Source organism: Sulfurovum sp. NBC37-1 (assembly GCF_000010345.1).
Classification (GTDB): Bacteria; Campylobacterota; Campylobacteria; order Campylobacterales; family Sulfurovaceae; genus Sulfurovum.
This window is the reverse complement of the sequence record NC_009663.1, coordinates 1,614,805-1,845,490: the sequence shown is the minus strand read 5'-3', so window position 1 is coordinate 1,845,490 and position 230,686 is coordinate 1,614,805. Positions and strand designations below refer to the sequence as shown.

General features: G+C 43.7%; 240 protein-coding genes, 1 tRNA gene and 2 pseudogenes (2 of these 243 running past the window's edge). 195 read left to right on the top strand and 48 right to left on the bottom strand.

Annotated features, from left to right (window positions below):
- The 13 genes from gatA to rpmA form a co-directional block, all read left to right on the top strand.
- Nucleotides 1-649 carry the 3' end of an Asp-tRNA(Asn)/Glu-tRNA(Gln) amidotransferase subunit GatA gene (gene gatA / locus SUN_RS09260; protein WP_012083553.1) on the top strand. Its footprint begins 695 nt before the window's first position, so the window shows 649 of its 1,344 coding nt (coding positions 696-1,344); its start codon lies off the left edge, out of view; its stop codon occupies nt 647-649.
- Nucleotides 650-667: 18 nt separating this feature from the next.
- Complete coding sequence (guaB, locus tag SUN_RS09255; protein WP_012083552.1) at nt 668-2,113, top strand: IMP dehydrogenase; 1,446 nt, start codon at nt 668-670, stop codon at nt 2,111-2,113.
- A gap of 105 nt (nt 2,114-2,218) precedes the next feature.
- Nucleotides 2,219-2,500, top strand: coding sequence for a type II toxin-antitoxin system RelE/ParE family toxin (locus SUN_RS09250; protein WP_012083551.1), 282 nt, complete (start codon nt 2,219-2,221; stop codon nt 2,498-2,500).
- Between the two features lie 14 nt (nt 2,501-2,514).
- Nucleotides 2,515-2,811 (top strand): HigA family addiction module antitoxin, encoded by a 297-nt coding sequence (locus SUN_RS09245; protein ID WP_012083550.1) that lies wholly within the window; start codon nt 2,515-2,517, stop codon nt 2,809-2,811.
- Nucleotides 2,812-2,859: 48 nt separating this feature from the next.
- On the top strand, nt 2,860-4,122 hold the full coding sequence (locus SUN_RS09240; protein WP_012083549.1) for an O-acetylhomoserine aminocarboxypropyltransferase/cysteine synthase family protein: 1,263 nt from the start codon (nt 2,860-2,862) through the stop codon (nt 4,120-4,122).
- Nucleotides 4,123-4,279: 157 nt separating this feature from the next.
- The gene (locus SUN_RS09235; protein ID WP_012083548.1) at nt 4,280-5,377 is read left to right on the top strand and encodes a homoserine O-acetyltransferase MetX; all 1,098 of its coding nucleotides are present in this window, start codon (nt 4,280-4,282) and stop codon (nt 5,375-5,377) included.
- Nucleotides 5,378-5,434: 57 nt separating this feature from the next.
- Nucleotides 5,435-5,647, top strand: a complete 213-nt coding sequence (gene xseB, locus SUN_RS09230; RefSeq protein WP_012083547.1) for an exodeoxyribonuclease VII small subunit — start codon at nt 5,435-5,437, stop codon at nt 5,645-5,647.
- Nucleotides 5,647-6,468 (top strand): carbon-nitrogen hydrolase family protein, encoded by an 822-nt coding sequence (locus tag SUN_RS09225; protein WP_012083546.1) that lies wholly within the window; start codon nt 5,647-5,649, stop codon nt 6,466-6,468. The genes xseB and SUN_RS09225 overlap by 1 nt, the downstream gene beginning before the upstream one ends.
- An 11-nt stretch (nt 6,469-6,479) precedes the next feature.
- Nucleotides 6,480-7,175, top strand: coding sequence for a HesA/MoeB/ThiF family protein (locus SUN_RS09220; RefSeq protein WP_012083545.1), 696 nt, complete (start codon nt 6,480-6,482; stop codon nt 7,173-7,175).
- A gap of 38 nt (nt 7,176-7,213) precedes the next feature.
- Nucleotides 7,214-7,555: a hypothetical protein gene (locus tag SUN_RS09215; RefSeq protein WP_012083544.1), complete on the top strand. Its 342-nt coding sequence runs from the start codon at nt 7,214-7,216 to the stop codon at nt 7,553-7,555.
- A gap of 10 nt (nt 7,556-7,565) precedes the next feature.
- Complete coding sequence (locus tag SUN_RS09210) at nt 7,566-7,961, top strand: RidA family protein (RefSeq protein ID WP_012083542.1); 396 nt, start codon at nt 7,566-7,568, stop codon at nt 7,959-7,961.
- An 86-nt stretch (nt 7,962-8,047) separates the two neighbouring features.
- Entirely contained in the window at nt 8,048-8,353 is a 306-nt protein-coding gene (gene rplU, locus SUN_RS09205; RefSeq protein WP_012083541.1) for a 50S ribosomal protein L21, read from the top strand.
- Between the two features lie 19 nt (nt 8,354-8,372).
- Complete coding sequence (rpmA, locus tag SUN_RS09200; RefSeq protein WP_012083540.1) at nt 8,373-8,627, top strand: 50S ribosomal protein L27; 255 nt, start codon at nt 8,373-8,375, stop codon at nt 8,625-8,627.
- 98 nt (nt 8,628-8,725) lie between these two features.
- On the opposite strand, the gene SUN_RS09195 is transcribed toward rpmA, so the two are convergent.
- The gene (locus SUN_RS09195; protein ID WP_041672737.1) at nt 8,726-9,043 is read right to left on the bottom strand and encodes a hypothetical protein; all 318 of its coding nucleotides are present in this window, start codon (nt 9,041-9,043) and stop codon (nt 8,726-8,728) included.
- 293 nt (nt 9,044-9,336) lie between these two features.
- Between SUN_RS09195 and obgE the strand changes: the two genes are divergently transcribed.
- The 16 genes from obgE to SUN_RS09115 all read left to right on the top strand — a co-directional run bounded on the left by obgE (nt 9,337) and on the right by SUN_RS09115 (nt 22,042).
- A complete protein-coding gene (gene obgE / locus SUN_RS09190) occupies nt 9,337-10,458 on the top strand; it encodes a GTPase ObgE (protein ID WP_012083539.1) in 1,122 nt (373 codons plus the stop codon).
- A gap of 5 nt (nt 10,459-10,463) precedes the next feature.
- Nucleotides 10,464-11,237: a glutamate 5-kinase gene (proB, locus tag SUN_RS09185; protein ID WP_012083538.1), complete on the top strand. Its 774-nt coding sequence runs from the start codon at nt 10,464-10,466 to the stop codon at nt 11,235-11,237.
- On the top strand, nt 11,238-12,152 hold the full coding sequence (gene fmt, locus SUN_RS09180) for a methionyl-tRNA formyltransferase (protein WP_012083537.1): 915 nt from the start codon (nt 11,238-11,240) through the stop codon (nt 12,150-12,152).
- Nucleotides 12,133-12,768, top strand: a complete 636-nt coding sequence (locus SUN_RS09175; RefSeq protein WP_012083536.1) for a biotin--[acetyl-CoA-carboxylase] ligase — start codon at nt 12,133-12,135, stop codon at nt 12,766-12,768. Before fmt ends, SUN_RS09175 begins: the two co-directional genes overlap by 20 nt.
- Nucleotides 12,765-13,550, top strand: coding sequence for a ParA family protein (locus SUN_RS09170; RefSeq protein WP_012083535.1), 786 nt, complete (start codon nt 12,765-12,767; stop codon nt 13,548-13,550). Before SUN_RS09175 ends, SUN_RS09170 begins: the two co-directional genes overlap by 4 nt.
- A gap of 1 nt (nt 13,551) precedes the next feature.
- Complete coding sequence (locus SUN_RS09165) at nt 13,552-14,424, top strand: ParB/RepB/Spo0J family partition protein (protein WP_012083534.1); 873 nt, start codon at nt 13,552-13,554, stop codon at nt 14,422-14,424.
- Between the two features lie 62 nt (nt 14,425-14,486).
- A complete protein-coding gene (locus SUN_RS09160; protein ID WP_012083533.1) occupies nt 14,487-14,909 on the top strand; it encodes a F0F1 ATP synthase subunit B in 423 nt (140 codons plus the stop codon).
- Nucleotides 14,910-14,922: 13 nt separating this feature from the next.
- On the top strand, nt 14,923-15,486 hold the full coding sequence (locus SUN_RS09155) for an ATP synthase subunit B (protein ID WP_012083532.1): 564 nt from the start codon (nt 14,923-14,925) through the stop codon (nt 15,484-15,486).
- On the top strand, nt 15,486-16,013 hold the full coding sequence (locus SUN_RS09150; protein ID WP_012083531.1) for a F0F1 ATP synthase subunit delta: 528 nt from the start codon (nt 15,486-15,488) through the stop codon (nt 16,011-16,013). The genes SUN_RS09155 and SUN_RS09150 overlap by 1 nt, the downstream gene beginning before the upstream one ends.
- Nucleotides 16,014-16,037: 24 nt before the next feature.
- Nucleotides 16,038-17,552 carry a F0F1 ATP synthase subunit alpha gene (atpA, locus tag SUN_RS09145; protein ID WP_012083530.1) on the top strand — a complete coding sequence of 505 codons (1,515 nt, stop codon included), beginning with the start codon at nt 16,038-16,040 and terminating at the stop codon, nt 17,550-17,552.
- A 12-nt stretch (nt 17,553-17,564) separates the two neighbouring features.
- Nucleotides 17,565-18,452: an ATP synthase F1 subunit gamma gene (atpG, locus tag SUN_RS09140; RefSeq protein ID WP_012083529.1), complete on the top strand. Its 888-nt coding sequence runs from the start codon at nt 17,565-17,567 to the stop codon at nt 18,450-18,452.
- Between the two features lie 14 nt (nt 18,453-18,466).
- Nucleotides 18,467-19,867, top strand: a complete 1,401-nt coding sequence (atpD, locus tag SUN_RS09135) for a F0F1 ATP synthase subunit beta (RefSeq protein ID WP_012083528.1) — start codon at nt 18,467-18,469, stop codon at nt 19,865-19,867.
- A 29-nt stretch (nt 19,868-19,896) separates the two neighbouring features.
- The gene (gene atpC / locus SUN_RS09130) at nt 19,897-20,283 is read left to right on the top strand and encodes an ATP synthase F1 subunit epsilon (protein WP_012083527.1); all 387 of its coding nucleotides are present in this window, start codon (nt 19,897-19,899) and stop codon (nt 20,281-20,283) included.
- Between the two features lies 1 nt (nt 20,284).
- Nucleotides 20,285-20,857 (top strand): MotA/TolQ/ExbB proton channel family protein, encoded by a 573-nt coding sequence (locus SUN_RS09125; protein ID WP_012083526.1) that lies wholly within the window; start codon nt 20,285-20,287, stop codon nt 20,855-20,857.
- Nucleotides 20,858-20,864: 7 nt separating this feature from the next.
- Entirely contained in the window at nt 20,865-21,251 is a 387-nt protein-coding gene (locus tag SUN_RS09120; RefSeq protein ID WP_012083525.1) for a biopolymer transporter ExbD, read from the top strand.
- Nucleotides 21,248-22,042, top strand: coding sequence for a TonB C-terminal domain-containing protein (locus tag SUN_RS09115; protein ID WP_012083524.1), 795 nt, complete (start codon nt 21,248-21,250; stop codon nt 22,040-22,042). Before SUN_RS09120 ends, SUN_RS09115 begins: the two co-directional genes overlap by 4 nt.
- On the opposite strand, the gene amrB is transcribed toward SUN_RS09115, so the two are convergent.
- Both amrB and amrA read right to left on the bottom strand, forming a co-directional pair.
- The gene (gene amrB, locus SUN_RS09110) at nt 22,039-22,860 is read right to left on the bottom strand and encodes an AmmeMemoRadiSam system protein B (RefSeq protein WP_012083523.1); all 822 of its coding nucleotides are present in this window, start codon (nt 22,858-22,860) and stop codon (nt 22,039-22,041) included. The genes SUN_RS09115 and amrB overlap by 4 nt on opposite strands.
- Entirely contained in the window at nt 22,860-23,414 is a 555-nt protein-coding gene (gene amrA / locus SUN_RS09105; protein WP_012083522.1) for an AmmeMemoRadiSam system protein A, read from the bottom strand. Before amrA ends, amrB begins: the two co-directional genes overlap by 1 nt.
- Nucleotides 23,415-23,573: 159 nt before the next feature.
- Between amrA and tolB the strand changes: the two genes are divergently transcribed.
- From tolB to SUN_RS09090, 3 genes are read left to right on the top strand one after another with little or no spacing between them, the layout of a single operon-like run.
- Nucleotides 23,574-24,812: a Tol-Pal system protein TolB gene (gene tolB, locus SUN_RS09100; protein WP_012083521.1), complete on the top strand. Its 1,239-nt coding sequence runs from the start codon at nt 23,574-23,576 to the stop codon at nt 24,810-24,812.
- Nucleotides 24,813-24,839: 27 nt separating this feature from the next.
- A complete protein-coding gene (locus tag SUN_RS09095; RefSeq protein WP_012083520.1) occupies nt 24,840-25,358 on the top strand; it encodes an OmpA family protein in 519 nt (172 codons plus the stop codon).
- Nucleotides 25,359-25,364: 6 nt separating this feature from the next.
- On the top strand, nt 25,365-26,213 hold the full coding sequence (locus SUN_RS09090) for a tetratricopeptide repeat protein (RefSeq protein WP_012083519.1): 849 nt from the start codon (nt 25,365-25,367) through the stop codon (nt 26,211-26,213).
- Nucleotides 26,214-26,368: 155 nt separating this feature from the next.
- Here the strand turns inward: SUN_RS09090 and SUN_RS09085 are convergent, their stop codons facing one another.
- Nucleotides 26,369-27,127, bottom strand: a complete 759-nt coding sequence (locus SUN_RS09085; protein ID WP_012083518.1) for a pyrroline-5-carboxylate reductase — start codon at nt 27,125-27,127, stop codon at nt 26,369-26,371.
- A gap of 116 nt (nt 27,128-27,243) precedes the next feature.
- On the opposite strand from SUN_RS09085, the gene SUN_RS09080 reads away from it, so the two are divergent.
- The 3 genes from SUN_RS09080 (at nt 27,244) to SUN_RS09070 (ending at nt 30,570) form a co-directional block, all read left to right on the top strand.
- Entirely contained in the window at nt 27,244-28,476 is a 1,233-nt protein-coding gene (locus SUN_RS09080) for a glutamate-5-semialdehyde dehydrogenase (RefSeq protein ID WP_012083517.1), read from the top strand.
- 72 nt (nt 28,477-28,548) lie between these two features.
- A complete protein-coding gene (locus tag SUN_RS09075; RefSeq protein ID WP_012083516.1) occupies nt 28,549-29,055 on the top strand; it encodes an FKBP-type peptidyl-prolyl cis-trans isomerase in 507 nt (168 codons plus the stop codon).
- A 198-nt stretch (nt 29,056-29,253) separates the two neighbouring features.
- Complete coding sequence (locus tag SUN_RS09070) at nt 29,254-30,570, top strand: hypothetical protein (RefSeq protein WP_012083515.1); 1,317 nt, start codon at nt 29,254-29,256, stop codon at nt 30,568-30,570.
- 3 nt (nt 30,571-30,573) lie between these two features.
- Here the strand turns inward: SUN_RS09070 and rd are convergent, their stop codons facing one another.
- Complete coding sequence (gene rd / locus SUN_RS09065; RefSeq protein ID WP_012083514.1) at nt 30,574-30,741, bottom strand: rubredoxin; 168 nt, start codon at nt 30,739-30,741, stop codon at nt 30,574-30,576.
- Between the two features lie 113 nt (nt 30,742-30,854).
- Here rd and fabD point away from each other — a divergent pair, with 113 nt between their 5' ends.
- The 20 genes from fabD to SUN_RS08965 all read left to right on the top strand — a co-directional run bounded on the left by fabD (nt 30,855) and on the right by SUN_RS08965 (nt 50,087).
- On the top strand, nt 30,855-31,799 hold the full coding sequence (fabD, locus tag SUN_RS09060; protein ID WP_012083513.1) for an ACP S-malonyltransferase: 945 nt from the start codon (nt 30,855-30,857) through the stop codon (nt 31,797-31,799).
- Nucleotide 31,800: 1 nt separating this feature from the next.
- Entirely contained in the window at nt 31,801-32,535 is a 735-nt protein-coding gene (locus tag SUN_RS09055; RefSeq protein WP_012083512.1) for a 5'-methylthioadenosine/adenosylhomocysteine nucleosidase, read from the top strand.
- Nucleotides 32,536-32,537: 2 nt separating this feature from the next.
- Nucleotides 32,538-33,335: a tRNA 2-thiocytidine biosynthesis TtcA family protein gene (locus SUN_RS09050; RefSeq protein ID WP_012083511.1), complete on the top strand. Its 798-nt coding sequence runs from the start codon at nt 32,538-32,540 to the stop codon at nt 33,333-33,335.
- Nucleotides 33,336-33,389: 54 nt separating this feature from the next.
- A complete protein-coding gene (locus SUN_RS09045) occupies nt 33,390-34,343 on the top strand; it encodes an RluA family pseudouridine synthase (RefSeq protein WP_012083510.1) in 954 nt (317 codons plus the stop codon).
- Nucleotides 34,294-34,971, top strand: coding sequence for a fibronectin type III domain-containing protein (locus tag SUN_RS09040; RefSeq protein ID WP_050748052.1), 678 nt, complete (start codon nt 34,294-34,296; stop codon nt 34,969-34,971). Before SUN_RS09045 ends, SUN_RS09040 begins: the two co-directional genes overlap by 50 nt.
- A gap of 16 nt (nt 34,972-34,987) precedes the next feature.
- Nucleotides 34,988-36,175, top strand: a complete 1,188-nt coding sequence (gene trmB, locus SUN_RS09035; protein ID WP_012083508.1) for a tRNA (guanosine(46)-N7)-methyltransferase TrmB — start codon at nt 34,988-34,990, stop codon at nt 36,173-36,175.
- Complete coding sequence (locus tag SUN_RS09030; protein ID WP_012083507.1) at nt 36,168-36,842, top strand: cell division ATP-binding protein FtsE; 675 nt, start codon at nt 36,168-36,170, stop codon at nt 36,840-36,842. The genes trmB and SUN_RS09030 overlap by 8 nt, the downstream gene beginning before the upstream one ends.
- On the top strand, nt 36,829-37,644 hold the full coding sequence (locus SUN_RS09025) for a hypothetical protein (RefSeq protein WP_012083506.1): 816 nt from the start codon (nt 36,829-36,831) through the stop codon (nt 37,642-37,644). Before SUN_RS09030 ends, SUN_RS09025 begins: the two co-directional genes overlap by 14 nt.
- A complete protein-coding gene (locus SUN_RS09020; RefSeq protein ID WP_012083505.1) occupies nt 37,641-39,023 on the top strand; it encodes a murein hydrolase activator EnvC family protein in 1,383 nt (460 codons plus the stop codon). Before SUN_RS09025 ends, SUN_RS09020 begins: the two co-directional genes overlap by 4 nt.
- 80 nt (nt 39,024-39,103) lie before the next feature.
- Nucleotides 39,104-39,811 carry a UMP kinase gene (gene pyrH / locus SUN_RS09015; RefSeq protein ID WP_012083504.1) on the top strand — a complete coding sequence of 236 codons (708 nt, stop codon included), beginning with the start codon at nt 39,104-39,106 and terminating at the stop codon, nt 39,809-39,811.
- A gap of 105 nt (nt 39,812-39,916) precedes the next feature.
- On the top strand, nt 39,917-40,123 hold the full coding sequence (locus SUN_RS09010) for a DNA-directed RNA polymerase subunit omega (RefSeq protein ID WP_012083503.1): 207 nt from the start codon (nt 39,917-39,919) through the stop codon (nt 40,121-40,123).
- A gap of 6 nt (nt 40,124-40,129) precedes the next feature.
- Complete coding sequence (locus SUN_RS09005) at nt 40,130-42,283, top strand: RelA/SpoT family protein (RefSeq protein WP_012083502.1); 2,154 nt, start codon at nt 40,130-40,132, stop codon at nt 42,281-42,283.
- 24 nt (nt 42,284-42,307) lie between these two features.
- Nucleotides 42,308-43,507 (top strand): tyrosine--tRNA ligase, encoded by a 1,200-nt coding sequence (gene tyrS / locus SUN_RS09000; protein WP_012083501.1) that lies wholly within the window; start codon nt 42,308-42,310, stop codon nt 43,505-43,507.
- Nucleotides 43,507-44,616, top strand: coding sequence for a nitronate monooxygenase (locus SUN_RS08995; protein ID WP_012083500.1), 1,110 nt, complete (start codon nt 43,507-43,509; stop codon nt 44,614-44,616). The genes tyrS and SUN_RS08995 overlap by 1 nt, the downstream gene beginning before the upstream one ends.
- Nucleotide 44,617: 1 nt before the next feature.
- Entirely contained in the window at nt 44,618-45,850 is a 1,233-nt protein-coding gene (locus SUN_RS08990; RefSeq protein WP_012083499.1) for an N-acetylmuramoyl-L-alanine amidase, read from the top strand.
- Nucleotides 45,851-45,887: 37 nt separating this feature from the next.
- The gene (locus tag SUN_RS08985; RefSeq protein WP_012083498.1) at nt 45,888-46,661 is read left to right on the top strand and encodes an N-acetylmuramoyl-L-alanine amidase family protein; all 774 of its coding nucleotides are present in this window, start codon (nt 45,888-45,890) and stop codon (nt 46,659-46,661) included.
- Nucleotides 46,662-46,791: 130 nt separating this feature from the next.
- Nucleotides 46,792-47,544, top strand: a complete 753-nt coding sequence (locus SUN_RS08980; protein WP_012083497.1) for a polysaccharide biosynthesis/export family protein — start codon at nt 46,792-46,794, stop codon at nt 47,542-47,544.
- Between the two features lie 7 nt (nt 47,545-47,551).
- Nucleotides 47,552-48,328, top strand: a complete 777-nt coding sequence (locus SUN_RS13135) for an ABC transporter permease (protein ID WP_012083496.1) — start codon at nt 47,552-47,554, stop codon at nt 48,326-48,328.
- The gene (locus SUN_RS08970) at nt 48,325-48,990 is read left to right on the top strand and encodes an ABC transporter ATP-binding protein (protein WP_012083495.1); all 666 of its coding nucleotides are present in this window, start codon (nt 48,325-48,327) and stop codon (nt 48,988-48,990) included. Before SUN_RS13135 ends, SUN_RS08970 begins: the two co-directional genes overlap by 4 nt.
- A 2-nt stretch (nt 48,991-48,992) precedes the next feature.
- A complete protein-coding gene (locus SUN_RS08965; protein ID WP_012083494.1) occupies nt 48,993-50,087 on the top strand; it encodes a capsule polysaccharide export system inner membrane protein in 1,095 nt (364 codons plus the stop codon).
- A gap of 3 nt (nt 50,088-50,090) precedes the next feature.
- Here the strand turns inward: SUN_RS08965 and SUN_RS08960 are convergent, their stop codons facing one another.
- Nucleotides 50,091-50,921 (bottom strand): hypothetical protein, encoded by an 831-nt coding sequence (locus SUN_RS08960; protein WP_148154687.1) that lies wholly within the window; start codon nt 50,919-50,921, stop codon nt 50,091-50,093.
- 249 nt (nt 50,922-51,170) lie between these two features.
- On the opposite strand from SUN_RS08960, the gene SUN_RS13130 reads away from it, so the two are divergent.
- The 8 genes from SUN_RS13130 to tnpA all read left to right on the top strand — a co-directional run bounded on the left by SUN_RS13130 (nt 51,171) and on the right by tnpA (nt 64,405).
- Entirely contained in the window at nt 51,171-55,142 is a 3,972-nt protein-coding gene (locus SUN_RS13130) for a glycosyltransferase (protein WP_050748051.1), read from the top strand.
- Complete coding sequence (locus SUN_RS08945; protein ID WP_012083491.1) at nt 55,130-56,434, top strand: hypothetical protein; 1,305 nt, start codon at nt 55,130-55,132, stop codon at nt 56,432-56,434. The genes SUN_RS13130 and SUN_RS08945 overlap by 13 nt, the downstream gene beginning before the upstream one ends.
- 199 nt (nt 56,435-56,633) lie before the next feature.
- Nucleotides 56,634-56,807: a hypothetical protein gene (locus tag SUN_RS13620; RefSeq protein WP_158298194.1), complete on the top strand. Its 174-nt coding sequence runs from the start codon at nt 56,634-56,636 to the stop codon at nt 56,805-56,807.
- Between the two features lie 304 nt (nt 56,808-57,111).
- Nucleotides 57,112-61,299, top strand: a complete 4,188-nt coding sequence (locus SUN_RS13125; RefSeq protein ID WP_012083490.1) for a hypothetical protein — start codon at nt 57,112-57,114, stop codon at nt 61,297-61,299.
- Between the two features lie 21 nt (nt 61,300-61,320).
- On the top strand, nt 61,321-62,196 hold the full coding sequence (locus SUN_RS08935) for a hypothetical protein (protein WP_012083489.1): 876 nt from the start codon (nt 61,321-61,323) through the stop codon (nt 62,194-62,196).
- A gap of 8 nt (nt 62,197-62,204) precedes the next feature.
- Nucleotides 62,205-63,092 carry a sulfotransferase domain-containing protein gene (locus tag SUN_RS08930; RefSeq protein ID WP_012083488.1) on the top strand — a complete coding sequence of 296 codons (888 nt, stop codon included), beginning with the start codon at nt 62,205-62,207 and terminating at the stop codon, nt 63,090-63,092.
- A gap of 95 nt (nt 63,093-63,187) precedes the next feature.
- The gene (locus SUN_RS08925; RefSeq protein ID WP_012083487.1) at nt 63,188-63,808 is read left to right on the top strand and encodes a sulfotransferase family 2 domain-containing protein; all 621 of its coding nucleotides are present in this window, start codon (nt 63,188-63,190) and stop codon (nt 63,806-63,808) included.
- Between the two features lie 165 nt (nt 63,809-63,973).
- Nucleotides 63,974-64,405: an IS200/IS605 family transposase gene (gene tnpA, locus SUN_RS08920; RefSeq protein WP_012083486.1), complete on the top strand. Its 432-nt coding sequence runs from the start codon at nt 63,974-63,976 to the stop codon at nt 64,403-64,405.
- A gap of 102 nt (nt 64,406-64,507) precedes the next feature.
- Here tnpA and SUN_RS08915 read toward each other — a convergent pair whose 3' ends face one another.
- Both SUN_RS08915 and SUN_RS08910 read right to left on the bottom strand, forming a co-directional pair.
- Nucleotides 64,508-65,641 carry a hypothetical protein gene (locus SUN_RS08915; RefSeq protein WP_012083485.1) on the bottom strand — a complete coding sequence of 378 codons (1,134 nt, stop codon included), beginning with the start codon at nt 65,639-65,641 and terminating at the stop codon, nt 64,508-64,510.
- A gap of 9 nt (nt 65,642-65,650) precedes the next feature.
- On the bottom strand, nt 65,651-65,908 hold the full coding sequence (locus SUN_RS08910) for an HU family DNA-binding protein (RefSeq protein WP_012083484.1): 258 nt from the start codon (nt 65,906-65,908) through the stop codon (nt 65,651-65,653).
- A 383-nt stretch (nt 65,909-66,291) separates the two neighbouring features.
- On the opposite strand from SUN_RS08910, the gene SUN_RS08905 reads away from it, so the two are divergent.
- Both SUN_RS08905 and SUN_RS13615 read left to right on the top strand, forming a co-directional pair.
- Nucleotides 66,292-66,735 carry a transposase gene (locus SUN_RS08905; RefSeq protein ID WP_349674928.1) on the top strand — a complete coding sequence of 148 codons (444 nt, stop codon included), beginning with the start codon at nt 66,292-66,294 and terminating at the stop codon, nt 66,733-66,735.
- Between the two features lie 100 nt (nt 66,736-66,835).
- Nucleotides 66,836-67,009: a hypothetical protein gene (locus SUN_RS13615; protein WP_158298193.1), complete on the top strand. Its 174-nt coding sequence runs from the start codon at nt 66,836-66,838 to the stop codon at nt 67,007-67,009.
- 66 nt (nt 67,010-67,075) lie between these two features.
- Here the strand turns inward: SUN_RS13615 and SUN_RS08900 are convergent, their stop codons facing one another.
- On the bottom strand, nt 67,076-67,444 hold the full coding sequence (locus SUN_RS08900) for a hypothetical protein (protein ID WP_012083483.1): 369 nt from the start codon (nt 67,442-67,444) through the stop codon (nt 67,076-67,078).
- 1,038 nt (nt 67,445-68,482) lie between these two features.
- Here SUN_RS08900 and SUN_RS13610 point away from each other — a divergent pair.
- From SUN_RS13610 to SUN_RS08825, 15 genes and pseudogenes are all read left to right on the top strand, one after another.
- Nucleotides 68,483-68,635 (top strand): annotated as a pseudogene (locus tag SUN_RS13610) (UTP--glucose-1-phosphate uridylyltransferase); the annotation flags it as partial.
- Between the two features lie 74 nt (nt 68,636-68,709).
- A complete protein-coding gene (gene cysD, locus SUN_RS08890) occupies nt 68,710-69,621 on the top strand; it encodes a sulfate adenylyltransferase subunit CysD (protein WP_012083482.1) in 912 nt (303 codons plus the stop codon).
- Nucleotide 69,622: 1 nt separating this feature from the next.
- Nucleotides 69,623-71,062 (top strand): sulfate adenylyltransferase subunit CysN, encoded by a 1,440-nt coding sequence (gene cysN / locus SUN_RS08885; protein WP_012083481.1) that lies wholly within the window; start codon nt 69,623-69,625, stop codon nt 71,060-71,062.
- Nucleotides 71,062-71,787 (top strand): adenylyl-sulfate kinase, encoded by a 726-nt coding sequence (gene cysC, locus SUN_RS08880; RefSeq protein WP_012083480.1) that lies wholly within the window; start codon nt 71,062-71,064, stop codon nt 71,785-71,787. Before cysN ends, cysC (SUN_RS08880) begins: the two co-directional genes overlap by 1 nt.
- Complete coding sequence (gene cysC, locus SUN_RS08875) at nt 71,777-72,373, top strand: adenylyl-sulfate kinase (protein WP_012083479.1); 597 nt, start codon at nt 71,777-71,779, stop codon at nt 72,371-72,373. The genes cysC (SUN_RS08880) and cysC (SUN_RS08875) overlap by 11 nt, the downstream gene beginning before the upstream one ends.
- A complete protein-coding gene (gene cysQ / locus SUN_RS08870; protein ID WP_012083478.1) occupies nt 72,373-73,122 on the top strand; it encodes a 3'(2'),5'-bisphosphate nucleotidase CysQ in 750 nt (249 codons plus the stop codon). Before cysC (SUN_RS08875) ends, cysQ begins: the two co-directional genes overlap by 1 nt.
- A 17-nt stretch (nt 73,123-73,139) precedes the next feature.
- Nucleotides 73,140-73,394, top strand: coding sequence for a hypothetical protein (locus SUN_RS08865; protein WP_012083477.1), 255 nt, complete (start codon nt 73,140-73,142; stop codon nt 73,392-73,394).
- 15 nt (nt 73,395-73,409) lie between these two features.
- Entirely contained in the window at nt 73,410-73,985 is a 576-nt protein-coding gene (gene rfbC / locus SUN_RS08860) for a dTDP-4-dehydrorhamnose 3,5-epimerase (protein ID WP_012083476.1), read from the top strand.
- Nucleotides 73,978-74,844 (top strand): dTDP-4-dehydrorhamnose reductase, encoded by an 867-nt coding sequence (gene rfbD, locus SUN_RS08855; RefSeq protein ID WP_012083475.1) that lies wholly within the window; start codon nt 73,978-73,980, stop codon nt 74,842-74,844. Before rfbC ends, rfbD begins: the two co-directional genes overlap by 8 nt.
- The gene (locus SUN_RS08850; RefSeq protein WP_232501325.1) at nt 74,811-75,374 is read left to right on the top strand and encodes a GDP-mannose 4,6-dehydratase; all 564 of its coding nucleotides are present in this window, start codon (nt 74,811-74,813) and stop codon (nt 75,372-75,374) included. Before rfbD ends, SUN_RS08850 begins: the two co-directional genes overlap by 34 nt.
- Nucleotides 75,374-76,324 (top strand): glycosyltransferase family 2 protein, encoded by a 951-nt coding sequence (locus SUN_RS08845; RefSeq protein ID WP_012083473.1) that lies wholly within the window; start codon nt 75,374-75,376, stop codon nt 76,322-76,324. Before SUN_RS08850 ends, SUN_RS08845 begins: the two co-directional genes overlap by 1 nt.
- 3 nt (nt 76,325-76,327) lie before the next feature.
- A complete protein-coding gene (locus SUN_RS08840; protein ID WP_012083472.1) occupies nt 76,328-78,349 on the top strand; it encodes a capsular polysaccharide biosynthesis protein in 2,022 nt (673 codons plus the stop codon).
- Between the two features lie 10 nt (nt 78,350-78,359).
- Entirely contained in the window at nt 78,360-79,529 is a 1,170-nt protein-coding gene (locus SUN_RS08835) for a capsule biosynthesis protein (RefSeq protein ID WP_070108846.1), read from the top strand.
- A 38-nt stretch (nt 79,530-79,567) separates the two neighbouring features.
- On the top strand, nt 79,568-79,726 hold the full coding sequence (locus tag SUN_RS08830; protein ID WP_188085345.1) for a hypothetical protein: 159 nt from the start codon (nt 79,568-79,570) through the stop codon (nt 79,724-79,726).
- A gap of 46 nt (nt 79,727-79,772) precedes the next feature.
- A complete protein-coding gene (locus tag SUN_RS08825; RefSeq protein WP_012083470.1) occupies nt 79,773-80,285 on the top strand; it encodes a YtfJ family protein in 513 nt (170 codons plus the stop codon).
- Here the strand turns inward: SUN_RS08825 and SUN_RS08820 are convergent.
- From SUN_RS08820 to rpoD, 3 genes and pseudogenes are all read right to left on the bottom strand, one after another.
- Complete coding sequence (locus SUN_RS08820; RefSeq protein ID WP_012083469.1) at nt 80,280-81,464, bottom strand: MFS transporter; 1,185 nt, start codon at nt 81,462-81,464, stop codon at nt 80,280-80,282. The two genes, SUN_RS08825 and SUN_RS08820, sit on opposite strands and share 6 nt — an antisense overlap.
- Before the next feature lie 8 nt (nt 81,465-81,472).
- Nucleotides 81,473-82,225 (bottom strand): competence/damage-inducible protein A, encoded by a 753-nt coding sequence (locus SUN_RS08815; protein ID WP_012083468.1) that lies wholly within the window; start codon nt 82,223-82,225, stop codon nt 81,473-81,475.
- A gap of 134 nt (nt 82,226-82,359) precedes the next feature.
- Nucleotides 82,360-84,201, bottom strand: a pseudogene (rpoD, locus tag SUN_RS08810) (RNA polymerase sigma factor RpoD); the annotation flags it as partial.
- 156 nt (nt 84,202-84,357) lie between these two features.
- On the opposite strand from rpoD, the gene SUN_RS08805 reads away from it, so the two are divergent.
- From SUN_RS08805 to mnmC, 7 genes are all read left to right on the top strand, one after another.
- Nucleotides 84,358-84,855: a 3-isopropylmalate dehydratase small subunit gene (locus SUN_RS08805; protein ID WP_012083466.1), complete on the top strand. Its 498-nt coding sequence runs from the start codon at nt 84,358-84,360 to the stop codon at nt 84,853-84,855.
- Complete coding sequence (gene leuB, locus SUN_RS08800) at nt 84,852-85,919, top strand: 3-isopropylmalate dehydrogenase (protein WP_012083465.1); 1,068 nt, start codon at nt 84,852-84,854, stop codon at nt 85,917-85,919. The genes SUN_RS08805 and leuB overlap by 4 nt, the downstream gene beginning before the upstream one ends.
- Nucleotides 85,920-85,925: 6 nt before the next feature.
- Complete coding sequence (purU, locus tag SUN_RS08795) at nt 85,926-86,762, top strand: formyltetrahydrofolate deformylase (protein ID WP_012083464.1); 837 nt, start codon at nt 85,926-85,928, stop codon at nt 86,760-86,762.
- 3 nt (nt 86,763-86,765) lie between these two features.
- Nucleotides 86,766-87,260 (top strand): tRNA (cytidine(34)-2'-O)-methyltransferase, encoded by a 495-nt coding sequence (locus SUN_RS08790; RefSeq protein ID WP_012083463.1) that lies wholly within the window; start codon nt 86,766-86,768, stop codon nt 87,258-87,260.
- A complete protein-coding gene (locus SUN_RS13660) occupies nt 87,260-87,421 on the top strand; it encodes a hypothetical protein (RefSeq protein ID WP_012083462.1) in 162 nt (53 codons plus the stop codon). Before SUN_RS08790 ends, SUN_RS13660 begins: the two co-directional genes overlap by 1 nt.
- A gap of 62 nt (nt 87,422-87,483) precedes the next feature.
- The gene (gene glyS / locus SUN_RS08785; protein ID WP_012083461.1) at nt 87,484-89,532 is read left to right on the top strand and encodes a glycine--tRNA ligase subunit beta; all 2,049 of its coding nucleotides are present in this window, start codon (nt 87,484-87,486) and stop codon (nt 89,530-89,532) included.
- A gap of 20 nt (nt 89,533-89,552) precedes the next feature.
- Nucleotides 89,553-90,674 carry an FAD-dependent 5-carboxymethylaminomethyl-2-thiouridine(34) oxidoreductase MnmC gene (gene mnmC, locus SUN_RS08780; RefSeq protein ID WP_012083460.1) on the top strand — a complete coding sequence of 374 codons (1,122 nt, stop codon included), beginning with the start codon at nt 89,553-89,555 and terminating at the stop codon, nt 90,672-90,674.
- Nucleotides 90,675-90,691: 17 nt separating this feature from the next.
- Here mnmC and SUN_RS08775 read toward each other — a convergent pair whose 3' ends face one another.
- Complete coding sequence (locus SUN_RS08775) at nt 90,692-91,447, bottom strand: arginyltransferase (protein ID WP_232501324.1); 756 nt, start codon at nt 91,445-91,447, stop codon at nt 90,692-90,694.
- Between the two features lie 195 nt (nt 91,448-91,642).
- Here SUN_RS08775 and SUN_RS08770 point away from each other — a divergent pair, with 195 nt between their 5' ends.
- From SUN_RS08770 to trpC, 4 genes are read left to right on the top strand one after another with little or no spacing between them, the layout of a single operon-like run.
- Nucleotides 91,643-92,350 carry a tRNA1(Val) (adenine(37)-N6)-methyltransferase gene (locus SUN_RS08770; RefSeq protein ID WP_012083458.1) on the top strand — a complete coding sequence of 236 codons (708 nt, stop codon included), beginning with the start codon at nt 91,643-91,645 and terminating at the stop codon, nt 92,348-92,350.
- Between the two features lie 2 nt (nt 92,351-92,352).
- On the top strand, nt 92,353-92,733 hold the full coding sequence (locus SUN_RS08765) for a YkgJ family cysteine cluster protein (protein WP_012083457.1): 381 nt from the start codon (nt 92,353-92,355) through the stop codon (nt 92,731-92,733).
- Nucleotides 92,715-93,983, top strand: a complete 1,269-nt coding sequence (locus tag SUN_RS08760; RefSeq protein WP_012083456.1) for a tetratricopeptide repeat protein — start codon at nt 92,715-92,717, stop codon at nt 93,981-93,983. The genes SUN_RS08765 and SUN_RS08760 overlap by 19 nt, the downstream gene beginning before the upstream one ends.
- A 46-nt stretch (nt 93,984-94,029) precedes the next feature.
- Nucleotides 94,030-94,824: an indole-3-glycerol phosphate synthase TrpC gene (gene trpC / locus SUN_RS08755; RefSeq protein WP_012083455.1), complete on the top strand. Its 795-nt coding sequence runs from the start codon at nt 94,030-94,032 to the stop codon at nt 94,822-94,824.
- Between the two features lie 35 nt (nt 94,825-94,859).
- On the opposite strand, the gene SUN_RS08750 is transcribed toward trpC, so the two are convergent.
- A complete protein-coding gene (locus tag SUN_RS08750) occupies nt 94,860-95,303 on the bottom strand; it encodes a GatB/YqeY domain-containing protein (RefSeq protein ID WP_012083454.1) in 444 nt (147 codons plus the stop codon).
- A 46-nt stretch (nt 95,304-95,349) separates the two neighbouring features.
- Here SUN_RS08750 and SUN_RS08745 point away from each other — a divergent pair, with 46 nt between their 5' ends.
- Nucleotides 95,350-95,625: a hypothetical protein gene (locus SUN_RS08745; protein ID WP_012083453.1), complete on the top strand. Its 276-nt coding sequence runs from the start codon at nt 95,350-95,352 to the stop codon at nt 95,623-95,625.
- A 12-nt stretch (nt 95,626-95,637) separates the two neighbouring features.
- Complete coding sequence (locus SUN_RS08740; protein ID WP_012083452.1) at nt 95,638-96,444, top strand: hypothetical protein; 807 nt, start codon at nt 95,638-95,640, stop codon at nt 96,442-96,444.
- Between the two features lie 16 nt (nt 96,445-96,460).
- Here the strand turns inward: SUN_RS08740 and msrB are convergent, their stop codons facing one another.
- Nucleotides 96,461-96,856, bottom strand: a complete 396-nt coding sequence (gene msrB / locus SUN_RS08735; protein WP_012083451.1) for a peptide-methionine (R)-S-oxide reductase MsrB — start codon at nt 96,854-96,856, stop codon at nt 96,461-96,463.
- A gap of 132 nt (nt 96,857-96,988) precedes the next feature.
- Here msrB and SUN_RS08730 point away from each other — a divergent pair, with 132 nt between their 5' ends.
- Both SUN_RS08730 and SUN_RS08725 read left to right on the top strand, forming a co-directional pair.
- A complete protein-coding gene (locus SUN_RS08730; protein ID WP_012083450.1) occupies nt 96,989-97,630 on the top strand; it encodes a tetratricopeptide repeat protein in 642 nt (213 codons plus the stop codon).
- A complete protein-coding gene (locus SUN_RS08725; RefSeq protein WP_012083449.1) occupies nt 97,627-97,854 on the top strand; it encodes a hypothetical protein in 228 nt (75 codons plus the stop codon). Before SUN_RS08730 ends, SUN_RS08725 begins: the two co-directional genes overlap by 4 nt.
- A 3-nt stretch (nt 97,855-97,857) precedes the next feature.
- On the opposite strand, the gene pdxA is transcribed toward SUN_RS08725, so the two are convergent.
- Nucleotides 97,858-98,790 (bottom strand): 4-hydroxythreonine-4-phosphate dehydrogenase, encoded by a 933-nt coding sequence (gene pdxA / locus SUN_RS08720; RefSeq protein WP_012083448.1) that lies wholly within the window; start codon nt 98,788-98,790, stop codon nt 97,858-97,860.
- Entirely contained in the window at nt 98,787-99,563 is a 777-nt protein-coding gene (locus SUN_RS08715; RefSeq protein ID WP_012083447.1) for a pyridoxine 5'-phosphate synthase, read from the bottom strand. The genes pdxA and SUN_RS08715 overlap by 4 nt, the downstream gene beginning before the upstream one ends.
- A gap of 93 nt (nt 99,564-99,656) precedes the next feature.
- Between SUN_RS08715 and SUN_RS08710 the strand changes: the two genes are divergently transcribed.
- Together SUN_RS08710 and SUN_RS08705 are read left to right on the top strand one after the other, a co-directional pair.
- A complete protein-coding gene (locus tag SUN_RS08710) occupies nt 99,657-99,995 on the top strand; it encodes a thioredoxin family protein (protein ID WP_012083446.1) in 339 nt (112 codons plus the stop codon).
- Nucleotides 99,996-100,049: 54 nt separating this feature from the next.
- A complete protein-coding gene (locus SUN_RS08705) occupies nt 100,050-101,393 on the top strand; it encodes an argininosuccinate synthase (protein ID WP_012083445.1) in 1,344 nt (447 codons plus the stop codon).
- Between the two features lie 85 nt (nt 101,394-101,478).
- Here SUN_RS08705 and SUN_RS08700 read toward each other — a convergent pair whose 3' ends face one another.
- Both SUN_RS08700 and SUN_RS08695 read right to left on the bottom strand, forming a co-directional pair.
- A complete protein-coding gene (locus tag SUN_RS08700) occupies nt 101,479-102,000 on the bottom strand; it encodes a hypothetical protein (RefSeq protein WP_012083444.1) in 522 nt (173 codons plus the stop codon).
- Between the two features lie 35 nt (nt 102,001-102,035).
- Nucleotides 102,036-103,985 (bottom strand): M3 family metallopeptidase, encoded by a 1,950-nt coding sequence (locus SUN_RS08695; RefSeq protein WP_012083443.1) that lies wholly within the window; start codon nt 103,983-103,985, stop codon nt 102,036-102,038.
- A 111-nt stretch (nt 103,986-104,096) separates the two neighbouring features.
- On the opposite strand from SUN_RS08695, the gene rplI reads away from it, so the two are divergent.
- The 12 genes from rplI (at nt 104,097) to SUN_RS08635 (ending at nt 116,484) form a co-directional block, all read left to right on the top strand.
- Entirely contained in the window at nt 104,097-104,540 is a 444-nt protein-coding gene (gene rplI, locus SUN_RS08690; protein ID WP_012083442.1) for a 50S ribosomal protein L9, read from the top strand.
- 2 nt (nt 104,541-104,542) lie between these two features.
- Entirely contained in the window at nt 104,543-105,073 is a 531-nt protein-coding gene (hslV, locus tag SUN_RS08685; protein WP_012083441.1) for an ATP-dependent protease subunit HslV, read from the top strand.
- Nucleotides 105,074-105,196: 123 nt separating this feature from the next.
- On the top strand, nt 105,197-106,525 hold the full coding sequence (hslU, locus tag SUN_RS08680) for an HslU--HslV peptidase ATPase subunit (protein ID WP_012083440.1): 1,329 nt from the start codon (nt 105,197-105,199) through the stop codon (nt 106,523-106,525).
- A gap of 78 nt (nt 106,526-106,603) precedes the next feature.
- Nucleotides 106,604-107,506, top strand: coding sequence for a GTPase Era (era, locus tag SUN_RS08675; RefSeq protein WP_012083439.1), 903 nt, complete (start codon nt 106,604-106,606; stop codon nt 107,504-107,506).
- A 178-nt stretch (nt 107,507-107,684) separates the two neighbouring features.
- Nucleotides 107,685-109,226, top strand: a complete 1,542-nt coding sequence (locus SUN_RS08670; RefSeq protein ID WP_012083438.1) for a hypothetical protein — start codon at nt 107,685-107,687, stop codon at nt 109,224-109,226.
- On the top strand, nt 109,223-109,876 hold the full coding sequence (locus tag SUN_RS08665; RefSeq protein ID WP_012083437.1) for a hypothetical protein: 654 nt from the start codon (nt 109,223-109,225) through the stop codon (nt 109,874-109,876). Before SUN_RS08670 ends, SUN_RS08665 begins: the two co-directional genes overlap by 4 nt.
- Nucleotides 109,876-110,286 carry a hypothetical protein gene (locus SUN_RS08660; RefSeq protein WP_012083436.1) on the top strand — a complete coding sequence of 137 codons (411 nt, stop codon included), beginning with the start codon at nt 109,876-109,878 and terminating at the stop codon, nt 110,284-110,286. The genes SUN_RS08665 and SUN_RS08660 overlap by 1 nt, the downstream gene beginning before the upstream one ends.
- A complete protein-coding gene (gene mshL / locus SUN_RS08655; RefSeq protein WP_012083435.1) occupies nt 110,287-111,897 on the top strand; it encodes a pilus (MSHA type) biogenesis protein MshL in 1,611 nt (536 codons plus the stop codon).
- Nucleotides 111,887-112,699 (top strand): ATP-binding protein, encoded by an 813-nt coding sequence (locus SUN_RS08650; RefSeq protein ID WP_012083434.1) that lies wholly within the window; start codon nt 111,887-111,889, stop codon nt 112,697-112,699. Before mshL ends, SUN_RS08650 begins: the two co-directional genes overlap by 11 nt.
- Nucleotides 112,692-113,432 (top strand): CDC27 family protein, encoded by a 741-nt coding sequence (locus SUN_RS13120; RefSeq protein ID WP_012083433.1) that lies wholly within the window; start codon nt 112,692-112,694, stop codon nt 113,430-113,432. The genes SUN_RS08650 and SUN_RS13120 overlap by 8 nt, the downstream gene beginning before the upstream one ends.
- Nucleotides 113,433-113,494: 62 nt before the next feature.
- On the top strand, nt 113,495-115,234 hold the full coding sequence (locus SUN_RS08640) for a GspE/PulE family protein (RefSeq protein WP_012083432.1): 1,740 nt from the start codon (nt 113,495-113,497) through the stop codon (nt 115,232-115,234).
- A complete protein-coding gene (locus SUN_RS08635; protein WP_012083431.1) occupies nt 115,231-116,484 on the top strand; it encodes a type II secretion system F family protein in 1,254 nt (417 codons plus the stop codon). The genes SUN_RS08640 and SUN_RS08635 overlap by 4 nt, the downstream gene beginning before the upstream one ends.
- 55 nt (nt 116,485-116,539) lie before the next feature.
- Here SUN_RS08635 and kdsB read toward each other — a convergent pair whose 3' ends face one another.
- A complete protein-coding gene (kdsB, locus tag SUN_RS08630; protein WP_012083430.1) occupies nt 116,540-117,259 on the bottom strand; it encodes a 3-deoxy-manno-octulosonate cytidylyltransferase in 720 nt (239 codons plus the stop codon).
- 343 nt (nt 117,260-117,602) lie between these two features.
- On the opposite strand from kdsB, the gene hemH reads away from it, so the two are divergent.
- The 12 genes from hemH to hypF all read left to right on the top strand — a co-directional run bounded on the left by hemH (nt 117,603) and on the right by hypF (nt 131,122).
- Nucleotides 117,603-118,553: a ferrochelatase gene (gene hemH / locus SUN_RS08625; protein ID WP_012083429.1), complete on the top strand. Its 951-nt coding sequence runs from the start codon at nt 117,603-117,605 to the stop codon at nt 118,551-118,553.
- Complete coding sequence (locus SUN_RS08620; protein WP_012083428.1) at nt 118,525-118,893, top strand: VanZ family protein; 369 nt, start codon at nt 118,525-118,527, stop codon at nt 118,891-118,893. Before hemH ends, SUN_RS08620 begins: the two co-directional genes overlap by 29 nt.
- Entirely contained in the window at nt 118,856-119,437 is a 582-nt protein-coding gene (locus SUN_RS08615) for an IMPACT family protein (protein WP_232501323.1), read from the top strand. The genes SUN_RS08620 and SUN_RS08615 overlap by 38 nt, the downstream gene beginning before the upstream one ends.
- Nucleotides 119,438-119,514: 77 nt before the next feature.
- Nucleotides 119,515-120,108: a TetR/AcrR family transcriptional regulator gene (locus SUN_RS08610; protein ID WP_012083426.1), complete on the top strand. Its 594-nt coding sequence runs from the start codon at nt 119,515-119,517 to the stop codon at nt 120,106-120,108.
- Entirely contained in the window at nt 120,105-121,007 is a 903-nt protein-coding gene (locus tag SUN_RS08605; RefSeq protein ID WP_050748050.1) for a hydrogenase, read from the top strand. Before SUN_RS08610 ends, SUN_RS08605 begins: the two co-directional genes overlap by 4 nt.
- Nucleotides 121,004-122,305, top strand: a complete 1,302-nt coding sequence (locus SUN_RS08600; protein ID WP_012083424.1) for a nickel-dependent hydrogenase large subunit — start codon at nt 121,004-121,006, stop codon at nt 122,303-122,305. The genes SUN_RS08605 and SUN_RS08600 overlap by 4 nt, the downstream gene beginning before the upstream one ends.
- 135 nt (nt 122,306-122,440) lie before the next feature.
- Nucleotides 122,441-123,679 (top strand): hydrogenase small subunit, encoded by a 1,239-nt coding sequence (locus tag SUN_RS08595; RefSeq protein WP_012083423.1) that lies wholly within the window; start codon nt 122,441-122,443, stop codon nt 123,677-123,679.
- A complete protein-coding gene (locus SUN_RS08590) occupies nt 123,679-125,553 on the top strand; it encodes a nickel-dependent hydrogenase large subunit (RefSeq protein WP_012083422.1) in 1,875 nt (624 codons plus the stop codon). Before SUN_RS08595 ends, SUN_RS08590 begins: the two co-directional genes overlap by 1 nt.
- Before the next feature lie 10 nt (nt 125,554-125,563).
- Nucleotides 125,564-126,301, top strand: a complete 738-nt coding sequence (locus SUN_RS08585) for a cytochrome b/b6 domain-containing protein (RefSeq protein WP_012083421.1) — start codon at nt 125,564-125,566, stop codon at nt 126,299-126,301.
- 27 nt (nt 126,302-126,328) lie between these two features.
- Nucleotides 126,329-126,883, top strand: a complete 555-nt coding sequence (locus SUN_RS08580; protein WP_012083420.1) for a HyaD/HybD family hydrogenase maturation endopeptidase — start codon at nt 126,329-126,331, stop codon at nt 126,881-126,883.
- Between the two features lie 22 nt (nt 126,884-126,905).
- On the top strand, nt 126,906-128,831 hold the full coding sequence (locus SUN_RS08575) for a hypothetical protein (RefSeq protein ID WP_012083419.1): 1,926 nt from the start codon (nt 126,906-126,908) through the stop codon (nt 128,829-128,831).
- A 68-nt stretch (nt 128,832-128,899) separates the two neighbouring features.
- Entirely contained in the window at nt 128,900-131,122 is a 2,223-nt protein-coding gene (gene hypF / locus SUN_RS08570; RefSeq protein ID WP_012083418.1) for a carbamoyltransferase HypF, read from the top strand.
- Here the strand turns inward: hypF and SUN_RS08565 are convergent, their stop codons facing one another.
- On the bottom strand, nt 131,123-131,455 hold the full coding sequence (locus SUN_RS08565; protein WP_012083417.1) for a hypothetical protein: 333 nt from the start codon (nt 131,453-131,455) through the stop codon (nt 131,123-131,125).
- Nucleotides 131,456-131,520: 65 nt separating this feature from the next.
- Nucleotides 131,521-132,204 carry a MerR family transcriptional regulator gene (locus SUN_RS08560; protein ID WP_012083416.1) on the bottom strand — a complete coding sequence of 228 codons (684 nt, stop codon included), beginning with the start codon at nt 132,202-132,204 and terminating at the stop codon, nt 131,521-131,523.
- Nucleotides 132,205-132,302: 98 nt separating this feature from the next.
- Here SUN_RS08560 and SUN_RS08555 point away from each other — a divergent pair, with 98 nt between their 5' ends.
- Nucleotides 132,303-132,833 carry a carboxymuconolactone decarboxylase family protein gene (locus tag SUN_RS08555; RefSeq protein ID WP_012083415.1) on the top strand — a complete coding sequence of 177 codons (531 nt, stop codon included), beginning with the start codon at nt 132,303-132,305 and terminating at the stop codon, nt 132,831-132,833.
- A gap of 2 nt (nt 132,834-132,835) precedes the next feature.
- Entirely contained in the window at nt 132,836-133,279 is a 444-nt protein-coding gene (locus SUN_RS08550) for a DsrE family protein (protein ID WP_012083414.1), read from the top strand.
- Here SUN_RS08550 and SUN_RS08545 read toward each other — a convergent pair.
- From SUN_RS08545 to SUN_RS08535, 3 genes are read right to left on the bottom strand one after another with little or no spacing between them, the layout of a single operon-like run.
- Nucleotides 133,272-134,930: a nickel-dependent hydrogenase large subunit gene (locus SUN_RS08545; RefSeq protein ID WP_012083413.1), complete on the bottom strand. Its 1,659-nt coding sequence runs from the start codon at nt 134,928-134,930 to the stop codon at nt 133,272-133,274. The genes SUN_RS08550 and SUN_RS08545 overlap by 8 nt on opposite strands.
- Nucleotides 134,927-137,347 carry a hydrogenase small subunit gene (locus SUN_RS08540; RefSeq protein WP_012083412.1) on the bottom strand — a complete coding sequence of 807 codons (2,421 nt, stop codon included), beginning with the start codon at nt 137,345-137,347 and terminating at the stop codon, nt 134,927-134,929. Before SUN_RS08540 ends, SUN_RS08545 begins: the two co-directional genes overlap by 4 nt.
- 31 nt (nt 137,348-137,378) lie before the next feature.
- Complete coding sequence (locus SUN_RS08535; protein WP_012083411.1) at nt 137,379-138,035, bottom strand: hypothetical protein; 657 nt, start codon at nt 138,033-138,035, stop codon at nt 137,379-137,381.
- A gap of 113 nt (nt 138,036-138,148) precedes the next feature.
- On the opposite strand from SUN_RS08535, the gene SUN_RS08530 reads away from it, so the two are divergent.
- From SUN_RS08530 to SUN_RS08495, 8 genes are all read left to right on the top strand, one after another.
- Nucleotides 138,149-138,790: a hypothetical protein gene (locus tag SUN_RS08530; protein WP_012083410.1), complete on the top strand. Its 642-nt coding sequence runs from the start codon at nt 138,149-138,151 to the stop codon at nt 138,788-138,790.
- Between the two features lie 102 nt (nt 138,791-138,892).
- On the top strand, nt 138,893-139,678 hold the full coding sequence (gene hypB, locus SUN_RS08525) for a hydrogenase nickel incorporation protein HypB (protein WP_012083409.1): 786 nt from the start codon (nt 138,893-138,895) through the stop codon (nt 139,676-139,678).
- 1 nt (nt 139,679) lies between these two features.
- Nucleotides 139,680-139,994: a HypC/HybG/HupF family hydrogenase formation chaperone gene (hypC, locus tag SUN_RS08520; RefSeq protein ID WP_012083408.1), complete on the top strand. Its 315-nt coding sequence runs from the start codon at nt 139,680-139,682 to the stop codon at nt 139,992-139,994.
- Nucleotides 139,994-141,145, top strand: a complete 1,152-nt coding sequence (gene hypD / locus SUN_RS08515) for a hydrogenase formation protein HypD (RefSeq protein WP_012083407.1) — start codon at nt 139,994-139,996, stop codon at nt 141,143-141,145. Before hypC ends, hypD begins: the two co-directional genes overlap by 1 nt.
- A 202-nt stretch (nt 141,146-141,347) precedes the next feature.
- Nucleotides 141,348-142,340 carry a hydrogenase expression/formation protein HypE gene (hypE, locus tag SUN_RS08510; RefSeq protein WP_012083406.1) on the top strand — a complete coding sequence of 331 codons (993 nt, stop codon included), beginning with the start codon at nt 141,348-141,350 and terminating at the stop codon, nt 142,338-142,340.
- A gap of 9 nt (nt 142,341-142,349) precedes the next feature.
- The gene (locus SUN_RS08505) at nt 142,350-143,987 is read left to right on the top strand and encodes a hydrogenase maturation protein (RefSeq protein ID WP_012083405.1); all 1,638 of its coding nucleotides are present in this window, start codon (nt 142,350-142,352) and stop codon (nt 143,985-143,987) included.
- Nucleotides 143,980-144,321: a hydrogenase/urease nickel incorporation protein HypA gene (gene hypA, locus SUN_RS08500; protein WP_012083404.1), complete on the top strand. Its 342-nt coding sequence runs from the start codon at nt 143,980-143,982 to the stop codon at nt 144,319-144,321. The genes SUN_RS08505 and hypA overlap by 8 nt, the downstream gene beginning before the upstream one ends.
- A 175-nt stretch (nt 144,322-144,496) precedes the next feature.
- Nucleotides 144,497-145,246 (top strand): DUF695 domain-containing protein, encoded by a 750-nt coding sequence (locus tag SUN_RS08495; RefSeq protein WP_012083403.1) that lies wholly within the window; start codon nt 144,497-144,499, stop codon nt 145,244-145,246.
- On the opposite strand, the gene SUN_RS08490 is transcribed toward SUN_RS08495, so the two are convergent.
- From SUN_RS08490 to SUN_RS08460, 7 genes are all read right to left on the bottom strand, one after another.
- On the bottom strand, nt 145,236-145,769 hold the full coding sequence (locus SUN_RS08490) for a HyaD/HybD family hydrogenase maturation endopeptidase (protein ID WP_012083402.1): 534 nt from the start codon (nt 145,767-145,769) through the stop codon (nt 145,236-145,238). The two genes, SUN_RS08495 and SUN_RS08490, sit on opposite strands and share 11 nt — an antisense overlap.
- 80 nt (nt 145,770-145,849) lie before the next feature.
- Entirely contained in the window at nt 145,850-146,191 is a 342-nt protein-coding gene (locus tag SUN_RS08485; RefSeq protein ID WP_012083401.1) for a P-II family nitrogen regulator, read from the bottom strand.
- A gap of 12 nt (nt 146,192-146,203) precedes the next feature.
- Nucleotides 146,204-147,376: an ammonium transporter gene (locus SUN_RS08480; protein ID WP_012083400.1), complete on the bottom strand. Its 1,173-nt coding sequence runs from the start codon at nt 147,374-147,376 to the stop codon at nt 146,204-146,206.
- A gap of 575 nt (nt 147,377-147,951) precedes the next feature.
- Nucleotides 147,952-148,293 carry a P-II family nitrogen regulator gene (locus SUN_RS08475; RefSeq protein ID WP_012083399.1) on the bottom strand — a complete coding sequence of 114 codons (342 nt, stop codon included), beginning with the start codon at nt 148,291-148,293 and terminating at the stop codon, nt 147,952-147,954.
- 134 nt (nt 148,294-148,427) lie between these two features.
- Entirely contained in the window at nt 148,428-149,735 is a 1,308-nt protein-coding gene (locus tag SUN_RS08470; RefSeq protein ID WP_012083398.1) for an ammonium transporter, read from the bottom strand.
- A gap of 104 nt (nt 149,736-149,839) precedes the next feature.
- Nucleotides 149,840-150,541 (bottom strand): hypothetical protein, encoded by a 702-nt coding sequence (locus SUN_RS08465; RefSeq protein ID WP_012083397.1) that lies wholly within the window; start codon nt 150,539-150,541, stop codon nt 149,840-149,842.
- A complete protein-coding gene (locus tag SUN_RS08460; protein ID WP_012083396.1) occupies nt 150,522-151,256 on the bottom strand; it encodes a helix-turn-helix domain-containing protein in 735 nt (244 codons plus the stop codon). Before SUN_RS08460 ends, SUN_RS08465 begins: the two co-directional genes overlap by 20 nt.
- A 155-nt stretch (nt 151,257-151,411) precedes the next feature.
- Between SUN_RS08460 and SUN_RS08455 the strand changes: the two genes are divergently transcribed.
- The 4 genes from SUN_RS08455 to SUN_RS08440 all read left to right on the top strand — a co-directional run bounded on the left by SUN_RS08455 (nt 151,412) and on the right by SUN_RS08440 (nt 155,561).
- Nucleotides 151,412-152,263: a DUF234 domain-containing protein gene (locus SUN_RS08455; RefSeq protein WP_012083395.1), complete on the top strand. Its 852-nt coding sequence runs from the start codon at nt 151,412-151,414 to the stop codon at nt 152,261-152,263.
- A 161-nt stretch (nt 152,264-152,424) separates the two neighbouring features.
- Complete coding sequence (locus tag SUN_RS08450; protein ID WP_041673031.1) at nt 152,425-153,084, top strand: response regulator transcription factor; 660 nt, start codon at nt 152,425-152,427, stop codon at nt 153,082-153,084.
- 184 nt (nt 153,085-153,268) lie between these two features.
- Complete coding sequence (locus SUN_RS08445) at nt 153,269-153,655, top strand: thioesterase, FlK family (RefSeq protein ID WP_012083393.1); 387 nt, start codon at nt 153,269-153,271, stop codon at nt 153,653-153,655.
- Nucleotides 153,656-153,695: 40 nt separating this feature from the next.
- Nucleotides 153,696-155,561, top strand: coding sequence for a YgiQ family radical SAM protein (locus SUN_RS08440; RefSeq protein ID WP_012083392.1), 1,866 nt, complete (start codon nt 153,696-153,698; stop codon nt 155,559-155,561).
- A 205-nt stretch (nt 155,562-155,766) separates the two neighbouring features.
- Here the strand turns inward: SUN_RS08440 and SUN_RS08435 are convergent, their stop codons facing one another.
- Entirely contained in the window at nt 155,767-156,372 is a 606-nt protein-coding gene (locus tag SUN_RS08435; protein ID WP_012083391.1) for an MBL fold metallo-hydrolase, read from the bottom strand.
- Between the two features lie 16 nt (nt 156,373-156,388).
- Between SUN_RS08435 and SUN_RS08430 the strand changes: the two genes are divergently transcribed.
- From SUN_RS08430 to SUN_RS13380, 8 genes are all read left to right on the top strand, one after another.
- Nucleotides 156,389-157,201: a ferritin-like domain-containing protein gene (locus SUN_RS08430; protein WP_012083390.1), complete on the top strand. Its 813-nt coding sequence runs from the start codon at nt 156,389-156,391 to the stop codon at nt 157,199-157,201.
- A complete protein-coding gene (locus tag SUN_RS08425) occupies nt 157,192-158,106 on the top strand; it encodes a tetraacyldisaccharide 4'-kinase (RefSeq protein ID WP_232501322.1) in 915 nt (304 codons plus the stop codon). Before SUN_RS08430 ends, SUN_RS08425 begins: the two co-directional genes overlap by 10 nt.
- A 27-nt stretch (nt 158,107-158,133) precedes the next feature.
- Nucleotides 158,134-158,985 (top strand): acetylglutamate kinase, encoded by an 852-nt coding sequence (gene argB / locus SUN_RS08420; protein WP_012083388.1) that lies wholly within the window; start codon nt 158,134-158,136, stop codon nt 158,983-158,985.
- A 22-nt stretch (nt 158,986-159,007) separates the two neighbouring features.
- Complete coding sequence (locus SUN_RS08415; RefSeq protein WP_012083387.1) at nt 159,008-159,934, top strand: cytochrome-c peroxidase; 927 nt, start codon at nt 159,008-159,010, stop codon at nt 159,932-159,934.
- A gap of 3 nt (nt 159,935-159,937) precedes the next feature.
- Complete coding sequence (locus SUN_RS08410; RefSeq protein WP_012083386.1) at nt 159,938-162,814, top strand: EAL domain-containing protein; 2,877 nt, start codon at nt 159,938-159,940, stop codon at nt 162,812-162,814.
- 35 nt (nt 162,815-162,849) lie between these two features.
- Nucleotides 162,850-164,049 carry a hypothetical protein gene (locus tag SUN_RS08405; RefSeq protein ID WP_012083385.1) on the top strand — a complete coding sequence of 400 codons (1,200 nt, stop codon included), beginning with the start codon at nt 162,850-162,852 and terminating at the stop codon, nt 164,047-164,049.
- Nucleotides 164,050-164,112: 63 nt separating this feature from the next.
- Nucleotides 164,113-165,579, top strand: coding sequence for a threonine synthase (gene thrC / locus SUN_RS08400; protein ID WP_012083384.1), 1,467 nt, complete (start codon nt 164,113-164,115; stop codon nt 165,577-165,579).
- Nucleotides 165,580-165,595: 16 nt separating this feature from the next.
- Nucleotides 165,596-166,813 (top strand): 3D domain-containing protein, encoded by a 1,218-nt coding sequence (locus SUN_RS13380; protein ID WP_083760451.1) that lies wholly within the window; start codon nt 165,596-165,598, stop codon nt 166,811-166,813.
- Nucleotides 166,814-166,840: 27 nt separating this feature from the next.
- On the opposite strand, the gene SUN_RS08390 is transcribed toward SUN_RS13380, so the two are convergent.
- A complete protein-coding gene (locus SUN_RS08390) occupies nt 166,841-167,578 on the bottom strand; it encodes a YebC/PmpR family DNA-binding transcriptional regulator (protein ID WP_012083381.1) in 738 nt (245 codons plus the stop codon).
- Between the two features lie 218 nt (nt 167,579-167,796).
- On the opposite strand from SUN_RS08390, the gene SUN_RS08385 reads away from it, so the two are divergent.
- The 3 genes from SUN_RS08385 (at nt 167,797) to SUN_RS08375 (ending at nt 170,010) form a co-directional block, all read left to right on the top strand.
- On the top strand, nt 167,797-169,233 hold the full coding sequence (locus SUN_RS08385) for a protein adenylyltransferase SelO (protein ID WP_012083379.1): 1,437 nt from the start codon (nt 167,797-167,799) through the stop codon (nt 169,231-169,233).
- A 51-nt stretch (nt 169,234-169,284) separates the two neighbouring features.
- On the top strand, nt 169,285-169,614 hold the full coding sequence (locus SUN_RS08380) for a hypothetical protein (RefSeq protein ID WP_012083378.1): 330 nt from the start codon (nt 169,285-169,287) through the stop codon (nt 169,612-169,614).
- A 78-nt stretch (nt 169,615-169,692) separates the two neighbouring features.
- Nucleotides 169,693-170,010, top strand: coding sequence for a thioredoxin family protein (locus tag SUN_RS08375; RefSeq protein ID WP_012083377.1), 318 nt, complete (start codon nt 169,693-169,695; stop codon nt 170,008-170,010).
- A 142-nt stretch (nt 170,011-170,152) separates the two neighbouring features.
- Here SUN_RS08375 and SUN_RS08370 read toward each other — a convergent pair whose 3' ends face one another.
- Together SUN_RS08370 and exbB are read right to left on the bottom strand one after the other, a co-directional pair.
- Nucleotides 170,153-170,530, bottom strand: coding sequence for an ExbD/TolR family protein (locus SUN_RS08370; RefSeq protein ID WP_012083376.1), 378 nt, complete (start codon nt 170,528-170,530; stop codon nt 170,153-170,155).
- 9 nt (nt 170,531-170,539) lie between these two features.
- Nucleotides 170,540-170,965 (bottom strand): TonB-system energizer ExbB, encoded by a 426-nt coding sequence (exbB, locus tag SUN_RS08365; RefSeq protein ID WP_041673027.1) that lies wholly within the window; start codon nt 170,963-170,965, stop codon nt 170,540-170,542.
- A gap of 257 nt (nt 170,966-171,222) precedes the next feature.
- On the opposite strand from exbB, the gene gyrA reads away from it, so the two are divergent.
- The 11 genes from gyrA (at nt 171,223) to SUN_RS08310 (ending at nt 183,424) form a co-directional block, all read left to right on the top strand.
- On the top strand, nt 171,223-173,745 hold the full coding sequence (gene gyrA, locus SUN_RS08360; protein WP_012083374.1) for a DNA gyrase subunit A: 2,523 nt from the start codon (nt 171,223-171,225) through the stop codon (nt 173,743-173,745).
- A 3-nt stretch (nt 173,746-173,748) separates the two neighbouring features.
- On the top strand, nt 173,749-174,789 hold the full coding sequence (locus SUN_RS08355) for an aspartate-semialdehyde dehydrogenase (RefSeq protein WP_012083373.1): 1,041 nt from the start codon (nt 173,749-173,751) through the stop codon (nt 174,787-174,789).
- Complete coding sequence (locus SUN_RS08350; RefSeq protein WP_012083372.1) at nt 174,789-175,301, top strand: YqhA family protein; 513 nt, start codon at nt 174,789-174,791, stop codon at nt 175,299-175,301. Before SUN_RS08355 ends, SUN_RS08350 begins: the two co-directional genes overlap by 1 nt.
- Nucleotides 175,301-176,341 (top strand): uroporphyrinogen decarboxylase, encoded by a 1,041-nt coding sequence (hemE, locus tag SUN_RS08345; RefSeq protein ID WP_012083371.1) that lies wholly within the window; start codon nt 175,301-175,303, stop codon nt 176,339-176,341. The genes SUN_RS08350 and hemE overlap by 1 nt, the downstream gene beginning before the upstream one ends.
- 129 nt (nt 176,342-176,470) lie before the next feature.
- Nucleotides 176,471-176,755, top strand: coding sequence for a helix-turn-helix domain-containing protein (locus tag SUN_RS08340; RefSeq protein ID WP_012083369.1), 285 nt, complete (start codon nt 176,471-176,473; stop codon nt 176,753-176,755).
- 87 nt (nt 176,756-176,842) lie between these two features.
- Nucleotides 176,843-177,703 (top strand): virulence RhuM family protein, encoded by an 861-nt coding sequence (gene rhuM, locus SUN_RS08335; RefSeq protein WP_012083368.1) that lies wholly within the window; start codon nt 176,843-176,845, stop codon nt 177,701-177,703.
- A gap of 88 nt (nt 177,704-177,791) precedes the next feature.
- Nucleotides 177,792-179,462 carry a hypothetical protein gene (locus SUN_RS08330; RefSeq protein ID WP_012083367.1) on the top strand — a complete coding sequence of 557 codons (1,671 nt, stop codon included), beginning with the start codon at nt 177,792-177,794 and terminating at the stop codon, nt 179,460-179,462.
- On the top strand, nt 179,462-181,120 hold the full coding sequence (locus tag SUN_RS08325; protein ID WP_012083366.1) for a hypothetical protein: 1,659 nt from the start codon (nt 179,462-179,464) through the stop codon (nt 181,118-181,120). The genes SUN_RS08330 and SUN_RS08325 overlap by 1 nt, the downstream gene beginning before the upstream one ends.
- On the top strand, nt 181,120-182,337 hold the full coding sequence (locus SUN_RS08320; RefSeq protein ID WP_012083364.1) for a type II toxin-antitoxin system HipA family toxin: 1,218 nt from the start codon (nt 181,120-181,122) through the stop codon (nt 182,335-182,337). The genes SUN_RS08325 and SUN_RS08320 overlap by 1 nt, the downstream gene beginning before the upstream one ends.
- A gap of 21 nt (nt 182,338-182,358) precedes the next feature.
- Entirely contained in the window at nt 182,359-183,273 is a 915-nt protein-coding gene (locus SUN_RS08315; RefSeq protein ID WP_012083363.1) for a radical SAM protein, read from the top strand.
- Between the two features lie 76 nt (nt 183,274-183,349).
- Nucleotides 183,350-183,424: transfer RNA gene (locus SUN_RS08310), tRNA-Asn, on the top strand.
- Nucleotides 183,425-183,513: 89 nt separating this feature from the next.
- Here the strand turns inward: SUN_RS08310 and SUN_RS08305 are convergent.
- Together SUN_RS08305 and SUN_RS08300 are read right to left on the bottom strand one after the other, a co-directional pair.
- Entirely contained in the window at nt 183,514-184,800 is a 1,287-nt protein-coding gene (locus tag SUN_RS08305; protein ID WP_012083362.1) for a HipA domain-containing protein, read from the bottom strand.
- The gene (locus tag SUN_RS08300; RefSeq protein WP_012083361.1) at nt 184,793-185,062 is read right to left on the bottom strand and encodes a helix-turn-helix domain-containing protein; all 270 of its coding nucleotides are present in this window, start codon (nt 185,060-185,062) and stop codon (nt 184,793-184,795) included. The genes SUN_RS08305 and SUN_RS08300 overlap by 8 nt, the downstream gene beginning before the upstream one ends.
- A 391-nt stretch (nt 185,063-185,453) precedes the next feature.
- Here SUN_RS08300 and SUN_RS08295 point away from each other — a divergent pair, with 391 nt between their 5' ends.
- From SUN_RS08295 to SUN_RS08270, 6 genes are all read left to right on the top strand, one after another.
- Complete coding sequence (locus SUN_RS08295) at nt 185,454-185,897, top strand: lysozyme inhibitor LprI family protein (RefSeq protein WP_158298190.1); 444 nt, start codon at nt 185,454-185,456, stop codon at nt 185,895-185,897.
- 142 nt (nt 185,898-186,039) lie between these two features.
- Nucleotides 186,040-186,435: a hypothetical protein gene (locus tag SUN_RS08290; RefSeq protein WP_012083359.1), complete on the top strand. Its 396-nt coding sequence runs from the start codon at nt 186,040-186,042 to the stop codon at nt 186,433-186,435.
- An 8-nt stretch (nt 186,436-186,443) separates the two neighbouring features.
- Entirely contained in the window at nt 186,444-187,079 is a 636-nt protein-coding gene (locus tag SUN_RS08285; protein ID WP_012083358.1) for a hypothetical protein, read from the top strand.
- Between the two features lie 203 nt (nt 187,080-187,282).
- On the top strand, nt 187,283-187,777 hold the full coding sequence (locus SUN_RS08280; RefSeq protein WP_041672732.1) for a transglycosylase SLT domain-containing protein: 495 nt from the start codon (nt 187,283-187,285) through the stop codon (nt 187,775-187,777).
- Between the two features lie 106 nt (nt 187,778-187,883).
- Nucleotides 187,884-188,687: an RsiV family protein gene (locus SUN_RS08275; protein WP_012083356.1), complete on the top strand. Its 804-nt coding sequence runs from the start codon at nt 187,884-187,886 to the stop codon at nt 188,685-188,687.
- Between the two features lie 81 nt (nt 188,688-188,768).
- Nucleotides 188,769-189,560, top strand: coding sequence for a 3'-5' exonuclease (locus tag SUN_RS08270; RefSeq protein ID WP_012083355.1), 792 nt, complete (start codon nt 188,769-188,771; stop codon nt 189,558-189,560).
- A 41-nt stretch (nt 189,561-189,601) separates the two neighbouring features.
- Here SUN_RS08270 and SUN_RS08265 read toward each other — a convergent pair whose 3' ends face one another.
- Both SUN_RS08265 and SUN_RS08260 read right to left on the bottom strand, forming a co-directional pair.
- On the bottom strand, nt 189,602-191,284 hold the full coding sequence (locus SUN_RS08265) for a potassium channel family protein (RefSeq protein ID WP_012083354.1): 1,683 nt from the start codon (nt 191,282-191,284) through the stop codon (nt 189,602-189,604).
- Nucleotides 191,285-191,287: 3 nt separating this feature from the next.
- Nucleotides 191,288-191,668, bottom strand: coding sequence for a DUF6394 family protein (locus SUN_RS08260; RefSeq protein WP_012083353.1), 381 nt, complete (start codon nt 191,666-191,668; stop codon nt 191,288-191,290).
- Nucleotides 191,669-191,855: 187 nt separating this feature from the next.
- Here SUN_RS08260 and SUN_RS13110 point away from each other — a divergent pair, with 187 nt between their 5' ends.
- Nucleotides 191,856-192,311, top strand: coding sequence for a DUF1566 domain-containing protein (locus tag SUN_RS13110; RefSeq protein ID WP_012083352.1), 456 nt, complete (start codon nt 191,856-191,858; stop codon nt 192,309-192,311).
- Entirely contained in the window at nt 192,308-192,715 is a 408-nt protein-coding gene (locus SUN_RS13105; protein ID WP_012083351.1) for a DUF1566 domain-containing protein, read from the top strand. Before SUN_RS13110 ends, SUN_RS13105 begins: the two co-directional genes overlap by 4 nt.
- Nucleotides 192,716-192,901: 186 nt before the next feature.
- On the opposite strand, the gene ppk2 is transcribed toward SUN_RS13105, so the two are convergent.
- Nucleotides 192,902-193,798: a polyphosphate kinase 2 gene (ppk2, locus tag SUN_RS08245; RefSeq protein WP_012083350.1), complete on the bottom strand. Its 897-nt coding sequence runs from the start codon at nt 193,796-193,798 to the stop codon at nt 192,902-192,904.
- Between the two features lie 275 nt (nt 193,799-194,073).
- Here ppk2 and SUN_RS08240 point away from each other — a divergent pair, with 275 nt between their 5' ends.
- Complete coding sequence (locus SUN_RS08240; protein ID WP_012083349.1) at nt 194,074-194,874, top strand: peptidoglycan-binding domain-containing protein; 801 nt, start codon at nt 194,074-194,076, stop codon at nt 194,872-194,874.
- A gap of 87 nt (nt 194,875-194,961) precedes the next feature.
- Nucleotides 194,962-195,462, top strand: coding sequence for a L,D-transpeptidase family protein (locus SUN_RS08235; protein WP_012083348.1), 501 nt, complete (start codon nt 194,962-194,964; stop codon nt 195,460-195,462).
- Here SUN_RS08235 and SUN_RS08230 read toward each other — a convergent pair.
- The 4 genes from SUN_RS08230 to SUN_RS13605 form a co-directional block, all read right to left on the bottom strand.
- Nucleotides 195,443-195,892, bottom strand: a complete 450-nt coding sequence (locus SUN_RS08230; RefSeq protein ID WP_012083347.1) for a hypothetical protein — start codon at nt 195,890-195,892, stop codon at nt 195,443-195,445. The two genes, SUN_RS08235 and SUN_RS08230, sit on opposite strands and share 20 nt — an antisense overlap.
- Complete coding sequence (locus SUN_RS08225) at nt 195,889-196,458, bottom strand: hypothetical protein (RefSeq protein ID WP_012083346.1); 570 nt, start codon at nt 196,456-196,458, stop codon at nt 195,889-195,891. Before SUN_RS08225 ends, SUN_RS08230 begins: the two co-directional genes overlap by 4 nt.
- Nucleotides 196,459-196,582: 124 nt before the next feature.
- Nucleotides 196,583-198,457 carry a TonB-dependent receptor plug domain-containing protein gene (locus SUN_RS08220; RefSeq protein WP_012083345.1) on the bottom strand — a complete coding sequence of 625 codons (1,875 nt, stop codon included), beginning with the start codon at nt 198,455-198,457 and terminating at the stop codon, nt 196,583-196,585.
- Between the two features lie 109 nt (nt 198,458-198,566).
- Nucleotides 198,567-198,731, bottom strand: a complete 165-nt coding sequence (locus tag SUN_RS13605; protein ID WP_158298189.1) for a hypothetical protein — start codon at nt 198,729-198,731, stop codon at nt 198,567-198,569.
- Between the two features lie 213 nt (nt 198,732-198,944).
- Here SUN_RS13605 and SUN_RS08215 point away from each other — a divergent pair, with 213 nt between their 5' ends.
- The 15 genes from SUN_RS08215 to SUN_RS08145 all read left to right on the top strand — a co-directional run bounded on the left by SUN_RS08215 (nt 198,945) and on the right by SUN_RS08145 (nt 215,072).
- The gene (locus tag SUN_RS08215) at nt 198,945-200,138 is read left to right on the top strand and encodes a tetrahydrodipicolinate N-succinyltransferase N-terminal domain-containing protein (RefSeq protein WP_012083344.1); all 1,194 of its coding nucleotides are present in this window, start codon (nt 198,945-198,947) and stop codon (nt 200,136-200,138) included.
- A 52-nt stretch (nt 200,139-200,190) separates the two neighbouring features.
- Nucleotides 200,191-200,433 (top strand): hypothetical protein, encoded by a 243-nt coding sequence (locus tag SUN_RS08210; RefSeq protein ID WP_041672731.1) that lies wholly within the window; start codon nt 200,191-200,193, stop codon nt 200,431-200,433.
- A 3-nt stretch (nt 200,434-200,436) separates the two neighbouring features.
- The gene (locus tag SUN_RS08205) at nt 200,437-200,682 is read left to right on the top strand and encodes an RNA-binding S4 domain-containing protein (RefSeq protein WP_012083343.1); all 246 of its coding nucleotides are present in this window, start codon (nt 200,437-200,439) and stop codon (nt 200,680-200,682) included.
- Between the two features lie 62 nt (nt 200,683-200,744).
- A complete protein-coding gene (gene trpD / locus SUN_RS08200; RefSeq protein ID WP_012083342.1) occupies nt 200,745-201,722 on the top strand; it encodes an anthranilate phosphoribosyltransferase in 978 nt (325 codons plus the stop codon).
- A 105-nt stretch (nt 201,723-201,827) separates the two neighbouring features.
- Complete coding sequence (tsaE, locus tag SUN_RS08195; protein WP_012083341.1) at nt 201,828-202,235, top strand: tRNA (adenosine(37)-N6)-threonylcarbamoyltransferase complex ATPase subunit type 1 TsaE; 408 nt, start codon at nt 201,828-201,830, stop codon at nt 202,233-202,235.
- Complete coding sequence (gene lptB / locus SUN_RS08190) at nt 202,236-202,958, top strand: LPS export ABC transporter ATP-binding protein (protein ID WP_012083340.1); 723 nt, start codon at nt 202,236-202,238, stop codon at nt 202,956-202,958.
- Between the two features lie 104 nt (nt 202,959-203,062).
- On the top strand, nt 203,063-203,821 hold the full coding sequence (locus tag SUN_RS08185; protein ID WP_012083339.1) for a TIGR02757 family protein: 759 nt from the start codon (nt 203,063-203,065) through the stop codon (nt 203,819-203,821).
- 91 nt (nt 203,822-203,912) lie between these two features.
- The gene (locus SUN_RS08180; RefSeq protein WP_012083338.1) at nt 203,913-204,638 is read left to right on the top strand and encodes a F0F1 ATP synthase subunit A; all 726 of its coding nucleotides are present in this window, start codon (nt 203,913-203,915) and stop codon (nt 204,636-204,638) included.
- A 9-nt stretch (nt 204,639-204,647) separates the two neighbouring features.
- Nucleotides 204,648-204,917, top strand: coding sequence for a hypothetical protein (locus SUN_RS08175; RefSeq protein ID WP_012083336.1), 270 nt, complete (start codon nt 204,648-204,650; stop codon nt 204,915-204,917).
- A 98-nt stretch (nt 204,918-205,015) separates the two neighbouring features.
- A complete protein-coding gene (gene gatB, locus SUN_RS08170) occupies nt 205,016-206,449 on the top strand; it encodes an Asp-tRNA(Asn)/Glu-tRNA(Gln) amidotransferase subunit GatB (protein WP_012083334.1) in 1,434 nt (477 codons plus the stop codon).
- A gap of 22 nt (nt 206,450-206,471) precedes the next feature.
- Nucleotides 206,472-208,010, top strand: a complete 1,539-nt coding sequence (locus tag SUN_RS08165; RefSeq protein WP_012083332.1) for a potassium channel family protein — start codon at nt 206,472-206,474, stop codon at nt 208,008-208,010.
- Nucleotides 208,007-208,714, top strand: coding sequence for a potassium channel family protein (locus SUN_RS08160; protein WP_012083331.1), 708 nt, complete (start codon nt 208,007-208,009; stop codon nt 208,712-208,714). The genes SUN_RS08165 and SUN_RS08160 overlap by 4 nt, the downstream gene beginning before the upstream one ends.
- A complete protein-coding gene (locus SUN_RS08155; protein WP_012083330.1) occupies nt 208,711-209,598 on the top strand; it encodes an NAD(P)H-dependent glycerol-3-phosphate dehydrogenase in 888 nt (295 codons plus the stop codon). Before SUN_RS08160 ends, SUN_RS08155 begins: the two co-directional genes overlap by 4 nt.
- A gap of 48 nt (nt 209,599-209,646) precedes the next feature.
- On the top strand, nt 209,647-211,434 hold the full coding sequence (locus tag SUN_RS08150; protein WP_012083329.1) for an autotransporter assembly complex protein TamA: 1,788 nt from the start codon (nt 209,647-209,649) through the stop codon (nt 211,432-211,434).
- Nucleotides 211,434-215,072, top strand: coding sequence for a translocation/assembly module TamB domain-containing protein (locus tag SUN_RS08145; RefSeq protein ID WP_012083328.1), 3,639 nt, complete (start codon nt 211,434-211,436; stop codon nt 215,070-215,072). Before SUN_RS08150 ends, SUN_RS08145 begins: the two co-directional genes overlap by 1 nt.
- A gap of 22 nt (nt 215,073-215,094) precedes the next feature.
- Here SUN_RS08145 and nspC read toward each other — a convergent pair whose 3' ends face one another.
- On the bottom strand, nt 215,095-216,234 hold the full coding sequence (gene nspC, locus SUN_RS08140; RefSeq protein WP_012083327.1) for a carboxynorspermidine decarboxylase: 1,140 nt from the start codon (nt 216,232-216,234) through the stop codon (nt 215,095-215,097).
- A 199-nt stretch (nt 216,235-216,433) separates the two neighbouring features.
- Here nspC and rpmH point away from each other — a divergent pair, with 199 nt between their 5' ends.
- The 7 genes from rpmH to SUN_RS08105 all read left to right on the top strand — a co-directional run bounded on the left by rpmH (nt 216,434) and on the right by SUN_RS08105 (nt 221,948).
- Nucleotides 216,434-216,568 carry a 50S ribosomal protein L34 gene (rpmH, locus tag SUN_RS08135; RefSeq protein WP_012083326.1) on the top strand — a complete coding sequence of 45 codons (135 nt, stop codon included), beginning with the start codon at nt 216,434-216,436 and terminating at the stop codon, nt 216,566-216,568.
- Between the two features lie 21 nt (nt 216,569-216,589).
- A complete protein-coding gene (rnpA, locus tag SUN_RS08130) occupies nt 216,590-216,934 on the top strand; it encodes a ribonuclease P protein component (protein ID WP_349674933.1) in 345 nt (114 codons plus the stop codon).
- Nucleotides 216,935-216,991: 57 nt separating this feature from the next.
- Nucleotides 216,992-218,611, top strand: coding sequence for a membrane protein insertase YidC (gene yidC, locus SUN_RS08125; RefSeq protein ID WP_012083324.1), 1,620 nt, complete (start codon nt 216,992-216,994; stop codon nt 218,609-218,611).
- Nucleotides 218,611-219,483, top strand: a complete 873-nt coding sequence (locus tag SUN_RS08120; RefSeq protein WP_012083323.1) for a Jag N-terminal domain-containing protein — start codon at nt 218,611-218,613, stop codon at nt 219,481-219,483. The genes yidC and SUN_RS08120 overlap by 1 nt, the downstream gene beginning before the upstream one ends.
- Before the next feature lie 95 nt (nt 219,484-219,578).
- A complete protein-coding gene (mnmE, locus tag SUN_RS08115) occupies nt 219,579-220,919 on the top strand; it encodes a tRNA uridine-5-carboxymethylaminomethyl(34) synthesis GTPase MnmE (RefSeq protein ID WP_041673019.1) in 1,341 nt (446 codons plus the stop codon).
- A 1-nt stretch (nt 220,920) separates the two neighbouring features.
- Nucleotides 220,921-221,250 (top strand): SEL1-like repeat protein, encoded by a 330-nt coding sequence (locus SUN_RS08110; protein ID WP_012083321.1) that lies wholly within the window; start codon nt 220,921-220,923, stop codon nt 221,248-221,250.
- A 41-nt stretch (nt 221,251-221,291) separates the two neighbouring features.
- Nucleotides 221,292-221,948: a hypothetical protein gene (locus tag SUN_RS08105; protein ID WP_012083320.1), complete on the top strand. Its 657-nt coding sequence runs from the start codon at nt 221,292-221,294 to the stop codon at nt 221,946-221,948.
- A gap of 57 nt (nt 221,949-222,005) precedes the next feature.
- Here the strand turns inward: SUN_RS08105 and SUN_RS08100 are convergent, their stop codons facing one another.
- A complete protein-coding gene (locus SUN_RS08100; RefSeq protein WP_012083319.1) occupies nt 222,006-222,686 on the bottom strand; it encodes a dUTP diphosphatase in 681 nt (226 codons plus the stop codon).
- A 162-nt stretch (nt 222,687-222,848) separates the two neighbouring features.
- On the opposite strand from SUN_RS08100, the gene purL reads away from it, so the two are divergent.
- Nucleotides 222,849-225,071, top strand: coding sequence for a phosphoribosylformylglycinamidine synthase subunit PurL (gene purL, locus SUN_RS08095; protein WP_012083318.1), 2,223 nt, complete (start codon nt 222,849-222,851; stop codon nt 225,069-225,071).
- Nucleotides 225,072-225,324: 253 nt separating this feature from the next.
- Nucleotides 225,325-226,857, top strand: coding sequence for a bifunctional phosphoribosylaminoimidazolecarboxamide formyltransferase/IMP cyclohydrolase (gene purH, locus SUN_RS08090; RefSeq protein WP_012083317.1), 1,533 nt, complete (start codon nt 225,325-225,327; stop codon nt 226,855-226,857).
- A 373-nt stretch (nt 226,858-227,230) separates the two neighbouring features.
- Here purH and SUN_RS08085 read toward each other — a convergent pair whose 3' ends face one another.
- Entirely contained in the window at nt 227,231-228,007 is a 777-nt protein-coding gene (locus SUN_RS08085; protein ID WP_012083316.1) for a TrmH family RNA methyltransferase, read from the bottom strand.
- 114 nt (nt 228,008-228,121) lie between these two features.
- Between SUN_RS08085 and SUN_RS08080 the strand changes: the two genes are divergently transcribed.
- From SUN_RS08080 to SUN_RS08065, 4 genes are all read left to right on the top strand, one after another.
- Nucleotides 228,122-228,997 carry a DnaJ family protein gene (locus tag SUN_RS08080; RefSeq protein WP_012083315.1) on the top strand — a complete coding sequence of 292 codons (876 nt, stop codon included), beginning with the start codon at nt 228,122-228,124 and terminating at the stop codon, nt 228,995-228,997.
- Nucleotides 228,998-229,008: 11 nt separating this feature from the next.
- Nucleotides 229,009-229,380, top strand: a complete 372-nt coding sequence (locus tag SUN_RS08075; protein ID WP_304411924.1) for a heat shock protein transcriptional repressor HspR — start codon at nt 229,009-229,011, stop codon at nt 229,378-229,380.
- Between the two features lie 125 nt (nt 229,381-229,505).
- Nucleotides 229,506-230,201, top strand: coding sequence for a porin family protein (locus SUN_RS08070; protein WP_158298188.1), 696 nt, complete (start codon nt 229,506-229,508; stop codon nt 230,199-230,201).
- Between the two features lie 157 nt (nt 230,202-230,358).
- A protein-coding gene (locus tag SUN_RS08065; RefSeq protein ID WP_012083312.1) for a GumC family protein crosses the window boundary here: on the top strand, nt 230,359-230,686 show its start. 1,985 nt of this gene lie beyond the right edge of the window; the window shows 328 of its 2,313 coding nt (coding positions 1-328); its start codon is at nt 230,359-230,361; the stop codon falls past the right edge of the window.

Genomic DNA, 230,686 nt, shown 5'->3' with positions numbered 1-230,686 from the left:
CATAGATTCGTACATCGAGGCTGCAGATACGGACATACAAAAAGCTTTCAACGAGACTGTAGCCAAACTTGAAGCAGCAGGTCATACCATCGTACATAAAGAGATGAGTAACACCAAGTATGATATTGCAACATACTATGTACTTGCCACAGCGGAAGCGGCTACAAACCTTGCTCGTTATGATGGAGTACGCTATGGACGAAGAGCGGAAGCGAAAAATACTGAAGAACTCTTCTTTAATACGAGAAGCGAAGGTTTTGGTGAAGAGGTCAAAAGACGTATCATGCTGGGCAACTTCGTACTTTCTTCAGGATATTACGATGCCTACTATGTCAAAGCACAGAAAGTAAGACACCTGATCCGCGATGAATTTAACAAGATCTTTGAAGAAGCGGACCTTATTCTCTCCCCGGTTGCACCATCTGTGGCTCCGAAGATCGGTTCGATCCATGATCCTCTCGAAATGTACAAGAGCGATATGTATACGCTGGGTGTGAACCTGGCAGGGCTTCCGGGTATTTCGCTTCCGGTAGCAAAAAATGATGAAGGTATGCCTGTCGGCCTGCAGCTAATCGCCAAAGCTTTTGACGAGAAGATACTTTTTAATGGTGCTGCAAGTATGGAAAAAGCAGTAAACTATACGAAATAAATACGAAGGAATATACACATGAACATTAAAAAAAGAGCACTTACATTTGAAGATGTACTACTGGTACCCCAACACTCAACGGTCCTTCCCAAAGAGGTCAGTGTCAAGACACAGCTGACACGTAATGTTTCCCTCAATATTCCTATCGTCTCTGCCGCAATGGACACGGTAACAGAGTTTAAAGCAGCCATTGCGATGGCAAGACTGGGAGGTATCGGTGTGATCCATAAAAATATGGATGTAGCCACACAGGCACTTCAGGTTAAAAAAGTCAAAAAGTCAGAAAGTGGGATCATCATAGACCCTATCTATATCAGTCCGGATGCAACGGTAGGAGAAGCGGATGCGCTGATGGGCGAATACAGAATTTCAGGCGTACCCGTAGTGGATGCAGACAAGAAACTCATCGGAATCATCACCAACCGCGATATGCGTTTTATTACCGATATGAGCCTCAAAGTGGCAGATACGATGACACCGGCTCCGCTTGTGACAGCTAAAAAAGGTACGACCCTCGAAGAGGCGGCCAAGGTACTGCAAAAACACAAGATCGAAAAGCTTCCTATTGTGGATGACGATGGCAAACTGAACGGCCTGATCACGATCAAAGATATCGAGAAAAAAGTACAGTTCCCTAATGCGAACAAAGATGAATTCGGTCGTCTCAGAGTGGCAGCCGCCATCGGTGTCGGACAGCTTGACAGAGCCAAAGCACTGGTTGAAGCAGGTGTGGATGTCATTGTACTTGACTCTGCACATGGCCACTCGCAGGGTATCATTGATACGGTTAAACAGATCAAAAAAGAGTTGGATGTAGATGTAATCGCAGGGAACATCGCAACCGGTGCAGCGGCTTTGGATCTCATTGAAGCCGGAGCGGATGGTGTGAAAGTAGGTATCGGGCCCGGTTCTATCTGTACGACACGTATCGTTGCGGGTGTAGGGGTACCCCAGATCTCTGCTATCGATGAAGTGGCAGAAGTTGCCAACAAAGCGGGTGTTCCGGTGATCGCAGATGGCGGTATCAAATACTCTGGTGACGTTGCCAAAGCGCTTGCAGTCGGTGGAAGCTGTGTGATGCTCGGTTCTGCACTGGCAGGAACATACGAAGCTCCGGGTGAGATGATCATCTATAACGGTAGACAGTTCAAGGAATACCGTGGTATGGGCAGTATCGGTGCGATGACCAAAGGAAGTACAGACAGATATTTCCAGGAGGGAACCGCCGCGGACAAACTCGTTCCCGAAGGGATCGAGGGACGTGTACCCTACAGAGGAAAGATCGCCGATGTGGTACACCAAATGATCGGTGGACTCCGTTCATCCATGGGATACTGCGGATCGGAGAGCATCAAAATGTTCTGGGAGAAAGCGGAATTCGTCGAGATCACTTCTGCTGGGCTCAAAGAGTCACATGTCCATGATGTGACCATCACCAAAGAATCACCTAACTATCACGGATAATTCTTTCATTTAACCTTTTACACGGCTGTATCATTTAAGGATACAGCTTCCCCTAATGTATTTCCCAAATCTTTACATATAACGTTATATGTGCTATACTGTCCTATGATCAAAACATTTAAGTGTAAAGAGACTTACAAAGTTTATAAGCGTGAGTTCTCTAAAAAGCTGCAACAAGACATTCAAAGAACAGCCTATAGGAAATTACTTATGATAGAGGCTTCTATAGATATTGATGACTTGAAAATACCACCTGCAAACAGGTTGGAAAAACTTTCTGGAAATAGAGAAGATCAATACAGTATACGTATCAATAAACAGTATCGTATCTGTTTCCGATGGGAAAGTGGCTCGGCTTTGGATGTTGAAATAGTAGATTATCATTGAAAAAGGAGATAGAAATGAAGAAAATAACACCTATACATGCAGGAGAGATTCTTTTGGAAGAGTTCATGCAGCCTTTGGGTCTTAGCCAGAATGCTTTGGCAAAGGCATTACATATAACTCCGAGACGGATCAATGAGATTGTTAATGGTAAAAGATCGATTACAGCAGATACCGCATTGCGACTTGCAAGGTTTTTTGGAAACAGTGCTGAATTCTGGATGAATTTACAAAATAAATATGACCTTGAGATAGCACGTGATATTTTATCTGAGAAGATAGATGAAGAAGTAGAATTTTATCAAGCATCATAAAGTAGCTACAAGCTATAATTTATCAATACGAGTTAATAAGGAATACTAATGCACGAACAAACACTGGCAATCCATGCAGGATACGACAAAGATGCTATGGGAACTATGGCTGTACCTATCTACCAGACAACAGCCTATGAGTTTAGAGACACGGAACATGCGGCCAATCTTTTTGCGCTCAAGGAGCTTGGGAATATCTATACACGTTTAATGAACCCGACAACTGATGTGTTCGAGAAGCGTTTTGCCGCCCTTGAGGGCGGTGCGGCTGCTATAGGAACGGCGTCGGGAATGGCAGCGATCTTCTATGCGATCGCCAATGTGGCGGAAGCGGGCGACAACATCATTGTGGCAAAACAGGTTTATGGCGGAACGACGACACTGACAGGACATACCATCAAGCGATTTGGTATCGAAACACGTTATTTTGATGTGACTGATCCTTCCCAGATTGAAGGGTTGATTGATGAAAAGTCGAAACTGATCATTTTTGAGAGTATCACCAACCCGAGCATCGATGTGGCTGATATAGATGCGATCGTGGCTATTGCCGACAGACACGATATTTTGACCTGTGTGGATAATACCGTAGCAACACCCATCCTCTGCAAGCCGCTTGCACAAGGTGTTGACCTCTCGGTACACAGTACAAGCAAATATACGACGGGGCAGGGGCTTGCTCTTGGCGGTATCATCGTCGAGAGAGAGAATCTGGTGGAGAAGATCAAGGGAAATGACCGCTACTATCATTTCAATGAACCGGATGCCAGTTATCATGGCCTTGTTTACAGCGATCTTCCGCTTCCATTGTTTACATTGAGAGTTCGACTGGCATTGCTTCGTGACCTTGGTGGTGCACCCAGCCCTTTCAACTCCTGGCTGCATATTCAGGGCCTGGAGCATCTGCCACTGCGTATGAAACAGCATTCTGCTTCGGCACTGGCAATCGCGGTATTCCTCGAAGCGCATCCCAAAGTCAAAAAAGTGAACTATCCGGGACTGAAAAGCTCACCGCAGCATTACCTGATAGAAAAATACTTCAAAGACGGTATGGCAAGCGGTCTACTCTCTTTTGAAGTGGAAAGTAGGGAGATGGCGCAGAAGATCGCTGACAGTACGGAGATCTTTGCTGTGGTGGTGAACATTGGTGACAGTAAATCGATCATCACCCACCCGGCAAGTACTACGCACCAGCAGCTTTCTGCACAGGAGCTCATAGATGCAGGTGTGCCGGGCGGGCTTATTAGGCTCAGTGTTGGTCTTGAAGATACGCAGGATCTTATTGATGATCTTTCAAATGCGCTGGGATAAGATGTAAAGTGCGTACTCACGCACCGTATAATTACATTCACATATAAAATATCATATTGCAATATATGGTTAAAAGGTGCGTGTTTACGCACCCTACGAAACAAAAGCGCAAATTGGATAAAATACTACCATTCAAATCCAACCGTAAAAGCCGTCTATGAAAATCGAAACGAAAACAGCACATTTCTCTTCACCCCTGTACCTTGAAAGTGGGCGTATTCTGGAGCCGTACGAAGTAGCGTATGAGACTTACGGTGAACTGAATGAAGACAAGTCCAATGTCGTACTGGTCTGCCATGCGCTGAGCGGTTCACATCATGCTGCAGGAACGTATGAAGGCGACAGAAAACCGGGCTGGTGGGATGGACTTATCGGTGAGGGAAAGGCAATTGATACGACAAAGTATTTTGTCATCTGTACCAATGTGGTGGGTTCGTGTTTTGGCAGTACGGGGCCGATGAGTGAGAGTTACCCTTCGCTGGAACCGTATCGTCTGAAGTTCCCCGTGGTGACCATCAAAGATATGATAAGAGCACAAATGCAGTTGCTTTCTTCACTGGGTATCTACCATCTCAAAGCGATCGTAGGTGGTTCAATGGGCGGTATGCAGGCACTTCAGTTTTCAGTGGATTATCCCAATCTTGCGGATCATGTCATTTCGCTGGCGGCTACCTATGCGACACGTCCCTGGACCATCGCATTCAACAAGGTGGCGGTTGAGGCCATCCGAAGGGATCCGCGCTTTGAACATGGTAACTATGCCAAGGATGCTTTTGAAGAAGAGGGACTGGACGGATTGGCCATTGGGCGTATTGCAGGACATATCTCCTACCTTTCCCCGACATCCATGGATGAGAAGTTCGGCAGGAACTATGTCAGTAATGACGGTCTTTTCGAACTTTTTGGACGCTATGAAGTGGAACGGTATATGGAATACAATACCAACAACTTCTCACGTATCTTCGACCCTCTTTCCTACCTCTATATTGTCAAGGCGATCAATACATTCAACTTGAGCAGGGGGTATGATTCACTTCATGAGGCGATTATGAGGATCAAGGCGAATGTACATCTGATCTCCTTCTCTTCAGATTATCTTTTTTTCCCTTCGGAGATGGAGCATATTGCCAGAATGATGGAACGTAATGGTCAGAAATACAGCTACCTGGAAGTGGACAGTGACTATGGACATGATGCGTTTTTGGTAGAATTGGACAAGTTTAGTCAGCATATTGCAGATGTATTGAAGCATTAAGAGTGTTGATATTTTATATTGTAGGGTGCGTAACCACGCACTGCAAAGGATGTATGAATGAAAACAGAAACATTTGAAGAGAAACTGGCATATTCCAAAGAGCTGCTTGAAAAGCTGATGGACCCTGAGATCACATTGGAAGAGTCCGTCAAACTGTATGAAGAAGGACTGAAGAACATTAAAGAAGCCCAAAAACTCATCGAAGAGGCAAAAACAAAGATCACTGTGATCGATCAGGAAAATCAGCATCTTTCCGAGGACGACTCCTAATGGCTTCTTCCAGACAGCTTGTCGTAGCCGCGCTGCAACTACCGACACTGGGTATGAATGCGACACGTCTTGAATTCTACCTCAAACAGGCGAACAGCAGAGGTGCGGATGTGATACTGCTCGGTGAATATGTACTGAATCATTTCTTTAAAGAATTCGCTACCATAGCACCCAATATGGTTAAAGAGCAGAGCCGCAAACATATGGAACTCTTGAAAAGCCTTGCTGTAAAATATGACATTGTTTTTATTGCACCGATCATCGTCACCAAAAAAGACGGCTATCACAAAACCATTGTGAAGGTCACACCCAAACATACCAAATACTACGAACAGCAGATCCTGCTTCCCTATGCGCACTGGAATGAAAAGAAATTCTTTGCCAATAAAATACTTCCTCTCAAGACCCCTATGACATTTATGATCAAAGGTTTCAAGATCATGGTTATGGCAGGGTTCGAATTGCACTTCGATCCGTTCTGGCAGGCAGTCACACAAAAAAAGATCGACCTGGTCCTGCTTCCTACCGCTTCGACGTTCGGTTCGCATAACCGATGGAGAGAGATCATCAAGACCAAAGCTTTTTTGCATGGTTGTTTCATTCTCAGAGCCAACCGCCTGGGAGAATACAGCGACAACGAAGTCAAGTGGAAGTTCTACGGTGATACTATGCTGGTCTCTCCTGAAGGAGAAGTGGAGATGATGCTTGAAGACAAAGAGTCCATGCTCGTAGAGGTCATAGATAAAGCCCAGGTTACAGAACATCGGAAAAGCTGGGGATTTGAGAGAGAGCTTAAACAACGCCAGGATCTAAGTGAATAGGAAACAATGATATGCCTACGATAGAAAACATTCCCACTCCGGAAGAATACTTCAACAGACAGATACAGCTTTGGGGGGAGAATACCCAAAAATCTCTACAGGCCAAGAAGATCGCCATTATCGGTTCGGGCGGATTGGGGTCGACACTGGCAATGGCTCTGGGTACCTCAGGTATCGGTGAGATACATATGGTCGATTTCGATACAGTTTCTATTCATAACATTCACAGACAGATCGCCTTTACACTTTCGGATGAAGGTAAGAACAAGGCCAGAGCGATAGTCAAACTCATTGAGTCAAAGAACCCTTTTGTAAAAGCAGTGGCTTTTGATATGCCTTTTGATGATTTCAAAGAGATGGGGAACCGTTATGACCTCATTCTTGATGCAACGGACAATCTTCCTGTCAGGGGAGAGATAGACAAACATGCCAAAGCAAGCAATACACCCTGGATCTATGCTTCGGTAGAGGAGTTTAATGGGCAGGTCTGCTTCTTTGATGAGGCTGATTTTCAGGTCTTCAACATCTCTGATCATAAACCCGGAGGTATTGCCGCTCCGATTGTGATGCATATCGGTTCTCTTCAGGCCAACCTGGCGCTGCGTTATCTTGCCGGCCTGCCTGTAGTCAAAGACAAGCTCTATTATCTTTATTTTAATGAAGAAGGTGAATTGGTCACCCAGAAATTCGGCATGCCAAAAGCATAGTAGTGATACAATTATAAAAAAAGAAAAGGATAGTGTTTATGAGATACAAAATAGTATTGTCTATTCTGGGTATATTGTTTATTGCCGGGTGTACGCAGGAGACGCAGAACAGTCTCAGCCGATCACTGCAGAACTGGACGGGGACCAACGGTGTACTTGACATTTATGCAGGGGACAAGCTCGTACACAAGTTCATTAAGATCGACAAGGTCTCCACGGCATACGGAAGCAACGACGGCAAAATGAGGCCTTACCGCTACGGTTACGGTATAGATGACGTTAACTTGAACGGGAAAGCGGATCCCGGTGAACAGAAAGTCTATTTTGAATTTTCAGACTATTCCACTTCTTATGTCTTCTATGAAAGAAATACAAAATAAAGGATAATACATGGCTAGAATTGTAGAAACAGATGAAGCACCAAAGGCGATAGGCCCCTATTCACAGGCGATCGTTGCAAACGGACTGGTATATACCTCGGGACAAATCGCATTGATGGCGGACGGTAATATGGAAACACGCGGAGTAGAACAGCAGACACATCAGGTTATTAAGAACCTTTTTTATGTACTGGCTGCTGCCGGTGCACAGTTTTCTGATGTGATCAAAACGACGATCTATCTTGCTGATATGAAAGATTTTGAAACAGTGAACAAAGTATATGCTCATTATTTCGGTACCCATAAACCGGCAAGAAGTACGGTCGCTGTCAGATCCTTGCCCAAAAATGCACTTGTTGAGATCGAATGTATCGCATTCGCAGACCGTCATGTTGATTTCGGGTAATATATATAATACTTTAAAAAAATATTAAACATTGTTTGGGTATAATCTCAAACTTTTTAAAATACACAGATAGTAAAGGGTTTGCAATGTACGCAATCATTAAAGCAAGTGGCCAACAATTCAAAGTTCAAGAGGGTGATATCATCTGTTTTGACAACATGGGTCTTGAGCCAAAATCAGCAGTAGAATTCAAAGAAGTTCTTGCGGTAGACAACGGTGAATTAACAGTCGGTACTCCTTTTGTAGAGGGTGCAGTTGTTAAAGGTGAGGTGATCAACGAAGGTAGAGACAAGAAAGTGATCATCTATAAGAAAAGAAGAAGAAAAGATTCAAAACTCAAAAGAGGTTTCAGAAGAGACTTTACAAGAGTAAGAATTACTAAAATCGCATAAGTAACAGAAGGAGCAAGATATGGCACACAAGAAAGGTCAAGGATCCACTCAAAATAACCGTGATTCAGCTGGACGTCGTTTAGGCGTTAAAAAGTTCGGTGGTGAAAAAGTTATCCCCGGTAACATCATCATCAGACAAAGAGGAACAAAAGTGCACCCAGGTAACGGCGTAGGTATGGGTAAAGACCATACGATCTTCGCAATGGTTGAAGGTGTAGTAAAATTCGAGAACAGATCAAGAAGCCAAAAAAGAGTTTCTGTAGTTCCTGCGTAATTCCCCACCAACTCTTCTCCTCTGGCGAGAAGGGTTTTTTCCTAAATTTATCAAAATTCATTGATATTGTTCGAAGTAAGATAGCTTTACAGCTTTGACTATACCTCAGGTGTATTGACGGGTTTTTCATCCTCTTCGACCTTGAATAACGGTATACATCTGCTGCGACCGAGGAACCATCCGGTATTGTAATCTTTGTCGTTGTTGAAGAGTGTATGATTCTTTGTATAGTGTCCTTTGGAAGTATCACAACCGTCTTCTACACCTTCTTTCAGTGTTTGCGAGAAGTTTTTGCCAAAATAGATACCGCTGTAGTAGAAACCGCCTTTATTTTCCGGTACATGACGTACGCCTCCGCAGGCAGTAAGCAGTAGCAGTGCCGTTGTACTCAGTGTCATGGACTTAAGATATTTCATAGTAGATACCCCATAAAGAATTGATAGGAAAATTATAGCGAGTATTTTTCGGATTTGGGTTATACCCAGATCCAGAAATAAAATTTAACACTCTTCACAATCATTATATTCAAGGTCTTCATGTAAAATCATCACCGAACCTATGGGTTCGACTCAGATTTGACAGAAAAACCTTAAACACAAGCATTGTAAAGATTGAAAGAATTCTACTTCAGGATTTGGGTATAATTCCATAATTTATTTACCGCCACTGTTAGAGTTGGATGGTTTTTTTAATAACAAAGGTTTAATATATGTTCGTAGATAGTGTAGAGCTGTTGATTAGCTCAGGTAAAGGTGGTGCAGGCGCCATCTCGTTCTGGACGGAGAAATTCGTCATCAAAGGTGGCCCGGACGGTGGTGACGGCGGCCGTGGAGGCTCGGTATTTTTCAAGGTAGACAATAATACCGACACCCTCTCGGGTCTCAGAGGCCGTAACCATATAAAAGCGGAGAATGGCCGTCCCGGAGAAGGGCGTAAGAAATATGGAAGAAAAGGCCAAGATACTACGATCATCGTACCTCCGGGGACAACAGTCGTAGATATGGAGACAGGAGAGGAGCTGCTCGATCTTGTAGAAGAAGGACAAGTCGTCAAATTTCTTGAAGGCGGGAAGGGCGGTCTGGGCAATATGCACTTCAAGAGTTCGACGAACCAGAGACCGACCTATGCACAGCCCGGACTCCCTGGTATCACCAAACAGGTCAGACTCGAGATGAAGCTCATTGCCGATGTGGGACTGGTCGGGTATCCGAATGTCGGTAAATCAACACTCATAGCAACACTTTCCAATGCAAGACCGCAGGTTGCCAACTATGAATTCACCACATTGACGCCAAAGCTTGGTGTCGTACATATCAGTGATTACGATTCATTTATGATGGCAGATATTCCGGGTATCATTGAAGGTGCCAGTGACGGACGTGGTCTGGGACTGGAATTCCTCAAGCACATTGAGAGGACAAAAACACTACTTTTGATGATCGATGCGGCCAATTACCGTGAGATGAAGTACCAGTACGAAACATTACTGGTAGAGTTGGACAGATATTCCGAAACACTTGCAGGAAGGAAACATGCCATTGCCATCACCAAGATAGATTCTTTAAGTCAGGATGAGGTCAATACACTGACGCAGACTTTCCTGGATGACATAGGTTTGAAAGCCAATGATACATTGAAGAAGTATAAAGCGGATATGAACTATCTCTCTTACGGCTTCAAAACGGACTTTGGTGTACCATTACCCATAAAAGAACCGTTGTTTGTTCTGCCTATCTCTTCGGTAGCACATCTCAATACGGAAGCACTGCGTTATGCACTTGGTGATTTTGTCAAAAATGTCAAAGAAGAAACAGAAGCTGAAGAGAAGTAGGTAGTATGAAGCGGATCGTGATCAAGGTAGGTTCCCATGTCCTGACGGAAGACGGGAGTATCGCCAGAGAGAGAATGATGGCACTGGTTGAGCTTATCGCTGACCTGAAGAAACACAGCTATGAAGTGGCGCTGGTGAGTTCCGGTGCGGTAGCAGCAGGATATACGCAACTCCCACTTGACAGAGATGACATAGCCAACAGACAGGCACTGGCTGCCATAGGCCAGCCGCTACTGCTTAAAATGTATCAGGAAAAATTCGCGAGATTTGATCTGCTGTGCTCCCAGGTGCTTTTCAGTGCAGATGTGTTTGAATCTGATAAACATGTTTCCCATGCTAAAGTGGCTATCGATACACTATTGGCAAATAATGTAGTGCCTATTATCAATGAAAATGATACCGTGAGTATCGAAGAACTGGTATTTGGTGATAACGACAGGCTTTCCGCGCATGTTGCACACTATTTTGATGCAGATCTTCTGGTGATACTTTCCGATATCGATGCGCTGTATGACAAAGACCCTAACTGCTTTCAGGATGCCAGACGCCGAGCCGTAGTCAACGAGATAGAAGAAGAAGAACTCGCTGCAGAGCATACCCCGAACAATGAATTTGCTACGGGAGGAATAGTTACAAAACTTCAGGCAGCCGATTTTTTAATGAAGCATGGCCGGGAGATGTTCCTCGCCTCTGGTTTCGAGCTGAGTGATGTGAAATCTTTCCTCATAGAGGGTGAGCATAAAGGCGGGACACTGTTCACATCCACAAAGAGGTCATAAATGAAATATAAAATAATCTATATGGGTACACCCCACTATGCCAGAGAGATACTTCAAACACTGGTCGAGGCGGAGGATATGGATGTTTCCCTGGTCCTGACACAGCCTGACAGACCGGTAGGACGGAAAAAGGTACTGACACCTCCTCCGGTCAAGGTCCTGGCACAGGAGCATGGTATTGACGTACTGCAACCTAACCGTTTGAGTGAAGAAGGGATTAAAGAAGCGATTAAAAGCCAAAACCCTGATTTTATCATTGTAGCGGCATTCGGGCAGATACTCCCGCAATCCATTCTCGATATCGCACCCTGTATCAACCTGCATGCTTCGCTTCTGCCACAGTATCGTGGTGCTTCTCCTGTCCAGCAGTCTTTGCTGAACGGTGATGAGAAGACCGGTGTGACATCGATGCTGATGGAAGCCGGGCTTGACACGGGACCGATGCTCGAAAAGATAGAGTTCGTCATTCCCAAAGAGATGCGCCTGTTCGCCCTGATGGAACAGCTGACCAGAGATGCCTGTATGCTGACTCTGAGTACGGTACGCAATTTTGAAACGATCACGCCGGAAGCGCAGGATGAGAGTCAGGCGAGCCTTTGTAAAAAGATCAAGAAGAGTGACGGCCAGATCGATTTTGAGGATGCAGAGATCATTTACAACAAATACCGTGCATTTGAAGGCTGGCCCGGTATCTTTGCTGTCAACGGGACCAAATTTGATGAAGTGATACTGCTTGAAAGTGGCACAACACATACGGCTGGGGAAATACTCTCTTTTGACGAGGAGAGCGTGCTCGTCGGATGCAGCAGGGGTGCCCTGAAAATAGGCATCCTGCAGCCGGCTTCCAAAAAAGTGATGACAGCCAGAGCCTACTGCGTGGGGAGGGGAAAGAAAGTTGGAGATAATATCCTTTAAAAATCTGCCTTCAACACAAAAATATCTTATAGAACAGGTTGAGAGAGGGCAGCTTCAGGCACCTGTAGCGGTACTTGCCCTGGAACAAAGTTCGGGTATCGGAAGCCGTGACAATGAATGGAGAGGAGGAGAAGGGAATTTCTTTGCTTCCATAGCCATTTCGCTAAGTGAACTTCCTGATGATCTTCCTCTCTCTTCCTCTTCCATCTATTTCTCCTATATCATGAAAAAAACCTTGGAAGAATTGGGTGAAAATGTCTGGTTGAAATGGCCTAATGACTTTTATCTGTATGATGAAAAAGTAGGGGGAACGATCACCAAAAAAATGAAAAATGTACTGGTTTGCGGTATCGGGATCAATCTGAAAAAATCACAAAACGGCTACAGCTCCCTGCAGTCCGACATAAGTCCAGAAAATCTTCTTCAAAAGTACATTGAAAGCCTTTTGAAATTTCCAAAATGGAAGCAGGTTTTTAGTGAATATCAGATAGAATTTGACTTAAGCAGACGTTTTTCAGTCCATATTGAAAACGAGAGAAAGAGCCTTGCAGACGCCGCTTTGTGCGAGGATGGCTCTTTGATAATAGGGGGAAAAAAGGTGTACAGTTCAAGATGAGTGAGGTGATAAGCATAGCCAACCAGAAGGGTGGCGTAGGCAAAACGACGACAGCAGTGAATCTGGCAGCCTCTTTGGCTGAAAAGGGCAAGAAAGTGTTGCTTTTGGACATCGACCCCCAGTCCAATGCAACGACCAGTCTCGGTTTCAACAGAAACGATTACGAATACAATATCTATCATGTACTGATCGGCAGTAAAAAACTCTCTGAAGTCATTCTCAAGTCACAGATAAAAAAACTTGATCTTGTTCCCTCGAACATCGGTCTTGTCGGTATCGAAAAAGAGTTCTACAACAGCAGAAAAAAGAACAGAGAGCTGATCCTCAAGGAGAAGATCAAAGAGATCTCCAAAAAATATGACTTTATCATCATCGATTCACCTCCGGCTCTGGGGCCCATCACGATCAATGCACTGAGTGCTTCGGACTCTGTTATCATCCCCATCCAGTGTGAATTTTTTGCACTGGAGGGGTTGGCACAGCTGCTGAATACGGTCAGTCTTTTGAAGAAGACCATCAATCCAAAACTCAAGATCAAGGGATTCCTGCCTACGATGTATTCCAAGCAGAACAATCTCTCCAAGCAGGTACTGGCGGATCTGAGCTACCACTTCAAAGACAAGCTTTTCCACATCAGAAAAGGCAAAGAGTGTATTGTTGTACCGCGTAATGTCAAGATCGCCGAATCTCCGAGTTTCGGTAAGCCGGTTACGCATTATGCTTCCAGTTCCAAAGGCTCTTTGGCATACAAAGATCTTGCAACGGTCATCGCAAGAGGTTAAGATGGCACTGGGAAGAGGATTAGGAGAGATACTCTCTGAAGTGGAAGAGGCATATGAAAAAGAAGATCTCAGCAGTATAGACAGTTCTGAACTGGAAGCTCAGGGAGCGCGTGTGGAGGAACTTCCTGTTAAAAGTATTTCCGCGAACCCTTTCCAGCCGCGTAAGCATTTCGATGAATCAGCACTCAAAGAGTTGAGCCAGTCGATCAAAGAACATGGTCTATTGCAGCCTGTCGTTGTCATTGAAAAAGAGAACGGATTCCTGCTGATTGCGGGAGAACGTCGTCTTCGTGCGCACAAACTGGCAAAGATCACCACCATTAAGGCAATCATCGCCAATGTGGAGATCGACGAAGCAAGGCTGCGGGAACTGGCACTCATCGAGAACATTCAGAGAGAGAACCTCAATGCCATCGAATTGGCAAACTCCTATGCCGAACTTATAGAAGTACACAAGATCACCCATGACGAACTCTCAACAATCGTGCATAAAAGCCGTTCGCAGATCACCAATACCATGCGTCTGCTTTCTCTGTCGCCTTATGCCCAGAAAAAAGTGGCATCCGGCAAGATCTCCCAGGGACATGCCAAAGTACTGGTAGGGCTTGATGAAAAGCAGCAGAAGATCATCATAGACAGTATCATCGGCCAGAAACTTTCCGTCCGTGATGCTGAAAAAATGGTTAAAAGCTATAAAAAAGGCGATGCGGCCCCCACAGTTAAGGCTTCTGCTTCCAAATTGCTTGAAAAGCATAAAAAAGCCTTTAAGAAGCTTCTTCCTTTTGAATACAAGATCAAAGCCAAGAGTATTGAGATAAGCTTTTCTAATGAGAAAGATATCGAAAACTTTTTAACATTCCTCAAAAAAGACTGAATTTTAACCAACATCTCATTTCGATAATGGTAAAATATTGCGAAATTACATGAGGAGTTTTAATGCTTGACATACATTTACCATTGATGTTGTTCGTCTTAGTGTTGTTTCTGATCCTTCTTGTTGTTTTAAATAATATGCTATTCCAGCCTCTCCTGAAGTTCATGGATGACAGAGACCGCTCGATAGCAAAAGATTTGGAAGCAGCAAAAGGACTCAGCGGTAACAGTGATGAACTCAATGCCCAGGCAGCTGAAAACATTGACAATGCCAAAGCTGAAGCTGCAGCGATAAGACAGAAAGCGATCGATGAAGAGAAATCATTGGCTGCGAGTAAAGTCGAAGCGAAGCAGGAAGAGTTGAACAAAAAGTACGAGAACTTCGCCCAGAAGTTGGCTTCCGACAAAGAGGAGCTTAAAAACTCCCTACTTTCACAAATGCCTCTGTTCAAAGAGAGCCTCAAAGCTAAGTTTAGCAAACTATAAAAAAGGGATGAATATGAAAAAATTAGCACTATTCGCTTTACTCATGGTTCCTGCTATTCTTCTGGCAAGTGGGCATGACAGCGGTGAAGCGTCTCGTTACCTGACTCAGACAGGAAGAGAGAGTGACTTTTGGCCAAGAGTGATCAACTTCACGATCTTTGCCGCTATTCTCTATTACCTTATTGCAAACCCTATCAAAAACTTTTTCAAAGGAAGAAGAGAAGGTATTGCAGGACAGCTGAAAGAGATCGAAAGTAAACTTCAGGCTGCAAAAGATGAAAAGAAAGAAGCTCAGTCTCATTTGAATGAAAGTGTGAACAAAGCTGCCGAGATCATTGAAGATGCGAAAAAAGAGGCAGAAATCCTTGCGGCAAAGATCGCTGAAGCATCAGAAAATGAATTGGTTGTTCTTGAGAAGCAATTTGAAGAGAAGATTACGCTCGAAGAGAGAAAAGCTGCAAGAGATGTGATCGACGAGGTCCTTTCTGAAAATATCACAACAGATGATATTGCACTGGATGAGACCAAAGTGGTCGATATCATTTCAAGAAAAGCTGAACATGGGAAGGTGGCATAATGGAAGAGTTGATAGCAAAACGATATGCAACGGCACTCTCATCAGTAAGTAAAGATGTTAAAAGCATCGCTTCGGTTCTGAATGTTCTGAGTGAGGCCATTTCGGTACCGGAAGTACATGAAGCATTGACCTCTCCTATCGTTTCGGCAGAGAAGAAGACAGATATGATCCTCTCAGCCATAGGAAAAGAGGCAGATGCCACAATGGTGAACTTCATCAAGATCCTTGGTGAGAATAAAAGACTCGACCTGATCCCGGCAATTGCAAAGGTACTGAATGCAGACCTTCAAAAAGAGTCGAATCAGTATGAAGGTGTACTGAAAAGCAGCAGCGAACTCGGAAAAGAGGAGTTGGCGAAGCTTGAAAAGACACTGGAAACATATACAGGGTCGAAGATAGAGTTGAAGCAGGAAAAAACGGATCTTGAGGGATTACGCGTTTCGGTTGATGATTTGGGTATTGAGGTTAACTTCTCCAAGCAGAGAGTTAAAGAACAGCTAATTGATTTCATTAAGAAATCTCTGTAGTTATCTAACAGTAAAGGAGTATCAGTGGCAGTAAAATTGCAAGCAGATGAGATTAGTTCGATCATCAAAGAGAGAATCGAGAACTTTGAGATTGATGTCGACATCAATGAAATAGGAAAAGTAGTAGGTATCGCGGATGGTATTACAACCGTTTACGGTCTTAACAACGTTATGGCTGGAGAAGTTGTAGAGTTCGATAACGGTGCAAAAGGATTGGTCCTTAACCTTGAAGAAGCAAATGTTGGTGTTGTTGTTCTTGGAACCAGTGCCGGAATCAAAGAAGGTATGAGCGTTAAAAGATCAGGTGCACTTCTTAAAACACCGGTAGGTGACGGTCTTATGGGTAGGGTTGTAAACCCACTCGGTGATCCGATTGATGGAAAAGGTACTATTGAAACAGCTGAGTACAGATTCATTGAGGAAAAAGCACCAGGGATCATGGCGAGAAAATCTGTCCATGAGCCGCTTCAGACAGGTATCAAGGCGATCGATGCACTGGTACCGGTCGGTAGAGGCCAGAGAGAGCTTATCATTGGTGACAGACAGACCGGTAAAACAACATTGGCGATCGATACGATCATCAATCAGAAAGGTCAGGACGTTGTATGTATCTATGTTGCTATCGGCCAGAAGCAGTCAACCGTTGCAGCAACAGTGAAAAAGCTCGAAGAGCACGGAGCATTGGATTACACGATCATAGTGAATGCCGGTGCATCCGACTCTGCTGCACTTCAGTTCCTTGCTCCATATGCAGGTGTGACTATGGCTGAGTACTTCAGAGACAACGGCAGACATGCCGTTATCTTCTATGATGACCTTTCCAAGCATGCCGTAGCCTACAGAGAGATGTCATTGATTCTTAGAAGACCTCCGGGCCGTGAAGCGTATCCGGGTGATGTTTTCTATCTGCACTCAAGACTGCTTGAAAGAGCGGCGAAGCTTTCAGATGAGTTGGGTGCGGGTTCTATTACTGCATTCCCTATCATCGAAACTCAGGCAGGTGACGTTGCGGCATATATTCCGACAAACGTCATTTCTATTACCGATGGCCAGATCTTCCTTGAAACTGACCTCTTCAACTCGGGTATCAGACCTGCGATCAACGTTGGTCTTTCTGTATCAAGAGTCGGTGGTGCTGCACAGATCAAAGCGATCAAACAGGTTTCAGGTACATTGAGACTTGACCTTGCTTCGTTCAGGGAGCTTCAGGCATTCGCACAGTTCGCATCCGACCTTGATGACTATACCAGATCCCAGCTCGAGCGTGGACAGAGAATGGTAGAGGTTCTTAAGCAGGGGCCTTATGTTCCGGTTCCGGTTGAAAAGCAGGTTGTGATCATTTTTGCCGGTGCCAACGGGTACCTTGATGATATTGCAGCAAGTTCTGTTACCAAGTTCGAAGCAGAGCTTATGCCATTCATGGAAGCAAAATATGCATCTGTGCTTGATGCTATCAGAAATGAGAAAAAGATCTCTGACGATACAGATGCTCAACTAAGAAAAGCTATAGAAGATTTTAAAACTTCATTTGCTGGCTAAGAAAGGCTAAATATGGCTAATTTAAAAGAGATAAAGCGTAAGATCAGCAGTGTAAAGAATACACAAAAGACGACTAACGCCATGAAGCTTGTCTCTTCTGCGAAACTGAAAAGAACAGAAGAGCTTGCCAAAAGATCCAGAGTCTATGCAGCAAAACTGACCGAACTCATTGAAGAGATCGCCCAGAAAATGCAACACGCGAGTGCCGAAGGTCTTGACAATATCTTTTTTCAGGAGAATAATAATCCTAAAAAAGTAGACATCATCTTTATCACGGCTGACAAAGGTCTTTGTGGCGGATTCAACTCACAGACGATCAAGAGAACCAGTCAGATGATCGCTGAATACCAGAGCAAAGGTGCAAAGGTAAGACTGAGAGCTATCGGTAGAAAAGGTATCGATTACTTTAAGTTCAACAATGTTGAACTTGATGATGCTATCGTCGGTCTGAGCGCAGCTCCGGATTACAAGCAGTCTTCAGAGTTCATATCTGAAGTGGTAACATCTTATGTCAATGGCGATACCGACAGGATCGTTCTTGTCCATAACGGATATGTCAACATGATCACCCAGGAGATCAGAGAGGATCAGATCCTTCCAGTCGATGCATCCCAACTGGAACTCAGTACGGTTTCAACATCAGAAATGGAAGTTGAACCGGATGATGACGATACGTTACTTGATGCATTGGTTAAAAGATATGTAGAGTACAGTATCTACTATGCTCTTATCGACTCACTTGCAGCTGAACACTCAGCACGTATGCAGGCGATGGACGCAGCAACGAAGAATGCCAAAGAGATGGTAAAAGATCTGAACGTTAAATATAACAAAGCAAGACAAGAAGCGATTACGACTGAGCTCATCGAGATCATCAGTGGTATGGAATCAATGAAATAATTAGAGGAGAAGAAATGACAGGTAAAATAGTACAAGTCTTGGGTCCGGTAATTGATGTGGACTTTACAGACTATCTACCGGAGATCAATGAAGCGTTAGAGACAACATTCATGTTCGAAGGTAAAGAACAGAAATTGGTTTTGGAAGTAGCGGCACAGCTTGGTGATAACAGAGTTAGAACGATCGCTATGGATATGAGTGAAGGTGTGGTAAGAGGGCAGGAAGTGAAAGCAACCGGTGACTCTATCCAGGTGCCTGTAGGTGAAGAGGTTCTTGGACGTATCTTCAATGTGATCGGTGAAGCGATTGACGAGGCAGGCCCTGTCGAAGCGAAAACACACTGGTCTATCCACAGAGATCCACCTCCGTTCGAAGACCAAAGTACAAAAACGGAAGTATTTGAAACAGGTATCAAAGTCGTTGACCTTCTTGCTCCCTATTCAAAAGGTGGTAAAGTCGGACTCTTCGGTGGTGCGGGTGTCGGTAAAACGGTAATCATCATGGAGCTTATTAACAACGTTGCAATGAAGCACAGCGGTTACTCGGTATTCGCGGGTGTTGGTGAAAGAACACGTGAAGGTAACGACCTTTACTACGAAATGAAAGAATCCAATGTACTTGACAAAGTTGCACTCTGCTACGGTCAGATGAGTGAACCTCCGGGAGCAAGAAACAGAATTGCACTGACAGGTCTTACTATGGCTGAGTATTTCCGTGACGAGATGGGCCTCGATGTTCTTATGTTCATCGACAACATCTTTAGATTTGCACAGTCCGGTTCAGAAATGTCTGCATTGCTTGGACGTATTCCTTCGGCGGTTGGTTATCAACCGACACTCTCAAGAGAGATGGGTGCGCTTCAGGAAAGAATTACATCAACAACCAAAGGTTCGATCACTTCTGTTCAGGCAGTTTACGTTCCTGCGGATGACTTGACTGACCCGGCGCCAGCTTCTGTATTTGCCCACCTCGATGCGACAACGGTTCTTAACAGATCTATCGCAGAAAAGGGTATCTATCCTGCGGTGGATCCATTGGATTCAACTTCAAGAATGCTTGACCCGCAAATTATCGGTGAAGAGCACTACAACGTAGCACGTGGTGTACAGCAGATCCTCCAGAAGTACAAGGATCTTCAGGATATCATTGCGATCCTTGGTATGGATGAGCTTTCAGAAGATGACAAACTTGTTGTTGAAAGAGCAAGAAAGATCGAAAAATATCTTTCACAGCCATTCCACGTTGCTGAAGTATTTACAGGTTCTCCAGGTGTATACGTTACACTTGAAGATACTATCGAAGGGTTCAAAGGTCTTCTTGAAGGTAAATATGACGATATGAACGAAGCGGCATTCTATATGGTAGGAAATATGGCTGAGGCTATTGCGAAAAACGATAAGATCAACGCTAAGTAAGCTTAGTTCTTGTCTGACAAAGGATATATATGGAACTAATGAAGCTTGAAATTGTTACACCGAACGGTGTGATCTTTGATGACGATGTCAAACAGGTAACACTTCCGGGTAGTGAAGGTGAGTTCGGGGTTCTCCCAAAACATGCTACTTTGGTCTCTTTGCTTGATACCGGTGTGATCGTGATCGAAAAAGCGGATGGAAGCGAAGTGGCTGTCGCCATCAATTCCGGTTATGTAAAAGTCGATGAAGAGAAAACAACGTGTATCGTAGATGGTGCCGTGGCTCTCTCCGGTGAGGACAGTGATCTTGCCAAAGCACTTGAAGAGGCGAAAGAGCTTATCAAAAAAGCGGAATCTTCAAGTGTTGCTATCGCATCAGCGGTCAGCAAAGTTGAGCAGATCGGAAAGTCTTTCTAAATTGGGATCTCTCCTGGATTATTTCATTAACAGCAGTGCGATCACTATTTTCGTTCTGCTGTTGCTTTCGGTTTACTTTATAGTAACATTCTGGGTATTCCTGGACAGATACTACATCTTGAACTCCCGTATCAAATCAGAAGCGAGATCACTTAAATCACTCTATTCAGGTCAGTCAAAATCAGTGATGAGCAATTCACTTATTTTTACTTATCTGAGCCGTGTAAATACCCCCAACAAAGCCATTCTTGAAGCAGCGGCCTCTGATGCCATACGTGTTTCGACCAAAGGGCTTACCTGGCTCTCCATTATTGCATCGACTGCGCCTTTCATAGGACTGTTCGGTACGGTCATCGGTATACTTGAAACATTTTCCAAGTTGGGAGATCAGTCCAGCGCATCACTCTCAGTCGTTGCTCCTGCCATCGCTGAGGCACTCATTGCTACGGCGGCTGGTATCGCTGTTGCGATCTTCGCTTATACCTTTCATCTGATTTTGAAGCGTAAAGCTTATGAACTTTCCTCTCTTCTCTCTTCACAGTCCGAAGTGATCCTCTCTCAGGTAGAGGAGTGAGAAGCGTATGTTTTCATGGGATGATAACCCGGATCTGAACATCACACCGCTGGTGGATGTCATGCTGGTCCTCATGGCCATCCTGATGATCACTGCACCTACTATTAATTTTCAGGAACAGATCGACCTTCCCCAGGGCTCCAAAACCGTCAAAGTAAACAAGCCCAGAACATTGACGATCAGAATGGATAAAAAACGGAAGATCTACCTGAACAACGATACCTATGCCTTGGATACTTTTGCAGATGATTTTGTCAATAAATCAGCTAAAATAGACAAGAACTCGGAAGTATACATCCGTGCAGACGAACAGCTCAAATATAAAGATGTGATGTATCTTCTCAAAAGTGTCAAAGCTGCGGGCTTCGAGAAGGTCTCCCTGATAACATTATGATAAAACAAACCTCTACAGTTATCTCCGGGGTATTGGCTTTTGTTGCATACTTCATCATTATTGGTTTGCTGATATTCTATTTCAATACGCGTGATGAAACCCAAAAAGAGCATTTTGTTAAAAAAAATGAAAAACGTATACAGGTTGCACTCGCTTCACCAAAAAAGCTAACTGCTCCCAAAAAGAAAGCTATAAAGAAGTCAAAACCAAAACCAAAACCAAAACCTAAGCCCAAGCCAAAAAGAAAATCGAAAAGCAAGAAAATATCCAAAAAAAAAGTGATCAAAGAGAAGGTGGTCAAAAAAAAGATCGTCAAGAAAAAAGATATCAATGCCACCAAGCCCAAAAGGAAGGCCAGGGACCTGTTCAAGAATGTGAAAACAAGCAAAAAGAAAAAACTGAATATACAGGTTTCTGACAAACCGATCAAAACGAAGCCAAAGAACGACCTGATAAAAGTCAGTAGCATGAGTGCAAGTGAACGTATCAATGCTTCCCTTCAGTCGGACAGAAAGAGTGACAAAGGTGTCGAGAATGCCTATTTTGCCCATGTGCAGAGAATGCTTGAGGATTGGCCGGCACAGAGTGATTTTGCAGGAGAGAAAGCTACTGTGATCCTTTATATCGAGCCAAGTGGTTTTTTCAAGTTCCGTATCGTATCGCAATCCAACATTCCTCCTTTCAACCGTGGTTTGAAGGAATTCCTTGAACAGTTACAGGAGACCGGATTCGGTCCGCATAATGCAGGACGGACCTATAAGTTTAAAGCGGAGTTCATAGCAAAGGATTAATGCTTTTTATCGGGATAGTAAAATATCGCCGACATATACCCCACAACCGAACTTTCATCATGCGTTGTTTTGGCAGAAGTACTGTAATCCAACAGTTTTGAGGATAAACCGAGTTTTCTTGCCGCAAGTATCATGGCTGTAATACCTGTGATTCCGCAGGCTTCGCACCCTTTTAATTCATTCATATCAAGTTTTACCACGGCTCTGAGGCAGTTCCTGTCCAGCTTTTCTGCTTTTTCAAGAGGATAGAAATGGCTCAGGTCCGAGCTGATGACGACGGCATTGTCCGGGTTCTTGAGCAGGGCAGTAATGATGAGCGCAAGCTCTTTGGCGGGAACATCACCATACACAAGTTCGATGACTTTTGCTTTTGGAAAGTAGTGCTGAATGAAGGGCATCTGCACTTCGGTCGAATGCTCTTTTTCATGTGCTTTTGGGTCGAAACCTATGTTGAACTCTTTGGCCAGCGCGAAAAGATAGGGGTTGTCTATCTCAATCTCCCCGCAGGGTGTTTCAAAATTTTCAAAATGACCAGCAGAGATGCCTTTGAAGTAGTAATGATGGCTCGGACCGATGACGATGATGCGTTTGGGTTTCGTGTGTTTCAGAAACCGGTAGGCGAAGTTGGCGGTGAAACCGCTGTAAATATAGCCGGCATGGGGAACAATGATGGCTCCAGGTCTGATATCAAGTATCTCTTTTTTGATGGAGAGCCTGTCAAAAGCTGCATTGAATTCCCGGATGTAACGTCTGATCTCTCTGCATCTCTCAGGATAGAAAGAGCCGGCAACGGCGGCTTTTCGTATGCCCTGGGGCATCACTCCTCCTCATACTTGGTGACATGATAGACCTCGATATCGGGATGGTGCTTGAGACAGTCACCCGGTAGTCCCGCTTTCATGCATAAAGAGGAGAAGAAAGCATCAAAGTTTGGCAACTGTTCCCAGACCTGCGGCAGGTAGGTGGCTTGGTAGCCGTCGTAGCGAAGGACAACACCGTCCTTCATGGGAACGATCTTGCTTCTGAGGTCTTCAATATCACTGTACTGCAGCGGTTTGGGTTCTGAGAGGATGGAAACCTCTATTTTGATATCTTTCAGCTCCTCAGGGGTCATTGGTGGGAAACGTGGGTCATGCAGGGCTGCTGCCTGCGCATTGGCGATGATATCCTTGTAAAGCGGACGATATGCCTGCAGAGATCCTATACATCCACGAAGCTGGTCATTGGCCCTTTTGTTAATGGTCACGAAAGCAGCTCCATTTTCCAGCAGCTCCGGGTATTTTTTCAGTGCACCTTCCAGGTCAAAATTCTCAGGCTGATTAAGTGCCACGAGTATAGCGGCTTTTGCCAGTCCTATCAGTACTTCTTGCATAAGTCGACTCCTTCCTTTTTTTTATTTTAACATAAAAAGAATAACCAAAAAACCGGTTAAAATTTTCCCTTAATATTAATTAATGAAGATTTTAAGTCTGCCTTGATACAATGCACTATTAAATACTATTACACGTGTAATATTGCTAAAGGAATACCTTTGAGATATCTTTTGATCCTGCTGTTTTCCATACACCTTTTTGCTGTTGATGCCTCCATGAAAATCGAAAAAGATGTTGAACATCGTTCGCGTATTGCATTGGTCGACGGTTCATCTGTCAGCAACGGCAAACTTTTCAAAATACTGCTTTCGGACTTCAAGATCTCCGGCCACTTTCTTGCCGACAGCAGCCTGTACAAAAGTAATTTTTCCTCCGGGTTCATTGCACCAAACCTCAAAAGCAAAGAATATATCGTAAAATACCGCTTTACACAAGCAAACGGTGTGAAACTTGAGATACGTCTTCTGAAAGCGTCGGACGGCTCTCAAATTTTCGAGAAAAGCTATGCCATCCAAAACAGCAGTAAAATGCCTTTCCTGGTTCACAAAGCGGTCTATGACATCAACAGAGTGCTGAAGTACCCGGATATCGGCTGGATTAACCGATATGTTGTTTTCTCCAGATATACTGCACCCAAACGTAGTGAGATCCTACTGGCAGATTATACCTTCACCTATCAGAAAGTGATCATCAGAGGAGGGTTGAACCTTTTCCCCAAATGGGCGGACAGTGCGCAGAAGAGTTTCTACTACACGTCCTATGCAGGGCTGATCCCGACACTGAACAAGATCAATATCTATACCGGTTCGAAAAGTAAAGTAGCTTCTTCTGAGGGAATGATTGTCTGTTCTGATGTCAGTCCTGATGGAAGCAAAATGCTCCTGACTATGTCTCCCGAAGGACAGCCGGATATCTACGAGATGAGCCTCTTTACAGGTTCCAAGACAAGGGTAACGAAATTCAACGGTATTGATGTCAACGGAAAATATCTTGGCAACGGCAGTCAGATTGTTTTTGTTTCCAACCGGCTCGGGTATGCGAATATCTTCAAGAAATCCATTAACTCCGCAGCGGTACAGCAGGTGGTCTTCCATGGCCGCAACAACAATGCAGTCGATGCACACGGTAACAAGATCATCTATTGCAGTAGGGAGGGTAACAATGCCTTTGGGGGTAACAGGTTCAATCTCTATCTGACCTCTGCCAATGGAGGCAGTTCTCGGCCGCTTACGACTACAGGCAGCAACCAGTTTCCCCGTTTTTCAACAGATGGGTCGGTAATATTGTATATTAAACAAAACGGCAACAGCTCTTCGATAGGTTACATCAACCTGGGAAGTTCACAGAGTCTGCTTTTCCCTCTGGGTGGCAGAAAGATACAATCGATTGATTGGTAAGATAAGAGATCAGAAAAAGGATAGCATGTGATAAAACAGACATTATTGACAGCAGCAGCATTGGCAGTATTGCTTTTAAGCGGTTGCGGACAGACGGCACCGACACTGGGTGGCTCAGGCGGCAAGAACAACTTTACGGATGCTACAGAGATCACCGGTGATACCGTTACGGTCGATGAAAACGGAGCTGGAGGAAGTTTGGGCAACAGCAGTGCCGACGGCTTTACTTCTGTTTATTTTACTTTTGATGACTACAGTATATCGGGAGCAATGCAGAGCAAGATCTCGGCTGATGCCTCCAGAGCGGCCCAAACATCAGGGAAAATAAAGGTAGAGGGTAACTGTGACGAGTTCGGTACCGATGAGTACAACTATGCACTGGGACTTAAGCGTGCCAAAGCGGTCAAAGATGCTTTGCGTGCCGAAGGGGTTGATACGGCAAGAATGGTCATGGTGAGCTACGGTGAGAGCAACCCGGTATGTTCTTCTCCGACGGACAGCTGTTATGCAAGGAACAGAAGAGTCGACCTCAGGTTGGCAAGGTAAGCTGTGATGAGATACAGCAAGCTATTTTTTTCTTTTGTCCTGTTTGTTTTTGTAGGAATGGGTATGCTGATGGCAGAGCCATCGGTCTATGGTTACCGTGACAGTGCACCAAGCTATGATGACGGTTACAGCAGCCGCGGTAGAAAATCGGCCAAGGTAGTGATTACAGAGAACAGGGATAACATCGTCCGACTCAAACGTCGGATTGCAGAACTTGAAGAACGTGTGGATGGTCTCTCCTCCCTGGTCGAAGGGATGAGTATTACCATCAATGAACTTCAGGCCCCGGGAAGACTGCAGCAGACACAGACAAATACGTCCAGTACGGATAATACGGCACTTCTCAAAGAACTTGGCGCAATGATCGATCAGATCAATGAAAATTATGTGAGTAAAGAAGAACTGCAGCGGATCCTCAAGGGAAAAGGAAATTACGTTGCCCCTAAAAAAGAGAAAAGCACTAAGTCAACAGACAGTGAGTCTCTTGGAAAAAGTTCCAATGCCAAACTGTACAGTGAAGGGGTCAGGCTTTTTAACAAGAAGCGTTACAACGAAGCGAAGAAACGTTTTACCATTACCGATTCAAAAGGCTACAAGCCTGCTGCATCCAACTATTATCTGGGAGAGATTGCCTATTATACAAAAAAGTATGACGATGCGATTTTCTACTTTAAAAAGAGTGCAGGTCTGTACGACCAGGCAAGTTATATTGATACCTTGCTGCTTCATACCGGTATTTCTCTGGAGAAGACAGGAGAGAAGGAACAGGCAAGAGCTTTTTATAAGAATATCATAGAGAATTACAGTGGTAAAAAAAGTGCAAAGATCGCCAAGGATAGATTGAAGAAGTTGTAAGGTTTGTTCCGTTTCTATATCGTGGAAAAGTAGGGTGCTGTGCCCTCACAGCACCAATAAAATCAAATTGGTGATATATGCGCCATCGTTCATAGATAGAATGGTGCCGTCGGGAGACAGCACCCTACGCAAATCCCATGCTATGCATGGAAATATTATAACTCTTTGGCCCGCTTATATGCCTCTTCAATAGCATCCATACAGGCAGAGCGTACATTGCCCTCTTCCAGTGCCCCGTAACCTGCGGCAGTTGTGCCTCCGGGGCTCATCACGCCATCCTTCAGCAAAGCTGGGTGTACCTCCTGGATCAGTTTTCCAAATCCGTTGAAGAGTCCACGCATGGCAGCCATGGCATCTTCTCTTTTAAGACCCTGCTTGACTGCACCGTCGGCCAGTGCTTCTGCAACGAGCGCGAGATAGGCAGGTCCGGAACCGGCCAGTGCCGTGGCAATATCTATCTCTTTTTCAGAATTGAGCCAGAGAGTATCACCTACGGCGCCAAGGAGGGATTCCGCCTCTCTTTGGAAGCGGTGGTCTCCTGTCAGTGTGGTCATAGAGGCACCGACACTGGCGGCGAGGTTCGGCATAGCCCTGACGACCGCTTTGCTTTTAATATGTTTTTTCAGTTTCTCCAACGAAGTTCCTGCAAGAACAGAGAAGAGTACTCTGGCCTTTCCTTTAAGTTGTTTCCCAACCTCTTCGACATTGGCAGGTTTGACACAGAGCAGAACGGTTCTATCCGTTATATCGAAACCATCGAGAAGATATTTGTCGATCCGGCTCTCAAGACCGGATTCGAAACGGTCGAGCTTCTCCATCTCTCTGCCTACTACTTCGATATTGTATTTTCCTTTGAGGCCTTTGGCGATACTCAGCGCCATATTGCCGTTACCAATGAATGTGATTGTTTGCATCATAACTCACTTAGATTAAATTGGATCAATTATAACACATAAAATTGTAGGGTGCGTTTGCCAACACATCTTTATTTGGTATAATAACCGCAATTATTTTATAAGGAATCAAAAAAATGGAAGCATTTTTAGAAGAAGCCAAAGCGTCAAGCCGTGTGCTTGCCGGCATCAGCGGAGCGGACAAGAACAGGATACTCAAAGAGATGGCGCAGGCACTCAGAGCCAGTACGGCAGAGATACTCAAAGCCAATGCACTGGATATGGAAGATGCGGACAGAAACGATCTCACTCCGGCACTGAAAGACAGACTGCTGCTCGACGAGAGCAGGGTCGAAGGAATGGCAGTGGCGGTTGAGGAGATAGCTGCACTCAAAGAGCCTGTAGGCCGTGTACTTGACGGCTGGGTAACAGAGGATGGTTTAAAGATCGAGAAGGTCTCCGTGCCTATCGGTGTGATCGGCATCATTTATGAATCACGCCCGAATGTCACATCCGATACGGCAGCTTTGAGTTTCAAGAGTTCCAATGTATGTGTGCTCAAAGGTGGGAAGGAAGCGCAACATTCCAATGAAGCCATTGCAAAGGTTCTAAGAGCAGTACTCAAGAAAAACGGTTTGCCTGAAGCACTCATTTCCCTGATCCCAGATGCCTCGCGTGAAGGGGTGGCAAAACTGATCAAGATGGACAAGTATGTCGATCTTATCGTCCCGCGTGGAGGAGAGGGGCTCATCCGTTATGTCTCGGAGAATGCTTCCGTTCCTGTTGTCAAGCATGACAAAGGACAGTGCCATACCTATATTGATGAAGATGCCAATGTGGAGAATGCCATCAGGATTGCCATCAATGCCAAGGTACAGAGACCGGGTGTCTGCAACGCGATGGAAACACTGCTGGTCGATACTGCTATTGCCAAAGAGGTACTGCCTCTGCTGAAAGAAGCTTTTGATGCAGCACATACGGAATTGAAAGGTTGTGGCGAAACGCAGGAGATCATTGAGGTAGCACCGGCAACGGAAGTGGATTTCGATACGGAATACCTGGCAAACATCCTCAATATCAGGGTAGTGGATGGCGTCGAGGGTGCCATAGACCATATTGTCCGTTATGGTTCGGGACACTCTGAAGCGATCATCACGGAAAATATTACTACTGCGGAAGCCTTTCTGAACGGTATCGATGCGGCAGTGGTCTATGTGAATGCTTCTACGCGATTCACGGATGGCGGTGCTTTCGGTTTCGGTGCGGAGGTCGGTATCAGTACCAATAAGCTCCATGCACGGGGACCGATGGGCATAGAAGGATTGACAACTTACAAATTCAAAATTTACGGTTCCGGACAAATTCGTTAAAAATACCAAAAAGCTAAGCACCTCTAAAGTTTGCTTGGTTACAATACCACAAATTCAATATTAGGAAAATAAATGGCAATTGCAAATGAAAACAGTGTCGTAGGCATTGAATACGAAGTAAAAGAAGCAGGCTCATCAGAAGTCGTAGATACAAACAAAGGTGCACAGCCACTTGAGTTCATTACAGGTAAAGGGCATATCATTCCGGGTCTCGAGAATGCGCTTGTAGGTATGGAAAAAGGCGAAAGCGGAGACATCATGGTCAAAGCGGCAGACGCATACGGTGAAGTGAACCCTGAAGCGAAACAAACTTTGCCTATCGAGCAGTTCGAGGGTGTGGATCTTAAAGAGGGAATGACACTTTACGGACAAGGCGAAGATGGCCAGACAGTACAGGTAACCGTTACCTCATTCAACGATAAAGAAGTACAGGTTGACTTCAACCATCCTTTGGCGGGTAAAGACCTTATGTTCTCGGTAACAGTACTTGACGTAAGAGATGCAACAGATGAAGAAGCTGCTACCGGTCAGGTTGGCGGTGAACACTGTGATGACGGCAGCTGTGGCTGCGGACACTGATTTCCATATAAAGAAGTCCGTCAAGCATTTCTGCCAGACGGACTGAACACTACAAAACCTTCAGCTTCTTACAGGCAAAGCTTCAAAATATATTTTAAAAATGAATAAAACTCAATGATATTTACACCTATTTTTGTTATCATTAACTTTATATATGCCCTGCATTTTATAAAAAATTGCGTGTGAAAAAGGAAATATATGTCAAAAAATGATAACGTGTTTAATATCAGTATGTTATTGATGACACTCTTTTCCTCCCTGGAAGTCATACGTAATGAAAAGAACATAGAACTTGTTTATGATGTAGGCCTCACCGTTCCTAAAGAGTTAAAAGGTAACAGTGACGCTCTTCTGCATCTTTTGATACAGGTACTTACTTTTGTTTTACAGAATACTGAGAACAAAGAGGTTGTCCTTTCTATTGGTGCACCTGAAGAATTCCTCTATGAAGAGCTTGTTACTTTTGCAGTAAAGGAAAGTGGTATCAATGAGATGAAAATAGATACTCTCATCGAGAATCGCCTGACTGAAAGTCTTGAAGTACTTTCTGCAGAGATAGATAAGAACGAAACAAAAGGTGAAGATATTGTCATCAAAATACCTTTGAAAGTGGACGATATAGGAAACCAACGCCATTACAGACTGCCGGATATTTCAATGCTTGGCAAAAAAGTATTGCTGGTCTGTGCCAAAAAAAGAGTAGCGGCGAGTATCGAAAAAATGTTCAGGTATTTTCTCTATGAAGTGGATGTGGGATTGGAAGCCTATAAAAAACAGGGTAGTAATCTTTCACGCTATGATATTGTGGCTATTGACGCCGCTTTGGCAACGGAAAAGCTTGAAGAACTTATTGAACGTATCCAGCAAAAACACTCTTTGAAATATGTTATTGTAGAAAATGCAGACTTTAATATGGCAAAAGCCAATCATCCGAAAGTTCAAACGGCTTACCTGATCAAACCTGTGATGCAGGAGAGTATTTTTGAATTGATCATAGAACTTTTTAAGGATGATATTGTAGATAGAACGATTCGCTCCGATTCGATTGAAACAATCATTGATATGAAAAAATATATCAACTATGACCGCTTGCTTGAGGCAGAGAAGTATGTGTTGCAGGCGAAAAAAGAGCATGAAAGAAAAAAAGTGACAGAGCAGGTGGTAGACACACCTTCTCTGCCTGTCCTGGATACTGAAGTTGGATTAAAGAATGCAAAAACAGTCGGGATGGATTACAACCAAAAGCTAAGAAATTTTCTTGATGATTTCAAACGTTCCGATATCTTTTTCAGGGACAATGTCAAGGATAAATCGATCTGGAAGACCAAAGAATTCCTTATCGATGTGGAGAAAGAGGCACGATTCATCGGTGCACTGCGTTTGACAACCGTGATAGAACAGGCCAGTATGCTTTTTGTGTACGATAAATTGGAGGACCTGCCGCTCTATGTCAACAAGTATCATCTTGAACTGGTGAGACTTGTTGAAGAGATAAACAAATACCTTAAAGCCTAATCTTCACTCCTCGTATGGTTCAAAATCCTCTTTGCTGACACCACAGTCAGGACACTCCCAGTCATCCGGTAACTCTTCAAAAGCAGTTCCCGGAGTAATCCCGGAGTCGGGATCTCCAAGTGCAGGATCGTAAATGTAGCCGCACACGGTACAGATGTATTTTTGATTCATAATTATTCCTTTCTGCATGATTTCTCAATAAAAGATGGTAAAATACCTAAATATTTTAACGAAGTCTCTGTGGATACAGTGTGTAGTGCAGAACTTCGATCCAAAGGATTATGATGTCAGCAAAATGTGCGTTTTTATTTCCGGGACAGGGTTCCCAGGCTGTAGGTATGGGAGAAGATTTCTTTAACAATTCAAATGTAGCAAAGCAGATGGTGGCCGATGCCGGCAGCAGAACGGGGATCGATTTTGAGAGACTGCTTTTTACTGAAAATGATGATCTTGAGAAAACAGAATTTACGCAGCCTGCTATTCTGCTTGTATCTTCTATAGCCCATAAGCTGTTTGAAGATGAAATGCCTATCAGACCGGTCTATGCGCTTGGACATTCGCTTGGAGAGTTCTCTGCCCTGGTGTCTGTAGGTGCTTTGGATGTGACGGATGCAGTTGAACTGGTGAACCTCAGGGGTAAACTCATGGCTGAAGCCTGTGCCGGTCAGGATGTGGGTATGCTGGTCTCTCTGGGGCTTGCCGATGATGTGGTAGAGAAGATCTGTGAAGAGCAGAGGGCGGCAGGCATGAAAGTATGGCCGGTCAATTACAATGCCGAAGGTCAGATCGTTATAGCAGGTATCAAACCTGATCTGGAAAGACTTGAGCCGATCCTTAAAGAGGCAAAGGCAAGAAGGGCAATGCTGCTCAATATGTCCGTGGCATCACACTGTCCATTACTTGAAAGTGCGACGGCACCGTTGGCAGAAAAACTGCAGGAAGTACTCAGAGACGAGTTTACCGCACCTGTGGTCTCGAATGTTACAGCGGAGAAGTACAGCAGCAAAAAAGAGGCGTTGGAACTGCTACCCAGGCAGCTTGTCTCTCCTGTACTCTACAAACAGTCCATCTCCAAGTTTGATGATGAAGTTGATTGTTATATCGAATTCGGTCACGGCGGGGTACTTAAAGGTTTGAACAGAAAAGCGACAAAAAAACCGCATTTTGTGGTCTCTGACATGGCCTCCCTTGCAACAACGATCGATGAGATCAGAAAGCTGGGTGCATAGGATGGCAAAAAAGATCGCAATCATGGGAGCGATGGTTGAAGAGGTCGATCCCTTTTTGGGAACGGATGAACATGAACCGCTGCTGAAATACTTTAAGAAACACAATGACGTGACATATGGGAACAATCTCTACCATGAAGCAAAATACAAAGAGCTTGATATTGTGCTTGGATACTCCAAGATCGGTAAAGTGAATTCCGCATTAACCGCAGCGACGATGATAGAACATTTCGGCTGTGATATGTTACTTTTTACCGGTGTGGCCGGAGCGATCTCACCTGACCTGAAGATCGGTGACCTGATTGTTGCGACGCAGCTGTGCCAGCATGATCTGGACATTACGGCCTTTGGACATCCCCACGGGTACGTACCTGAAGGCAAGGTGTATGTTGAACCTTCAAGAGAATTGATACATATCGCCAAGAGGGTGGCTGATGAAAAAGGCATTAATCTGAAAAAAGGTGTGATCGCAACGGGTGACCAGTTCATTGCAGACAGCGAACGCAAAGAGTGGATAGCTAAAACCTTTGATGCTGATGCACTTGAAATGGAAGGAGCATCGGTTGCCGTGGTATGTGACGCACTCAATGTTCCCTTCTTTGTCCTTCGGGCTATCAGCGATGCCGCCGATACCGATGCAACTTTTGATTTTGATGAATTCCTCAAACATTCTTCACAGGTTAGCAGCAGTTTTATTATGGCAATGTTGGAAAAACTTGTAGCTGAACAGGCATGAGTATGTCCCAAAGAGACAGTAGATCTACACCACAGCTCAAAATGAGCAAAAAACTCCTCAAGGTCATCGGAAAGACCAATGCGGAGTTCAGACTCATAGGTGAAGGTGACAGGGTCCTTGTAGGCCTGAGCGGAGGAAAAGATTCTCTGGCTTTGGTGCATGGACTCAAACATATACAGAGGCATGCCCCTTTCCGTTTTGAGTTTGAAGCCTGCACCGTCAAGTACGGTATGCCCGATGAACATTACGATTTCCTCTCAAAACACTGTGAAGAGTACGGTATTAAACATACAGTGTACGATACCAATATCTTCGAGATCTCCCACAACACTATCCGGGAGAACTCTTCTTTCTGTTCCTACTTCTCCCGCATGAGAAGAGGGGCTCTGTATACCTTCGCGGAGCAGGGCGGCTTCAACAAAGTGGCACTCGGGCATCATTTTGATGATACGGTGGAGAGTTTCTTTATGAACATGTTTTATAACGGTACCATGAGGGCCTTGGCCCCCATCTACAAGACTGGGAGAGGCTTTCACCTTATCCGGCCGCTTATTCAAGCCAGGGAATCACAGCTAAGAGCTTTCGCGGATGACAACAACCTTCAGGTCATCGGTGACGAAGCCTGCCCCGCCATGCTCAAAGATGTCAAAATGCCTCATGCCAGGGCTTCGACCAAAGAATGGCTTTCCGGACTGGAAAAAGAGAATAAAGATATCTTCAAAATGTTCAAAGCCTCCTTCAAGCATATCCATGACGATACTTTTCTCGACCCTGCACGCTGGAAGAGAGACGATATATAACGCGTAGGGTGCGTAACCACGCACCCTATGTGGGGATATTGAGGAAATTAATGAATGAATAATTTTAATGTAGAAACAGCAGGTCGTATAGACAAAGTATTGGCACACGAACTCGATGTCAGTCGTAATCAGGTTGAGAAGTTGGTAAAGGATGGTCTGGTTTCTGTCAACAAGAAGATGGTAACCAAGACAAGTTTCAAGGTGGTAGAAGGTGATGAGATAACCTATGAGTTCAAAGAGGCTGAGAAACGTGAGCCTGTTGAGATAGACTTTGACGTCGAGATACTGTACGAAGATGAGTATCTAATGGTGGTGAACAAACCGAGTGGCCTGGTCGTGCATCCTGCTCCTTCGGTGAAAGAGCCTACACTGGTGGACTGGCTGGTGAAGAAGGGGATCTCGCTCTCTACTATTTCGGGGGAAGAGCGCCATGGTATCGTGCACCGCATTGACAAAGAGACGACGGGTGCGCTGGTGATCGCCAAGGATAATAAGGTGCATGAGATGCTCAGCGAGCAGCTTCAGGACAAGAGTATGGGGCGCTACTATCTGGCGCTGATAGACCATTTTCTCAAAGAGGATGTGGTCGTCGACAAGCCCATCGGACGTAACCCGCACAACAGACTGAAAATGGATGTCGTACCGCATGGGAAGCCGGCAAAAACGGCTTTCAAAAAGCTGTTGACTTCGGAGTATGATGTGGAGCTGATCGCGGCGAAGCTCTTTACGGGAAGGACCCATCAGATACGCGTGCATCTCAATACGCTGGGACGGCATATACTGGGCGATGATTTATACGGTTTTAAGAGCAAAAGAGATAAAATTCCAAGAGTTTATCTACATGCGTATCTGTTATATCTTATCCACCCCGTCACCGGTGTGAAAATGGAGTTCACCGCTCCGCTTTTCGATGATATGAAACTGTATTTATCCAAATATTTTGATCAAAGTGACATAGATGAAAAAATCGATCCTCTTACTCTGGGTTCTCGCTTTACTGACCTTTAGCGGCTGCGGTTCCGCCATCAAGGGATTGATGGTCTACGGCAAAGACCCCAGCTTGCCCTCGCTCGGAACCGTACGGACGCTTCCGATGATGAGTTCCGTCGGTTTCGAATGGGATACGATCAAAAGTGACAAGGTACACGGCATTAACGTTTACAGAAAATCTCCCGACGCCAAAGACCCCGAAGGAAGGGAGTTCAGACGAGTCGGCAGCATAGGCAACCGGTATGCTACACATTTTGTCGATACGCATGTAAAACCGGACAGACGGTATGTCTACAAGTTCACTACCTTTTCTTTTGGAAAAGAATCCGCACCGGGAACAACGGTTGAAGTGCGGACGAAACCCACTTTTGCACCGGTCTCGTTCCTGAAAGCCTATAAGGCTGGACCGACAGCGGTCAAACTGCTTTGGCGGCCGCACCCCAGCGACAAGATCAGCAGCTATATCATTGAAAGATCGGTCAATGGCGGAGAATGGCGGTTCATGGCACAGGTCGAAGGCGTGCTGATGGCGGAGTATATCGATACACTGGTACGCGGAGGCAACACTTATGCCTACCGTATCATCGCCAAAAGCTATGAGGGTATCAAGTCCAAGCCGAGCCAGGTCGCCCGTATAACACTCTAAAACATCAGGAAAAGCCATGCCACATTTAAAAGTAAAACCTTTCGACAGTGCAGCAATAGAAAAAAAACTGCCTGACAGTTCCATCATGACCTTTCGTGCCAAGGCCTTGAAAGGGGACGATGAGATCATCGGCGTGGAGCATGGGGGCGAAGAATTTCTGCTTCAGATAAAACCTGACAACAAAGCCACTTTGGTCAAATACGACAAAGTGACACGTCCTTTGAAGGTCAACCTTCTCAAAGAGGCTTTGGACAAAGTTTCAAAGGAACTCGGGCTGAAAATTCTCAGCTCGAATATCGCACTCTCAAACGGGAAACCGCCTCTGGCATCGGAGTACTTCAAAAAGATCGAGGATTTTGAAACGATCGAATATCCCAAAGAGAAGATCTCCGTTGAGGTGGGTTTCGGTTCGGGGCGGCATCTGCTCTATCAGGCACAGAAAAACCCCGATACGCTCTTCATAGGTCTTGAGATACATACCCCTTCCGCGCAGCAGGTACTGCGACAGATAGAACTGCAGGGACTGGAGAATATCTGGGTGGTCAATTATGATGCCAGGCTCTTTCTGGAAATGCTGCCATCCAACAGATGTGAGCAGATCTTCGTTCACTTTCCCGTACCATGGGACAAAAAACCGCACAGACGTGTGATCTCTACGAGTTTCCTTGCCGAGTCGATGCGGGTACTGCGCAGAGGCGGCAGACTGGAACTGAGGACTGACAGTGACAAGTATTTCTGGTATGCGCTTGAAACCTTTTTTGCCGTACCGAAGACCGAGGTGGAGATACGCAAGAATGAAGCCCTTGAAGTCACCAGCAAATATGAGGCGAGATGGCGGAAACAGGAGAAGGACATCTATGATGTCTATGTAAAATGCAGTGAAGATTCCGACGAGAGGGACCTGCGCATAGACTTTAAATTTACTAGTGTAAAATATACACCAAATCTGGAAGAATGTCTGCCGAAAAATGCTTTGGTCTTCGACGGGTATTTCGTGCATTTCGAACGCAGCTACAAGGTGGGGGATAACGCATTGCTTGTCAAATGTGCCTTCGGCAGTTTCGACAGGCCTGAACACAAATACATACTGGTCGAAGAGAATGAGAGCAGGTATTTTGCCTCCCAACCGGTAAAGACCACGGTCAATTATGCCGCACATCAGAAGATCGTAGAACTCTTGACACAAAAGGAAAACAATGTCTAATGTCATTAATGCTTCCCACCTTACACTGGCGTATGACGACGGCAAGAAAGAGATCATCAAAAATGCCAGTTTCAGTATCAAGAAGGGGGAGTTTGTTTTCATTACCGGGCCGAGTGGTTCGGGGAAATCGACACTGCTCAAAGCACTTTACGGTGCGCTGAAGCCTACAGAGGGAAATCTCATTGTCGGAGGGCTCGACCTGGCCAATATCAGTACGGGGAAGCTGCAGGAGCTGCGTACCCACCTTGGGATAATCTTCCAGGACTATAAGCTGGTCAATGAATGGACCGTAGCAAAGAATGTAGTGCTTCCTCTGATGATCGCGGGCTATTCTGTCGATGTGCAGAACACACAGGCGCAGAGACTGCTCAAGCATGTCAAACTTTCCGAACATGCCGACAAATTCCCGCTGGAGCTGAGCGGTGGCGAACAGCAGCGTGTAGGTGTGGCACGGGCACTGGCAAAGAACCCGGTCGTGATACTGGCGGATGAGCCTACCGGTAACCTCGATGACTACTCCTCCAACGTGATCTGGGACCTGATGGAGAATGCCTGCCAGCAGCTTGAGACCACGGTACTGGTCGTAACACACAAGATACCGACGATCTTCTCTCTGCCGTACAGACATTTTATCATAGAAAGCAAGGGTGTTTATGAAGTTCATTAAAAACCATCTTATGTTCATACTGCCACTGATGGCAATCCTGCTGGGTATCGAGTTCTTTCTGGTCTTCGACAGGACGACGGATTCCTATGAAAAAGGCCTCAAAGAGGGATATACGATGTTCGTTGTATCCAAGAAGCCTATGACCCTTAATGATTTCAAAGCGCTCAATGCGCATATCGCCAGTTCCGAGAAGATCAAGCGTGAAGCGGTGGTCAGTGACATTGTCAAGGGGATCAATAACAGCAACAAAAAAGAGATACTCAAAGCCCTGCCGTATTTTTACAATATCGGGCTTGATTCCTACCTGCACACATCCGAACTCGACAAGATCAAGAATGACCTTGAATCAAGCAATGATATTCAAAGAGTGGAGACATTTGGAAGCAGTTACAGTTCGGCATATCGTCTCTTCGCTTTCATAAAATTTACACTGAAGCTTTTTATCGGTTTTATGGGAGTGGTCAGTTTACTCCTGATCATCAAGCAGATGGAGATATGGAAATATGCACATAAACGTCGTATGCAGGTCATGGAGATTTTCGGTGCGCCGCTGATGCTGCGTTCGGGTGTGCTTTTTAAAGTAGCTATCGCCGATGCTATTGTGGCAACACTGATCACCGCGATGATCTTTTTGTACATCAAGTTTGAGTGGGCGGCAAAAAGCGGTATAGATATTATGATGAAGAACCAGGAAGATCTTTTCAGGTTGAGCGATCTTGCTATCCTGCTGGGGTCTGCACTGATCATTGTACTGATATCGGTCTACTCTGTCGTATTCTCAAGCAGTGGAGTGGAGGAGTGAGACTTCTTTTTCTCTCTTTTTTCATCGTTTCGACCCTTCTTTGGGGTGCTTCTACGACGACGAAGATCAAAAAATCCAAAAAAGACCTTACTTCGATTGTCAAAGATAAAAAGAAGACCAGCAGACGGCTTGGGAAGATCGCCCAGGATATCAAGGTGGCAGAAAAAGAGATCGCTGTACTGAGCAAGAAAATAGAGGAACTCGAAGCGGACCAGAGCAAGAACGAAGCACGCTATGAAGTACTCAAAAAAGAGCTTTCGACCTCCAAAAAAGAGCTTGAGAAGACCAGTAAAGAGTTGGAGAAAAAACACAAACAGTTCATTTCACTTCTTTCTGAACAGTTTTCCGTCATATTTGCCATGAAACAGGCCAAACATGAACCAACGCGTGATTCCATCATCTCGCAGGAGATCTACAAAGCGTACAAAAAGCTTAATGATCAGGAACTGGAAGTACTTAAAAAAGATATTTCGGCACTGCGTAAGCGTAAAAAAAACAAGCTGACTCTTCAGAAAAAGACACAGAGTGAGATACAGCGTATTGTCAAGAAACGGGAATCGTATGCTCAGAAAAAAAAGGCCAAAGAGAAATTGCTGAAAAAACTGGCAGCCGATGAAGAGAAATACAATGCCAGACTGGCAAAGATCGAAGACAAACAGAATGACCTGCGTACAACGCTGGCCAAGCTGAATATTCTCCATAAACAAGAGGTGGAAGAAGCCCGTAAACGTGCGGAAGCACGAAAAGAGGCCATACGTCTGGAAAAAGAGCGTAAAAGACGTATACGAAAAGAGAAAGAACTGGCACGTGCAAAAGCGAGAAAGGCCAAGGAAGCACTCAAAAAAGCCAAGACGGACGAAGCGAAGAAGCGGGCACGTCTTGCTGCAAAAAAAGCGGCAAAAGAAGTCAAAGAGGTCGAGCTTAAATCCAAAAAACAGAGTGAGAAAGTACGACAGGTAAACTCTTCCTATAAAAAAGAGAAAGTGGCAGCTTACCGCGGAGGGAAAACGATCCCTCCTATCAGAGGAGCGAGAGTTGTCAAAAAATTCGGAACCTATATCGATCCTGTCTACAAGATCAAAATATTCAATGAATCCATCACGCTTCAAGCGCCGAGTTCACCTGCCAAGGTACAGAATGTCCTTAACGGAAAGGTAGTGTTTGCCGGCAAGAGCAGTATGCTCGGGAAAGTAGTCGTTGTGGCACACAGCGGAAAGATGCATACGGTCTATGCCGGCCTATCGAAGATCGCGCCCAACATCAAAGTAGGCCGAAAGATCAAGAAAGGGTACGTTATCGGAAAGGTTAACAAAAAACTGATGTTCCAGGCGACAAAGAACTCCAAACATATCAATCCTCTCAAGCTTATCCGGCTCTGATACTGTAGTTGGGAAAGCGGTCTTAACCCCCTCCTAAACCTGTTTTGGGTATAATCGCGAAAATCTATAAAGGTGCATCTGTGACAAAAAGAGTATTGGTAAAGTTTTCCGGTGAAGCATTGGCGGGCAAAGAAGGGTATGGTATCGATACCAAGATCCTCAAGTTTATTGCAAGTGAGATCAAAGCGCTGGTAGATGCCGGTATGGAAGTGGCGATCGTTGTAGGCGGCGGAAACATCATTCGTGGTGTAAGTGCCGCGGCTGACGGAATCATCAAAAGAACCTCAGGTGATTACATGGGGATGCTCGCAACCGTGATCAACGGAGTGGCGATCCAGGAAGCACTGGAGCACATAGGTCTCGAGGCGAGACTGCAGTCTGCGATCGATATGCATGAGATTGGTGAGGCATTCATTATCAGACGTGCGAGAAGACACCTTGAAAAAGGACGTGTCGTTATTTTTGCCGGAGGTACAGGCAACCCGTATTTTACAACGGATACCGCTGCAACGCTTAGAGCCTCCGAGATAGAAGCTGAACTGCTTATCAAGGCGACAAAAGTGGACGGTGTGTATGACAAGGACCCGAACAAATTTGATGATGCGGTGAAACTCGATACATTGACTTACGAACAGGCTTTGACCAAAGATATCAAGGTGATGGACGACACGTCTATCGCGCTGGCAAGAGAGAACAGCCTGCCGATCGTGGTGTGCAACATGTTCGAAGAGGGAAACCTTCTTGCGATCATGAAAGGCGATATGAGCCTCTGTTCTATCGTGAAATAACGTCAAATGGGCAAAGCCCATTTTGACTACCCTGACGCTGTGTCAACTTCAGCAGTTGGCTCTAAGACAGTAAGAATAAAACAAAATATTTTTTGAAGGAATAAAATGAGAACAGAACAACTAACTGCAAAAGCAATGGAGAAAGTAAACTTCGACAAATATCTTTTGGCAAATGCCGTAGGCAAAAGAGCTGAAAAGATTGCAAACGGTGCCGAAGTATTGTTGGATTATGATACAAGCGGTATGAAATATACCGATATCGCACTCAGAGAGATCGCTGAAGGCAAGATCACTGTAAGTCTAGAGGGATAGGACACTTTGGACGCTTTTTTATCGAAAGCTAAAAATATACACAGCATAGAAGAAGCGAAAGCACTTCTGTGGGAACAAATCCCCCATCCCCTTCCCTCTACCCTAAAAGCCCTTGAGCTTGCAATGACGGCCCATGACGGCCAGAAACGCAAAAGCGGTGAACCCTACATCGTGCATCCCATTCTGGTCGCGGCGATCACTGCAGCATTCTCCAATGATGAGACTATGGTACAGGCAGCACTGCTGCATGATGTAGTAGAAGATACTTCATTCGATATCGATGATCTCAAAGAGCAGTTCGGAGATGATATTGCCCATATGGTCGAAGGTTTGACCAAAATCGTCGAGATCCGTGATGAAGAGTTGGTACCCTTCGGTTCGGATGAACGGCTGATCAACTCGGCACTCACTTTCAGAAAGATGCTTATCGCTTCCATTAAGGATATACGCGTACTGGTGATCAAACTGTGTGACCGGCTGCACAATATGCTGACCCTGGATGCGCTGCCTCCCCAAAAGCAGAAACGTATCGCGGAAGAGACACTGGTAGTGTATGCACCTATCGCCCATAGACTCGGTATCTCCCGTTTGAAGAACAATCTGGAAGACCTCAGTTTCTTTTATATTTATCCGGAAGATTACAAAAAGATCGATACCTATATCAAGAGCAATGCACAGAATCTGCAGTTCAAACTCAATGCATTTATCCGCAGCGTGAAGGATATAATACACAAGGATGGTTTTTCCGATAAAGATTTTGAGATCATCGGCAGGGTTAAGCATTACTACTCCATCTATCTGAAAATGCATCGAAAGGGTGTGAGTATCGATGAAGTGCTTGACCTGTTGGCGATCCGTATCATTGTCAAAGAGCCCATCGAGTGCTACCGGGTGCTTGGTTTGATGCATCTTAATTTCACACCGTTGATCTCCCGTTTCAAGGACTATATCGCTATTCCCAAAGAGAACGGCTACAAGACGATACATACGACCCTCTTCAATGAAGAAGGGATCGTGGAGGCTCAGATACGTACCGTAGCGATGCATAGACTGGCAGAGTATGGTGTTGCAGCGCACTGGAAATACAAGGATGGTGCTGACAGTGTGAACCTTGAATGGCTGGAGAGTCTGCATTTCCAGAACGAATCGGTGGAGGAGTTCTATGAGCTTGCCAAATCGGACCTTTTTTCTGAAGACATTACGGTTTTCTCTCCCAAAGGTGACTATTTTACACTTCCCAAAGGTTCTGTGGCACTGGATTTTGCCTATGCCATACATTCGGAAGTGGGTGCCAATGCAACGGATGCGCTGATCAACAAACACAAATCGTCGCTTTTGACCGTACTGAAGAACGGGGATATTGTCAAGATACTGAAAGACGATGAACCGCATCTGCACTGCTCATGGCTCGATACGGTCAAGACCTCGAAAGCCAAAGATGGCATACGAAGCCACTGCAGGGCACGGATCAAAGAGGTAGATACCCTCAGTGCCTACAATATCCTCGGCACGCTCTTTTCACGCCATCCAGACAAGATCAGACTGCTGATACAGCGTATGGGCCTGCAGGACAGCCTCTATAAACTGCCTTCACATCTTTCGTATTACAAAGATGTGATCCATAAAGTCGCTGACTATATGGGTGAAAAGGAGGTACGTTTCTGGGAGTTGCTGAAGCGCGGATACAAGGTGCCGAAACTCAAAGAGATCGAGCACTTCAGGTTCTACACGAACAAGCCGCTGGACGGGGTAGAGTTCGATTATTGCTGCCATCCCAAGGTCGGTGACCAGATCGTTGCATTTTATAAGGACAGTAAGGCTATCATACACCATAAATTATGCAAGCATGCCTATGCCAAGATTAAGGCGGGTGAAGCGATGATCCACGTGAACTGGCGTGCCTCCAAAATGTCACGTTACAGACTTATCATCAGTCTTCAGAACCAGAAAGGCGCGCTTGCCGATATGCTGACGAAACTGACGCAACTGGATCTGAATGTCATCAGTATCGAACTGGGTATCCAAAGTTCGGAAAGTGCCGAATATTGCCAGTTGGAAGTGGAGAGCAGTGAGAGTAAGAAAAGTGTGCTGGAAGAAAAACTGTCACAAAGATTCAAACTCATCGATATCATCAGCCTTGATGATGCATACAACAAATAGAGACCATAAAGAAGAAGGAAAGAAATGATAGAACAGGCGTTGGAAGAGATAAGCAGAGGTACCGCTGAGGTCATCGATATGGAGAGGATCGAAAAGTTGGTCTCAAAGTATTATGAAGACGGTACGACCTACACGGTCAAAGCGGGATTTGACCCTACCGGTGCCGATCTTCACCTTGGGCATACCGTACTTTTGCAAAAACTCAGAGCCTTTCAAAAGCATGGCGGACGTGTACAGTTGCTGATCGGTGATTTTACCGCGATGATCGGTGATCCGACTGGTAAGAGTGAAACGAGAAAGGTCCTGGACAGAACGACGATCCTCGAGAATGCACAGACCTATCAGGACCAGGTCTTCAACATACTTGACAAGAGCAAAACGGATGTGGTATTCAACTCGAGCTGGCTTGAAGCGCTGGGCGCGGCGGGTATGGTCTCTTTGACAACGACTTTCAATGTGGCACGTATGCTTGAACGTGACGATTTTGAAAAACGCTATAAGAGCGGGAAGAGTATCTCCATCTCCGAATTCATCTATCCTCTGCTTCAGGGCTATGATTCTGTCGAACTTCAAAGTGATATCGAGATCGGTGGAACGGACCAGAAATTCAACCTGCTGATGGGAAGATTCCTTCAGCGTGCCTATGAAATAGACAAAGAGCAGGCTGTACTGATGATGCCGATCCTCGAAGGGCTCGATGGTGTACAGAAAATGAGTAAATCTCTCAACAACTACATCGGGATCACGGAGGCACCAAAAGATATCTACGCCAAGACACTCTCTGTCTCCGATGAGCTGATGTGGCGATACTATGAACTTCTGAGTGAACGGTCACTTGAAGAGATCACACAGATGAAGCAGGATGTTGAAAAAGGAGCACTTCACCCCAAAATTGCCAAAGAAAACCTTGCACTTGAGCTGGTTACAAGATTCTATAATGAAGAGTTGGCTAAACTAGCCAAAGAAGAGTTTGACAATGTCTTTAAAGCCAACCAGCTTCCTTCAGATATGAAAGAAGTAGAAGTGGAAGAGGGGATCTGGATCTGCAAAGCATTGGTGGATGCAGGTATCGAGCCGTCCACTTCGCAGGCCAGAAGAGACATCAAACAGGGTGCTGTGAGGATCGATCAGGAGAAGATCTCGGATGAAAAGATGAATCTTGAAACCGGAGAGTATATCCTTCAGGTAGGCAAGAGAAAATTTGCGAAAGTAAAGGTTGGGTAATGGAGTTCAAACCATTTAAAATTGGAAAATATACTATTGAGAAACCCATTGTGCAGGGTGGTATGGGTGTCGGTATCTCCTGGGACCAGCTGGCAGGAACGGTCTCCAAAGAGGGTGGCCTTGGCGTGATCTCCGCTGTAGGTACAGGTGTGTACAAAAACAGAAAATATCTTGACAGCAAAGAGATGGTAGGCAAAGAGCACAGACCGCTTGAGGCGATCAACTTCTATTCCTATGAAGCATTGAGGCATATTTTTGAAAATGCCAGAGCGATATGTGGTGATGCACCTTTGGCTGCAAACATACTGTATGCACAGAGTGAATATGACCGTGTGGTAAACGATGCGTGTAAAGCCGGAGCCAATATCATCATCACAGGTGCAGGACTGCCTTTGACCATGCCTGAAGCGGCCAAGGATTATCCTGATGTTGCGTTGGTACCTATCGTTTCTACGGCCAAGGCACTTCGTATTCTCTGTAAAAGATGGAAAAAGACACATAACAGGCTGCCCGATGCGGTAATTGTGGAAGGGCCGCTCAGTGGTGGGCATCAGGGCTTTAAATACGAAGAGTGTTTTCTACCTGAAAATCAGCTTGAAGCGATCCTCCCTCCTGTGGTGGAAGAGGCAAAAGAGTGGGGTGATATTCCCGTGATCGCCGCGGGTGGCGTATGGGACCGCGCTGATATTGTAAAAATGATGGAGCTCGGTGCTTCCGCAGTACAAATGGGCACACGTTTTATCGGTACGGTAGAATGTGATGCAAGCCAGGTCATGAAGCAGGTGATTATCGATTCCACGGAGGAGACGATCAAGCTTTTCAAATCGCCTGTCGGATATCCTGCACGTGGTGTGAAAACGGAACTGCATCAGCGTATCGAAGAGGGGACAGCCCCGAAGATCGCCTGTATCTCCAACTGTGTCACTCCGTGTCACAGAGGAGAAGAGGCAAAAGTTGTCGGCTATTGTATTGCGGACAGACTCTCCGATGCTTACGATGGTATTGCAGAGACGGGACTTTTCTTTACCGGTGCCAACGGATATAAACTTACAGAGATCATCACTGTCAAAGAGTTGCTGGACAAACTGATGAACGGAGAAGAAAAATAGAGTGAAATCTCTTGGGATTCTTTTTGTCATTCTTCTAAGCCCCATTCTGCTTTTTTCATCGCCGGTGTTGTTGAAAAAGGCAGAACTTCAAAAAGGTGAATTGCATCTTTCCTTCAGTAAATCCTACAGTAAAAACAATATCAAACATTTTACCCTGAAAAGGCCCTACCGGGAAGTGTTCGATCTGAGAAATGTACATCTGGCGCATAAAAAGGTAGGGAAAGGGCTTGCAAGTTCGCATTGCAGATCCATCAGACTGTCCCAATATCAGAGAGATACGGTACGTATCGTGATTGAAGCGGGAAAAAGGTATACCTGCAATGCCTATCAACCGCTTTTTACTTTCAACAGTTACAATATTCCTTTACCGAAATTTACAGTATCGAATAGCTCACGATCGGACAATAAACAGAATATCAAAAAGAAAATAGAACAGTACATCAAAGATACATCCAAGAAAGTGTCAGCTACGTATAACCATCCTAAAAGCAGGTCTAAAAAGCCTGTCAAATACAGTTCAAAAAGAATGCATGCCAAAGAACGTATCGTAATAGATGCGGGACACGGTGGTCATGATACCGGTGCGATCGCAGGGAGCAAAAGGGAGAAGGACCTTGTTCTTCAGATCGCAAAGCGTCTGGAGAGACAATTGAAAAAAAGAGGGTATGCTGTCTCTATGACAAGAAGGAATGACCGTTTTATAAAACTGAAACAGCGTACGAAAATCGCAGACAGGAAAGATGCGAAAGTTTTTGTCTCCATCCATGCCAACTCGGTACCCAAAAGAAAACGCAACAAGGTACATGGTGTAGAAACGTTTTTTCTGCAGACAACGAGAGATGCAAAGTCCCAGCGGATTGCGGCACGTGAGAACAAGGCAGTTCTGAAGGGTGCGGGTGACAAATTGAGCAAGCACGTGATCATCGATTCGGTACTGAACGGACCGAAGATTGTTCAGTCCAACAAGCTTGCCATCGATGTTCAGCGCCGTATCATAACCAACCTCCGTGCCAATTACAGGGGTGTGAAAGACGGTGGGGTCAGATATGCACCATTCTGGGTACTGGTTGGAGCGAGCAGACCTTCCATACTGGTAGAAGTAGGATATATTTCCAACCCAAGGGAGCGTAAAAGGCTTTTTACGCCAAAATATCAGGAGCTCATTGCCAAAGGGATCGCCGAGGGGATAAACAATTATCTCGACAACCGAAGAAAAGAGATCGATTTTGATTAAAGGGTACCTCTAAGACCCTAAAATAAAAGGAAGAACAATGCAATATCTGAAATATTTTTTACTGGGAATGGCAGTCATGCTGACGGTCACTGGATGTGTCGGTCCGGACAGGTCAGATGATCTTGTGGTCATCGATGCGGGGCATGGAGGGCATGACTGCGGTGCGCTCTGCAACGGAAAGCAGGAGAAGGACCTTGTACTTCAGATCACCAAAAAACTGGCAAAAGAGTTCAAGCGCAAGGGATACAGGGTTTATCTGACCAGAGGAAAAGATAAATTCCTGAAACTCGGAGAGAGAACCCGAATCGCCGACAAGATGGATGCGAAGGTCTTCATCTCCATCCATGCAAACGCGATAGCGGATAAAAGCAGATTTGAAGCGGTGGAAGGCATAGAGACCTATTTCCTTCAGAAAACACGGGATGCACGTTCCCAAAGAATAGCGGCAAGAGAAAATACCGCTGTATTGCAGGGGGCGGATGCGCTCAGTAAGGATGTCATCATCGATTCGGTGCTGAACGGTCCCAAGATCGTGGAATCGAACAAACTGGCTATCGATGTGCAGAACGGCATCATGAGGCGGGTACAGAGTCGTTACAAAGATGCACGCAACGGCGGAGCCAAACCGGCACCTTTCTACGTACTTGTAGGTGCGAGCCGGCCTTCTATCCTTGTGGAAGTAGGGTACATTACCAACTCCAAAGAGAGGAAAAGGCTTTTCACTTCCGACTACCAGGAACGCATTGCCGAAGGGATCGTCGAAGGCGTGAGCAGATACCTGGATAACCGAAAAGTGGATATAGGGGTTTAATCTTGTTGGGAATAATTCCCTGACCGAGTAGGGGTTGTTGATTCTCAAAATATTGATAATTTCCCTTAATATGGTTTGGGTATAATACTACACAAAGCCCGATGTCAGCTTGACGTGGAGGAGGAGATCGGTGAAAATTATATATTATATAATAGCAGTTTTTTTTGTTATATTTATTCATGGATGTACGGGTAGGTCGCAGTATCAGCTTTTGCAGACCGAAAAAGCTGTGGAAAAAAAGCGGGTCAGCGCTGCAAGTATCGAGTATAAAATTCTGCCGCAAGACAGACTGAGGATTCTGCTTTATAAAGATCCCGGACAGATCTCAGCGGAAGTGATGCAGAAATTTACAGAAAACATAAACCCGGAAGGTGTACTTGTAAATGCTACAGGCTATGTAAAGCTTCCACTTATCGGCAAAGTAAAAGTAGTCGGCCTTACGCAAACACAGGCTGCAAACCGTATAGAAGCACTCTATCGCAAAGAATTGACAGATCCATCCGTCTATGTGGAGATCATGAACAAGAGGGTTTACGTGCTTGGCGAGGTCAATAAGCAGGGTGTTGTCAAACTTGACAAAGAGAAGATGACTCTTTTTGAAGCCATTGCTTTTTCCGGTGGTCTTACGGACGATGCGGTCCGAAACAGCGTTGTCATCGTTTCCCATGATGCACAGAAGGGTATGAGTATCCGCAAGGTTGATCTAACGAATTATGATACCATGAATTACGCCAGTCTGATGCTTCGTCCCAATGATATCGTCTATGTACAGCCAGATGAGTGGAAAAAGTTCAAAGTGGCATCCGATAATTATACTTCACCATTTAAAACATTGACTGCCATAGCTGCGCCGTTCGTGACGCTGAAATATCTTTCCGAGTAGCATACAGATGCGGCGTAAACCATTTTTGGTCTTTTTTTCCGTGATAAAAGCGCTTTTTCTGCGGGAAGTCGAAATGCGTATCAGTATTGGGAAGAGTGGGCTTTTCTGGCTCTTTTTCGAGCCTTTTTTACAAGTCTCCATTCTCCTTGCTATCCGTGCTTTTAGCAGGGGGGGAGACACTAGTTATGATCTCGCAGTTTTTATGGCTTCAGGGTTCATTCCTTTCAATATGTTCCGGCATGTGCTGGGTTCTTCGAGTAATGCCTTTGTTGCAAATAGAGGCCTTTTTGTCTATAGGCAGGTTAAACCAGTTGATGCACTGGTGGCCAGAGCTTTGGTAGAACTTTTTTTGACAGGTATGGTTTCAGTTATGTTTTTTACCATCGGCTTTTTTATGGAATATAAAAATTTTCTTCCTGAAAATACTTTGATGGTGTTTCTGTCGGTGGTCTGGTTGTGGATCTTTACTATCGGTATCTCTCTACTTGTAGCGGTAGGCAGTACGTTTTTTGTCAGTATCGGAAAAATAGTCGCAGTTTCATCTTTTGTATTGCTTGTTTCCTCTGCAGTTTTCTATCCGATTATTTCACTGCCTCCTTTGGTGCAGAAAATTTTACTTTATAATCCGCTGACCCATTTCATGGAGATGATACACGGTTTTTATCTTGACAGTCTTGACGACCGTTTTGTTGACTACCGCTATGTGATGCTCTGGACGCTTTCAGTCTATTTTATGGCTTTCTGGCTGTACCGAATATTGGAAAAAAGGATCGTTTCCGAATGATCGAAATGAAAAATGTAAGCAAGTTTTTTCAGGCAAATGATGAGACAAAGTATATTCTCAAAGATATTACGATGGTACTTCCCGATACCAATATTGGTATTCTCGGTAGAAACGGCATGGGAAAATCGACGCTCATGAGAATGCTCGGTGGTATTGAGTTTCCAAACAGCGGCTATATTTTTTCCGACAGAACCTTTTCGTGGCCTCTAGGTTTGTCAGGTGGTTTTGTGGGAAACATGACGGGGCATGCGAATGTCAAGTTTGTATGTAATCTGTATGGAAAAAGCAAGGAGGAGACCAGACGTATTGTCGCGTATGTCAAAGAGTTCAGCGAACTAGAGAGCTATTTTGATATGCCGATCAAAAAGTATTCTTCGGGAATGAGGGGCAGGATAGGGTTTGGGCTTAGTCTTGCTTTCGATTTTGACTATATGCTTATCGACGAGACGCTTTCTGTTGGAGACACCCGTTTTAAGGAAAAGGCAAAAACCGCTTTACGAAAAAAAATAGAAAGCCACAATATCATTCTTGTCAGCCATGACATGAGAACTCTGAAAGAAATGTGTCAGAACGGGTTGCTGTTGCATGAGGGAGAACTTTTTTTTTATGACAATATTGATGATGCAGTTGCACACTATAATAGACTGAACACCAAAGGATAACAATGAAAATATTTATCAGAACTATATTTGTACTCGTATTTCTTTCAGTCAGCTACTATATTGTATCTGTTGAAACGGAGCGTTATGAGTCCACAAGCATTACACTTTTAAAAGATATTTCAAAAAAACAGACAATTGAAATGAGTAATATGTTTTTAGGGCAGATATCCAGTACCATGCAGGACTCAAAAGTCCTCGAACTCTATATCCGTTCCCCTGAAATGTTCAATTATATCGATAGCGAATATAACCTGAGCAAGCACTACGTCAGCGATGAGCTTGACTTTGCCCAGCGTCTCTACAAAGATTCATCCATACCAATCTATCGTGCCAACAAGAAAAACATTATCAACAAATACAACGAAGATCTGATCGTTTTTTACGATGACCCTTCCGGCACACTAGAGCTGACATTCATCCATACCGATCCGGAGACCGCCCAGCGTATTTTGCGAAGTATTATTCGTAGGGCAGAAGAGATCATTAATTATTTTGTACGCGAAAATGCCAAGATTGCGTTGTCATTTATTGAAAAGCAGAGGGAAGAGAAAAGAAAGAGTTTTATGGATGCCATCAAAAATCTGATTATTTACCAGAACAAGCATTCCACCATAGACCCTTCATTGGATGTAGAACGAAAAATTACTATTTTGGCCGAACTTGAGACCGAACTTGTCAAAAGCGAAGTGGAATACAATACAAAGATAAGGACCTTCAACCCAAACAGCCGTGAAATGAAACTTCTTCAGTCCACCATTGGCAATCTCAGGCATTCAATCAAGCGTGTAGACAAAGAGCTTGCTGGCAACACAAAGGGTGCAGAGCTCAATGCCAACGTATTTGAATTTAAACTGCTTAAGAGCGATATGGAGTTTGCCAAAGAGGTTTACCGGCAAACGCTTATAAATCAGGAAGAGATGAAAATAGAAGTAGCCCAAAAATCTAAACATCTTATCGTAGTGTCCCGCCCGACACTGCCGGATGACTATGACTATCCGAACAAACCTTGGGATATCTTTACCCTTTTGATGGTTTTCTTCTTTATCTACAGTATCATCGTTGCCATGATGGCTATTGTCGAAAACCATAAAGATTAGTTTTTATGCCGATAGAAATGCTTTTGCATTCCCTACAATGGGAATGAGTATATTATGAGGTAATATTACAAGCTCGACAAAATCCCCTTTCCTGAAAATAGGGGTATCAAAATTCATTTGAAAACCGCATTGTCCGGACGAGAGCTTAAATTTTTGCTGAATATCTGGTCTTGGCATATTGGCCAAAAGCTTGCACAGAAATTTTTCGTTCCGGTATATTTCAATCTCCAAAACCGTTTCATGCTCCAAATTTACGGCAAATCCTTGTATCATCTTCTCATTCATGTTACCGCAAGCAGCCTTGAAACCGTCAACTTGTTCAAGTGGAATAAAAGCTGGTATGTACATTACTTCTGTAATAAGAGGCTTGAAGTCATTCTCTTTTATGTTCTGCCACAGTTCGATAGTTTTACTGTAAAGTATCCTGTCTTTTTTGAGGAACTTCTCTATCAGAGAAGATTTCTTCAGTTTTGATGCTGAAAACCGTAGAGAACTTTCTTGACTTTTCTCTATGGCAAATACATTTGGAAAATGTTCCAAAAAGATACCTAATTCTTCATAGGGAACTACATAATCAAAACTTTCCAGATTTTCCAAGGCTACATACACTCTTTTTTTTGCATCTAGATAAAATGTTTGGGGATCGTATAGTGGTATAAAATTTAGGGTATCGAGCCATGCCAAAAAATCATCGGTACTTTTTTCTGACAGAGCTGTGTCGATATCTTGCGAAAAGAGCGTACTATTTTCAGATACAGTATCCAGCATTGCAGCAAAGTAATCATACGGATCGCGCACTACAGCTAGTGAAAACACTCCTTCTTTACATTCCATTCTCTCTATTAAAGGTTTTTGTATAGTTTTGGCATTCTTGATCCCATAATGCTGAAAGTGAAAAATCTCCATAGTGTACATAGTTCGTGACAGAACTCCTTTTCTGTTTAATTCGGTAATTAAGTGAGTATAGTGTATAATTAATAAACATAAGCTTGAGTATATTTATGACTCTATGCTTAGCCAGCCGAAACTATGAAGGTCCTTGGAAGAATGATACTTTCCCTGATAAAAAGCACAGGTAGCTTGATGTACATGATGTGGCAGGAGAGAACAAACGATCCTTTTGCCATCGTGAGAAAGTCGCATGTTCGTTATAAGAAGCATGGTTGGCAGGGAATGCTTGAGAGACTTGAAAAAGACTGGTCTAGGCTGCACTCCTATGAGCATACCCGTTTTTATAAAAAGTCCGAATACAGGATATGGATAGAAAAAAACGAGAAAGAGATATATCGCACAGAGCCTTTGGGCTTTTTTCCTCTTATTTCGATCATTGTGCCGACGTACAACACAAAGAAAAGATATTTGACGGAAATGCTGGAGTCTGTCCTTTCCCAGACATACGGAAACTGGGAACTATGTATCGCAGATGATGCTTCGACAGACCGTGAAACTATCGATACGCTGGAATACTACAGAACAAAACATCCGGCCGTCAAAGTGGTTTACAGGAAAAAAAACGGACACATATCGGAAGCATCGAATACAGCTCTTTCCATTGCATTGGGTGACTATGTCGCTTTTCTTGATCATGACGACACCCTTTCTCCGAATGCACTCTACGAGATGGCCAAAAAGCTGAATGAAGACAGAAAACTCAAAATACTCTATTCCGATGAGGACAAGATCGATGAAAATTCAAATAGGTACATGCCGCATTTCAAATCTGGCTGGAATCCGGACATGTTCTTTTCCCAGAACTATATAACACACCTGCTTATAATCAAAAAAGAGATTATTGATAAAGTTGGAGGGTTCAGAAAAGGATACGAAGGCAGCCAGGATTACGACCTTGTACTGAGATGTCTCGATCATATCGGTAAAGAGGAGATAGGCAGAGTCGAAAAAATACTCTACCACTGGCGTGCCATCAAAGGTTCTACCGCCTACGGCTCAAATGAAAAAGCCTATGCGCATGATGCAGGGTTGAGGGGGCTGCAAGATTATTTTTTACGAAAAGATAGGTCTATTTCCGTAGAGAACGGTTTGTTGGCAAATACGTACAAGGTTGTGTATCCTATCGTTGAAATGCCCCTGGTATCTCTCGTAGTCCCTACGAGGGACAGTTACAATATTCTCCATAAGTGCATAGAGAGCATTCTCCAAAAAACACTTTATGAAAACTATGAAATACTGATCGTGGATAATGAATCAACAGACCCGAAAACGCTGCGCTATTTTGAGATACTGAAAAAACATGAGCATATACGCATTCTGGAGTACCACCATCCCTTCAACTACTCCGCCATCAATAATTACGGAGTACAATATGCCAGGGGTGAGATAATCGGGCTACTAAACAACGATGTGGAAATCATCAGTAGCGGATGGTTGAGTGAAATGGTACAGCATGCTATACGTCCAGAGATCGGAGCGGTTGGTGCTAAACTTTACTACGACAACCACACGATCCAGCATGCTGGTATTGTGCTTGGTATAGGCGGTGTCGCAGGGCACTCCCACAAATATTTTCCCCAGAATCACCACGGATACTTCTCAAGGCTCAAAATTATCCAGAACTACTCTGCCGTTACTGCGGCCTGCTTATTAATGCGAAAGTCGGTCTATCTTGAAGCTGGCGGGTTGAACGAAGAAAATCTCGCAGTCGCGTTCAATGATGTCGACCTGTGTTTGAAGCTCCAGCAAAAAGGCTATCGAAACCTCTGGACACCCTATTCCGAACTCTATCACCATGAGTCCATAAGCCGCGGGTCAGACGATACACCCGAAAAGACAGAAAGATTTGGAAGAGAAATAAAATATATGCTTGAAAAGTGGAAAAAGCAGCTTCTGAAGGACCCATACTACAACCGGAATCTGACGCGACAGCATGAAAATTTTTCAATCAATACGGAAAGTGGCACGGGCAAAGAAAAACTAAAACAGCTTGACAAATACTATACGGAAGGGTGGAAAAATAAAATCTTGATGTCAAAAAAGGTAAAACAGTTCAAAAAGAAACAAAAAAAGATACCTGATGCATTTTTTGAAATTTTTGACGAAGCAGACTATTTGGAAGTAAATCCAGATGTTGCGACAGCCGTGGAAAGGGGAGATTTTTTGAATGCGACAGACCACTTTATATGGTTCGGCCGCAATGAGGTCGAAAATGGCGGTAGGCGCATTGGTATGGAGTTCCCCTACTTTAAAGAGCAAATCTATCTACTAAACAATCCTGATCTACAAAAAGCAAAAGAGTATCAGCCGGATTTTCCCCTATTTTGGCATTTCCTAGAATTTGGATACGAAGAGATGCTCAAGGGTATCAGGCCTTTTCCAAAAGCACTTTCCTATCGTTATGAGAGGCCGGTACTCTCAAGCAAGATCCGCTATGAGATTAAAAGATTTTCAAAACAGCCTCTCTTCTCCATTGTTATGCCGGTCTATAATGTTGTACCAAAATGGCTCAAACTGGCTATTGAATCTGTTGAAAATCAGTGGTATGGAAGGTGGGAACTGTGTATTGCCGACGATGCATCGACAAGCGAAGAAACAAAAGCGTATTTGCGGAAGATCGACCATCACAAAATAAAAATACGCTTTCTGAAAAAAAACTTAGGAATCTGTGGAGCCTCTAATGAGGCCCTGAAGTTAGCAAAGGGAGAATATATAGCACTAATGGATAATGATGATGAGCTCACACCTGATGCACTTTATGAAATTCTCAAAGCCATTAATACAAAAGCAGCGGAGCTCATCTATAGTGACGAAGACAAAATAGAAGAGGACGGTACGTTTGCTGAACCTCATTTTAAACCAGACTTCTCTCCCGATATGTTCCTTTCCCAAAACTACCTGAGCCATCTGGTTGTCATTAAAAAGGAGCTGGTTGACAGAGTTGGAGGATGGGAGGCCGGACTTGAAGGTAGCCAGGATTACGATCTATACCTGAAGGTGCTTGAACATACAGAAAAGATCTCACATATATCAAAGGTTTTGTACCACTGGAGAAAAGTTCCAGGCTCCACAGCTGCAGAATATTCCGCTAAATCGTATGCACAGGAAGCAGGTAGAAAAGCACTTGAAAATGCGATGAAGAGAAGGGCTATAAAAGCCGATGTAAAAAATGGAAAATATCCCGGTACCTATAGGGTGAAGTACGAGCTTAAGGAGGAGCCACTTGTAAGTATTATTATTCCTTTTAAGGACAAGCCTGAACTTTTAAAAACCTGTATTGAATCCATCCTGAAAAAATCAAGCTATCAAAATTACGAGATCATTGGCATCAACAACCGTTCGAAAGAGTGGGAGACGTTCAAAGAGATGAAAAGGCTTGAAAAGCGTGATAGCCGGGTAAGATTCTGCGAGTACAATGACACTTTTAACTATTCGAAGATCAACAATTTTGCTGTATCGTCCTGTGCTAAAGGAAAGCATATAGTCCTGATGAATAACGATATAGAGATTATTACGTCCAACTGGATCGAGGAGATGCTGATGTTCTCTCAAAGAGACGATGTGAGTGCGGTTGGAAGCAAACTCTATTACCCGAACGGCACCATTCAGCATGCCGGTATTGTTCTCGGGATCGGTGGTGTTGCCGGCCATGCTCACAAATATTTCTCAAAGAATGTTCCAGGCTATTTTTCCAGGCTGCATATTGTCCAGAACCTTTCATCTGTAACAGCAGCACTGCTAATGGTCAAAAAAGCCATCTATGACGAAGTGGGCGGTCTGGATGAGGTAAACCTGCAAGTTGCGTTCAACGATGTCGATTTTTGCCTGAAATTGCAAAAGAATGGGTATTTAAATCTTTTTACTCCATGGGTGGAAGCGTACCATCATGAATCTAAAAGCAGGGGAGAGGAGGATACTCCCGAAAAACAGGAACGTTTTAAAAAAGAGGTGGAATTCATGAAAAACAAATGGAGTAAAATTTTAAAAGAAGGCGACCCGTACTATAATCCCAATTTGACTCTAGAAAGAGAAGATTTTTCAGTCATATTTTTGAGATCTTCTCCTGAAAACAATACAAAAGAAGGGACGGAATGCATACAATAAAGGGAACGGCACAAATTATCGACGATACACGGATACAGGGGTGGTTTTTCGACGAAAGAAAGATTAGCAGGCCGCTCTCTTTCGAACTTTATGTCAACGGTAAAAAAGTATCTGACCTGTCGGCAAGTGTACAAAGAGATGACCTTGTCACTGCCAACATCCACCCTACGGGTGATGTGGGATTGTTATATAAATATGACATTGATACACTGGATGATGTGCGTCTGAAATGCAAAGAGGAGGAATTTGAATTTGTTGTTCAGGAAGGTTTTGCCAGCGATGGAGAGTTTGCAAAGAAAGAGCTTTGTATTGTACATATAGGCATGCACAAAACGGGCTCTACATCCATACAGCAGGCGCTAAGCAGCTTGACAGACGAAACATTCTCCTATTTCAATTTGCATGCGCAAAATCACAGTATCCCTATATACAGCCTTTTTGTGCCAAAACCGGAGCACTATCATATACACAGTCGAGCAGGGAAAAGTAAGGAACAGGTGAAAGCTTACAACCGATCGGTAAAGGAACTTTTTGCAAAGCATCTTTCCGAAAATCCTCACTGCAGTACTTTTCTTCTGTCAGGGGAAGATATCAGCGTCCTGCCGAAGCCCTCACTGCTCACATTTCGTAGTTTTCTGCTGCGCTTTTTTAAGAAAATTGAAATTGTCGCCTATGTGCGCTCCCCGGCCAGTTATATGTCAAGCAGTTTTCAGGAGCGTGTCAAGGGGGGTGCGTATACTTTTGATTTTGAAAACGACTACCCCCATTACAGAAACAGGTTTGAAAAGTTCGATACTGTTTTCGGAAAAGAAAATGTACAGCTGATACACTTCGATCCAAAAAAAATGAAAAACAGTGATGTGGTTTGTGATTTTCTGTTAAGAATCGGTCTGGATGCCGACTGTGTGATTTCCCACAGGGCAAACGAATCGTTGTCGCTACAGGCTACAGCCATTTTCTATCTGGCAAACAAACGCTTACTGTCAAAAAAACCAGTGTCAGAAAATGAAAAAGGCAGAATAAAGCTTTTGAATTTTCTTTTACAAAAGATAGGTGACAGATTTCTGTTGAGACAAAGCCTGATTGATACCGTTTTGCAAAAAAATAAATCAGATATCAAGTGGATTGAAAAGAGAATGGCAGTTTCTGTTGCAGAAAAACCCTTGGGTGTTTCTATGGGAATCGGCTGTGAAGAAGATTTGTTTGAAACAGCAAAAAAAGCGCTTAGAGATATGGATCCCTCACAGTATGATGAGCTTAACGAAATACTTGATGTGAATCTTTTGGAGTAATTTTATGATTGTGATTCATAAAACTTATCGCCAGCGATCTTGGTATCGTGGCGACAAATGGAATCTATTCTGTTTTTATACGACATATGTCTTCATTGAAACTAATATCCTTGACATCAATACAGAGCGTTTTTGATTCCTACAGTTTGACAGTCATACTGAAAATGAAGAAAAGACTGTCTTTGCAGACAGTGACTATATGTCAAAAGCGAGAAAAAGAAAATTTAGGCAAAAGGTATCTTCAATTGATATTGGGGAAAGAAGAATAAGAGATCAGATAAAACTCAGAGCCAAACAGTCAAGAAACAACAAACGCTTTGCAAAGCTTAGAGGTTTGCAGGAGCTGTCTTTTGTATTCATAAACACTATGTGAATTTCAGGCAGGCAAGATATGCGGGACTATAGAAGAACCAGGAGCACTTCAGCCTTACAGTTCCTGTGCAAACTTACGAAGAGTATCAGATTGGTGGAAGACTACTATAGATAAAATATAGAAATGGCATAAAAAGTATCGAAATAGGTACTTAAAAGTAAAATATATTACGATATTGGAGGATATTTCAGGGAAAAATAGCTAAAAATGGGAGAGTTTATTTTTTAGGCGCTATAATAACTGAAATCAGATAAGTTCTTTTGATTTTTCAGGGGGGATTGATTAAAAAAAGGGGAATAATTTTATGTTTAACTTTAGAAAGAAAAATAATCAAAGAAAGAATGAAATATCATTTTTAATTAAAGATTTCGATGCTGAGTTATATCTTGAGGCAAACCCGGATGTCAGGAAAGCTATAAAGGAGGGTCAGTTTGAAGATGCAGTACATCATTTAAAAGTCTTTGGATTAAAAGAGATCGAAGAAGGTGAGCGCAAATTTCACAAAGATTTAGATGCTTATAATGAGTCTGATTATCTCAATAGTTTTCCTGAAGCGAAAGTGGCCTTAGAGAATGAAGAAGTTTCTTCTATTTTTGAGCATTTTTGTAAAGTAGGCTATCAAAATATTGTATCATCGGTAAATTTTGACAAGTACGAAGAAAAAGATGGTGAAAATATTGAGGAGAGTGACAAACTTACCATTGAGCCATACTTCGATAAAGAATGGTACCAAAAAATGTTCAACGTTTATGATATTTGTCCAATAGAGCATTTTCTACGTTATGGCTCTTTTGAAGGTAAAAATCCAAACCCTGATTTTGATGTCGAATGGTATCTTAATGAGTATCCGGACGTTAAAGAGAGTGGTCTCAATCCATTTATACATTTTATTCAATTTGGAAAAGCAGAAGGGAAGTTCCAAAATCCTGATGAGAAATATCTACAAGAAAATATAAAAATCATTGAGCCATACTTCGATAAGGAATGGTACCAAAAAATGTTCAATGTTTATGATATTTGTCCAATAGAGCATTTTCTACGTTATGGCTCTTTTGAAGGTAAAAATCCAAACCCTGATTTTGATGTCGAATGGTATCTTAATGAGTATCCGGACGTTAAAGAGAGTAGTCTCAATTCATTTGTACATTTTATTCAATTTGGAAAAGTAGAAGGAAGATTTCAAAATGTGGACGAGAAGGACAGATCAATATTAAATCAAAAAATCAAAAAATATTTTCAGAGAGCAGAAAATAATATTATTGATTTGAATATCGATTCAGAAAAAGAACATAAAGAAAATTTTTTTGACTATTTGTACAGTAATAAAAGGGGAAACCTAAAAAAAGTAAAAATTGACAGTAATATTAAATTACTTTCTTTGGATATATGGGATACAATACTTCGGAGAAAATGCCATCCTGACGAGATAAAACTTTCAGCAGCTAGATATCTCCATATCAACTATCTTAAAATACTCAAACCTGCATATCGTGATATTAATTCCTTGTATAATCTTAGGAAAAAGAGTGAAGATTTGTCCTCTTTGACAGATGACTATGAGTTTAGATATGAAGAGGCAGTCGATAAGTGGCTCGTAGAAGCTTTTGAAACAGGTGTGCAGAGTGCAATGTTAATACGAATAAAAAAGAAACTCCTCAATCATGAACTCAAGGCGGAGTTGAGAAGCACCGAAAAAGATGCGTCTATGGATATTTTTTTGAAGAAGTTGAAATTCAAAAATGTAATTTTTGCCTCTGATTTTTATATGCCAAATACGTTTATGCAAAAACTTCTAAGAAAGAACAATGTCATTCGTCATTTTACCAAAGGTTATGTCTCCTGTGATCTGATAAAAAACAAAAGATCAGGGAAATTGTATAAACATATACTTGAAGAATTTCAGCTGGAACCTAATGAACTCTTTCATATAGGTGATAATAAGCATGCAGATGTTGATGTGCCATCTAAACTAGGTATTGGAACTTTTCATTATGAAGACAATCATGAAAAAATGCTTCATAAATGGTTCGAGGATGCATTTTATGAAAAATTGAGTGGTGAAACGCTACTGCATGGGAAAAGAGTTTTTAATTTATGTAATATTTTATCCAAAAAATCAATATTCAATGCCAGTGAGAAAATTGGTGCAAAACTGGCACCGATTGCTATAGGATATATATTGCATATCATCGAAGAGGCAAAGCGTTTGAATGTGGAAACTATCTATTTCTTTACCAGAGAGGGAATCTTTCTCAAAGAGATCTATGATCTTGTCGTCGAGGCTGACCCTTACTATTTATCCTATCCCAAAAGTGAGCTTTTGGAAGTGAGCAGGCTGGCTACATTTGCTCCTTCTCTTGCAAAGGTAAATGTCGAAAACCTTATGAAGCTTTGGAACCAATACAGCATTCAATCACCGAAAGCATTCTGTGCCTCTCTCAATGTCGATAACATGGAGTCTAAAAAAGTTTTCAAAAAATATGGATTTCGATATTTTCAAAAAATTAAATATCCCTGGGAAAACAAAAAATTTGTAAAGCTGATCGAGTCGAGTGCCTTCCAAGATATAGTCAAAAAGTATATCGATGTGCAGAGACGATATATTAAACAGTACCTCAAGCAAAAAGGTCTAAATCAGGGTAAATCTGTCTCTATGATCGTTGATTTGGGCTGGAGGGGTACGATCCAGGACAATATATCGATGTTGGTTGACGAGCATGTGCATGGCTGTTATCTTGGTCTGTTCAATTATCTGAATCGGCAGGAGGAGGTGAGCAAGTGTGGTTGGTTGTTTGACAATAATATTCAGGAGAATGACTGGACGAATCATGAAGTCGGTCCAATAGAGATGTTGTTCAACTCATTGGGGGGATCCACGATAGGCTATGAGTCGAAAGACGGAACAATTCTTGCTGTTAAGAAAGAGGAAAGAGCCGAAGATAATGTCTTTGTCAAATATACTTCCTACTTCCAGAGTGGGATCAAAAAAGTGATTCCTGAAGTCATAGAATATATTGCCATTCATGGCTTGACTTCGTCAGATCTGAAAGATGTGTCCAGGCAGATTGCGAAACAGTTGTTGGCAAACCCCCCTGTACAGGTTGCAGAAGCTTTTTTCGAACTGACACACAACGAAACATTCGGAACAGGAAAATACCAGACAATGGATGTGGATCAGGATTTTGTAAAAAACCTGAAGAGTAAGAAAGGTTCGGTACTGTATCACTATGTCAGTCGCCATCTGGACTCTGTGCGATGGAAAGAGGGGTATCTGAATATACCCAAAGTTCAGAAAGCTATATGCGCAGTGAAATCCGATCTGACCAACACGCCGCTGGCCTTTTACAGTAAGTTTTTTCTCAATGACAAAAAGCTGGATTTCAGGGTAGCAATTTATGCACCGGCTCCCATAGCCGGATCAGGAGGTCATCGTACACTTTTTAATCTGGCTAGCAAATTTGTAGAGGCAGGATGTGATGTCTATTGCTTTCTGGAAGAAGAGGGAGCGGGAGTGGAGGTGGCCTATGACTATATGAGAGAGAATAGAGCACACGTGTTGGTAGGCTGGCCCAAAAATAGCGAGTTCGATATGGCAGTCGCTACGATCGCACACTCTTCAAAATTGGTAGCCGGCTTGAAAAATGTCAGACACAAGGCTTATCTAGTGCAGGATTTCGAAGCTTGGTTCAATCCGATGGGGGATATCTATTCTATTAATGAAAACAGCTATACTTTTGGAAATCTTCATTTTACTGTTGGAAGTTTTCTGACGCATCTGCTGCATCATCAGTACAATGCACGAGCGGTTCCTGCAGGTCTCGGTATTGATACGAATGTTTATTTCAACAAAGGTGGAGAAAGGGAGGATGCGATCAGTTTTCTCTATCAGCCGGAGAAATTCCGACGTAATCCCCAGATGGCTATTGAGGCATTGAGGATTGTCAAAGAAAAAAACCCTGATATTAAAATCTATGTTTATGGTTCAGATGCTGATCTCCATTTGGATTTCGAAGTAGAAAATCTCGGACTTATTTATAATATTTCTAAATTGAATGATTTGTATAATAAATGCAAAGTCGGTCTCTGTATCAGTATGACCAATCCTTCCAGGATTCCATTTGAATTTATGGCAGCGGGTGTTGTGGCTGTAGATATCTACAGATACAACAACCTGATCGACTATCCGACGGGTACGATCAAATTGGCGTATCAATCCCCAGAATCGATAGCCAAAGCGATATTGCAGGTATTTAAGGATGAAGAAGAATTTAAAAAAAGGCAAAAGGCGGGTATCGTTTTCGCTTCCACCCGGACACTAGACTGGGAGATGGATACATTCGTGAACAATGCTCTGAAAGTAATGAATGGTATGCCAATAGATCGGTTCGATGTCGAGTGTAATTACGACGAGAAACCCATCATATCTAGGGTGGATAACAGAAAAGAGGTGAGGGCGTTTTGTACGTGGCAGAAAAGATTGGCAACAATATAATAATTTACAGAAGGAATAAAATTGAAGAAGAAACTATTTTTACATATAGGATTTCATAAAACCGGCACATCTGCTTTACAAGAGTATCTTGATAACCATCGTGAAGAGTTGGAACGACAAGATATTTTTTATCCAAGAAGTCATGATGATGCTTTTCCCGGTAATGTTGATCTTTCGTGGGCTTTCAACAACAATCCACCTCGCTGGGGGAATGTTGATGAGATTAATAGAGAGAAAATATTGGACTTTTACAAAAAACAATTACTAAGTACGGGGTGTAAAAATATCATTATTTCAAGCGAAGACTTTGTACTGCTGGATAGTCAAATTATTTCTATAGAAAAAATAAAGGAGTATTTAAGAGAGTATGAGGTGAAATTGGTTGTCTATATGAGGGAACCCGTAGAGTTCATGCTTTCGCTTTATAGTCATGCGATTAGGGCAAGGCAGATAAATTGTTCTTTTAAAACTTATATAGCTGAAAATTATAACTTTGCAGCTGCATTTTATCCAGCTAGATTGCAACCTTGGATAAAAGTATTTGGAAAAGAATCTTTAATAGTTAGGAAATATGAGAAAAAAAGTTTTATCAATAACAGTCTTTTGGAAGATTTTTTTGATGCTATTGGGATAAAGATAAGAATTAAAGACAAGATGAATAAATCAAATGTGGGTGTCCATCCTTGGCTCATCCAAGCTTATATTGACATTGCATCATCCGATATAGATGAAAAAGTCAAAGTAAAAAAACTAAAACAATTGCTGCGTGTCGGAGTCAATCTTCCAAAAGAAAATGCTGCAAAATTTCTCTTGGATGAGCAGGATTTGGCAATAATAAATAATGTTTATAAAACTAGCAAAAATAAACTAAGACAAGATTTCGGAATAGAATTTTAGGGATAAATATGGTTGATTTTCTGTGTATTGGTGCACATAAAAGTGGTACAAGTTGGTTAGATGATAATCTAAAAAGGCATCCTGATGTTTGGACACCCCTATATAAAGAATTGCATTTTTTCGATGAATTAGAGTTTGGACGTCGTATAAATGAAGATAAAAAAAGAAAAAGATGGTTAAGTAATTATTTGCATCATTTATCAACCAAAGTTATTAATGGAAAAACAATTAATAGAAAAAACCTTGATTGGGCTTTGAATTTTGTTCAAACTCCAAACAATAAAAGAAATATCAAATGGTATGGTGAATTATTTATAGATAGTAGGCATATGTATAAAAAAGTAGGAGAAAGCACACCCGCATATGCGCTACTATCAAGAGCTACTTACAAAAAAATATATAATCTTAATAATAATATTAAAATTATATTTATTATAAGAAATCCTGCATTAAGAGATTGGTCGTCGCTGAGGTTTGATCTTATGACATATAAAAAACTTTCTGACAATAAAAATAAAATTAAGACACCAGATCTAGACAAAGATACTATTTATAATTATTTGAGTAAAAAAAATGTTGAAAATAGAAGCAATTATTTACAAACAATGAAAAGGGTAGAATCAATTTTTCCAAAAGAAAATATCAAATATCTATTTTTTGATCAAATTGAGAGCGGCCCCAATGAATTAATGGAAGATATATGTGATTTTTTAGATATTGATTTTCTTCTCGAATATTTTCCTAATTTATCAAAGAAAAGACTTGTCTCGAAAGAAATTGATATGGATGATGATATATTGAATTATCTTAAAGAAAAATATAGGGGTATGGTTGAAGAGATAGATCAAGAACATATTCGCATTCCTGGTTCGTGGAAGAGTTTTTTTGATTTATAAAATAAAGAAGATGAAAAAGTATATTTTAATTTCATCAGAAGACAAAAACAACCACAGATTGCACTCTATTGATTTTTCAGGATTTAAGGAATAAAATGCAATTGTCAACTAAATATGGGTTTGCTTTTTTATGTATGCCTAAATGTGCTTCTACCTCAATTGAAAAGACAATATCAAAATATTGTAGTATAAATTATCATAAGAATCCACTTCTAAAGCATATGAATGCTAGAGATTATCATAGTTATGTTGCTGCTTTTCATCAAAAAGTTCTGCCTGGAAAAAAAATAGAAACTTTTTGTTTAGTTAGGGATCCAGTTGATTGGGTTCATTCTTGGTATAGGTTTCGGATGAGAGATCCTTTAAAAAATCCGAGGCATCCCAATCATGCCAACTATACTGGTAATATTACTTTTCAGGAATTTGTAACCGAGATGATTGAAGGATCCGATAGTCGATACGTTCGCATAGGTACACAAAAAGATTTCTTGATGTTAGATAATGGAAAAATTGGAATAAATAATATTTTTCCTATGGAAAGAATGGATCTTGTTAAATCTTTTTTGGAGGATAAAATAGGTAAAAAAATTGAGATACCAATTAAAAATGTTGCACAAAAAATTGATATGAATTTGTCAGCAGAGCTAACTGGAAAATTAGAATTATTTTTAAAGGAAGATATTGAATTATACTATAATATTGTGAGTAATTTGTAACTATTAGCTAACTTTTGAAAGTCTCAATGATAAAACGGATCGACATTTTTTAGTCCAGCATGGAAACCCCTGTCCTCTGGATAAGGTCAGAGTTCAAAGGTTCTACCGTTGAACTCGGGATAGAATAACCCGTCGGGATGACAACTGTAAAACAGGAGTCAAAAGATGAGTAGATTCAGAAAGTTGTCCCAAACAATATGGCACTGCCAATATCATATTGTGTGGGTACCAAAATACAGATATAGAATATTGAATGGAGAGATAGCTCGGGAAGTAGAAAACCTGATCCGGGCATTTTCTCACCAGATGAAGTGTGAGATCATAGAGCTGAATGTTCAAATAGATCATGTCCACCTGTTGGTAATGATACCACCGAAGATATCAATTTCAGATTATATGGGAGCGATCAAGGGAAGGACAGCAATACGGATACTCAACCGATTCAAGAAGTTGAGACAGAAACCCTATTGGGGAAACAATTTCTGGGCGAAAGGGTACTGTGTGGATACAGTAGGGCTTGATGGTGATATGATATGGAAGTATGTAAAATATCAAGAGAAACATGAGAGGCGAATAGAACAACAGCGTCTATTCTAAACCAAGAAGAACCAAAAAGGTTGTCATCCTGGCACCTTTGAGGTGGCAGGCAGTGCTTACCCCTTTAAGGGGTTACCAATACCTGCCCTTTGGGGTGGATTTTTATTCTATTGCTCTCCAGCCATAGCTATCTCTACCAGACTCTTTGATATAGAGTGTTTTTCCTATCTTTCCATCTCTTCTGGTATATATACTTCCTATATTGGCAATTATTTTTCCATTAGGATCTCCCATACCGGATAAGAGTCGTATACTTGAATTTTTATTTTCATCTAAAAAAACAATTTCAGGAGCAATAATTTTATTTTTTGAAGATATTGAATGAGGGGATATAGTAAGTAGATCTTTATTTCCTATGCGAAAGATATGGGGTTTGTTCTTCGCCACACCTGAGCCAGATGACTTGTATCGCCAGCCATCATAGTCTGATCGCACCATCCAACTCTCTTCCAATCCTTGGCCTGAAGTTCTCTTCAGTACCAGCTCCACTGTATATGTGGGTTGAAATCGTATTAAAACATCTCTCTCTTCGTCATTGAAGATGGCTCTATTGCTATCAGAAAAGCTGAAGCTGAACCGATCCAGCCTTTTTTGTAGGAAATACCATTCTCCATCAATCTCTACAGAGAGTAATCTTTTTCTAAAAGCACGCTTGGCAAAGCTGGGTAGATAATCTCCTGAAACAAATGTAACAACATTGTTTTTCACTCGTGCTTTGGATTTATAATAAAAGGCAGGTAATACTAAATTATCACTAAAACTTTTTTTAAATTTGAAATCTTCACATCTATTTTTGACCACTTTGCACAATGATACTGTGCTGCGATCAATAACTTCAACAATCCTGTATCTCTGTAGCCCAAAATCGACGATAGCGTCTTCAGAAAAAAATTTATTGTCAAAATTGTTCACTTTTGCCCTGACGGTATTGGTACCAATTATGCTGCTGCAGTTAACCGTCAATGGGTTTGGCTGTAGGGTAACAAGAAGACTCTGTCCGTATTCTGAGCGTTCTCTTATGTATGCATTGGCACTGCATCCTTGGGAAAGAATCTGTACCCCTCTAAAATTTTTACTCTCCTCACCCAGATAAAAGCCACCCTTTAAGTCACTTCTTTTCTCTCCTGCTCGAGAGTGGATTGATCCGGCAAAGATTTTTTTCCCCTCTTTTGTAGGGTAATCAGCAAATGTTACCGTAAATGAAAATACCAAGAAGAGTAAAATAATACTTTTCATTAATAATTTCTATTTTTCAGGATTGCTTTTTTTCTTTTGTTGTTTAAATATAATCTTTTCTCTGGTTGCGCCCTCTTTTTCAATAATTTTTTTCCTGAAAGTGCCTAATCCCTGTATGGTTATCTTCCCTTCTTCTTTTTCATCCAGTTGTTCTCCAATGGACTTTATTGTAGCACGCACTATTTTTTTTGCTTTCTTTTCTGGAATTTTACTAAAAAGCTTTTCATTTTCAGCCATCATTACTTTCAATAATTCATCAATTTTCATATTATTATCCTTTTGTTTGTAATTAAAGTATTCAAAATAATAGTAGAATTATACTTAAACTAAAATTTTGCAATCTGAATTGACATTCCCCCCCATCAGCTCCTAAAATACGGGAAGAGCGCTATATTGAAAGGGTCACCAAATGGGTGAGTCCAAGATTGTCTATTCGGATAAAAAAGTAATACTGTTTGGAGGGATGACACTACTCACAGGAAATGCCCTTCATGCCTGAAATATTTTATGGATGGGACAACTGTCATGGATGACCTCAAAGCGATCGATCTTCCTGATCTACAGTTTAATGCCGGATACGATCTTCTTGTCATCATACAGTGACTCGGGCTTAGTATTTTTACGGGTGCAAGTAGATATGTGCATGCAGAGTGGCTGTGCAGTACGATATAGTAATGCAAAAGACCTTTGAACTGAACAGGCTGCCTTCCCAGGCAACCTACAGCAGATTTTTCCATAAATTCAGTCAGGAAAGAAATAATGTAGTTTTCCCGAAGCTTGGATACAGGTTTTTAAAACAGATCGATGTGGGTGCTTTGACCATCGATCTGGACTCTTCGCTTCTGACACGCTACGGCAATCAGGAAAGAGCAGCTATGGGGTACAATCTTTCCAAAAAAGGAAGAAAGTCCCATCATTCACTCATTACTTTCATTTCACAGACAAGAATGGTCGCCAATGCCTGGATGAGAGCTGGTAATACCTTTGACCATAATAACTATGAAACCTTTGATCAGGTACTTAAAAAGAAGAAAGTTGAACTGGTCAGAGCCGACAATGGTTTTTACTTCAATGCCTTTCTGGAATGGTTTTAGAAAAGAGAACTCAGCTATATCATTGCGGTCAAATTCTACGAGAACATCAAATATCAGATCGGAGCGATAGAGCAATGGGTAAAGATCAATGACGGTTTGGATGTCGGCAACCTCTAATTCAAACTACAAAAATGGTAAGGAAAGACATTATTTCATCGTACAAAAACGAATCAGAAAATACCCCAACAATGGCAGAAAGCTTCTCTTTGATAAGCCTGCATACTTTTACAGTGCCCATGTAACCTATATCGATCTGCCTGTCGATCAACTGTAAATCTCTACAACTGTGGGGAATAGTGCTCTTTTGATAATGATATAGTGTAGTAATAAAAAATGTCTGTTATTTTCTTCCTATTGTCTGATGATGCAGCCGCTTTTTCCACATAAGATTGATGATATCTTGTTCACGTTTGTTTGCGCGTCTGCAATGGTCTTTTTGAAACTTATCTGTGAGCCAAATAATAAATTTTGCCCACGGCTTGTGACGTTCACGCCATGCATGTGATGAGATCGACTCCCATGCATAACCGTTAAAGATCGTCGCGTTAACGAAATGATCCAGAGCACGTACTCCCTGGCGTACTCTTTCGACATTGCTGAACACTCCGTAAAACACGATGAGCAGATATCCAGCAACTGATAAGGGGATGATAGCGCACAAAAGTATGGCTCCCACAAAGCGCTCTTTGAGATTTAGGTGTTTTATCAACAAACGTTCCTTTTTATGGGCTTAATCTGCAGTTTATTGACCGTGTGTGTGGTAAGACGGCTGACTATATCCGGTGTGAATCCTGGTTTCAGCTCTACTTTGAAGTTTTGTAAAATCATCGCTAAAAGCAATATGGCCTCCTGCATTGTAAAACCTGTGTTCAAATATCGTCACACAGCTTATGCGAGTCGGTAGTCATGCGAAAGAAGTTGTACCCTTACGCTGATTCGTTGGTCATTAAGGATAGATAAAGTGTGTGACAAGTATCTGTGTTTACGTAGTTTGCCATAACTATGCTTTAACCCAAATCTCGAAATAGAGATCCATCCTTCCTGCCAAAATTTAAATCTGAAATGCAATTTTTTTGAAAAAGAAAAAAGAATTGTAATTTTGGATTTGAAAAGGTTGAATACTAAACTCTCTTCTTTATCCGACCAAAGAAATGAAGAATATGTCTAAACATTTAATCCCGGAGCAAAGGTATCATATAGAAGTTTACAAGAAGGCAGGATACACTAAAAATAGAAAAATTGCCAAAGAGATAAGAGTACATCCCTCAACTCTATAGGAGAGAGTTAAAAAGTAACTCCAGTCCGAAATATCAAAAATATGGTGCCAATGCGGTACCGGAGATATGCTTTCCTCGTAAAAGTATCAATTCAAAAATGAACTTGAAGATTTTGTGATCGAGTATGTTAAGCAAGACTGATTCCACAGAACAGGTATCGACAATACTTCGTATCAAACATGATTTGTTTCTCTCTTTTGTGAGAATTTTTCAGTACAATGAATCCTCTCGGTAATAATTCCCTGATCCTGTGGGATGATTCCAATATCGACCTTGTATAATAACTTATCGTGAGTTATGACCAATAAATTTACAACCGCTTCATATCCCGTATCTTTGGGTTGGGGTTGTTGATTTTGTAAGTGGCTCTTTGGTTTACTTTTTTTGACAATATATAAGAGCTATTTAGATAGAATACATCTATGTAAATACATAAAAACGATTGCAATTGTAAGAGTGGGAGGATAAAAGTGATTAGGAAATGTTTATTCCCAGCAACCGGATATGGTACAAGGTCCTTGCTGATCACAAAGGCGACTCCGAAAAAGAGATGCTGCCGGTTTTGGACAAAACCGCTTATACGTTACGCAGTAGAAGAGGCTTTGGTGGCGGGGCTAGACACTGGCAGTGTAGACGGCTCTGTTGAGGTGACCAACTATCTTTTACAGAAAATAATTTTTACATACGAGGAATATAAATGATAAATAGGGAACGATTAACCCATCTGAAACAGCTTGAGGCGGAATCTATACATATATTGCGTGAAGTTGTGGCAGAATTCGCCAACCCGGTGATGATGTACTCTGTGGGGAAGGATTCGTCTGTGATGTTACATCTGGCCATGAAGGCATTTGCGCCAAGCAAGTTACCGTTTCCATTGCTGCATGTAGATACAAAGTGGAAATTCAAAGAGATGATAGAGTTTCGCGACCAGCGTGCGAAAGACCTTGGGTTCGACCTTGTGGTCTACTCCAATCCCGAAGGAGAAAAGATGAATATTTCCCCATTTGAGCACGGTTCAAAAGTGCACACAGACGTGATGAAAACCCAGGGGTTGAAGCAAGCTCTTAATGCCGGCGGCTACGATGCCGTCATCGGTGGTGCACGCCGTGATGAGGAGAAGTCGCGTGCCAAAGAGCGTATTTTCTCTTTTCGCGATAAACACCACCGGTGGGATCCGAAGAACCAGAGACCTGAACTCTGGAATATCTACAATACGGCGATCCAGAAAGGTGAATCGGTACGCGTTTTTCCCATTAGCAACTGGACAGAGCTTGATGTGTGGCAGTATATTTATCTTGAAGGCATTCCTATTCCCTCACTCTATTTTGCAAAAGAGAGGGAGGTGGTCGAATATGAAGGTACGAAGATTATGGTCGATGACGACAGAATGCCTGAAACGCTGAGAAGCACGGCTCAAAAAGAGATGGTGCGTTTCAGGACGCTTGGGTGCTATCCTCTGACCGGTGCAATAAATTCATCGGCAACCACTTTGCCAGAGATCATTAAGGAAATGCTTCTTTCCACGAGTTCGGAAAGAGAGGGTCGCCTGATAGACAAAGACCAGGAAGGTGCAATGGAGCTGAAAAAAATAGAGGGGTATTTTTAACATGGCGAAAGAGAACAGCAAGATAGCACTGGATATAGAGGGATACCTCAAAGAACATGAAAACAAGGATATGCTACGTTTTCTTACGTGCGGGTCGGTAGACGACGGTAAAAGTACGTTGATTGGGCGTATGCTCTACGACTCAAAAATGATCTTCGACGACCAGCTTTCCGCTGCGGAAGGTGAAAGCAGGAAATACGGTACAACCGGCGAGAAACTAGATATGGCACTGCTTGTTGACGGACTTCAGAGTGAAAGAGAGCAGGGGATCACTATCGATGTCGCTTACCGATTCTTTGCTACGGAGAAACGAAAATTCATTATTGCGGATACTCCGGGTCATGAGCAGTATACGCGCAATATGGTCACGGGCGCTTCGACCGCGGATGTCGCGATCATCCTGATCGATGCGCGTAAAGGCATTTTGACGCAGACGCGCCGTCACAGTTTCATCGTTAACCTGCTTGGTATCGAGCATGTTATCGTTGCGATCAACAAAATGGATCTTGTGGACTTCAGCGAAGAGGTGTTTGACAAGATATCTGGGGCATACGGTGCACTGGCGGATGAACTGGGGATCAAAAATACGTATTATATTCCCGTATCGGCGCTAGAGGGTGATAATGTTGTTGACAGAAGCAAAAGGTCACCATGGTTTTCAGGTCAGCCCCTGCTCGGACTTCTCGACTCCATGGATATCAGCAAAGAGCCCAAAGAGGAGGATTTCAGGTTCCCCGTTCAGTACGTGAACCGTCCGAACCTCGACTTTAGGGGTTTTTGTGGTACGATTGCCGCAGGGCTGGTCAGGACAGGTGATGAGATCACGGTGCTTCCTTCGGGAAAAACCACAAAAGTCAAAAATATTGTCAATGCCGGCGATATAACGGAGAAGAACAGGGAGACGATGACCGAATATGCCTATGCTCCAATGGCCGTGACCATTACGACGGAAGATGAGGTGGATATCTCGCGCGGGGATATGATTGTGCATACCAAAAATCTTCCAAGAGTCTCAAACTCCCTGAAGGTGATGCTGGTGTGGATGGATGAGACTCCTATGGAGCCCGGAAAGACTTACGATATCAAAAGAGCCACTTCCGTAGTGCCCGGGTTCATCGAACATATCAACTATAAAGTGGATATCAATACCTACGAAAGAGAGCAGGTACACAGACTGGGGCTTAATGATATCGCTTCGTGCAAGATGGTCTTAACGCAGCCGATTGCTGCAGACGCCTATGAGACAAACCGTCTGACCGGCTCTTTTATCGTAGTAGACCGTATCAGCAACGATACGGTCGGTGCAGGAATGATCGTCGGTGTCAGCAGACGCGAAGAGGATGTCGTTAAGTTGTCCGCAAAAGAGTATACGGATGCAGAGAGAGCATTGAACCTTTATGTAAGAGAGAACTTTCCTGAATGGGAATGTAAAGTGATCTAATGTACAGGGAGACCAATCAGCGTTCGATCGTAAAGGGGATTTCTTGGCGTATTGTTGCGACGACAACGACGATTCTAATCGTTTATGTTTTTTTCGACCGACTTGACCTTGCCATTGCCGCAGGCTTGGTAGAGACTGTACTGAAAGTAGGTCTTTACTGGGCACATGAGCGGATATGGTTTAAGATACACTGGGGGGAAGAGAAGATAGAGCCCTTCAATCTTTGGTTTACCGGATTGCCACTTTCGGGCAAAACCACCATTGCAGACAAAGTCTACATTGAACTGGAAAAACTCCATATTCCCATAGAGCGGCTTGATTCGAAGGATATCCGTGATCTCATTCCTCATATCGGCTATACGCGAAAAGAGAGAAACAGGCATATGCACCGCATAGGATTTTTGATTCAGAAGCTGCAAAAAAACGCCATATCTACTGTTGCGACCTTTGTTTCACCTTACACGGAATCTCGTAAAGCGATTCGCGAAATGGTAAAGAACAATATTGTGGTTTATGTAAAAGCCGATATCGAAACCTGTAAAAAAAGGGATTACAAAGGTGTGTACGACAAGGCGATGAGGGGAGAACTTCAGAACTTTTCGGGTATTAACGATGTGTATGAAGAGCCCCAGTATGCCGAGATAACCATAGATACAGACCAAATGAGTGTCGATGAAGCTGTCGAGACTATCGTAAACTATGTAAAGAAGCATTATGTCAAATAAAAATATTGTATGGCATGACCACCGGGTCGGCAAAGAGGAACGCGCCGCCATAAAAGGCCAAAAACCCTGTATACTCTGGTTTACGGGCCTGAGTGGTTCTGGGAAATCCACTGTGGCAAATGCAGTGGAAGCAAAGCTGCTGTTGCTGCAAAAGCATACTTATCTTCTCGATGGCGACAATGTACGTATGGGAATGAACAAGGGTTTGACTTTTTCACAAGAGGACAGGATAGAAAATATCCGGCGTATCGGTGAAGTCTCGAAATTGTTCGTAGATGCGGGGATCATCGTTCTGACAGCATTCATCTCCCCTTTTCGGAGAGAGAGAGATGCTGTGCGTGCGCTGGTTGAAAAGGACGAGTTCATCGAAGTATTTGTGGATACGCCGCTGAAGATTTGCGAACTGCGTGATCCCAAGGGACTCTATGAAAAAGCGCGGATGGGGGAGATTCCAGATTTTACGGGTATCTCTTCGCCGTATGAAGCGCCAGAAAAAGCTGAAATACATGTGCGAACGGAGCACCTTGATATTGAAGCGTCTGCCGGGAAGATCGTTGTGTATCTGCAGGAAAAGGGGTATATATAGTGCTGGATAAAATTGATTTGAAAGAGATCGAGAAAATCGCTCTGGAGGCAGGGAAGATCATTATGGAAATTTACAACAGGGATTTTTCCATCGAATACAAGGATGACAGGTCGCCATTGACCGAAGCGGATCTTGCGTCGCACGACGTGATCGTAAAGAGGCTTGAAAAATATGGCATACATGTTATGTCAGAAGAGAGCAGGACGATCGATTATGATAGAAGAAAGGCCTGGGAGTACTACTGGTGTATTGATCCGATTGACGGAACCAAAGAGTTCATCAAAAAGAACGGTGAATTTACCATCAATATTGCGCTTATCCATCACAATATGCCTGTACTTGGTGTGGTCTATGCACCTGCTTTGAACGATATGTATACGGCAAAACAGGGCCAAGGTGCTTTCAAGAATGGTAAAAAGATGCCTTTACAAAGCAATTCTGCGCCTTCGGATAAAATATCTGTAGTTGCGTCCAAATCGCATCTTTCGGACGAGACACAGGCATTTATAGATGCCCTGAATGCAAAAGAAATTGTGCAGGTTTCCAAAGGTTCTTCTCTGAAGCTTTGCATGGTAGCGGAAGGCAAAGCCGATATATACCCCAGGCTTGCACCTACAATGGAATGGGATACGGCTGCGGCAGATGCGATTGTACGGGAGAGCGGCAGGATGACATACCAGTATGAAAACGGGATGCCACTGGTCTACAACAAGATGGACCTTCTGAACCCCTGGTTCGTGGTTAAATAGTGCAAAAGACAATTTCAATGCCATATAAGGCAGACGAGAAGCTTTTTGACGAAATCGTCATGGAAAAAGAGGATATAGGGTATTACAATTTTGTTTCCCAGGATACTTCCGAATTCAGGCACGATGCAGAAAATGTTAGACAGAAGTACATCGCAGTTGTCGGTATAGGCGGAAGCATACTGGGGACTTCCGCAATCTATGATTTTCTGAAGCATACAAAAATACTTAATAAAAAGCCGGTTTTTCTGGTTTTTGATGAGACAGACAAATAAGAAAGCAGTAAAATAATGAAATTTACAAGAATGGAAATTTCGGATGTCATTGTGATAGAACCCAAAATACATAAGGATGAGCGTGGATACTTTATTGAAACCTTCAGAGTGGACAAACTTGAATCTTTTTTGGGTTACAAAATAGATTTCTGCCAGGATAACGAATCGAAAAGTTCAAAAGGAGTTTTGAGAGGGCTGCATTATCAGTTACCGCCCTTTGCGCAGACCAAACTCGTTCGTGTGGTTGTTGGCCGTGTTCTGGACATTGCGGTAGACATAAGAAAGGGGAGTCCTACTTTCGGCAAACATGTCGCAGTCGAATTAAGCGGTGAAAACAGAAAACAGCTTCTCGTCCCGCGCGGTTTTGCCCATGCGTTCGTCGTACTGGAAGACAATACAATTTTTGCTTACAAAGTGGACAGTTACTACTCTCCGGAATATGACAGAGGTATCTCTTATGCAGACAAAGAACTAGCGATATCGTGGCCGCTGCCTTCGGAGGAACTGAAACTTTCTACCAGGGACACCAGTCAGCCAAAGCTGCACGAAACAGATGAAATATTTGAATACGGTGTGGACCACTATGCCTAATATACTGGTAACGGGAAGTAACGGACAGTTGGGTTCGGAGATCAGAGCGTTAGCTTCGGAGGAGAACATTTTTTACTTTACGGATTCCAATGCGCTCGATATAACGGATAGAAATGCTATAGAATGTTTCTGTGAAGAGAATGCCATCGACATCATTCTGAACTGCGCGGCGTATACAGACGTCGATGAAGCGGAAAAGGAGATGAAAAATGCGGACAGAGTCAACCATCTTGCCGTAAAGTATTTGGCCGAGATTGCTAGAATGAGGAAGATGAAACTGGTGCATATCTCTACCGATTATGTATTTGATGGGACAAACTGCAAGCCTTATGTCGAGGAAGATACAACCGGCCCGAACGGAGTCTACGGAAGTACGAAACTGTTGGGAGAAGAGGTGCTCAAAATGGTGAATCCGCACAACGCGATCATCATAAGGACCTCTTGGGTTTACAGTAGTTTCGGAAATAACTTCGTCAAGACGATGCTGAGACTGGGTACGGAGAGGGAAGAGCTAGGAGTGATTTTTGATCAGGTCGGGACGCCGACATATGCTGGAGACCTGGCAAAGACTATTTTACAGATTGTACCAAAGATCGAAAATGAAAATGTAGAGGTTTACCATTTTTCAAACGAGGGGGTTTGTTCCTGGTTTGATCTTGCGAAGGCTATTTTTGAATTGGGGAATGTAAAGTGCGAAGTGTCCCCTATTGAAACCAAAGCATATCCGACACCGGCAAAAAGGCCATACTACAGTGTACTGAATAAAACAAAGATCAAAACGGCATTCGGCATAAGCATTCCGTACTGGAAAGAAAGCCTGGGTGAATGCCTGAAGAAGATACAAAAGGAAAAAGAATGAAATTGATCTTTCTGACCGGAACGGAAGGCTTTAAAGGGAGCAATTTTGCCCCCTATTTTTTGGAAAAATATTTGGACTACAGACTGGTTAATTTGGATCTACTGACGTATGTAGGAGATCCTGCAAACCTGCGGGAGTGCGTAGTGGATCCCAAATATACTTTCATTAAAGGGAATAATGGAAAAAACTTAAGAGATTGGCTTTATGTGTCCGACTATTATAAGGGGAAAGATTTGGACTACCATACAGACAAAGCAGAAAGTGTTTATAATATTGGAAGACGAAACGAGAGAACGAACCAGCAGATAGTCGAGAGGGTTACCGATGAAAAAATACTGCCACAGGCACATATTGGCAAAAAAAGCTCTAAAGAGCTAATTTCGTGTGTGGAGGATCATACTGGTCATGACCATCGCCATGCCATTGATACGATAAAGATAGAGATGGAACTGGGTTTGAAAGCGGATGAAAACTTTGACAGCAGTATAGTCAAAACAATTGAGTGGTCTTTAGAAAAGTACGGTAAGTAATGGATTCCAAGCCGAGGGTTGCAGTTTTGATTGCCGTATTTAACGGTGAAAAGTTTTTAAAGCAGCAGTTGGACTCCGTACTTGCACAGACATACAAAAACTTTAAAATATATATTTCAGATGACAATTCCTCAGACAGTACGCCCAAAATACTGTCCACTTACAAAAAAGAATATCCCGATGTTATTTTTTCTACCAAAAACCCTGTATGCCTCGGTTTTGTAAAGCACTTTGAGCATATGCTGAAAAACTCATGTGAAGAGTATATTTTCTTTTGTGACCAAGATGATATATGGCAAAAGAACAAAATAGCGATATCGATGGATGCAATGATGAAGCTGGAGTCTCTGCATAGAGGAAAACCGTGCCTGGTGCATTCCGACCTCTGTATGATCGATGGGAATGAGAGTGTATTGTACTACTCCTACTTCAGATATAGAAAATACAGACTAAAAGAGAGAAAGGATCTAGGGCATATACTTGGGCCGTGCGGTATTATGGGGAACACGATGCTGATAAACGGAAAACTCAAAGAGATCGTCTTGCCGTTCCCGGACAAACTGGATTCGCATGACTATTGGATAGGTGTAAACAATGAACTGTTCGGAGTTAGAAAAACATTGCAGCAGCCTCTAGTGCAATACCGAATACATGATACAAATACAAGTAATTCGCGTATGAGTCTACTACCAAAAAAATTTAAGTGGAACAGGGATATCAGGCTTCCAAATATGGAGACAAACAGAAAATACTATCTGAAAGAGCTCTATGAAAAAGTTGATCTTCCTAAAGACAGAAGGATCCTGCGTGCCTATCTTGCATATTTGGAATTTGCAAAAAATAGGATAGCCATATCTGTTGATCTTTTGAGATACTCATTACTAAAAAGGGATCTTTCGTTCAGAATAAAATTTTTTTTCAAACTGCTTTTAACAAATAGGTACAGGTAAGACATGCTACTTAAAAAGATAAATATTTTCCCTTATATTTATAACATTGTCCAGATCTTCAATGGAAAACAATTTAGGGGATGGGGTCGAAAAAGAACCGGCCGTTTTGCTTCTCTGTGCCATAATGTGTTTGGCGGAAAGCTTACTCTCTCCGAAGACGGTTTCATACGCTCTATCGGACTCGGCAGTGACAGATGGGAGGCTTTTTCGATTGTTAAAGATGATGTAGGTATCTATTATGACGCGACAAGGCCTTCAAGACTTGAAAATATTTTTAATACGTATAATTTTGGGAACGATGCAAAATGTATGGAGACGGCGAAGCGCGCTATCGAATTGATAAAAGCATACAAAATTTCAAAATACAATCATGTCTATGCAAAGCTTCCAGATTATCTTGAAAGCCCGGCCAGAAAAGTGCTGATCGTTGCGCAGACGGCAGGAGATGCCTCATTGTGCTATGGTATGACAAAACAGTTTGATGCAAAAGAGATGATCGTATGTGCGATAGAGGAAAACAGGGATTGTGAAGTCTATGTGAAAATACATCCCGATGTGTTGTCGGGCAGAAAAGCTTCCAGTATAGATATAGATTTTGCAGGAAAACATTGTCGTATTATAGATGAGGAGATCAATCCGGTCGTATTAATGGAAGCATTTGACAAAGTGTATACTCAGACCTCACAAATGGGATTTGAAGCGCTGCTGTTGGGCAAAAAGGTAGTTTGTTTCGGTATGCCTTTTTATGCCGGCTGGGGGCTTACGGATGACAGAGTTTTTTGCAAAAGGAGAAAACGACAGTTAAGCATGGAGGAGATTTTTGCGGGAGCGTACATTCTCTATAGTGAATATTACAATCCATATGGAAAAAAAGAGTGTGATATTATCGAGACGATCGAAATGATTCAGCGATACAGGTCTCTATATCAAGACAATAACGGAAAGCTTTATTTTTTTGGTTTTTCACGATGGAAACAAAGATCCATCAAATTTTTTTTCAAACCTTTGCAGCGTAACCAGTGTTTTTTTTGCAATAGTCTGAAGTGTGCCGCAGAGAAAAGAATTGACAAAGATTCAAAAGTTTTTATATGGGGTAAAAAAGATTTTTCCGAGGTAGTGATTTATGCAAAAAAGAACAATCTGCCTATGTATCGAATAGAGGATGGTTTTGTAAGGTCAGTTTCGCTGGGTTCTGATCTTACCAGACCATATTCGCTGGTGGTTGACAGAAGAGGGATATATTTCGACCCGACAACGGTAAGTGATCTTGAATATATCCTGCAAAACCTGGAGTTTGATGAAGTATTGCTTGAGAGAGCGAAATGGGTACAAAATTATCTTGTAGAAAATAATATATCAAAATACAACATAGAAGGTGACAAGGAAGTTTTGCTGCCGACCCTTAAGCCGAAACAGATTGTTGCCCTTGTTATAGGACAGGTGGAAGATGACGCATCGATCGTGTATGGTGGAGATGGAATGACGAATTTTGAATTATTGAGAAAAGTAAGAGAAATAAAGCCCGATGCATATATCATTTACAAGCCGCATCCAGATGTTCAGGCAGGGAATAGAAGAGGAAAAGTATCAAAAGGTATGATAGAAAAATATGCAGATATTATGATTAAGGATGTATCGCTGCCGGCACTTTTACATCAGTGTAACGAAGTGCATACCATTACATCTTTGAGCGGTTTTGAGGGAATGCTTAGGAGTAAAGAAGTTTATACTTACGGAATGCCTTTTTATGCAGGATGGGGACTGACCATAGATGCCAGGAAGTATGCAAGACGTACAAAAAAGATAACACTTTTACAGATGATTGCTGCGGTATATATTGTATACCCCCGTTATATCGATCCTAAAACGGGTTGTTTTTGTGAGGCAGAAGTGCTTTTTGAAGCTGTTGAAAAAGAAAAAAGAAGATATAATAGCGATCTTTCATACCGTTGGTATTTTTATACAAGAAATTGGATAACCCGTAAAATACGGTTGGCAATGAGGGTGGTTTTGGGTGAAAGCTAAAATAGAAAATATGCAGGGTAAACATGTGCTCCTTCTACAGGGACCAATGGGCTTTTTTTTCAAAAAGCTTGACCGTTTTCTCCGTAAAAATGGTGGTGTCACTTTTCGTATCGGTCTCAATATGGGTGACCGACTTTTTTCCTATGCTGACAATTATATGCCTTATAGAGGAACACTCTCTGCATGGGAGAAGTTCCTGGAACAATTTTTGAAAAATAGAAAAATAGAGAAGATTTTCCTTTTTGGAGATTGCAGGCCTTACCAGAAGATTGCAAAAAAAGTCGCATACCGAATGAAAATAGAAGTTTATGTATTTGAAGAAGGGTATGTCAGGCCACACTATATTACCTTGGAACGATTCGGTGTAAACGGTTTTAGCCAGATGCCAAGAAAGGCATCTTTTTATCATGCTTTGCCGAATGTAGAGATTGAAAGTCCAAAGCATGCTCGGCATAGTAAACTCAAGATGATTCTCAGTGCGACACTTTATTATGCAGCTGCAAACATTTTCTTTTTTCGATACCCCTTTTATGAACACCATCGTGATTTTTCTGCGATAAAAGAGGCCTTTTATGGAATAAGAAGTTTTTTGAGAAAAGGCTTATATATGTTAACTGAGAGAAGATATGATTCTTTGATAAGGGGTGGTCTTTCCGGATACTACTATTTCGTGCCCCTTCAGACATATAACGACTTTCAGATACTTCAGCACTCAAATTACAGGTCGATCGAAAAATTTATTATTGAAGTACTCGAATCGTTTGCACGTCATGCACCAGTGGGCCGATACCTTCTTTTCAAGCATCATCCTGTTGATAGAGGCCGCAGGGACTATACGGTATTTATCAGACAGCAGGCCCAACTTCTTGACATAGAAAAACGTATTATTATTTTACATGATGTACATCTTCCCACCTGCTTAAAGCATGCTATTGGTACCATAACGATTAACAGTACAGTCGGTTTTTCGTCTATTGGGCATAATACACCGACAATAACACTGGGCAATGCGATTTATGATATAGAGGGATTGACCAGCAAAGGTATGTCTCTCAAAAAATTTTGGCACCAGTGTAAAAAACCAGATAAACTGTTATATTTGAAATTTAAAAGATATCTTATAGAAACAACGCAATTGAATGGAAGTTTTTATGGTCTTTTCCCTGTAGAGTTTAGATGAAATTTATGCGGGTAATAAAACCTTCTAGTACTGCAAAGTTGATCATAGGGAATCGAAATGTTTTTGTTTATTTTATTACCAACTCTAAAGAGAGAGCAAGGCTTTTCCGGTCAGACTATCAAGAACGTATTTCCAAAGGGACCGTAGCAGAGGTAAGCAGATACCTGGACAACGAAAAAACGGACAGCGGGGTATAATATTTATGAAAGAATGGTACTATAAAATAAAAGAGAAGGTTTGACTATGAAAAAGATTATCTTGGGTTGTCTATTGACAGCTGTAAGCAGTATGGCTATCGAATTGGGGAAAGTACCGCCGAGTGTAGAGTTGAGCGGTGCAAGCGGCGGAAAGGTCGATGGAACGGCTTGGAGCTCTTCCATGCTGAAGGGTAAAGTGCATATCCTTTTTTATGTGGACCCTGACGAGCGTGATCTGAACAAAGCTTTGACACAGGCACTCAAAAAACGCCATTTTGACAGGAAAAAATATGCTTCCGTAGCCGTTATCAATCTGGCGGCTACCTGGCTTCCCAATGTCATTCTGGAGTCCAAGCTCAAAGCCAAGCAGAAAGAGTTTCCCGATACGATCTACGTTAAAGACAAGAAAAAGGTAGTATTGAAGAAGTGGGACCTTGCAGATGACAATTCTGATATCCTTATCTTTGATAAAAGTGGTAAGCTGATCTATAAAAAGTTCGGAAAACTGTCGGATAAAGAGATAAAGAGTGTACTTGCGCTCATTGAGAAAAACTTATAGGTATCTCTTTCTGAACCATCCGTAATAGAGTGAAAAAAAGACAAACCCCAGACCCAAAGCGGCGGTAATGAATTCCAGTGACAGTCCCCATTTTGAAGCGCTCCCGATGAAAAGTGCCGTAGCGACATTGGTGAGCATGAAGACCATGTCATTGTAGGAGATGACACGGCCCATGTATTTGGGCTCGGTGGCTTCCTGAATGAGCAGATAAGTATAGGACCACAGTATGGTGATAAAAAAGCCGGTGACAAAGAGGCCGATGAGTGCGAGGTAGAAGTGCTGCTCAAGCAGTGACCAGAGCACTATGGCAGTTCCCTGAAGCAGAAAGAACCAGTGCAGGTTCTCTTTGGAGATGATCTTGCCTATGAAGAACGGGCCGATCATCAGACCTAGCGCGCGCGTGGCGTTCATCATCCCGATGGCCAGCGGTACGGCGATGAACTCTTTGTAGCGGAAGTCCGCCAGCAGGGTGATGAGCGCGTCAAAGCTGGTCAGTCCCACGGAGGCATGCAGTACGATGAGGTGTATCAGTTTTCGTTCGCTTTTGAGGTAGGTAAAGCCTTCTTTGAGCATTTTTGGAACGGAACTGACATGCGTACTCTTTTCAAGTTTGAGCCTGAGTCCCAGAAGCAGCAGTACGGCTACGGAGTAGAGCAGTGCATCTGTTACAAAGGCCGCATCAAAACCGATGTAGTAGGTTACGATGCCTCCCACGGCCATGCCCGAAGCGTAGGTGAAGGACCAGATGATGGAGTGGATCTCGTTTGTGTTCTTGAGCATCTGACCTTTGAGCAGTTTGGGAAAGAGCGCCATCTCCGCCGAAAAGAGCAAGGAAGCGGCGGCCGAGCGCAGAAAGATGAGTATCATAAGCACCCAGACAAAGGCAAGTGAATCGATGAAGATGAAACACAGTGTTGCAGCGATCTCGACAAGTAGCATAGCAAGCATCAGCTTTTTGAAATCGACCCTGTCGATGACAATGCCGATGAGCGGCGCAAGAACGACGGCTGGTAGCATCGCCATGGCTGCGGTGAGCGCGATGGTCATTTCGTCGGCCCCGAAAAAGACGAGCATGGAGAAGATGGCCACCTGGGAGAACCAGGTACCGAAATAGGAGATGAGCTGTATGAGCGAAAGTCTGGCGACAACAGGATGTTTGAGGGTTTCTCTATAGGTCATGAAACAATTCAGGCTTCGTCGTTCAGGCCGTAGCGGATCTGTTTTTTCTCAAGCAGATCGATGTAGCGCTGGAAGGCCTCTTTTGCTTTTTCTTCGTCGTGTGAAGCCACCGAGATGGAAACCCTCCATCCGTCGGTGTAGAGTTTGGGGAGAGAGGAGAACTCCACCTCTTTGGGCATCTGCTCCATCACTTCGATGAGCTCGTTCTCTTTGCACAAAGCGGTAAGCGTATAGCGGTAGTAGGGTTTTGATTCCGGCAGCAGCTTTGCCACGATCTCTTCCACCATGGGATGGCTCATTTCCGGGAAACCGGGCATGAAGAAGTAGCGTTCGTCTAGAGAAAAGGCGGGCATCTTGTTCACCGGGTTGTCAAGGAGTTCTGCCCCTTTGGGAAGCTGGGCCATTTTAATGGGGTGGGGGTAAGCCTCTTTACCCAGTTTTTCCTCAATGATCTTTTTGGCTTCGGGATGTTCATAGAGCTTTCCGTTACGAAGTGCGATGGCCGCACATTTGCGTGTATGGTCGTCGGGCGTGGAGCCTATGCCGCCAAAAGAGAAGAGCACAGGGTTGGGCTGCGAAGCGATGAACTTTATGGTCTGAACGATGAGGGCAGGGTCATCTTCTATGATGAAAGAACCGGTGAGCTTTGCACCTTTATTGGCCAGTGTTCTTGTCACAAAGTCGAAATGCTTATCCTCGCGTCTGCGGTTGAGGATCTCGGTGCCGATGATGAGAGTGAAGAATTGGGGTTGGGACATCATGTGATTTCTCCTGGTGACGGAAACGTCATTCTGAATTTATTTCAGAATCTCTTGAGGGCGGGAATATGGAATTTCCAAGGGGATCCTGAAACCGTCATGCCGGACTCCGATCCGGTATCAGGATGACGTTGTGATTACTCTTCGATATAATTCTTAAGCTTACGTCCGACCTTCGGATGTTTCAGCTTTTTGATGGCCGAGGACTCTATCTGTCTGACTCGCTCTCTGGTGACATTGAGTTCTTTACCGATCTCTTCTAGTGTTCTGTCGCTCTCATCTTCAAGCAGTCCAAAACGCATTCTAATGACGGCTTTTTCTCTTTCGTTGAGCTGGTCAAGTACCTCGTCAATCTGGTTGTTAAGGTCGTCCTTGAGGACGGCATCTGTAGGGGACAATGTCGTTTTATCCTCGATGAAGTCACCGAATCTGCCGTCATCCTCGTCACCCACAGGTGTTTCGAGAGAGACTGGCTCTTTGGTGATCTTGATGACATTTTTGACCTTGTCCACGGTCAGTCCTACTTCTTTGGCGATCGTTTCGAGATCGGGCTCTTTCCCGGTCTCCTGGAGATGCTTTCTGATGATCTTGTTGATACGGTTGATCGTCTCTATCATATGGATAGGGATACGGATAGTCCTTGCCTGGTCCGCAATGGCACGGCTGATCGCCTGGCGGATCCACCATGTCGCATAGGTGGAGAACTTGTATCCTTTTTCATACTCGAACTTGTCGACCGCTTTCATCAGGCCGATGTTCCCCTCCTGGATGAGGTCGAGGAAGGGAAGGCCTCTGTTGGTGTAACGTTTGGCGATGGAGACGACCAGTCTGAGGTTCGACTTCGCCATACGCGTCTTGGCCACTTCACTCTTTGCTTTACCCTGACGGATCTGTTCCAGGATTGCCTGGAGTTTTTCTTCGGAGAGATCAAAGCCCCCTTTACTCGCTTCTCTGGTCTCGAAAAGTTTTTTGATCTCCACATAGGTACTTACCATAGTCGTTTCAGGTACGGCATCAATAATATCTTCTTTGTCCATATTGATGATATTGTCGAGGATCTTTTGGTGGTTTTCTTTGAGTGTATCGTTGAAAAGCGGGAGTTTGTACTCGAGACGCTTGAGCTCTTTGTCGAAACTGTCATCACTTTTGAGTGCAGTCTCCATAGCTTTGACCAGTTCGTTGATCAGCTTGGATGTCGGCCCGAGATCGAGCAGGGCAGCTTTAAGCTGCTCTTTTTTAAAGGCGATCTTGAGTCTTTCGTGGGTGATCTTGACAGGGTCGGTCTCTGTTTCCATGAATTTCTCAAGGTCTTCGCGTGCTTTCATCCACTCTTTTTTGGCCTTTTCGAGTTTTTTGAAGCTCTCTACGACCTGCTTGACCCTTTTGTCATTCTTTGGTGTACCGTCTCCGCCGTCTTCGCCTTCCGCTGCATCATCGTCCGAATCGCTTTTGTCATCTTCAAAACTTTTGAAAAGCTCCTTGACACGTCTTTCTCGGTTGAGCAGAGGTTCTTTGTAGTTGAGGATGTAGCCGATGAGGTACGGTACGGAACAGATGGCATCAATGATGATGTCCTCACCTTCCTCGATACGCTTGGAGAGGTCAACTTCTTCTTCTTTGGTCAGTAGCGGGATCTTTCCCATTTCACGCAGGTACATTCTGACAGGAGAGTCGGAACGGCTCCACTCGAGAAGCTCTTTCTCTTTATGCAGATCGAACTCATCTTCCTCTGAACCGCCTTTTTTTCTGGCATCTTCTCTTCGTTTTTTCTCTTTTGCTATGAGGTAACTGGCATATTCGGAAGCAGAAATAATATTGACTTTGTTCTCTTCGGAAAGTTTATGGATCTTCTTCGCCTGGGCAGCTGTAACTTGTTTACCGAATTCTTTGGCGATGTTTTCAAAGGTGACCACATCGCCTTTCTTTTTAGATTTAAATAATGCCTCTACGTTTTTCATGCTGTCTTTTGCTGCCATTTTTGTCCTTGATTTTGAAAGAGATGGGGTTTAAAAATTAATTAAGGTGGATTATACCGAAATTTTCTTCATTTTTACCGTTAAATTTGTTAAATTTCAGTTTTTTGGCTATAATCGCAAAAATTTTTATGGAATTCAATTCCAGCTAAAGGATGAACTTTGCAAGGTAAAGTTTGGAAATTCGGTGACAATATCGATACAGATCTGATCATCGCAGCGAGATATTTGAATACAAGTGAGCCGGCTGAACTGGCAAAGCATGTTATGGAAGATGCAGACCCGGAGTTCGTTTCCAAAATGCATGAAGGGGACATCATTGTAGCGGGTGAGAACTTCGGATGCGGTTCAAGCCGTGAGCATGCACCTATCGCACTGAAAGCGGCAGGGATCAATGCGGTCATCGCACCTACGTTCGCGCGTATCTTTTACAGAAACGCCTTCAATATGGGATTGCCTATCTTTGAACTTCCCGAAGCGGAAGAGATCAATGAGGGTGATGTGGTCAGGGTAGACATGGATGCCGGTGAGATCATCAATGTGACACAGGCAAAAACATACAAATTCACCCCGATCCCTGAATTCATGCAGGAACTTGTCAATGCAGGCGGGCTGATCGAATTCGCAAAACAGGAAATCCAGGAAGGAGCAAAGCAATGAAAACATATAAAATAGGTGTGATCAAAGGTGACGGGATCGGTCCCGAGATCGTAGATGAAGCAATCAAGGTACTCGACGCGGTCTCTGTAGCACAGGGATTCAACCTCAAATATGATGAAATGCTGCTTGGCGGTGCAGCCATCGATGAGACAGGCGTACCTCTTCCGGAAGAGACCATCCAGGGCGTCAAAAAATGCGACGCCGTGCTTTTTGGTGCGATCGGCGGGCCAAAGTGGGACAACCTCGAGCGTCATTTGAGACCGGAAACAGGCCTTCTGGGACTCAGAAAAGAGATGGGAACCTTCGCCAACCTCAGGCCGGCAATGGTCTATGACGAACTGGTGAATGCTTCAAGCCTCAAACCTGCCGTGATCCAGGGTGTGGACATCATGGTGGTACGTGAGCTTACAGGTGGTATCTACTTCGGGCAGCCAAGAGAGTTACATGAGGACGAAGCGTTCAATACCATGATCTATACGAAAGAAGAGGTCAGACGTATCGCGATCGTGGCATTTGATATCGCTATGAAGCGTGACAAACGTATCTGTTCCGTTGACAAGGCTAATGTTCTTGAAGTCAGCCAGTTCTGGAGAGAGATCGTTGAAGAGATAGCGAAAGACTACCCTGAAGTGGAACTCACCCATATGTATGTGGACAATGCCGCGATGCAGCTCATCCGTGATCCCAAACAGTTCGATGTGATCCTGACAGGAAATATTTTCGGCGACATCCTTTCCGATGCAGCCTCCATGCTTTCCGGTTCCATTGGCTTGCTTCCGAGTGCGAGTACCGGTAAGGGTGTAGGGCTTTTCGAGCCTATCCACGGCTCTGCACCCGATATTGCAGGGCAGGGGATCGCCAACCCGCTTGCAACGATTTCGAGTGCAAGCATGATGCTGCGTTATGCCCTGAATGAGAATGAAGCGGCGGACAGGATCGATGAAGCGATCAGAAAAGCACTTGCAGAAGGTTACAGAACCGGGGATATCGGTGACTACGATGCAAAAGAGATCTGTACCTGTACGGAAATGGGTGATATCATCGCCGATTATGCGAGCCGATAAGACCTGATGGAAACTAAAGCACGCGTACTCATTGACTGTCACGATGCCAAAGGTCTGGTCTACAAGATCTCCAAGATCTTCTATGAGCGGGACCTGAATATCGACTCCAACCGCGAGTTCGTCGACAAAGAGAAAGAAAGATTCTTCATGCGTACGGTCGTCTCCGGGACGTTTGGGATCGATGAACTCGATGTGGCACTCAGGGAAGTGGCACCCATAGATGCACATATTCGGGTGATCGCTCCCAAAAACAAGAAAGTAGTGCTTCTTGCCACGAAAGAATCCCATGCTCTGGGAGATATTCTTATCCGTAATGCAGCAGGAGAACTGGGTGCGAGTATCGAATGTGTCATTGCCAACCATGAGACACTTCGTGAGTTGGTAGAGCGTTTCAACATTCCTTTCTTCCATGTGCCTGCCGAAGGCCTGGCAAGGGAAGAGCATGAAGCCAGGGTTATGGAAAAGATCGATGAGCATGACTTTGACTTCATCGTACTTGCCAAATACATGCGTATATTGACCCCTTCTTTCGTAGCGGCCTACCCGAAGCAGATCATCAATATCCACCACTCCTTCCTTCCCGCATTCATCGGTGCGAACCCGTACAAGCAGGCGTATGAGCGAGGGGTGAAAATCATCGGTGCGACAGCACACTTTGTTACGAACGACCTGGATGAAGGACCCATCATTGCGCAGGATGTCATCCCTGTGAACCACCGTTTTGACTGGAAAGAGATGCAGCGTGCCGGACGCGATGTGGAAAAAGTGGTCCTCTCCCGTGCACTCAACCTTGTGCTGCATGACCGTGTTTTCGTCAACGGAAACAAAACGATAATCTTCTAAACCATGTTTAATATAGTACTGGTCGAACCCCAGATACCGCAGAATACCGGGACAATCGGACGTCTCTGCGTCAATCTTGGTGCAACACTGCATCTTATTAAACCTCTTGGGTTTGATATCGACGACAAGGCGGTCAAACGTGCCGGCTTGGACTACTGGAAACATCTTGACCTGGTGGTCTGGGAGAGTTTCGAGGCATTCCTGAAAGAACATCCCATTGATGAACACAGCTACATGTCAACGACGAAAACGGACAATCTCTACTTCAATGCCCCGTTTAAAAAAGGGGATTACATCCTTTTCGGTTCCGAGACCAAAGGGATAGATGAAAAAGTGCTTCTGGCCCATCCTGAGCAGTGCATTACCATTCCCATGGGCGGTAAGGGAAGAAGTCTCAACCTCGGTGTGAGTGTGGGAGTGGTCATCTATGACGCACTGCGCCAGAACTATGAGGGATTCGAGAAAATCACGATCCCCAATACCTTGAAGGAAAGCTAATGTCTTTTGGAGATATTCTGTATATTGTTGTTGCTATCCTCTTTGCCTACATGACCTTTGTCATCATCAGAAACAATTTCCGTTCCAAATTCGATGAAGAGCAGAGACGGAAAGACCTTGTAGATGAGTATGAAGATGACTATACTGAGGACAAGGACTAACCCCCTATTTACCAACATTTGGATAAAATAAGTGCCATTATTATGCGTACAGGATTATCCATATGACACAACCACTACTTATAGAGATCGGCGTAGAAGAACTTCCCGCCATCCCACTGCTCAAGATCGTATCCAACATTGAAAGATCATGGAAAGATATCCTAAAGAATTACAAACTCGACAATGAATTTGAATTTATCTATACTCCCCGACGCCTGGTACTCAAACATGCAGCCATGCCTGAAAAACAGGAAGACCAGACCATCGAACTGATGGGGCCTCCGATCGCGGCTGCCATCAAAGACGGTGTGCCGACCAAGGCAGCCGAAGGTTTTGCCAGAAAATGTGGTGTGCCTTTTGAGGAACTCGGACGTGCCGACAACAACGGCAGGGAAGTGCTCTACTACAAAAAGGAAGAGAGGGGTGCACAGACAGCTGCTTTGCTTCAGGAGATGCTTGAAAAGTGGATTGCCTCTATGTCCTTTGGCAAGATGATGCGCTGGGGAAGCAGAAGTGACGAATTCATCCGGCCGATCAGATGGCTTCAGGTAAGAATGGGCGATGAGTCCATTCCTGTAGAACTTTTCGGTGTGCAGTCCGATACGAAGACCTATGTGCACAGAATGGTGAATTATGATGCGTTGGAAGTGCCGAATATCGATGCCTATGAGGCGATCCTGAAAGAGGGTGCGGTACTTCTGTATCCCAAAGAGAGAGAAGCAGTCATTCTGGCTGAATTCGACGCACTGGAAGCGGAACACGGCATTCTTATAGAAAGAGACAGGGCTCTGCTTGCCGAGGTCGTTGCCATTACGGAAAACCCCAAAGCACTGGTAGGAAGTTTCGATGAACTTTTCCTTGAGCTTCCGCCTGAAGTGATCATCACTTCCATGAAAGAGCATCAGCGTTATTTCCCTGTATTTGAGAACGGAAAGATCACGAACAAATTCGTGGTGGTCAGCAATGCCTATACCGATGACTATTCCAAGGTGATTGCAGGGAACGAGAGGGTACTCAAGCCCCGCCTTGCGGACGGACTCTTTTTCTATAAAAATGACCTCAGGAATGGACTTTCCACAGATGGCCTGGAAAAAGTTCAGTTCATTGACGGCCTTGGTTCTCTTGCAGACAAGATCAAAAGGGAAAAGAGCATCGCCGTCAGACTGCTTGCACTCTATATGGATAGACTCGAAGCAGGAACGGGCAAAAACTCAGCAGAGCTTGAAAGGCTGATGGACAGGGCAGTGGAGCTTGCCAAGGCGGATCTCATGAGCGAAATGGTCTACGAGTTTACCGAGCTTCAGGGACTGATGGGATACTACTACGCCAAGGCTCTGGGAGAGGACCCTCTGGTCTACAATGCGATCAAAGAGCAGTATATGCCTGTGGGTGAGGGAGCTGAACTGCCGACATCTCTCTTCTCTTCCATAGTGGCGATGAGTATCAAGCTCGATACCCTCTTCGGACTCTTTTCTGTAGGCAAGATCCCGACGGGTTCAAAAGACCCGTTCGCACTGAGACGTGCAGTGAACGGTATCGTCCGTATCGTCACCGATAACGATATCACTTTCAATATCGACGATATCATCGAGCTGCTCAAAGCAGAATATGCAGAATTCAATACGGATGAACTCAAAGACTTCATCATCGAGCGTATCAACAAATCACTCGATGCCAATCCGTCGGTCATCGCCGCAGTACTGGCAAGCGGTGAACGTGACATCAACGAGATCGCCAAGAAAGTGGCGGCGCTCAACGAGATCGTTTCTGCTGATACATTTAAAGAGCAGTTCTCCACTTTCAAACGTGTAGCGAACATCTCCAAAGATGTTGATCTTGACGGTGACCTGAGCATTGATATCTCCTTATTTAAAGAGGAAGCTGAAGTGGCACTCTATACTGCCTATGAAAAAGTGATCCACCAGGATTTCCCTGACTACAAGACACGTCTTGAAGCACTTTTTGGCCTGAAACGTGAGTTGGATACCTATTTTGACGATGTCATGGTCAATACGGAGGATGAAGCACTGAAGACAAACAGACTACATACGATCGGGTCTATCTATAAGACTTTTAGAGATATTGCAGATATTAAAGAGATTTCTGTTTGACTGAAATAAAGTGAGATAGAATGTCTCAAATCTACGATACTATCGTCATAGGAGCGGGTATCTCGGGGTGCTGTACGGCGTTCACTTTACAGCAGAAGGGCCAGAAGGTCCTTTTGGTGGATCGCAGCGGGGTAGCGGCGAGCGGTGGTTCGGGTGCGGCAGGAGCGTTCGTCTCCCCCAAGATCGGTAAGGGCTCTCCGCTTCAGAAACTGACCAACGAAGCCTTTTACTTCTCAAAAGATTTCTATCTTAAACACTTTCCGGACTATTTTCATCAGACAGGGGTGATCCGCATTCCCAAAGATACCGAAGATGCGGAAAAATTTCATCTCTATGAACCTTTCAACGAAGCACAATACAGATGGGTAGCAAAAGAGGAACTTGAAAAACTCGGTATCCGGAACTGCAAAGAGAGCTTTTTCTTTGAAGAGGCAGGAGTATGTGATGCCCCGGAACTATGCAATGCCATATTGCAACAGCTTCCTTTTAAACAATTCGATGTTGCACAACTCATTGATACTGACGGCCACTGGACACTTTTCAACGCTCAGGGCTCAACACTCAACGCGAAAAACGTAGTTTTGTCCACTGGCTACCAGAACACCCTTTTCGATATGCGCTATATGGGTGTCAGAGGCACCTGGGGATCGCGCGGGGATTATGAGAGTAAGCTGGACCTGAAAGTCAGCATGCATAAAAGTATCTCCGTCTCCGCCAATATAAACGGCATCATCAAAATCGGGGCGACACATGTAAAATCCAGGGAGCCCTGTAGGCTCTGCGACGGAAAACCGCTTCGGACACTGGAAGAGAAGGCAGCAAGAATGGTCAATACCGGCGACTTCAGGCTCAAAGAGACCTTTTGCGGAATGCGTTCAGGTTCCAAAGACTATGTTCCCCTGGCCGGCAGAGTGATAGATGTGCCGTTCATGTTCGAAGCCTATCCCTCTATCGTACGGGGAGCAAAACCTCCGCTGAAACATAGGGAGAATCTCTATGTTTGCAACGGTCTTGGAGGACGGGGCTTTGTCTTTGCCCCTCTGATGGCCGAGTGGCTGGCCGAGTCCATCGTGACGGGAAAAGAGATGGATCAACGAGTGAATCCGGACAGATTGTTTTTGAAGTGGTGTAGAAAACTGTAGGGTGCGTACCACGCACCCTACGGATTGTCCCATGGCTCCCAGTCGGGTATCTGTGAAATATGCGGAAAGCCGTCGAGGATCTCTTGGGGCTGGAATTTTGGTTTGTAGGCAAAGGCTTTGCATCCCTCCACCCAGTAACCCAGGTAGATCCAGGGGAGTTCAAGAATTTTTGCCAGTTTGATCTGGTAGAGCAGAGAAAAAGTTCCCAGCGAGAGATGCGCATAGTCCGGGTCATAGTAGAAATAAATCGAAGAAATGCCGTCATCGAGGATATCGATGAGGTCGACGCCGACGAGTTTCCCGTCCACGATGTAAAGTACCTCTTTCCCGAAATCCTGCGCTCCTTCAACAAAGTTCTCACTGTACTCTCTTTGTGTGATATTGCGGTGGCTCCAGCCGTCTTTCTGGTGTTTGAAGGCATGGTATTTGTTGTAGAGTTCCAGATGTGATGTGGTCAGCGAGGGTTCCTGTACCAGTATCTGTGTATCTTTATTCCGTTTGATCGCACGTCTCTGGGATTTGCTGTAATGGTAATTGTTGACATCGATACGGATGCTTTTGCATTCGTTACAGCCGTTGCAGATGGGATGGAAATAGTACTTCCCGAAACGTCTCCACCCCCTGGCGATCACGGCAGTCGCGAACTGTTTGTTCGCTTTTTCGACATACTTGTAATGCATGCGGACCTTGTGTCCAGGAAGATAGGCACAGTCATAATCCAGCATAGAAAAATCTGTCGATGGCGGATTGAGTAAGTCTAATTCTTCGTTCAAGTATCTATGCTCCAATGCAACAAGTTGCATGAGCCCACTGCTGAAGTGAACTCAGCGTTAGCGTAGTAAAATGGGCTTTGCGCATTTTGTGTTCTGATGTTGTTTGGGTTGAGTAGGTCGAGTTCTTCGTTCATAATCGCGATTATACTCAAATTGTTGTAAAATTATATAATCGAAAGCATCAAGGTCTCCGTTTTGTTCCTCTATCAGCCGACATCGGGTTACTGTTACAACAGTGATTCCATCTTTTTATATGATTTCATTGCCTCTTTTCATCCGAAGGGTACCTTACTGGATGTCGGCTGCGGTGTGGGGATCATCTCTTTGTTACTGACCCGTGACTTCAAAGTGGAAACCAGCATCATCGACAAGCAGGAGAAGATGCTGAATTATGCCAGATACAACTTTTCACTTAACGGGTTGGATGTAAAAAGTCATCTGGGGGATTTTACCGAACTGGTAACGGAAAAGCGTTTCGACTACATCGTTTCCAATCCCCCTTTTTACGATCCCCGGGTCACACAAAGTGAAGACAGCCACCTGAACATCGCCCGTTACGCGCATCATCTTCCCATTGAAGCTTTTTTCAGGCGGGTCAAGACCTTTCTCAAGCCCAAGGGCTGGTTCATTTTCTGTTACGATGCCAAACAGATCGACCTGCTATTGCATCATTTGAAAATAAATGGTATAAACCCCGAGAAGGTACAGTTCGTGCATTCCAAGATCGACAGAGAGTCGAAACTGGTGTTCATCGCCGCAAGGAACAATTCGAAGTCTATGACGCAGATCCTACCGCCTTTGATCGTTTTTGACGAGAACAATGTCTATACGCCCCAAGCGATGCGTGCATTTGAAAAAGCCGATACGCACAGTATCAAAGGCGAGTTTAATGATGAGGATTGAAGATGGAAGATAAATTAATGATAAAAGAAGGATATGGTTACAAGTTTGCCCCTTCCGCCTGCGAAGCGTGTGGCGGGCACTGTTGTACGGGAGAAAGTGGTTATATCTGGGCGAAATATGACGAGATCGTCAACATGGCCCAGTTCGTTAACCTTAGCGTAGAAGATTTTGCTACAATGTATCTGAAAAAAGTGAAACACCGGTATTCACTGGTCGAAAAGAAACTGGCAGAAGATAATTTTGCCTGTATCTTCTTTGACGAAACGAAACAGCGGTGTTCGATATACCCTGTACGGCCCCTGCAGTGCCGTACCTTCCCCTTTTGGGAACAGTTTAAAAATGATGAAGAAGAGGTAAGAAAAGAGTGTCCTGGAATCGTATAATACAATCCATCATCCTGTCTGTTATGGTGTTGGCAGGAGCAGCGCAGGCCAAAGAACAGCCCCAGAAATTGCGTGTTGTCAGTGATGATACGCTTATTATTCAGGGGCTTCTGTTCGAAGAGTACAAAGCCTATGATCTAAGCAGAGAGGTCTTCAAGACGCTGTATGACAGAACGGGTGAATCGGCGTATCTCTTCAGGGAAGTCGCTTCTTCCCTGATGGGAAAGATCTATATCGATGAGAGTATTACGAGGCTGAAAGCGTGGGATGAAGCGCATCCTGATACTTTGGAGGCCAGACGTCTGCTGATCCCTCTCTATCTGACAGCCAACAGGGTGGATGATGCAAAGCGTGAAGCGGATATTTTGCTGGAGCGTTCCACCAAGCCCGCAGACCTTGACCTCGCGGCCAATCCGTACCTGTACAGCGGCAATTTCAAGAAAGCGGTGTCGCTTCTTGAGAAAGTTTATAAAGAGACTTCTAACGAGAATGTCCTGCTGCGCCTGAGCGGTATTATGGATGAGTATACAGGGGAGCGAAAAAAGGCGATACAGCTTCTCGAGACACATAGACGTATGAATATCCTCACTTCCCAGAAGGTCTATTTCAAACTTCTGGACCTCTATGTCAAAGAGAAGGATGTCGACGGGCTCATCAGCACCTACAAGGCGTTGTATGAAAAGAACAAAGAGGACAAGTATCTTAAAAAGATCATTGATGCTTATGCATACAAGGGAGACCTTGACGGTGCGATCGCCTATCTTGAAAAGGTCAAGGACGGGGATTACATCCTGTATGAACTCTATAAACAGAAAAAACTTTTCAACAAAGCTTTTCTGCTGACGGACAAGCTCTACAAGGAGCAGAAGGATCCCAGATGGATCGCAGAGAAAGGAATATTGCTTTTCGAAAAATCCAAAGACAAAAATGATAAAAAAATGATCAAGGACGTAGTTAGCTACTTTGAAAAAGCCATCGATATGGGTGTGGATGACAGTATTTATCTCAACTATTACGGCTATACGCTGATCGACAAAGATATCGATGTGAAAAAAGGGATCAAGATCATCGAAGATGCCTTGGTGCAGCAGCCTGACAATACCTACTACCTTGATTCCCTGGCGTGGGGATACTACAAGCAGCACCAATGTAAAAAAGCATATGGCCTGATGGAAAAAGTGGTAGATCTGGAAGGTTTGAAAGAGCCTGAGATTGCCGAACACTGGAATACGATACAGAAGTGTCGATAAGTAGTGTTCAGGTATAATGCGGTAAAAATTTTAAAGAGAAGAGTCTATGGCACAGATTTTAGATGAGATCATCAAAAAAACCAGAGAAGATCTGGAAAAAAGAAAAGTGGACTACCCCGTAGAGTGGTTGGGACGTTCACTGGCATTCAATCCTTTTGTACCCAAAGATGTACAGTCGGCACTTCGTGCTACGGAAGAGAACCCCTACCGTATTATTGCAGAGGTGAAAAAGGCAAGTCCGAGCAAAGGCATCATCCGTGAAGACTTCGACCCTGTGGTCATTGCCCAGGCGTATGAAAAGGGCGGTGCTGATTCACTTTCCATTTTGACCGAACCGCATTTTTTCAAGGGTGACAAAGAGTACCTGGGGATGGTGCGTCGTTATGTCAGTATTCCGCTGCTCAGAAAAGATTTCATTGTTGACAAATACCAGATCGTCGAAGCGTTGGCATTCGGGGCGGATTACATCCTTTTGATCGCCAAAGCACTTTCAAGAAAAGAGCTCAAAGAGCTCTATGACTATGCACTGCACCTTGGACTGGATGTACTGGTCGAAGTACATGACAAAACAGACCTGGTCAAAGCGATGTTCGCCGGTGCGAATATCATCGGTATCAATCACAGGAACCTGGAAACATTCGAGATGGATATGAAACTGAGCGAAAAGCTGATCCCTCTCATTCCCAACGGAAAGATCATTGTCGCCGAAAGCGGTATCAACGACCATGAAACAGTGGTCGAACTTTCCAAAATAGGGGCGGATGCATTCCTTGTGGGTGAACACTTCATGAGACAGGATGATATTACCGCGGCGATCAAAGCGGTGAAATACGGAGAATGATCTTTGTAAGGGTGCGTGTTACACACCCTGTACGTTTAACCCAATAATCTTTTCACGATCTGATTGATCCGCCCGCCGTCCGCGCGGCTTCCCACTTTCTTTTTGGCAGCACCCATCACTTTTCCCATATCTTTCATGCTCTGGGCACCGGTTTGCGCAATGATCTCATTGAGGATGCCTTCGAGTTCTTCATCGCTCATCGGTTCGGGAAGGTAGCTCTTGACGAGGGTGATCTCCGCTTCCTCTTTTTCAACGAGATCGTTACGGCCGGCATCGGCGAATTGCCCTTTGGCATCTTCTCTCTGTTTGAGATATTTCATCAGGATCGCCTCGACATCGGCATCACTCAATTCCCTTCTTTCATCCACTTCGATCTGCTTGATGGCTGCCTGAATATTTCTAAGCGTATCTCTCTTTGCCGTCTCTTTGGCACGCATGGCCTCTTTGATATCATTCTTTATCTGTTCTTTTAAGCCCATCTGATTTCTCCAATATATTTTTATCTGATTATACTATAATGAACGTATGATTATTACAATACAAGACAAAGAATTCGATACAAAAGAGATCACCCAGCTCTATCCAGCGGGAGTGATCAAAACGGGATATGAAGATGAAACGACTCAGGTGAGCCTGCAATGGCTGGATGAGGAAGCAAAGGGAAAGGTCGAGGTAGTCGGATACGGTATTTTTATCCATCTGGGTGAAAACGAGAAGCAGACATTCATGTTCGATACCAAAGAGGATATGGATGAGGAGATAGGCAGGATCGCTTCCCAGTTGCAAACGGCAGAACAGTAGAAGGAGGGTGGAATGAAAATGACAATACAGGTAATTATGTTGTCGATCCTGATGATGACAGGAGTGCTGCAGGCAAAAAATGCAAAATATGCCGCATCGAACTACAAATACATCGGTGTATTTGAAAAGAACAGTACAGTCCAGCTAATGCGTACGACTATGGGGCTTGATGCCATGCGGAAGATCATCAGGGCAGAGTGGAAGAGCGGATATGATGTGGCAGACATCAAATATGGCAACGGACACTGGATCACTCTTTTTAAAAAAGCTTCTCCCGATAGCCATCAGACCTATTTGGTATCAGACCGATGGGAAGCGATAAGCAATGAACTCGACAGTTATTGGCAGAAAGGGTACTATATGACCAATGCGGAGCACGGCCTTTCAAAATGGATCGTGTTTTTCGAAAAAAATACGCCCTTCACCTCTCAGGCATACGAGAGAAGAAAGAGCCTTGATGATTTTACTGCGGTTGTGAACAAACGATGGAAAATGGGTTATGACCTGATAGATATCGAGTATGGGGAGGGGCACCACTGTGGTATCTTTGTAAAAGGAAGTCCCTATAAGGGCCAGGCATTGACCGTACGCTCACGGTGGTACGATATGGCAAGAGTGATAGCCTCCAAATGGAAAGAAGGATACGCTATCACCAATATTGAATTCACTCTGGGAAGATGGATGACGCTTTTTTCAAAGCGTGAAAATGCCAAAAGCCAGGGCTTTGAAACGGCAGAGAACATTGAAGCTTTTGAAAAAGTGTTCGAGAAACGTCGGGAAGCAGGCTATGAAATGGTTGATATGGCGGAGGGGTGGTGAGAACCATCCCGTAGAGCTATTTGGGTTCAAAATCCAGTGAAGCCGAATTAATACAGTACCGTAAGTAGGTCGGTGCCGGTCCGTCGGGGAAAACATGCCCCAGATGTGAGCCGCAGTTCGCACAGCGTACTTCGACCCTTACCATTCCCAAAGAGGCATCCTCTATCTCTTCGATGACGTCATCGCTTATTGGTCTGAAATAGCTGGGCCATCCTGTTCCGGAGTCGAACTTCGTATCTGAGCTAAAGAGGGGTGTATGACAGCATTTACAGCTGTAGATCCCCTCGGCCTTATTGTCCCAGAATTCATTTTGAAAGGGAGGTTCCGTCCCGTGGTTGAGGCAGACATTGTATTCGAGCGGCGTGAGTTCCTGTTTGAGTTTTTCTCTGTCAAGTTTTATTTTGTAAGACATGGGGATCCTTTGTTTTGGCATTTGAAATATCATAACCAAATTTCTTTGGATTTAAGTTAGATTATCCTATTATTTCGTCTAAAGGGGTTCCTCTGTAACATTGGAGAAACGTCTTACATTTTTGGAGATTTCATGACAACATTTCAACTTTTTTTACTCATAGTGGCAGGGAGTGTTTTTTACCTTTTTTTTAAGCAGCTTTTTTCCGGTTCCTACCCAAAAAGAGGGGTGGATTTCGAAGCCAAGCTCCCCGATGAGCAGATAGGGGGCGTCAACCGTCCGGACAAAACCTTCTCCAAACCAGCGATTAAACCCCACCGGATCGATGAACTTCTGCAAATGGCTGACAGTGCCGTGGAAAAAGGGGATATGCTCGAAGCGAGAAAAGCGGTCGAGAGTGCACTAATCCTTGACGAAAACAACATTGAAGCCCTCAGACGCAACGGATACCTCAAGATCGAATTTGAAGATTATGATGAAGCAAAAGAGAGTTACGAGAAGATTCTCTCCCTTGACGAGAGTGATGACGTGGCACACGATTCGCTTGCCAATGTTCTGCACAAACTCGGAGAGGATGAAAAAGCCATCACACATCACAAGCGTGCAATAGAACTTGATCCGGAGTATGCACCACATTATTACAATTATGCCAATACGCTGTATGATCTTGGCAGAAAAGAGGAAGCGCTGGCAAATTACAAAAAGGCGTTCGACCTTGACAGCAGTTTGGAAGAAGCCAAAAAGATGATCGAAGAGTTGGGAGGAGAATCATGAGCAGTATCTGTTTTGTAACACAGGAGGCGACCAAGGAGATACTTCTGCGTGTCACGAATGTATGCGGAGAGTGCTATGCCGACCTGCATGAGGGTGATACGATCCATTACGATACGCAGAATTACCGCTTTTTGTGCAACTGTTGTCAGGAAAAGCTCTGTGCCATGATGAATGAGGAATGCGAGATCGTGTATGATGAGGCGGAGCCGAGCCTGTTCTGCTGACCCCTACGCGTTGTCCACAATATACTGGATTGCATTCAGATAACTGAGATTGTTCAGCTTTACCCCTTTATAGGCAATGTCGAAAGCGGTTCCGTGGTCTACGGAAGTACGCAGGATCGGCAGATTCAGTGAAACGTTGATCCCTTCGTCGAAATGGAGTGCTTTGAGCGGTGCCAGTCCCTGGTCATGGTACATGGCAACATAGTGTGTATAGTGCTCTCTTACGTTTGGTGTGAAAGCGACATCAGGTACCAGCGGCATGGTGAATATCTCTGGAGCATCGCCAAGCGGATCGATGATGCTGCTTGCATTCTTTATGGCTTTTGTTATGACTTTTTCCTCGTCTCCAAGCACGCCGTCATCCCCGGCATGGGGATTCAGCCCGAGAACGGCAACGGTTCTGTCCGGTTTTGCCGTTTTGTAAAAATCCAGCAAAAAACGGGTCAATGCTTTTTCTTTGATGCTTGGGGCTACTTCTTTAAGGGGTATATGCTCTGTAAAGAGTGCGACATACATCTCGGGACAGCCTAGCATCATGATAGCTTCAGCATCAAAGAAATCCCTTAACGCGTCTGTATGACCTTTATAGTGTATGCCTGCAAGTTCCCAGGCTTTTTTATGGATGGGCAGGGTACAGATGGCATCGACTTTTTTCAGGTCCGCCATGATAACAGCTTTGTTGAATGACTCGTAAGCATATCGTCCGCTCTCCCTGCTGACTTTTCCCTCTTCTATCTCAAAGGCGGGCGCAACGGTTTGATGTGTATGAAAATTGTCAGGGATGGGAAGGTTCAATTTTTCGGCAGCCTGCAGGAGCATCTCCTTGTCGATACAGTAGACGGGATCGATGATACTGGAAACGACCTGATGGTTCTCCAGGGCAAGTTGTATACCAATGCCGTTGAGATCACCGATAGATATTGCAACTTTTTTCATAACAGGGATTTCATATCCAAAATCGCCTGCTCAAGACCGGTATAGACTGAACGCGCAATGATGCTCTGCCCGATGTTGAGTTCTTCGATCTCTTCTATCTGGGCAACTGCCTGTACGTTGTGGTAATTGAGTCCGTGTCCAGCTGCCACTTTGAGGCCAAGGACCCTTGCTTCGGCAGAGAGGGCACTCAGGCTTTCAAGTTCTTCTTCAAGCATCTTTTTGAGTACACTTCTGGGAAGTTTCAGTTCGGGGATGCTGTGATGTGTTTTGGAGAGGTTGCTGTAAAGCATGGCGTAGATGTTGGCATATTTGCCGGTATGGAACTCGATCCACTCCACGCCAAGATCCGAAGAGGCCTTTACTGCATCAGAGGCCGGGTCGATGAATAGTGACACTTCTATCTCCTTTTCCTGCAGTCTTTTGATAGCCTCTTGAAGCCTCGTCTGTTCTCCTGTGACTGCCAGGCCGCCTTCCGTGGTCACCTCTTCACGTTTTTCGGGTACCAGCGTGACACGGTGGGGTCTAAGGCGGCAGGCGATGTCTATCATCGAAGGTTCCGTGGCACATTCCAGGTTGACCGGCAGGGCAGAAAGTTCTATGATGTTCTTCGCATCCATGTCATGCATGTGTCTGCGGTCTTCACGCAGGTGGATGGTGATCTGGTCTGCTCTTGCACGTTTGCAGATGCCCAGTGCGTCAAGCGGGTCCGGGTCAGCTACTTTGCGAGCTTCTCTCAGAACGGCGATATGGTCGATATTGACACCCAGTAACATAGGAGATCCTTCAGTTTTGTATTGAAACGATTATAGCAAAAGTTTTTAAGATAGGATTTGTATAATCGTTAAAAATTCTTGTACGGAGTTATGATGTCAGAAAAAAAACCGCTTCCTGTCAGCCGGTATGCTGATATCAAACACAACATCGGCAATGGCAGGCCGACGATCCTGGCCTTCGGCATGAGCCACTGCTACAGCTGCATAGCGATGTCAAAAGTGTTTGCCCAGGTACTGCAGGAACATCCGGAATTCCAGATCTATGCCATAGACGGGCAGAAGGAACGGATCGTCAGCCGTGATGTCTACAGGCTAAAGGAAATGCCCACACAGCTGTTTTTCGATGCGGCAGGCAATGAAGTGTTCCGGCATACGGGAGCTTATAAAAAGCCGGTGCTCGATATCATTCTCAAAAAGTACGGTTTTGTGTAGTATTAACCAAAATTACGCTAAAATCGCGACAATATTATTTTAAAGGCTATCATTATGGCAAAAAGAAAGATCAGTAAAGCGGTATTGGCATATTCCGGCGGATTGGATACAAGTATCATTCTCAAATGGCTTCAGGATGAGTATGAATGTGAAGTAGTGACTTTCACGGCAGACCTCGGACAGGGTGAAGAGGTGGAACCTGCGCGTCAGAAAGCGCTCGACATGGGTATCAAGCCGGAGAATATTTTTATTCTCGATCTCAGAGAAGAGTTCGTCAGGGATTTTGTCTTCCCGATGTTCAGGGCCAATGCCATATATGAAGGTGAATATCTGCTCGGGACCTCCATTGCAAGACCGCTTATCTCCAAAAAGCAGATCGAAATCGCGCATCAGACAGGGGCGGATGCTGTCTCTCATGGTGCGACAGGTAAAGGAAATGACCAGGTACGTTTCGAACTGGGCTATCTTGCACTCGATCCGGATATCGCAGTGATCGCACCATGGAGGGAGTGGGACCTTAATTCCCGTACGAAACTGCTTGCCTATGCGCAGGAGCACGGTATTAATATCGACAACAAAGGGAAACCGAAACCCTACTCCATGGATGCGAACCTGCTTCACATCTCTTATGAAGGCGAGCATCTTGAAAATCCGTATGCCGAACCGGAAGAAGATATGTGGCTCTGGTCTGTCAGCCCGGAGAATGCACCAGATGAGCCGGAGTATATTACTATCTCTTACAAAAATGGTGACCCGATCGCCATCAACCGTGAAGAGATGAGCCCGGCAACGATCCTTGAGACACTGAACACGTATGGCAAGAAGCATGGTATCGGCCGTATCGACATCGTTGAGAACCGTATGGTAGGGATGAAGGCCAGAGGATGTTACGAAACACCAGGCGGTACGATCATGCTCAAAGCGCACCGTGCGATAGAGTCCATTACTCTTGACAGGGAAGAGGCGCATATGAAAGATGAGCTGATGCCGAAGTATGCAAAACTGATCTACAACGGTATGTGGTGGTCTCCGGAGCGTAAAATGCTCCAGGCTGCCATCGATGCGACTCAGGAGAATGTAGAAGGAACGGTCAAACTGAAACTCTACAAAGGAAACGTCATTGTTGTCGGAAGAAAATCGGAAGTCTCTCTTTACTCGGAAGAGCACTCTACCTTTGAAGCGGACGATGTCTATAATCAGAAAGATGCGGAAGGGTTCATCAGGCTCAATGCACTCAGGTTCATCATCGAAGGCAAGAAACAGCCGGAGCGTATCAAGTCGCTGATTGGTGACTATGAAGAAACAGAGGTTTGCCGCATAGAGACAGGATCCATCACGATCTGCGAGCGCATCAAACGTTTCTTCGGATTTGGGAAAAAAACTGACAAGAACGCGTAGGGTGCGCAACTGCGCACCTTTTTAAGGCCTTTCGGCACACTTTTTATTTTATGCAAATTTTATCTTTGGTGCGTGGTTACGCACCCTACCTTTCAGGCAATATCTCTTTCATCTCTTCTAAAACTTTGGGGGGTGAGAACTTCAGAAAACTTTCTTTGTACAAAATGCTTGGTATCCATTCCAAAAATACAGAAGCAATCCACAACATCGGGTAGAAGGCATAATATTCATATTTGAATGATTGGAACGTGTATCGTTGTTTGAACCACTCATGGGCGCTTTTAAGACCGTTATAAAAAAGTAGCACTTCCATAGCGAAGATTGATCCCCATACGAAATAACTCATCCCTACAACAATCACTGCCCCCTCGATACCGTACATTTGCATCACAATGACCAGGAACACGGCCATATAGAGGGTAAAAGAGCCAAAGCCGATGGTAGCGAAGATTACCAGGACAGAGAAGATGAAAAGCAGGGCCCCCATCAGAATGAAAAGTTCCAGGTAACTTTTTTGTTCTTCGAAGGTAGGGCTGAACCAGGCACCTGCAAGGAGAATGACAAAGATGGCGATGATGATCAGTGCAAGAGAACGGTATTCTTTCACGTTCAATCTCCGTTAACTGGTATAGGGAAATACATTTATGCGATCTCGTAGAGTCTGATAAGGCTCTGGACTTCCGGTTTGCGTCCCAGCCATTCTCTGTAAAGTTCACTCATCTCTTTGCTTCCGCCTTTGGCGAGGATGATCTCTTTGTACCCTTTGGCACGTTCCCTGTTAAAACCTTCCTTTTCGTCAAGGCATTCAAAGAAGGCATCAGCCGAAAGAACTTCCGCCCATTTGTAGCTATAGTACCCTGCAGCATAGCCTCCGGCAAAGATGTGCGCAAATCCGTGCTGGAATTTGTTGTAGCTTGGCGGTTTTAGCAGGGAGGTTTTCTCCCTGATGCTGTCAAGCAATGCCTGTACCTCTTCACCCTGATAGAGCTTCTGGTGCAGTTTGAAGTCAAAGAGGGAGAATTCTACCTGCCTGAGAATGCCCAGTGCAGCCTGAAAGTTCTTGGTCTCCTTGATTTTGTGCATTAGCTCCTCAGAAATAGGTTCCCCAGTTTCATAATGGAATCCGAAACGTTTGAGTATGGCTGCTTCATAGGCAAAATTCTCCAGAAATTGCGAGGGGAACTCTACCACATCCCAGGCAACACCGTTGATGCCGGAGACCGCACGCTCATGACACTTTCCGAAGAGATGGTGGATGGCATGTCCCATTTCATGGAAAAGAGTGACGACATCATCGTGCCTGAGCAGGGAAGGCGTATTTTCTGTTTTGGGAGAGAAATTGCATACGACAAAGGCCGAAGCGAGGTGTGGCTTGCCGTTACTGTCTGTAAAATGGGTCTCCCAGTCATTCATCCATGCGCCACCGCGTTTCTCTTTGCGTGCTTCCAGATCAAAGTAAATGCGTCCCGACAGCTCACCGTTCTCATAGATATCAAAGGGTTTGACACAGGCATGCCAGGTTGGAACATCGGCAATTTTGAAGGTTACGTCAAAGAGTTCTGAGACGATGTCAAGCATACCGTTGAGGACTTTTTCCTGTTCAAAATAGGGTTTGGTCATCGTGTCGTCAAAATCGAATTTCTCTTTTTTGAGCTTTTCACTGTAATACCCTACATCATAGGAAGCAAAGTCATCGATACCATCTGTTTTTTTCGCGTAGGCTTTCAGCTCTTTAAGTTCTTCTTCTGCCTGAGGCAGTGCAGCATCGGCCAGGGTATCGAGGAAACTGAGAACCTCTTCTTCCGTATTGGCATCACGTGTCTCGAGTGCATATTTTGCATAGTTCTCAAAACCGAGCAGTTGGGCCTTCTCCTGCTTGAGTGCAAGGATCTGGTCGATCACTTCGGCATTTTCCGGCGCCCGTGTATTGTAAGCTTTGTAAAGCTCCTTTCTGTACTCCCGGTTCGGCCCGTAAGTCATGTAAGCCATGTAGCTCGGGATCTGCAGGGTAAATTTGTAGATGGTCTTTCCCTCTAGCTCCTCTTTGGCAGCATCGATATCGGTCTGCGGCATTCCTTTTACATCTTTTTCATCTTCTATAATAAGCTCATAGACATTGGTGGCATCCAGAAGGTTCTGTGAAAAGCTATTGGAGAGTTCAGAGAGGTGCAGGCTTATCTCTTCCATTCTTTTCTTTTTGTCTTTGGGAAGTTTGGCACCGGAAAGTACAAAATCCCTTACTTCGTTCTTGACAACGGTCTTGCCCTCTTCATCTTCGGCTCTTATCTTTTCAAGTTTATGAAAAAGTGCTTCGTTCTGTGCGATCTCGGAAGAGAATTTGGAGAGCAGGGGGATGGAGGATTCATAGGCTTTCTGTGTCTCGTCAGAGTTCATAACTGAGTTGAGGTGTGAGAGCGGGGTAAAGAAGAGTCCTAGTTCCTCATCCATATCCTGCATGGGTTTGAGAACCTTTTCATAACTCGTCTCGCTGTTTTTCGTGATCTCGTCTATTGTACTTCTCTGTCTGTCGAGCAGTGTCTCCAGTCTCTGGGGAAAGGTATCCAAATGGTCTATTTTAAATTCTTTAAACATAACGGTTTTCATATCCAATTTATTATTTTCGTGATTGTAGCACATCGCGTGTTAGTATTAACAAACTTTGGATAAAATAATAGGATTATTACGCTACTAAGGATAAAAAGAATGAAAGTATTATTGATAAAAGATGTAAAGTCACTGGGCAAAGCCGGAGAGATCAAAGAGGTAAAAGACGGATACGGGCAGAACTTCCTTATTAACAAAGGTCTTGCAAAACTGGCGACACCGGATGTAGTAGAGAACTGGAAAGCGGAACAGGCCCGACAGGAAAAAGAACTCAAAGAGGAAATTGAGCGTTTTGAAGCGGAGAAAAAGATGCTTGAAGCGCATACGATCCGTATTGAGAAACAGTCTGCTCCTGTGGGGATCAAAGGTTCGGTCGGGAATGCCGATATCTCCGCAGCGATCAAAGAACAGCTGGACATCGATCTTGACAAGAAGCATATCAATCTGAAAAAAGCATTGAAATCCACAGGAATCCATGAAGTGGATGCCAAACTCGGACACGGTATTCACGCCACGCTGAAAGTGGAAGTGGTAGGTGTCTAAACATGTTTGACGCTACTACGATACTGGGGTACAAAGCGGACGGCAAAGCGGTCATTGGCGGAGACGGACAGGTGACTTTCGGTGACACTGTGCTTAAAAGCAATGCTACCAAGATACGTACTCTGTATGAAGGAAAGATCCTGGCAGGATTTGCCGGAAGCACGGCGGATGCTTTCAACCTCTTCGATATGTTCGAAGGGATACTGGCAGAGAAGAGAGGGGATCTTTTCAAATCGGTGATCGGATTTTCCAAAATGTGGCGGAAAGACAAACATTTGCGCCAGCTTGAAGCGATGATGATCGTACTGAATACAGAGCATATCTTTATCCTCTCGGGAACCGGCGATGTGGTCGAACCCCAGGACGGGAAGATCGCGGCGATAGGGTCGGGAGGCAATTATGCTATCTCTGCTGCCCGGGCACTGGACAAACATGCGAATCTTGAGCCAAGAGAACTTGTACAGGAGTCACTTGAAGTAGCAGGTGATCTCTGTATCTATACGAACAAGAATATAAAGATATTGGAACTTTGAAAAATTTTTATACAAACACTCTGGCATGATGTAAACGGCAAAGCCGCCTCTACGAGGACGGTACATCATTTGTCGTATTTGTATAAAAATTTTCAATCAAAGTGAAGAAAAAAGGAATTTTAAGTGGATAATTTGACACCAAAAGAGATCGTAGTACATCTCGATAATTATGTCATTGGGCAGGATGATGCCAAGAAGACCATTGCAGTGGCATTGAGAAACCGTTATCGGCGTATGCAGCTCGACCATGAGATGCAGCAGGATGTTACACCGAAGAATATTTTGATGATCGGTAGTACCGGTGTGGGTAAAACAGAGATTGCCAGAAGACTTGCGAAAATGATGAACCTGCCTTTCATCAAAGTAGAAGCGAGCAAATATACCGAAGTGGGCTTTGTAGGGAGAGATGTTGAGTCGATGATACGTGATCTTGCGGCAACGGCGATGGGAATCGTGCGTGAAAGTGAGAATGAGAAGAATGCGGAGAAGATCGAGAATTATATAGAGAACAAGATCATCGAGAAACTGCTTCCGCCGCTTCCTGCAGGAGCCAGCGAGCAGAAGCAGGCCGAGTATGATGCCTCCTTTGCCAGAATGCAGGAGAAGTTCGCCAAAGGGGAACTGGACCATCTTAAGATCAAAGTGACCATGCCGAACAATCCGCAAATGCCTGAAGAGGGACTGCCGCCGCAAATGATACAGGTGCAGGAGTCCATCGTCAAAGTACTTGGCGGGATGGGAAAAAAAGGGCCGGAAAAAGAGGTGACGGTCAAAGAGGCCAAGAAGATACTGGCACAGGAAGCGAGTGAAACGCTGCTGGATGAAGAGCAGCTGAAAGAACTGGCACTTGAAAAAGTGGAGAAAGGCGGTATTGTTTTTCTTGATGAAGTGGATAAGATCGCCGTACCTTCGAATTCACAGGGACGACAGGATCCGAGCAAGGAAGGGGTACAGAGAGATCTGCTTCCCATTGTGGAAGGTTCGACTGTTGTGACCAAGCTGGGACAGGTCAAAACGGACCATATCCTTTTCATTGCGGCAGGGGCATTTCATTTGAGCAAGCCGAGTGATCTCATCCCAGAGCTGCAGGGACGTTTCCCGTTGAGAGTCGAACTTGACTCATTGAACGAAGAGGCGCTTTACCGTATCTTGACGGAACCGAAACATTCACTGGTCAAGCAGTATCAGGCATTGATGGCGGTTGAAGGTGTGGAACTGGTATTTGAGGAAAGTGCACTGCATGCTATTGCACATTATTCCCTGATGGCAAATGAAAAAACGGAAGATATCGGCGCAAGACGCCTGCATACGGTCATGGAAAAGATACTTGAAGAGATCAGCTTTACGGCCGACGAACATGTTGGAGAAAAGGTGACCATAGATGAAGCATTGGTCAAAGAGAAGATTGGCCAGGTCGTAGAAGATGAAGATACGACAAGATACATTCTTTAATTTTGAATCTTAAATGATGAATGTTGAGTGTAGGGTGCGTATTCACGCACCATGAAAGAAACAGAAAAATGGAGCACAATGTTTAACGAAGGAAAAAAAGATACCAAAGCGGGATTCGTTGCTGTGGTCGGAAGACCCAATGCGGGAAAGAGTACACTGCTGAACCATCTGGTAGGGGAAAAATTGGCAATGGTCTCGAAAAAGGCACAGGCGACACGCAAGCGCATGAATATCATCGTGATGCACGAGAATGCCCAGATCATTTTTGTGGATACTCCCGGTATCCATGAAAAAGAGAGACTGCTCAATAAGTTTATGCTCGATGAAGCCCTTAAAGCGATGGGAGATGCAGACCTGATCGTCTTCCTCGCCCCTGTAACAGACAAAATAACAGAGTATGAAAAATTTCTTGCCCTGAACGAATCCAAGAATACTAAGCATATTGTAGTACTTACAAAAATGGACCATGTCAAACAGGGAGATATACTTAAAAAACTGGGTGAGTACCAGAAGTATCAGGACAGGTTCGAAGCGATCATACCTTTTTCGGTCAATAAAAAGGTAGGCAGAAAACAACTACTTGATGAGATTACAAAACATTTACCGGAATCTCCTTTTCTATATGATACAGAAATTCTGACGACAGAGAATATACGTGATATCTATAAAGAGTTGATCCGTGAATCCATATTTGAGAACCTCAGTGATGAGATACCCTATGAGAGTGATGTGACGATCGAGAAGATAGAAGAGAGTGACACTATGGACAAAGTCTATGCGACCATTGTTGTGGAAAAAGAGACACAGAAAGGTATGATCGTCGGACAGAGAGGTTCGGGTATCAAACGCGTTGGCAAACTTGCGCGTGAACAGATGGAGTTCTTTTCGGGCAAGAAGATCTTTCTGGATCTGCATGTTGCAGTGAAAAAAGGATGGAGTAAAAATAGAGAAAGCCTGGAGGAATTTGGCTATATTATTTAAGATAAGGTATGTCTGTTTACAGATATCTTAAGGGAAACATTAGATTATATACTCTTCTTGGTACTTAATATAATGAATGATTAGTAAAAATTATGTTTTTGTTGAAAACATTAGCGTTTGTAAGAGACTTTTAATATTATAACATATATAATTGGCCAAGAAGCAAGGAAGTGTATAAATGTTTGTGGAAAATAATTCGTTAAAAAAGTCAAAATTAGATATTAAAAATATCATTACACTTGATGTATATACAGATGAAAAGTATATTTTTAAAGATGAGAAATTTAATTCTCTAAAAAAACTCAGTTACAATAAATCTAACTTTGTTACTTCATTTGTGAGCAATCAAGATATTATAACGGCAACAATTCAACTGAGTCGTAGTATTCCTGAAGAGGATATTCAGGATATTTTAGATATCAAAGCATATGAAGAAGTTGGACTAGATCAGGCTAGTGATTATGTCATATCTTATGAAGAAGTCAATACGATAGATGAAATGAGAGAATTTCGTCTCTTCATTACTGAGCCTGAAACACTCAATTCTCTTTTTCTCCCAATAAAGGAACAGACTAAGTTTCTGGATCTGATTATCCCTGCCCCACTTTTATACAAGACTATTTATAAAAGAGAGATATTGCAGAACAATGGTGTTCATTGTTTTATTTACTTTAATATGTATGAGGCATCGGCAACGTTTTATAATAATGGAGAATATCTATACTCAAAATCTATTGAATTTTCTCTTGAACAAATTTATGATAAATATTGTGAACTTGTTGGAGAAAAAGTAAATGAAAAAGAGTTTTTCTCTGTTCTTGAGTCAGAAGGTTTAAAAAGTACGGATGGTATTTATCAGCAAAATCTGATGAAGATTTTTGGTGAAGTATTTATTACGCTTAATGATATTATTATTTATATTAAAAGAGCATTTAAACTTGAAACAGTAGAGAATATATTTATTGGAAGTGTACAGGGACCAATCATAGGATTGGATGATTACAGTGAAAATTATTTGGGATTGCAATCAGTAGATTTCAATTTTGACTATCATGTCAATACTGATGAGTGGTATACAGATCAGCTTCAGTACCTGATGTTGCTTTCTTCTTTAGATTACCTTGAAGATGAAACATCTATCGTTAACCTGACTATGTTCCCTCGTCCACCATCATTCCTGAATCGCGCCAGTGGGCAATTCATTGTGGCTACGGTTGCAGCCATCTCTCTAGGACTGGCTTATCCTATGGTTTATCTTATAGGCGCATATGCTAATGATGCCAAAATATATGCATTAAAAATACAAGATGATCAATTAACTGCAGAAGCAAATAAATATAAAAAGATTTTGGGTGAAAAAAAACAAATTATTTCAGGATTGGATAAACGAATAGCTACTCTTTCTAATATCTACAATGGAAAGGCAAAAACGCTGATATCGATTTATGATAAGAAAGTGAACTATCGCCTAAAATCTGAAATATTCTATACCATTGCAGAAGATCTTGCAAAACATGACGTTCATTTGGATCAACTCTATAGCAAAGAAAATACTTTGTGGCTTTCGTTAGTAAGTTCGGATGATAGAAAGATAACAGAGTTAATTAAAGACATCTCTGACACACACTTCAATGAATTAAATTCCATTGATATTGAATTGATCAAAAAAGATCTTAATAGTACATATTATAAAGGTTTGTTAAAGGTGGATTTGAGATGAAATTTATAGAAGATAAACTTGAAGAATTAGATAATTATTTCGCACCTAAGAAAGAGAGTGAAAAATGGTTTATCATTCTAGGGATTGCGGGGATCATTGCTTATATTGCTTATGCTTATTTATTGCCATATACGGAAAAAAAATATAAAAAAAGTGAGATTACAAAAAAAAATATTCAAAAAAGCATTACAGATAATAATACTTATTTGAATTCGATTACAGTTGATGGGGATAGAAATTATTATATAAAGAAATATGATAATGACATTGTTAGAAAGAAACAGCATATCGTAACCTTAGATAATAAAATTAAGTTTATTGATACGAATATTCAAAAACTTTCAGATATGCTTTTCAATCAAAGAAGCTGGTCTAGATTTTTAAATTCTATTACGAATAGGGCTGAAGTCCAAAATGTAGATATCAATTATATATCTAATGACTATATTGACAATAACGGTAGTTTTGGACATGTACTTGAAATTGGTATTGGATGTAAGGGAAGTTATAAAAATATCGTTAAATTTATCAATGAGTTGGAACAAAATGTACTTGTTACAGATATTTATGGTACAAATCTAACTGTAGATACTAATGATTCACAGATTGTAGCTGATATCAATCTATCAGTATGGGGGATAAACCACTAATGAATAAATTACTTTTAATTTTTGGACTTTTGATGATATCACTCAATGCGAATTTATCAGTGGATCAAATAGAAAATATGGTTGTTAAGATCCACAAAAAAAGAAAAGGGGCTGATTTAATTACACTTGAGAAAACAAAAGAACCGTTTGTAATCAGGAAAGAAGAAAAAAAGATAGTTTTTGTACCGACTAAAGTATCGAAAACAGAAACTAAAATGTCCTTACATGCGATTATGAACGGAAAGGCATATATCAATGATTCATGGAAAAGTATTGATGATAAAATTTTTGGATATACAGTAAAATATATTGGTAAAAGAGGAGTTGTACTGAAAAATGGTAATCAAGTTAAGAAATTATTTCTTCATGAAAAGAAGAACAACTTTATTAAGATAGTAGAAGGGGAATAAATGAAAATAATAGAAAAAAGTGGAATGAAGTTTATTATTGTATGTGTAATGTACATTGGACTTACTCAGTTGATACAGGCAGGAAGTTGTTCAACAAAACTTTTCAGTGTTACAATTGACAGTAAACTTACAATAGGTGATGTTATAGAAAATTTGGCAGAAACGTGTGATTTGACAGTCTCTGTCAAAGATGATGCTGCTAAAAAGAGAATGAATAAAAAACTCTACTATGTAAAGTTGAAAAATAGTACTCTGAAAGGCTTTTTAAATACAATTTTGAAAGATAATGATTTGTATTATACATTAAAGGGGAATAAGCTGGCCATTTCTTATCTTATTACGAGAACGTTTAAAATACATTATATTTCAGGAAAGAGAATAGGAAAAAGTAATGCAAATGTGACTATTGCCAATGCTTCTAATTCTTTGAATCAAAATGGAGCTGATAGTACAAGTAATAATAACTCCAGTGGTAATGGCAGTTTGACAAGAACTGGTATGTCAATAGAGAGCAATGATGAATTCAGGTTCTGGCAAACAGTTCAGAATGAGATTCAGCGTATCTTGATAGGTGCCGGGGATGGTAGTACACACTATACAAAAACAGGAGAGAGCTGGACAGGGCCTGATGGCCAGGTATGGGAATATAATCCTTTAGAACCTATTGTTAACCCTGAGGCAGGTATGGTAACAGTGACCGGAACGGCAAGACAGATTAATAGAGTAGCTAGATATATCAATGTACTTAGCAGGCAGATCAAAACACAGGTACTTATTGATGTACGAATTCTCGCTGTCAAGTTTGATGATAGTAGAACTACAGGTGTAGACTGGTCACAGCTTTATGGCTTACAGAATTTTGCAGTGGATTCTTTAATCATGGCTCAGAAGAATGTAGCTTCCTATACTTTTGATAAATTAAATGGTATACAGGATACAGCGTTTGGTCCTGATACGCAACCAAGAAATGGAAGTCTTGTTCAGCTTACAGGAAAAGCAAATATTAATGAGGTTGTTAAATTCCTTGCCACACAAGGAGATGTCAAAGCAATTTCAAGTCCTAGAGTTATGACTCTTAATAATCAGCCAGCAATGATCAGTGTAGGTAAAGAGCTTTTTTATAAGCTTAAATCGACTAGTGCACTTGGGACGGGTAATAATGCTAACACTGCCCAAGGAGAGTCTGTTGATTCGGTTTTTGCCGGTATACTTTTAGATATAACACCTGAAATAGGCAATAATGGTATAATTACACTGAAAATTAATCCATCAATTTCTGAAACGATTGAAGATATTCAGACACAAAAAAATACAGTGACAGGTTCAAGAGATATGCCACCTGATCTCATTAGAAGACAAATCGCTTCTGTTGTGAAGGTAAAAGATGGTGAGCATGCAATCCTTGGGGGGCTGATCACTTCAAGTACTGGTACCAAGGTAAACAAAATACCACTTCTTGGAGATATTCCTCTATTGGAGTATGCATTTAAGCATGAAGAAAAAATCAACAGAGTTGAGGAACTTGTTCTCATTATTACACCACATATTGTTAAAACATCTAAATCTGTTACACTTAAAGACCTTGGATACACAAAGCTCAATGAAAAGTAGATATGAATCTGCCAAGAATGTATTCATCGATTCAATCGATATCGATGATTATATTGAATTGAGTACTTCTGTTACTGCATATAAACAGTTAGAATACAGTATAGATAAACCCCTAAAAATGATCCTTCTTTTTGGACGTCCTGGGACGGGAAAGAGTATTCTTCTCAACCGTATCCAACAGAAATTAAAGTATCAGAAAGAGATCCATTATTTTGATATCCCATCTATCAGCGAAAAAGAGTTTTTTCATAAATTATTTAAAGTATTAACAGGTAAAGATTTACCAAAGAACACTGAGGTGAATTTTTCTGCTTTAGTTAGTTTTTGTAAGAATTTAAGAGGTGAAAGGGAGATTATTATCTTGCTGGATGAAGCGCAGATGTATGGTCCGGAAATGATGGAAAAGATACGTCTCCTTTCAGATAGCAGGGCAGTGAAATTTGTTGTTTCTCTACATAAAACGGAGAATGAGGATCTGATTGCAAAAGAGCATTTTCAATCTCGTATATGGGAAGTGATCGAATTGAAAAATGCTAACCATGATGATTTGACCAATTATATCCATAAAAAGCTGCTTAAAAAAAACCTTTTTGAAGTTGCTAACAGTATCAAAACAAAGGATATGAAAATGATCCATACATTCACAAAAGGTAATTTTCGAGAATGTAATAAACTTCTGTTTACGATATTTGAGATCTGTGAGTATTATGATATGAATGAGCCCACTAAAATCAATTATGATAAAATCCCCAAACGGATCATAGAAATGGCAGCGATCAAATTAGGATATATAAATGTATGATATTAAGCCTTTGGAAGAAGAATGGGAGAAATATCGAAGAAAAAAAAGAAAACCATTCTTGATAATCGTATTTACCTTATTGCTAATGGGTATAGCTGCAGGACTCTTATATTATATGAAGGATCGAGGCTTTATTGGCATAGATATGAACATAACAAAGAAAGCCGGAGTTGATAAATCACTTGTTTTTATTGAAAATAAACCATTAAACAGACTGGAAATTGAACAACCGTTGCAGTCTATTCAAATACAGCCAGAGGAAGCTTCTGATGAAATCGTGGAAGACCTTCCTCTTTCAAGTGAGAAAACTATACGAAAAAAACCAAGACTGAAAATGAATATAGTCACTACTGAAATGCCAACAATAAAGAAAAGTATATTACAAGAAAAAAAACCTCATAAGCGAGCATATCTGACAATTACTAAGATATCTGGTTCCAGCGCGTTTAAAGAGGTAGCTAAGCGTTTCAGGGAGACACAGGATACAGATGACTCACTTTTTTTAGCCAAAGCATACTATAATCAGGGTCAGTATAAAAAAGCTGAATACTGGGCACTTCAGACTAATAATGTCAACAGTGGTATTGAAGAAAGTATTTTGATCTTTGCCAAAGCAAAGGTCAAACTGGGACGCAAGAATGAAGCGATACGTGTGTTGTCAAAGTATATTAAACAGACAGATTCTGCAAAAGCAAAGGTTTTGTTAGAAAAAATAAAAAAAGGAAAACTGTAAACAGTTTTATACTGTATATGTTTTAATTTTATCGTAAATAAAAAAAGGGGAGGTGTCTTTATATGGTCAAACTGATTGAAATAATGCTGAATGAAGGGCTGATAACAAAAGAGGCTATTTCAACCTTGGTCAAAAGTAGACCACCCAAAAAGGTATCTTTTGCCAATCTCGTAGCAGAAAAAATGATTGATCTCCATACAGTAGAGATATTTCTTGCAAAAAAGATTAGACAGGGTGTTATCACGCTTTCCCACCTGGAAAAGATCGAGGGAATCGATATCACACCAATACTCGAAGAAGTTGCCAATCAGCTTCATGTAGAATATGTGGATCTTGATTCTGTTGAGATCGATATGAGACTTTTTTCCCAGATTCCTTATAAGCAACTTTTGAAATATAACGTGATACCTATAGACGAGAGTGAGTTGAATGTACTTGTCGTATTTGATGATCCTCTTGACATGGCGGCACAAGATGCAGTCCAGAGACTTTTCCCTAAGAAACCGATCAAGATCGCTATGTCAAAACCCAGCCAGATTCGGCAGTATCTTCAGAGACTTGAGATTAATGAGAGTATAAAGAGTTTGGTTGCTGAGATTCGACAGGATTTGAGTCAGGAAGGAAGCCTTGAAGAGAACAGCGAAGAATCACCGGCTGTTCTGAAACTAATTGATATTATTCTTAAATCAGCTATTTATGCCGGAGCAAGTGATATTCATATAGAAGCAACGGAAAAAAATTGTATTGTTAGAGAACGTGTTGATGGTATGCTGCGTCAGAGTTTTACCTTTGACAAAGATATATTTAATCCTCTGTCATCACGTATGAAACTTCTTTCCAATCTTGATATTGCTGAAAGAAGAAAACCTCAGGATGGGCGTTTTTCTGCTACTATATCTAAAAAAGATTTTGATTTTAGGGTTTCAACTTTGCCAACCATTTATGGGGAATCGATTGTTCTTAGAATTTTGGATAAAACGAAAGCGATGATTAGACTTGAAGATGCGGGTATGAGTAAATTATGTTATGACAAATTTTCTAATGCAATCAAAGTACCTTATGGTATCGTTTTGGTTACAGGTCCTACAGGCTCTGGTAAGACAACTACACTTTATGGTGCTCTCAATGCCATTAAAGATGTCAAAGATAAAATTATTACTGTTGAGGATCCGGTAGAATATCAGATGACCGGTCTGCAGCAGGTTCAAGTGCGTTCCAATGTTGGTTTGACGTTTGCTACAGCATTGAAATCGATCTTGAGGCAGGATCCCGATAAAATTATGATCGGGGAGATCCGGGATCAGGAAACATTGCGGATTGCAATACAGGCGGCTTTGACTGGGCACCTGGTTCTTTCAACCTTGCACACCAATGATGCGATCTCTGCGGTAACAAGAATTTTGGATATGGGAATAGAAGAATATCTAGTTTCCGGTGCGTTAGTTGCGATACAGGCGCAGCGACTTGTCAGAAAGATCTGTACATATTGTAAGAAAGAGACAGTTTTACCTGAAAGTCTTTTGAAAGATGTAAAACAATATCTCCCTGAGCAGCCTACATTTTATATTGGAGAAGGGTGTAAAGAATGTGGATTTAGTGGGTATCGGGGCAGAGAAATGATTGCAGAAGTTTTACCGATCAGTGAGACACTTTCCAGAATGATTGCCAGAAACGCATCGAAAGAGGAGATGACAAAGCAGGCGATGGAGGAAGGCTTTGTAAGTATGTTCGAAGATGGTGTGCACAAAGCGCTGGAAGGAGAGACAACCATTGAAGAAATTTATAGGGTGGCAAGATTGTGATAAAGTATTTTAATGTAACGGTAATGGAACGGGGAAAACGAAGAAATGAATTAGTCAAGGCTGAAAGCAAAATGAATGCTGTAAAAATAGCAAAAAATAAATTTCCTTCAGCCGTTATATCTAGAGCAGTAGAAACTGCTGCACCTATGGAAGAGAGCTTATCTAATATACTCATTGGGATAAAAAAAGCCTTTAAAAGTAAGATACCTATCAATGATAAAATTTCGACGATCCGACAAATTGCTGTTATGACGGATGCGGGTATCCCCATTACAGATACTTTGGAAGATGTGGCAGACAATACGGATAATCAAAAACTAAAAGAGATATATAACAAGATGCACAGTGATATTAATGCCGGTAATAGCATGTCTGATGCAATGGAGCCTTATATTGATGAGTTTGGGCAGGTTGCACTGGCCATGACCCAACTGGGTGAAAGGACAGGTAATATCTCAGAGTCCTATCATAAACTGGCGAAAATCCTTGAGAGTATCAGAGATAATACAAGAAAATTTAAAAAAGCTATTCGTACACCAATGATTACGATGGCCGCGATGGCTATAGCGTTTACTGTTCTTATTATGGTTGTTGTGCCAAAATTTAAAGATATTTTCGACAAATTTAAAACTGAATTGCCTATTCCAACACAGATACTCTTGAAACTGGAGTGGGCACTCAGTAATTATGGTCTTCTTATCCTGGCAATTCTTGTGGGTGGTGTTTTTGCACTTAAGTATTTCTATCAGAACAATATGGATTTCAAATACAGGATGGATAAGCTGATGATCCATCCAAAATTTTATTTGATCAATAAAGCAATTTTTCTCTCAACTATGCATAAATACAATTTGGTATTTGGAGAGTTAGTGCGGTCAGGTATCCCTGTTTCAGAGGCTTTGGAAACAGCGGTAGGCATGGTTGATAATCTTGCGATTAAGGAACAATTACTGACCGTAAATGCCAATATCGGACGAGGTATGAATCTTGCAGAAGCTTTTGCCTTGACCGGACTCTATCAGAATATGCTTCTGCAGATGATAAAGGCGGGTGAGGCAGGTGGACAGCTTGATGCCATGCTGGAAAAAGTGACTGATTATTACGATATGGAGTTTCAGGATCTTATTGATAACCTTGCTGCCTATATTGAGCCTATCATGCTCTTTTTTATTGCGATTTTGGTCTTGCTAATGGCACTTGGTATTTTTATGCCGATGTGGGATCTTGGTAAAGCAGTTAAGAATGGATAAGAGAGAAAAATCTTTGCACTCTTTCTATATTTGATAGAAATTTACACGAATGCCTTTAAAGCCGATGAAACTTCACGGCTTTTTCCAGATCTTCCTGTGTATCGATACCAAAACTTTTTGTATCTACTTCTACCATTGCGACTGCATAACCATGATGAAGAGCACGCAATTGCTCGAGTTTCTCTACATCTTCCAGCGGTGCCGGTGTCAATATGCAGAACTGTCGCAGTGAACGTACGGTAAATCCGTAAATCCCCAGATGTCCTTTATAGCTGTCGAAATGATGGTCTCTGGGGTAGGGGATCTTTGCACGTGAGAAATAGAGTGCTATATCGTCTGTATCGGTAACCACTTTGACGATATTGGGGTCATCCGCTTCAGGGTTGGTAATGCGTTTATAACAGGAGTTCATCATAATTCGGTCATCGGCAGCATTCTTTTTGCTCAGGTCATAAACGGCCTGTACTACTTCATGCTCAATGAACGGTTCATCTCCCTGTACATTGATAACGATATCATTATCCTGTAATTCCAGTTTCTGGGCTGCTTCATAAATGCGGTCTGTTCCGCTTTTATGTGTGTTGGATGTCATGACGGCATCGATACCGTGGTCTCTGGCTATATCGATTACTTCCTGTGCATCAGTGGCGATGACTACGGCATCGATATCCTGTACGGCCATGGCTGTTCTGACCACCATGGGTATGCCACCTATATCGGCAAGTACTTTGTTGGGGAAACGGCTGGAACCTATACGCGCGGGAATGATGATCATGGTAAAACCTTTTGTATGTAATTATGTATGATTTTACACTCTCTATGCTAAAATACGGGACTTTATTACTATAAGGCACCCCTAAATAATAGGTGACACTCACAACATCTTCAGCTTTTGTCTAGGCTAGGCACTCTTTTGACGGCCTAGCCTTAGCTAAGTCGAAAAAGAGTAACAACGCATAGGCGAAAGCTGATGATGCCCGAAGAGTGGGCTTTACAAACGCAATCTTGCACAAGATATTTCATTGTCTTAGCTATGGCTAGGACTCAAAAATCTCTTGCACAATCTCACATTTGTAAAACCCATTGTGAGTGTCACCTATTATTAGGGGTGCCTTGGAATGGAAAAAATGAAACAGGCACTGTTGCTTCTCAATATGGGCGGCCCAAATACTATTGAAGAGGTAGAACTCTTTTTGCGTAATATGTTTGCGGACAGGAACATCCTTACGATGAATCCTGTTATGCGTAAATTCATTGCCAATATCATTATCTCCAAGCGACTGGAGGATGTCAAAGAGAATTACCGTTTGCTTGGCGGAAAGTCTCCTCTGCCGGAGCTGACGGAAAGGCTCATTGCAAAGCTGAAAACCCGCCTGGACCTTCCTGTCTATCCGGCAATGCGCTATGTACCTCCTTTTGCAGACAAAGCACTCTATGCCTGTCAGAAAGATGGAGTGGAAGAACTGATACTCTTTCCAATGTATCCCCAGTATTCTACAACCACGACACTCTCCTCGATTGAAGATATAGAAGAACGCTGTGAAGCAATGGGGTATGCACCGAAGATCACGGTGATCGATCCCTATTATGATGACTACACCTATATCGAAGCCTGCTGTGAGAAGATACTTGAGGTGGCAGAAGGCAAAGAGACCAAAGAATATGACCTTCTGCTTTCGGCACATGGGCTGCCTATGAGTATTATCAAGGCGGGAGACCCCTATCAGAATCAGGTGGAAGGGAATGCTTCAGCGATCAAAACCTACCTGGCCTGTAAAGGGGTTGACTTCCACGATATCAAACTGGTCTATCAGTCGAAAGTAGGTTCTTCGGCATGGTTGGAGCCAAATCTGGTGGATGTATTGCGTAATCCGACACATAGAAAAGTGCTGATCTACCCGCTGGCATTTACGCTTGACAACTCTGAAACCGTGTTCGAGCTTGATATAGAACACAGAGAGATCGCGGAGAAGATAAAATATGAAGACTATATCGTCGCTTCGTGTATGAATGACAGCGACAGATTTGTGGAGATGATCGTTGATAAAGTCAGAACTTTACAAAAATAGACTTCATTTGAAGATCCTCTTCTGGATCGCACTTGTTAGTTCCTATATCGCTGCGATTGTGCCGCAGGAGATTGCGCCGACACTGGGTCCTCTTTCGGACAAATGGACCCACTTTCTGGCATTTGCCGTGTTGACGCTGCTGCTGCGTCTCTCCTATCGTACAAAAGTCTTATGGACAGTGGCAGCGATGCTCTTTTATGGTGTATTCATCGAGATCTCCCAGTATTTTACGCCCAATCGCTGTGCAGAATTCCTTGATGTGGTCGCGGATGCCATCGGTATCGCTATTGGCCTTCTGCTCTATGCCAGATTGGAGCGGGTATGTGATGCAGACCGTTAAGCAGCCCTGCATCCATCCTACTGAAGTGAACCGTTCAAAGTTCATTGCCCACCTCGTGCCCATTGACAAGTATGAAGGCTTTCAAAAACGGCTGAAAAGGGAGCATCCAAAAGCAAACCATGTGGTATACGCATTGCGCTACCTGAATGAATTCGATCAGATCGTTGAGAACAGTTCAGATGACGGAGAGCCGAAGGGGTGTGCGGGTGTACCAGCTTTGAATGTATTGCGCGGTGAAGAACTCATTAATTGTGCCGTTTTGATCGTGCGCTATTTCGGCGGTATCAAACTTGGTACCGGTGGGATGGCAAGAGCGTATGCACTGGCGGTCAAAAATGTGATAAAAGAGGCAGAATTTCAACTCTATGAAAAAGAACTTACATATCGTTTTGAAACGTCATATTCGGAAGTGGATAAAGTAATGTACCTTTTAAAGCAGTTGGGTATTTCCCAGATTGACAGAACGTTTAATATAGACAGGGTTTTGTGGGAAATCAAAGCGCCTGAGGCGCAGGTTAGTACGCTTTCAAGGACATATAGCTAAAGCATCATTTAATCTTATTTGAAATAAAATGAATCTCAATAGGTTAATGTGGATATATAGCATTGAAAGGTAAGGGAATGAAAATAGCAGAGAAGAAAGCATTAAAACGTGAATCGATCATACAGACTGCACTTCAGCTTTTTTCTGCAAACGGTTTCCATAAAACGACCATACCTGACATCGCGGCAAAACTCCATATGAGTGTAGGGAATCTTTACAACTACTTCTCCTCCAAAGATATTTTGGCCCAGGAGATCATTAAATACACTTCTGAAGTACTCGGTGAAGAGATCAGGAAGATCAATATGCAGGATATCTCTGCCCGGGAGAAGATCAGAGGGATCGTTACGGTCTATTTTACGATGGCGCAGGAGAAGCCTGAAATGATAGAGTATTTTCTTCGGGTGTATCTCTCCAACAGGGAAGTCTTCAGTGACGGTTGCGAAGGAATGGTCTGTGTTTCGGGTTTCATTACCGAAATCATGATCTTCTTTGACGATGCGGTTGCGTCGGGTGAACTGCGCAATCAGGATTTCTTTTCAGCCTTTGGTCTCTTTATGGGGTATCTTGGCGGCATGGTCTTCCTCAAAGGTGAGGGGGTACTTCCCAAAGAGATCGAATATTACATAGATGATATCTCCCGCAACATCTATAACGCGCTTAAGGCATGATCTTGCAAAGCCGAAACAAGCCTAAACTGCTTTGGCTTCAGTCAATTACCTGTAACGGCAATACACACTCTTTCCTGAATCATCCTGAACTTTTTTCCATACTTTCGCACTTCGAACTTGTCCATCATCCGGTACTTGAAAGTGCATACACCCTGGAGAATGTCATCAAGGGTGAAGTTCCCTGTGACCTGCTTATTGTCGAGGGTGCATTCAAGGAAGAGGGCTTTTTAAAAAGCGGCGTAGAGGTCTCTTCTGTACTGAAAAAATATGCAGACAAGGCCAAGTATATTATTTCGGCAGGTACCTGCGCGACTTTCGGAGGGATATTCAAAGAGAATGATCCCGAAGAGATATCGGGTTTCTGTTTTGACGGAGAAGAGAAGACCCCGCGGTATGAAAGCTATGCTTCCAAACTCATCTCACTTCCGGGATGTCCCATCCACCCCCGATGGCTCTCCTATCTTCTTCTGATGATCGCTAGCGGCAATAAGGTACCGCTTGATACTCTGCACCGTCCGGTGGAGCTTTATGGCTATACGGTGCATACGGGATGTACAAGGAATGAATATTTCGAGTGGAAAATCGATGCAAAACAGTTTGGAGTGAAAGAGGGATGTCTCTTTTATGAACAGGGATGCCAGGGACCCTACACCAGAGGTAGCTGCAACAAAATACTCTGGAACGATACTTCATCAAAGACACGTGTGGGTACACCATGTTTCGGCTGTACAGAACCGGGTTTTCCCCAAGCCGGACTTTACAGGACAAAGACCCATATGGGTATCCCGGCAACGATGCCGCTTGGGATCCCGAGACGTGCCTACCTTACGTTGACAGGTGTGGTGAAAAGTTTCAAGATCAAACGGTTTACCGAACGTCTGATGGAGTATGACAAATGAAAAGGACGGTGATCAGAAAGCTCATCGAAAAGATAGAGGGTGAAGCGGAGCTGGACTATACTTTTGCCAATGGAAGTATAGAGGATGTCAGAATCAATTTTGGTTTTTACCGGGGGATCGAGGAGATACTGGTGGGCAAAGACCCTAGGGATGCATTGGTAATCACTCCTCGGGTATGCGGTATCTGCAACCATGCACATCTCATCGCAGCAGTCAGAGCTCTTGAAAACGGCTATGCAAGTGCTGGCTGGGAAGTGGTATTGAGTCCAAAGGCTAAAGCCATACGTGAATTCACACTCTCCTGCGAACTGCTGCAGAACCATATCAAATGGATGTACATGACCATTTTCCCCAATCTTGAACGCTATCTCAAGATAGAATCATCTGAGAACTATGCAGTGAAGGCAAGTTATTTTTCAACGACCATTACCAAAGCGCTGGCGATCTTTGCAGGGCAGTGGCCGCATTCGAGTTATGCTGTCCCCGGCGGAGTGACATGTGACCCCACGCAGCTTGACATCATACAGGCACAAAGCCTTCTGGAGGAGTGTGTACGTTTTTTCGAGCAGATGCTGACGGGGTGTACACTTGAAGCCTATCTCTCTATAGAATCGGTCTCTTCACTTCATCATATAGAGGGAGATTTCGGAAAACTGTTGCATCTTCTTGGTAGTAACGGTATGGCCAAAAAGGGGCAGAGTTATGACCGCTTTATTGTTTTTGCCGACTCTCCGCTTTCTCCGGCAGGAAAGTCTATTGCCACCTCCGTATCGAAAGTCGATACAAAATATGTTGTGGAGAGTGAGCAGAAAGGAAGCATGGCAAAAGCGGTCAGCTACAAAAACAGGATGTATGAGGTGGGTCCCCTCGCCCGTGGTATGGTCTCAAAAGAACCCATCGTCAAAAATCTGCACAAACGTTACAAAGATTCTATGATGACACGTGTTTTCGCACGTATACACGAAGTGGCACAACTTCTTGAAAAGAACAGAGAGATGCTGAAAAGTATCAGAGTAGATGAACCCTCCTGTACCCTAAGTGATACGTTGAAACTGTATGAATTTGAAGGAACAGGTACAGTGGAGGCAGCCAGAGGCTCTCTGATACACCGTACAACAGTAAGTAACGGAAAGATCGCCAATTATGAAATCATTACCCCGACACAGTGGAACCTCAGTCATGGAGACGAAAAAGAGAAAGGGATCGCTGTTAAAGCGATGGTAGGCAGCCAAAGTATGGAAGAGGCGGACTTTATCTTCAGAACTTTTGATGTCTGCTCTGTTTGTACTGCACAATAAATCCAATGAATAATTATTATAACAACAAATAAATTAAAATATTTTTTCATCAAAATGAATCATTAATCAATACAGTTTAAGTTTATTTTTCCTAGAATACTGAATAGGTATTCATTTTTACAAAAGGAGTGGAGTATGAGCATAGACAAGCAAGAGTCTGTAAAGAAACTTTTTACGGCACAAAGTGCGAAGGTAGAGACCAACAGGGGCGATGCCTACTATAATGAGTTGTATGACCGATGCCGGGCGAGACTGGATGAGTTGAAAAAACTCAAACCGCTCAACAATCGGATGGACTTCATGCAAAGTATCGAGGAAGAAGGGCTCGAGAGAAGAGATTTCCTCAAGTGGGCATCGGCTACGACTGCGATGCTCATGCTTCCTGCTTCTTTTACGCCACTGGTTGCCGAAGCGGCAGTCATGATGAACAGACTGCCTGTCATCTGGATCGAACTGTCTGACTGCGCAGGCAATACCGAAGCGCTCATTCGAAGTGACGGACCCAAGATAGACGATATTATTCTGGACATTATTTCTCTTGAATTCAATGAAACGTTGATGGCAGCCGCCGGACATCAGGCAGAAAAGCAACTTGAAGATGCAGTTGAACATTTCAAAGGGAAATATCTTCTTTTTGTAGAAGGTGCGATTCCTATGGGAATGAATGGTCAATATGGGACTCTGGGTGCACATGCCGAGACATTCCACGATCATTTACAACGTTTGGCTAAAGATGCAGCAGCACTTGTGGCAGTAGGTTCCTGCGCAACCTTCGGTGGAATCCCGGCAGCAGCACCAAATCCTACTGATGCAGTGGGGGTTATGGATGTGGTTAAAGGCAAGCCGATTATTAACATTCCTGCTTGTCCTGCGAACCCATCCAATATGGTAGGAGTAATCCTTCACTATGTATTGACCGGTTCCATACCGGAACTTGATTCTCTACTGAGACCGAAATTTGCATTCGGATACCGTATCCATGACAACTGTGAGAGACGTGCACATTTTGATGCGGGTGAATATGTCGAAGAGTGGGGCGATGAAGGGGCGAAGAACAACTTCTGTCTCTACAAGGTTGGATGTAAGGGACCGATGACCTTCAACAACTGTTCGATTATCCGTTATAATGAAGCGGTGAACTGGCCGGTGGGCGTAGGACGTGGATGTATCGGTTGTTCTGAACCTGACTTTTGGGACAAATACGCCTATGAAAGACCGATGGCAAATGCCAATATCAAAGCACCGACAGGCGGTGTGGAAAAAACTGTCGATGAGTTCGGGCTCGGGTTGCTGACAGCGGCAGGTATCGGTATTGCCATTCATGCGGCAGCAAGTGCGGTAGCAGGTAAAAAAAGTAACGAGGAGGAAGCATAATGCCAGAGAATAATACAACAACAGTAACAGAAGAAACAGCAGCAGCGGCAGAGAGTGCGGCTCCTAAAACAGAAGAGACAAAAGCCCCTGCAGCGGAGGCAGCACCGAAAGTCGGCAAGAAACATATTATCGTAGATCCTATTACCAGGATCGAAGGTCACCTCAGAATCGAAGCGATCATCGATGAGAACAACAAAATCGTGGATGCATGGAGTTCCTCGACGATGTTCAGAGGGATCGAGACGATCCTAAAAGGACGTGACCCTCGTGACTGTGGTCTGATGGCGATGCGTATCTGCGGTGTCTGTACGGGTACACACTACCAGAGAAGTATAGAAGCTGTCGAAGATGCATTCAAGATCACGATTCCCAAAAATGCAAGACTTGTAAGAAATCTCATTCAGGGTGCACTCTACGTGCATGACCACCTGGTACACTTCTACCATCTGCATGCGCTTGACTTTGTCGATGTCGTCTCTGCAACAAAAGCAAACCCGACAGCTACGGCAGCTGAGGCACAAAAATGGGCAGATGTTGCAGGGCATAAACCGTCTATTTCCGGTGCTGCAGATTTCAAAGCAGTTCAGGACCGTATCGTCAAGTTTGTCAAAGAAGGGCGTTTGGGTATCTTTGGAAACGGGTACTGGGGCAATCCGCACTACAAGCTGACACCTGAACAGAACCTCATTGGTGTGGCACACTACCTTAAAGCACTGGATATCCAGAGGGACATGGCAAAAATGCAGGCGATATTCGGCGGAAAGAACCCGCATCCGCAAAGTATTGTAGTTGGTGGCGTGACCTGTGTTCAGGATATTAAGAATCCGGCAAGGATAGCTCTATTCAAACAGCTCCTACAGGAATCAAATGAATTTATAAAGGGTGCATACCTTCCTGATATCTATATGGCTGGAACGATGTATGCCGATGAAGCAACAGATAAAGATGCAACACTCAAAGGAGTCGGGGGAACCGGTGGAGGGATACTCTCCTATATGAGCTATGGTGATTTCAGACTGGATGATACAGGTTTTTACAATTCAGAGATGCTTTTCCCTTCAGGATTGGTACTTGACGGAGATATCAGTAAAGCATTGGATGTAGATCCCAACAAGATCACGGAAGATGTGACACACTCATGGTATGAGGGTACTGGGGCACCCGAACATCCATATGAAGGAACAACGATCCCTAAATATACAGGTCTTGAGAAGAAAGCGGACGGTTATTCGTACCTTAAAACAGAAGAAAAATATTCCTGGATCAAGTCACCACTGTACGACGGCAAGAAAGTGGAAGTAGGACCATTGGCCCGAATGGTTATTGGCTATGTCAAAGGGGATAAACGAATTACAAAATATGTTGGGAACTTCCTTAAGAGAGCAAATCTCCCTGTGACAGTACTCTTCTCGACAGTGGGAAGAACAGCTGCAAGGGCCATCGAGACCGAACTCATGGGTGATGTAATGATGGAATGGGTTGATGAGTTGGCCAAGAACGCTGCCTCTGGTGATCTGTCTACCTGGACCGAGTTCGATTTTGACAAAGTCAGTGTGGATACCAAAGGAATGGGCCTTGCAGAAGCACCGAGAGGATCATTGGGGCATTGGGTGAAGGTAAAGAACGGAAAAGTCGAGAATTATCAAGCTGTGGTTCCGTCTACCTGGAATGCCGGTCCAAGAGGACCGAAAGGGGAGATCGGTGCCTATGAAGGAAGTCTGATCGGAACGAAGGTCGCCAATCCTGAAGAGCCGCTTGAGATCATACGGACGATCCACAGTTTCGACCCATGTATCGCCTGTGCGGTGCATGTGGTCGATACAAAAGGTAAGGAATTGGCTGTCTACAAAGTTGATCCTACCTGTGCATTCTAAGGAGGACAATATGTCAAAACCTGGATATAAACAAGTCAAACGGATGACAGTTTTCATGAGGCTTAATCACTGGGTCGTCGCCATTTGTATGGTGGCTGCCGTTATCACGGGCCTCTATATCGGGCATCCGTACTATCAGACCTTCATAGCGGACCCTGCCGTAGACAAATATGTGATGGCGTGGAACAGATGGGTTCATTTTATGGTAGCCATTATATTTGATGTAAGTAGTATTGTCATCGCATATCTCTATTTCTTCTCAAGGTTTGAAAAACCATACAAGAAGATCATACCGACAGGAGCGAATATTAAAGAGTTCTTCGAAGTGTTGATCAACCTGTTGACGCTCAACCGGAGAAAGAATTTTGAATCAAGTCACTCAGACAGTTTCAATGCGGTATTTTTCTTTATCTTCCATGTGCTCTTGCTTTGGATGCTTCTGACCGGACTGCAACTTTATGTACACGGTCTTGAATCTGGCTTGAGCAGTATTGGAAAGTGGTGGCCTGCCATGTTGCACTGGGCAACGGACTGGACGATCCCTGCAAGTGCATGGCTGCTTGGAGGCGGTGCGATGCCTACACTGATGGATGTACGTATTGTGCATCATCTTTCCATGTGGCTGATTATTACCTGGGTGGCCTTTCATATTTATTATCAGGTCTGGAGAACGATCTTCTGGAAAGAGAGTGACATTGCGATAGTGGTTGGCGGAACAAAGTTTGTCAAGGAAGATAAAGAGGGGTAATCCTCTTTATTGTACCGGAATAACAGCTTGTCACATCATAAAGTAGCATTGATAGGCATCGGGAACATCATGTTCCACGATGAAGGACTTGGTGCCTATCTTGTCAAGTATATCGAAGAGAACTATTACCTGCCGGAAAACCTGACTGTGATCGAGGGCGGAACGCTCGGCTTTACTCTGATGACCTACTATCAGGAATATGATAAGATCATCATAGTGGGAACCGGTTCCAAAAACGGTGAGGTCGGAACAATCCACAGTGAATCGGCCGATGAGGTGATGGCACAGGGTGCTACGCGCCAAACAGCCAATGAAGTCGAGATCACGATGATGCTTGAGATCTGCTCTTTTCATGAAGATATGGGAGAAGTACAGCTCATTACGATGATTCCGGAAGACATCATAGATGTACGTAATGGTCTGACACCTTCTGTGCTGAAACATATGCCAAAGCTTGTAGAAGCTACGCTTGAAGAATTGGAAAGATCGGGTATCGTGTTGCAGAAGAAAGAAAAGAACGAGATTTCTTTTGAAACGATCATCGACGACTATGCCAATCCGATTGCACCCAAACCATTTTAATCCAATTCTACCAAGGATATCCATGTATTTTATCTTCGAGATGGAATTCGCCTCGAACAAAACCTATATTTCTGATCTTATCGCAGTTTACAGCAATGCATTTGGTATCAATAATGAAGTGATACAATCAAAAAAACATATTTCGATCATTTTCAATAAAGAGGATGAGAAGATAGAGCCATTCCTGCTTGGGCTGAACGACACTCTGCCTGCATCTATTTTTCTTGGTAAGAGTCGGCATTATTTTTCTGAAAAGAAACCAGAGGTCACCAAGATCAAAAAAATCAGTATGCCCCTGAATATTTCTTTATGTCCAAGCTGTCAAAAAGAGATGTTTGATGTCAGCAGCAGGCGCTACTACTATCCATTTACTTCCTGCAATTCCTGTGCTTCACAGCATCCTTTTATGACAGCATACCCTTATAAAAGAGCTAACAGTACCATGAAGTTCCTTGTGCCTTGTGATGCCTGCCATCAAGAGATGAAGAACAATCCTTTGCGTAAGGATTATCCCCTGATTTCCTGTGTGGACTGTGGGATCTCGCTAAAGATGAATGATGGAAAATCCGAGCGTTATGCCAATGACAAGGGAAGTTACCGAAAACTTTTTGAGGTGAGTGCCGCTGCTATTAAAAAAGGCAAGAGTGTTTTGATGAAGACTGCCAACGGATACCGGAAATTCTACTTTCCTTCCGGTGGGACACCATTGGAGGGGAGTGTCCTTCTGATGGCTGACGCCAAGGGACTCAATGAACACTTGATGATGGTTACGCAGGAGTTCAATGCACTCATGAGCATAGAGCGTCCTCTCCTACGTGTCTCTACCAAGAGTGATGTATTGAAGGCGCTCTATGGTTCAACGGTATTGGTCAAATATCCTGATGATGGGATGACCATGCTTTTGGCACGGGAACTGATCAATCACGGGATGACCTATGTCTCGTATGTCGAATGCGAGGAGGATGAAGCGGCGGATTTCCTTGTTGACTTCGATATCCCCATAGAACCGCAGAGAGATTCGAAACTTTTCGTCAATCAGGATATGAAATTCTATATCTCCGGTGAGAGAGCGGTATTCCCTTCGGTTGTCGAGGAAATACGTGATGTCGTATCTGTCGCACATGATCTGGCTGCCGTCCGGATGGATGAGGTTATGCTTATCGATGCCATGGAACGGTTCGATTCGATACGGACTGCAAGACTGAATGTGCTGGAAGGGGAGAAGTTCGAGAGCGGACATCGGAATGAAAAACCCTTTCCCCAGTGGAAAGGATCCATGATGTCCGTGCTGGCTGAGCATGGAGTACTGGGAGAACAGGCCATAGGGATCCATTTTGACAGTTCGCTCTACTTCCTTTACTACAACAGGAAAGAAGTGATCAATGCCGTACCACCGAATCCATTTGAAGCGGACCATCTTTTCGAACACATAAGCGCGCTGAGGGAAGGTTCGGACAGACTGGTCGTCAATTACCGTAAAGCCTACCCGAAGATCTGCGAAAGACTGGACAGTCTAAATGGAGATGTCGATATCTTTACCGTCACCGCTATTATGCTTGGGCTCAAAGAAGAGAGCTTCGAAGGCATATCGGCTGAAGCACTGAGCTTTTTGGGTAAAGGCGGCATACAGATAGACACCCGTGTGAACAATAACCGTTTTGACAATTATGCTTTTCTGGCCAGTATCATGAGCTATCAGCTTGGTACCGTGGAGAGTACACTGATGTGCTACAGTATATATGAATCGTTCGGGGATTATATTGCCGAGGTGGTGTCTCAGCTTCTTGAAAAGACCAAGGCGAAAAATGTGACACTGACCGGTGAAACATTTGCCAATCAAGCTCTCTATGCTAGAATACAGAGACATATGGGAACAAGGAATCTGCTTTTCCCTGTGAATTATCCTATTGGCAAGGAGTGTGCGGTATATGGAGGGATCTACCTTTAGAATTAAAAATGAGAAATTAAAAATTAACAATGAAGGTAGGTATTGCTGCGCAATACTTTTATGGTTGAATGAATACATATAAAATAGAGATTGAAGGTACGGTGCAAGGAGTAGGCTTCAGGCCTTTTATATACAGTCTTGCTGCCCGATTTAACTTGAAGGGTAGCGTACTGAACGGAACGCAGGGTGTGGAGATCGTTATCAATGCTACATCAGCTGACTTAGACAATTTTCTTCAGGCTATCAAGAATGAGCTTCCTCCTCTTGCTTCCATTGATCACATACGAACCACAGAATTGCCTTTGGAACAGTTTCAGGATTTTCAGATCATAGCAACAGAGGATGGGGGCGAAAAAACAGTACGTATCCCTCCTGATGTGAGCATCTGTAAAGCATGCGAAAAAGAACTTTTTGACCCAACTGACCGTCGTTACGGCTATCCGTTCATTACCTGTACCCACTGTGGTGTACGATACTCCATCATCTATGACCTTCCCTACGATCGGAAAAACACATCCATGAAGTTCTTTGAGATGTGCGAAATGTGTACCAAAGAGTACAATGATCCGCTGGACAGACGTTATCATGCTCAGCCGATTGGATGCTACCAGTGCGGACCGGGATTGTCCCTTTTGGACAATCAGTGTTCAGCGTTGAGTGTTAAGCGTTCAGAGATAATAGATATGGCATCACAGCTTTTATTGGACGGTAATATATTGGCTGTCAAAGGGGTGGGGGGATACCATCTGATGTGTGATGCAACGAATGAGGAAGCGGTAGCGAAACTTCGGGAGCGTAAAAGGCGGCCTTCCAAACCATTTGCGGTGATGGTTAAAAACATGGATATGGCGCATCAACTTGCAGTTATCTCTTCCAAAGAGGAAGCACTATTGGAGTCAAAAGAACGGCCGATCGTACTTCTAAACGCCAAACGCCAAACGCTAAATGCTCATGTCGCTCCGAATATCTCCCGTATAGGGTTGTTTTTACCGTATACGCCGCTTCATCTTCTTTTGCTTCACACGCTGAACCGTCCTCTGGTGGCTACATCCGCCAATGTCACCGATGAGCCCATCTGTACCGACAGGGAATCATTGGAGAAGCTCAGTGATGTCTATGACTACGTGCTGGACCATAACAGAAAGATCGTCAACGGATGTGATGATTCGGTGGTGATGGTGGTCCGTGAGCAGAAGGTCACACTCAGAAGAGCACGCGGATATGCACCGTCCAGTGTCAAGTTGCCTTTTAAGTTGTCCAAACGTGTACTGTCCATGGGGGCCAACCAGAAAAGCACCGTTGCCATAGGTTTTGACGACCAGGTGATCCTCTCGCCCCATATCGGAGATCTGGATAGCATAGGTTCGGTGGAGTATTATAAAAAGAACATAGGGACGCTGGAGCGTATTTACGGCTTTGAACCGGAAGTGATCGTGCACGATAAACATCCGCAATACGAATCAACCAAGGTAGCACTCTCTCTCAGCGCTCAACGCTCAACGCTCAATGCTGTTGCCGTGCAACATCATTATGCACATATCCTGGGTGTCATGGCTGAAAAAGGTATCGAGGGTAAAGTGCTGGGGGTAGCATTTGATGGTACCGGATATGGTGATGACGGCAATTTGTGGGGAGGGGAATTTCTTGTGTGTGACTATGAAGGATATGAAAGAGTGGCGCATCTGAACTACTTCAAACTCCTCGGGGGTGCCAAAGCTATAAAGGAACCAAGACGGATGGCTCTCAGCCTTCTTTTTGAACTGTACGGTAAAGAGGCTTTGGCTTTGCAACACCCTGTGCTGGATGCGTTCTCGCCTTCGGAACTGAGAACATATTACATTGCCTGGGAAAAGGGATTGAATGGCCCCTTGAGTTCCTCTGCTGGAAGACTCTTCGATGCAGTTGCTTCGCTGACAGATGTCTGTCATGTTATGAGTTTTGAAGGCGAGAGCGGTATGCTGCTTGAAGAATTGTATGATGGCAGTGTGGAAGGGTATTATCCGTTCGGTTATGATGACGGCAGGATAGATATTCTCCCTATGATCAAAGAGATCGTAAAAGAGTCTGATAGAACAGTGGCTGTTTCAAAGTTCTTTCATACTTTGGTAGAGATCATTATGACCATACATAAAGCGTTCGGCCTGCCACTGGTACTGAGCGGCGGCGTGTTTCAGAACCGTATCCTTTTGAACCTCATGATGGAACGGGTTCCCGATATATATTTCCTCAATCGTTTTCCCCCGAATGACGGAGGAATAGCCCTGGGACAGGCTGCAGCTATACTTTCCTGATCATTTCGGATCGCATCCGTTGGGTACCTTTCCGCCTATACCATAGATATAGCTGAAGTCGTAGAGATCGTTCCACTGTTTGTCACTGAATTTTGAAAAGTCCATAGCGGGGCATATCTTTTGGGCCTCTGCTCTAAAGGCTTTCGTCTCTTTGAGCTTTTCCCATTCATCCTGTGTATGTTTTCTGGCAAAGAGTGAACCGGCCATTTTACATTTCCGCTGCATTTTCTTCTTGTAGAGCCTGTGCCCTTTTTTTTCATTGGCCATTGTCACGGTAGGTGTTACCATCGTGCCAAAGATCGTCAGGGCGAGAAGGAGAGTCGTTTTTTTCATTGTCTATTCCTATAGTGATTTGTAAAACGTTAAGTTAAACTTATCGTTATTGTAATGGAATTTTCTTAAGATCTATTGGCTATTTCGTTTTTCAGTGCTTCAAGGAAGGTTTTGTAGGTCTGACGCTTGAAAATATAATCCTTTGCATTGAAGAGTGTTTCGAACATGATCTTCCACAGTGTAGAAAAATTCCGGTTGTTCCTGACACTGCAGAGCTGTGTCTGCATCATGTTTTCGAGCTGACTCAGTGCTTTGGCGTGATAGACGTAGGACTTCAGAACAGTGTAGTCTATGCCTACTTCCCTGAAATGTTCTACAAGGCTGACGATGGAAGCATCCTTTTGGGTAAAATCGTCTTCTCTGACAGGAGTAACGATCTCATCCTTTAATAGTCCTTCAAGGAGCTCTGGATCGATATTGAAAGTTTGAATGAACGTATCTTTCGTGTAATGCTGCATCTCTGCCTTGACCCCGCTGAGTGTGTTCATAAGCGGTTCGATCATGGAGGAGGAGCTTGAAAGAGACCGGTCTCTGTTCTGAAGTGCATACCTGATCTCTTCATTGCTGCTACCAAGATGCTCTTTCATGTATTTGATGTATTTGAGCAGTTCAAGATGTTCGTCACTATACCGGTGTACATTCGATTTCAGTTTTTTTGCTTCGGGCAGCAGACCTTCGCGTATATAGTAAAGGATCGTCGATTTCGGGGTACCTGTTTTGCTGACAAGTTCGGAGATCTTATATTCCACTGTGGCCCTTTTTTCAATAAAGTATTAAGAATTATACCCTATAATTGCTAAATCGTTAAGTTAAACTTTACGTTTTAAATAATAATCAAGGAGTGACGATGGCATATATTGACCTGCCCGAATTCGAAGAGATGAGCCCTGCAGTACAGGAAAAAGCAAGACCGATCATGGAAAAGACAGGAAAGCTGGGAGAGATATTCAAACTGCTTGCCATTGACGAGAAAATTTACTTTGCGACAGATGCGATGGTACAGGGGTATCTTCTGGACGAAACACATCTTTCCTATGATATCAAGGAGGCAATCGCATTGCTGATCTCCAAAGAGAACAGCTGCAAGATGTGTGTGGATGTCCACAAAAGTATCGCAAAGATGCTTGGACTCAGCGATGAGAGAATAGAAGAGATCCTGAAGGGGGTCGAAGCGATCGATACAGATGAGAAAGAGAAAGCGCTTTTGAACTTCTGCATCCGGGCTTCGCAGAAAGACAATTACAAGATACAGAAAGAAGATATCGATATGCTCAAGGAGATGGGATGGAGTGATGAGGAGATCATCGAGGCAGTTGCGATCACCGGATACTTCAACTATATCAATACGCTTTCCAATGTATTCGGACTGGGTGCGTAGCCATGCGTATTTTTCTTTTTATCGGTCTTCTATCTGTGCTACTGCAGTCCGGGGAGTACAAAGCGGTATTTGACTGTAGCTCGAGCGATGCGGATTATATCAAAAGTCGTATGTGGCTTGTGGGCAAGACGATCGATATGATAGAAAAAAAGGGGGACAAAGCCGATTTCGTTATCACCTTGCATGGCGGCTGTGTATCGATGGTCTCCAAAGAGTACAAGGAGTTTGTAGATGACGATGACGTGGAAGCTATAGCCAAAGCACAGGAGCATCTTAAAACACTGGCAACCCGGAAAAAAGTGAAAGTGATCGTCTGTGCCATGTCCCTTGATGCCAATGCCATAGAGCGCAAAGAGGTATTGCCTTTTGTCGAGATCTCTCCCAACAGTTTCATAGATACGATCGGATATCAGAACAAGGGTTATGCACTGATGACCTTTAAGTGATCATGTAGCGGCCCAATGCTCTGTCTCTTGCATCGATCACATGCACGGCACAGGCCAGACAGGGGTCGAATGAGCGGATAACCCTGAGTGCTTCGATCGGTTTGTCCGTATCTTCTATGGTAATGCCTATGAGGGCTTCTTCATAGGGGCCTCTATGTCCGTCCCGGTTCTTGGGAGTGGCATTCCAGGTGGTGGGCGCGATGACGGAGTAGTTGGCTATTTTTTGCTCTTTAATGCTGATAAAGTGTGAAAGAAGGCCTCTGGGTACTTCAACGAAGAATTTTCCTTTTGCTGTTTTGGGCAGTGATTCAAAATCGTATCTTCCCCATGTTTCGGTATCGTAATAGGTGATGTTCTGCAGCAGATCGCTAACGAATCTGAAGAGATACTCCGCAATATACTGTGTTTCTATGGCCCGGGCGGCATTCCTTCCCACTGAAGTGGAGAGATCGATGAGCTCAAGCCCTGTTTCACTCAGGAAGCCGTCCACATAGAGTTTCATGCTTTGGCTGCCTTTGGCATAGCTGACAAGCAGCCTTGCCAGAGGGCCGCACTCCATGGTTTTCTCTGCATAACGCGGCGCTTTAATCCAACTGTATTTGTCGCTTACCTGTTCCGTTTTAAGTGTACCGTCTTCATTGAGATCGGTGTAGCAGGGTGTCTGCGGATCACTCTCCTCATACCAGGCTCGGTCCACATGTTCAGTGATCTTCTCTGGATCAAAGGGCTTAACTTTATCAAAATCGTGTCCGAAGATCACTCCGCTTTCAAAAAGGGTTCCGCCGTTGAAGTCATATCCTCCCACGGAGATGAAGTTGCCATTTGCTCGTCCTCTGCCTTCTTTGATCTCTTCACGGTATGCAGTTACAAGCAGTTTCATATCAGGCAGATAGGCTCTGTCGATGAACTCTTTTGCCTCTTTGATGATGAAAAGATAGTCGTTGACCCTGGCCGGGTCGAGCATATCCTTTACACTGGTGATACCTCCCACGACAATGCTTTGGGGATGGGGTGTCTTGCCGCCGAAGATGGCAACCGCCTTGGAGATACTTGTCTGGAATTTGAGCGCATCGAGATAGTGCGAGAGCAGAATGAGATTCTCTTCGGGACTCAGTTTGTAGGAGGGGTGTCCCCAGGAGGCATTGGCGAAAGGCCCCAGTTTTCCTGCGTTAACAAAGTTTCGAAGCTTGTTCAGAACCTCATCATAATGTGCCTGTGAATTACGAAAGGGATCATCCGAATATCTGCGTGCTACTTCCACTGCTTGTGCCGGATTTGCTTCAAGTGCCTGCGTCACATCGACGAAATCGAGTGACTGCAGATGGTAGAAATGCACCACATGGTCCTGAATAAAGAGGGCTAGTGCCATGAGTTCCTTAATAATCTTCGCGTTTGCCGGGACTTCGAGTCCGTAGGCATCTTCTACACAGCTTACTGCGGCACGGAAGTGAGAATTGGTGCAGACACCGCAAATACGCCCTGCCATCAAGCCGGCATCTCTGGGATCCCTGTTTTTGAGGATGGTTTCTATACCGCGGAAAAGCTGGCCGCTGGCATAGGCCTCCTGTACAGTGTTTGTTTCATTTACTACTACTTCGATGCGTAAATGTCCCTCGATGCGTGTGACCGGGTCTATAACGATCTTTTTCATTTTTCACCTTCAGTTGAGATCTTTCTTTCATGTGCGTAAGTATCGAAAAAGTTCTTCTCCGTACATGCCATACATCCATGTCCTGACTGTACCGGCCAGCTGGTCCCACTGTTGAATTTGACTGTTGGACAGTTGGTAAAAGCATAGGGGCCTTTGCATCCCATCTCGAAGAGGCACCATCCTTTTTTCGCACCTTCGTCTCCCCACTCCTTGACGAATTCCCCAAGCTCATAGTGTCCGCGTCTCTCACAATTATCGTGAATACGTCCCTCATATGCCCAGAGCGGTCTGTTGTTTGCATCCAGTGCCGGAAGTTCATCGAACATCAGGTAATGCAGCAGTGTACCTACAATATTGACAGGATTGGCAGGACAGCCGGAAATGTTGATGACATCCTCTCTCCCAAGTGCTTCTCCTACCCCTACGGCACCGGTAGGATTGGGAGCGGCGGCCACCACACCGCCGTCATAGGCACAGCTTCCCACGGCCATCACGAGTGTGGCATCTTTCGCACATCGTCTCAGCAGGGCAGCACCTGTCTCTCCCTGTGTCCCGATGCGCAGGAATTTGCCCTCCATGCCAAGCGGGACAGCCCCTTCGACGATGAGGATATACTTTCCTTTTTCCTTTTTGATGATAGACTCAAGCAGACTTTCACTTGCATCGGAAGAGGCACTCATGATCAGTTCATGGTAATCCAGAGAGATATAGTTGAATATCAGTTCTTCGATGGAGGGGTGAGTGGATTTGATGAAGGCTTCAGAGTTACCCGAACAGTCGCTTAGTTCCAGCCAAATGATGGGAATCCTGTTGAGTGTCGTTACAGCATCTCCGACATATGTTTCAAAGCTGGGATGCAGCTGCATGGAGGCGGTCACCATGGATACCCATCGGTTAAATGCCCCTTTGTCCTCATCAATGGCAGCAAGAGCACTCTCCAGATGTTTTTTGTCGAGTTGGTTGTGAGGGTGCAACCGGTTGAACTTCTCGATGCGTTTTTCTATTTTCTGCAGTATGGTTTCCCTCTTTTTCTCTTCAGGGGTTTTCGTGATCAAGTTCGGATCGATGAGGTGTTGTGATGCTTCTATGATCCCTATGACACTCTGCCGGCACTTGCCGCACACCCTGCCGGCCTGGGTGAAATCTTTGAGTGCATGAAAATCCCTGATACCGTTCTGGGTAATGATATCGACAAGATCCTGATAGTAGAGATGTTCGCAGCTGCAGATAAGCCGTCCCTTTTCACTGCTAAGTCTATTCTCATAAAGACTTTCAAGATCGACATTCTCTTTAGAGCCTATTATGCTTTCAATATAGCCGACATCCATGTTCGAGTTCAGTCCGATGAATCGGGTAAGTCTGTTCTCACAGATGTAAAGTTCATCAACTCTCTTTTGCTCAGGGGCATTCAGTATGACCTTCTCAAAGTGCTCGTCAAACCAAGGTGCTCTGGCATCTACCAGCTCGAAACTACCTACTTTGAGCATATCTGTGGTAATGCTTTCTTCAAAAGGGATCAGCTCCAACTCTAGAAGTTTCGAAAGAGCACTTTGTGCCTGCATAGTACATGCTCTGACATGCCCTGCAATAAAACCGCTCTCCTTGATCTGTGCGCACTCTCCCACTGCAAATATGTGGGGATCGGAAGTCTGCATGAAACGGTCGGTCAGAATGCCTCTGTCGCATTCAAGTGTATCTCTTGCAAAATCGATATTGGGAGTGATACCGATACCGTAGATGATAAAGGGATTTTTGTAAAGATCTTTCTTGGTACGGACTTTCGTGATCATTTGATCTTCTATGCTTGTATCAATTATCTTGTCTTCATAAGAAATATGTACTTTACCGCTTTCCCCATAGGCAGACTCGATGATCTTGATCGATTCAGCGCTGAGTGTTCTGTCATAGAGAAAATTGTGTCTAACAAGCAGGGTAATATATTCCGCTTCTTCCATATGGACCAGTGTTTCAAGAAGCTCCAGGCCAATAGGTCCTGCACCGACGAGCAGCACTTCTTTTCCTTGGATGTTTTGGGCTATTTTGAATGCTTCATCGGTAGATCTGAACACCGTGGCATTCTCGATACCGTCAAGATTGAAAGGCGCTTTGGCGATTGATCCGGTCGCGATGATCAACTTGTCATAACTGAACATGCTGTTTTGTGAAAAGATCTGTTTCTTTTCTGTATCGATCCTTTCGATCTTTTGGTTTAGTTCCAGTCGTACTGTCGGATCGAGGGGAAGTGTGATATCATCAAGATCTTTGGAATGGTCCACAAGACTACAGAGATGGATCCGGTCGTAGGGTGGGTAGGGCTCTGCACTCACAATGAGTACATCATGCTGTGCTGCCGTTTCTTTGATACGGTTGGCAAGATAGACTGCTGCGATCCCGCCGCCTATGATCACGATCCTCATTGTTTACTGCCTTTTTGAGTATTTAGGGTTATTAGAGGTGCCCTAATCTTTTTTCTATTATATCACAATGAGATGATGTTTCTAATCTGTTAAAGCGCCACTCTGCCTCTTTGAGGTAGAAGATGAACCTTTCATCACTGATACCCTTGAATTTGACGATGAAGTTCTCAAAATATTCCCAGAAACTGCGTATGGTGGAGCGTTCGGTGGAAAGTTTGGATATGGTGTGATAGCGGAGGTATTTCTCAAGGAGTTTCTGCTCGTCCCTTTTGTTTGGATCGAGTCCAAGTCTGGAGATGGAAGGCATCATAAGGTTATAGACCCTGCCTTCATAGGCAAGGGTGAGAAAATGCTGGACTTTCCCTATGTTTTCATGGGGGTCTAGACTTTTTGGAAGATAAAGATACTCATCATAAGCAGACACTTTATCACTGTTGTGCTGATACAATTCATCACAGTACAGAGCGATATTGTTTCGGAATATGTCATAATACCTTTGCACGGTAGCGAAGTGCATGCCGGTTTGAAGTGATGCTTCTCTTGCTGTAGCACCTTCAACAAAAAGTCTGTTGAGCGTTTCTTCCCGTTTAACTTTTTGGGAACTGAACTTTCTTTTGCATTTGCTGCATTTTCGCTGCTTGTCTTTCAGGAGGTAGGTATAAGGATGGCCGCAATAGATACATTTCATAAAACAGTATAAACTTTTAGTCCTTAAAATAGAGTAGAAATTGATTTTTTAATTTGAAGTTAATCAAAAAAGACTACTATAGTGAATAATCATTCACTGTAAGGAGGACACTTATGGAACTGTCACTGCTTTTGATCTTCTGGTACGGGATATTGCATGCATTCGGACCAGACCATTTAACGGCGATAGCTGATTTCTCCATAGGAAAGAACAAGAAGAAAACACTGCTCATCACCTTTCTTTTTGCCATCGGGCACGGTGTCAGTCTATTTGTATTTGCCAAAATACTGCAGCATATAGATATTTCCGACAAGATCCTGGCGTATGGTGACATCATCTCTGCTTCTGTGATCATCGCTATGGGTGTCTATCTGCTTTTTATGGTAGCGACTGACCGTATCCATCTTCATAAGCATATGCATGACGGTCAGGAACACATTCACATTTGGTTTGGTAGGTCACATAAACATGATGATGCCGTTGTGGAAAGCTCTTCCTTTACGATGGGCTTGCTGATGGGTGCCGGAGGTGTACGGGGAATGCTCATTACGTTGGGTGCAGTCGGCAGTGGGAATGTTAACTTTGCCATGATCGGAGCTTTTACGGCAGGTGTGATGCTGATATTTGTAGGTTTCGGACTGGTGATTCTTTATCTCAATGAGCACTTTCTTGGAAACATCGCCAATGTCAGACGTGCCTTTGCAACGGCTGGAGTGATCTCTTTGGCTGTCGGTACGAACATATTGATAGGATAGATGATGTAGGGTGCTGTCTCCTGACGGCACCTTTGATACGAAAAAGAAAAATGCTGCTGTGAGGGCACAGCACCCTATAGTGATTAAATAAGGAGAGACTAAATGTGTACAGACTGCGGATGTAGTATAACGGACAATACAATGGCGCATAGCCACGATCATGAGCATTCCCATGATCACAGCGGGGAGCATCAGAAGGCGCACGAGCATCTGCATCATAACCCCCAGCTCAATGATGCCAAGACCATTTCGGTGATCCAGAAGATACTGGACAAGAACGATCATGAGGCGGAACATAACAGGGCACATCTCGAGAAAGCAGGTGTGCTGGGTATCAACCTGATGAGCTCTCCGGGTTCAGGAAAGACGACACTGCTTGAGTATCTGGCTGATGTGGCACCTTTCAAATTCGGAGTGGTAGAGGGTGATCTGGAGACCAATAAAGATGCGGACAGACTCAAAGCCAAAGGGATCATTGCCGAGCAGATACAGACAGGATCGGCATGTCATCTCGATGCTTTTATGGTGCATAAAGGACTACACCATATCCCGCTTGAAGAGGTTGACGTCCTTTTTGTAGAGAATGTGGGAAATCTCGTCTGTCCTGCAAGCTATGATGTGGGAACGCACCTGAATATCGTACTGGTCTCCATACCGGAAGGTGAAGACAAGATAGCCAAATATCCGGTAATGTTCCGTCAGGCAGACCTCATACTCATTACCAAAACAGACCTGCTGCCGCACTTCAAATATGATATAGAAGCTGAGAAAAAAGAGGCAAGACGTATCAAGCCCAATGTGGACATTCTGGAAGTGAACATCAACGATATTGATTCAGTCAAAGCAGTAGCAGACTGGATAGAGTTTAAGCGAAAAATGAGAGGTTAATATGTGTTTGTCAATTCCAAGCAAGGTAGTCAAGATATCTGAGGACAAAACCATGTGTACGGTCGACACTATGGGAGTTCAAAGAGATGCCAATCTGATGATGATGGACGATGACGATGTGAAAGTAGGGGATTATGTCCTGCTTCATATCGGTTTTGTGATGAACAGGATCGATGAAGAGGAGGCTTTGGCTTCCATTGATACCTATAAAGAAATACTTGAGATCATGGATGAGGAGGAGCGCAGGCGGGCTATACTTGAAGATGACGAGTGTGAAGCACGGGGTGAACAGTATGCCGAGGAGATTCAAAGCTGATGGCAGAACTTGAACTCAAGAACCTTTATGACGATTTCCGTGACGGGAAGACCCTGAAAGCCTATGCCAGGATCATTGCTGAAGATGCCGAAAAACTGGAACGTCCCATCAATATTATGGAGGTCTGCGGAGGGCATACACACAGCATTATGAAGTTCGGACTGCCGCAGCTTATGCCGGAGAATATCAACTTTATTCACGGACCGGGATGCCCTGTCTGTATTATGCCAAAAGAGCGTATTGACCATGCCTATGTACTTTCACAGCAACCGGATGTCATCCTGGTGACTTTGGGAGATATGATCAAGGTTCCGGGAAGCAACGGCAGTCTGCAGGATGCCAGGGCAAAGGGAGCGGATGTTCGTTTTGTTTATTCTCCCATGGAGTGTATCAAGATCGCGCAGGAGAACCCGGACAAAACTGTCATTTTTTTTGCCATAGGGTTCGAAACCACGACACCTATGACGGCTGTCCTGCTCAATCAGGTCATCCAGCAGGATATTCCAAACATTCTTTTTCACATTAACCATGTGACGGTACCTGAAGTAATGAAAGAACTCATTGACAGCCGTGATGTGCATGTAGACAGCTACAACAACAAGATCGATGCCTTTTTGGGGCCAAGCCATGTCTCCGTCATTGCCGGAAGCAAAATCTATGAGCCATTTCCAAGAGAGTACGGACGTCCGGTTGTTGTCTCCGGGTTTGAACCGGTTGATGTGATGGAAGGTATCAGTATGATCGTAAAGCAGTTCGTAGAGAAGAGATGTGAACTGGAAATACAGTACAAAAGGGTTGTGACCGAAGAGGGTAACCTCAATGCACAAAAGCTTATCGATACCTATTTTGACAAAGTAAGTCTCTTCCGATGGCGTGGGCTTGGTAATGTGCCTGACAGTGGACTCAAGCTCAAAGAAGCGTTTGAAAAGTACGATGCAGAGATCCTTTACAAGGATGTATTGCCTATCGCCGAGATAGAGGACCACAAGCTTTGTATCTGCGGAGATATTCTCCGGGGCATGGCGAAGCCTCCGGAGTGTACCATTTTCGGTACGGCCTGTAAGCCTACTACACCCATCGGCTCCTGCATGGTAAGTTCTGAAGGGGCCTGTGCGGCCTATTACAAATATGGAAACCTTATCACGTCGTGAAATGAGTAATGAGGAATTTTGGAATGCATTGTTTTGCAATGCCCTATTAATTACACGAAGTGTGTTTTGTTGTGGTGAACGACCTTGAAAGCGAAGCGATTCGAGAGCCACAACGCTTTTTTGTTTCGTTTTTTCTAAAAAAATGAAGAGATAAACAACACCTCGGTTTGGATAAAAGGTAGTTTGAAAAAATGGAGAAATCATGAATAAAACAATTACGATCGCCCATGGTAACGGCGGTGAAGAGAACAACGAACTCATTAAAAACATTTTTTATAAACATTTTGAAAATGAGATCCTGTCCAAAAGCGAGGATGCGGCTGTCATAGAAGAGGGCAGATTGGCATTCACTACGGATTCCTTTACGGTCTCTCCGCTTTTTTTCCCAGGAGGGGACATAGGGAAACTGGCGGTTTGCGGTACCTGTAACGACCTTGCCATGATGGGAGCCAAGCCGAAGTACCTGACCTGTTCTGTCATCATTGAAGAGGGATTTTCTTCCCGTGAACTGGAGAGGATCGTGCGAAGCATGAAGAAGGAGCTGGAGACCAACGGTGCGATGGTAGTGAGTGGTGACACGAAGGTAGTACCCAAAGGCTCTGTGGACAAGCTTTTTATTAACACAACGGGTATTGGAGCGATCGAACAGAAAGGCATTTCCGCTTCCGCTTTGAAAGAGGGGATGAGCATTCTTGTCAGCCGTGATGTGGGTGCACATGGGGCGACGATATTTGCTGCCAGAGAGGGTATCGAGCTGGAAAGTTCGCTTGAGACGGACTGTGCTTCACTTTATCCGGAGGTCAAAGCTTTGATGGATGCTGGTATAAACATTGTTGCACTGCGTGATGCTACACGCGGCGGTGTGGCAGCGGTACTCAATGAATGGGCAAGAAGTTCGGATGTCTGTATCGAGATTGAAGAGGAGAACGTGCCGGTACAGGAGCAGGTAAAAGGGATTTGTGAAATGCTCGGGTTTGAAGCGGTCAATCTCGCCAATGAGGGTACATTCGTACTGGTGATTGACAAAGAGGATGAAGCCAAGGCTTTGGACGTGCTTCTGCAGGCCCATGAAACCTCTGCTGTGATCGGCAGGGTTTCAATGGAGCATCAAGGGCGTGTCCTGCTGAATTCTTCCTGGGGAACGAAGCGTTTCCTTGATCTGCCCACAGGTGAACTTTTGCCGAGAATTTGCTAAGAGGCCCAAATGAAAATCCTGCTTCTTGTTTCTGCTTTCAACTCTCTGACCCAGGCGGTCTATACTGCTTTGCTTGACAGGGGAGATGAAATTGCTGTTGCCTATGCAATCAGCGAAGAGCAGATGCTGGAAGAAATCGGGGCATTCGCGCCTGAACTGATCCTGTGCCCCTTTTTGAAACAATATATTCCACCAAGTATTTACGAGAATTATGCTACCTTTATTTTTCATCCCGGGCCCAGAGGTGACAGAGGGCCCAACGCGCTGGAGTATGCCCTGCAAAGTCATACGAAAGAGTGGGGGGTGGTGATATTGAGAGCCAATGAACTGTATGACGGTGGGGACATCTATGCCGAAGTGCCTTTTAATGTACGTGACACCTACAAGGCTTCGCTCTACAGACAGGAGGTGACACAGGCTTCACTAAGAGCCTTGGAATTATTTTTCGAAAACCTTGCACAGAAGAGGAAAGAGCTGCAGATCCTCAACCCTATCCATAAGAAGTTCACACAGAAGGACAGAGCCATCGACTGGGAGAAAGATACGACCCGGACGATCATTGAAAAGATCTATCTGAGTGACAGTCTGCCCGGTGTTCTCGATGAGATACTGGGTATTCCATGTTATTTGTATGGTGTATGGAAAGAGGATGAATTTCGGGGAAGCCCCAAAGAGATCCTTGCAAAACGTGATGGGGCTATCTGTCTGGGAACGATAGATGGTGCAGTATGGATAAGCCATTTAAAAGAGCCGGGAAAGTTCAAACTGCCGGCCACCTATGTACTCAAAGAGAAACTCAAGGGGGTCAAAGAGGAACGTCTGCCGCTGCTGTTTGACAAATCGTATGAAACATTTTATGAAGTGAGCGTGGAGAAACGAGACAATGTTGCCTACCTCTGTTTCAATTTTCACAACGGTGCCATGAATGCGGAGCAGTGCATACGACTCAAATATGCCGTTGAGTATCTCAAGAATGAATGTGATGTCCTTGTGTTGGTCGGCGGTATGGATTTTTTCTCCAACGGGATACATCTGAACATTCTTGAAGACAGCCGGAAACAGGGAGAGGACGGCTGGGCGAACATCAATGCGATGAACGACCTTGTCAGCTCCATACTTTATGCCGACGAGGTGGTGACCGTCGCCTCTTTTGCCAGAAATGCCGGAGCGGGGGGTGTCTTCATGGGACTGGCCTGCGACTATGTTGTCGCAAAGGAAAGGGTGGTTTTCAATCCTCACTACAAAACACTTGGACTCAGCGGGAGCGAGTACCATACCTATACACTTCCGGGACGTGTGGGCAAAGCAATGGCGGAAAAACTCCTGGATGAGTGCCTGCCCGTATCTGCCCAAAGAGCCGAAGAACTCGGGATGCTCGATAAGGTATTTGCACATGAAAACTATTACGAGGAACTTTACACCTTTGCGCTCTCCTGTTACGATGACGACTTTCTGTGGGGGAAACAGGAGTACCTTGAAGCGAACAGGGAGAGGATAGAAGCACTGAAAGAGAAGGAGTTGGCCGTGATGCATCCCGAATTCTGGGATGAAGAGAGTCCGTTTCACACGTTGCGCAGAGAGTTCGTCTACAAGCTCTGTCCACGGCAGACGCCTCAAAGACTAAAAAGAGGGAGAAAAGATGCATGAGTACAGCGTAGTACAGGCACTGCTGAACCAGTGTGAAGAAGTGGCGGAGGAGAATGATGCTGAAAAGATCACCAAAGTGGTCTGCAAGATCGGTGTGATGAGCGGGATAGAGAATCATCTGCTGCAGGTTGCTTTTGATACATTCAAGGAGGGTACCATGTGTGCAGAGGCGGAATTCATCGTCAATGAACAGAGACTCAAACTTGAATGCAGGGATTGCGGTCATGTTTTTGAGACTGATGAAATACGGTACTATTGTACCGAATGTGAGAGTCTCAGGGTTAAAGTGCTTGATGGGGAAGATATGTATTTGATGAGTCTTGAAATGGAATAACGTTGTGTTGTTTAATTTTACTTCCTCGTGAATTGAAGATGAGGTGTTGTTTCTCTCTTCATTTTTTTAGAAAAAAACGAAGCAAAAAAATTGTCTCTACTCTCGAATCGCTTCGCTTTCAAGGTCGTTCGTAGAGACAAGGCACACTATGTGTGATTAAAAAAAAAGGAAAGAAATGCAAGAATATTGGGAATTATATATGAAGAATCTGGAGGGGAAACCGGCGTCAATATTGTTCAATGCGGGAATATCTATGGAGATAGATGCGATCAAATATATCTATCTGCAGATCGCATTTGTGAAGGTAAAGCTCAAGGAGCCGAATGAAAGAGGGCTTCTGGGTGAGGAGGAGCAGCCGGAGATCGCCTATATGGAAGATAAGCTTGAAGCCTCTTTGATCAAATTCCGTATAGGGAAGTATGTCGGGCGTGTGATCTCTGACGGGTATGTGACCTTTCTTTACTATCTGCAATTCACCTTTAACTGGCAGGATTTTCTCGAATATGCGCTGAACGAGTTTGAAAGTTACGAGATCAGCAGTGGTTATCAGGACGATGCCGAATGGAGCTATTACCAAAAACTGCTTTATCCGACACCCAGGGAGTGGCAGATCATACAGAACCATAAAGTGTGCGATCAGATGAGAGCCAAAGAGGATAATTTGCATCTTCCCCGGGCCATTGAACATAAAGCTTTTTTCCAAAGTGAATACAAAAAAGTTGATCTCATTGAGAGGTTAAAACAAGAAGGATTCAAGATACAGGATGAGATCAGTAATGAAGAGGGATACAAAGGGATCTCTTTCTACCGTATCAACAAGCCCTTTTATCATGATATAGATGAATTGACACTCTGGCTCATCGATCTTTTGGAAGCATATGATGCTCACTATGACGGCTGGGAGACGAGTATCGTCAAGTCATAATACCAGAAGGGTCCCTGGCCTGCATGATGATACTTTTCAGAGACATTTTTTCTTCTTTGGGAATGGCAAAGACCTGCTGCTTTTCCAAAAATCGCAAAGCGGTGTTTATATAGTCTGAAAAAGAAGCCTTAATCGGATCGCTCAAGGCTATGTCGAAAGTCACTTCATGGGGAATGATACCAAGTACCGTAGCTTCCGGCACAGGTCTACCCTGAAGTTCCAGCATATCAAGACACTGGATCACCCCTATCTCATGGGCGCCTCCGCTGTTAAGCCCATAGCCGGAAAGTGCTTGAGCCGGAATGAGATAAATACTTCCGGGAGCATCGTCGATGTGTATAGTATCGAGTATGAGGATGTCGTCGTTTTCCATAAAGAGGTTGAGAAGGTTGATGCCTTCTACCCCGCCGTTAACGATCTTCACCTCTTTGGAAAAGTCATAATTCTCTTTGAGATAGGCTGCGGCATAGACACCCAGTCCGTCATCTTTTTGCAGGACATTGCCTATGCCGAGTATTGTCATAGAGTGGGGTCCTTTTTTATCAGTACTATAGAGAGAATTTTATGGTAGCTTTTCATTAGCATTGCAGAGATATCCAGTCTCTATAATGCTTCCTCATCCTCTTCTTCGGTTCTGATACGGATGGTTTTGGAGATGTCTGAGACAAAGATCTTTCCATCACCGATCTTACCTGTTTTTGCAGAGTGCATAATAGCTTCAACTGCTTTGTCCGCGAACTCCTGCGAACTTACCACTATTTCGATCTTTACTTTCGGAATGAACTCTACAACATACTCCGCTCCTCTGTAGAGTTCTGAGTGTCCCTGCTGTCTTCCGTATCCTTTGACCTCGGAAATGGTCATTCCTTCTATACCTGCTTCGACAAGTGCCTCTTTGACATCGTCCAGTTTGAACGGTTTGATAATGGCTTCAATTTTTTTCATTTAATGTACTCCTTATATACTGCGTTTAAATTCTGGGTAGGCTTCCATACCGCATTCGATGGCATCGATACCTTCGAGCTGTTCATCATCTTCCGCACGTAACTGAAAGACCTTGTTGATACTGTAGATTATAGCAAATGATAGTGGAAAAACAATAGCAGCTACAACCAAAACACCCTTGAGTTGAGCCATAAAACTCACATCAGCGAAAATACCCACTGCCAGTGTTCCCCAGATACCATTGACAAGGTGTACGGAAAGTGCACCCACAGGGTCGTCCATTTTCAGTTTGTCAAAGATCGGAACGAAGAGCACGACCAGTGCCGCACCGACAGCACCGATGAGAATAGGAGTGTAAATGTTATAAAGGTCTGGGCCAGCTGTAATCGCAACCAGGCCGCCCAGTGCACCGTTGAGGATCATTGTGATATCGAACTTTTTGTAGCGGAAGTAGGTAAGCAGCCATGCGGTGATGGCTCCGGTCAGTCCGGCTGTATTGGTGTTCATGATGGTCAGTGCCACGGCATCTGCATTCTCTTTGCTTGAGATAGCGCCTACGGATCCACCGTTAAAACCGAACCAGCCTATCCAGAGTAGAAAAGCTCCCAGTACCACGAGGGGAATGTTGGAAGCAGGGATGACTTTGATAGCACCATTCTTTTTATAGCGTCCGCGTCTTGCTCCCATGATGAGAATGGCAGCTACCAGTGCCCAGCCGCCGGTAGAGTGTATGACGGTCGATCCGGCAAGATCGTGCATACTGGAGATATCAAGGAAAGTACCGGAGAGGAAATTGGCTCCCCAGGTAATATTTACGATGGTAGGGTAGAGGAAGGCGCCAACAATGACTGTAAAAATTACCAGTGGAATAATGCGTGAACGTTCACTCACCCCACCGCTCATAATATTTACAACCTTGCCGACAAAGGCCATCTGGAACAAAAAGAAGGCATATTTGTTAATGCTGTCCTGGTGCTCCCAGCTTCCAAAAGCGTATTTGTAGCCGATAAGCAGAAAGGACATTGAAGCAACGGCATAGATCATGGTGTTGACCGTAAGCACAGACGTCACATTCTTTGTTCTGACCAGTCCGGCTTCAAGCATCGCAAAACCGGGCACCATCAGAATGATGAGGGTCATGGCAAAGAGTGAGAAAAACGTATCTATAACGTAATGCATTTCCATAGTTGTCTCCTAAAAACGTAAATGTTACGGGCACCTCTAATACCCCTAGATGCTCATAACATCTCTAGCTTTTGTCTAGGCTAGGCACTCTTTTGAAGGCCTAGCCGCGTAGCTAAGTCGAAAAAGAGTAACGACGCATAGGCGAAAGCTAGTGATGCCCACAGGGTGGGCTTTGCAAACACGATCTTTCACAAGATACTTACTTCGTCTTAGCTTTGGCTAGGACTTGAAAGCCTCTTGCAAAATCTCACATTTGCAAAACCCATTATGAGTATCTAGGGGTATTAGAGTTGCCCGTATGTAAGTGTATCAGGTAAGCAGATGAAAAGATAGTAGAAATTGATTAATAGTTAAGCACAAAAGAGAAAATTTTGATAGGTTTAAGTGTATGTTTGCTTAATTTTTAATCACCTTGGTGGGTGTGACAGGGAAGAGATTCCTTCTCAAGAAGAGATAAGAGTGCCTTTTAGACACTCTATAGTGACATCCAGTCACTATAGGGCATTTCGTAAGTACCCTAAAGACAGATGGTTTGCAATGATGCTTTTCGTCAGCTTTATAGAGACATATAGTCTCTATAAAGCTTCCTCATCCTCTTCATCCGTTCTGATACGGATGGTTTTGGAGATGTCGGAAACAAAGATCTTTCCGTCACCGATCTTGCCTGTTTTGGCAGCGGTTTTGATCGCTTCGATCGCTTTGTTGAGGTACTCCTCACCACTGACAACGATCTCCAGTTTGATCTTGGGGATGAACTCAACTACATATTCGGCACCTCTGTAAAGCTCGGAATGCCCCTGCTGTCTTCCGTAACCTTTTACCTCGGAGACCGTCATCCCTTCGATACCGGCATCGACCAATGCTTCTTTTACATCATCCAGTTTAAACGGTTTAATGATCGCTTCGATTTTTTTCATTTTTCTTCCTTAAGTATTTTTCTTTATTGGAATATAAATTTAAGACTATATACGCAACCAGCTGCCTGAATCTGCTGTTGAAGCAAACTCAGCGTTCGCGCAGTGAAGCAGGGCTTTGCCCTGACCACGTTATATTATAAATTCATTCCTTTTTCTCCGTGTACCGACTCGTCAAGACCCATCTCTTCGTTCTCAGCCGTGACTCGCGCGCCACCTGTCAAAGCACTAGCTATGTAGTAGACCACAATCGTACCGATGAGTGTCCAAAGACCGACAACCACTACTGATTCTACCTGGACCATGAACTGCCCCATTCTGTCTCCGCTCTCTTTAAGCGGACCGTCCCAGAGAAGTTCTTTGTCATTCAATGCAAGGAAACCGGTTGCAAGTGCACCCCAGAGACCAGCAAGGAAGTGTATACCGAAAGCATCGAGAGAATCATCATAACCCAATTTCTTTTTGAGTGCTACAACACCGAAGAAAGCAATGACAGATCCGAAGATACCAACGATGAATGCACCGCCGACACTTACGAAACCGGCAGCCGGTGTAATGGCAACAAGACCCGCAATGATACCTGATGCAATTCCAAGTAGTGTTGGTTTTTTATAGACAAACCACTCTATAAGCAACCATGTGACACCTGCAGCAGCTGTTGCAACTGTTGTTGTCAGTACGGCAAGACCTGCAATGGCGTTCGCACCGAATGCTGAACCACCGTTGAATCCATACCAACCGAACCAGAGCAGTGCTGCACCGGCAGCAGTGAAAATGATACTGAAAGGTTTCATAGCGATTTTTGGGTATCCGGCTCTTTTACCTACGAGGATCGCAAGTACGAGTCCAGCCAGACCACCGTTCATGTGTACAACTGTACCACCGGCAAAGTCAAGTGCTCCTGCATCAAAGAGAAGGGCTCCGTCTCCACCCCATACCATGTGGGTAATGGGTGCATACACGACCAGACCCCAAAGGGCTACGATGATCATCCATGTAGAGAACTTCATACGGCCGATGACCGAACCTGAAGCGATGGCAACTGTGATCGCAGCAAATGTACCCTGGAATGCAACAAATACGTACGTAGGGTATGTACCGCTCAGGTCAGTCCATTTTGTTTCGCTAAGAAGAATGTTCCCAAGACCACCGATGAATTTCTGAATGCCTGCGCTTTCAGCTGTACCGAATGCAATGGAATATCCTGCAACGATCCATACGACAAATGCGAGTACGAAAGCACCCATGACCATTGCGTAAGTGTTCAGTGCATTCTTGCTTCTTGTCATACCGGCATAGAAAAGGGCCAGTCCCGCCGGTGTCATAAGAAGTACAAGCGCGGTGGAGATCATCATCCATGCTGTATCACCCGAATCGAGTTTATCTGCTGCCGAAGCGGCAATAGGCATCAATGATGCCAGTAGAGCGAAAAGTTTCAACTTCATGCTATTTCCTTTAAATGTTTAATTACAGGAAGTATCATAGCATGGCTGTGATATTTTTCTTTCGATTAAGTGATTAATTTTTAATCAATATCTTTTCAGATAGATCATTGTATAAGAGGTATATCAAGTTTGATAGTATTCTCTCTAAGATAGGCTGCGATATGACTTTGCTCGGCAAGTGTCCTGATTTCATTGTCCGCATCAGTATATCTTCCGTTGGCTTCTATGGCAAGTTGGACGATAGATTCTTTTTTGTCTGCAATGATCACATGTTCACCGATGAGAAGTTTAAGTGTGATACTGATGGAATCTGAAGATCTGAATGCATCAAGTACTTTACGCAGCAGTTTGGAAAACTTGTTCTGGTCTGTTTTGAAAGCCGGGATATCCTGGTCGGTCAGCAGTTGAAGACGGTTTTGGTTTTTGGTTTTGAAGAGTGCGATGTTCGCTTCAAGTAGTATGTTGATATCCGTTGTGATCAGTTTGCCGGTCTCGAGTGGTGCAGAAGGTTTGGCTCTTGGTGCATTGTAAAGTCGCAAAGAGATATATTCTTCATTCTCATACCCGACCGTTACGGCATAGAAGTTGAATGTATCATAGTTCAGATTCACGGTAGTTGTCTTGTAGCCAAATGACTGGGGGGCATAGGCCAGTGCAATATCGTAGAGTTCCTGTTTCGATACATACCCGAAAAGGATCTCAGCAGCATTGTTCAGATAGAGGATCTTTCCCTGGTTGCTGAAAAGTATGAAGGGACTGTTGTCCCACTCCACAAAAGGCTGAAAATCAATCGATATCGTGTTCATGGATCTTCTTTCTCAGTGTATTTCTGTTGATGCCCAGAACCTGTGAGAGCTGCAGCTGGGAGCCGTACTTTTTCAATCCTGCTTCGATGAGGGGTTTTTCATAGAGTTCCAGATACTCTTTGTAGGTATTGTTCCCTTCCATCTGTTCGAGCATATAGTAGTAAACAGCATCCTTAATGCTTTGTTTGTCCATGGTACGAATGGTCAGGTAACGATAGACCGCTTTTTTAAGGCTTTTGCTGTTGTGGCTCAGGTCCATGGGTATTTCAGTAATATCTGCCGGAAGTTCTTCTATCATCAGGTCATTTTTGGCTTTATCGATGAAAATATCTCTGATGTACCGGGCATCTTCGGAACGTTCTTTGAGTGAAGGGAGCATATAGATGAAGGCAAAAAGTGCATCGATGGTATTGTAGTTGCCAACAAAATTGGCAGTGGCGATGATACGCTTATTGTCAAATTTCAGTGTTTCCTGATTGCCCAGTTTCTCAAAATCGGTGATGATCAACTCATCATGTTCTTCCAGTGCAGCCTCGACCACTTTCTGCTCCTTGCCCGAGACCATCGGTGCATCCGGAAAAAGATAGCGTGCAAGTGTTTTTTTACCCGTATTGGCTTCTCCAATGATAATGGATGAGACAAAAAGGGTCTTGGTAAGGTTGAACCCTTTGATGATATTCTGTATCTGATCTGACTTGGTGAAAAATTGTTCCATAAAAGTACTTTTTTTATAAATAAATTGACTAAAAAAACATCATTTTGTACTTCACATTATAACAAATCTATGTTAAACTACTAATACCCAGAATTTACAAGCAAGGCAGAGCTATAAAAAACGCGTTCAGAAATTTTTGTACCTACAATCCACAGTTGACACTGGAACAATCCATAGAGTATTTCGCCATCCTCGGCGGTATGGAAGAGAACATCGACCTGGATTTCTTTGAAGATATCTTTTCCATGGTCAAAAGCAACTTCGTAGAGAATTTCTCAACCTTCCAATCCCTCGTTTCACCCTCGTATCTGATGGAATCTCCTTACAGAGAGGTCCTTTCCTCAGTGGCCAGAGGTGAAGGTAAATTTTACTCGGTCCTGAGAAAAGCAAAATTGAGTGAAGGGGCAGGAGAAGAGATCGTCAAAGAACTGCTTGCAGAAGGTATCCTCTACATCGAACCTACCCGGGAACAGCCTCTGCGTATACACCCCAAACACAAGATCAAAAAAGAGTTGCGCTCCTACCGCATACAGGATAAACTGCGCTTTGGCATTCCATTCATGCGTTTCTGGTTTGGATTCGTCATGCAGTATCGTGAAGAGTTGATGCGGGGAGAGGGCAGTGCTTTTCTGGAAAATTTTGAGAACCATTATGAACGTTTGCGTTCTCTGGTCTATGAACAGTTGTGCAACGATATGCTCAGGTACTATTATTATAGTAAGACAACGCCTCTGTTGAGTAACGGCAGTTACTGGGACCAGCACAGTGAATTTGATTTGCTTGCAGTCACCTCGGAAAAAAAGGTGATCCTTGGAGAGTGTAAATACAAAGAGCGTAAAGTATGCAAGAATGAACTCACCAAACTGAAGGCCAAAGCTGAGAAGTCCGGGATAGCAGTCGATATCTATGTACTTTTTTCCAAAAACGGCTTTTCAAATGAACTGCTGCAGATGAGAGATACTTCCCTGTTGCTCTTCGATCTGAATGATCTGAAGATGCTTCTTTAAACCCCGATAAATCTCATTTTACTAAAATACCAAAAGAACCTAAAAGATCTCCGTTTTATTTTTAAATAAGGTAGTTTTGGCTATAAATACATTAAAAAAATAGAAAAGCCGATAAAATTTAAGGTTTTATGGGTTTTTCTAATGATTGGACCGTAAAAAAGATGAGAATATTAACTGTAGGCTTCGATGACGAGTATGTCAAAGAGCTTGAAAAAGAATTGGACAAATACTTTATTTGTATTGTAGACAATGCCAAAGACCTGTACGACGCAACGAATTTTACGGACTTTAGACATTATGAACTGGTGATCATTGTTGATGAGGGAGTAAAGTTCTCTCTTGAGCGTTATGTGAATGAAGTGAAAAAGAAAAAGAGCGAAACTAAGATCATGATATTGACGGATGATTACCGTCAGCAAGAATCTTTCTTCGCTCTGGGTGTGGATGATGTCATTTACAACCATTGCGAACATCCCGATCTCATCGCGGCAAGGGTCCTTGCAAACATGAGACATCTTTTCGGTACGACCGTGGATATCGGTAAACTGGTCATTGATATCTCCAATAAGAAGATCGAGTATGATGAGAAGATCGTTTCCCTGAACGGCAAGACCTTTGATATATTGGCTTATCTTGCATTGCGTAAGCAGAGAGTCTTTTCGAAAGATGAGATCATCAATGCGCTCTGGGAAGAACCGGAGTATGTCAGTGACAATACGGTTGAGGTAGCGATAAACCAGATCAGGAAGAGACTCAAGAGTATTCTTGGGTTCCAGGTGATTCATACCGTCAGAAGACGCGGCTACAAGTTCTCCTATTAAATCACTTATTTTACTGCATCTTTGACCGGACGGACCTGTTTCCGCCCGGTCATTTACTATAACGTAAACTCTCTCGCTCCAACAGGCCCATTCAGCCAAATCTACAGCAAACTAAGCGTCTAATTTTACAGCATACAGAGTATTAAATCTGTTATAATCTGTAAAAAATTTGAGGACTATGTGAATGCAACAGAACACCCACTTGAACATCGACCCATCACTCTGTGGCAAAGTCGTCAGAATTGAGGAGAATTATGCAGAGGTACTGCTGCATACCACACATCAGATGGTAGCGGACGAGAGAGGGTTGGTGCATGGCGGCTTTATGTTTGGTGCGGCTGATTATGCGGCGATGTGTGCAGTGAATGATCCTTATGTGGTATTGGGTGCGTCGACATCGAAATTCGTCGCTCCGGTGAAAGTGGGGGATACGGTCTCCTGTATGGCGAGAGTGGTGCAGGAAAAGGGCAAAAAGCGAGAAGTTGCCGTAGAAGCATTTGTAGATGGAAAGTTGGTCTTTGAGGGCAGTTTTACCACGTTCGTACTTGATCAGCACGTACTTGGCGAATAAACAGTAACGATAAGGCTTGAAAAGCCATAGAAGGAAACCCATGTTCTTACCGACAACCAAAAAAGAGTTAAAAGCGTTAGGCTGGGAACAGCTCGATGTTATACTTGTCAGTGGTGATACCTATGTGGATACACCCTATAACGGGATCGCAATCGTAGGTAAGCTGCTTGTGGATGCCGGGTATCGTGTCGGGGTGATCGCGCAGCCTGACATTGAAAGCGGTAAGGATATCATGCGTCTGGGAGAGCCGAAGCTCTACTGGGGGATAAGCGGTGGTCTAGTGGACAGTATGGTGGCCAACTATACGGCAACGAAGAAATTCCGAAAAAGTGATGACTTCACACCCGGAGCGGTCAATGACCGAAGACCGGACAGGGCGGTCATCAAGTATGCCAACCTGATACGTCAGCACTTTAAAGATACTGTACCTCTGGTACTTGGAGGGGTGGAAGCAAGTCTGCGCCGGGTCGCACACTATGATTTCTGGACAAACAAGATAAGGCGTTCACTGCTTTTTGATGCAAAGGCTGATGTATTGGTTTACGGGATGGCAGAAAAATCTGTTGTGGAGCTTACGGATGCTTTCCGGGATAAGAAGCCCATTGAGGATATCAGAGGTATTTGTTATATTGCAAAAGAACCTAAAGAAGGGTATTACGAACTTCCCTCTTACGAAGAGTGTGCCGGGGACAAGCATGCCTTCATCTCCATGTTCCACCACTTCTATGCCAATAATGAACCCGATATCTCCAAAGGGTTGTGCCAGCTTCACGGCAACCGTCACCTGATACAAAATCCTCCCCAGCCCAGTATGACCCAGGAGGAGATCGATCATGTCTATGACATTGGGTATGAGAGGGATGTGCATCCCTATTACAAGGCACAGGGTGAAGTACGGGGATTACAAACGATACAATTCTCCGTGACCACACATCACGGATGCTACGGTGAATGCAACTTCTGTGCGATCACAGTGCATCAGGGGCGTACCATACGAAGCCGAAGCCAGGACTCTATCGTTTCCGAGATCGATGAATTCAAAGCACATAAAGATTTCAAGGGCATCATCAACGATGTCGGAGGTGCGACGGCGAATATGTACGGCTTTGAGTGTGACAAAAAGCTCAAAAGCGGTGTGTGTCAGGATATACCCTGTACCAGCTCCCAGGTCTGCCCCATATTGCGTCCGGACCATGCACCTCAGATAGAACTGTTGGGAAAAATACGAAAATTGCCTCATGTCAAAAAAGCCTTTGTCAATAGCGGCATCCGGTATGATCTGATCCAGGAAGATAAAAAGCATGGCAAGCAATACCTCAAAACACTGGTCGATCATCATATTTCAGGGCAGATGAAAGTAGCTCCGGAGCATATTGATGATAAAGTCTTGAAACTGATGAATAAGCCTGACAAAGCGACACTGATGCGCTTCAAGGCGGATTTTGATGAACTTAACCGTCAATCGGGTAAAAAACAGTTTTTAACCTACTACCTGATCGCCGCACATCCGGGAAGTCAGCTTAAAGATATGCAAAACCTCAAAGAGTTTGCCAACCAGGAGCTGCATCTGAATCCTGAACAGGTACAGGTCTTCATACCTACACCGTCAACCTATTCGGCACTGATGTACTATACGGAGATGGACCCGTGGACAAGAGAACCGGTCTTCGTGGAAAAAGACCCGCAGCAAAAGCAAAAGCAGAAAGATGTGGTCACACAAAAAGAGCCATTTAAAAAGTATAGTGCGGGAAAACCACAGCACAATCAGGCAAAACCGTTTAAAAAGAGAAAAGTGCACGAAAAAAAAGAGCCACAGCAGAAAAACAGTTTAAAGCCGCCAAGGCCTATCAACTATAAAACCTACAAAACATTACATAAAGAGAGAATAGTGTATAGGGAGGAGTAGAAGCCCGGCATTTCTATTTAGGGTTATTAGAGGTGCCCATTATGTAATTCACACATCAACGGTGTAGGGTGCTGTGTCCTCACAGCACCATTTATGGTGGTGCCGTCAGGGGACAGCACCCTACGACTTAGAGTGTTCTACCTACGCAGGTCGCTTTGCTCCACCACTCCGGTTTCGAAGAACTGATCGTGAAGCAGTTCAACGATCATAATGTTCTTCTCACCTGCTCTATCCAATAAGGAATAACTCTCTGTTCCGCTTTCAATGTGGTGCTCAGCCCGTGACCAGGGTAAATCGTGTAATCTCCCTTTAGCAGCAGCGCTTTCTCCAGACTCTTGATCATATCTTCTCCGCTTGAGGCAGGAAAATCCCAGCGTCCGATACTCTGCTGGAAGAGGAAGTCTCCGCTGAACCAGACGTCTCCCATCTCTATAATGGAGCATCCGGGGGTGTGTCCGGGGAAATGTCTGTATTTTATCTTGACCCCTTCTATGGTAAGCTCTTCATCCCCGTCCACTTCATAGTCGGGTGTACTTTTGGGTGTTCCCTGTCCAAGCGGATCGTCGGTGAGCATGAAAGTATCTCCTTTGGGACAGTAGATGGGAAGTTGAAGTTTTTCTTTGAGCTCTGCATTGCTCCAGACATGGTCGAAGTGACCGTGTGTATTGAGGATGGCTATGGGATTGGTAACATTGTTCATCACCCAGTCTGTCGCATCGATGCCGGGGTCTATGATAAAATCTTTCCCGTCCACAGTGACGATATAGCAGTTGGTCTGGTAGACCCCCATAGGTTGTATTTTAATCTCCATCGGTTATAATCTCCTTATGAATATCTATGAACTCCTCGAAGAAGCCATCCTCACTGATGAGATCGCCCTGAAAGAGCAGTTGACGCTTCAGTGTTTGGAGTATTGTACCAAAAATGACGTTAGTAATGTTGATTTCACTCCAAAGCACTTTGAAAAGCCTTCCTATGCCTCCAAATGTCGGATCGTTGACCCGAGAGAACTGCCTGCGAGAAAAGACTATGATACCAACGAAGGGCTGGCAACACTGATCCATGCCATTGCACACATTGAATACTCTGCCATAGACCTTGCACTCGATGCGGTCTATCGCTTTCCTGGGATGCCTGTCGAATACAAGATCGACTGGCTGGAAGTAGCACATGACGAGATACGACACTACAAGATGCTTGGTGAATTGCTGGAAGAAGTAGGGTACAGTTATGGGGATTTTCCCGTTCACTGCGGGCTGTTCGATGCGGCTGAGCATACGGCAGGTTCCGTGCTTGACCGTATGGCGATCGTACCGCGCTATTATGAAGCTTCAGGATTGGATGTCAACCCGCAGATCATCAAAAAGTTGGAGAACAAGCGAAAAAATCCTGTTGTGGCAAAGCTGATCGAAGCGCTCGATATCATCTATGATGAAGAGATCGTCCATGTCCATAAAGGAGATAAATGGTTTAAGTATCTCTGTGAGAAAAACGGTCTGGACGAAAGTGTCTATTTTGACATACTTGAACGCTACAGACTTTTGGGCAAGCACCGTCCCCACATCAATGTGAATGCAAGGAAAGAAGCGGGGTTCACCTGCAGCGAGATTTTGAAGCTGGGTGCGAAACAGTGTCAGTGACCCATGCCTATGAGCAGATGCTCTTTCATCCCCGATGGTACCACTATCCTGTCATCCTGCTATTACTTCCGCTCTCTATTTTGTATGGAAGTTGGATGCTGTTCCGTAGAATATTTGCTCGCAAAAAAGATTTTGGTATTCCTATTGTCAGTATAGGAAATCTCATTGTCGGAGGAAGCGGTAAAACCCCTTTTGTCATTGCGCTTGCATCCCGTTACAGTGACGTTGCGGTCATTTCACGCGGATACGGCAGGAAGAGCAACGGACTGGTCGAGGTGAGCCGGAGGGGAAAGATACTTGTTCCCGTCGAGCAGAGCGGGGATGAGGCACTGCTGATGGCACTTTCCCTTCCCGGTGCTTCGGTCATAGTAAGCGAGGACAGGCATGAAGCGATCGCTTTGGCAACGGGGCAGGGGGCGAAGCTCATCATTCTTGATGACGGTTTCAACCGGGTGGAGATCGAAAAGTTTGAAATTCTTCTGGAACCTGAGCAGATAAACAATCCTTTCCCCTTTCCCTCCGGGCCTTTCAGGGAATTCTCCTTTAGCAAGAAATATGCAGATTTGGTACTGAAAGAGAAGGAAGATTTTGAAAGAATTGTAAGTTATGAAGACCTTACGGAGAAGATGGTTCTGGTCACGGCTATTTCCAATCCGCAGCGCCTTGATCCTTACCTTCCTGCAGGAGTAATCGGGAAGGTTTATCTGGAGGATCATGCCTATTTTGAAAAGGAGATGCTTGAAAAAATATTGAAAGAGTATGATGCCCAGAGTCTTCTTGTTACGGAAAAGGATTATGTCAAAATGACGAACTTTAAGTTACCTGTCTCCAAAACTAAGTTAAAATTAAAGATAAAAAATGAGATTTTTGAAAAAATCGACAGATATATCAAAGCCCGTCACTAGGAAACTTCTTTAAAAGGAATCTATCATATGAAACACAAGATCGATGTTGTAAAAACGCTGCTTGATGCCCTTCCTTTCATCAAAAAATTCTCCAATGAAAAGATCGTTGTCAAATATGGCGGTGCCGCACAGACAAGTGCCGAGCTAAAAGAACAGTTCGCACAGGACATCGTCCTGCTGCACCTGGTAGGGATGAAACCCATCATCGTGCATGGTGGAGGTAAAAGCATTACCCAGCTTTTAGCAGACCTCGGGGTTGATACGACGTTCATTGACGGTCAGCGTGTGACGACCAAAGAAGTGATGCGTATTGTTGAAATGGTACTTTCGGGTGAAATCAATAAAGAGATCGTTTCGCTTTTGGACAATCATGGGGCCAAAGCTATAGGGATCTCCGGAAAGGACGGTGGTTTTCTCAAAGGAATGCCGAAGGATTTCGAGAATTTCGGCTATACAGGACTGATAGAAGATATCGATCCGGAGATCGTCGACAATATCATCGATGATGATGCTGTGCCTGTGATCGCTCCTATTGCAGGCAGCAACATTCTGGGGCATCCGGGATTCAATATCAATGCGGACCTGGCTGCAAGCAGGATCGCTGTTGCATTGGAAGCACGAAAGATACTTTTCCTGACGGATACGCCGGGTGTACTGGACAAAGAGATGGAACTCATCACCAATCTGAGTATTGAGCAGACAGAAGCACTGAAAGAAGACGGTACCATACAGGGCGGTATGGTTCCCAAGGTTGATGCCTGTATTGAGGCACTCAGAGGTGGCGTGAAAAAAGCACATATTATCGACGGACGTGTTGAACACTCTCTTTTACTGGAGATCTTGACCAGTTCAGGTGTCGGGACCTGTATAGAACTATAAAAATGAGTGGGGGGGGGAAAGTATGAAGTTTACAAACATTTTTTTACTGACTTTCTTAGTATTCAGTATGGTGTTGTCTGCTCCTATCAAACCGCTTCCCCAAAGTGTGAAAGTAGATCGCAAAAAGGTAGTTTTAGGACATAAGCTTTTTTTCGATCCCCGTTTGTCACAGGACGGGACAGTTTCCTGTGCCAGCTGTCATGATCTTGAAAATGGAGGAGATGATGGCCGGAAATTCTCTATAGGTGTGGGTGGAAAGAGGGGAAATATCAACTCTCCCACCGTTTACAATGCCGTCTTTAATTTCCGTCAATTCTGGGATGGCCGTGCCGAAGATCTTAAAGCACAGGTCTTCGGACCGATAGAGAATCCCGTAGAAATGAATATGACCATGGCGCAGACCGTGGATACATTGAAAAAAGATCCGATGTATGTTTCGGAGTTCGCAAAGGTTTATTCTGATGGCATTACGCAGGAGAATGTAGCCGATGCCATTGCGGAGTATGAAAAAACGCTTATTACACCCAACGCACCTTTTGACCGCTATCTAAAAGGAGAAAAGAATGCTATAAGCCCGGAGGTCGAAGAGGGATACAAACTCTTCGAGTCCAAAGGATGTATCGTCTGCCATAACGGTATCAATGTAGGAGGGAATTTTTATAACAAGTTCGGTATTTTCAAAGATGCCAACAGCAGTGCCCTGGGACGTTACAACATTACCAAACGGGAAGAGGACAAATATGTCTTTAAGGTACCGTCACTGAGAAATGTGGCCTTGACTGCTCCCTATATGCATGACGGCCGGGCACATACGCTCAAAGAGGCTGTTGAGATTATGTCGGAGCACCAGCTTGGCAGGTATATGACGGAGGATGAGATCATGAAGATCGTTGCCTTTCTCAAGTCATTAACAGGTGAGATACCTCAAAGTGTCAAAAAGAGGAACTGATACATGAAACTCATAGAAAAATTGCACAGCAGGGTAGATAATGTTTATCTGCTTTTTACTTTTTTTGTCCTCCTCCTTCTTTTTCTCTTTTTTTATCTGCTTCAGGGGGATCGGCATATACGCCATTATGATGAGTATCGGCAAGTCCTCCAGGAGATGAATTCACTTGAACACCGGTTGGATTCGATCTTCTTTAAAAAATATCGATACTTGGACCATGATGAGACAAGTCGTATTTCCAAACAGTTCGATGAGAAGATAAGTTTCCTTAAAAAGAGTGCATTAAAAAAGGAGTTTGGGGAACATATCTATGGTGACTTCATGGCTATTAAAAAGGCTTATGACCAAAAAAATGATCTTCTGATACGCTTTGAAACAGTGAATGCAAACCTGACCAATTCTATACATACAATGTATGATCTGAAAAGAGAGATTACTCGTTTACATAAGAATGATGCTGAAAATCTCGATCTGATTAATGGACTCTTCTTTCAGGTAGGAAAAATCTATATGGGGCTGCCATATGACAAGGCAATGTTCAACAATTCACTAGCTTTACTTAAGGTATGTAGCAGTAAAGATAAACTGTACCAATATCTCTGCCTGCATATTGAAAACTTTGCTGCCAATGTCACAAAACTGAATGCGATCATAGAAAAGAATTCCCATATAAGGCTTGCTAGCAAAATCATCCATCTGTCAAACGAGATGAATCTGGTTTATAATGATGTTCGTGAAGAACAAAAAATGATAGGTATAGGCTTCTTTGTACTTGCCTTTCTCATGTTGTTTCTTCTGATCCTCAGTTATATTCGTGTCAAAAAGAATGCCAAGGAGTTGCTGGCTTTCCGTTATGCCATCGAGAACAGTGACAATGTTATTGTGATCACAGATGCTCAGCGGCATATAGAATATGTTAATGATGCATTTGAACTACGCACAGGATACAAAAAAGAAGAGGTGCTTGGAGAAAATCCAAATATCCTTAAATCTGATCTTGTAAGCCCGGAGATTTATAAAAACCTGAATGAAACACTCGACAGTGGAGAGAAATGGCAGGGTGAACTGATCAACAAAAGAAAAGACGGTTCCCTCATTTATGAAAAGGTTTCTATTGTTCCGATCTTCATGGATGGTGAACTTATACAATACCTGGCCATCAAGCTCGATGTTACAGCGTATATCAGACAGCAGAAGATCCTGCAGCAGGCTGCAACAGTCTATGAAAATATCGGGGATGGCATAGTTATTACAGATGAAAACAAAAAAATTATATCAATCAATCCTGCATTTTCTGATCTTTTTGGTTATACGAAAGAGGAGCTGGTGGGTAAAGAACCGATGATAATCATGTCTTTGAAAGAAGATAAGGTTTTTTATGGAAATATGTGGCATCAGCTGCTTACAGCAGGCAGATGGTCAGGGCGAGTTGAAAATGTAACGAAAGATGGAAAGGTACTTCCAGTATGGCTTACTATAGCAGTTGTAAGAAATGAAAAACAGGACATACAGAACTATATTGCTATCTATACAAACCTTGAAGAGATTATCAAAATGGAGACTAAAGCCAACTATCTGGCTTATCATGACAGTTTGACTGGTTTGCCCAATCGATCAAGTTTTGAAATGAGGATCAATGAAATATTGTCAGTAGCTGATATTGAGAAAGATAAGATAGCCGTTCTTTTTATCGATCTGGACCGATTTAAAGTGATCAATGACACTTTAGGACACCATATAGGTGATGAAATGCTCATTGAGCTTGCACACCGTATTCAGACCCAGCTTGATAACGACACTTTACTCGCACGTATAGGTGGGGACGAGTTCGTTGTAATAATGAAACTGAAAATGCATAAGAAAGAAGCCGGAGAGCAGGCTGAGAAGTTGCTGGATGTCATTCGTGAGCCTATTGACATACAGAACTATCATCTTAATACAACAGCAAGTATCGGCATTGCGATCTATCCGGATGATGGTAAAGATAAAAATGAGATCGTCAAGCATGCGGATTCAGCAATGTACCATGCCAAGGAAAAAGGGAAAGATACTTTTCAGTTCTATACCAAACAGTTGTCACTGGATGTGGAAGCGAGGCTAAATCTTGAGCAGGAACTGCTTCATGCAATAGAGCGTAAAGAGTTGCTACTTCATTTTCAGCCGCAATATGCACTTGAAAGCAGAAATATCATTGGGGTAGAAGCACTGTTACGCTGGAAGAATGAACAACTGGGTATCGTTTCTCCGGAGAAATTTATCGGTATTGCAGAAGAGACGGGTCTTATTGTCAGTATAGGCTATTTTGTATTTGAAGAGGCGTGTAAAACGTATATGCATTGGCAAAAAGAAGGTATCGATATTGACAGTATCTCCATCAATATGTCAAGTATCCAGTTCCGGGAAGAGGATATATTTGAAAGACTGCAGGAGATTATACTGCGTATTGGTATTCCAGCACATAAGATAGAAATAGAGATCACAGAACGTTTCATTATGGAGTATTCGACGATCAATCTTACTATTCTGGAAGACCTGCGTAACATTGGATGCAAGATATCAATCGATGATTTCGGAACAGGCTATTCATCGATGAGTTATCTTAAAAGACTGGCACTTGATACGATCAAGATCGATAAATCCTTTATCACGGATCTGCCTCATGATTCCCATGATGCCATGGTCTCCAAAGCGATCATTGCACTTTCTAAAAGTTTAGGTTACCAGGTTATTGCAGAAGGTATAGAGACACCAGAACAGGAAGCATTCCTGAAAAAAAACGGCTGTGATATTGGCCAGGGCTTTTATTTTGCAAAACCTATGACTTCAGAAGATTTTATTTCTTTTTTCAATGAGTATAAGCAGAATAAAACAATAAAATAGAGTATAATAAAAAAACTTTATAGAAGGATCAAAGTATGATACACAAGTTATTTTATATGCTACTCGGGTTATTGATGTTTTCTCTAACAATACATGCCGATGAGGCAAAAGTGAAGAAAGTCGTCAAAAAAGAAGCCTACCATGCAGAATGGCAGAGAATCTACGGAGGCAAGGAAGATGATATCGCCTACGGCATTGTGGCGCTTGAGAATGGTGACAGTGCCATTGTGGGGACCTGTAAATCCTACGGTGCAAAACGTACTGATATCTGCGTGACGAGAATGTCGGCAGACGGTGATATGAAATGGCGTCTCTGGCTTGGCGGAAAGAAGAAAGATGAAGGCAAAGCCATTGCCCGGGCAGCGGATGGGAACATTCTTGTACTTGGACGTTCAAAGTTCGGTAAAAAGTATGACTTTGACCTCTATGTAGCGAAAATCTCTCTGGACGGCAAGAAGATATGGGAAAAGAGCCTTGGCGGTGACAGAGATGAGTATCCGGGCGGTATCGCCGGTACCGATGACGGGGGTGTATTGATAGTCGGTGCCACTCAATCGTATGGGAAAAAAGCCGATAAAGACATTTATATCGCCAAACTGAGCAAAGACGGAGAGCTTGTCTCTGCTCATACTGTCGGAGGCAAAAAAGAAGATGCCGCCACGGCTTTGACCCGTACACGTGACGGGAAGATGGTATTGGTAGGATATAGGGAAGCAGGACGTGCGGGAGACAGTAATTTTCTCATTATGCAGCTTGACCAGAACGGCAAGCAGCAATGGGTAAAAACCTTCGGCGGTCCGTACGAAGATATGCTTTTCGGTGTCACGGCAACCGTAGACAACGGTATCGTTGCGATAGGAAGTACACGTTCCTACGGAAGTTCGCAAAGTGACCTGACGGTCATGAAGATCGACAGCAAAGGGAAAACGATCTGGCACAAGATCTACGGTTTCAAATATTATGAGTACGGTGAAGCGGTGGCTACGACACGTGACGGCGGCTTTATGCTGGTCGGCGGTACCAACACACTGGGAAAAGGAAACCACAGTGCGTACCTTCTGGCACTGGACAGACGGGGTGAACTGATCTGGTCTCATGTCTATGGAGGTGAACGGAAAGATGTGGCTCACGGTGTGGCACGAATGAGTGACGGGAGTATCATTGTTGTAGGTGAAACGGAGAGCTTCAAACCTGCAAAGAATTTCTTTATCATTAAATTGCGTAAAACGAAATAAATGGGATTTGTTACCTTTTTTAGCTATAATTATCTTTCTAATAAAAACAACAGGATAATGTAAATGCAATTTATTGAGACACGGGGAAATGACGGGAAGAAGCCGTCATCCGTACAGTTTTCAGAAGCGATACTCAGCCCGAGTGCCAGTTTTGGAGGACTTTACGTTCCTCAAACACTTCCGGAGCTGGATAAAGATTTTTTAACCAGCCATCTTTCCAGCCACTATAAAACTCTGGCGCTCGATTTTCTCGACAGATTTGGCATCGATATTGCCAAAGAGGTACTTGAATCAGCCGTGAACCGTTATGACGGTTTTGACGATCCCGAAAACCCGGTACCGGTGGTTCAGATCGAAAATGACTGTTTCGTCTCTGAGCTTTACCATGGGCAGACACGTGCCTTCAAAGACATGGCATTGCAGCCTTTCGGATACATTCTGAGCAAAACGGCACAGAAGAGAGGCGAGAACTATCTGATCATGGCGGCTACCAGTGGAGATACAGGGCCTGCAACGCTTGAAACGTTCAAGAACCAGGCGAACATCAAGGTAGCATGTCTCTACCCGGATGGAGGGACTTCCGATGTCCAGAGACTGCAAATGGTCACTGAAGATGCCGAAAACCTCAAAGTGATCGGTGTCAAAGGGAACTTCGATGACACACAGCATGCGCTGAAAGAACTGCTGGCTTCTGACGATTTCAAAGCGGAACTCGAAGCACGCGGTATCAAACTTTCCGCGGCCAATTCCGTAAACTTTGGACGTATCATTTTCCAGATCATTTACCATATCCACTCCTACCTTGAACTGATCAGACAGAAAGCTGTTTCCATGGGCGAAGAGGTCTATATGGTCGTTCCGAGCGGGAACTTCGGGAATGCGCTGGGTGCATACTATGCCAAGAAAGCGGGTCTGCCTGTTAAGAAGATACTGATTGCTTCCAATATCAACAACATCCTGACTGACTGGATCAATACAGGTATCTACGATATCAGCGACAGAGAGCTGATCCTGACCGAATCGCCTGCTATGGATATTCTGAAGAGTTCCAATATCGAACGTGTGATGTTCGACAAGTTCGGTGCCGAGCGGACCAAAGAGCTGATGGAAGAGCTGAATATGAACAAAAGGTTTGCGTTGACTTCAGAAGAGCTGGTATCGCTCCAGGAAGATTTTTCTGCAACATACTCGAGTGACGAGGAAGGTGAAGCTGTGATCGCGGAATATGCCGGAAAAGGGTACATTATGGACCCACATACGGCAACCTGTCTTAAAGCCTATGAAAACCTGAGAGAAGAGAAGATACCGACGATCCTCTACTCCACGGCTGAATGGACAAAGTTCAGTACAACGGTAGCCAAAGCACTTGGACATCCGGTTGAAAATGACCTCGAAGCGCTGGCATGGGTATCGCAGAATGCCAATGTTACGGTGCCTTCCATGATCAATGACCTTTTCAGCAAACCGGTAATTCATAATATAATTGTAAAGAAAGAGGATATAAAAGGAGAGATGTTGAACTTCCTGTAGTTCAACGCAAATAGTTATGTATAGAAAATATTCGGCTTTTTTGCTTCTTCTCACTGTTTCGACAGCTTCATTGTCCGCCAAGGGTATAGTGGATTGCAGGGTCATTACGGGCGGAACGACAGAGTGTAACCCATACAGTAAGAGATTGCTGAGAGCAAAAGAAGTCATCTATGACATTAACAAACAGAAACTCATTGTAACAAAAACCCTTCCCATCCCTGCCAAAAAACCAAAATTGAAAGTTGTTTCTGTTGTCGATATGATCGAGAAGTATGTGCATGTAGAAGATTCCATGCGTTATAGAGGCTCCCATGATATCGTCATCAAAACGACCAAAGAGAAAGAAAAATATAGGAGAAGAGAAGAAATTATACGTAGATATAAAGAAATTGTTGAAAAAATAGAAAAACGAAAAAAAGAACAAAAGAAAAAAGAGATTGAAGAGATCCAACTTGTTCAGGAAACCAAACAAAAATTTGAAGAAGAACAAGTAAAATGGCAGGGTTATTATACCATTTCCAAAGGGGATACGCTCAGTACTATCGCTGCAAAGTATGGTATGAAGACCAAGGATCTAGAGGCACTGAATCAGTTAGAGAAAGATGCGAAAATAAGGATCGGTAAAAAACTGCTGATTCCTTTCTCCCAGGAGATGATAGATGCGATCGCTACGGGAGAATATAAAGTTCAAAGTGATGATACCCTTATCTCTATTGCACACAAATTCAATCTCAAGCCTAAGGATGTAGCCAAGTTCAACGACCTGCAAACTACTGCACTCATCCGTGTTGGAAAAACGATACAGCTGCCTTTGCCTTACAGGCTAAAAGCACTTGAAGCTAAAAGAAAAGTGAAGGAAAGAGAGAGAATACTTGCAAAAGCATTAAAAAAAAGAAAGGGTTCAAAACTAATCCGTGGGTTTGGGAAACATAAGCTCAGGGTCACTGCCACAGCATACAGTTCACATAAGGGCCAAACAGATAAAACACCGTTTCTGGCCGCATGGAACAATCGTATACGACCGGGTATGAAGATCATTGCAGTTTCAAGGGATCTATTGGCAAGGTATGGCCTGCATAACGGATCGAAAGTAAGGATCGCCGGACTTCCCGGTACCTACAGGGTACGCGATAAAATGAACAAACGATACAGAAAACGTATCGATATTTATATGGGAATAAACAGGAGAAAAGCTCTGCGCTGGGGCAGACGAAGTGTTATACTCTATTGGTAGCAAAGGCAAGAAACCTTTGCGTGATATTTAGTTGATATTGGTGAAGACATTCTGGACGTCTTCATCATCTTCAAGTTTATCGATAAGTGCTTCGATCTCTTCGAGCTGCTTTTCATCGAGTTCGACAGGGGTATTCGCGATGTATTCGATGGTCGCCTTTTTTACTTCAATGCCTTTGTCCTCAAGTGCTTTGGAGAGTTCTCCGAATGAAGTGAATTCCCCGTAAATTCTCACGATGGCTTTATCGTTACCGTTCTCCTGTGGTTCGACATCCTCTTCTATTTCTTCAAGCCCGTAATCTATGAGGTCAAGTTCAAGCTCTTCAAGGTCCATATCGTCTGTCTTGTCAAATACGAATACCGCTTTTTTTGTGAACATGAAATTGAGTGATCCCGATGTAAGCATCTCTCCGCCGTTCCTGTTTAGGATCGCCTTGACATTGGCAACGGTTCTTGTGTGGTTGTCCGTGGCACACTCTACGATCATCTGTACACCGTAGTGTGCTTTCACGTCGTAGGTGATCTCTTTGATGTCCGCAGCATCTTTGGCTGCGGCCCTTTTGATCGCTGCATCGATGTTGTCTTTTGGCATATTCTGTGCTTTGGCATTGAGAATGGCTGTACGAAGTTTCGGGTTCATGTCCGGGTCAAGGCCGCCTTCTTTGGCTGCCATTGTGATGATCTTGCCCAGTTTCGGGAAGACCCGTGACATGGTCCCCCATCGTTTCATCTTTGCCGCTTTACGGTATTCGAACGCTCTACCCATATTTGTTTCCTTAGAAATTTTAGGGCACCTCTAATAATAGGTGTCCTTTAGTTGTGTGATTATACTCCGAAATCAATTAATAATCTATGTAGGGTGCGTAATCATGCACCTTTTGAGGGCCTTTCGGCGCACTTTTTATTTTATGCAAATTTTATCTTTGGTGCGTGATTACACACCCTACATTACTGTTTTAAGAAAGTGTTTGATACTATGAACTTATGAAACTGAATGAAATTAAACTCACAAACCCCTATCTTAAGCTTCCTGCGGAATGTCATGACCGTGTCAAACCTTCACCGCTGACCAAACCGTTTCTTATACATGCCAATGAGGCTGTTGCAGAGATGCTGGGTATCGATAAAGAAGAACTTTACACAGATGAATTTGTGGACTTCGTCAATGGTGCATACCAGCCTGAAGGCAGCGATGCCTTTGCCATGTGCTACGCCGGACATCAGTTCGGTTTTTTTGTGGACCGCCTGGGGGATGGACGTGCCATCAATATCGGAACACTGAACGGGTTGCATATGCAGCTGAAAGGGGCAGGGCAGACCAAGTATTCCCGTTCGGGTGACGGACGTGCAGTACTGCGTTCTTCCATACGTGAGTACCTTATGAGCGAAGCCATGCATGGATTGGGCATAGAGACCACCAGAGCGCTGGCCCTGATCGGTTCGGAACATTCGGTGTTCCGTCAGGAATGGGAAAAGGGTGCAATAGTGTTACGCGTCTCCCCCTCATGGGTACGTTTCGGTACTTTTGAGTATTTTGCCCATAAAAAGAAATTCAAAGAACTTGAAGCACTGAGGGACTATGCCATTGCAGAATCCTATCCACATCTGATAGATGTAGAGAATGCCTATGCACGTTTTTTTGGAGAAGTAGTGAAAAGAACGGCCAGACTGATGGCTGAATGGCAGGCCGTCGGCTTCAACCACGGTGTTATGAACACGGACAATATGTCCATTGCCGGCCTGACCATCGACTACGGTCCCTATGCTTTTCTCGATGAGTACGATGCAGGGTATATCTGTAACCATACGGACCAGTACGGACGTTACAGTTTCGGTAATCAGCCAAGCATCGGCGAGTGGAACCTGCGTGCGCTGATGGCGGCACTCTCTCCTCTGATACAGATGGAAAAGATGGAAGAGAACATGACTCAGTACTGGAAGATCTATCGGGAGCACTATTTGAAGTTGATGTGTAGAAAAATGGGTTTCGATGAAGTGCTTGATGGAGATCTTGATCTGGTAAAACATATGCTCGGTACACTGCAGGGGTTGCATATTGATTATACGCTTTTCTTTAGGACTTTAAGCCGTTATACCGGAGACAGAGCAGGGATCTTGAAGCTTGGACTCTATCATAAACCTATGCAGGACTGGCTGGATGATTATGACAAACGGTTGGCACAGAACAGTTCGACGCAGCAGGAAAGAGAAGAGAGAATGCTGCAGACCAATCCAAAGTTCGTACTGAAGAATTATATGCTTCAGGAAGTCATAGATGCAGCAGAGAAAGATGATTTTTCACTGATTGACAGACTTTTCCGAATCGTACAGGATCCCTATGCGGAACATCCTGCTTACGAACGCTGGGCAGGGGCCACACCTGATGAGTTAAAAAATACCAAGTTGAGTTGTTCTTCGTAGATTAAGGTAATTTTTTTATAATGGTATATCAACTGTGTAAAGGAGTGAAGGATGTATTACCTTACCGCAATAGACAGATGCAGGATCAGTGATCTTGAGAATGAACTCAGGGATTTTTTTCACCGTGTGCACCATGTGAAGAGAAGATTGCAGAGAGAACGGGACAGGCTTGAGCTGAACCGTATACAGAGAGCACGTTGTAAAGCTAACCTTATGGATATCGAGAAACTGGAATATGAGTTTCATGCCATCTCCTATAGGGATGATGTCCGAGAACTTTACAGAAAGGTACACCGTTTCGTTAAACTCGATCATGAAAGACTGATGGATACGTTTGGACGTGAAACTGTAAATCGATGTTCACTGTTTATCGCACTGTGACTTGATGGGAAGTACCTCCCCATATGCTCAGTACGTATATTTTTAATTTGTAAAACAATAAAATGAGAAGGTAAGGTTATGACATTGGAAGAACTGCAAAACATCATAAGGTCGGAAGTAGGTGTACTGCTTTACTTCTCGGGAGAAAAGTGCAATGTCTGCCACGCACTGCGTCCCAAATTTAAAGAGGTATTCGACAAAGAGTTTCCTCTCATCAAGCAGATTTATCTTGATGCCCATGAAAATGCCGAGATTTCGGCACACTACCAGGTCTTCTCGGTACCGACAATGATCGTTTTTCTTGACGGAAGGGAGTTTATCCGGGAGGGAAGGGCGGTGAGCCTGCATCAGATGATGGAACAGCTCAAAAGACCGTATGGCCTGATGACGGAATAATACCGGTCCGATTTTATCGGACGGCATTTAAATTAATCACACGCAGTATGTACGCCTCGGTTTAAGTCACGGGGAGATCCTGAAACAAGTTCAGGATGATGTGGAAAATGTGAATGTGTTGTTTGGATACAGTGATTCTGTATTATTTCTTCGTAATGATTGAAATATTCTCAAACCCTTTGGTCTTCAGAATATCGATGATATTTACAAAGAACTGGAACTGGCTGGTCTTGTCCATATGCAGAGAAATAAGGTCTTTTTTTGGATCAAGCCTCATCAGTTTTTCTTTAATAGCATCAAGTGGAAATTCATCTTTATTATAATAATATTTTCCCTCTTTATCTACCGAAATTGCAATACTTTTTTTCTCTTCGGCTTTTTTGGATGAAGCTGTAGGAAGATCGACGTTGACGGTCTGATTGGTCACGAAAGTTGCTGTTGCCAATACAATGACCAGCAGAACCAGTACAATATCGATGAATGGGACGACATTCATCTTGTCAAAGCGTTCGCGTCTCATAAGGCTGCTTTACTTCTGTGTGTCATGGGCGATATCCCACTGGGCGAGCAGGGTATCTACCTTGCTGAGCAGTGCATTGTAGATGGCAGTTGCAGGGATGGCGACCACAAGACCGGCAGCAGTCGCTTTCAGGGCAAGTGCAAGGTGTTTCATGACGTCTCCGGCATTGACATGGTCCTGCTGCTCACCGATGATATAGAAAGTGAGGATGATTGCAAGCACGGTACCAAGCAGACCGATATAGGGAGCATTGGTACCGATGGAAGCGATGGTCGGAAGGCGTTTCATAATGTCCAGTTCCATTGCGGTCCGGTTTTTATAGTCTTTCACTTTTATGCTTCGGTAGAAGAGTACTCTTTCTATGGCAAAGGCAAAAGTAATAAAGCTGAGAAAAACCAGTAAACCGATGATTCCATAATCTACTATATGTTTGATCTGTTCTATGGGCACGGGACTGTCCTTGTTTTTTGAGTGCATTATAGCCTAAAAATTGTTAATAAGATAAAATAGAATAAGTGACTTACTAAAAAGACAAAATAAGCACTTTTGATAAAAATATTATGTTAATCAAAAAATACAAAAAATTACAAAAATCCATTTTAAAGCATCTAAATGCGATTTTGAGCGCTTTTTAAGCCTTTTGAATACCTCTATTGGATAAAATCTCTTAACTTAATAAAGTAAGGATAAAAATGTCTGATCTGTTTGACGATAATCATAATGTTGAAGAGGTACTGATTGAAGACAGTATCAAATCGAGCTATCTGGATTATTCCATGTCCGTTATCATTGGTAGGGCACTGCCGGATGCACGTGACGGACTCAAGCCCGTACACAGAAGGATACTCTATGCGATGAACGACTTGAGCCTTTCGCACAGAAGTCCCTACAAGAAATCGGCACGTATCGTCGGGGATGTGATTGGTAAGTATCACCCGCACGGTGACAACTCGGTCTATGATGCGCTGGTACGTATGGCGCAGGACTTCTCCATGCAGGCACCGCTTGTGGACGGTCAGGGTAACTTCGGTTCGGTTGACGGTGACAATGCGGCTGCGATGCGATATACCGAGGCGCGTATGACGAAGATCGCAGAAGAGCTTCTGAGTGATCTGGAAAAAGATACGGTTGATTTCGTTCCCAACTATGATGACTCCATGTCCGAGCCGGATGTGCTGCCTTCACGTGTACCCAATCTGCTGTTGAACGGTTCAAGCGGTATTGCAGTCGGTATGGCAACGAACATCCCTCCGCACAGGCTCAATGAGCTGATCGATGCATTGGTAGTACGTATTGACAATCCTGAAGCGAGCATTGAAGATATGATGAAGATCGTTCAGGGCCCGGATTTCCCTACGGGCGGTATTATCTTCGGACGCAAGGGGATTACTGATGCCTACACGACAGGTCGCGGACGCATCAAGGTACGTGCAAAGACGCATATCGAGCAAAAGGGTAACAAAGAGATCATCATCATTGATGAGCTTCCTTTCCAGGTAAACAAGTCAAGGCTCATCGAGAATATTGCCCAGCTGGTGCGTGACAAGCATATAGAGGGGATCTCCGAGATCCGTGACGAATCGGACAGAGAAGGTATCAGGGTGGTGATGGAACTCAAGCGTGACGCTATGAGCGAGATCGTGCTCAACAACCTTTTCAAGAGTACGCAGATGCAGGTAACCTTCGGTATCATCATGCTGGCTATTCATAACAAAGAGCCGAAAGTCTTCAATCTGATGGAACTCTTTGATCTTTTCCTGAACCACAGGAAAACGGTCATTATCCGAAGAACGATCTTCGATCTGGAAAAAGCAAGAGCAAGAGCCCATATTCTGGAAGGTTTGAAAATAGCTGTTGACAACATCGATGAGGTCATCAAGATCATTCGTGCTTCTTCGGATGATGTTGAGGCGAGAGAGAATCTCATGTCACGCTTCAGCCTTTCCGAGATTCAGGCGAAAGCCATTCTCGAGATGCGCCTGAGACGTCTTACCGGCCTTGAGATCGAAAAGATCGAGAATGAATTGGCGGAACTTCTCAAGACTATTGCATACCTTGAAGGTATTCTCAAGAGTGAGGAGAAGATTAACCAGATCATCCGTGAAGAACTTATCGAGATTGGTGAGAAATACCGTACGCCAAGACGTACCGAGATCGTGGATGACTATGACGACATTGATATTGAAGATCTCATTCCAAACGAGCCGATGGTCGTTACGATTACTCACAGAGGGTACATCAAACGTGTTCCGGTAAAACTCTATGAGAAGCAGCACAGAGGTGGTAAAGGCAAGACGGCCGTTACCACATATGACGATGACTTCATCGAGAGCTTCTTTACCTCCAATACACATGATACGTTGATGTTCGTCACAGACAGGGGACAGCTCTACTGGCTGAAAGTTTATCGTATTCCTGAAGGGTCACGTACAGCAAAAGGAAAAGCGGTGGTCAACCTGATAAACCTCCAGCCTGACGAGAAGATTATGGCGATCATACCGACAACGGATTTCTCTGAAGAGAAAGGACTGGTCTTCTTTACTAGAAATGGTATCGTCAAGAGAACGAATCTCTCCGAATACTCCAATATCAGGAGTAACGGTGTCAGGGCGATCAATCTTGATGAGAATGATGAACTGGTAGAAGCCAAGATCGTCAAGCCTGAGACTAAGTGGCTCTTTGTGGCGACCAAAAAAGGTCTCTGTATCCGGTTCAAAGTGGAAGATGCAAGAGAAATCGGACGTGTATCACGCGGTGTGACGGCGATCAAGTTCAAGATCGACGGTGACTATGTCTGTGGTGCGGCCACCCTTGAAAGTGAAGAAGATGAGATCCTTATGCTTTCAGAAAAAGGACTCGGCAAACGTACGACGGCAAGCGAGTACCGTGAACAGAATCGTGCAGGTAAAGGTGTTATCTCTATGAAACTTACGTCAAAAACCGGTGATGTAGTCGGTGTAGTCATGGTGGAAGAGGACAAGGACCTGATGTGTTTAACTTCTGTCGGTAAAATGATACGTGTCGATATGGAGACCATCCGCAAAGCGGGAAGAAATACTTCCGGTGTGAAAGTGGTTTCTGTAGAGAAAAAGGACAAAGTAGTCAGTATGGCGAAATGCCAGAAAGAGGAGAAGCCTGAAGAGGAACCTTCTGAAAATGAAGCAGGCAGTGAAACAAAAGATGACAATAACGATAATACATTAGGATTGGTATAGAACGTGAAAAGAAAATACAATGTAGCAGTGGTCGGCGCTTCGGGTGCCGTAGGTGAAGAGCTTTTCAGAGTCTTGGAAGAGGTAAAGTTCCCCATAGGAGATCTTCTGCCGCTTGCCAGCGCAAACTCGGTAGGTATCGAGGTAGAGTGCCAAGGGAAAGCCTACAAGATAGAAGAGTTGACTGAAACGGTCTTTGAGGGAAGAGATATCGATATCGCTTTCTTCTCGGCAGGCGGAAACATTTCGGCACAATTCGCCAGATTTGCAGTGGAAGCAGGAGCAGTGGTCATTGACAATACTTCGCATTTCAGAATGGACCCGGATGTGCCTTTGATCGTACCTGAAGTGAATCCTGAAGATATCGAACTCTGGCAGGATACGGGGGTCATCGCGAATCCGAACTGTTCGACCATACAGATGGTTCAGCTGCTCAAGCCGCTTGATGATCTTTACGGGATCAAAAGAGTGGATGTCAGTACCTACCAGGCGGTCTCCGGTGCAGGAAAAGCGGGGATGGAAGAGCTGGTAAAGCAGATGCAGGACTTCTTCGCATTTAAACTTGATGAGACGGAGATAAAAGCATTCTCACACCAGATCGCACTCAATGTCATTCCCCAGATCGATGTACCTCAGGAGAACGGTTACACCAAAGAAGAGATGAAAATGGTCAATGAAACCAACAAGATCATGCACTCAGACTTCGCTGTTTCGGCAACATGCGTACGTGTACCGGTACTTCGTTCGCATTCCGAGTCCATTACGGTCACTTTCAGAGAAGGTACAGATGTCAGTGTGGAAGAGGCAAGGGAAGCTTTGGCGAACTTCGAGAATGTTAAAGTCATCGATGACCTGGAGAAAGGTGAATACCCTATGCCGATCATTGCGACAGATACGGATCTGACCTATGTCGGGCGTATCAGAAAAGATATCTTCTCCGAGAACATCCTTCATCTCTGGGGTGTTGCCGACCAAGTGAGAGTAGGTGCTGCGACCAATGCAGTACGGATCGCGCAGAAGTGGATCAAGCTGGAGGAAGCTGTCTAATGCTGGAGTCACTATTTGAAGGTGCGATCTGGCGAAGCAGGTTCATTGTACTATTGGCTGTGATATTCGGTCTTCTGGGAGCGATTATTCTTTTTATTGTAGCTTCGATGGATATCTGGGAGGTGGCAGTAGTGACCTATCAGGTGATAACGCATGCCATACCACATCCTGAACACTTCCATGAAGATATCGTGGCAGGTATTATTGGTGCAGTCGACCTGTACCTGATAGCAGTTGTGATGTTCATTTTCTCTTTTGGTATCTATGAGCTTTTCATCTCCGCGATAGATGAAGCAGAGGGCAAGAGCGGCAGTCAAATTCTGGCTATTCACTCTATAGATGAGCTCAAGGACAAAATTGCCAAAGTGATCGTAATGGTTCTGGTAGTAAACTTTTTTCAAAGGGTTTTACATACGCAGTTTACAACACCACTGGAGATGTTGTATTTTGCCGGTTCAATTACACTGTTGGCCGGAGGGTTATATTTTTTAAGTAAGGTAGGAAAACATTAATGTCTAAAATATTTGTAGATGCCTGTTTAGGCAAAGAGACACCGTACACACCGGTATGGATGATGAGACAGGCAGGACGCTACCTGCCAGAGTATATGAAAGTAAGAGCAGAAGCGGGAAACTTCCTCAACTTGTGCCACGACCCTGAAAAAGCATGTGAGGTCACACTCCAGCCTGTTGATATCGTTGGTGTGGATGCTGCCATCCTTTTCTCCGATATTCTGGTTATCCCCGATGAGATGGGAATGGATCTGAGTTTTGTCAAGGGAGAAGGACCGAAGTTTTCCGATCCTATCAAGACACAGGCCGATGTGGACAGGCTTATCGGTGGTGAAGAGGCAGCAGGCAAACTGACTTATGTATACGATACGATTAAGCTCATTAAAGAACGTCTGGCAGAGGACAAGGCCCTGATCGGCTTTACCGGTGCACCATGGACGCTGGCAACCTACATGATAGAAGGACAGGGAACCAAAACGTACAATATCTGTAAGAAGATGATGTATTCCGACCCGGAACTGCTGCACAATATTCTTGCCAAAGTGACCGAAGTCGTCAAATACTACATGGAAAAGCAGATTGAAGCGGGCATCGATGTCGTTCAGATCTTCGACAGCTGGGCATCGGCCATCGAACCGGGCAAATACGATGAATTCTCATGGAAATATATGGTCGAGATAGCAGATTACCTGAAGTCAAAGTATCCAGATACCCCTATTATCATGTTCCCTAAGGGCATCCCTGCATTCATAGAACGCGGACTTGTCTACGGAAACTTCGATGTATTCGGTGTGGACTGGGGAACCCCTATGGCACTGGCCAAAGAGAAACTGGGAGACCAATACGTCCTCCAGGGCAACATGGAACCATGCAGACTCTACTCCAAAGAAGCGACCACTGAGTGTGTAGAAGCCATTCAAAAAGTCATGGGTGGCAAACGCCATATCTTCAACCTTGGACACGGTATTTTGCCAGACGTCCCGGTAGAGAACGCAAAGCATTTTGTCAATGAGTGCCACAGAGTGAGTGGTAAAAAGTAATAAACCCCCGTTTGTCCTCAAGTAATTCCAATTTTGACCCCAAAGATTTTTTGGGGTTTCTCCATTTTCTTTAAGAATCATAGATAATATTTTAGCTATACTGTAACATATATACCAATAAGGGATAATATGTTATCTTTTCTTCCTCCTGCACCATCAGATGTGATGGATACTCTCAAAAGTAAATTTAGACAACGTAGAAAAGCTTTGGGTTATACACAAACCGAACTCTCTGAGCGTTCTGGTGTGAGCCTTGGGTCACTCAAACGCTTTGAACGCTCTGGACAGATATCTTTGGAATCACTTTTGAAGTTGGCTTTGGTTTTGGATTGTTTGGGGGATTTCTCTTCTTTGTGTGAGGTTGAAGAGGAGAGGCTTGGGAGTATTGCAGAGGTGCTAGAAAGTGCTAAATAGTAAAAACATGTCAATATGCTATATTTTGTAAGACTTTGAAAAATATATGATACTCTTTGTACAGGTGTGTAAATTGGAGATAAGAATATGAATAACCATATAGCGATATATCAAAGTGGAGAAATAGAACTTGATATATCTATCCAGGAAGAGACTATTTGGCTTACACAAAAACAGATAGTTGAGCTGTTTGATTCGAGTAAAGCAAATATTAGTGAGCATATTAAAGCCATTTTCAATAGCGATGAATTGAACAGAAGTTCAACTGTTCGGAAATTCCGAACAGTTCAAAATGAAGGCGGAAGAGAAGTTGCACGAAATATAGAACATTATAACCTTGATGTGGTTATATCAGTGGGCTATAGAGTAAATTCCATCAAAGCTACAAAGTTTAGACAATGGGCTACTTCTGTACTAAAACAGTACATTAGAGATGGTTATACTATAAACACAGACAAGATTACCAATGAACGATTCGTAGCACTAGAACAAGAGGTGCTTTCTCTCCAAAATAAAGTAACCGATATTGATACAAAACTACAAGACAAATCCTTAAAACCCACACAGGGTATTTTTTATGATGGGCAGGTATTTGATGCTTATGTGTTTATTGCAAATCTTATCAAAAGTGCGAAGGATTCCATTAAGCTGATAGACAATTACATAGATGAAAGTGTTCTAATTCATTTTAGTAAAAATCAGAATATTCAAGTCACGGTATATACCAAAAATATCACTAAGCAACTCAAACTTGACCTTAAAAAGTACAACTCCCAATATCACCATATAGAACTGAAACAATTTGATGTCTCACATGATAGGTTTTTGATACTTGATGATACTGAGATTTATCACATAGGAGCCAGTCTAAAAGATTTGGGTAAGAAATGGTTTGCTTTTAGTAAGATGGATGAAGAGAGTTTGGGTCTTTTGGAGAGGTTGAAGTGATGGGGTTTGTTTTGGAGTGTTTGGGGGACTTTTCTTTTTGGTGTGAGGTTGAGGAGGAGAGGCTTGGGAGTATTGAGGAGGTTGTGAAATGAATATAGAAATAAATAATGAAAATGATTTAATAAATATTTTAGACAATGAACAAATTAGTATTTTCAAGGTTAAATATTCAAATAGAGAAAATCAATTTAAGAATTATGAAGCGTTAATAAAGTCATATAAAATAGATTTTTTTGAACTTGCAATAGAAGCATTATCTTCAAATCAAAATTTTTGGCAAGTAGGTAATATATTAACCTATGTGATCCCCTATAGTGAACTAAATATTAAAAGTATTATTGAGTTTTTAAAGAAATCATATGAACTTGAAAGAGATACTAGTCATCATTACAGAATAACAAAAAAGCTTTCAGAAGTTAGTTTAGAAACTTCTAAACAATTATTAGAACTATTGTTAAAAGAAAATGAGTTGTATATAATCCCTAATATACCTGCTATTCAAGTAACACTGCATAATAAATACAAAATATCACAGTTTGATACTATATTGAGTTGTTTAAAAAATAATGATGTCATAAAAATAAGATCTGCCATAGGATTTTTACATCAATATGATTTTTCAGAAAATGAATATCAGTTAATTTTTGAAGAGTTGAAAAAAATATCAAAATTACAGAATAAAGAAATTGATAGAGAGATAATATATAAATCATCAGATATGCTAGAAAAAGGGTATGAGTATTTTTCAGAATTACTTTTGTTATATATAAGTAATAATATTGATTTAGATTTGAGATATGATATTTCACAAGTACTAATGTACCAAGATGAAAAATATTCCAAAGAAGAATGGTATAAAAAAATATTTATGTCACTTGCATATTTAGAATATGATACTAGTATAGCTAATAATATAGAACAAATATTAATTCAATATTTGAAGAATAAAGAATATGATTTTATAGAAAAATTTATTGATGCGTGGATTAATAATAGCGATATATATACACATGAAATATCTACTTTTTTTGCTGACTTTTCTGAAGATGGCTATTTTAGTAAATTTATTACTAAAGCTTTAAATAGTGAAAACTACAAAATGCATCTATTGATTTCCAAAAACTTAACAACCGAAATTAAATTAGACAAAGATGTATTAGAAAGTTTTGATTTTATTGACTATTTATATGTATGTAGAAAAATTCTTGGATATTTTTATGAGTTTAATGTACAGATGAGTATGATTTTTTCTATACTGTCTGTTGAACACTTGCCTAAAAAGATTCAAAATCTTGTAATTGAAATAATAGTTAATTTTATTGGAGAAAATTATGGTTCAAATACTATAGAATATCTTAATAGTTTAAATAATGAAGTGCTTAATAAAATTGAAAAAGAAGTGAAAAAAATTGTACTTGATAAATTAGAAGAAAGAAATAAAAAATGGCAAGAATTACCGAGGCTTAAAGAGTTAATGTCTTCAAGTCAACAAAATAGGGTTATACAACGAACTCAAAGTCTTGCCATGTCTAAAGCTATGAAAAAATCTGAAAAAGATTCTTTTATATTATTGATTGCAACAAAAATTCCAATTAGCTATGGTAGAGGATGGTTTAGTGAACTTGAAGGTAATTTTACAGAGGTATCTTATATGCAAAGCTACTCTCATTCTATGGTTGTGCCTACGGCTACAAGAACTCATCCTATTCATTATGAATTAGAGAGATATAACTTTAAATTAGCCAAGAAAGGCGAATAATGAAATTGATTATAAAAGAGTATCTTAGTTTGTTAAAAGAATCAAAAGAACTTGATAGTTTAATTCCTGAATTGTTACTAGCCATGGGGCATGAGGTTATTAGCAAGCCACAAATTGGTGTAAGGCAATATGGTGTAGATGTAGCTTCTGTTGCAAAAGACAGTGATGGTGTTGAAAAAGTTTTTTTATTTACGATTAAAGAAGGAGATTTTGGAAGAGCTGATTGGGATAATGGATTACAGGCAGTTAGACCTTCGTTGAATGAAATTATTGACTCATATATCCCTAAGAAATTATCATCTGATACTCAAAAGCTAGTTAAAAAAATTGTGCTTGCTACGGGAGGTGATAAAAAGCAAGAAATTGATGATAATTGGAATGGATATATAGAAAAAAATTCAATAGAGAATAAAATAGAGTTTGAGTTTTGGGGTGGTGATAAGCTAGCTCTTTTTGTTGAAGAATATATTTTTAATGAATATATTATTCCTGCTGAACAAAGAAGTTTATTTAGAAAGACATTAGCATTAATTGGAGATATAGACTATGACTTAAGTGATTACTATCAGTTTTTAAATGAAATACTTTTTAATAATAAGTTGGAGACATTAAATGATAAAAAAATATTAAAGTCATTACGATTAATATTTCTATCTCTAAATATAATTGATTTTTGGGCTGAAAATGAAGATAATTTAAAAAAATCATTATATGCATCAGAGAAGACACTTCTCAATGTGTATCAATTTTTAAATAAAAATAACTTACAAAAGAAAAAGCATTTAAAAGAGATGTTTAACAAGCTATATAAAAAACATTTAGATATCCAAAAGAAATATTTCAAAAAAATATATCTAGCTATTGAAGTTAAACAAGGGTTATCTCTTTATGGGCATGATTTTTTGCAAGAGAGTATAGTACTATTTGAACAATTAGGAATAATGTCTTTATATGGCAACTTCTATTATGCTTCATTTTTTAATAAGAGTGATAATAGCTTGGACTATATAGAGTATAAGAATATTAAAGATGCAATTAAACTTATGATTGAAAACAATAAAGGCTTACTCAATCCAGTCTATGAAGAACATATTATAGATATCTCTTTAGCTTTACATCTTTTAGAGTTATGGAATGAAACCAAATTTATAGATAAATGGATGTATGATTTACTGTCACATATAGATTTTGCATATCAGCGAGGGAGTTATTTCCCCATAAATACAAATAACTTTGAGGATTTAGTAGAGTTAAATATTGGAGAAACAAAAGAAAAAAATGAGTATATAACTACTTCAATTTTATTGCCTACTTTAGCATTTTGGTGTGTTAAGTTAGGACTATTGGAAAACTACAAATATATTGTACATCTTTCTAAGGAGATGTATAAAGAGTCAACTTTGCAAGTTTGGTTTCCTGATAAGGATACAAAGCAATTTATTTATATAGAAAAAGCAAGTGTTGAGTCAGGATATGTTTTTGCACCTATTCAAATAAAAGAAAATATATCGGAGTTTGCTGAAATGATAGAATTACTTGTAAATAAAAATTATTTGATAGATTTAGATAACAATAATTTTCCTATATTTTATTTAGTATCAAGCAGACATTTTAGAGTGCCTTTGTTTCCTCATTTTTTTGTTAAAGAGGTTATCTAGTGAATACTCAAAAACTAACCATCCACCTAACCCAAATAAAAACCCAAAAAGTAGGAACCCTAGCCATAAAAGATCGAAAGATCTATTTCGAATACGATAAAGAGTTCCTAAAAACAGGCATAGAACTTTCACCCTATAAACTCTCACTCAAAGCAGGACTACAAAGATGTGATGACAGTCCTTTTGAGGGGTTATGGGGTGTGTTTGCAGACTCTTTACCTGATGGGTGGGGAAGATTGTTGATGGATAGGCATCTAGCAGGGTTGGGAGTGAACCCGCATACTTTGAGTCCACTGGATAGACTGACCTATGTAGGCACGCATGCTATGGGAGCATTGAGTTATGAATCTGAGGTAGAGGTAGGGCATTTACCTGAACAGATAGTGCTGGATGAGTTGGCAGAGCATTCCGAAGAGATACTAGAGGGAAGTAGTGATGAGATGGTCGATGAGCTACTTCTTTTGGGAGGCTCGTCAGCAGGGGCAAGACCTAAGGTGTTGGTACAGCTCAGTGACGACAAAAAGCAGATCATTCATGGGCGACAAAAACTAAAAGAGGGTTTTTCTCACTATATGGTGAAATTTGCCTCCTCTACAGACAGCCGTGAGATAGGTGCTATAGAATATGTGTATGCACGTATGGCAAAAGAAGCTGGGCTTGAAGTACCAAAAACGGCACTGCTTCAAGGTAAGAACAGAAGCTACTTTGCCTGTGAGCGATTTGACAGAGTAGGAGACAACAGGATGCATATGCACTCTGTAGCAGGGCTGACGCATAGTGACTTCAGGTACCCGACACTTGACTATGATGACTTGCTAAGTCTGACACTACACCTCACCAAAAATGTACAAGAGCAAAAAAAGATGTACCGCCTGGCATGTTTCAACCTGCTCAGCCATAACCGTGATGACCATGCCAAGAACTTCTCCTTTCTCATGGATGAAAAAGGAAGATGGAGGCTCTCACCACTCTATGATGCCACTTTCTCCTACGGTCCCGGTGGCGAGCACAGCACGATGTATCTTGGAAATGGGAAAAACCCTTCCAAAAAAGAGTTGCTGGAGTTGGGCAAAAAGCATGGCATCAAAGAAGCAGCACAGATTTATGAGGAAGTACGTTACGGCGTAAGCAGATGGCAAGAGATAGCCAAAGAGTTGGATATCTTAAAAAAGACGATAGAGACTATAGAAAAGAACTTAAAAACATTGAGAGTATAATAGCAGTTATAAAGGAAACCCATGAACAACATCATCTTCGGACCAATCCACTCCCGCCGTTTTGGTAAATCGCTCGGTGTGGACCTTAGCCCGGGCAAAAAGCAGTGCAATTTTGACTGTCTCTACTGTGAGCTTGACCCTGCAAAGACCATGGCGGGGCAGGATGAGGTACTGCGTGTCGAAGAGATCATTGATGCCATCAAAAAAGGATTGCAGGAACATAAAGATATTGATTTTCTGACCATCACAGCAAACGGCGAACCTACACTGTATCCTCACCTTTCAGAGCTGATAGATGAGATCAACAAGATCAAAGGCCATACCAAAACACTCATCCTGAGCAATGCTGCAACCATTGACGACCCGAAAGTACAGGATGCCCTGCTGAAGCTCGATGAGGTCAAGCTCTCCCTGGACTGTGCTACTCAGAAGTGCCTCAAAAAGCTGGACCGTTCCCATTCCGGTATCGATGTAGAAAAGATCAAAGTGGGGATGCTGACATTCAAAAAAAGGTACCTTGGACCGCTTGTCATAGAGATACTTATCGTCAAGACACTCAATGACTCCCAAGAGGAGATAGCCAAGCTTAATGAGTTCCTTTTGAAACTTCGACCGACCCGCATCGACATAGGCACTATAGACAGACCTCCGGCATTTGATGTCAAGCCTGTCAGCTATGAAGAACTCCTGAAGATCAGCCATTTCTTCGACAGCAGCCTGCCGGTCTACATCGCCTCACGCAAAAAAACAGATGCTTCCCCGGAGAGCTACTCCTATGAAGAGATACTCGAAACCCTTTCCAAACGTCCTTTGACACAGGAAGATATAGAAGTACTTTTTGATGAAGAGAGCCAAAAACGGGTTGAAAATCTTCTGCATAAACACAAAATCAAGCTTGTAGAGACAAATGGTGTAAAATTTTACAAAAAAGTTTAAAAAACTCTTGACATTAAAGGACTTTTTGTCTATAATCTCATCCACGAAACAAGCACTCGCTTCTTTCAACCATTGTTCCGGCATAGCTCAGCGGTAGAGTAGATGACTGTTAATCATTTGGTCCGAGGTTCGAATCCTCGTGCCGGAGCCACTTAATTACATCAAAATCTTGAAAAATTTACAACTTCAATAAAATATTAGAAATAACATTCAGCAAAATGTCTTGATTGAAATAGCTAACTACGCATAACTCACCTTCAACATTTCATCAGCAGACAATAGCAAAGCATCTATCCTCTTTAATACAAGCAGCTGAAGCTCATCTGTAAACACTTTCTCCTTATTTGTAAAAAGCGTCATATCAATCTTATGGCTATCCAGAGCGTTTTGTACATTTTTGCATACAATTTTTATACGTGTAGAAACAAGCCTGGGATTCAATCCTGTCTCCTCTGCAAATGCTCTAAGAGGATAACCCAGTATCTTGTCTGCATCAAACTCATCTCCGCATGCCATTGCCAGTTCATGGTCAATACCTTCATGCATAATGATGGAGAGCATATCATAATAAGGGGCTACCGTGATGCCTGACTTGTTAACAAAGAATGAAATGTTCTTACCGTGTGCATCTGCATTACCTATGATAAGCGTATAGATTGCCCAGTCAAGAAGTTGTAGTTTTGCAGTGGCAGGGATTTCACAGAGATCTGTTGCTTCGAAGAGTTTAGCAAAGCTGGCACCTTCTCTTATGTTCTCTACATCACGACCGGAACCGAAGTTTCTTTCATACTTGTAAGAGGAAGGCAGGTCTAACATTTGGCAGCCATCTATAATGTGCACTCTTTTAACGGTATCACCACTTATTACCCTGTCAAAACGTTCCACCACAAGTACAGGGTGCTCACCATACTTTCGTAAACTTACTTCTGCGACGTTTAATCCGGCTGTTTTGGCAAGAGACATACAGAAGTATTCGTTAATGACAATATTTTCATTTCTTTTAGTCTGGAATTTTAGAATGTGTGTAGAGCTGAGCGCTCCGTCTGCCAGTTCCAATTCTCCGTCTTTGAGCAGCACAGGTAGTTTTTCCTGAACCCCGGCAAGACTGAGCCTTTGTTTTTTATCCCAGATGATAATACTTTTACTCTCTATCTCATCAATGCGCTGTGTGAGTTCTATCTCTGTAATAGGACGGAATAGGGGAGTTGCATCTTTATCTGTTCCACCAAAGCGCAGTGCACCGGAAGTCTCAAACCCCATAGTCTGGATAAGTCCGAAGATATTGTTTTTAGAGATATGCGTAAAGGAAGTTAGATCATCCAGTCCTTTTCCTTCAGGAAGCAGATTTTCAAGAAACCTTTTGATGACTCCCGATGAGATAGGTTCATTGAAGGTGAGGTGAGGGGAGATCTCATAACCCAACGCTTTCCATTCATCTGTATATTCAAATTGGTAGCGTTCATCTTTTCCTTCAATACTGAGCGTTCCTATCGCTGAGTTATTCAAATGTACAGGAAGTTTATTCATCCTCACTCTCCCAAGGGCTTATGTGCATTTTAATACCCAGTGCCGCCATAACTTTGAGCACAGAGTCCATACGTACACCTTTAGAAGCATTTTCGATCTTGCTGAGTGTCACGACCGATACATCACAAAGCATCGCTGCTGTTTTGGTATCAAGCCTTTGTTGGGTACGTCGGGCTTTAATGGCTTTCCCTATGAGTTCGAGGGAAAGTGCCTGATTCAGATCCGGTGAGGGTAGGGGTTTTACCTGTTTGCCTTTAGACATTATGACTCCATAAAACTATATAAATATAATTTTAGAGTATCTTAGCTTAATTGTCTATAAAATTATACTTTTATAGTTTTATATACTTGGTATTTCAGAATTTTTATTTAATTATATAAAAGTATACTTTTAATATCTATAGTTTTCCCTCAACTAGGCATTTCAGAGAAGAAAATATTCTCAAAATGCCTCTTAAAAGTTGTTTGTTTTGAAAACGTTACGAGAACAAATCAAATCATTCGCTATTAGGTTATATCAAGAAAGTGACGATATAGTAGCTTGTCTGATGCATTTGTAGAATATCTTGAAACAATGTTACAGAAATCAAAATCTGGAGTAGTCGAAAAAGTAATGGAGTTCGCACAGTCACTGTAAAATGGAGTTGAATATTTTGTTGATTTTAAGTAAAAAGTATACACAGATACCAAATCTTTTTTTCTTTATGATAGTATTTTTGAGTTTTGGTGTAAATTCTTATGCTGAAACACATTGTGATATGGATGCCGCCAATAAAGGTATTCAATCTGCCATGAATATATGTGCAGCTGAGGATTATCATAAAGCCAATAGGCTTTTAAATACTACATATAAGCAGTTGCTTGATATTCATAAGAAAGATAAAACTTTTACTTCTAACCTAATAGTCGCCCAAAAAGCCTGGATAAAGTTTAGAGATGCCGAAGTCAAAATGATACTAACATATGCAGATCAACCAGGAAACTATGGATCTATGAATTCCTTACTGTGGAGTATGGAAATGCTATCTTTAACAGAACAAAGGATCAAAGTACTTCAAGGATACATCAAAGACGGGATACTGGATCAGCCGAATTAGATGAAAAAAACCCAAAGTACTCATACTCCAAAACAATATAGACTTATATCCTTTAAACATCAATCATATCCCCCATTATTAGAGCTCCCCTTAAGTAGTTATATCTTACCATACGCAGTACTATAATCCTAAGGAATGATCTATGAAACAACTACTTATGCTTTTTCTTGTTGTACATACGGTACAGGCAGCAGAAACACCGATCTATCAGACTTCACTCTATACAGGTACGGTCTCTCTGTTTTTATTGCTGGCGGGCATCAGTATCATACTGATGAGAGGAAGGGCCAGAGACAGACAGTTGTTGCAGGAAAAAGAAGAGAAGATACTACAGTTAAGCCAGGACAATATGGAAAATGAACAACGTCATCTGCAAAGAGAGCGGGAATTTGAAAAAGAGATATTGAAACAGGCACACACGATCGAAAACCTGGAGCTCAAACTGAAAGAGGGAACAAAAAATCAGGTCGTCAGCAAGATCGAAGAACTTCAGAAGAAGCGTCAAGCGGCACAAGGCCGGCTTGGTGAAGAAGTATAGGAGAGACTATGGCTCAACATGAACATATGTCCATTAAAAAAAATGCCGATATTTCCATAGAAAAGCATGATGAGCTCTCCGAGCAGACTGTGGCTAAAGTGGCCATAGCGCTCAGTGCGCTTGACAACCGATACAAAGAGAATATAGCCGATTATGCCCAGGAGCTTCACAGCTACACACACAAGATCGATAATGCCCGCATTGAACTTGAGATGCTGCTCAAACAAAAAGAGCCGTACGATGATACCCTGATAGCGGTGGAAAAAGAGGCAGAGTATGCCTTGCGCCTTCTTCAGCGTCTTACAGATCAGTATATCCAAAAAACAGTGGTCGCTTCCGAACTTGAAGACGAGTTGAAGAATCTGGGCCATTCCGAAGAGAGTAGGGGCGTTCTTCAAAACAGACGTATAGAACTGGACAGATTACAGACGGAAATAGAGGATTTTGAACTGACACTCCTGGACTACGAACTTGAAAAACAGAACCTTTTACTCAAGATCGAACCGATCACACGGAAGATCTCCGCACTGGAGCAGAATATTCGGGAGCTTGAATCGAAAAAACGTTATATCGAATCGGCTCATTTGCATCGGATTACACAGGTTGCATCTGCACAGCCATCGAAACTACTGCCTGTCATGTAGGAGACTAACGACAGATTTTCCCAATTGTGGAGAATTTTATTGCTTTTTTTGGATGCAAATTTAACCTAAGATCTTCTTTGAAAAGCTATTTTTATGAAATACCCTTCTATTTTCTTCTGAAAAGTGCTATACTTAATATTATAGAATATACTATACTATATACTATTTAGGAAGAGGGAGATTATTGTAAAATGAGGAAATATTTGTTTTTATTAACCGGAATTCTTTTTGCCATCATACTGTCAGGGTGCGGGGAGCCTTCACTTGAGAAGATCAAAACAAAGATCGTGAAAGTTGAAACACCCCATGGTAAATACACAACGGTAAACAAAAGTTCAGGTGCTTACGGGAAATACCAGATCATGCCGAAGACTGCAAAACATTACACCAGAAAACTCAATATACCTCACCGAGAATGGAAAAAACCAGAAAATCAGGACAAGATCTTTACAGCGCTACTGGAAGATAACATAAAAAACCTCAAAAAATACGGGTTCAAGCCGGATGCTTTTACCGTATATGGTTGTCATCAGCAGGGGGCGACAGGTTTTATGTGTATTATGAAAAATAAAAATCTTTCCAACAAAGCCTATATGCGACTTAGAAGAAATTTGCCAAAAAAATATAAAAATGTAAGTAAATACGAATTAAGAAGAGCGTGGATAAATTACTGGAAGAACAAAATGAGGAACGTGTAAGTAACAATGTACAACGCAAGTAATAGGGGAGGGTACATTACAGTATCTCGAGAGCAGCGATTCGCAAAAGTGCCGGAGGTAGTGTAAAATGCACAAGGAGTTCCCCATGAAAAGGAAAATGCTTTCATATATCACTGTTGCTTTTATGATAGCTATGGGGACCAATGCGTATGCAGATTACACCGTTGATACGGCAAAAACTTACAGAGTCGGCACGAAAAAACTCCTCCGCTTTACCGACACAAAAGAGGAAGACGGCAAAGCCTGCGAAGCATACAGCTATATCACCCCTTCACAGAGACTACAGCTGATCAGACACCGGGAGTTCATGCTCGGAGACATCCTCAGCGATACACTTTCTGTTCCGCCGGTAGATGAAACGTATCTGGTAGAGACCAATCTGACGGAATGCAGGATGGAAGATGTGCATGTCAGCGAATACAACTATGAAGAGAGCCTCGAGTACCTGGGTGAAAATATCGCCACTATAGAAGTTTCGCAGTACCAGTACGGCGCGGGGGCGGCTCACGGAAACGGGAATAACTCCCATTACGTTTACGACAGGGACTATGGCATGCGCCTTGACTGGGAAGAGCTGTTCGGCCACAGTATGGCATTTGATCTGTATGTGCTCAAACGTGTGGTCAAAGAGATCGCCGATGAGGGTTTTCTCTCACACTTCAAAGTGACGGAACAGTTGCTGAACTTCAGGCAGCCTGGTTACTTCGCCATCACGGACGAAGGGCTTCTGATACAGTACGGCAAATACGAGATCGCACCGGGATCGTCCGGGCTTCCTTCTTTTGTCGTTCCAAAAAAGGTGCTTAAAAAGTATATGGAGCGGGAGATGTACGAGAAGTGCTTCTTGAACAGGCAGCAGATGCTTTCACGGGCGATGCATGACTTTTAGAATGACGTCCAATATACGAGCAGACAGTATACGGACGGTTAAGTATATAGAAATAGTTACCAAAACACTAAAGGAACCCCAATGACCCCCACACTCTATTTTGTTGACGTAGAATCGACAGGTGTTGACCTGAAGAACGACAGGCTCATTCAGCTTGCCTTCCTAAAAGTTCAGGGTGACAAAATAGAAGCGTTCAATGACCTCTGCTATACCGATATAGAGATGAACGATACGGTGGTAGCTATACACAACATCACTAACGCCATGCTCGAAGACAAATACTGGCCCTATGAGACGGATGCATTCATAGAACTTGAAAAAGGGAACAGCCCTGCCAACTATTTCATTGCGCATGGTAATGAACTTGATGTTGCCATGCTGGAGCATGAAGAGCTTATATTGGAGATGCAGAAGGTCGATACGGACAAGTGTGCCAGACTGCTCTTGAAAGAGGCGGGCAGTTATAAACTGGAAGACCTCATTACCCGGTACAAGCTGACCCAAAAAGCAGAAGCCATCGCAAAACAGATCGGCTTAAGCAATCTTGATGCGCATGATGCACTCAGTGATGCTTTATGGCATTATGTTCTTTTTGAAGAGCTGTTGGAAAGGGTGGAGGGAGGCATTGATGCTTTAGTTTCACTTACTGCTGAACCTATGATGCTTGAAAAAATTACTTTTGGTAAATACAAGGGTAAGAGCTTTGAAGAGGTATTTCAAAAGTCTCCTCTCGATCTAGTCTGGATGTATGCCAATATGGCAGCAGACTGGCCGGACCTGGACTATACGCTTGAACATTGGCTAAAACAGAAAGAATTCTTCTGGAATAAGGCACAGAAAGAGAGAAAAGAAGCGGAACAACTTCGGTTCTGAATGGAAAAGAACCGTATCTGGTATATCTGTGAAGAAGTGCCCTAATGATTATGCTGCCGTAAACCAAATTCTTTCTCTTTGCCTGTCATAACATAGTAAAGTTCGTAATAATTGTTGGTAATGTATTCAAAGTCACTTTGGGCTTCGGAAGTAGATGCAATGAGAAACTGCATTCCGGGCTTGAGTATCAGATCATCTTCCGGAAGCAAGTTGACGGAAGTGTCATCGACGGCAAGAAGAAAGATCAGTTTCAACGGTTTTCGGTAATTTTCCCTTGAACGTTTTAGCGTCTCCAGTGTGATCACCGTTCCCCTGGTCAGTTCATGATAGAGTGCATAAGTCTGTTCTTTGCTGACAGTGATCTCAAAATGTTTCGGATTGTCTCCTATTTTTTTCTGCATTCGTTCTACCAGTCTCTTCCCCCACATTTCATGCTGACTGTGAATCAGCCTTACAAATTTATAGGCAAGAGGACGGGCGATAAAGAGGTAGGTGAATTCTGAAAGGATCTGTTCCAGAATGTAGACACGGTTGATGCGTGCCGATTTGAAAATGCTGAGATCGTCCAGTGTATTTTCTCTCGCAATGGTATAGATATGTTTATTGAATTTTTTTGCGGTGGAGAGAATGGTCAGGTTGATCAGATCGTCCTTGGTGGCAGCGATGATGACCGATGCTTTCTTTACGCCTGCCTGGAGCAGAATATCATGATCTTCCGCATCCCCGAATATGGCACTTTGTTTTTTACTTTTGTATTCAGAGGTTTTGAGATCGATGTAGGTATAGGGGATATCTGCTTTTTTCAATGCTTCACCGAGTGCCTGACCCATCCGGCCGTAACCGCAAAGTATATAGTCGCCCTTCGGCAGTATTTCACGATCTCTTATTTTGAGAATGTGCCCGAAGATCCACATTTCCAGCAGCCAAAGGTCCGTAGAGGTCAGAGCAAGATAGAAACGGTTTGAAACAAACCGAAATGGATCCTCTATATAGCGGATGCCGAGATTATGCAGGTGTTCTGTTTGACTGGGGGTCGTTGATTTGATGACAAGCTTGAGATGCTTGTTCAGCAGGCGGCACATCAGGGCGATCTTGGTATTTTTAAGGTCATTGTCGAAGAGGGAAATGACACCCTCGCAGTTCTTTTTATGGATACCGGCCAGTTTGAGTACTTCCGGCTGTGTCACATCTGCCGTGAGCGCCGGTACTTCGGGAATAAAGTTCTCAAGTTCCAGCGTGTTGATCTTTTCATTGTTTTTGTCGATCACCACCACCCGGATGGCTGCCCGGTTGAGCCAACCTATGATCTTGTGCGTGACATTGTTGTACCCCAGTATGATGATGAAAGGTTCACTTATCTTGGAGATCTTGTTTCGAAAACGTGCAATGGAAAGTTCGCGTGCCAGCTTCTGGTCCTGTATGAGCGCAATAATAGTGCCGATACCGTAAAACCATCCGATCACTGTGAGATAGATACAAAAAGAGACCCAGAGGCGCTGAGGGTAGGTAAAAGTATAGGGTGCTTCTCCAAACCCGATGGTTGAAGCCATATAGCTGACAAAATAAAATGCATCAAAAAAGCCCATATGGTACGGTTTTCCCTGATCATCCATTCCCGGGATCAAGGTAAGTCCGAGAATGGAGACGGCAAATGTAATAATGATCACCAAAAAAGGCATCCGCATTCGGCGGATAATGATCCAAATGGTGTTGTTTCCTTCCATGTGTTATCGCTTGGATTTAAGTGTGTCTCCAATGAATAGGAGGACAGATACGATGTTGGCAAGCAGTGCCCCACCGGAAAGAGAGACGACCGCCAGGGTACTTTCGTTGTTCAGTCCGTGTCCTACATAGAGGGCAAGTGCCCAGATACTGGCAGAAGCGATGAGCTGGATGTCGGCGACAAGACTGGTGGCAAGCAGAACCGATCCCAGCTGGGTTTTATCTCCCAGTTTCAGTACCGTAGCGATCAGGTTGATGATGATCGCAGCGAAAAGTTCATAGGCACTGTGATATTCGATATTAGAGGGATCTCCGTAAAAGAATCCGAAGTTGATCGTCATAGCCAAGATAAAGAAAAACCCCGATATTACTTTTTCTGTATTCATATGTTACTCCTTGCGTCTTACTGATATAAAGTATAGCCAAAAATGATTTTAATAATAGAGAGGTATGTGGAAGAATAGTGAGCAGGTGATACGGCAGGTTCTATCTGACCTGAAATATGAAATCAGAATAGAAGTTCCCTAAAAATATATCTTGCTATAATAGACAAAATTCAAAATAGGAATGCGTATGAAAAAATATAATATTCTTCTGCTTGCCGTTTTTGTGGTGGGCTTAAGCAGTGCTGTAAGTGCAAAAGGGTTGTCCGGTGTGGTGCTGGACAAGAGGAGCGGTATCTACTGGCAGGATACTCTGGACTCCAAAGAGAGTTCAGAAGACTGGGATGATGCTGTGGCGTATTGTGACAAACTTGAGCTTGCCGGTATGGAGCATTGGAGACTGCCGACGTTCAAAGAGCTTTTTTCGATCGTGGACTACAAGCGCATCAAGCCTGCGATCAATCCGGCATTTGATTTTACGGAGGAGGGGACCTACTGGACCTCTACGACTTTTGCTCCCAATGTTTCCCGTGCCTGGACGATCGATTTTAGGACAGGCAAGAGCTTTTACAGCTACAAAACCACCAACCATGCAGTACGCTGCGTCAGAGATGTTCCTGAGGTATCTGCAAAGGAGAACAAATGAAATCGCTATTTGTATGGGTGCTTACAGCTTCGGTCCTGTTCGGGGCCTCTTCCAAGCTGGATGACAAAACAGGGCTTGTATGGCAGGATGATCAGGCTGTCGCCGAAGTGACGAAGAGCTACAGCGATGCAAAGAAATATTGTGAGCAGCTCAAAGTGGATGGTTTTGAGGATTGGCGTCTCCCGACTTTGGCCGAACTCTATACCATCGTCGATATGAGACGGGAACGGCCAGCACTTAAATATGGCTTTGATATGCGTGTCGAAGAGTGGTTCTGGACAGCGACTCTTTTTGCAGGAGATCAGAAAAGAGAGGCATGGAGACTCTCTTTTAGGTATGGTGAAACAGAGCCCTCTAGACAGGACCGGACACTCTATGTACGATGTGTCAGAGGTTCCCGGTAGGATAAAGGGTACCTCTAAAAATAGGCGAAAGCTAGTGATGCCCGTAGGGTTGGCTTTGCAAACGCAATCTTGCGCAAGATATTTACTTCGTCTTAGCTAGGGCTAGGACTTGAAAATCTCTTGCACAATCTCACATTTGCAAAACCCATTGTGGGCATTACCTATTATTAGAGGTTCCCTAAAGTATTACCCTATGAATTTTCCGCTGCTTGTACGCTGTGCATCCATGATCTCTATCTCCCTCGCACCGGAGATGACCACTTCGGGATCAAGCGTATAATCGATCGCTTCGTCCCTGTTTGCATAGTTGATACTGTTCAGGATCACCTTGAGTACTTCAAGTCTTGCTTTGTGCTTGTCATTGGAACGGACAACGGTCCAGGGTGCGTTATGTGAATGGGTTCGCTTGAGCATTTCATATTTTGTATCGGTAAAGTCATCCCATCTGTCCTGGGCCTGCACATCGATCTCGCTGAGCTTCCACTGTCTGAGTGGGTCGGTCTTTCTTCGCTCGAACCTTCTTGCCTGCTCATCTTTTGTGACGGAGAAATAGAGTTTGATCAGGATGGTTCCCTGCCGGGTCAAGTCTTTTTCAAAACCTTTGACACCCTTCATGAAATCGTCATACTCTTTTTGGGTACAGAATCCGAATACAGATTCCACCATGGCACGGTTGTACCAGCTTCGGTCAAACAGGATGATCTCGCCTCCCCTTGGAAAGTGCGCGATATATTTTTGGTAGAACCACTGCGTCTTCTGTTCTTCGGTCGGTTTTCCCAGAGCGACCACGCGGTAGTGCTTTTCATTCATGTAGCGTGTCACCCTTCGTATGGTCCCGCCTTTTCCGGCAGCATCGCGTCCCTCGAAAAGAATGATCATCTTCTGGTTCGTCTCTTCAAGATGTTTCTGAAGCTTGATAAGCTCTGCCTGGTAGGGTTTGAGGGCCTGTTCATGTTTTCTTTTGCTTATGGCTTTGTTTTCTGTACTTTTTTGTGTCCTTGCTTTGCTGTATTCTTTGATCAGGTCGTCAAGAGAGACCATCTCCCCGTTGACTTCGATCTGGTTCTGATTATTTTTTTCCATATTTTTCTCCTTTTGAATTTTTTGTATTGTTATTCAGCTCATCCAGGATCTTCCCGGTTTTTTTGATCGGCAGAGTAACGATCGCCAGTTCTTCTTCATATGCTTTTTTATTTTCATATTCCCACTACTTTTGCTGATTTTTATCTCACCTTCAATTTTTCATTATACTCCTAATATTCTTTGTGGAATAATAAGTGAAATAAATTTTGGCAGTGTATATCTTGACCTTGAACCGCAGAAGCACTATAATATCTTTTAAAAAGGAGGAATAGTTAATGTTCACTATGAAAAAATTATCTGTTTTGACCATAGGTGCTTTCGTAACTGTAAATGTTGCTTATGCAGATTTTGGAGATGCGGTTGTCGGAGGATTGGTAGGTGGGGCGGTCGGTTCCGTGATTACCAATGAAGTATATAACAGCAACCGGCATACCAGCCATCCGTCATCGACACAGCACCATTACAGGTCAACGAAACATAAAAAACACAAAAAACATGCTGCAGTCCCAAAAGATACTCCGGAAATGAAGATTCAGAGGGCGCTTACAAGTCTTGGGTTCTATCATGGCAGGATTGATGGTGAGATTAACTCATATGAAACACGTTCCGCGATCAAAGCGATGAATATGGCATATGAAATCAGCAATAATGCTTCTTTGAAACCTGAAACACGAGATGCACTGATCTATCTGGGTACCCTTTTTGAGTTTGACAAAAATCTTATCGCCAGAGGGACGGATAAGCGTACAAAAGGCAGAAAGCTCCAGACGGCGTTGAAAATACACGGTTTTTACTTTTCCAGGATAGATGGTGCCGTAGGCCCGGGGACACGTAAGGCAATTTCTGAGTATAAAGCTGCAAACGGCTTGTCATACGGTCCGTCGCTTGATTATGAAGAGGAGTATCAGCTGATCAGTACAGCCAAACAGATGAATGACAAGAATATCGAAGATACGATCGCGACTCTTAAAGGTACGCAAAACAGACAGGTCCAGCCTACTACGCATATATTGCAAGCCAAGCCGATAGAGAAGGGCACAAATGAGGATATCGATAATACAATGATATTGCAGTAACTGTCTGATGGGAACCTCTAAAAACCCTGGATACTCATCTATGGTTACTATAGGTACCCTGATATCTGATGCATAAAAAGGGTTCACATGATTAGATTACTGACAGTTTTAATGATCCTGTTCATATTCTCACCAGATATTTTTGCCTACAAGGAGATCGTGGTCGATCTTTCCGAACAGCGTGCCTATGCCATAGAAGACGGAGTGATTATGTTCGATGGTCCGATCTCTACCGGTATGCGCGGACGCGAAACGCCGGAGGGTGAATACCTGATATTGCAGAAGAAGAAACATCACAAATCGAATCTCTGGCCCAAACCCAATGGCGGTGCGAAAATGAACTATATGCTGCGTCTTACTAACAGCGGTATTGCAATGCATCTTGGGTATGTACCCAAAAGAGGGCCGGCTTCACATGGCTGTATCAGACTGAAAAACGGATTTGCACAGCGTATGTATAAATGGGCAAGGGTCGGTACTTCTGTTTATGTCGAAGGCGATATCGAGGACTGGTACGTCATGCATCGGCAACAACGTAAAGGTCATTATAATGCTTATGATGATTACTTTATCGTGGAAGGTTATTAGGTGGTTTGGTAATAATTTCACTTTCCTGCATCATCTCGAACCAGTCGCGTTTGAACACTTTTCGGATGAAGGACTCTTTATGCGGCAGCAGACAGCTGCTACAGTCCTGATGTACTGCATTGTCTGAAACGAATTCTTTCCCCTCTTTGGCATCTATACTGCAGGCACTGTAGTATGTTTTATTATCTTTTTTATACAGTCCCTTGTCATCGAACCTGAAGTAGGGACAGGCACAGAGATAGCAGTTCAGTACTTCCATATCGTGACATTTTTTCTTCTCTGCATAGAGCGGGCAGAACTCCGGCTCTTTTTCGACCATGTTCTCAAAACGGAAATAGGCAATGACCTCTTCATTGCTCAGATCTGTAAGTTTTTTCATGATTTTTCGGTGTTTTTCTCCGTGTGCATCAAACCACTCTTTGTATGTCATGTCCCAACCTTCCTGAAACTTTTGAAAATAAGAACGATGACCACGATCTCGATGAAGACCAGAAGAAAATGCAGGTCATACACTTGTGCCTGATTGTCCGTTACACCAAAATGTTCGATGATCTTATAGAAGAGGTAGGACACCCCCATGCCCAAGAGATAGCCCAGCTGTTTTGCCGTATCGAGACGGGTCAGCAGTTCATCGGTCTTAAGCAGCAGTGTCTCGGCCCGTACAAGATAGGAACCAAAGACAAAAGTAATCTGGTATCCAATATATATGATCAGCGCCGTCTGGTAAGTGTAGGGGTGTTTGAGAAAAAAGAGCATAGCCAGCAGGAGGACGAACTCTACCAGCAGGGAGATACGGAAGAACCATTCGGCATTGAGGATGGTATGGTAAAAACGGGCGATGAGCAATATGCCTAGGGCAAGGAAAACACCACCAATGGAGTAGATGGAAGGTTCCAGCGGGCGGTAAAGTACAAAAATGACCCCCACGCTCAACCCCAGAAAAAGGGAATTAAGGAACTTATAGCGTATGAACCATTCGGGGACTATTTTCAGCATGGGGTATTATATCCTATATTGAAGTGTTATACGAGTTGGTGCTGTCGGGGGACAGCACCCTACAGTCGCATAGTTCTGGTTTTAGTGGTATCTCGTAGGGTGCTGTGTCCTCACGACACCAAAATTAAAAGCTGTACTTCACTTTGGCATACAAGCTTCTGCCCTCTGTAGCATAGCCGTAAACAGACTGGTACTCTTTGTCAAAGATGTTTCTTGCATTCAGGTAAAGCTCCAGGTCTTTCATCAGTTCCATGTTGAAGTTGAGATTCCACAATGTGTAGTTCCCGGTTTCCACATCGGAAGCAATGGGGTAACTGCCGTCCGTGTCGAGTCTGTCGCCAATATACTGTGCATTGATACCGAAATGCATATTGTTCTCGGTAAAGTACTCCAGCGTTGCGTTGAGCGTATCTTTGGCACGTCTCGGCAGATCAGTACCATCCTCTTTTTCAAATTTGAAGAGGTGGGTGTAGTTCCCCGAAAGGTGAAGGTTGAATGTTGGCAGTGTATAAGCACCCTGAACTTCCAGACCTTCGAATTTCGAGGTACCTTCCACATTCTGATACCCGCCGATGTATGTCAGAGGATCGTAGACATAATCGATATTATCCTCGACCCTGTTGTTGAAGTAGCTCACGGAGATCAGTTTCTTGTATGCTGCCGAGATGTCAAAGCCTTTGGTATAGCTTGGTTTCAGAAGAGAACCAGGTGTCGGTGTAGCAAGCTGGTAGGCACTGGGGGCATCGTAGGAAGTGTAGTAGTTTGCCGAGGTCGTAAAGCCTTTGAGGAAATCATGATGATGTTTCAGGCCTATCTTGTAGGTTGTTTTATTGTCGAATTCATCGTAACTGTCGTAGCGTAGATTGGTTTCAAGCAGTGTGTTCTCATTGATATTGTAGAGATTGGAAAGAAAGACGCCTTTGTCGGTATAGGTTGATTCTGTCGGAAGTGAAGGAAAACTTGAAATGTAATGGTTGTATCCTTCTATATCTTTGTATTCGAGTCCGAGGACCGCTTTGCCGTTCGTATAGTTATAGGCATTGATGAGCGCGTATTCTCTGAGTGTCGCCCTGTAGGTATTGTGACTGTAGCCAAAGGATCCTGAAGTGTAATAGTCTCTTTCAAACTCCCCTTTGCTTGCCGTCAATGTGGCAGAGTAGTTGTTCCTTTTGAAACGATAGTCAACGGCGTAGTTGGTCTGGTCAGCCGTGGCATGGGAGTAATCGTCATTTGCCTGTTCTATTGAATACATGTCATCATAGTCTGTTTTTGTTCTGATACGGTTATAACTGAAATTCACTTTATTGTTCTGGTTGAAGGCATAGCCGAATTTCAAATTGGCATTTTTGTTCTCATACCCATCTGCTTCAGCATCTCTTGGCGCCAGTGCAGAGAAACCGTCGGTCTTGAGGTAGCCGGCCAACATTTGTGCTGTCAGCTTGTCACTTTTATAGGAAAGATCTGCATCTGCACCCCTGGTGTTGTAAGAGCCGTAACTCAGGCCGAGCATACCGTGAATACCCTCTTTGGGTTCTTTGGTGATGATATTGATAACACCGGCCGATGCATTGGAGCCCCAGATGCTGCTGACACCGCCTTTGACGATCTCGATCTGTTGGATGTTGTTCGTGGTCAGGCTGTCAAGTAGTGCTGTACCGTTGGTCGTGCTCGGGTCATTGAGACGCATACCGTCAAGCAGTACAAGTACTTTTCCTGAATCCTGACCTCTGACAAAGAAAGAAGTGGGCTGACCCAGGCCGCCCAGATTGTCAACTTGTATACCGGCAACAGAACTGATGGCCTGTGCTACGGTCTGATACCCTTTCTCCTCTATCTCTTCGGATGTGATCACCGTGATATCCGACGTGGTGTCGTTGATGGACTGTTCGGTTTTGTTGGTCGAGATGACATCAATGGGTGCCAGGGTCGCTTCTTCGGCAAAAGCAGTGTTTGAAAGTAGTAATGTCGCCGTGATGAGGCTGAGTTGTTTGAACTTCATAATAATGTTTCCTGTGGTGTAATATCAATATTGTAGGGTGCGTAGACACGCACCGGGTTAGAAGGTGCGTGTCTACGCACCCTACGCGTTGTCATGGTAATAAATTGATTCAGAGTGAGATAGGAGGAGGAGAGGTCTTGTACTCTTCTATTTTGAAGGCATACCTGTGGTACTGGAAATTACTGTCGACCGTGCAGAGTTTGTTAAGGGTCGAGTACATGGCGATGATTGCCAGTGAAAAGTAACGTTTGGTATAGCCCCGTAAGTGTTTCATGCGCGGATTTTACACCAGGGCACCTCAAACAAACCTGATTATGGGTGATCAGGTTTGTTTGAGTTGCCCTAATTTAAATAAAATAAAGTATAATCCAAAACCAAAATACTGTCATCCTGAACTTGTTTCAGGATCTCTGTAAACTGCATTGAATGCCAGGGGGATGCTGAAACAAGTTCAGCATGACGTAGCAAAAATATTTAGGAGAATTCAATGGCAATTGAAACAGTAGCATCGACAGATGCATTTAAGGTACTGGTAGCGGAAGTGACAGCACAGGAAGGCTACAGAGAGCCTATGGCGTTTGGTATCGCAAGAGTGGACAGAGGACAGAAGAATGCGGAAAAAGTACTTCAGGCAAATTTCCCGCTGATCAACTGGAAAGAGAATTTTGGCTCGGCTGCCGTTTTCATTAAAGCGCTTCAGGAAGCGAAATGTGATGTTGATTTCAGCGGCAGTGAGTTCGTTGCGACTATCAATGACAATTTTGTCGCCAATGCTATGGCGGCATTTGCTCCGTACCTGGCAGAAGCGACAGGCGATTCACACAAAAATGTTCAGGTCATTAAAACATTGGCCAAAATGGAAGATATTGGTAAAAATTTCCGTATTGTATTTCTCTTTGAAGATGCTAATCCTGAGTCTGTTGAAGCAGTTTATCTGAAGCTTTATGCCCTTTCTTTGAGAAAAGCGGAGCTTAGAAAAGTCAACCTGAACGGAGCCTTCGGTATTCTTTCCAACGTGGCATGGGTAGGCAACACTCCGTATGAACTGGATTACCTCAGAGAGAACGAGATAGAGATGAAGCTCAACGGTACTTATCCGACAGTGGACTCTGTGGACAAATTCCCTAGATTCCTCCAGCATGTGATCCCGGATGACAATACGCGTATCCTTGAAGCTTCCAAGGTCAGAATGGGTGCGCAGCTGGCAGCAGGTACAACAGTAATGCCGGGTGCCTCATACATCAACTTCAATGCGGGTACACTCGGACCGGTCATGGTCGAGGGACGTATCTCCTCCTCTGCAATCGTTGGCGCCGGTTCGGATGTCGGCGGGGGTGCGAGTATCCTCGGTGTACTTTCCGGAACGGACGGCAACCCTATCAGCATTGGAGAAAACACATTGCTTGGTGCGAACTCGGTGACTGGCCTTCCTTTGGGAGACGGCTGTATCGTAGATGCGGGTATCACTATTTTGGCAGGTACGAAGATCAAGATCGCTCCGGAAGAACTCGAAAAGATCAAAGCTGCCAATCCGGATGCGAAGCTTGACAATAAGACGACCTTCAAAGGTGAAGAACTTCAGGGGCTCAACGGTATCCATTACAGACAGAATTCTCTTACGGGTGAGATCATTGCCAGAAGAAGTACGAGAGAAGTGAAGCTGAACGAAGATCTGCATTAAACAGTGCTGAGAATGACGTGCTACATGTTACGAAAAAGCGATAGGAAACAGAATGAATACTGATGACAAAGAACTGTTGAAGCAAGTAACACTGCTCGGTATTATGAAGAAGAAGCCTGATGAGACGCTTAATGATGTTATGGTGATGCTTGTTGATACAGGAATGTATAGTATGAAAGAGGCAAAACAGGTATTCAAAGAGCTCAAAGCCGATAAATATCTTGTGGATGGTCAGTTGACGCTGAAAGGCATCACTGAAGCCAAGGCGGCCGAAACAATGTTCAAGCAGGGGTAACAAATGCGTGTAGATAAATGGCTCAGTGCCGTCAATGTGGTAAAACGACGTACTATTGCAACAGACATGCTTAAAAGCGGTGTTGTTTATGTCAACAGTATGAAAGCCAAGGCTTCCAAAGACCTCAAAGTGGGAGATAAAGTGACCATTGAGTATCTCAAAGGCCCAAAGTCCTATGAAGTGTTACAGATACCTACGACGAAGACGATCCCCAAGTCTCAGAAAGAGGAATTTGTCAAAGAGTTGTAGGGTGTGCAATTGCACACCAAATAATTGACGGTGTGCAATTGCACACCCTACGGAGATAAAAGATGAATATAAAAGCCCAGTTTGAAAGACTGTTCACTAATGAAATGCCCCAGGAAGAAGCACGTCAATTCCTCATAGACCTTTATGAGAAAGGTGAGAGTGGGTCTGATATCGCCGCTGCGGCTTCTGTGATGCGTGAACACTCCGTCAAGGTACCTCTTCCTGATGAACTTCACGAAAAGGCGATCGATATTGTAGGAACAGGCGGCGACCAGAGTGGTTCATTCAACATTTCTACGACTGTTTCTCTTCTGCTAGCCTCTTTGGGGTCCAGGATCGCCAAGCACGGGAACCGAAGCATTACGAGTAACTCAGGTTCGGCAGATGTGCTTGAAGCTCTGGGGATCAACCTGAACCTCTCTGTGGAGCATCAGGTAAAAATGCTTGAAGAAACAGGGTTCTGTTTTATTTTTGCGATGAACCATCACCCTGCGATGAAACACATCATGCCCATACGAAAGTCCATACCGCACAGAACGATCTTCAATATCCTTGGACCGCTCACCAATCCGGCCGGAGCAAGAAAGTATCTTTTGGGCGTGTTCGACCCTGCCTATATCAAACGTATGGCTGAGGCACTGCTGGAACTCGATACCCAAAGAGCCTATGTCGTGAGCAGCCATGACGGAATGGATGAACTCTCCTTGTCAGGGAACAGCTCTTTTGCCTATGTGGAGACAGGTCGTATTTCTGAAGGTGAGATCAACCCTGAAGCTTTAGGGTTCAAACTGGCGCCCAAAGAGGCCATTCTTGGTGGGGATGCATTAGAAAATGCACAGATCACGAGAGACATTTTTTCCGGTGCAGAACGTGGAGCCAAAAGGGATATCGTCGTACTTAATGCAGCCTTTGCCCTTTTTGTTGACGGGAATGTCAGGGATATTGAAGAAGCCATCGCTATCGCAGAAGAGGGTCTTGACAGCGGTAAAGCCGCAACACATTTGAACTTCATGGCAGAGGTGTCACGAAAATTAATGTAGGGTATGCAATTGCACACCATTTAATCAAATTGAAATAAAATAAAATTTACGCCGAAAGGCCGGACACAATTAATGGTGTGCAATTGCACACCCTACGAGGTATTTATGGAAATCATCGCATCGCTGCAGGAATTAAATAAAGTTGTTGAATATCTCGATGAGGTTCTGCCTGCCGATACCGTTGTTTTCCTGCGCGGTAACCTGGCTGCTGGGAAAACCACATTGACACAGGCCATCGCCAAAGCAAGAGGGGTGGAGGGTGAAGTAACTTCCCCGACCTTTTCCCTGCAGCACTGTTACGGGGAAGGGCTGTACCATTACGACCTCTACCGTCTGGACCATGAGGAGTTTATGCAGATGGGACTTTTTGAAGAGTTCGAGAAGCCGGGATGGCATATGGTGGAGTGGGGCAGCGATATGCTTAAAACCTTTTTAGAGGGTGTAGGGTATAATGTGGCCATGATCGGGATAGAACCTTATGAAGAGAAACGAAAATATACAATAGAGTACTGAATGCATATACTTGAAGCCAAACACCTTGCCAAGACGATTAAGAAGACCAGGATTGTACACGATATCTCCATGATCGTCAAAAGTAAGGAGATCGTCGGGCTTCTGGGTCCCAACGGTGCAGGAAAGACCACCTCTTTCTATATGGTCTGCGGATTGACAGGTGCAACAGAGGGAGAGGTTTTTCTCGACGATGAAAAGCTTACCCATCTTCCTTTGAGTAAACGCGCACAGATGGGGATAGGCTATCTTCCTCAGGAGTCGAGTATCTTTAAAGACCTGACGGTCGAAGAGAATCTTCTGATCGCCGCGGAGGCACTTGAACTTCCCAAAGAGACGGTTCAGCCACGTATAGAGAAGCTCCTGGAGATCTTCAACATCGAGCCGATCCGTTCACGTATCGGTATCCGCCTGAGTGGTGGGGAGAGAAGAAGGGTGGAGATCGCCAGGGCACTGGTGGGCGAACCCAAATTCCTGCTTCTGGATGAACCTTTTGCAGGAGTCGACCCCATAGCGGTTCTTGACATCCAGAACATCATCCGGCAGCTGGTCGAACTCGATATGGGCATTCTCATTACCGACCACAATGTACGTGAAACACTGGGGATATGTGACAGAGCCTATGTTATGCGAAGCGGTGAAATGCTTGCGTCGGGTACCAGTGAAGAGATCGCCAATGATGAGAATGTACGGAAGCATTATCTGGGTGAGCATTTTACATTTTGATGTTGTGTAGGGTGTGTAGTCACGCACCTTTTTATTTTTTTGCACACAAAGCTAATTTCTTTTATTCGATATCGGTGCGTGGCTACGCACCCTACGGAGAAAACATGAGACTTTCTGATATAAAAATATTTCTTGACAAAGAAGTCTCTCAACGTAATTCCCTTACTGAACTCTCCTACGACAGACCTGACCCCCTGCTTGTCGCCTCAAAATACAGAGATGAAAGCATTGCATTGGTCTGTGCGCTGTTCGGGTATGGCAATGCCGGTCAGATTGTGAAATTTCTGGAAAGTCTCGATTTTTCTTTACTAGAGGTCCCTGAAAATAAGATACGCTCATCCTTGTCAGGGCATTACTATCGGTTTCAGAAATCAGAAGACGTGGCTGCACTTTTTATTGCACTGAAACGGTTAAAAGAGCATAACAGTATTGAAAATATTTTTTATCAGGGCTATCAAAGAGAGGGAAATATTCTCGATGGACTGTGGCATTTTATAGAAACATTGAAAGAGCTCCAACCGTACAGCTCACAGGGCTACGATTTTCTGACAGGCCGTCTGCCGAAGCGTGTAAACAGTGCGGGTACGTACAAACGTTACATGATGTATTTGAGATGGATGGTCCGTGATGACAGGTTGGACATGGGGTTGTGGACAAAGATCGATAAAAAGGATCTTCTCATGCCGTTGGATACACATACTTTCAAAATGTCAAGAAAACTGGGGCTTTTGAAGCGTAAAAGTTATGACATGAAAGCGGTGATGGAATTAACGGAACAGTTCAAACAATGGGATAGTGAAGACCCGATTAAATATGATTTTGCCCTTTATCGCTTGGGGCAGGAGAAATTAGTACAACTATAAGTGGAAATTCTCATAAAAATAGTCTTCCTTTAACCGACTGTTCAACTCAATTTTTGTATAATAACTCCAAATTATTATAAGAGGATGTTTTATGGAAGGTGTATTTACTTACCTTGGCGGTATTTTAGGCGAAGACAGCCACTCCGCAGTACTGATCGCACACTTGCTTCTGGTGGCTGTGATCGTTATTATGATCGCAAAAATGGCGACTAAAAGCTTCAGAGCAGTACCAAATGGTACACAAAATGTTATGGAGGCATACCTCGGTGGTGTGGTTGCCATGGGTAAAGATGTCATCGGTGAAGAGCTTGCAAGAAAGTATCTTCCGCTTGTTGCTGCTGTCGGACTGTTCATTTTTGTCTCTAACGTGATCGGTATCATCCCCGGTTTTGAGTCACCGACTTCAAACATCAATGTCACACTTCCTTTGGCACTTATGGTCTTTGTCTATTATAACTATGAAGGCATCAAAAAGCATGGTGTGGTACATTACTTCGCACACTTTGCCGGACCGGTAAAACTGCTTGCTCCGTTGATGTTCCCTATCGAGATCGTATCTCACCTTTCAAGGATCATCTCCCTTTCTTTCCGTCTTTTCGGTAATATCAAGGGTGATGACCTCTTCCTATGGGTACTGTTGATGCTGGTTCCTTTTGTCGCGCCGCTTCCTGCCTATCTGCTGCTTACTTTCTCTGCACTCTTGCAGACATTCGTATTCATGATCCTTATCTACGTATACCTTGCAGGTGCAGTAGCGATCGATGAAGAGCATGAAAAAGCGCCTGCGCCTGCCATAGATACAATGGGTGCAGTCTAACCGACCTATATGAGACTGACTGGCAAAACACTTGGTTTTGTGATCAATTTCCTCCTGGGTGTCGCATGGGCCTTTGTGCTCATTGGCGCCGTTTCATCCTTCTTCTCTTTTTATCAGATAAGTATCTTTTTTGCTATGGTTTCCGCATTGATCGGAGCACTTCCCGGTCTGATCGCCATACTTTTACTTGAGCATATCATTACAGGCAAAGAGAAGCTTTCGGAACTTAAAAAACAGACGATACTGCTTGAAGAACTGATAGATCTTTCTAAAAAATAGGTATTCCATGCTAACGCAGGGAGCTTTAGCCATCCTAAACTCCTTCAAATAACCAAAACGCTATAATCTGCCTTATTATTTCAGTAAGGAATGCTACTATGTTTGAAACGGTGATCGGTCTTGAAGTCCACGTTCAACTCAATACAAAAACAAAACTTTTCTGCTCTTGTCCTACCTCCTTTGCGGAACACCAGAATAAAAATACCTGTCCTACCTGTCTGGCACTTCCGGGGGCACTTCCAGTAGTGAACAAGGAGGCAGCCATCAAAGCGATGCGTTTTGGGTATGCCGTCAATGCAAACGTAAACCATACTTCCATTTTCGACAGAAAATCCTACTTCTATCCGGACAGTCCTTCCGCCTACCAGATCACGCAGTTGAGCAAAGCGATCGTACAGAAAGGTGAACTCTTCATAGACCTTGAGGACGGTTCACAGAAACGTATCGGCATCACACAGGCGCACCTTGAAGCAGATGCAGGGAAGAACATGCATGAGGGCAATTATTCCAAAGTGGACCTGAACCGTGCGGGGACACCGTTAATGGAGATCGTCTCTGAACCCGATATGCGTTCTTCGGATGAAGCGGTGGCATACCTGAAAAAACTGCACTCAACGGTACGTTACCTTGACATTTCCGATGCCAATATGCAGGAGGGGTCGTTCCGTTGTGATGTGAACGTCTCCATCCGTCCCAAGGGACAGGAAGCTTTCGGTACCAGAGTGGAGATAAAGAACATCAACTCGTTCCGTTTTGTGGCACAGGCGATTGCCTATGAAGTGCAAAGACAGGTCGAAGCCTATGAGGATGGTGTCTACGCACAGGAAGTGCATCAGGAGACGAGACTTTGGGATGTGGCCAAAAGTGAAACAAGGTCGATGAGAGGAAAAGAGGAAGCGGCGGACTACCGTTACTTCCCGGACCCGGACCTTCGTCCATTGACCGTAACACAGGAGATGATCGATGAGGCACTGGTTATGCCGGAACTGCCTGACGCAAAGGTGAAACGCTATGTGGAAGAGCTTGGTATCAAACATTACGACGCACTGGTCATCACTTCCCAAAAAGAGTTGGCGTACTATTTTGAAGAGATGATCACACAGGGTGCGGTAGCAAAAACGGCAGTGACCTGGCTGACCTCTGAGCTGCTCGGTCGCCTGAACAAAGCGGGGATAGAGATAGAAAATTCACCTGTGAGCGCCAAGACACTTGGCGAACTCGTGGCCAAGATCGCAGATGATACTGTTTCGGGAAAAGGTGCCAAAGAGGTGCTTGACCATATGATGGAAAATGAAAACCGTGATATCGATGTGATCATTGATGAGCTTGGACTTGCACAGGTCAGTGACGATGGTGCCATTCTGGCGATCATCGACGAGATCCTTGAGAATAATCAGGAAAAGGTGGAGCAGTACAAGGGCGGGAAAGAGAAGCTCTTTGGTTTCTTTGTCGGGCAGACGATGAAAGTGAGTAAAGGGACTGCAAACCCGGGTAAAGTGAACGAGTTGCTGAAACAGCGTTTGAATTCATAAATCAAAAGATAGGAGTGGGCTTATGAAAAATATGATCTTGTCATGGGCTCTCTCTATAAACAAATCGAAACGTTACCGCGAGATTAAAGAATCCGTACGGGACATCCTCAACAATCCGTCAAACCCCTACAAAAGGGTTTTCGACATTTTCATCATCTTTCTGATCATTACTTCGGTCTTCATCCTTATCTATGAAGTAGAACATCCGGTACCCAAATGGCTTGACAACTACGATATCTATTTTGTCTCTTTCGTCTTTTTTATCGAATATATACTTCGCTTGTGGACACATACTGATTTCTCGAAACGTATTGTGGAAGAGTACCATGATGCGCAGTTCCTGCATGCCGAGTTCGAACTCTGGCCGGTGCTGAAGGACGGGTTGAAGGAAAAGTTCCACTACATGATCACGCCTGCGGCAATCATCGACCTTTTAGCAATCTTCCCTGCCTACAGGCCTCTGAGAGTATTGCGTATCTTCGTACTCTTCAGGGTATTGAAACTCCTGCGCTACACCAAAAGTATCCATCAGTTCGTAGAAGTGCTCGTCAACAAGCGTTTTGAACTCTTAACACTTCTCTTTTTGCTTCTTTTTATCGTTGTGACGGCTGGTATCGCACTCTATGTCCTTGAGGAACATATCAACCCCAATATAGATTCGCTGTTTGATTCGATCTATTGGGCGCTGATCACCATTACTACGGTAGGATATGGCGATATCTCACCTGTGACCGATCTTGGACGCAGCATATCCATGCTGATCATCGTCAGTGGGATCGCCATGATCTCTTTTGCAACATCGGTCATTGTCTCTGCATTCTCTGAAAGGCTGAGCGAGATCAAAGAAGACCGAATTATCAAACAGATCAACAAAAGCAGATCATTTCTCATTATTTGCGGTTACGGGCAGATGGCAAAAATGTTTTTCAGGCAGAAAAATGAGAAGATAGACAACTATATTATCCTCGATAAAGACCCCAAAAGGGTAGAACAGGCACATAAGGACGGTTATCAGGCGATCGTTGAAGATGCCAGCCGTTTCGAGACCTTGAAAAAATTCAATGTGGAACATTCCAACATCACTGTTTTGTCTTTGACAGGAAGTGATGTCGAGAATATCTATATTACTCTCAATGCCAAGAGTATTTCACGCAGAATCAGGGTGATCGCCAGAGTAAACAATATGAATATTGTGAGTAAATTCAAATATGCCGGGGCGGACCATCTTCTCATGCCAAACCAGGTAGCCAATACGATGATCCGTACCGCGATCACCCAGCCGACGATGTACAAGGCGATCCACGCGATTCTGACGGGAAAGAGTATCGCCCGTATCGATGAGATCCATGTTCACGAGAGGCATTCCATGGTAGACAAGAGTGTTGCCGAACTTGATTTTAAAGCCAACAAGCTTCTGCTGATGGGTATTGAACGTAATGGAGAATTCCTTTTCAATCCGCTGCCGACAGAGCGGATACAGAATTACGACATTCTTTTGCTGATGGGACGGCAGATCAGTATAGAGTATTATAAAGAAATACATGAGGGAGGCCACGGATGACATCACAGTCCATTTTACTTTTTGGTTATGGAAGTCACGGAAGATTCATTGCCAGCGGACTGCATGAAGACGGCTTCAAGATCAAGATCGTCGAGTCGAACCAGGACTACTATGATCATGCGAGGGAAGACGGGTACATCGATGTCGAGTATGTGGATGTAACCAGCGACAGTATACTTCAGGCGCTCAATCCTCAACATTTTGACCAGCTGGTCTGCGTCATGGAAGATGAACACCTCAATGTATTTCTCACTCTTTCTTTGCGTTCGCTTTTCAAGGAAAGCTATATCCTTTCTATTTCCGACTCCATGCATACGACCAAAAAACTTAAAATGGCGGGAGCCGATAAAGTGATCGACCTCTATGAAGTGAGTGCCAACAAGATATACAATATCCTCAAGCGTCCTGTAGCAACAAAGATCCTTGAAGGGATCGTTATGGAGAGAGACGGTGTGGTATTCCGTGAAATACTGATCCCTGAAAATTCATTCCTTCAGGATGTGATGACGGATGATCTGGATCTTGCCCCTTACGGTATACTTCTGATCGGAATGATCGATGAGGAGATGGGGCATACGTTCGTATTTATCACAACAGGGATCAATCACCGGATCGATACAGGCGATACACTGGTCTGCATAGGACCGAAAGAAAAACTGGATGATTTTGAAGAGGTGTTGAAAAAGGAGAAAGATCTATTATGAAAATGGCAGTTATCGGTGCAGGAAAATGGGGGAAGGCACTCTACCATGCCTACAGTGAGAAGAATGATGTGGTGATCCATTCGCGTACTGCGCGCGATATCGAGCATTTTGTTCCTCTGGACGAGGCACTGGAGAGAGAATACCTTGTCATGGCCATTCCCGCACAGTTCGTACGTGGATGGATGGAAGAGAACTTTGAAGACAGAGGCCAGAAAATACTGGTAGCGGCCAAAGGGATAGAGACATCCACGGGTGCCTTCCTGAACGACATTTATACACAGTTCCTGCCCGAAGACCGCCTGGCATATATCTCGGGCCCCTCGTTCGCCGCTGAAGTACAGCAGTCACTCCCTACCGCACTGATGATCTCTTCGACCAACCTCGAACTGGCACAGACCTTTGCGGATCATCTGCCTTCCTACATAAAAGGATATGTGGATGATGATGTGGTCGGCGCGGAGGTATCGGGTGCCTACAAGAATGTCATTGCCATCGCCGGCGGGGTCTGTGACGGCCTGGGACTGGGAAACAATGCCAGAGCGGCACTGATCTCCCGCGGTCTTGTGGAGATGGCGCGTTTTGGCAAGAGCTTTGGTGCCAGAACGGAAACCTTTCTTTCTCTGGGGGGTGCGGGTGACCTTTTCCTGACGGCAAGTTCAAAACTTTCCCGAAACTACAGAGTGGGACTGGGGCTGGCAGCGGGGAAAAAGATGGATACCATTCTTGAAGAGCTTGGAGAGGTGGCCGAGGGGGTTCCTACTGCCAAAGCGCTTCACAAGATCGCTAAAGAAAAAGAGATTTACCTTCCTATTGCAGAGGAGGTATATGCCATGATCGAAGAGGGTAAAGATCCGCATGAAAGTGTGCATGACCTTTTAGGATAGGTCTTTAATTTTTTTACGATAAAATATCCCTTTTAAAGGGAAAGATCTATGTATTTAAAGCACTTATTTTTATTATTAGTTTTCTTTAGCAGTTTTGCTTCTGCAGGATTTTTTGGCGACGACAATGAAAGCAAAGAGATCGAACTTCCCACACATATCATCAAATTCAGCGGTGAGGAGGTTTTTTCGGAATCCGACCTCCTCGACGCGGTCAGTGCTGACCATAAAAGCTTCTACCAGTTCTGGAAGGATGATACGGCACGTATCAAGGACAAACTTCTCCCCACACTTTCAGCGACACTGCGGAACTATTTTGACTCCGAGGGTTATTATGATGCCAAGTTCAAGATAAAGCAGGACAAAACAACGGTGGAAGTCAGCGTTAAGGAGAACAAGCCGGTCCTTGTGAATGATATCAATGTCAGCAGTGACTACGATATCGGTGAGATTATTACTTTCCATAAAGGTGATGTATTCAAGGCAAAGGAATTTATCAGGATCAAGAACAAGATCGCCGAAGAGATGCTCAAGCAGGGCTACTGCAGTTACGACCTTGATACCAAAGCCTATGTCGACCTTGAAAAGCATACGGCAGACCTGAAATACGTACTGAAAAAGGGCGGGGTATGTACCTTTGGGAATGTGACGGTCTACGGGAACAAAACCATCGATGCGGACATCATAAAGTCCCGTGTCAGGGCAAGAGAGGGAGAAAGATTCAATCTCGAACGGGTCAAAGATACCTATGATTCACTTTACGGCCTGCAAAGCTTTGATTCCGTTCTGGTCAGTGTGGACCGGAAGTTCTACAATGTCGTCCCTGTCGACATTGCGGTAAAAGAGATGCAGAAGGATTACCATTTCGAGGCAGGTGCGGGGTACGACAGTTATGTCGGTGCACGTGTGCACGGACAGGCCATCAAGCACAACTTCATGGGAGATGCACAGCAGCTCCAGCTCGACCTTGCCTGGTCACAGTTGGAGCAGATGGCCATCGTGAGTTTTTTCAAACCCGTGATCTGGGAACCTTTCGGTTTCTACCTCGACCTGGGGGCAAAGGGCGGTTATTCCAACCTCGGATATGACGGTTTCCAGGAAGAGAAACTTTTTTTCAGGACTTATCTGAACCATGTGTCAAAACGCCTCGACATCAAAGCGGGACTTGCTTTTGAATCCATAGACATTACCAGAAGAGATGATGGAAAGCCACCGCTTCCCGATGACGCATACAACCTTTTCCTTCTGACCTATCCCTATATCGATGTCATCTACGATGGCAGAGATTCCAAACTCAACCCGAAGTACGGCTACTACGTCAGAGGGTATGGCGAGTGGGGGATCCCTACCAATTCCGAGACCAGTGATTACCAGAAGTATCTTCTTGAACTCAGAGGGATCTATACTTTTGCGGATCTTACCCTGGCGGCCGTAGGGAAAGTGGGTATCATCAAGATCGGTGAGGAGAACAACAACCAGGGGATCCCGGAATCGAAGAAGTTCTTCGCAGGGGGAATGTACTCCAACCGTGCCTACGGTTTCAGGGAGATCGGTGTGATCACCTCTCCTACTGCCGACCTTGTGGACGGTGCCCAGACATGGGCCAACCTTTCAGTGGAAGCGGATTACCCGGTATGGGGGGACCTTTATGCTGCGGTCTTCAGCGACAATACCATGCTGACCAGGGAGAGCGGGGATTTCAACGGTGATATTATCAGTTCGGCGGGTGTGGGTGTACGCTATATGACACCGGTCGGCCCGCTGAAACTCGATGTGGGTTTCAACGTACATGATACCTCCATTTACGGTATTCAATTCCAAATAGGGCAGTCATTCTAATGAAGAAGTTTTTTTATGGTATCTTGATCTTTTTTGTCTCACTTATTGTGATCATCGTGGTTGCTGCAAACTCTTCTTTTGTCATCAAAAAAGTAGCAGATATCTTCGCTCCAGACTATAACATCACTTATAGTGACATTACGGGGAATGTCTTTACCGGTGTCAAGATCAACGGACTTAAATATGCCGATATGAAGATCAGTAAGCAGATCCGTTTTTCATGGAACCCCTCAAAGATCCTCTATAAGCGCATCGCGATCAGTGAGATCAGCGGTGAGAATGTCGATGTAGATGCGGTCAAAGCATTGATCGCTTCTTTTCCCAAGAGTGTTGAAGAAGATGATAACAGCAGTTCCGCACCTTTCCCTCTTGTCGTGACGGTCGGCAAGGTGCATATCACCGTTAACCCTTTTAAAGAGCAGGGGATACTGTTCAAAAAAACGCTTTTGAATGCCGAAGATATCTCTTATGCCAGTGATGAAGTGGAAGTAGGGGACCTTCAGGTGCAAGTCGATACCAATGTAACGGACCTGAAACTCCAGGCTTCCCTGGAGGACGGAAAAGTCACGGTCAAAGATTTGAGTATCGATGAAATAGACAGTGAGACACTACAGGCGATGTTCATGCCAAAAGAGAACAATGCCACAGAGAAAGAAACTTCCAAGACAGCCGGAACAGGCAGCGATGAACCGCTGAACCCCCTCATTCCCCGGGAAGCGGTTATTGAACACTTCTCAGCTTCCCTGAAACCAAGAAGCTACCTTGATGCCAATATAGACAAACTCAAAGTGAACATCGATGATCTCAAGACGGATATCACCAAGATCCTCGATAATAAACAAAGTGCCATCTCGGTTAGTAATTATGCACTTGAGTTCAAGAGTGATATCGGACAGGCCGAAATAGCCGGTATGTTGAAGAATGATACGGTCACAGTGAAAAAGCTGGACATTATCAAAGTCGATACGTTGGCATTGAAAGCCATGTTCGCACCTGACAGTAATGAAAGTAACGGTAGTATAATAACCGATGAAAAGATCGTAAAAGCAGAGACAAAAGTAGAGCATACTGCTGTAGCTGCTCCGCAAGAGCAGAACGCCCTGATCCCGAAAAAGGTGGTGATCAAATCCGTGCATGCCGATATTTTGCCGGCAACTTTCGAGCCGGCCCGTATTCTTTCATTCGCATTGGATGCGAAGAATATAGAAGTGAATGTGCCAGAACAGATCGTAGAGAAGGGGACGATCGATCTGAATGCTACGACGAATTTTAGCAATATCACCGAAAAAGGAAGCATCGAGAAAAATCGTTTCAAAGGGCATATCGTACTCAGCCCACAGAAGCACCTTTTTGATCTCTACGAGCTGCCTTTGAGCAGAGAAGCCATTGGTGATATCGGTATAGATATTGCCGCATCCCAAGAGAAGGCAACCGTCGATATTGATACCCGGGCCAAACAGATCCTCCTTGTCAAGACCGATGTGAATGCAACGGATATGAATGGTACGGATACCAATGCGAGCAAGCCTTTCAATGTCGATATCGATCAGCTTAAAACCCATGTGGCCTATCTGCTCAAAGAGGGTTCATTGAGAGCAGATACGAATATAAAGCTTTCCACTCCCTATGCGAAAGATATCACGATAACGAACAACTTTGCGATGGATGGGAATATCAGCTATTCGGGTAAGATCAAAAGCGGGGAGCTTGCAGGCCTGGATGCGAAGCTTCTCAAACCGATCAATAACCTGCTTATAGCCTACAGCGGAACGGACAAAAGTGTCAAGACAGATATCAATGCAGAGGGGATCAAGGGGTATTTTATCGCCAAAGATCTGAAAAAGAGCGGTATCTTCCATCTGGAGACAAAGCATGCCGTAGAGGTAGGAAAAATGGTCGTTCTTCCGCCTGAGCTCAATGCTACGAAGGTCAATGCGGTTATTGATGTGCCACTCAATTTCGCCAAACTCACGCCGATCAAAGGCAAAGCGAAGATCAGCTCCAATGTGGCCAATGTAGATGCCGATATCGTGTACGGTGACGTTATGACACTCAAAGCGGTTACAAAGATACCCGATGATTCACTGCTGAAGAATTTTGACAAGAACATTCACTGGAATGCCATTTCTCCATTGACCGCCAATGCGAAAATGAGTAAAAAAGATATCACCGCTTCACTCAAATCCAGCAAGATCTCCGCGACGATGGATATGAAGCCTGCCGACGGGACGGTGAATGGAAAGATACGCCTTGCAGGACTGATTACCACAATGAAAGGAAAGACCGATGGTGATATTGTCATTAAGAGCGATATCGGCTCTTTTAGTACGCTGCTCGGAACAGTCAAGGAGTTCTACACAGTAGAAGACCTGCCGAAAGTGGACGGAAAACTGGACCTTTCCCTTGTGATCAATAAAAAACGGGAAGCAGCACTGAAGCTTACCTCTCCACAGATCATCTACCATGTGGACAGAAAGACCGACCAGATGCTTGACGATGTCAGTATCGTACTTGGCCTCAAAGGCCAGAAACTTGAACTCTCCTCCTATCAGCTGACGTACAGTAAAATGAAATTCTTTGCGACAAAGCCTTCCGTTGTGGAGATGAAAGACGGGACAGTCACCATTGCGCAACTGTGGCTGAACGATCAGCTGAAAGTGACAGGGCAACTCGATACCAAAACGATGAAGGGTGAGATCCTTGCCGATGCACCGACCTTCCACCTTGCCCATGAGATGGTCGACCTTGACAGCAAAATCAACATCAAAACCAAATTCAACGGTACCGCCACTGATGTGAACGGAAAGGTCACGCTGCTTGGCGGAAATGTACATTACGATCTCGGTGCCAAGAGTTTCCCAAGTGACAGCGACATCGTCATAGTACAGGACATGAAACCGGAAAAACCCAATCCTTTCATGGACAACCTGACGATCAACATGATCGTAAATTCGGAAAAGCCGCTGGTCTATAAACAGGGCGATATCGACATGAAAGCCAATGCCGACATCAAGGTCCTCAAAGCGATCAATTCAGACCCGATGGTTTTGGGTCAGATAAATCTTGTCAAAGGCGGAACCTATGACTTCCAGGGAAAACGTTTTGTAGTCGAAAAAGGAAATATCTATCTTACCGGTGACCCCAATAAACCGCTTTTGGATATTGAAGTGGATTACCAGGCGGAAAATTATCTGATCACCATTATGGTGTCGGGAACGCCTGCTGTACCGGTGATCAACTTCTCTTCAAAGCCGAGTTTGTCACGTGAACAGATACTCTCTGTCATCCTCTTTGATTCCGAGGAGGGTGCAGGAAGCAACAGCAGTGAGGATATGATGAAGATGATGGGCGGTGCCATGGCGAAGTCCGTCCTTGCCAATGCCGGTGTCAAGATAGACTATCTTGCTATCGGAGCGGACGGCAGCATGGCGATTGGTAAGAAGCTGACGGACAATATCACTGTAATCTACAAGAACGAGGAGGTTTCCAGCGTCGAACTGAAATACAAACATTCGCCGCGTACAGAGAGTGTCCTTGAATTTGACGAGATCTCCCAGTCCTACGATATTGTTTATAAGAGAGATATGAGTCAGGATGATATCATCAAGTTTGTCGGAGGAGAAGAAAAAAAGAAGTAGGTTTAACTGTATGACCCGGGTTTCAGGAGAGTCTGGACTTGAAGTCACCATACCCAAACTCCCGAACCACTTCTATTTCGCCATCGAGTCTCTCTATGGCAATGGCTGGCAGTTTGATGCCGTTGAAAGTAGTCGCTTTGACCATCGTGTAGTGCATCTGGTCCTCAAAGAATACCCTGTCACCTATTTTCAGAGGTGCATCGAAACTGTAGTCCCCCATGATATCTCCCGCCAGACAGGTATTTCCTGCTAGACGGTAGGTATGTTTCTTCTCTCCCACTTTGCCGGCACCGCGTACCTCTGCGCGGTAGGGCATGATGATGGTATCGGGCATATGTGTTTCTGCCGATGTGTCCAAAATGGCAATGTCAATGCCGTTGTGAACGATGTCGAGTACCGTAGCGATGAGAGGCCCTGTCTCCCAGGCAACAGCCTCTCCCGGTTCCAGATAGACTTCTACATCGTAACGCGCTTTGAAATCACGTATCAGAGTGACGAGCCTCTCAATATCGTACCCTTTTCTGGTAATGTGATGGCCACCGCCAAAGTTGATCCATTTCATTTTAGGGATATATGCTCCAAAGTTCGTTTCGAAATGTTGGAGGACCTTTTCAAGCGAAGAGCTGTCCTGTTCGCAAAGTGCATGGAAATGTAGGCCGTCACATATCTCCACTATACTTTCATCGAAATTCTCTTTGGTAGTACCCAGCCTGGAGTATAGGCCGCAGGGATTGTAGATCTCTTTGGGTGATTCCGAATATTCCGGATTGATACGCAGGCCCAGTGAGAGAGAGGGGTTGGTTTCTCTGGCCTGTGCCGCAAAACGCTTGAACTGGGCAGGGGAGTTGAAAACAAGATGCTGTGACAGTGAGGCGATCTTGTCGATCTCTTTCTCTTTGAAAGCCGGTGCATAGGTATGGACCTCTTTACCGAATTCCTCCTGTGCCAACATAGCTTCATGCAGGCCGCTGGCACAGCATCCGTCAAGATACTGTCGGATAAGCGGGAAACTTTTCCAGAGAGCGTAGCCTTTCAAGGCGAGCAGTATTTTGGCACCGCTTTTTTCTTTAATGCTCTGTAACAGTTCAAGATTATTGACGAGTTTTTTTTCTTTAAGCAGCCAGCAGGGAGAGGGGATCTTTTTTATTTTTGAACTATTCATAGGAAATTATAACTTTTTTAGTTAAAATAATTTTAAATTATTTAACAGTGAACTTTTCTTTCAGACCAAACAGGCTAAAAAATATGAAGAGATCGTCTTAAAGACATCGAATTAACACAAATTAAGTATTTTTAAGGTAAAATCGCGTCCAAATAATGGCTCACTTTACTTGTAGCCAAAACAGATAAGGATAATCGGAATGAAAAGAACATACCAACCACATAACACACCAAGAAAAAGAACACACGGTTTCAGAACAAGAATGAAGACAAAGAACGGTAGAAAAGTGATCTCTGCAAGAAGAGCCAAAGGCAGAAAAAGACTGTCAGTATAATACGGCTGCCGGTATAAGACCATTAGCAAGATTAAACATTTTACGCGGATAAAGAGCAGTAAAGAGTTTAACGGAGTGTATAAGCACTCCACAAAAACATGGCACTCACCTTATTTCGTACTTTTCTACAAAAGATCAGAAGAGTACAAGGTCGGTTTTGTAGCCAGCAAAAAAATTGGAAATGCAGTTCACCGAAACAGAGCAAAGCGTTTGCTGAGAGCACATTTCATTGAAAATATCGATCTGCTAAAAAGCGGATCATATGTACTGGTTGCAAAACCTGCCCTTCTAAGCAAAAGCTTTTCAGAGAGTCGAAAAGCCTATCTTCATGCCCTCAAAAAGTGTACAGCATTACAAAAACCTTAGCACAATTTAACAGAGTTAAGACTATACTATCACCGATATATCACTAAAGGTAAAATTTTGGAACAACAAGATCTGAATAAACGACTTCTTCTCGCACTTGCCCTCTCATTTTTCGTATTTGTAGGATACAGTTACCTCTTTCCTCCGCAAAAGCAAGTGGCTCAAACAGAGCAGAATATCAGTAATACACAAACACCCAAGGCCGTGACGACTCAAAGCACGCCAAAAAGCACACCTGTTAATATGGACAAAGCACAGAATGCTCCCAAGAATACTGCTTCTGAGAAAGTACTTGCAACCGTGACTTCCAATACTTTCAAGATCACTATTGACGAGTTCGGACGTATCGCTCAGTATGAACTGCTTGAAGCAAAATACAAAGATGCAGAAGGCCACAACCTTCAGATCCTTGGCACGAACGAGGTAAAACCTCTTGAAGTACGTTTTTCCGATGCAAAAATCAATGATGAAGCGTTCAAAACACCCTATACCCTTGATGGGTCGGCATCGGTAGATGTAAGCAGTAATGCACAGATACTGATATTGACACAAAAACTCTCAGCACTGACCGTGACCAAAAAGATCACTATCAAACCGGATGGATCGTACGATATTGATGTGACGACCTCTGCGCCTGCACCGTATTTCATCACACCGGGCCACAGACCGATGGCGGACAGTTCCAGATATATGCTGGTTAGAGGTGCTTTGGTCGAAGGAGCGGATGGTGTCATTACAACTATTCCTGACGGCGATGCCAAAGGGACAGAAACATTTAAAAATGCAAAAATCGCTTCTGCCTTTGACCGCTATGTAGCGACCATGTTCTACGATTTTAAGAAGGGTATGAATGTCTCCATTCTCAAAGTAGGCAATGATGATCCCCTGATATTTGTCGAAGGCGGGCAGAACCTGCATCTTGGCGGATATATCGGGCCAAAAGAGTATAACATCCTGAAGAATATCAATCCGGAGTTGACGAATACGATTGAGTTCGGATGGTTCACTTTCCTCTCCAAGCCTTTCTTCAAGGTACTTTTATGGATCCACGGCCTCATAGGCAACTGGGGTTGGGCGATTATTCTCTTTACACTATTGGTCAAACTGACACTTTTCCCGCTCTCCTATAAAGGTATGATGTCCATGCAGAAGCTTAAGGACCTTGCGCCTAAAATGAAGGACCTTAAAGCAAAATACAAAGGAGATCCGGCAAAGCTCAATGCGCAGATGATGGAACTCTACAAGAAGAACGGGGCCAATCCTATGGGTGGATGTCTGCCTATGATCCTTCAGATTCCGGTATTCTTTGCACTATATCGGGTATTGCTGAATGCCGATGAACTTCAGGGTGCTGCATGGATCCCCGGCTGGATCAATAACCTTGCCGTAGCAGACCCTTACTATGTACTTCCTGTATTGATGGGTATCTCCATGTGGTTCCAGCAGAGAATTACACCGAATAACTTTACCGATCCTCTGCAGGAGAAGATATTCAAGTGGTTCCCTGTCCTTATGGCAGGTATGTTCATTATCATGCCTTTCCCTTCAGGACTGGTACTCTACTGGGTTGTGAACAACACCTTTACGATCGGACAGCAGTATGTGATCAACAGAGCATATGCCAAGCATAAAGCTGCGGTAGTTGCTGCTCATCACAAGAAGGAAAAGGAAAGCTGATGAAGAAAGTTGAAGCACCTACGCTTGAAGAGGCGTATGAAAAAGCTGCAACACTACTCTCCTGTTCTATTGCTGATCTTCGGTATGAAGTGGTGCAGTACCCTTCCAAAGGGATCCTAGGTTTACTAAAGAAAAATGCCATTATCGTAGCGACTTGCAAACAACCTTCTGCACCCATACAGGAAGATACTCTCCCTGAAATTGGAGAAGCTGGAACAACAGAAGCTGAAATAATTGAATCTTTTGGAACAGCAAAAGAGAGTTTTGCCTCTGAAGTGATCGCTGTAGTAAAAGATGAAAGTCAGACACTTCATAAATCTGTGGAAAATAATGTCGTACTTGATAGCTTTTTCGATACAGACAATAAAAAAGAAGAAACCGAAGCTATTGAAAAAGAGAGTGTGGTCTATGATGAGTTGGCAAGGCTTATCGAGGATGAACTCAAAGTACTCCTTTCACACTCCTGTTTTGCCATAGATGTGGTGGAAGTGGATGTCATCAACAATACGGCACTGATTTTCATAGACGGTGATGATGCAGCCCTGCTCATAGGAAAAGAAGGCTACCGATACAATGCACTCTCCTATATGCTTTTCAACTGGCTGCATACGAAGTATGAACTCTTTATCAAACTTGAGATCGCCGAATTCCTTACCTCGCAGCAGGAGATGATACGTAACTACATTAAACCTGTTATTGAAAACGTAGAGAAGAACGGCAGAGGCAAAACACGTTCTCTTGACGGTATTTTGGTACAGATCGCACTCGAACAGCTGCGTGAAGCCTTTCCGAACAAGTATGTCGCGATCAAAACCGGTAAAGCAGGCAATAAATTTGTTATCATCAATGATTTCAACAATAAGCAATCATAAAACAGTACGCATATAGTGCAAAGCCCTATATACTACGCTAACGCTGAGTTCACTTCAGCAGTGGGCTCAAGGGACTAGTCACTTTGGAGAAAAAGATGCAAAATACGATAGCCGCCATAGCAACAGCCTATGGCGTCTCCTCCATTTCCATCATCCGCGTGAGCGGTAACGCTGCTCTGGATATTGCAAAAAAGATCTCACATCTTGAAGAGGTCAAACCCCGCCATGCGCATCTTACTTCACTCTATAACAGTCAAAATGACCTGATAGACCAGGCAATCATGATCTATTTCAAAGCACCTTTCTCTTTTACAGGTGAGGAGATCGTTGAGTTCCAGTGCCATGGTGGTATGATCGTTGCACAGGAGATACTCGATACTATCCTCTCTTACGGTATCAGACTGGCAGAACCTGGAGAATTCTCCAAACGTGCCTTCTTCAACGGAAAGATAGACCTCACAGAAGCAGAGGCGATTTCCAAACTGATCGAAGCAAAAAGTGTGGATGCCGCAAAGATCCTTGCCAAACAGATGAAGGGTGAACTGAAGTATTTTGTTGATGAGAGCAGGGATGCTCTGCTGCGCTCTCTGGCCTATTCGGAAGTGATGATTGATTACGCGGAAGAAGATATCCCTGATGATATCATGCGAAGCATTGTTACACAGCTGGACGGACTGAGTGAACAGATCATGAAGATCGTAGATGCCAGCTACAGAAGACGGGGATTGATAGAAGGATTCAAAGTAGCGATCATCGGTAAGCCCAATGTAGGTAAAAGTTCCCTGCTCAATGCTTTGCTTTCTTATGACCGTGCGATCGTCAGTGATATCGCAGGTACGACCAGAGATACCATTGAAGAGCAGGTACGTATCGGTTCCCATATCATCAGACTAGTCGATACAGCAGGTATACGCGAGTCTGAAGATACCATTGAAAAGATCGGAATAGAGCGCTCCCTGAGCTCGGTGGAAGATGCCGATATCATCATTGCACTTTTTGACGGATCAAGGGAATTTGACAGTGAAGATGAAAAGATTCTCGCGATTGTCGATGCCCTGCAGGACAAACATATTATCGTTGCCATCAACAAGTCTGACCTGGAGATGAAACTCGATGGAGACAGGATCAACAGTTATGACCCCATAGAGGTCAGTGCCAAAAAAGGCTTTGTGAAGTTAACGAGACAGATGGAAGCACTGCTGGATAGTATTGGTGAAGGGGAAGAGCTTATGCTGATCTCCGCACGCCAGATCGAAGCGGTGAACAGAGCCAAAAATGCCATAGCTGAAGCAAAAGAACCACTAATGAATGGTGAACTTGAATTTTTTTCCTATCATCTTCAGGAGGCGGTGAAAGCTATCTCTTCTATTTCAAAACCATATGACAGTGAAGAGATACTGGACAAGATGTTCGGTGAATTCTGTCTGGGGAAATAGTATGCAGCTAATTGACAAGATCATGAATATTGAAAATATCGAACTCTATCTGATCGTATTTCTGATATTTTTTACCCTGTGGTTCATTCTCAATACCGTTAAACACTACCGTGGAGAAAAAAGAAAGGTTAAAAACCTACACCGTTTTGCCAAAGAAGGTGAACGGGAAGCACAACATGATCTTGCCCAGCGTTACCAAAAAGGAAATTTTGTGAAGAAAAACTATGACAGGGCGGCATTCTGGTACCATAGTGCAGCTCTGAAGGGTGACGAGAAAGCTAAAGGCCATTTGGAAAAATTCCTGCAAAATCATCAAAAGAAAAAGTGTTAATAGTGTATAATGGCATGCATTATAAACAAGGAAGAAGATCTATGACAAAAAAAAACATACTATTTTTATTTCTTATGATTATGACTTTCATCTTTTCAGGATGTGTCAATAACAATCTCGCTTTTCCGGGGACAGGTTCGGGACAGGCACCTTCGCATAAAGGTAATACCTGGGCGGATGATACCAATATCAATGATGTCTATATCGATGATCTCGATGAGAATATGACAGAGTCTGAAACGGCGATTACCGAAGAGAGTAGGCAGTCTGTCGTGAAGCGCATCCCCTTCCCCATAGGTGAATACAACCGTCTTGCCCGCATTGGTAAAGGCACGGTAAAAGGTGCGATCTATGTGACGGACTATTCCGGCAACAAGATCCCGGGAAGAGGAACGAGACTCTACCTCAATCCGGCGACAAGTTATTCCGATCAGTGGTACAGAGAGAGTTATCTTGGAGGACAGAAGATGGAAAAAGCTGATTCAAGACTGTTCAACTATTTGCGTTTTACCGCTGCCGACAATGACGGAAAATTCGCCTTCTATGGGGTACCAAGCGGTAGCTACTACCTTATCGGAACGGTCAAATGCGGAACGGAATGCGGGTACGATACCCCTCAAAGTATCCGTATAGCCAAAAGAATTTCTATACAGGGCAACCAGGTCCTCGAAGCGGACCTTGCAAGACCGGTGGATTGATAAAATATTGTTTGAGGGTGCATGACCACGCACCAAAAATACATGGCGTATGCCTTCTTATTCGTTCGGATACGCCTCTTCCAAAGCAGTATAAAGATCTTCAGGCGTAATCTCATCCTTCTCATCCAGAATATGCTGCATCGTCACATTATCCTCTTTTCCGTCCCATATTTTGTTGTAGTTCCCCTCTTTGTACCCGTGATCCTGTCTGAACTGGTTAAGAATGTTCTTTCCGACATAGAGTTTATAGAGGCTGTCGAGGTTCAATCCTGACTGCATAGCCACATCGATGAAGGTTTCCATCAGTTCAGTGGTCGAATCATTGCAGAAAAGTACTTTCATCAGTTTTTCGACCACTTCGATCTGTTCATAATAGTTCTTGTCTGTAGGCGTGGTCTCTTCACGAAAACTTTGGTAATTTTTCAGACTGCAAATGGCATCGGTAAGATCTTCGATGTTTCCCAATCCTTTTATTTTGTAATCTTCAAGCCCCTGTGACATGATGAAATGCCAGATGTCCACCGCTTCGATCTTGATGTTCTCGTAGTCCGGTTCTGCATCAATGTTCTTCCAGTGTTTCCATGGGTAACTCTCAATAAGCTCGGCACACTCTAGGTAGGTACAGCGTTTCCAGTCAATGAGCTTTCCGTTCTTCGTAACGCCTTTTTCCCAGCCTTCGCCGTTGGTCGCATCATTGAGTTGTTGCTGAAGTTTCAGCATTTGTAATATTTTATTCATGGATTACCTTGTGTCAATATGTGTTATTCCTCGTTCCCACGCTTAGCATAGGAACGAGATACCGATGCGTTATTCTACCTTTTCATCACTTATTTAGTACTTTTTAAGTAAAATAGTTCCCTTATTTAACCCGGGTTCATCCCCAATTAAAGGACACATTTTATGTCACAACCAGTTGAAAACCTAGATGAAGTGTTGAAGAATCACAAGCTCAGCAAAGAGGAGTACGAAGATATTCTCCGTATTCTTGATGGGCGCCATCCCAATATCGTTGAGATCGGTATCTTCTCTGCTATGTGGTCTGAACACTGTTCCTACAAATCAAGTAAAAAATATCTGAACGGTTTCCCGACAAAGGCACCATGGGTCATCCAGGGACCGGGTGAGAATGCAGGTGTCATCGACATTGGTGATGGTATGGCGGCTGTCTTTAAGATGGAGAGCCATAACCACCCGTCGTTCATCGAACCTTTTCAGGGTGCAGCGACCGGTGTGGGCGGTATTTTGAGAGACATCTTCACTATGGGTGCAAGACCGGTAGCGAACCTGAACGCACTTCGTTTCGGCAGGGTCAGAGGTGACAGTGACATCAACAAGTACCAGAGACACCTTGTCCGCGGTGTGGTCGATGGTATTGGCTCTTACGGTAACTGTATGGGGGTGCCTACCATTGGCGGTGAAGTGAGCTTCGATGAGAGTTATAACGGGAACATCCTCGTCAATGCCTTTTCTCTGGGACTGGTAAAGTCCGATGAGATCTTCCTCGGGGTTGCATCGGGTATCGGCAATCCGGTCATGTATGTAGGGTCCAAAACGGGCCGTGACGGCCTTGGCGGTGCGGTGATGAGTTCGGACTCTTTTACCGAAGAGTCCAAGTCGCTTCGTCCGACCGTACAGGTGGGTGACCCATTCACGGAAAAGCTTTTGCTTGAAGCCTGTCTCGAACTCTTTAAGACAGATGCGATCATTGGTATCCAGGACATGGGTGCTGCAGGGTTGACCTCTTCCGCATTCGAAATGGCAGGGAAAACAGGTGCAGGACTTATCATGCATCTTGACAAAGTGCCGGCGAGAGAAGAGGGAATGACCCCGTATGACTTTATGCTTTCCGAATCTCAGGAGCGTATGCTCATCTGTGCGAAAAAGGGCAGGGAGCAAGAAATCATCGATATTTTTGAAAAATGGGAGCTCGATGTTGCCGTCATCGGTGAAGTGACCGATACAGAAAGAATGGAACTTTTCTGGTATGGCGATAAGGTATGTGACATGCCGATCGCCCCGGTGAGTGAAGAAGCGCCTATTTTGGACAGACCGGTAGCAAGACCGGCCTATCTGAATGAAGTGATTGCCAAAACAGTGGACGATTACGCAAAGGTGGATGACCAGGAAGCCTATGAAAAACTTCTCGCACCGCTTGAAGTCGTGGACAAGGCATGGGTCTACAACCAGTATGACTCTATGGTGCAGACCAATACAACCAAACATCCGGGAAGCCTCGATGCCTCCTGTATCCGTATCAAAGAGAACGGGAGAGCACTGGCAATGAGTTCCGACTGTAACCCGCGCTACTGCTACATCGATCCGAAAGGCGGTGCTGCTTTGGCAGTTGTTGAAAGTGGTAGAAATGTAGCCATGTCCGGTGCCAGACCACTTTCCATCACGGACTGTCTCAACTATGGTAACCCTGAGAATCCTGAAGTCATGTGGCAGTTCGCCCAGGGATGTGAAGGGATCAAAGAAGCCTGTCTTGAACTCAACACGCCGGTTGTATCAGGAAACGTATCGCTTTACAATGAGACCAACGGGGTTTCTGTCTTCCCGACACCTGCCATTGCGATGGTAGGGTTGAACGATGATCAGAACAAAGTGCTCCCTTCCGTCTTCCAGCATGAGGGGAACAATATTGTCCTCATCGGTGAGACCAAAGGGGAATTCGGTGGTTCACTCTACATCAAGGAACTTTTTGGAGAGACAGTAGGAACACTGCCATCCTTCGACTACAAAACGGAGCTGAAACTTTGGGAACTTGTCATCGAAGCGAATAAAATAGGACTGCTTGAATCTGCCAAAGACGTGAATGTCGGCGGTATCGCCATCGCGCTTTCCAAAATGGCGGCGGTCTCAAGTAAAGGGATCACGGTAAAGGCCTCTGTCAGCAATAGCAGAGATATCTTTGATGAATCACAGAGCAGGGCATTGCTTGAAGTTGCAGATGCCGATCTGGAAGAACTTCTGGACATGGCTGCGGGTCTTGGACTGAAGGCGGAAGTCATCGGAAAGATTGGCGGCGAAGAAGTGAAGGTGAACGATGTGGCACTTCCGCTTGAGAAAGTGAAGGATGTTTATTTCAATACCTTTAAACGGACTATTGAACAGGACCTCTAAATGTGTAGGGTGCTGTCCCCTGACGGCACCAAATGAATATATTATCATTCTGGGTTTCTTTTCTACTTTTTTTAGAAAAAAGTAGACAAAAAATCGTCACTTCACAAGTGTACTTCGATGTTCCCGGCGCGTTGCTTCGCAATATGCGCGCCTCCACATCGGTACACCCAGTGTTCAGTGACAAAGAAAAAATTGATAGATATATGTAGAGTGCGCGATACGTACATTATAAAATTTGATGAAAGAGAGAAAAATGAGAGCATTATTAAGCGTAAGCGACAAGAACGGTATCGTTGAGTTTGCCAGAGGTCTGGAAAAACTGGGTTGGGAGATCATCTCTACGGGCGGAACCTATAAAGCACTGTCAACGGCAGGCATCAAAGTCATCGAGATCGATGAAGTAACGAAATTCCCTGAGTGTTTCGAAGGGCGTGTGAAGACACTGAACCCTTATGTACATGGCGGTATCCTTCACAAGCGCGGTGATAAAGCGCATGTAGAGCAGGCTAAAGAGCTTGGCGTGGAAGGCATCGACCTTGTCTGTGTAAATCTTTATCCCTTCAAAGAAACGATCGAGAGAACGGATGATTTCGGTGAGATCATCGAGAATATCGATATCGGTGGCCCGACAATGGTACGTTCAGCGGCAAAGAACTTCAACGATGTGCTTATCGTCACAGATGTGAACGATTATGAAGAAGTACTTGGTGCGCTGGAGAATGGACGTGACAGTCTGGAATTCAGAAGAGGGCTCATGATCAAGGCTTTCGAGCATACGGCGGCGTACGATTCCATGATCGCCAACTATATGAACGATCGTTTCAACAACGGATTCGGTGCGTACCAGTTCATTACCGGTAAAAAAGTCTTCCAGACACGTTACGGAGAGAATCCGCATCAGGACGGTGCGCTTTATGAGTTTGGCAGTTTTTTTTCTGAGAATTTCAGACAGATCAAGGGTGAAGCGAGCTTCAACAATCTTACAGATGTGAACGGCGCACTCAAGATCGCGGCAAGTTTCGGTGACGAACCGGCGGTCTGTATCGTCAAGCATGGCAACCCCTGCGGATTTGCTATCAAGTCCACATTGACGGAATCCTATGTAGAAGCGCTTAAGTGCGACCCTGTCTCAGCCTTCGGCGGTGTGGTAGCTGTCAATGGTATCGTAACAAGAGAGATGGCTGAAAAGATGAATGAGATCTTCCTTGAAGTGATCATCGCGGCTGACTTCACTGAAGATGCAGTGGCTGTGTTTGAAAAGAAAAAGCGCATCAAACTTTTCTCCCAGGGCAATGCAAGGCTGCTTATGAGCCATGATTCCCATGACTTCAAACATATCGACGGCGGTTTTGTGTACCAGAACTCTGACTGTATCTGTGACAATGAAGTGCACAATGCTCAGAAAAAGTCAAAGCTCACTGCTTCAGAGCAGGAGATGAAAGACTTAGAGATCGCATGGAAAGTAGCAGGTCTTACCAAGTCCAACTGTGTGGTCTATGTCAAAGACTCTGCGATGGTAGCCGTGGGTATGGGAATGACCAGCCGTGTCGATGCTGCACAGTGTGCCCTCAAAAAGGCGAAAGAGATGGGGCTGGATGTCTCAGGCGCAGCGATGGCTTCCGAAGCCTTCTTCCCGTTCAGGGACAGCATAGACGCCGCAGCGGAAGCTGGTGTCAAAGCCATCATCGAACCGGGCGGTTCCATTCGTGACGACGAAGTCATCGAAGCGGCGGACGAGCACGGTATCGCGCTTTACTTCACGACGGTGAGACACTTTTTGCATTAAAAAATAGGTTTACCTATTTTTTAATATTTAGTGCGTAGGGTGCGCTGTTCCACAGCACCAATCAAATAAGGGCACATCTAATAACCCTAGATGCTCATAACATCTCTAGCTTTTATCTAGGGTAGGCACTCTTTTGCAGGCCTAGCCATAGCTAAGTCAAAAAAGAGTAACAACGCATAGGTGAAAGCTGGTGATGCCCAGAGGGTGGGCTTTGCAAACGCAATATTTCACAAGATTTTTACTTCGTCTTAGCTTTGGCTAGGACTTGAAAGCCTCTTGCAAAATCTCACATTTGCAAAACCCATTATGAGTATTTAGGGTTTTTAGATGTGCCCATAATGCATAAAAAATGGTGCCGTTAGGGGACAGCACCCTACGTGTGCTTGAACCGGTACATCATAATCGATGCTGCTACAGCGACATTGAAACTCTTTATCCCCTCTTCCATCTCTATGGTCACCACTTCATCGCAGAGTGCCAGTATTTCGTCTGATATGCCCAGCTGTTCATGCCCCATTAGAAGTGCCCATTTTCCCGGGACCCGTACCTGTGAGAGTGGGGTGGAATCTTTGGTGACCTCTGCGGCGAAGATGCGGTAGCCCATCTTTTTCAGTTTCTGTATCGTCTCTTTGATATTGTCGTAGCGGTGGAACTTCAGTTTGCCTATATGGCCCATCGAGACACGCAGCGCGCGTCTTGCGTAGGGGTGCGGCCCCTGTCTTGGAAGAAGGAGTGAGCCTACATCCAGTGCTGCGGCAGAACGGGCTATGGAGCCGATGTTGTCCGTATTACTGATCTCGTCGAGCATAATGATGTGATTGCCCAACGCATCCAGGGTACTCTCTTTTGGGCGAACCCCGTGCATCATGACGTTATGGTGGAGCCTATGCCCGACGATCTGTTCGAGCACGGTCTTGGGGGCGACGTAAGCAACAGGGATCGTGTAGTTCGCCAGAAAGTCTCTGTAAGTATCGTAATATTCCTGTGCTGCGAAAATACTTTTGATCTCCACTCCTGATTCTATCAGCAGATTGACCACTTTGGGACTGTCCGCAATGAAAGAGCCGTCTTTGGAGAAGGCATTCTCACGTAATCTCTGGTATATCTGTACTTCCGGAAGGTCGATATCGTTCACTTCTATAAAATTCATATTGTATTGTACAAAATATTTAAAATAATCCAAACTTGATTGACATTGACTAAAGTTTTTTGATATAATACTTTTAAAAATAAGCAATAATTTAAGTTAGATAGGAAGAAAACAATGTCAAAAAGTTTATACGAAACATTAGGGGTCAGTGAAAATGCCAGTGCTGATGAGATAAAAAAAGCCTACAGAAAACTGGCGAGAAAATACCATCCGGATATCAACAAAGATGAGAGTGCCGTAGATAAGTTCAAAGAGATCAATGCGGCGTATGAAGTCCTGAGTGATGCTGAGAAAAAGGCACAGTATGACCAGTACGGCGACCAGATGTTCGGTGGTCAGAATTTCCATGACTTTGCGCGCGGACAGGGGCAGGGAGTAGACCTTGACGAGATCCTTCGCCAGATGTTCGGTGGTGGCGCTGGCGGAGGCGGCGGTTTCTCCGGTAGCTTTGGCGGCGCGCAGGGCGGTTTCGGAGGTTTCGGCGGCTTTGGCGGTCCAGACCTGGATGTATCTGCACGTATCACCGTACCTTTTATGACGGCCATCCAGGGCGGAAAGTACAAGATCAATGTGGAAGGCGAGAGCTTTGACATCAAGATTCCTGCAGGTATCAAAAGCGGTGAAACACTGCGTGTCAGAGGCAAAGGCAAATCCTACCAGGGGCAGAGAGGCGACCTTCTCATCAAGGTGGAAGTAGCGGAATCCGATGAATACGAGAGAAAAGGCGACAATCTTTACAAAACCTTCGATGTACCTTTGAAAGAAGCGCTTTTCGGCGGAAAAGTACAGGTACAGACACCTGAAAAAGAGGTTTCCCTGAAAGTACCGAAAAATACAAAGAACGGCCAGAAATTCAGACTCAAAGGCAAAGGGGTCCCTGACAGAAAAACAGCGATGAGAGGCGATCTGTACCTCATTGCCAATGTCGTATTGCCCGATGTGGACAGTCTTGATCCTGAAGTAAAAAAAGTACTTGAAGAAAAGTTATAAAGGAGTACATGATGCATAGCTATGATGAACCTGTCTATCTTATTTCTGTAGTGGCCACGATGCTGAACATCCACCCCCAGACGCTCAGACAATATGAGAGAGAGGGGCTTGTCGAGCCTTCCCGGACACAGGGACGTATGCGTCTATATTCGCAGAGGGACATCGATCGTATGAAACTTATCCTGCGTTTGACACGGCAAATGGGTGTGAACCTTGCGGGAGTGGACATCGTACTGCAGCTCAAGGAGCAGATAGATGAAATGCAAAAAGAGATCGATCAGCTCAGAGAAGAACTCAGCAAGGTCAACCGTAACGGCTCGGTACATGTCAGTAAAGCGCTAGTGACTAAAAATTCTTATGATATTATCATATTTGAGGATTGATCGGTTTTTTTGGGAAACGAAGCTCTTTGATGTTATTTTTATTATTTTTTATAAGCTATAATAATTTTATATAAAATTATGGTACAATATCTTGGTAAATACAGAAAAAGGCGGAAATGGAAATAATGAAGAGAATTTTACTTTCAATGGGCACTATTTTAGCTATGAACAGCTTCGCGGTAGCAGGAGGTGACATTGTTCCCGCTCCGGTAGTACAGGAAAATGATGATGCCGGCTGGTACGCAGGTCTGGGTCTTGCGTATGACCGTGTCTATTCAATCGACAAGGGATGGTTTGATAATTCCGTTCCTACACAGGATGAAGTCGGGAATGTAGTTGGTATTGTCGGCTATGATTTCAATGAATATATCGGTATAGAAGGACGTATTTCCCAAAGTATATTTGAAGAAGATTATGCAGATCTTTTTACTTACAGTATTTTTGTAAAGCCGCAGTATAGATTTAGAGACAAAGATGATCTCGAAAATGATGATGGCTACTTTACCATATACGGACTCCTGGGGTTCGGTGGTGTCAATGTTGACGGTACTGACGGCGATGCGCCTGCACACCCCGATATGTTCGGGCAGGAGATCTTGAGCGATACCTCTTTTCAGTGGGGTTTTGGTATAAGTTATACTTTTGTTGAACAGCCCGATGACGAACGTTATGCGTTGAAGGATACATGGTCTGTCTTTATAGATTATACTTCCCTCATAAAGGATGCTGATATTCATTCAACACTCTATGGCTATGATCCGAAAATATATGATAAACTGAGTGTTGACGGTATTACTGCCGGTGTAACCTATCATTTTTAGACAGCTGCTTAATACCCTTCTATAGGGAGTAGTTTCCTGCTCCTTCTCTTCTCTCAAAAGTTCAGCTTATTCGTGGGCGAGTAATAAAATCTAAACCTATTTGGATATACTTGCTTGTACTTTTCTATAGTAGATGAACTATGCTTCAAGGATTAAAATGAATACAAAAAATCTTCAGAACAATAATGAAGAAGAGATCACTCTAAAAGATATTCTGCGTATTCTTCACAGGTATCGCTATATGATTCTGATTTTTGTACTGTTCTCTGCTGCACTCAGTACCTATATTGCCTATTTTAAACCAAATATCTATAAGGCGACTACCACAGTGGAAGTTGGTTTGGGACATGATGAAGGCGGAGATATTTTAAGTAGGGCGACAGAACCGGGAAGGCTCATAGCCGATACAGAGAAAGAGATCATCCAGTCACGTTATCTTGCAGCCAAGGCACTGAAAAAAGTCGATTTCACCCATCGTTATTATA

What these genes read in the sequence shown, in the direction of transcription:
- SUN_RS08220 (WP_012083345.1), bottom strand. Translation starts at nt 198,457, where the DNA reads ATGAAGTTCAAACAACTCAGCCTCATCACGGCGACATTACTACTTTCA.
- SUN_RS08595 (WP_012083423.1), top strand. Translation starts at nt 122,441, where the DNA reads ATGAGCATAGACAAGCAAGAGTCTGTAAAGAAACTTTTTACGGCACAA.
- cysC (WP_012083479.1), top strand. Translation starts at nt 71,777, where the DNA reads ATGTCAAATAAAAATATTGTATGGCATGACCACCGGGTCGGCAAAGAG.
- SUN_RS09245 (WP_012083550.1), top strand. Translation starts at nt 2,515, where the DNA reads ATGAAGAAAATAACACCTATACATGCAGGAGAGATTCTTTTGGAAGAG.
- SUN_RS08285 (WP_012083358.1), top strand. Translation starts at nt 186,444, where the DNA reads ATGGCTCAACATGAACATATGTCCATTAAAAAAAATGCCGATATTTCC.
- SUN_RS08300 (WP_012083361.1), bottom strand. Translation starts at nt 185,062, where the DNA reads ATGTCTAAAGGCAAACAGGTAAAACCCCTACCCTCACCGGATCTGAAT.
- SUN_RS08545 (WP_012083413.1), bottom strand. Translation starts at nt 134,930, where the DNA reads ATGAAAAAGATCGTTATAGACCCGGTCACACGCATCGAGGGACATTTA.
- SUN_RS08865 (WP_012083477.1), top strand. Translation starts at nt 73,140, where the DNA reads ATGCCATATAAGGCAGACGAGAAGCTTTTTGACGAAATCGTCATGGAA.
- SUN_RS08960 (WP_148154687.1), bottom strand. Translation starts at nt 50,921, where the DNA reads ATGGAATGTAAAGAAGGAGTGTTTTCACTAGCTGTAGTGCGCGATCCG.
- SUN_RS13130 (WP_050748051.1), top strand. Translation starts at nt 51,171, where the DNA reads ATGTACATGATGTGGCAGGAGAGAACAAACGATCCTTTTGCCATCGTG.
- SUN_RS08615 (WP_232501323.1), top strand. Translation starts at nt 118,856, where the DNA reads ATGCCAGATTGGAGCGGGTATGTGATGCAGACCGTTAAGCAGCCCTGC.
- SUN_RS08290 (WP_012083359.1), top strand. Translation starts at nt 186,040, where the DNA reads ATGAAACAACTACTTATGCTTTTTCTTGTTGTACATACGGTACAGGCA.
- SUN_RS09085 (WP_012083518.1), bottom strand. Translation starts at nt 27,127, where the DNA reads ATGCAAACAATCACATTCATTGGTAACGGCAATATGGCGCTGAGTATC.
- SUN_RS08985 (WP_012083498.1), top strand. Translation starts at nt 45,888, where the DNA reads ATGCAATATCTGAAATATTTTTTACTGGGAATGGCAGTCATGCTGACG.
- SUN_RS08445 (WP_012083393.1), top strand. Translation starts at nt 153,269, where the DNA reads ATGCAACAGAACACCCACTTGAACATCGACCCATCACTCTGTGGCAAA.
- SUN_RS08605 (WP_050748050.1), top strand. Translation starts at nt 120,105, where the DNA reads ATGATCTTGCAAAGCCGAAACAAGCCTAAACTGCTTTGGCTTCAGTCA.
- rplI (WP_012083442.1), top strand. Translation starts at nt 104,097, where the DNA reads ATGAAAGTATTATTGATAAAAGATGTAAAGTCACTGGGCAAAGCCGGA.
- kdsB (WP_012083430.1), bottom strand. Translation starts at nt 117,259, where the DNA reads ATGATCATCATTCCCGCGCGTATAGGTTCCAGCCGTTTCCCCAACAAA.
- pdxA (WP_012083448.1), bottom strand. Translation starts at nt 98,790, where the DNA reads ATGAAAAAAGTTGCAATATCTATCGGTGATCTCAACGGCATTGGTATA.
- hemE (WP_012083371.1), top strand. Translation starts at nt 175,301, where the DNA reads ATGTCTAAAATATTTGTAGATGCCTGTTTAGGCAAAGAGACACCGTAC.
- rhuM (WP_012083368.1), top strand. Translation starts at nt 176,843, where the DNA reads ATGAATAACCATATAGCGATATATCAAAGTGGAGAAATAGAACTTGAT.
- SUN_RS13620 (WP_158298194.1), top strand. Translation starts at nt 56,634, where the DNA reads ATGTCAAAAGCGAGAAAAAGAAAATTTAGGCAAAAGGTATCTTCAATT.
- SUN_RS08225 (WP_012083346.1), bottom strand. Translation starts at nt 196,458, where the DNA reads ATGCTGAAAATAGTCCCCGAATGGTTCATACGCTATAAGTTCCTTAAT.
- SUN_RS09045 (WP_012083510.1), top strand. Translation starts at nt 33,390, where the DNA reads ATGAATAATTTTAATGTAGAAACAGCAGGTCGTATAGACAAAGTATTG.
- xseB (WP_012083547.1), top strand. Translation starts at nt 5,435, where the DNA reads ATGAAAACAGAAACATTTGAAGAGAAACTGGCATATTCCAAAGAGCTG.
- SUN_RS08480 (WP_012083400.1), bottom strand. Translation starts at nt 147,376, where the DNA reads ATGGAAATGCATTACGTTATAGATACGTTTTTCTCACTCTTTGCCATG.
- SUN_RS09195 (WP_041672737.1), bottom strand. Translation starts at nt 9,043, where the DNA reads ATGAAATATCTTAAGTCCATGACACTGAGTACAACGGCACTGCTACTG.
- SUN_RS08070 (WP_158298188.1), top strand. Translation starts at nt 229,506, where the DNA reads ATGAAGAGAATTTTACTTTCAATGGGCACTATTTTAGCTATGAACAGC.
- SUN_RS08470 (WP_012083398.1), bottom strand. Translation starts at nt 149,735, where the DNA reads ATGAAGTTGAAACTTTTCGCTCTACTGGCATCATTGATGCCTATTGCC.
- tyrS (WP_012083501.1), top strand. Translation starts at nt 42,308, where the DNA reads ATGATAGAACAGGCGTTGGAAGAGATAAGCAGAGGTACCGCTGAGGTC.
- SUN_RS09075 (WP_012083516.1), top strand. Translation starts at nt 28,549, where the DNA reads ATGGCAATTGCAAATGAAAACAGTGTCGTAGGCATTGAATACGAAGTA.
- SUN_RS09040 (WP_050748052.1), top strand. Translation starts at nt 34,294, where the DNA reads ATGAAAAAATCGATCCTCTTACTCTGGGTTCTCGCTTTACTGACCTTT.
- SUN_RS08305 (WP_012083362.1), bottom strand. Translation starts at nt 184,800, where the DNA reads ATGAATAAACTTCCTGTACATTTGAATAACTCAGCGATAGGAACGCTC.
- SUN_RS08275 (WP_012083356.1), top strand. Translation starts at nt 187,884, where the DNA reads ATGAAAAGGAAAATGCTTTCATATATCACTGTTGCTTTTATGATAGCT.
- SUN_RS09115 (WP_012083524.1), top strand. Translation starts at nt 21,248, where the DNA reads ATGATAAAACAAACCTCTACAGTTATCTCCGGGGTATTGGCTTTTGTT.
- SUN_RS09155 (WP_012083532.1), top strand. Translation starts at nt 14,923, where the DNA reads ATGAAAAAATTAGCACTATTCGCTTTACTCATGGTTCCTGCTATTCTT.
- SUN_RS13605 (WP_158298189.1), bottom strand. Translation starts at nt 198,731, where the DNA reads ATGAAACACTTACGGGGCTATACCAAACGTTACTTTTCACTGGCAATC.
- SUN_RS08665 (WP_012083437.1), top strand. Translation starts at nt 109,223, where the DNA reads ATGAAATTTATAGAAGATAAACTTGAAGAATTAGATAATTATTTCGCA.
- SUN_RS08765 (WP_012083457.1), top strand. Translation starts at nt 92,353, where the DNA reads ATGGAAGATAAATTAATGATAAAAGAAGGATATGGTTACAAGTTTGCC.
- SUN_RS08440 (WP_012083392.1), top strand. Translation starts at nt 153,696, where the DNA reads ATGTTCTTACCGACAACCAAAAAAGAGTTAAAAGCGTTAGGCTGGGAA.
- SUN_RS08565 (WP_012083417.1), bottom strand. Translation starts at nt 131,455, where the DNA reads ATGAAAAAAACGACTCTCCTTCTCGCCCTGACGATCTTTGGCACGATG.
- SUN_RS08260 (WP_012083353.1), bottom strand. Translation starts at nt 191,668, where the DNA reads ATGAATACAGAAAAAGTAATATCGGGGTTTTTCTTTATCTTGGCTATG.
- atpG (WP_012083529.1), top strand. Translation starts at nt 17,565, where the DNA reads ATGGCTAATTTAAAAGAGATAAAGCGTAAGATCAGCAGTGTAAAGAAT.
- SUN_RS08825 (WP_012083470.1), top strand. Translation starts at nt 79,773, where the DNA reads ATGAAAAAGATTATCTTGGGTTGTCTATTGACAGCTGTAAGCAGTATG.
- SUN_RS13660 (WP_012083462.1), top strand. Translation starts at nt 87,260, where the DNA reads ATGTCTTTTGGAGATATTCTGTATATTGTTGTTGCTATCCTCTTTGCC.
- SUN_RS08650 (WP_012083434.1), top strand. Translation starts at nt 111,887, where the DNA reads ATGAAAAGTAGATATGAATCTGCCAAGAATGTATTCATCGATTCAATC.
- argB (WP_012083388.1), top strand. Translation starts at nt 158,134, where the DNA reads ATGAAACACAAGATCGATGTTGTAAAAACGCTGCTTGATGCCCTTCCT.
- mnmE (WP_041673019.1), top strand. Translation starts at nt 219,579, where the DNA reads ATGCAAAATACGATAGCCGCCATAGCAACAGCCTATGGCGTCTCCTCC.
- rfbD (WP_012083475.1), top strand. Translation starts at nt 73,978, where the DNA reads ATGCCTAATATACTGGTAACGGGAAGTAACGGACAGTTGGGTTCGGAG.
- rpmH (WP_012083326.1), top strand. Translation starts at nt 216,434, where the DNA reads ATGAAAAGAACATACCAACCACATAACACACCAAGAAAAAGAACACAC.
- SUN_RS08460 (WP_012083396.1), bottom strand. Translation starts at nt 151,256, where the DNA reads ATGGAACAATTTTTCACCAAGTCAGATCAGATACAGAATATCATCAAA.
- SUN_RS08205 (WP_012083343.1), top strand. Translation starts at nt 200,437, where the DNA reads ATGCGTGTAGATAAATGGCTCAGTGCCGTCAATGTGGTAAAACGACGT.
- hypB (WP_012083409.1), top strand. Translation starts at nt 138,893, where the DNA reads ATGTGTACAGACTGCGGATGTAGTATAACGGACAATACAATGGCGCAT.
- SUN_RS08100 (WP_012083319.1), bottom strand. Translation starts at nt 222,686, where the DNA reads ATGAATAAAATATTACAAATGCTGAAACTTCAGCAACAACTCAATGAT.
- msrB (WP_012083451.1), bottom strand. Translation starts at nt 96,856, where the DNA reads ATGTCTTACAAAATAAAACTTGACAGAGAAAAACTCAAACAGGAACTC.
- SUN_RS08155 (WP_012083330.1), top strand. Translation starts at nt 208,711, where the DNA reads ATGAAAATGGCAGTTATCGGTGCAGGAAAATGGGGGAAGGCACTCTAC.
- SUN_RS08705 (WP_012083445.1), top strand. Translation starts at nt 100,050, where the DNA reads ATGGCAAAAAGAAAGATCAGTAAAGCGGTATTGGCATATTCCGGCGGA.
- SUN_RS08375 (WP_012083377.1), top strand. Translation starts at nt 169,693, where the DNA reads ATGACATTGGAAGAACTGCAAAACATCATAAGGTCGGAAGTAGGTGTA.
- cysC (WP_012083480.1), top strand. Translation starts at nt 71,062, where the DNA reads ATGTACAGGGAGACCAATCAGCGTTCGATCGTAAAGGGGATTTCTTGG.
- purU (WP_012083464.1), top strand. Translation starts at nt 85,926, where the DNA reads ATGGAAACTAAAGCACGCGTACTCATTGACTGTCACGATGCCAAAGGT.
- SUN_RS13105 (WP_012083351.1), top strand. Translation starts at nt 192,308, where the DNA reads ATGAAATCGCTATTTGTATGGGTGCTTACAGCTTCGGTCCTGTTCGGG.
- SUN_RS08600 (WP_012083424.1), top strand. Translation starts at nt 121,004, where the DNA reads ATGAAAAGGACGGTGATCAGAAAGCTCATCGAAAAGATAGAGGGTGAA.
- SUN_RS08835 (WP_070108846.1), top strand. Translation starts at nt 78,360, where the DNA reads ATGCAGGGTAAACATGTGCTCCTTCTACAGGGACCAATGGGCTTTTTT.
- SUN_RS08535 (WP_012083411.1), bottom strand. Translation starts at nt 138,035, where the DNA reads ATGAAATGTATCTATTGCGGCCATCCTTATACCTACCTCCTGAAAGAC.
- trmB (WP_012083508.1), top strand. Translation starts at nt 34,988, where the DNA reads ATGCCACATTTAAAAGTAAAACCTTTCGACAGTGCAGCAATAGAAAAA.
- SUN_RS13120 (WP_012083433.1), top strand. Translation starts at nt 112,692, where the DNA reads ATGTATGATATTAAGCCTTTGGAAGAAGAATGGGAGAAATATCGAAGA.
- SUN_RS09030 (WP_012083507.1), top strand. Translation starts at nt 36,168, where the DNA reads ATGTCTAATGTCATTAATGCTTCCCACCTTACACTGGCGTATGACGAC.
- SUN_RS13135 (WP_012083496.1), top strand. Translation starts at nt 47,552, where the DNA reads ATGCGGCGTAAACCATTTTTGGTCTTTTTTTCCGTGATAAAAGCGCTT.
- SUN_RS08490 (WP_012083402.1), bottom strand. Translation starts at nt 145,769, where the DNA reads ATGACAATACTCGGCATAGGCAATGTCCTGCAAAAAGATGACGGACTG.
- SUN_RS08715 (WP_012083447.1), bottom strand. Translation starts at nt 99,563, where the DNA reads ATGTTACTGGGTGTCAATATCGACCATATCGCCGTTCTGAGAGAAGCT.
- SUN_RS08325 (WP_012083366.1), top strand. Translation starts at nt 179,462, where the DNA reads ATGAAATTGATTATAAAAGAGTATCTTAGTTTGTTAAAAGAATCAAAA.
- SUN_RS08540 (WP_012083412.1), bottom strand. Translation starts at nt 137,347, where the DNA reads ATGAGGATCGTGATCATAGGCGGCGGGATCGCAGCAGTCTATCTTGCC.
- SUN_RS08315 (WP_012083363.1), top strand. Translation starts at nt 182,359, where the DNA reads ATGAACAACATCATCTTCGGACCAATCCACTCCCGCCGTTTTGGTAAA.
- SUN_RS08790 (WP_012083463.1), top strand. Translation starts at nt 86,766, where the DNA reads ATGTTTAATATAGTACTGGTCGAACCCCAGATACCGCAGAATACCGGG.
- SUN_RS08590 (WP_012083422.1), top strand. Translation starts at nt 123,679, where the DNA reads ATGCCAGAGAATAATACAACAACAGTAACAGAAGAAACAGCAGCAGCG.
- cysN (WP_012083481.1), top strand. Translation starts at nt 69,623, where the DNA reads ATGGCGAAAGAGAACAGCAAGATAGCACTGGATATAGAGGGATACCTC.
- SUN_RS08585 (WP_012083421.1), top strand. Translation starts at nt 125,564, where the DNA reads ATGTCAAAACCTGGATATAAACAAGTCAAACGGATGACAGTTTTCATG.
- SUN_RS09250 (WP_012083551.1), top strand. Translation starts at nt 2,219, where the DNA reads ATGATCAAAACATTTAAGTGTAAAGAGACTTACAAAGTTTATAAGCGT.
- SUN_RS08730 (WP_012083450.1), top strand. Translation starts at nt 96,989, where the DNA reads ATGACAACATTTCAACTTTTTTTACTCATAGTGGCAGGGAGTGTTTTT.
- SUN_RS08555 (WP_012083415.1), top strand. Translation starts at nt 132,303, where the DNA reads ATGGCATATATTGACCTGCCCGAATTCGAAGAGATGAGCCCTGCAGTA.
- SUN_RS08165 (WP_012083332.1), top strand. Translation starts at nt 206,472, where the DNA reads ATGAAAAATATGATCTTGTCATGGGCTCTCTCTATAAACAAATCGAAA.
- SUN_RS08695 (WP_012083443.1), bottom strand. Translation starts at nt 103,985, where the DNA reads ATGTTTAAAGAATTTAAAATAGACCATTTGGATACCTTTCCCCAGAGA.
- fabD (WP_012083513.1), top strand. Translation starts at nt 30,855, where the DNA reads ATGTCAGCAAAATGTGCGTTTTTATTTCCGGGACAGGGTTCCCAGGCT.
- proB (WP_012083538.1), top strand. Translation starts at nt 10,464, where the DNA reads ATGAAGCGGATCGTGATCAAGGTAGGTTCCCATGTCCTGACGGAAGAC.
- SUN_RS08575 (WP_012083419.1), top strand. Translation starts at nt 126,906, where the DNA reads ATGTATTTTATCTTCGAGATGGAATTCGCCTCGAACAAAACCTATATT.
- SUN_RS08840 (WP_012083472.1), top strand. Translation starts at nt 76,328, where the DNA reads ATGCTACTTAAAAAGATAAATATTTTCCCTTATATTTATAACATTGTC.
- SUN_RS08820 (WP_012083469.1), bottom strand. Translation starts at nt 81,464, where the DNA reads ATGACCTATAGAGAAACCCTCAAACATCCTGTTGTCGCCAGACTTTCG.
- SUN_RS08380 (WP_012083378.1), top strand. Translation starts at nt 169,285, where the DNA reads ATGTATTACCTTACCGCAATAGACAGATGCAGGATCAGTGATCTTGAG.
- hypE (WP_012083406.1), top strand. Translation starts at nt 141,348, where the DNA reads ATGAATAAAACAATTACGATCGCCCATGGTAACGGCGGTGAAGAGAAC.
- hemH (WP_012083429.1), top strand. Translation starts at nt 117,603, where the DNA reads ATGGAAAAAATGAAACAGGCACTGTTGCTTCTCAATATGGGCGGCCCA.
- mnmC (WP_012083460.1), top strand. Translation starts at nt 89,553, where the DNA reads ATGTCTCAAATCTACGATACTATCGTCATAGGAGCGGGTATCTCGGGG.
- SUN_RS09025 (WP_012083506.1), top strand. Translation starts at nt 36,829, where the DNA reads ATGAAGTTCATTAAAAACCATCTTATGTTCATACTGCCACTGATGGCA.
- SUN_RS08845 (WP_012083473.1), top strand. Translation starts at nt 75,374, where the DNA reads ATGGATTCCAAGCCGAGGGTTGCAGTTTTGATTGCCGTATTTAACGGT.
- tnpA (WP_012083486.1), top strand. Translation starts at nt 63,974, where the DNA reads ATGAGTAGATTCAGAAAGTTGTCCCAAACAATATGGCACTGCCAATAT.
- rpmA (WP_012083540.1), top strand. Translation starts at nt 8,373, where the DNA reads ATGGCACACAAGAAAGGTCAAGGATCCACTCAAAATAACCGTGATTCA.
- SUN_RS08915 (WP_012083485.1), bottom strand. Translation starts at nt 65,641, where the DNA reads ATGAAAAGTATTATTTTACTCTTCTTGGTATTTTCATTTACGGTAACA.
- SUN_RS08910 (WP_012083484.1), bottom strand. Translation starts at nt 65,908, where the DNA reads ATGAAAATTGATGAATTATTGAAAGTAATGATGGCTGAAAATGAAAAG.
- SUN_RS08740 (WP_012083452.1), top strand. Translation starts at nt 95,638, where the DNA reads ATGAAAATGACAATACAGGTAATTATGTTGTCGATCCTGATGATGACA.
- SUN_RS09220 (WP_012083545.1), top strand. Translation starts at nt 6,480, where the DNA reads ATGCCTACGATAGAAAACATTCCCACTCCGGAAGAATACTTCAACAGA.
- SUN_RS13110 (WP_012083352.1), top strand. Translation starts at nt 191,856, where the DNA reads ATGAAAAAATATAATATTCTTCTGCTTGCCGTTTTTGTGGTGGGCTTA.
- SUN_RS08815 (WP_012083468.1), bottom strand. Translation starts at nt 82,225, where the DNA reads ATGATGTCCCAACCCCAATTCTTCACTCTCATCATCGGCACCGAGATC.
- SUN_RS08145 (WP_012083328.1), top strand. Translation starts at nt 211,434, where the DNA reads ATGAAGAAGTTTTTTTATGGTATCTTGATCTTTTTTGTCTCACTTATT.
- SUN_RS09010 (WP_012083503.1), top strand. Translation starts at nt 39,917, where the DNA reads ATGAGAACAGAACAACTAACTGCAAAAGCAATGGAGAAAGTAAACTTC.
- purH (WP_012083317.1), top strand. Translation starts at nt 225,325, where the DNA reads ATGAGAGCATTATTAAGCGTAAGCGACAAGAACGGTATCGTTGAGTTT.
- SUN_RS09160 (WP_012083533.1), top strand. Translation starts at nt 14,487, where the DNA reads ATGCTTGACATACATTTACCATTGATGTTGTTCGTCTTAGTGTTGTTT.
- fmt (WP_012083537.1), top strand. Translation starts at nt 11,238, where the DNA reads ATGAAATATAAAATAATCTATATGGGTACACCCCACTATGCCAGAGAG.
- nspC (WP_012083327.1), bottom strand. Translation starts at nt 216,234, where the DNA reads ATGAATAGTTCAAAAATAAAAAAGATCCCCTCTCCCTGCTGGCTGCTT.
- trpD (WP_012083342.1), top strand. Translation starts at nt 200,745, where the DNA reads ATGAATATAAAAGCCCAGTTTGAAAGACTGTTCACTAATGAAATGCCC.
- SUN_RS08385 (WP_012083379.1), top strand. Translation starts at nt 167,797, where the DNA reads ATGAAACTGAATGAAATTAAACTCACAAACCCCTATCTTAAGCTTCCT.
- atpC (WP_012083527.1), top strand. Translation starts at nt 19,897, where the DNA reads ATGGAACTAATGAAGCTTGAAATTGTTACACCGAACGGTGTGATCTTT.
- rplU (WP_012083541.1), top strand. Translation starts at nt 8,048, where the DNA reads ATGTACGCAATCATTAAAGCAAGTGGCCAACAATTCAAAGTTCAAGAG.
- SUN_RS08215 (WP_012083344.1), top strand. Translation starts at nt 198,945, where the DNA reads ATGGCAATTGAAACAGTAGCATCGACAGATGCATTTAAGGTACTGGTA.
- amrB (WP_012083523.1), bottom strand. Translation starts at nt 22,860, where the DNA reads ATGCCCCAGGGCATACGAAAAGCCGCCGTTGCCGGCTCTTTCTATCCT.
- glyS (WP_012083461.1), top strand. Translation starts at nt 87,484, where the DNA reads ATGACACAACCACTACTTATAGAGATCGGCGTAGAAGAACTTCCCGCC.
- SUN_RS08660 (WP_012083436.1), top strand. Translation starts at nt 109,876, where the DNA reads ATGAATAAATTACTTTTAATTTTTGGACTTTTGATGATATCACTCAAT.
- SUN_RS08370 (WP_012083376.1), bottom strand. Translation starts at nt 170,530, where the DNA reads ATGAGACGCGAACGCTTTGACAAGATGAATGTCGTCCCATTCATCGAT.
- lptB (WP_012083340.1), top strand. Translation starts at nt 202,236, where the DNA reads ATGCATATACTTGAAGCCAAACACCTTGCCAAGACGATTAAGAAGACC.
- SUN_RS09150 (WP_012083531.1), top strand. Translation starts at nt 15,486, where the DNA reads ATGGAAGAGTTGATAGCAAAACGATATGCAACGGCACTCTCATCAGTA.
- tsaE (WP_012083341.1), top strand. Translation starts at nt 201,828, where the DNA reads ATGGAAATCATCGCATCGCTGCAGGAATTAAATAAAGTTGTTGAATAT.
- hslV (WP_012083441.1), top strand. Translation starts at nt 104,543, where the DNA reads ATGTTTGACGCTACTACGATACTGGGGTACAAAGCGGACGGCAAAGCG.
- atpD (WP_012083528.1), top strand. Translation starts at nt 18,467, where the DNA reads ATGACAGGTAAAATAGTACAAGTCTTGGGTCCGGTAATTGATGTGGAC.
- SUN_RS09235 (WP_012083548.1), top strand. Translation starts at nt 4,280, where the DNA reads ATGAAAATCGAAACGAAAACAGCACATTTCTCTTCACCCCTGTACCTT.
- SUN_RS08430 (WP_012083390.1), top strand. Translation starts at nt 156,389, where the DNA reads ATGAATATCTATGAACTCCTCGAAGAAGCCATCCTCACTGATGAGATC.
- SUN_RS08150 (WP_012083329.1), top strand. Translation starts at nt 209,647, where the DNA reads ATGTATTTAAAGCACTTATTTTTATTATTAGTTTTCTTTAGCAGTTTT.
- hypA (WP_012083404.1), top strand. Translation starts at nt 143,980, where the DNA reads ATGCATGAGTACAGCGTAGTACAGGCACTGCTGAACCAGTGTGAAGAA.
- purL (WP_012083318.1), top strand. Translation starts at nt 222,849, where the DNA reads ATGTCACAACCAGTTGAAAACCTAGATGAAGTGTTGAAGAATCACAAG.
- SUN_RS08405 (WP_012083385.1), top strand. Translation starts at nt 162,850, where the DNA reads ATGATACACAAGTTATTTTATATGCTACTCGGGTTATTGATGTTTTCT.
- SUN_RS09170 (WP_012083535.1), top strand. Translation starts at nt 12,765, where the DNA reads ATGAGTGAGGTGATAAGCATAGCCAACCAGAAGGGTGGCGTAGGCAAA.
- SUN_RS13615 (WP_158298193.1), top strand. Translation starts at nt 66,836, where the DNA reads ATGTCGGCAACCTCTAATTCAAACTACAAAAATGGTAAGGAAAGACAT.
- SUN_RS08970 (WP_012083495.1), top strand. Translation starts at nt 48,325, where the DNA reads ATGATCGAAATGAAAAATGTAAGCAAGTTTTTTCAGGCAAATGATGAG.
- SUN_RS08410 (WP_012083386.1), top strand. Translation starts at nt 159,938, where the DNA reads ATGAAACTCATAGAAAAATTGCACAGCAGGGTAGATAATGTTTATCTG.
- SUN_RS08945 (WP_012083491.1), top strand. Translation starts at nt 55,130, where the DNA reads ATGCATACAATAAAGGGAACGGCACAAATTATCGACGATACACGGATA.
- gyrA (WP_012083374.1), top strand. Translation starts at nt 171,223, where the DNA reads ATGTCTGATCTGTTTGACGATAATCATAATGTTGAAGAGGTACTGATT.
- SUN_RS08550 (WP_012083414.1), top strand. Translation starts at nt 132,836, where the DNA reads ATGCGTATTTTTCTTTTTATCGGTCTTCTATCTGTGCTACTGCAGTCC.
- SUN_RS13125 (WP_012083490.1), top strand. Translation starts at nt 57,112, where the DNA reads ATGTTTAACTTTAGAAAGAAAAATAATCAAAGAAAGAATGAAATATCA.
- trpC (WP_012083455.1), top strand. Translation starts at nt 94,030, where the DNA reads ATGGCACAGATTTTAGATGAGATCATCAAAAAAACCAGAGAAGATCTG.
- SUN_RS08240 (WP_012083349.1), top strand. Translation starts at nt 194,074, where the DNA reads ATGTTCACTATGAAAAAATTATCTGTTTTGACCATAGGTGCTTTCGTA.
- SUN_RS08110 (WP_012083321.1), top strand. Translation starts at nt 220,921, where the DNA reads ATGCAGCTAATTGACAAGATCATGAATATTGAAAATATCGAACTCTAT.
- SUN_RS08075 (WP_304411924.1), top strand. Translation starts at nt 229,009, where the DNA reads ATGCATAGCTATGATGAACCTGTCTATCTTATTTCTGTAGTGGCCACG.
- SUN_RS08995 (WP_012083500.1), top strand. Translation starts at nt 43,507, where the DNA reads ATGGAGTTCAAACCATTTAAAATTGGAAAATATACTATTGAGAAACCC.
- SUN_RS08495 (WP_012083403.1), top strand. Translation starts at nt 144,497, where the DNA reads ATGCAAGAATATTGGGAATTATATATGAAGAATCTGGAGGGGAAACCG.
- SUN_RS08080 (WP_012083315.1), top strand. Translation starts at nt 228,122, where the DNA reads ATGTCAAAAAGTTTATACGAAACATTAGGGGTCAGTGAAAATGCCAGT.
- SUN_RS08465 (WP_012083397.1), bottom strand. Translation starts at nt 150,541, where the DNA reads ATGAACACGATATCGATTGATTTTCAGCCTTTTGTGGAGTGGGACAAC.
- SUN_RS08710 (WP_012083446.1), top strand. Translation starts at nt 99,657, where the DNA reads ATGTCAGAAAAAAAACCGCTTCCTGTCAGCCGGTATGCTGATATCAAA.
- thrC (WP_012083384.1), top strand. Translation starts at nt 164,113, where the DNA reads ATGCAATTTATTGAGACACGGGGAAATGACGGGAAGAAGCCGTCATCC.
- SUN_RS13380 (WP_083760451.1), top strand. Translation starts at nt 165,596, where the DNA reads ATGTATAGAAAATATTCGGCTTTTTTGCTTCTTCTCACTGTTTCGACA.
- SUN_RS08610 (WP_012083426.1), top strand. Translation starts at nt 119,515, where the DNA reads ATGAAAATAGCAGAGAAGAAAGCATTAAAACGTGAATCGATCATACAG.
- SUN_RS09080 (WP_012083517.1), top strand. Translation starts at nt 27,244, where the DNA reads ATGGAAGCATTTTTAGAAGAAGCCAAAGCGTCAAGCCGTGTGCTTGCC.
- SUN_RS08085 (WP_012083316.1), bottom strand. Translation starts at nt 228,007, where the DNA reads ATGAATTTTATAGAAGTGAACGATATCGACCTTCCGGAAGTACAGATA.
- rfbC (WP_012083476.1), top strand. Translation starts at nt 73,410, where the DNA reads ATGAAATTTACAAGAATGGAAATTTCGGATGTCATTGTGATAGAACCC.
- SUN_RS08725 (WP_012083449.1), top strand. Translation starts at nt 97,627, where the DNA reads ATGAGCAGTATCTGTTTTGTAACACAGGAGGCGACCAAGGAGATACTT.
- SUN_RS08670 (WP_012083438.1), top strand. Translation starts at nt 107,685, where the DNA reads ATGTTTGTGGAAAATAATTCGTTAAAAAAGTCAAAATTAGATATTAAA.
- leuB (WP_012083465.1), top strand. Translation starts at nt 84,852, where the DNA reads ATGAAAACATATAAAATAGGTGTGATCAAAGGTGACGGGATCGGTCCC.
- amrA (WP_012083522.1), bottom strand. Translation starts at nt 23,414, where the DNA reads ATGCAAGAAGTACTGATAGGACTGGCAAAAGCCGCTATACTCGTGGCA.
- hypC (WP_012083408.1), top strand. Translation starts at nt 139,680, where the DNA reads ATGTGTTTGTCAATTCCAAGCAAGGTAGTCAAGATATCTGAGGACAAA.
- guaB (WP_012083552.1), top strand. Translation starts at nt 668, where the DNA reads ATGAACATTAAAAAAAGAGCACTTACATTTGAAGATGTACTACTGGTA.
- SUN_RS08930 (WP_012083488.1), top strand. Translation starts at nt 62,205, where the DNA reads ATGGTTGATTTTCTGTGTATTGGTGCACATAAAAGTGGTACAAGTTGG.
- SUN_RS08745 (WP_012083453.1), top strand. Translation starts at nt 95,350, where the DNA reads ATGATTATTACAATACAAGACAAAGAATTCGATACAAAAGAGATCACC.
- SUN_RS09055 (WP_012083512.1), top strand. Translation starts at nt 31,801, where the DNA reads ATGGCAAAAAAGATCGCAATCATGGGAGCGATGGTTGAAGAGGTCGAT.
- SUN_RS08965 (WP_012083494.1), top strand. Translation starts at nt 48,993, where the DNA reads ATGAAAATATTTATCAGAACTATATTTGTACTCGTATTTCTTTCAGTC.
- SUN_RS08330 (WP_012083367.1), top strand. Translation starts at nt 177,792, where the DNA reads ATGAATATAGAAATAAATAATGAAAATGATTTAATAAATATTTTAGAC.
- SUN_RS08925 (WP_012083487.1), top strand. Translation starts at nt 63,188, where the DNA reads ATGCAATTGTCAACTAAATATGGGTTTGCTTTTTTATGTATGCCTAAA.
- SUN_RS09070 (WP_012083515.1), top strand. Translation starts at nt 29,254, where the DNA reads ATGTCAAAAAATGATAACGTGTTTAATATCAGTATGTTATTGATGACA.
- SUN_RS09210 (WP_012083542.1), top strand. Translation starts at nt 7,566, where the DNA reads ATGGCTAGAATTGTAGAAACAGATGAAGCACCAAAGGCGATAGGCCCC.
- cysD (WP_012083482.1), top strand. Translation starts at nt 68,710, where the DNA reads ATGATAAATAGGGAACGATTAACCCATCTGAAACAGCTTGAGGCGGAA.
- SUN_RS08750 (WP_012083454.1), bottom strand. Translation starts at nt 95,303, where the DNA reads ATGGGCTTAAAAGAACAGATAAAGAATGATATCAAAGAGGCCATGCGT.
- gatB (WP_012083334.1), top strand. Translation starts at nt 205,016, where the DNA reads ATGTTTGAAACGGTGATCGGTCTTGAAGTCCACGTTCAACTCAATACA.
- ppk2 (WP_012083350.1), bottom strand. Translation starts at nt 193,798, where the DNA reads ATGGAAAAAAATAATCAGAACCAGATCGAAGTCAACGGGGAGATGGTC.
- SUN_RS09165 (WP_012083534.1), top strand. Translation starts at nt 13,552, where the DNA reads ATGGCACTGGGAAGAGGATTAGGAGAGATACTCTCTGAAGTGGAAGAG.
- SUN_RS09225 (WP_012083546.1), top strand. Translation starts at nt 5,647, where the DNA reads ATGGCTTCTTCCAGACAGCTTGTCGTAGCCGCGCTGCAACTACCGACA.
- hypF (WP_012083418.1), top strand. Translation starts at nt 128,900, where the DNA reads ATGAATACATATAAAATAGAGATTGAAGGTACGGTGCAAGGAGTAGGC.
- SUN_RS09215 (WP_012083544.1), top strand. Translation starts at nt 7,214, where the DNA reads ATGAGATACAAAATAGTATTGTCTATTCTGGGTATATTGTTTATTGCC.
- SUN_RS09120 (WP_012083525.1), top strand. Translation starts at nt 20,865, where the DNA reads ATGTTTTCATGGGATGATAACCCGGATCTGAACATCACACCGCTGGTG.
- SUN_RS08270 (WP_012083355.1), top strand. Translation starts at nt 188,769, where the DNA reads ATGACCCCCACACTCTATTTTGTTGACGTAGAATCGACAGGTGTTGAC.
- SUN_RS08390 (WP_012083381.1), bottom strand. Translation starts at nt 167,578, where the DNA reads ATGGGTAGAGCGTTCGAATACCGTAAAGCGGCAAAGATGAAACGATGG.
- rd (WP_012083514.1), bottom strand. Translation starts at nt 30,741, where the DNA reads ATGAATCAAAAATACATCTGTACCGTGTGCGGCTACATTTACGATCCT.
- SUN_RS08640 (WP_012083432.1), top strand. Translation starts at nt 113,495, where the DNA reads ATGGTCAAACTGATTGAAATAATGCTGAATGAAGGGCTGATAACAAAA.
- SUN_RS08180 (WP_012083338.1), top strand. Translation starts at nt 203,913, where the DNA reads ATGGAAGGTGTATTTACTTACCTTGGCGGTATTTTAGGCGAAGACAGC.
- SUN_RS09050 (WP_012083511.1), top strand. Translation starts at nt 32,538, where the DNA reads ATGTCCCAAAGAGACAGTAGATCTACACCACAGCTCAAAATGAGCAAA.
- obgE (WP_012083539.1), top strand. Translation starts at nt 9,337, where the DNA reads ATGTTCGTAGATAGTGTAGAGCTGTTGATTAGCTCAGGTAAAGGTGGT.
- SUN_RS08160 (WP_012083331.1), top strand. Translation starts at nt 208,007, where the DNA reads ATGACATCACAGTCCATTTTACTTTTTGGTTATGGAAGTCACGGAAGA.
- SUN_RS08175 (WP_012083336.1), top strand. Translation starts at nt 204,648, where the DNA reads ATGAGACTGACTGGCAAAACACTTGGTTTTGTGATCAATTTCCTCCTG.
- SUN_RS08415 (WP_012083387.1), top strand. Translation starts at nt 159,008, where the DNA reads ATGAAGTTTACAAACATTTTTTTACTGACTTTCTTAGTATTCAGTATG.
- SUN_RS09240 (WP_012083549.1), top strand. Translation starts at nt 2,860, where the DNA reads ATGCACGAACAAACACTGGCAATCCATGCAGGATACGACAAAGATGCT.
- SUN_RS08475 (WP_012083399.1), bottom strand. Translation starts at nt 148,293, where the DNA reads ATGAAAAAAATCGAAGCGATCATTAAACCGTTTAAACTGGATGATGTA.
- SUN_RS08350 (WP_012083372.1), top strand. Translation starts at nt 174,789, where the DNA reads ATGCTGGAGTCACTATTTGAAGGTGCGATCTGGCGAAGCAGGTTCATT.
- SUN_RS08265 (WP_012083354.1), bottom strand. Translation starts at nt 191,284, where the DNA reads ATGGAAGGAAACAACACCATTTGGATCATTATCCGCCGAATGCGGATG.
- SUN_RS08530 (WP_012083410.1), top strand. Translation starts at nt 138,149, where the DNA reads ATGGAACTGTCACTGCTTTTGATCTTCTGGTACGGGATATTGCATGCA.
- mshL (WP_012083435.1), top strand. Translation starts at nt 110,287, where the DNA reads ATGAAAATAATAGAAAAAAGTGGAATGAAGTTTATTATTGTATGTGTA.
- SUN_RS08485 (WP_012083401.1), bottom strand. Translation starts at nt 146,191, where the DNA reads ATGAAAAAAATTGAAGCCATTATCAAACCGTTCAAACTGGACGATGTC.
- SUN_RS08105 (WP_012083320.1), top strand. Translation starts at nt 221,292, where the DNA reads ATGACAAAAAAAAACATACTATTTTTATTTCTTATGATTATGACTTTC.
- SUN_RS08185 (WP_012083339.1), top strand. Translation starts at nt 203,063, where the DNA reads ATGAGACTTTCTGATATAAAAATATTTCTTGACAAAGAAGTCTCTCAA.
- era (WP_012083439.1), top strand. Translation starts at nt 106,604, where the DNA reads ATGTTTAACGAAGGAAAAAAAGATACCAAAGCGGGATTCGTTGCTGTG.
- SUN_RS08340 (WP_012083369.1), top strand. Translation starts at nt 176,471, where the DNA reads ATGTTATCTTTTCTTCCTCCTGCACCATCAGATGTGATGGATACTCTC.
- SUN_RS08120 (WP_012083323.1), top strand. Translation starts at nt 218,611, where the DNA reads ATGAAGAAAGTTGAAGCACCTACGCTTGAAGAGGCGTATGAAAAAGCT.
- SUN_RS08210 (WP_041672731.1), top strand. Translation starts at nt 200,191, where the DNA reads ATGAATACTGATGACAAAGAACTGTTGAAGCAAGTAACACTGCTCGGT.
- hypD (WP_012083407.1), top strand. Translation starts at nt 139,994, where the DNA reads ATGGCAGAACTTGAACTCAAGAACCTTTATGACGATTTCCGTGACGGG.
- SUN_RS08450 (WP_041673031.1), top strand. Translation starts at nt 152,425, where the DNA reads ATGAGAATATTAACTGTAGGCTTCGATGACGAGTATGTCAAAGAGCTT.
- SUN_RS08435 (WP_012083391.1), bottom strand. Translation starts at nt 156,372, where the DNA reads ATGGAGATTAAAATACAACCTATGGGGGTCTACCAGACCAACTGCTAT.
- SUN_RS09090 (WP_012083519.1), top strand. Translation starts at nt 25,365, where the DNA reads ATGAGATACAGCAAGCTATTTTTTTCTTTTGTCCTGTTTGTTTTTGTA.
- SUN_RS08850 (WP_232501325.1), top strand. Translation starts at nt 74,811, where the DNA reads ATGCCTGAAGAAGATACAAAAGGAAAAAGAATGAAATTGATCTTTCTG.
- SUN_RS08235 (WP_012083348.1), top strand. Translation starts at nt 194,962, where the DNA reads ATGATTAGATTACTGACAGTTTTAATGATCCTGTTCATATTCTCACCA.
- SUN_RS08505 (WP_012083405.1), top strand. Translation starts at nt 142,350, where the DNA reads ATGAAAATCCTGCTTCTTGTTTCTGCTTTCAACTCTCTGACCCAGGCG.
- SUN_RS08230 (WP_012083347.1), bottom strand. Translation starts at nt 195,892, where the DNA reads ATGACATACAAAGAGTGGTTTGATGCACACGGAGAAAAACACCGAAAA.